Source organism: Arthrobacter methylotrophus, assembly GCF_039539965.1.
Lineage (GTDB): Bacteria > Actinomycetota > Actinomycetes > Actinomycetales > Micrococcaceae > Arthrobacter > Arthrobacter methylotrophus.
On the sequence record NZ_BAABED010000001.1, the window covers coordinates 3438729 to 3666968 of the forward strand.

At 63.4% G+C, this 228240-nt stretch carries 217 protein-coding genes, 1 tRNA gene, 5 pseudogenes and 4 riboswitches (2 of these 227 running past the window's edge); of the genes and pseudogenes, 94 read left to right on the top strand and 129 right to left on the bottom strand.

Annotation, left to right across the window (positions count from 1 at the left end):
* Together ABD884_RS17865 and glyA (ABD884_RS17870) are read right to left on the bottom strand one after the other, a co-directional pair.
* A protein-coding gene (locus tag ABD884_RS17865; protein ID WP_345048741.1) for a sarcosine oxidase subunit beta family protein crosses the window boundary here: on the bottom strand, positions 1 to 1105 show its 5' portion. Its footprint begins 116 nt before the window's first position; 1105 of the gene's 1221 nt are visible here — the first part of the coding sequence; it begins with the start codon at positions 1103 to 1105; the stop codon falls past the left edge of the window.
* Positions 1102 to 2490, bottom strand: coding sequence for a serine hydroxymethyltransferase (gene glyA / locus ABD884_RS17870; RefSeq protein ID WP_345048744.1), 1389 nt, complete (start codon positions 2488 to 2490; stop codon positions 1102 to 1104). Before glyA (ABD884_RS17870) ends, ABD884_RS17865 begins: the two co-directional genes overlap by 4 nt.
* A gap of 154 nt (positions 2491 to 2644) precedes the next feature.
* On the opposite strand from glyA (ABD884_RS17870), the gene ABD884_RS17875 reads away from it, so the two are divergent.
* The gene (locus tag ABD884_RS17875) at positions 2645 to 3316 is read left to right on the top strand and encodes a GntR family transcriptional regulator (RefSeq protein WP_345048747.1); all 672 of its coding nucleotides are present in this window, start codon (positions 2645 to 2647) and stop codon (positions 3314 to 3316) included.
* A 265-nt stretch (positions 3317 to 3581) separates the two neighbouring features.
* Here ABD884_RS17875 and ABD884_RS17880 read toward each other — a convergent pair whose 3' ends face one another.
* Positions 3582 to 4319 (bottom strand): VOC family protein, encoded by a 738-nt coding sequence (locus ABD884_RS17880; RefSeq protein ID WP_345048750.1) that lies wholly within the window; start codon positions 4317 to 4319, stop codon positions 3582 to 3584.
* A 123-nt stretch (positions 4320 to 4442) separates the two neighbouring features.
* Between ABD884_RS17880 and ABD884_RS17885 the strand changes: the two genes are divergently transcribed.
* Positions 4443 to 5267, top strand: coding sequence for an IclR family transcriptional regulator (locus ABD884_RS17885; protein ID WP_345055009.1), 825 nt, complete (start codon positions 4443 to 4445; stop codon positions 5265 to 5267).
* An 11-nt stretch (positions 5268 to 5278) separates the two neighbouring features.
* Here ABD884_RS17885 and ABD884_RS17890 read toward each other — a convergent pair whose 3' ends face one another.
* Together ABD884_RS17890 and ABD884_RS17895 are read right to left on the bottom strand one after the other, a co-directional pair.
* The gene (locus tag ABD884_RS17890) at positions 5279 to 6415 is read right to left on the bottom strand and encodes an aromatic ring-hydroxylating oxygenase subunit alpha (RefSeq protein WP_345048752.1); all 1137 of its coding nucleotides are present in this window, start codon (positions 6413 to 6415) and stop codon (positions 5279 to 5281) included.
* 45 nt (positions 6416 to 6460) lie between these two features.
* Positions 6461 to 7657, bottom strand: coding sequence for an NAD(P)/FAD-dependent oxidoreductase (locus tag ABD884_RS17895; protein ID WP_345048754.1), 1197 nt, complete (start codon positions 7655 to 7657; stop codon positions 6461 to 6463).
* Between the two features lie 232 nt (positions 7658 to 7889).
* Here ABD884_RS17895 and ABD884_RS17900 point away from each other — a divergent pair, with 232 nt between their 5' ends.
* The 10 genes from ABD884_RS17900 (at position 7890) to ABD884_RS17945 (ending at position 22104) form a co-directional block, all read left to right on the top strand.
* Positions 7890 to 8240 (top strand): bifunctional 3-phenylpropionate/cinnamic acid dioxygenase ferredoxin subunit, encoded by a 351-nt coding sequence (locus ABD884_RS17900; RefSeq protein ID WP_345055013.1) that lies wholly within the window; start codon positions 7890 to 7892, stop codon positions 8238 to 8240.
* Positions 8241 to 8290: 50 nt separating this feature from the next.
* On the top strand, positions 8291 to 10798 hold the full coding sequence (locus tag ABD884_RS17905) for a GcvT family protein (protein ID WP_345048757.1): 2508 nt from the start codon (positions 8291 to 8293) through the stop codon (positions 10796 to 10798).
* A gap of 55 nt (positions 10799 to 10853) precedes the next feature.
* Entirely contained in the window at positions 10854 to 12593 is a 1740-nt protein-coding gene (betA, locus tag ABD884_RS17910; protein ID WP_345048759.1) for a choline dehydrogenase, read from the top strand.
* An 8-nt stretch (positions 12594 to 12601) separates the two neighbouring features.
* On the top strand, positions 12602 to 14122 hold the full coding sequence (locus ABD884_RS17915) for an aldehyde dehydrogenase family protein (RefSeq protein WP_345048761.1): 1521 nt from the start codon (positions 12602 to 12604) through the stop codon (positions 14120 to 14122).
* On the top strand, positions 14119 to 15153 hold the full coding sequence (locus tag ABD884_RS17920) for a quaternary amine ABC transporter ATP-binding protein (protein ID WP_345048763.1): 1035 nt from the start codon (positions 14119 to 14121) through the stop codon (positions 15151 to 15153). The genes ABD884_RS17915 and ABD884_RS17920 overlap by 4 nt, the downstream gene beginning before the upstream one ends.
* Positions 15153 to 17186: an ABC transporter permease gene (locus ABD884_RS17925; protein WP_345048765.1), complete on the top strand. Its 2034-nt coding sequence runs from the start codon at positions 15153 to 15155 to the stop codon at positions 17184 to 17186. The genes ABD884_RS17920 and ABD884_RS17925 overlap by 1 nt, the downstream gene beginning before the upstream one ends.
* A 44-nt stretch (positions 17187 to 17230) precedes the next feature.
* Entirely contained in the window at positions 17231 to 18205 is a 975-nt protein-coding gene (locus ABD884_RS17930) for an ABC transporter substrate-binding protein (RefSeq protein WP_345048768.1), read from the top strand.
* Between the two features lie 278 nt (positions 18206 to 18483).
* Positions 18484 to 19890, top strand: a complete 1407-nt coding sequence (locus ABD884_RS17935) for an MFS transporter (RefSeq protein ID WP_345048770.1) — start codon at positions 18484 to 18486, stop codon at positions 19888 to 19890.
* 31 nt (positions 19891 to 19921) lie between these two features.
* A complete protein-coding gene (locus ABD884_RS17940; RefSeq protein ID WP_345048772.1) occupies positions 19922 to 21178 on the top strand; it encodes an aminopeptidase P family protein in 1257 nt (418 codons plus the stop codon).
* Between the two features lie 122 nt (positions 21179 to 21300).
* Complete coding sequence (locus tag ABD884_RS17945) at positions 21301 to 22104, top strand: IclR family transcriptional regulator (RefSeq protein ID WP_345055017.1); 804 nt, start codon at positions 21301 to 21303, stop codon at positions 22102 to 22104.
* A 199-nt stretch (positions 22105 to 22303) separates the two neighbouring features.
* On the opposite strand, the gene ABD884_RS17950 is transcribed toward ABD884_RS17945, so the two are convergent.
* Complete coding sequence (locus ABD884_RS17950; protein ID WP_345048774.1) at positions 22304 to 23437, bottom strand: LOG family protein; 1134 nt, start codon at positions 23435 to 23437, stop codon at positions 22304 to 22306.
* A 62-nt stretch (positions 23438 to 23499) separates the two neighbouring features.
* Between ABD884_RS17950 and ABD884_RS17955 the strand changes: the two genes are divergently transcribed.
* The 5 genes from ABD884_RS17955 to iolB all read left to right on the top strand — a co-directional run bounded on the left by ABD884_RS17955 (position 23500) and on the right by iolB (position 27144).
* The gene (locus ABD884_RS17955) at positions 23500 to 24279 is read left to right on the top strand and encodes a gamma-glutamyl-gamma-aminobutyrate hydrolase family protein (protein ID WP_345048777.1); all 780 of its coding nucleotides are present in this window, start codon (positions 23500 to 23502) and stop codon (positions 24277 to 24279) included.
* A gap of 103 nt (positions 24280 to 24382) precedes the next feature.
* Positions 24383 to 24778: a cupredoxin domain-containing protein gene (locus tag ABD884_RS17960; RefSeq protein ID WP_345048779.1), complete on the top strand. Its 396-nt coding sequence runs from the start codon at positions 24383 to 24385 to the stop codon at positions 24776 to 24778.
* The gene (locus ABD884_RS17965) at positions 24775 to 25224 is read left to right on the top strand and encodes a hypothetical protein (RefSeq protein ID WP_345048781.1); all 450 of its coding nucleotides are present in this window, start codon (positions 24775 to 24777) and stop codon (positions 25222 to 25224) included. Before ABD884_RS17960 ends, ABD884_RS17965 begins: the two co-directional genes overlap by 4 nt.
* A 262-nt stretch (positions 25225 to 25486) precedes the next feature.
* Entirely contained in the window at positions 25487 to 26227 is a 741-nt protein-coding gene (locus tag ABD884_RS17970) for a GntR family transcriptional regulator (protein ID WP_028266213.1), read from the top strand.
* Between the two features lie 17 nt (positions 26228 to 26244).
* Positions 26245 to 27144, top strand: coding sequence for a 5-deoxy-glucuronate isomerase (iolB, locus tag ABD884_RS17975; protein ID WP_345048784.1), 900 nt, complete (start codon positions 26245 to 26247; stop codon positions 27142 to 27144).
* A gap of 90 nt (positions 27145 to 27234) precedes the next feature.
* Here iolB and ABD884_RS17980 read toward each other — a convergent pair whose 3' ends face one another.
* The 9 genes from ABD884_RS17980 to ABD884_RS18020 form a co-directional block, all read right to left on the bottom strand.
* Entirely contained in the window at positions 27235 to 28275 is a 1041-nt protein-coding gene (locus ABD884_RS17980) for a Gfo/Idh/MocA family protein (protein ID WP_345048787.1), read from the bottom strand.
* On the bottom strand, positions 28272 to 29135 hold the full coding sequence (locus ABD884_RS17985) for a TIM barrel protein (protein WP_345048791.1): 864 nt from the start codon (positions 29133 to 29135) through the stop codon (positions 28272 to 28274). Before ABD884_RS17985 ends, ABD884_RS17980 begins: the two co-directional genes overlap by 4 nt.
* Positions 29135 to 30253: a Gfo/Idh/MocA family oxidoreductase gene (locus tag ABD884_RS17990; protein WP_345048798.1), complete on the bottom strand. Its 1119-nt coding sequence runs from the start codon at positions 30251 to 30253 to the stop codon at positions 29135 to 29137. The genes ABD884_RS17985 and ABD884_RS17990 overlap by 1 nt, the downstream gene beginning before the upstream one ends.
* Before the next feature lie 57 nt (positions 30254 to 30310).
* A complete protein-coding gene (locus ABD884_RS17995; protein ID WP_345048802.1) occupies positions 30311 to 31399 on the bottom strand; it encodes a Gfo/Idh/MocA family protein in 1089 nt (362 codons plus the stop codon).
* Positions 31399 to 32394: a Gfo/Idh/MocA family oxidoreductase gene (locus tag ABD884_RS18000; RefSeq protein ID WP_345048806.1), complete on the bottom strand. Its 996-nt coding sequence runs from the start codon at positions 32392 to 32394 to the stop codon at positions 31399 to 31401. The genes ABD884_RS17995 and ABD884_RS18000 overlap by 1 nt, the downstream gene beginning before the upstream one ends.
* Positions 32395 to 32503: 109 nt before the next feature.
* Positions 32504 to 33457, bottom strand: a complete 954-nt coding sequence (locus ABD884_RS18005) for an ATP-binding cassette domain-containing protein (protein ID WP_345055022.1) — start codon at positions 33455 to 33457, stop codon at positions 32504 to 32506.
* A gap of 18 nt (positions 33458 to 33475) precedes the next feature.
* Entirely contained in the window at positions 33476 to 34543 is a 1068-nt protein-coding gene (locus ABD884_RS18010; RefSeq protein WP_345048809.1) for an ABC transporter permease, read from the bottom strand.
* A gap of 65 nt (positions 34544 to 34608) precedes the next feature.
* Positions 34609 to 35604 carry a substrate-binding domain-containing protein gene (locus ABD884_RS18015; RefSeq protein WP_345048812.1) on the bottom strand — a complete coding sequence of 332 codons (996 nt, stop codon included), beginning with the start codon at positions 35602 to 35604 and terminating at the stop codon, positions 34609 to 34611.
* 149 nt (positions 35605 to 35753) lie between these two features.
* Entirely contained in the window at positions 35754 to 36764 is a 1011-nt protein-coding gene (locus ABD884_RS18020) for a LacI family DNA-binding transcriptional regulator (RefSeq protein WP_345048816.1), read from the bottom strand.
* A 156-nt stretch (positions 36765 to 36920) separates the two neighbouring features.
* Here ABD884_RS18020 and ABD884_RS18025 point away from each other — a divergent pair, with 156 nt between their 5' ends.
* Both ABD884_RS18025 and ABD884_RS18030 read left to right on the top strand, forming a co-directional pair.
* Complete coding sequence (locus ABD884_RS18025) at positions 36921 to 38099, top strand: Gfo/Idh/MocA family protein (protein ID WP_345048820.1); 1179 nt, start codon at positions 36921 to 36923, stop codon at positions 38097 to 38099.
* Positions 38096 to 39115, top strand: a complete 1020-nt coding sequence (locus tag ABD884_RS18030) for a sugar phosphate isomerase/epimerase family protein (protein ID WP_345048823.1) — start codon at positions 38096 to 38098, stop codon at positions 39113 to 39115. Before ABD884_RS18025 ends, ABD884_RS18030 begins: the two co-directional genes overlap by 4 nt.
* A gap of 75 nt (positions 39116 to 39190) precedes the next feature.
* Here ABD884_RS18030 and ABD884_RS18035 read toward each other — a convergent pair whose 3' ends face one another.
* The 12 genes from ABD884_RS18035 to ABD884_RS18090 form a co-directional block, all read right to left on the bottom strand.
* Positions 39191 to 40063, bottom strand: coding sequence for a sugar phosphate isomerase/epimerase family protein (locus ABD884_RS18035; protein ID WP_345048826.1), 873 nt, complete (start codon positions 40061 to 40063; stop codon positions 39191 to 39193).
* Positions 40064 to 40071: 8 nt separating this feature from the next.
* On the bottom strand, positions 40072 to 41085 hold the full coding sequence (locus tag ABD884_RS18040) for a Gfo/Idh/MocA family protein (RefSeq protein WP_345048827.1): 1014 nt from the start codon (positions 41083 to 41085) through the stop codon (positions 40072 to 40074).
* Between the two features lie 14 nt (positions 41086 to 41099).
* Positions 41100 to 42011: a sugar phosphate isomerase/epimerase family protein gene (locus tag ABD884_RS18045; protein ID WP_345048831.1), complete on the bottom strand. Its 912-nt coding sequence runs from the start codon at positions 42009 to 42011 to the stop codon at positions 41100 to 41102.
* Between the two features lie 109 nt (positions 42012 to 42120).
* The gene (locus ABD884_RS18050; RefSeq protein ID WP_345048835.1) at positions 42121 to 43632 is read right to left on the bottom strand and encodes a CoA-acylating methylmalonate-semialdehyde dehydrogenase; all 1512 of its coding nucleotides are present in this window, start codon (positions 43630 to 43632) and stop codon (positions 42121 to 42123) included.
* Positions 43633 to 43674: 42 nt separating this feature from the next.
* Entirely contained in the window at positions 43675 to 45612 is a 1938-nt protein-coding gene (iolD, locus tag ABD884_RS18055; RefSeq protein ID WP_345055027.1) for a 3D-(3,5/4)-trihydroxycyclohexane-1,2-dione acylhydrolase (decyclizing), read from the bottom strand.
* Positions 45613 to 45632: 20 nt separating this feature from the next.
* Positions 45633 to 46562: a Cgl0159 family (beta/alpha)8-fold protein gene (locus ABD884_RS18060; protein WP_345048839.1), complete on the bottom strand. Its 930-nt coding sequence runs from the start codon at positions 46560 to 46562 to the stop codon at positions 45633 to 45635.
* The gene (iolC, locus tag ABD884_RS18065) at positions 46559 to 47584 is read right to left on the bottom strand and encodes a 5-dehydro-2-deoxygluconokinase (protein WP_345048841.1); all 1026 of its coding nucleotides are present in this window, start codon (positions 47582 to 47584) and stop codon (positions 46559 to 46561) included. The genes ABD884_RS18060 and iolC overlap by 4 nt, the downstream gene beginning before the upstream one ends.
* Before the next feature lie 209 nt (positions 47585 to 47793).
* Positions 47794 to 48198 carry a tautomerase family protein gene (locus ABD884_RS18070; protein ID WP_345048844.1) on the bottom strand — a complete coding sequence of 135 codons (405 nt, stop codon included), beginning with the start codon at positions 48196 to 48198 and terminating at the stop codon, positions 47794 to 47796.
* A gap of 346 nt (positions 48199 to 48544) precedes the next feature.
* Positions 48545 to 49447 carry a succinate--CoA ligase subunit alpha gene (sucD, locus tag ABD884_RS18075; RefSeq protein ID WP_345048848.1) on the bottom strand — a complete coding sequence of 301 codons (903 nt, stop codon included), beginning with the start codon at positions 49445 to 49447 and terminating at the stop codon, positions 48545 to 48547.
* 12 nt (positions 49448 to 49459) lie between these two features.
* Positions 49460 to 50629, bottom strand: coding sequence for an ADP-forming succinate--CoA ligase subunit beta (gene sucC, locus ABD884_RS18080; RefSeq protein WP_345048852.1), 1170 nt, complete (start codon positions 50627 to 50629; stop codon positions 49460 to 49462).
* A gap of 282 nt (positions 50630 to 50911) precedes the next feature.
* Positions 50912 to 53473, bottom strand: a complete 2562-nt coding sequence (pcrA, locus tag ABD884_RS18085; protein WP_345048856.1) for a DNA helicase PcrA — start codon at positions 53471 to 53473, stop codon at positions 50912 to 50914.
* A gap of 419 nt (positions 53474 to 53892) precedes the next feature.
* Positions 53893 to 54735, bottom strand: a complete 843-nt coding sequence (locus ABD884_RS18090; protein WP_345048861.1) for an inositol monophosphatase family protein — start codon at positions 54733 to 54735, stop codon at positions 53893 to 53895.
* A gap of 33 nt (positions 54736 to 54768) precedes the next feature.
* Here ABD884_RS18090 and ABD884_RS18095 point away from each other — a divergent pair, with 33 nt between their 5' ends.
* Complete coding sequence (locus ABD884_RS18095) at positions 54769 to 55395, top strand: hypothetical protein (protein ID WP_345048865.1); 627 nt, start codon at positions 54769 to 54771, stop codon at positions 55393 to 55395.
* Between the two features lie 24 nt (positions 55396 to 55419).
* Here the strand turns inward: ABD884_RS18095 and ABD884_RS18100 are convergent, their stop codons facing one another.
* On the bottom strand, positions 55420 to 56475 hold the full coding sequence (locus ABD884_RS18100; protein WP_345048867.1) for a hypothetical protein: 1056 nt from the start codon (positions 56473 to 56475) through the stop codon (positions 55420 to 55422).
* A gap of 171 nt (positions 56476 to 56646) precedes the next feature.
* Between ABD884_RS18100 and ABD884_RS18105 the strand changes: the two genes are divergently transcribed.
* Positions 56647 to 56928 carry a hypothetical protein gene (locus ABD884_RS18105; protein ID WP_345048869.1) on the top strand — a complete coding sequence of 94 codons (282 nt, stop codon included), beginning with the start codon at positions 56647 to 56649 and terminating at the stop codon, positions 56926 to 56928.
* A gap of 72 nt (positions 56929 to 57000) precedes the next feature.
* On the opposite strand, the gene ABD884_RS18110 is transcribed toward ABD884_RS18105, so the two are convergent.
* From ABD884_RS18110 to ABD884_RS18125, 4 genes are all read right to left on the bottom strand, one after another.
* Positions 57001 to 58521, bottom strand: coding sequence for a putative bifunctional diguanylate cyclase/phosphodiesterase (locus ABD884_RS18110; RefSeq protein ID WP_345048871.1), 1521 nt, complete (start codon positions 58519 to 58521; stop codon positions 57001 to 57003).
* Positions 58511 to 58957 (bottom strand): DUF7793 family protein, encoded by a 447-nt coding sequence (locus ABD884_RS18115; protein WP_345048873.1) that lies wholly within the window; start codon positions 58955 to 58957, stop codon positions 58511 to 58513. Before ABD884_RS18115 ends, ABD884_RS18110 begins: the two co-directional genes overlap by 11 nt.
* A 277-nt stretch (positions 58958 to 59234) precedes the next feature.
* Positions 59235 to 59909 carry a DUF998 domain-containing protein gene (locus tag ABD884_RS18120; protein WP_345048874.1) on the bottom strand — a complete coding sequence of 225 codons (675 nt, stop codon included), beginning with the start codon at positions 59907 to 59909 and terminating at the stop codon, positions 59235 to 59237.
* Between the two features lie 115 nt (positions 59910 to 60024).
* The gene (locus ABD884_RS18125) at positions 60025 to 60153 is read right to left on the bottom strand and encodes a hypothetical protein (protein ID WP_345048875.1); all 129 of its coding nucleotides are present in this window, start codon (positions 60151 to 60153) and stop codon (positions 60025 to 60027) included.
* Here ABD884_RS18125 and ABD884_RS18130 point away from each other — a divergent pair.
* The 5 genes from ABD884_RS18130 (at position 60127) to ABD884_RS18150 (ending at position 65505) form a co-directional block, all read left to right on the top strand.
* Positions 60127 to 60199 (top strand) — tRNA-Arg (locus ABD884_RS18130). The genes ABD884_RS18125 and ABD884_RS18130 overlap by 27 nt on opposite strands.
* 1 nt (position 60200) lies before the next feature.
* Positions 60201 to 60656: a DUF6314 family protein gene (locus tag ABD884_RS18135; RefSeq protein WP_345048878.1), complete on the top strand. Its 456-nt coding sequence runs from the start codon at positions 60201 to 60203 to the stop codon at positions 60654 to 60656.
* Positions 60653 to 61069, top strand: coding sequence for an NUDIX hydrolase (locus tag ABD884_RS18140; RefSeq protein WP_345048880.1), 417 nt, complete (start codon positions 60653 to 60655; stop codon positions 61067 to 61069). Before ABD884_RS18135 ends, ABD884_RS18140 begins: the two co-directional genes overlap by 4 nt.
* Positions 61070 to 61210: 141 nt before the next feature.
* A complete protein-coding gene (locus ABD884_RS18145; protein WP_345048882.1) occupies positions 61211 to 64576 on the top strand; it encodes a PAS domain-containing hybrid sensor histidine kinase/response regulator in 3366 nt (1121 codons plus the stop codon).
* On the top strand, positions 64573 to 65505 hold the full coding sequence (locus ABD884_RS18150; RefSeq protein WP_345048884.1) for a GGDEF domain-containing response regulator: 933 nt from the start codon (positions 64573 to 64575) through the stop codon (positions 65503 to 65505). Before ABD884_RS18145 ends, ABD884_RS18150 begins: the two co-directional genes overlap by 4 nt.
* A 205-nt stretch (positions 65506 to 65710) precedes the next feature.
* On the opposite strand, the gene ABD884_RS18155 is transcribed toward ABD884_RS18150, so the two are convergent.
* Together ABD884_RS18155 and ABD884_RS18160 are read right to left on the bottom strand one after the other, a co-directional pair.
* Entirely contained in the window at positions 65711 to 67624 is a 1914-nt protein-coding gene (locus ABD884_RS18155) for an ABC transporter ATP-binding protein (RefSeq protein WP_345048887.1), read from the bottom strand.
* On the bottom strand, positions 67621 to 69291 hold the full coding sequence (locus tag ABD884_RS18160; protein ID WP_345048889.1) for an ABC-F family ATP-binding cassette domain-containing protein: 1671 nt from the start codon (positions 69289 to 69291) through the stop codon (positions 67621 to 67623). Before ABD884_RS18160 ends, ABD884_RS18155 begins: the two co-directional genes overlap by 4 nt.
* Before the next feature lie 224 nt (positions 69292 to 69515).
* On the opposite strand from ABD884_RS18160, the gene ABD884_RS18165 reads away from it, so the two are divergent.
* The 5 genes from ABD884_RS18165 to ABD884_RS18185 all read left to right on the top strand — a co-directional run bounded on the left by ABD884_RS18165 (position 69516) and on the right by ABD884_RS18185 (position 73513).
* Positions 69516 to 70241: a hypothetical protein gene (locus ABD884_RS18165; protein WP_345055030.1), complete on the top strand. Its 726-nt coding sequence runs from the start codon at positions 69516 to 69518 to the stop codon at positions 70239 to 70241.
* Positions 70238 to 70957: a hypothetical protein gene (locus tag ABD884_RS18170; protein ID WP_345048891.1), complete on the top strand. Its 720-nt coding sequence runs from the start codon at positions 70238 to 70240 to the stop codon at positions 70955 to 70957. Before ABD884_RS18165 ends, ABD884_RS18170 begins: the two co-directional genes overlap by 4 nt.
* Before the next feature lie 305 nt (positions 70958 to 71262).
* Positions 71263 to 72018 carry an amino acid ABC transporter substrate-binding protein gene (locus ABD884_RS18175; RefSeq protein ID WP_345048893.1) on the top strand — a complete coding sequence of 252 codons (756 nt, stop codon included), beginning with the start codon at positions 71263 to 71265 and terminating at the stop codon, positions 72016 to 72018.
* Positions 72019 to 72033: 15 nt separating this feature from the next.
* Entirely contained in the window at positions 72034 to 72699 is a 666-nt protein-coding gene (locus ABD884_RS18180) for an amino acid ABC transporter permease (RefSeq protein ID WP_028266180.1), read from the top strand.
* Positions 72686 to 73513, top strand: coding sequence for an amino acid ABC transporter ATP-binding protein (locus ABD884_RS18185; protein WP_028266179.1), 828 nt, complete (start codon positions 72686 to 72688; stop codon positions 73511 to 73513). The genes ABD884_RS18180 and ABD884_RS18185 overlap by 14 nt, the downstream gene beginning before the upstream one ends.
* A 70-nt stretch (positions 73514 to 73583) precedes the next feature.
* Here the strand turns inward: ABD884_RS18185 and ABD884_RS18190 are convergent, their stop codons facing one another.
* From ABD884_RS18190 to ABD884_RS18235, 10 genes are all read right to left on the bottom strand, one after another.
* A complete protein-coding gene (locus ABD884_RS18190) occupies positions 73584 to 76610 on the bottom strand; it encodes an alpha-mannosidase (protein WP_345048902.1) in 3027 nt (1008 codons plus the stop codon).
* A gap of 193 nt (positions 76611 to 76803) precedes the next feature.
* On the bottom strand, positions 76804 to 77706 hold the full coding sequence (gene fdhD, locus ABD884_RS18195) for a formate dehydrogenase accessory sulfurtransferase FdhD (protein WP_345048913.1): 903 nt from the start codon (positions 77704 to 77706) through the stop codon (positions 76804 to 76806).
* A gap of 1 nt (position 77707) precedes the next feature.
* On the bottom strand, positions 77708 to 80044 hold the full coding sequence (locus ABD884_RS18200; RefSeq protein WP_345048925.1) for an FdhF/YdeP family oxidoreductase: 2337 nt from the start codon (positions 80042 to 80044) through the stop codon (positions 77708 to 77710).
* Positions 80045 to 80106: 62 nt separating this feature from the next.
* Complete coding sequence (locus ABD884_RS18205) at positions 80107 to 81459, bottom strand: molybdopterin molybdotransferase MoeA (protein WP_345048938.1); 1353 nt, start codon at positions 81457 to 81459, stop codon at positions 80107 to 80109.
* On the bottom strand, positions 81456 to 81743 hold the full coding sequence (locus tag ABD884_RS18210; protein ID WP_345048940.1) for a DUF6457 domain-containing protein: 288 nt from the start codon (positions 81741 to 81743) through the stop codon (positions 81456 to 81458). Before ABD884_RS18210 ends, ABD884_RS18205 begins: the two co-directional genes overlap by 4 nt.
* Before the next feature lie 31 nt (positions 81744 to 81774).
* Complete coding sequence (mobA, locus tag ABD884_RS18215; protein WP_345048945.1) at positions 81775 to 82410, bottom strand: molybdenum cofactor guanylyltransferase; 636 nt, start codon at positions 82408 to 82410, stop codon at positions 81775 to 81777.
* 37 nt (positions 82411 to 82447) lie between these two features.
* Positions 82448 to 82948: an HNH endonuclease gene (locus ABD884_RS18220; protein ID WP_028266173.1), complete on the bottom strand. Its 501-nt coding sequence runs from the start codon at positions 82946 to 82948 to the stop codon at positions 82448 to 82450.
* A 303-nt stretch (positions 82949 to 83251) separates the two neighbouring features.
* Positions 83252 to 84016 carry an NlpC/P60 family protein gene (locus ABD884_RS18225; RefSeq protein WP_345048951.1) on the bottom strand — a complete coding sequence of 255 codons (765 nt, stop codon included), beginning with the start codon at positions 84014 to 84016 and terminating at the stop codon, positions 83252 to 83254.
* A gap of 4 nt (positions 84017 to 84020) precedes the next feature.
* Positions 84021 to 84188, bottom strand: a riboswitch (cyclic di-AMP (ydaO/yuaA leader).
* 145 nt (positions 84189 to 84333) lie between these two features.
* Positions 84334 to 85155, bottom strand: coding sequence for a M23 family metallopeptidase (locus ABD884_RS18230; protein WP_345048954.1), 822 nt, complete (start codon positions 85153 to 85155; stop codon positions 84334 to 84336).
* A gap of 2 nt (positions 85156 to 85157) precedes the next feature.
* A riboswitch (cyclic di-AMP (ydaO/yuaA leader) is annotated at positions 85158 to 85368 on the bottom strand.
* 126 nt (positions 85369 to 85494) lie between these two features.
* On the bottom strand, positions 85495 to 86190 hold the full coding sequence (locus tag ABD884_RS18235; RefSeq protein WP_028266170.1) for an iron-dependent transcriptional repressor DtxR: 696 nt from the start codon (positions 86188 to 86190) through the stop codon (positions 85495 to 85497).
* A 314-nt stretch (positions 86191 to 86504) separates the two neighbouring features.
* Between ABD884_RS18235 and serC the strand changes: the two genes are divergently transcribed.
* A complete protein-coding gene (gene serC, locus ABD884_RS18240) occupies positions 86505 to 87635 on the top strand; it encodes a phosphoserine transaminase (protein ID WP_345048967.1) in 1131 nt (376 codons plus the stop codon).
* Between the two features lie 20 nt (positions 87636 to 87655).
* Here serC and ABD884_RS18245 read toward each other — a convergent pair whose 3' ends face one another.
* The 3 genes from ABD884_RS18245 to ABD884_RS18255 are packed head-to-tail and all read right to left on the bottom strand — an operon-like array spanning position 87656 to position 90036.
* Positions 87656 to 89017, bottom strand: coding sequence for an MFS transporter (locus ABD884_RS18245; protein ID WP_345048975.1), 1362 nt, complete (start codon positions 89015 to 89017; stop codon positions 87656 to 87658).
* Between the two features lie 44 nt (positions 89018 to 89061).
* On the bottom strand, positions 89062 to 89646 hold the full coding sequence (locus ABD884_RS18250) for a DUF3027 domain-containing protein (RefSeq protein ID WP_345048981.1): 585 nt from the start codon (positions 89644 to 89646) through the stop codon (positions 89062 to 89064).
* Between the two features lie 6 nt (positions 89647 to 89652).
* Positions 89653 to 90036, bottom strand: a complete 384-nt coding sequence (locus ABD884_RS18255) for a cold-shock protein (protein ID WP_028266166.1) — start codon at positions 90034 to 90036, stop codon at positions 89653 to 89655.
* A gap of 244 nt (positions 90037 to 90280) precedes the next feature.
* Between ABD884_RS18255 and ABD884_RS18260 the strand changes: the two genes are divergently transcribed.
* The 3 genes from ABD884_RS18260 to ABD884_RS18270 are packed head-to-tail and all read left to right on the top strand — an operon-like array spanning position 90281 to position 94662.
* The gene (locus ABD884_RS18260) at positions 90281 to 90496 is read left to right on the top strand and encodes a hypothetical protein (RefSeq protein ID WP_345048990.1); all 216 of its coding nucleotides are present in this window, start codon (positions 90281 to 90283) and stop codon (positions 90494 to 90496) included.
* A gap of 49 nt (positions 90497 to 90545) precedes the next feature.
* Entirely contained in the window at positions 90546 to 93008 is a 2463-nt protein-coding gene (locus ABD884_RS18265; protein ID WP_345055032.1) for a helicase-associated domain-containing protein, read from the top strand.
* A 10-nt stretch (positions 93009 to 93018) separates the two neighbouring features.
* Positions 93019 to 94662, top strand: coding sequence for a DNA repair helicase XPB (locus ABD884_RS18270; protein WP_345049024.1), 1644 nt, complete (start codon positions 93019 to 93021; stop codon positions 94660 to 94662).
* Positions 94663 to 94687: 25 nt separating this feature from the next.
* On the opposite strand, the gene ABD884_RS18275 is transcribed toward ABD884_RS18270, so the two are convergent.
* Together ABD884_RS18275 and ABD884_RS18280 are read right to left on the bottom strand one after the other, a co-directional pair.
* Positions 94688 to 94942, bottom strand: coding sequence for a hypothetical protein (locus ABD884_RS18275; RefSeq protein ID WP_345049031.1), 255 nt, complete (start codon positions 94940 to 94942; stop codon positions 94688 to 94690).
* 70 nt (positions 94943 to 95012) lie between these two features.
* Positions 95013 to 95921, bottom strand: coding sequence for a LysR family transcriptional regulator ArgP (locus ABD884_RS18280; RefSeq protein ID WP_345049040.1), 909 nt, complete (start codon positions 95919 to 95921; stop codon positions 95013 to 95015).
* A 69-nt stretch (positions 95922 to 95990) separates the two neighbouring features.
* Between ABD884_RS18280 and ABD884_RS18285 the strand changes: the two genes are divergently transcribed.
* From ABD884_RS18285 to ABD884_RS18300, 4 genes are all read left to right on the top strand, one after another.
* Positions 95991 to 96626 carry a LysE/ArgO family amino acid transporter gene (locus tag ABD884_RS18285; RefSeq protein ID WP_345049046.1) on the top strand — a complete coding sequence of 212 codons (636 nt, stop codon included), beginning with the start codon at positions 95991 to 95993 and terminating at the stop codon, positions 96624 to 96626.
* An 82-nt stretch (positions 96627 to 96708) separates the two neighbouring features.
* Positions 96709 to 97419 (top strand): response regulator transcription factor, encoded by a 711-nt coding sequence (locus ABD884_RS18290; protein WP_028266160.1) that lies wholly within the window; start codon positions 96709 to 96711, stop codon positions 97417 to 97419.
* A 1-nt stretch (position 97420) separates the two neighbouring features.
* Positions 97421 to 98914, top strand: coding sequence for a sensor histidine kinase (locus ABD884_RS18295; protein ID WP_345049051.1), 1494 nt, complete (start codon positions 97421 to 97423; stop codon positions 98912 to 98914).
* Between the two features lie 145 nt (positions 98915 to 99059).
* The gene (locus ABD884_RS18300; protein WP_345049056.1) at positions 99060 to 99350 is read left to right on the top strand and encodes a WXG100 family type VII secretion target; all 291 of its coding nucleotides are present in this window, start codon (positions 99060 to 99062) and stop codon (positions 99348 to 99350) included.
* A 98-nt stretch (positions 99351 to 99448) separates the two neighbouring features.
* Here the strand turns inward: ABD884_RS18300 and ABD884_RS18305 are convergent, their stop codons facing one another.
* The 6 genes from ABD884_RS18305 to ABD884_RS18330 form a co-directional block, all read right to left on the bottom strand.
* Positions 99449 to 100510, bottom strand: a complete 1062-nt coding sequence (locus ABD884_RS18305) for an RNase H family protein (RefSeq protein WP_345049059.1) — start codon at positions 100508 to 100510, stop codon at positions 99449 to 99451.
* Between the two features lie 255 nt (positions 100511 to 100765).
* Positions 100766 to 102394 carry a chaperonin GroEL gene (groL, locus tag ABD884_RS18310; RefSeq protein ID WP_028266156.1) on the bottom strand — a complete coding sequence of 543 codons (1629 nt, stop codon included), beginning with the start codon at positions 102392 to 102394 and terminating at the stop codon, positions 100766 to 100768.
* Between the two features lie 298 nt (positions 102395 to 102692).
* On the bottom strand, positions 102693 to 103976 hold the full coding sequence (locus ABD884_RS18315) for an ABC transporter substrate-binding protein (RefSeq protein ID WP_345049065.1): 1284 nt from the start codon (positions 103974 to 103976) through the stop codon (positions 102693 to 102695).
* 62 nt (positions 103977 to 104038) lie between these two features.
* Positions 104039 to 104242: a cold-shock protein gene (locus ABD884_RS18320; RefSeq protein ID WP_028266154.1), complete on the bottom strand. Its 204-nt coding sequence runs from the start codon at positions 104240 to 104242 to the stop codon at positions 104039 to 104041.
* Positions 104243 to 104381: 139 nt separating this feature from the next.
* Positions 104382 to 104987 carry a LytR C-terminal domain-containing protein gene (locus ABD884_RS18325; protein ID WP_345049076.1) on the bottom strand — a complete coding sequence of 202 codons (606 nt, stop codon included), beginning with the start codon at positions 104985 to 104987 and terminating at the stop codon, positions 104382 to 104384.
* A gap of 49 nt (positions 104988 to 105036) precedes the next feature.
* Positions 105037 to 105372: a DUF3263 domain-containing protein gene (locus ABD884_RS18330; protein ID WP_376953346.1), complete on the bottom strand. Its 336-nt coding sequence runs from the start codon at positions 105370 to 105372 to the stop codon at positions 105037 to 105039.
* 153 nt (positions 105373 to 105525) lie between these two features.
* Between ABD884_RS18330 and ABD884_RS18335 the strand changes: the two genes are divergently transcribed.
* Both ABD884_RS18335 and ABD884_RS18340 read left to right on the top strand, forming a co-directional pair.
* Positions 105526 to 106293: a uracil-DNA glycosylase gene (locus ABD884_RS18335; RefSeq protein ID WP_345049089.1), complete on the top strand. Its 768-nt coding sequence runs from the start codon at positions 105526 to 105528 to the stop codon at positions 106291 to 106293.
* Positions 106294 to 106308: 15 nt separating this feature from the next.
* A complete protein-coding gene (locus ABD884_RS18340) occupies positions 106309 to 107148 on the top strand; it encodes a siderophore-interacting protein (RefSeq protein ID WP_345049096.1) in 840 nt (279 codons plus the stop codon).
* Positions 107149 to 107175: 27 nt separating this feature from the next.
* Here the strand turns inward: ABD884_RS18340 and ABD884_RS18345 are convergent, their stop codons facing one another.
* Positions 107176 to 108654: a threonine/serine exporter family protein gene (locus tag ABD884_RS18345; RefSeq protein ID WP_345049101.1), complete on the bottom strand. Its 1479-nt coding sequence runs from the start codon at positions 108652 to 108654 to the stop codon at positions 107176 to 107178.
* A 73-nt stretch (positions 108655 to 108727) separates the two neighbouring features.
* Positions 108728 to 109801, bottom strand: a complete 1074-nt coding sequence (locus ABD884_RS18350) for a lipid II:glycine glycyltransferase FemX (RefSeq protein ID WP_345049106.1) — start codon at positions 109799 to 109801, stop codon at positions 108728 to 108730.
* A gap of 219 nt (positions 109802 to 110020) precedes the next feature.
* On the opposite strand from ABD884_RS18350, the gene ABD884_RS18355 reads away from it, so the two are divergent.
* Positions 110021 to 110200, top strand: coding sequence for a hypothetical protein (locus ABD884_RS18355; protein WP_345049110.1), 180 nt, complete (start codon positions 110021 to 110023; stop codon positions 110198 to 110200).
* Here ABD884_RS18355 and ABD884_RS18360 read toward each other — a convergent pair.
* From ABD884_RS18360 to ABD884_RS18385, 6 genes are all read right to left on the bottom strand, one after another.
* Entirely contained in the window at positions 110197 to 111627 is a 1431-nt protein-coding gene (locus ABD884_RS18360; RefSeq protein WP_345049115.1) for an L-serine ammonia-lyase, read from the bottom strand. The genes ABD884_RS18355 and ABD884_RS18360 overlap by 4 nt on opposite strands.
* A 105-nt stretch (positions 111628 to 111732) precedes the next feature.
* Positions 111733 to 113070 (bottom strand): serine hydroxymethyltransferase, encoded by a 1338-nt coding sequence (gene glyA / locus ABD884_RS18365; protein WP_051423088.1) that lies wholly within the window; start codon positions 113068 to 113070, stop codon positions 111733 to 111735.
* Positions 113067 to 113462, bottom strand: a complete 396-nt coding sequence (gene gcvH, locus ABD884_RS18370; protein ID WP_345049120.1) for a glycine cleavage system protein GcvH — start codon at positions 113460 to 113462, stop codon at positions 113067 to 113069. Before gcvH ends, glyA (ABD884_RS18365) begins: the two co-directional genes overlap by 4 nt.
* Positions 113463 to 113529: 67 nt before the next feature.
* Positions 113530 to 114663, bottom strand: coding sequence for a glycine cleavage system aminomethyltransferase GcvT (gene gcvT, locus ABD884_RS18375; protein WP_345049124.1), 1134 nt, complete (start codon positions 114661 to 114663; stop codon positions 113530 to 113532).
* A gap of 10 nt (positions 114664 to 114673) precedes the next feature.
* Positions 114674 to 117520 (bottom strand): aminomethyl-transferring glycine dehydrogenase, encoded by a 2847-nt coding sequence (gcvP, locus tag ABD884_RS18380; protein WP_345049130.1) that lies wholly within the window; start codon positions 117518 to 117520, stop codon positions 114674 to 114676.
* A 51-nt stretch (positions 117521 to 117571) separates the two neighbouring features.
* Positions 117572 to 117705, bottom strand: a riboswitch (glycine riboswitch).
* A gap of 1 nt (position 117706) precedes the next feature.
* Positions 117707 to 117804, bottom strand: a riboswitch (glycine riboswitch).
* A gap of 202 nt (positions 117805 to 118006) precedes the next feature.
* The gene (locus ABD884_RS18385) at positions 118007 to 118555 is read right to left on the bottom strand and encodes a TetR/AcrR family transcriptional regulator (RefSeq protein WP_345049133.1); all 549 of its coding nucleotides are present in this window, start codon (positions 118553 to 118555) and stop codon (positions 118007 to 118009) included.
* 69 nt (positions 118556 to 118624) lie between these two features.
* On the opposite strand from ABD884_RS18385, the gene ABD884_RS18390 reads away from it, so the two are divergent.
* Positions 118625 to 120166 (top strand): MFS transporter, encoded by a 1542-nt coding sequence (locus tag ABD884_RS18390; RefSeq protein ID WP_345049137.1) that lies wholly within the window; start codon positions 118625 to 118627, stop codon positions 120164 to 120166.
* A gap of 16 nt (positions 120167 to 120182) precedes the next feature.
* On the opposite strand, the gene ABD884_RS18395 is transcribed toward ABD884_RS18390, so the two are convergent.
* The 3 genes from ABD884_RS18395 to ABD884_RS18405 form a co-directional block, all read right to left on the bottom strand.
* Positions 120183 to 120584 (bottom strand): VOC family protein, encoded by a 402-nt coding sequence (locus ABD884_RS18395; protein WP_345049142.1) that lies wholly within the window; start codon positions 120582 to 120584, stop codon positions 120183 to 120185.
* Between the two features lie 10 nt (positions 120585 to 120594).
* Complete coding sequence (locus ABD884_RS18400; RefSeq protein ID WP_345049147.1) at positions 120595 to 121053, bottom strand: helix-turn-helix transcriptional regulator; 459 nt, start codon at positions 121051 to 121053, stop codon at positions 120595 to 120597.
* Positions 121054 to 121155: 102 nt separating this feature from the next.
* Positions 121156 to 121905 (bottom strand): ABC transporter permease, encoded by a 750-nt coding sequence (locus ABD884_RS18405; protein WP_345049152.1) that lies wholly within the window; start codon positions 121903 to 121905, stop codon positions 121156 to 121158.
* A 77-nt stretch (positions 121906 to 121982) separates the two neighbouring features.
* On the opposite strand from ABD884_RS18405, the gene ABD884_RS18410 reads away from it, so the two are divergent.
* The 12 genes and pseudogenes from ABD884_RS18410 (at position 121983) to ABD884_RS18465 (ending at position 132815) form a co-directional block, all read left to right on the top strand.
* Positions 121983 to 122333 carry an ArsR/SmtB family transcription factor gene (locus ABD884_RS18410; protein ID WP_345049159.1) on the top strand — a complete coding sequence of 117 codons (351 nt, stop codon included), beginning with the start codon at positions 121983 to 121985 and terminating at the stop codon, positions 122331 to 122333.
* Entirely contained in the window at positions 122330 to 123043 is a 714-nt protein-coding gene (locus ABD884_RS18415; RefSeq protein ID WP_345049163.1) for an aquaporin, read from the top strand. The genes ABD884_RS18410 and ABD884_RS18415 overlap by 4 nt, the downstream gene beginning before the upstream one ends.
* On the top strand, positions 123040 to 123459 hold the full coding sequence (locus ABD884_RS18420) for an arsenate reductase ArsC (protein ID WP_345049167.1): 420 nt from the start codon (positions 123040 to 123042) through the stop codon (positions 123457 to 123459). Before ABD884_RS18415 ends, ABD884_RS18420 begins: the two co-directional genes overlap by 4 nt.
* Positions 123460 to 123516: 57 nt before the next feature.
* The gene (locus tag ABD884_RS18425) at positions 123517 to 124893 is read left to right on the top strand and encodes an FAD-dependent oxidoreductase (protein ID WP_345055050.1); all 1377 of its coding nucleotides are present in this window, start codon (positions 123517 to 123519) and stop codon (positions 124891 to 124893) included.
* A 55-nt stretch (positions 124894 to 124948) separates the two neighbouring features.
* Complete coding sequence (locus ABD884_RS18430; RefSeq protein ID WP_345049171.1) at positions 124949 to 125371, top strand: arsenate-mycothiol transferase ArsC; 423 nt, start codon at positions 124949 to 124951, stop codon at positions 125369 to 125371.
* Positions 125372 to 125386: 15 nt separating this feature from the next.
* Positions 125387 to 125920 (top strand): DinB family protein, encoded by a 534-nt coding sequence (locus ABD884_RS18435; protein ID WP_345049175.1) that lies wholly within the window; start codon positions 125387 to 125389, stop codon positions 125918 to 125920.
* 158 nt (positions 125921 to 126078) lie between these two features.
* Complete coding sequence (locus ABD884_RS18440) at positions 126079 to 127143, top strand: iron ABC transporter substrate-binding protein (RefSeq protein ID WP_345049179.1); 1065 nt, start codon at positions 126079 to 126081, stop codon at positions 127141 to 127143.
* Positions 127144 to 127147: 4 nt separating this feature from the next.
* The gene (locus tag ABD884_RS18445) at positions 127148 to 128758 is read left to right on the top strand and encodes an ABC transporter permease (protein WP_345049187.1); all 1611 of its coding nucleotides are present in this window, start codon (positions 127148 to 127150) and stop codon (positions 128756 to 128758) included.
* On the top strand, positions 128755 to 129909 hold the full coding sequence (locus tag ABD884_RS18450) for an ABC transporter ATP-binding protein (RefSeq protein ID WP_345049193.1): 1155 nt from the start codon (positions 128755 to 128757) through the stop codon (positions 129907 to 129909). Before ABD884_RS18445 ends, ABD884_RS18450 begins: the two co-directional genes overlap by 4 nt.
* A gap of 253 nt (positions 129910 to 130162) precedes the next feature.
* Positions 130163 to 130496 (top strand): annotated as a pseudogene (locus tag ABD884_RS18455) (patatin-like phospholipase family protein); the annotation flags it as partial.
* 43 nt (positions 130497 to 130539) lie between these two features.
* The gene (locus ABD884_RS18460) at positions 130540 to 131112 is read left to right on the top strand and encodes an MOSC domain-containing protein (RefSeq protein ID WP_345049196.1); all 573 of its coding nucleotides are present in this window, start codon (positions 130540 to 130542) and stop codon (positions 131110 to 131112) included.
* Positions 131113 to 131327: 215 nt separating this feature from the next.
* Positions 131328 to 132815, top strand: coding sequence for an HNH endonuclease (locus ABD884_RS18465; protein WP_345049202.1), 1488 nt, complete (start codon positions 131328 to 131330; stop codon positions 132813 to 132815).
* A gap of 11 nt (positions 132816 to 132826) precedes the next feature.
* On the opposite strand, the gene ABD884_RS18470 is transcribed toward ABD884_RS18465, so the two are convergent.
* Genes ABD884_RS18470 through ABD884_RS18485 form a run of 4 tightly spaced genes read right to left on the bottom strand, consistent with a single transcriptional unit; the run spans position 132827 to position 135992 of the window.
* The gene (locus ABD884_RS18470) at positions 132827 to 133822 is read right to left on the bottom strand and encodes a sensor histidine kinase (RefSeq protein ID WP_345049205.1); all 996 of its coding nucleotides are present in this window, start codon (positions 133820 to 133822) and stop codon (positions 132827 to 132829) included.
* Entirely contained in the window at positions 133815 to 134489 is a 675-nt protein-coding gene (locus ABD884_RS18475) for a response regulator transcription factor (protein WP_345049208.1), read from the bottom strand. Before ABD884_RS18475 ends, ABD884_RS18470 begins: the two co-directional genes overlap by 8 nt.
* Before the next feature lie 5 nt (positions 134490 to 134494).
* On the bottom strand, positions 134495 to 135148 hold the full coding sequence (locus tag ABD884_RS18480; RefSeq protein ID WP_345049210.1) for a DedA family protein: 654 nt from the start codon (positions 135146 to 135148) through the stop codon (positions 134495 to 134497).
* A gap of 10 nt (positions 135149 to 135158) precedes the next feature.
* Positions 135159 to 135992: a phosphatase PAP2 family protein gene (locus ABD884_RS18485; protein ID WP_345049213.1), complete on the bottom strand. Its 834-nt coding sequence runs from the start codon at positions 135990 to 135992 to the stop codon at positions 135159 to 135161.
* 201 nt (positions 135993 to 136193) lie between these two features.
* Here ABD884_RS18485 and ABD884_RS18490 point away from each other — a divergent pair, with 201 nt between their 5' ends.
* From ABD884_RS18490 to ABD884_RS18500, 3 genes are all read left to right on the top strand, one after another.
* Positions 136194 to 136982 carry an alpha/beta fold hydrolase gene (locus ABD884_RS18490; RefSeq protein ID WP_345049221.1) on the top strand — a complete coding sequence of 263 codons (789 nt, stop codon included), beginning with the start codon at positions 136194 to 136196 and terminating at the stop codon, positions 136980 to 136982.
* 16 nt (positions 136983 to 136998) lie between these two features.
* Positions 136999 to 137874 carry a hypothetical protein gene (locus ABD884_RS18495; RefSeq protein WP_345049224.1) on the top strand — a complete coding sequence of 292 codons (876 nt, stop codon included), beginning with the start codon at positions 136999 to 137001 and terminating at the stop codon, positions 137872 to 137874.
* A gap of 215 nt (positions 137875 to 138089) precedes the next feature.
* Positions 138090 to 139541, top strand: coding sequence for a purine-cytosine permease family protein (locus ABD884_RS18500; RefSeq protein ID WP_345049241.1), 1452 nt, complete (start codon positions 138090 to 138092; stop codon positions 139539 to 139541).
* 42 nt (positions 139542 to 139583) lie between these two features.
* On the opposite strand, the gene ABD884_RS18505 is transcribed toward ABD884_RS18500, so the two are convergent.
* The 4 genes from ABD884_RS18505 to ABD884_RS18520 all read right to left on the bottom strand — a co-directional run bounded on the left by ABD884_RS18505 (position 139584) and on the right by ABD884_RS18520 (position 143877).
* Positions 139584 to 141164 (bottom strand): arylsulfotransferase family protein, encoded by a 1581-nt coding sequence (locus tag ABD884_RS18505; RefSeq protein WP_345049247.1) that lies wholly within the window; start codon positions 141162 to 141164, stop codon positions 139584 to 139586.
* Between the two features lie 216 nt (positions 141165 to 141380).
* Positions 141381 to 141785, bottom strand: coding sequence for a (R)-mandelonitrile lyase (locus ABD884_RS18510; protein ID WP_345049256.1), 405 nt, complete (start codon positions 141783 to 141785; stop codon positions 141381 to 141383).
* 102 nt (positions 141786 to 141887) lie between these two features.
* Positions 141888 to 142805, bottom strand: coding sequence for a DUF4389 domain-containing protein (locus tag ABD884_RS18515; protein WP_345049259.1), 918 nt, complete (start codon positions 142803 to 142805; stop codon positions 141888 to 141890).
* A gap of 37 nt (positions 142806 to 142842) precedes the next feature.
* Positions 142843 to 143877, bottom strand: a complete 1035-nt coding sequence (locus ABD884_RS18520; RefSeq protein ID WP_345049263.1) for an NAD(P)-dependent alcohol dehydrogenase — start codon at positions 143875 to 143877, stop codon at positions 142843 to 142845.
* 129 nt (positions 143878 to 144006) lie between these two features.
* On the opposite strand from ABD884_RS18520, the gene ABD884_RS18525 reads away from it, so the two are divergent.
* Positions 144007 to 144732, top strand: coding sequence for a TetR/AcrR family transcriptional regulator (locus ABD884_RS18525; RefSeq protein ID WP_345049266.1), 726 nt, complete (start codon positions 144007 to 144009; stop codon positions 144730 to 144732).
* A gap of 39 nt (positions 144733 to 144771) precedes the next feature.
* Here the strand turns inward: ABD884_RS18525 and ABD884_RS18530 are convergent, their stop codons facing one another.
* The gene (locus ABD884_RS18530; protein ID WP_345049272.1) at positions 144772 to 145236 is read right to left on the bottom strand and encodes a MarR family winged helix-turn-helix transcriptional regulator; all 465 of its coding nucleotides are present in this window, start codon (positions 145234 to 145236) and stop codon (positions 144772 to 144774) included.
* 105 nt (positions 145237 to 145341) lie between these two features.
* Between ABD884_RS18530 and ABD884_RS18535 the strand changes: the two genes are divergently transcribed.
* A complete protein-coding gene (locus ABD884_RS18535) occupies positions 145342 to 145923 on the top strand; it encodes an NADPH-dependent FMN reductase (protein ID WP_345049276.1) in 582 nt (193 codons plus the stop codon).
* A 209-nt stretch (positions 145924 to 146132) separates the two neighbouring features.
* On the opposite strand, the gene ABD884_RS18540 is transcribed toward ABD884_RS18535, so the two are convergent.
* The 6 genes and pseudogenes from ABD884_RS18540 to ABD884_RS18565 form a co-directional block, all read right to left on the bottom strand.
* Entirely contained in the window at positions 146133 to 146687 is a 555-nt protein-coding gene (locus ABD884_RS18540; RefSeq protein ID WP_345055054.1) for an NADPH-dependent FMN reductase, read from the bottom strand.
* A 301-nt stretch (positions 146688 to 146988) separates the two neighbouring features.
* Positions 146989 to 147865: pseudogene (locus ABD884_RS18545) on the bottom strand (NAD(P)/FAD-dependent oxidoreductase); the annotation flags it as partial.
* A 93-nt stretch (positions 147866 to 147958) separates the two neighbouring features.
* On the bottom strand, positions 147959 to 149359 hold the full coding sequence (locus ABD884_RS18550; RefSeq protein ID WP_345049280.1) for a dihydrolipoyl dehydrogenase family protein: 1401 nt from the start codon (positions 149357 to 149359) through the stop codon (positions 147959 to 147961).
* Positions 149360 to 149458: 99 nt separating this feature from the next.
* Complete coding sequence (locus ABD884_RS18555; RefSeq protein ID WP_345049285.1) at positions 149459 to 149662, bottom strand: hypothetical protein; 204 nt, start codon at positions 149660 to 149662, stop codon at positions 149459 to 149461.
* A gap of 136 nt (positions 149663 to 149798) precedes the next feature.
* Positions 149799 to 151658, bottom strand: a complete 1860-nt coding sequence (locus tag ABD884_RS18560) for an FUSC family protein (protein WP_345049287.1) — start codon at positions 151656 to 151658, stop codon at positions 149799 to 149801.
* Between the two features lie 171 nt (positions 151659 to 151829).
* Positions 151830 to 152585 carry an SDR family NAD(P)-dependent oxidoreductase gene (locus ABD884_RS18565; RefSeq protein ID WP_345049292.1) on the bottom strand — a complete coding sequence of 252 codons (756 nt, stop codon included), beginning with the start codon at positions 152583 to 152585 and terminating at the stop codon, positions 151830 to 151832.
* A gap of 258 nt (positions 152586 to 152843) precedes the next feature.
* Between ABD884_RS18565 and ABD884_RS18570 the strand changes: the two genes are divergently transcribed.
* From ABD884_RS18570 to ABD884_RS18580, 3 genes are all read left to right on the top strand, one after another.
* Positions 152844 to 153092, top strand: coding sequence for a helix-turn-helix transcriptional regulator (locus ABD884_RS18570; RefSeq protein WP_345049297.1), 249 nt, complete (start codon positions 152844 to 152846; stop codon positions 153090 to 153092).
* Positions 153089 to 154363, top strand: coding sequence for a type II toxin-antitoxin system HipA family toxin (locus tag ABD884_RS18575; RefSeq protein ID WP_345049309.1), 1275 nt, complete (start codon positions 153089 to 153091; stop codon positions 154361 to 154363). Before ABD884_RS18570 ends, ABD884_RS18575 begins: the two co-directional genes overlap by 4 nt.
* Before the next feature lie 305 nt (positions 154364 to 154668).
* Complete coding sequence (locus ABD884_RS18580) at positions 154669 to 156234, top strand: APC family permease (protein WP_345049372.1); 1566 nt, start codon at positions 154669 to 154671, stop codon at positions 156232 to 156234.
* 206 nt (positions 156235 to 156440) lie between these two features.
* On the opposite strand, the gene ABD884_RS18585 is transcribed toward ABD884_RS18580, so the two are convergent.
* The 4 genes from ABD884_RS18585 to ABD884_RS18600 all read right to left on the bottom strand — a co-directional run bounded on the left by ABD884_RS18585 (position 156441) and on the right by ABD884_RS18600 (position 159947).
* Entirely contained in the window at positions 156441 to 157739 is a 1299-nt protein-coding gene (locus ABD884_RS18585) for an FtsX-like permease family protein (RefSeq protein ID WP_345049375.1), read from the bottom strand.
* Positions 157736 to 158467, bottom strand: coding sequence for an ABC transporter ATP-binding protein (locus tag ABD884_RS18590; protein ID WP_345049380.1), 732 nt, complete (start codon positions 158465 to 158467; stop codon positions 157736 to 157738). Before ABD884_RS18590 ends, ABD884_RS18585 begins: the two co-directional genes overlap by 4 nt.
* Before the next feature lie 162 nt (positions 158468 to 158629).
* Positions 158630 to 158932, bottom strand: a complete 303-nt coding sequence (locus ABD884_RS18595) for a DUF4193 domain-containing protein (RefSeq protein WP_028266109.1) — start codon at positions 158930 to 158932, stop codon at positions 158630 to 158632.
* A 169-nt stretch (positions 158933 to 159101) separates the two neighbouring features.
* On the bottom strand, positions 159102 to 159947 hold the full coding sequence (locus ABD884_RS18600) for a COG4705 family protein (protein ID WP_345049384.1): 846 nt from the start codon (positions 159945 to 159947) through the stop codon (positions 159102 to 159104).
* Here ABD884_RS18600 and ABD884_RS18605 point away from each other — a divergent pair.
* A complete protein-coding gene (locus ABD884_RS18605; protein WP_345049387.1) occupies positions 159928 to 160386 on the top strand; it encodes a hypothetical protein in 459 nt (152 codons plus the stop codon). The genes ABD884_RS18600 and ABD884_RS18605 overlap by 20 nt on opposite strands.
* Before the next feature lie 17 nt (positions 160387 to 160403).
* Here ABD884_RS18605 and ABD884_RS18610 read toward each other — a convergent pair whose 3' ends face one another.
* The 4 genes from ABD884_RS18610 to ABD884_RS18625 form a co-directional block, all read right to left on the bottom strand.
* Positions 160404 to 160703 (bottom strand): hypothetical protein, encoded by a 300-nt coding sequence (locus tag ABD884_RS18610; protein WP_345049391.1) that lies wholly within the window; start codon positions 160701 to 160703, stop codon positions 160404 to 160406.
* On the bottom strand, positions 160700 to 161617 hold the full coding sequence (locus ABD884_RS18615; RefSeq protein WP_345049394.1) for a virginiamycin B lyase family protein: 918 nt from the start codon (positions 161615 to 161617) through the stop codon (positions 160700 to 160702). The genes ABD884_RS18610 and ABD884_RS18615 overlap by 4 nt, the downstream gene beginning before the upstream one ends.
* A 91-nt stretch (positions 161618 to 161708) precedes the next feature.
* Positions 161709 to 162380 (bottom strand): response regulator, encoded by a 672-nt coding sequence (locus tag ABD884_RS18620; RefSeq protein WP_345049398.1) that lies wholly within the window; start codon positions 162378 to 162380, stop codon positions 161709 to 161711.
* Complete coding sequence (locus tag ABD884_RS18625; RefSeq protein ID WP_345049404.1) at positions 162377 to 164008, bottom strand: ATP-binding protein; 1632 nt, start codon at positions 164006 to 164008, stop codon at positions 162377 to 162379. The genes ABD884_RS18620 and ABD884_RS18625 overlap by 4 nt, the downstream gene beginning before the upstream one ends.
* Before the next feature lie 288 nt (positions 164009 to 164296).
* On the opposite strand from ABD884_RS18625, the gene ABD884_RS18630 reads away from it, so the two are divergent.
* The 3 genes from ABD884_RS18630 to ABD884_RS18640 all read left to right on the top strand — a co-directional run bounded on the left by ABD884_RS18630 (position 164297) and on the right by ABD884_RS18640 (position 167206).
* Complete coding sequence (locus tag ABD884_RS18630) at positions 164297 to 165145, top strand: ABC transporter ATP-binding protein (protein WP_051423081.1); 849 nt, start codon at positions 164297 to 164299, stop codon at positions 165143 to 165145.
* Entirely contained in the window at positions 165142 to 166032 is an 891-nt protein-coding gene (locus ABD884_RS18635; protein ID WP_345049407.1) for an ABC transporter permease, read from the top strand. The genes ABD884_RS18630 and ABD884_RS18635 overlap by 4 nt, the downstream gene beginning before the upstream one ends.
* A 67-nt stretch (positions 166033 to 166099) precedes the next feature.
* Positions 166100 to 167206 (top strand): ABC transporter substrate-binding protein, encoded by a 1107-nt coding sequence (locus ABD884_RS18640; RefSeq protein WP_345049411.1) that lies wholly within the window; start codon positions 166100 to 166102, stop codon positions 167204 to 167206.
* Positions 167207 to 167409: 203 nt separating this feature from the next.
* Here ABD884_RS18640 and ABD884_RS18645 read toward each other — a convergent pair whose 3' ends face one another.
* Genes ABD884_RS18645 through ABD884_RS18655 form a run of 3 tightly spaced genes read right to left on the bottom strand, consistent with a single transcriptional unit; the run spans position 167410 to position 170365 of the window.
* Complete coding sequence (locus ABD884_RS18645) at positions 167410 to 168816, bottom strand: amidase (RefSeq protein ID WP_345049414.1); 1407 nt, start codon at positions 168814 to 168816, stop codon at positions 167410 to 167412.
* A complete protein-coding gene (locus ABD884_RS18650) occupies positions 168813 to 168995 on the bottom strand; it encodes a hypothetical protein (RefSeq protein ID WP_345049417.1) in 183 nt (60 codons plus the stop codon). The genes ABD884_RS18645 and ABD884_RS18650 overlap by 4 nt, the downstream gene beginning before the upstream one ends.
* Entirely contained in the window at positions 168992 to 170365 is a 1374-nt protein-coding gene (locus ABD884_RS18655) for an amidohydrolase family protein (protein ID WP_345049422.1), read from the bottom strand. The genes ABD884_RS18650 and ABD884_RS18655 overlap by 4 nt, the downstream gene beginning before the upstream one ends.
* 91 nt (positions 170366 to 170456) lie before the next feature.
* On the opposite strand from ABD884_RS18655, the gene ABD884_RS18660 reads away from it, so the two are divergent.
* Positions 170457 to 171374, top strand: a complete 918-nt coding sequence (locus ABD884_RS18660) for a polysaccharide deacetylase family protein (RefSeq protein ID WP_345049425.1) — start codon at positions 170457 to 170459, stop codon at positions 171372 to 171374.
* 57 nt (positions 171375 to 171431) lie between these two features.
* Here ABD884_RS18660 and ABD884_RS18665 read toward each other — a convergent pair whose 3' ends face one another.
* The 16 genes from ABD884_RS18665 to ABD884_RS18740 form a co-directional block, all read right to left on the bottom strand.
* Positions 171432 to 172151 (bottom strand): maleate cis-trans isomerase family protein, encoded by a 720-nt coding sequence (locus ABD884_RS18665; protein WP_345049428.1) that lies wholly within the window; start codon positions 172149 to 172151, stop codon positions 171432 to 171434.
* Between the two features lie 2 nt (positions 172152 to 172153).
* Positions 172154 to 172771 carry a cupin domain-containing protein gene (locus tag ABD884_RS18670; RefSeq protein WP_345049432.1) on the bottom strand — a complete coding sequence of 206 codons (618 nt, stop codon included), beginning with the start codon at positions 172769 to 172771 and terminating at the stop codon, positions 172154 to 172156.
* A 113-nt stretch (positions 172772 to 172884) separates the two neighbouring features.
* Positions 172885 to 173607: an aldolase/citrate lyase family protein gene (locus tag ABD884_RS18675; protein ID WP_345049435.1), complete on the bottom strand. Its 723-nt coding sequence runs from the start codon at positions 173605 to 173607 to the stop codon at positions 172885 to 172887.
* A 60-nt stretch (positions 173608 to 173667) separates the two neighbouring features.
* Positions 173668 to 174093 carry a cupin domain-containing protein gene (locus tag ABD884_RS18680; protein WP_345049440.1) on the bottom strand — a complete coding sequence of 142 codons (426 nt, stop codon included), beginning with the start codon at positions 174091 to 174093 and terminating at the stop codon, positions 173668 to 173670.
* Positions 174093 to 175025, bottom strand: coding sequence for a polysaccharide deacetylase family protein (locus ABD884_RS18685; protein ID WP_345049443.1), 933 nt, complete (start codon positions 175023 to 175025; stop codon positions 174093 to 174095). The genes ABD884_RS18680 and ABD884_RS18685 overlap by 1 nt, the downstream gene beginning before the upstream one ends.
* Positions 175026 to 175163: 138 nt before the next feature.
* Positions 175164 to 175988, bottom strand: a complete 825-nt coding sequence (locus tag ABD884_RS18690) for an MBL fold metallo-hydrolase (protein ID WP_345049448.1) — start codon at positions 175986 to 175988, stop codon at positions 175164 to 175166.
* Positions 175985 to 176752: an MBL fold metallo-hydrolase gene (locus tag ABD884_RS18695; RefSeq protein WP_345049450.1), complete on the bottom strand. Its 768-nt coding sequence runs from the start codon at positions 176750 to 176752 to the stop codon at positions 175985 to 175987. The genes ABD884_RS18690 and ABD884_RS18695 overlap by 4 nt, the downstream gene beginning before the upstream one ends.
* Positions 176753 to 176787: 35 nt before the next feature.
* On the bottom strand, positions 176788 to 177465 hold the full coding sequence (locus tag ABD884_RS18700; protein ID WP_345049452.1) for a cysteine hydrolase family protein: 678 nt from the start codon (positions 177463 to 177465) through the stop codon (positions 176788 to 176790).
* Positions 177466 to 177538: 73 nt separating this feature from the next.
* Entirely contained in the window at positions 177539 to 179134 is a 1596-nt protein-coding gene (locus ABD884_RS18705) for an ABC transporter substrate-binding protein (protein ID WP_345049454.1), read from the bottom strand.
* A 31-nt stretch (positions 179135 to 179165) separates the two neighbouring features.
* Entirely contained in the window at positions 179166 to 179996 is an 831-nt protein-coding gene (locus tag ABD884_RS18710; RefSeq protein WP_345049458.1) for an MBL fold metallo-hydrolase, read from the bottom strand.
* Positions 179997 to 180005: 9 nt separating this feature from the next.
* Complete coding sequence (locus ABD884_RS18715) at positions 180006 to 180833, bottom strand: hypothetical protein (protein WP_345049461.1); 828 nt, start codon at positions 180831 to 180833, stop codon at positions 180006 to 180008.
* Between the two features lie 55 nt (positions 180834 to 180888).
* The gene (locus ABD884_RS18720) at positions 180889 to 181962 is read right to left on the bottom strand and encodes an ABC transporter permease (RefSeq protein ID WP_345049464.1); all 1074 of its coding nucleotides are present in this window, start codon (positions 181960 to 181962) and stop codon (positions 180889 to 180891) included.
* Positions 181959 to 182762 (bottom strand): ATP-binding cassette domain-containing protein, encoded by an 804-nt coding sequence (locus tag ABD884_RS18725; RefSeq protein ID WP_345049469.1) that lies wholly within the window; start codon positions 182760 to 182762, stop codon positions 181959 to 181961. The genes ABD884_RS18720 and ABD884_RS18725 overlap by 4 nt, the downstream gene beginning before the upstream one ends.
* 2 nt (positions 182763 to 182764) lie before the next feature.
* A complete protein-coding gene (locus ABD884_RS18730; RefSeq protein WP_345049473.1) occupies positions 182765 to 183628 on the bottom strand; it encodes an ABC transporter ATP-binding protein in 864 nt (287 codons plus the stop codon).
* Positions 183625 to 184512: an ABC transporter permease gene (locus ABD884_RS18735; protein ID WP_345049478.1), complete on the bottom strand. Its 888-nt coding sequence runs from the start codon at positions 184510 to 184512 to the stop codon at positions 183625 to 183627. The genes ABD884_RS18730 and ABD884_RS18735 overlap by 4 nt, the downstream gene beginning before the upstream one ends.
* Positions 184509 to 184637, bottom strand: a complete 129-nt coding sequence (locus ABD884_RS18740; protein WP_345049482.1) for a hypothetical protein — start codon at positions 184635 to 184637, stop codon at positions 184509 to 184511. Before ABD884_RS18740 ends, ABD884_RS18735 begins: the two co-directional genes overlap by 4 nt.
* Positions 184638 to 184961: 324 nt before the next feature.
* On the opposite strand from ABD884_RS18740, the gene ABD884_RS18745 reads away from it, so the two are divergent.
* The 6 genes from ABD884_RS18745 (at position 184962) to ABD884_RS18770 (ending at position 189637) form a co-directional block, all read left to right on the top strand.
* Positions 184962 to 185936 (top strand): branched-chain amino acid transaminase, encoded by a 975-nt coding sequence (locus tag ABD884_RS18745; protein WP_345049486.1) that lies wholly within the window; start codon positions 184962 to 184964, stop codon positions 185934 to 185936.
* 13 nt (positions 185937 to 185949) lie between these two features.
* The gene (locus ABD884_RS18750; RefSeq protein ID WP_345049492.1) at positions 185950 to 186912 is read left to right on the top strand and encodes an acetamidase/formamidase family protein; all 963 of its coding nucleotides are present in this window, start codon (positions 185950 to 185952) and stop codon (positions 186910 to 186912) included.
* A complete protein-coding gene (locus ABD884_RS18755; RefSeq protein ID WP_345049495.1) occupies positions 186905 to 188329 on the top strand; it encodes a dihydroorotase in 1425 nt (474 codons plus the stop codon). The genes ABD884_RS18750 and ABD884_RS18755 overlap by 8 nt, the downstream gene beginning before the upstream one ends.
* Before the next feature lie 199 nt (positions 188330 to 188528).
* Positions 188529 to 188765 (top strand): aldo/keto reductase, encoded by a 237-nt coding sequence (locus tag ABD884_RS18760; RefSeq protein ID WP_345049498.1) that lies wholly within the window; start codon positions 188529 to 188531, stop codon positions 188763 to 188765.
* On the top strand, positions 188714 to 189289 hold the full coding sequence (locus ABD884_RS18765) for an aldo/keto reductase (RefSeq protein WP_345049503.1): 576 nt from the start codon (positions 188714 to 188716) through the stop codon (positions 189287 to 189289). Before ABD884_RS18760 ends, ABD884_RS18765 begins: the two co-directional genes overlap by 52 nt.
* Before the next feature lie 132 nt (positions 189290 to 189421).
* Positions 189422 to 189637 (top strand): hypothetical protein, encoded by a 216-nt coding sequence (locus tag ABD884_RS18770; protein WP_345049507.1) that lies wholly within the window; start codon positions 189422 to 189424, stop codon positions 189635 to 189637.
* 32 nt (positions 189638 to 189669) lie between these two features.
* Here the strand turns inward: ABD884_RS18770 and ABD884_RS18775 are convergent, their stop codons facing one another.
* From ABD884_RS18775 to ABD884_RS18785, 3 genes are read right to left on the bottom strand one after another with little or no spacing between them, the layout of a single operon-like run.
* On the bottom strand, positions 189670 to 189957 hold the full coding sequence (locus ABD884_RS18775; RefSeq protein WP_345055059.1) for a YciI family protein: 288 nt from the start codon (positions 189955 to 189957) through the stop codon (positions 189670 to 189672).
* Entirely contained in the window at positions 189957 to 190445 is a 489-nt protein-coding gene (locus ABD884_RS18780) for an SRPBCC family protein (RefSeq protein WP_345049509.1), read from the bottom strand. Before ABD884_RS18780 ends, ABD884_RS18775 begins: the two co-directional genes overlap by 1 nt.
* Positions 190442 to 192172, bottom strand: a complete 1731-nt coding sequence (locus ABD884_RS18785; protein ID WP_345049511.1) for a putative bifunctional diguanylate cyclase/phosphodiesterase — start codon at positions 192170 to 192172, stop codon at positions 190442 to 190444. Before ABD884_RS18785 ends, ABD884_RS18780 begins: the two co-directional genes overlap by 4 nt.
* Before the next feature lie 161 nt (positions 192173 to 192333).
* Between ABD884_RS18785 and ABD884_RS18790 the strand changes: the two genes are divergently transcribed.
* On the top strand, positions 192334 to 192957 hold the full coding sequence (locus ABD884_RS18790) for a PadR family transcriptional regulator (protein WP_345049514.1): 624 nt from the start codon (positions 192334 to 192336) through the stop codon (positions 192955 to 192957).
* 144 nt (positions 192958 to 193101) lie between these two features.
* On the opposite strand, the gene ABD884_RS18795 is transcribed toward ABD884_RS18790, so the two are convergent.
* On the bottom strand, positions 193102 to 193428 hold the full coding sequence (locus ABD884_RS18795) for an SGNH/GDSL hydrolase family protein (protein ID WP_345049517.1): 327 nt from the start codon (positions 193426 to 193428) through the stop codon (positions 193102 to 193104).
* Between the two features lie 35 nt (positions 193429 to 193463).
* On the opposite strand from ABD884_RS18795, the gene ABD884_RS18800 reads away from it, so the two are divergent.
* The gene (locus ABD884_RS18800; protein ID WP_345049522.1) at positions 193464 to 193712 is read left to right on the top strand and encodes a hypothetical protein; all 249 of its coding nucleotides are present in this window, start codon (positions 193464 to 193466) and stop codon (positions 193710 to 193712) included.
* A 52-nt stretch (positions 193713 to 193764) separates the two neighbouring features.
* On the opposite strand, the gene ABD884_RS18805 is transcribed toward ABD884_RS18800, so the two are convergent.
* The gene (locus ABD884_RS18805; RefSeq protein ID WP_345049526.1) at positions 193765 to 194595 is read right to left on the bottom strand and encodes a response regulator transcription factor; all 831 of its coding nucleotides are present in this window, start codon (positions 194593 to 194595) and stop codon (positions 193765 to 193767) included.
* A gap of 435 nt (positions 194596 to 195030) precedes the next feature.
* Between ABD884_RS18805 and ABD884_RS18810 the strand changes: the two genes are divergently transcribed.
* On the top strand, positions 195031 to 196077 hold the full coding sequence (locus ABD884_RS18810; RefSeq protein ID WP_345049531.1) for a LamG domain-containing protein: 1047 nt from the start codon (positions 195031 to 195033) through the stop codon (positions 196075 to 196077).
* A 91-nt stretch (positions 196078 to 196168) separates the two neighbouring features.
* Here the strand turns inward: ABD884_RS18810 and ABD884_RS18815 are convergent, their stop codons facing one another.
* The 3 genes from ABD884_RS18815 to ABD884_RS18825 all read right to left on the bottom strand — a co-directional run bounded on the left by ABD884_RS18815 (position 196169) and on the right by ABD884_RS18825 (position 197805).
* On the bottom strand, positions 196169 to 196342 hold the full coding sequence (locus ABD884_RS18815; RefSeq protein ID WP_345055339.1) for a hypothetical protein: 174 nt from the start codon (positions 196340 to 196342) through the stop codon (positions 196169 to 196171).
* Positions 196339 to 197388, bottom strand: a complete 1050-nt coding sequence (locus ABD884_RS18820; RefSeq protein WP_345049535.1) for a glycosyltransferase family 2 protein — start codon at positions 197386 to 197388, stop codon at positions 196339 to 196341. The genes ABD884_RS18815 and ABD884_RS18820 overlap by 4 nt, the downstream gene beginning before the upstream one ends.
* A gap of 255 nt (positions 197389 to 197643) precedes the next feature.
* Positions 197644 to 197805 carry a hypothetical protein gene (locus ABD884_RS18825; RefSeq protein ID WP_345049540.1) on the bottom strand — a complete coding sequence of 54 codons (162 nt, stop codon included), beginning with the start codon at positions 197803 to 197805 and terminating at the stop codon, positions 197644 to 197646.
* 39 nt (positions 197806 to 197844) lie between these two features.
* On the opposite strand from ABD884_RS18825, the gene ABD884_RS18830 reads away from it, so the two are divergent.
* Together ABD884_RS18830 and ABD884_RS18835 are read left to right on the top strand one after the other, a co-directional pair.
* Entirely contained in the window at positions 197845 to 198021 is a 177-nt protein-coding gene (locus tag ABD884_RS18830) for a hypothetical protein (protein WP_345049543.1), read from the top strand.
* A gap of 28 nt (positions 198022 to 198049) precedes the next feature.
* Positions 198050 to 198322: pseudogene (locus ABD884_RS18835) on the top strand (transposase); the annotation flags it as partial.
* Positions 198323 to 198370: 48 nt separating this feature from the next.
* Here ABD884_RS18835 and ABD884_RS18840 read toward each other — a convergent pair.
* The 3 genes and pseudogenes from ABD884_RS18840 to ABD884_RS18850 all read right to left on the bottom strand — a co-directional run bounded on the left by ABD884_RS18840 (position 198371) and on the right by ABD884_RS18850 (position 201888).
* Positions 198371 to 199474, bottom strand: coding sequence for a calcium:cation antiporter (locus ABD884_RS18840; RefSeq protein WP_425548294.1), 1104 nt, complete (start codon positions 199472 to 199474; stop codon positions 198371 to 198373).
* 203 nt (positions 199475 to 199677) lie between these two features.
* A pseudogene (locus ABD884_RS18845) lies at positions 199678 to 199876 on the bottom strand (DNA-processing protein DprA); the annotation flags it as partial.
* A 110-nt stretch (positions 199877 to 199986) separates the two neighbouring features.
* Positions 199987 to 201888: a propionyl-CoA synthetase gene (locus tag ABD884_RS18850; protein WP_345055065.1), complete on the bottom strand. Its 1902-nt coding sequence runs from the start codon at positions 201886 to 201888 to the stop codon at positions 199987 to 199989.
* 184 nt (positions 201889 to 202072) lie between these two features.
* Between ABD884_RS18850 and ABD884_RS18855 the strand changes: the two genes are divergently transcribed.
* The 9 genes and pseudogenes from ABD884_RS18855 (at position 202073) to ABD884_RS18895 (ending at position 210248) form a co-directional block, all read left to right on the top strand.
* Positions 202073 to 202717 (top strand): GntR family transcriptional regulator, encoded by a 645-nt coding sequence (locus tag ABD884_RS18855; RefSeq protein WP_345049549.1) that lies wholly within the window; start codon positions 202073 to 202075, stop codon positions 202715 to 202717.
* An 11-nt stretch (positions 202718 to 202728) separates the two neighbouring features.
* Entirely contained in the window at positions 202729 to 204246 is a 1518-nt protein-coding gene (locus tag ABD884_RS18860; RefSeq protein WP_345049554.1) for an MmgE/PrpD family protein, read from the top strand.
* The gene (gene prpB / locus ABD884_RS18865; protein ID WP_345049556.1) at positions 204247 to 205152 is read left to right on the top strand and encodes a methylisocitrate lyase; all 906 of its coding nucleotides are present in this window, start codon (positions 204247 to 204249) and stop codon (positions 205150 to 205152) included.
* A gap of 38 nt (positions 205153 to 205190) precedes the next feature.
* On the top strand, positions 205191 to 206345 hold the full coding sequence (locus ABD884_RS18870; RefSeq protein ID WP_345049558.1) for a bifunctional 2-methylcitrate synthase/citrate synthase: 1155 nt from the start codon (positions 205191 to 205193) through the stop codon (positions 206343 to 206345).
* A gap of 169 nt (positions 206346 to 206514) precedes the next feature.
* Complete coding sequence (locus ABD884_RS18875) at positions 206515 to 206934, top strand: MarR family winged helix-turn-helix transcriptional regulator (RefSeq protein WP_345049563.1); 420 nt, start codon at positions 206515 to 206517, stop codon at positions 206932 to 206934.
* A complete protein-coding gene (locus tag ABD884_RS18880; RefSeq protein ID WP_345049565.1) occupies positions 206931 to 208361 on the top strand; it encodes an MFS transporter in 1431 nt (476 codons plus the stop codon). The genes ABD884_RS18875 and ABD884_RS18880 overlap by 4 nt, the downstream gene beginning before the upstream one ends.
* A gap of 162 nt (positions 208362 to 208523) precedes the next feature.
* Positions 208524 to 208856, top strand: a pseudogene (panD, locus tag ABD884_RS18885) (aspartate 1-decarboxylase); the annotation flags it as partial.
* A 78-nt stretch (positions 208857 to 208934) separates the two neighbouring features.
* Positions 208935 to 209843: a 3-methyl-2-oxobutanoate hydroxymethyltransferase gene (gene panB, locus ABD884_RS18890; RefSeq protein ID WP_345055070.1), complete on the top strand. Its 909-nt coding sequence runs from the start codon at positions 208935 to 208937 to the stop codon at positions 209841 to 209843.
* Between the two features lie 108 nt (positions 209844 to 209951).
* A complete protein-coding gene (locus tag ABD884_RS18895) occupies positions 209952 to 210248 on the top strand; it encodes a hypothetical protein (RefSeq protein WP_345049568.1) in 297 nt (98 codons plus the stop codon).
* 146 nt (positions 210249 to 210394) lie between these two features.
* Here ABD884_RS18895 and ABD884_RS18900 read toward each other — a convergent pair whose 3' ends face one another.
* From ABD884_RS18900 to ABD884_RS18930, 7 genes are all read right to left on the bottom strand, one after another.
* Positions 210395 to 211663 carry an MFS transporter gene (locus ABD884_RS18900; protein WP_345049571.1) on the bottom strand — a complete coding sequence of 423 codons (1269 nt, stop codon included), beginning with the start codon at positions 211661 to 211663 and terminating at the stop codon, positions 210395 to 210397.
* 255 nt (positions 211664 to 211918) lie between these two features.
* Positions 211919 to 212752: an SDR family oxidoreductase gene (locus tag ABD884_RS18905; protein WP_345049575.1), complete on the bottom strand. Its 834-nt coding sequence runs from the start codon at positions 212750 to 212752 to the stop codon at positions 211919 to 211921.
* Positions 212753 to 212864: 112 nt separating this feature from the next.
* Positions 212865 to 214310: an aldehyde dehydrogenase family protein gene (locus ABD884_RS18910; protein ID WP_345049579.1), complete on the bottom strand. Its 1446-nt coding sequence runs from the start codon at positions 214308 to 214310 to the stop codon at positions 212865 to 212867.
* A 45-nt stretch (positions 214311 to 214355) separates the two neighbouring features.
* Positions 214356 to 215486, bottom strand: a complete 1131-nt coding sequence (locus ABD884_RS18915; protein WP_345049583.1) for a zinc-binding dehydrogenase — start codon at positions 215484 to 215486, stop codon at positions 214356 to 214358.
* Positions 215487 to 215516: 30 nt separating this feature from the next.
* Complete coding sequence (locus ABD884_RS18920; protein ID WP_345049587.1) at positions 215517 to 216317, bottom strand: N-acyl homoserine lactonase family protein; 801 nt, start codon at positions 216315 to 216317, stop codon at positions 215517 to 215519.
* A 20-nt stretch (positions 216318 to 216337) separates the two neighbouring features.
* The gene (locus ABD884_RS18925; protein WP_345049592.1) at positions 216338 to 217828 is read right to left on the bottom strand and encodes an aldehyde dehydrogenase family protein; all 1491 of its coding nucleotides are present in this window, start codon (positions 217826 to 217828) and stop codon (positions 216338 to 216340) included.
* Between the two features lie 54 nt (positions 217829 to 217882).
* Positions 217883 to 219202, bottom strand: coding sequence for an MFS transporter (locus ABD884_RS18930; RefSeq protein ID WP_345049596.1), 1320 nt, complete (start codon positions 219200 to 219202; stop codon positions 217883 to 217885).
* A 269-nt stretch (positions 219203 to 219471) separates the two neighbouring features.
* On the opposite strand from ABD884_RS18930, the gene ABD884_RS18935 reads away from it, so the two are divergent.
* Both ABD884_RS18935 and ABD884_RS18940 read left to right on the top strand, forming a co-directional pair.
* On the top strand, positions 219472 to 220602 hold the full coding sequence (locus ABD884_RS18935; RefSeq protein ID WP_345049600.1) for a zinc-binding dehydrogenase: 1131 nt from the start codon (positions 219472 to 219474) through the stop codon (positions 220600 to 220602).
* A 46-nt stretch (positions 220603 to 220648) separates the two neighbouring features.
* Positions 220649 to 221452: an N-acyl homoserine lactonase family protein gene (locus ABD884_RS18940; protein WP_345049605.1), complete on the top strand. Its 804-nt coding sequence runs from the start codon at positions 220649 to 220651 to the stop codon at positions 221450 to 221452.
* Between the two features lie 92 nt (positions 221453 to 221544).
* Here ABD884_RS18940 and ABD884_RS18945 read toward each other — a convergent pair whose 3' ends face one another.
* Positions 221545 to 222327: an enoyl-CoA hydratase/isomerase family protein gene (locus ABD884_RS18945; protein ID WP_345049609.1), complete on the bottom strand. Its 783-nt coding sequence runs from the start codon at positions 222325 to 222327 to the stop codon at positions 221545 to 221547.
* Between the two features lie 186 nt (positions 222328 to 222513).
* Between ABD884_RS18945 and ABD884_RS18950 the strand changes: the two genes are divergently transcribed.
* Entirely contained in the window at positions 222514 to 223170 is a 657-nt protein-coding gene (locus ABD884_RS18950; protein WP_345049614.1) for a GntR family transcriptional regulator, read from the top strand.
* Positions 223171 to 223229: 59 nt separating this feature from the next.
* Here the strand turns inward: ABD884_RS18950 and ABD884_RS18955 are convergent, their stop codons facing one another.
* Positions 223230 to 223556, bottom strand: a complete 327-nt coding sequence (locus ABD884_RS18955) for a hypothetical protein (RefSeq protein ID WP_345049619.1) — start codon at positions 223554 to 223556, stop codon at positions 223230 to 223232.
* 184 nt (positions 223557 to 223740) lie between these two features.
* Between ABD884_RS18955 and ABD884_RS18960 the strand changes: the two genes are divergently transcribed.
* The 3 genes from ABD884_RS18960 (at position 223741) to ABD884_RS18970 (ending at position 227531) form a co-directional block, all read left to right on the top strand.
* Positions 223741 to 224964 (top strand): FAS1-like dehydratase domain-containing protein, encoded by a 1224-nt coding sequence (locus tag ABD884_RS18960; protein ID WP_345049624.1) that lies wholly within the window; start codon positions 223741 to 223743, stop codon positions 224962 to 224964.
* Positions 224965 to 225096: 132 nt separating this feature from the next.
* Positions 225097 to 226347, top strand: coding sequence for a CaiB/BaiF CoA transferase family protein (locus ABD884_RS18965; protein ID WP_345049628.1), 1251 nt, complete (start codon positions 225097 to 225099; stop codon positions 226345 to 226347).
* Positions 226344 to 227531: a CaiB/BaiF CoA transferase family protein gene (locus ABD884_RS18970; RefSeq protein WP_345049634.1), complete on the top strand. Its 1188-nt coding sequence runs from the start codon at positions 226344 to 226346 to the stop codon at positions 227529 to 227531. The genes ABD884_RS18965 and ABD884_RS18970 overlap by 4 nt, the downstream gene beginning before the upstream one ends.
* Positions 227532 to 227659: 128 nt before the next feature.
* Here the strand turns inward: ABD884_RS18970 and ABD884_RS18975 are convergent, their stop codons facing one another.
* A protein-coding gene (locus ABD884_RS18975; RefSeq protein WP_345049638.1) for an MBL fold metallo-hydrolase crosses the window boundary here: on the bottom strand, positions 227660 to 228240 show its 3' portion. It continues 376 nt past the right edge of the window; the window shows 581 of its 957 coding nt (coding positions 377-957); its start codon lies off the right edge, out of view — the gene reads right to left on this strand; the stop codon is at positions 227660 to 227662.

A 228240-nucleotide genomic window follows, 5' to 3' on the forward strand; every position in this document is an offset into this window, starting at 1 on the left:
AGGTCAGGCCGGCAGCGGGCGTGCCCTTGAAGCCGCCCGTTCCCCAGCCACAGTTGACGAACATGTTCTCCACCGGGGTGGTGCCGATGATCGGCGAGGCGTCCATGGTGGTGTCCACGATTCCACCCCAGGTCCGGAGCACGTGGGCCCTGGCGAAGATCGGGAACAGTTCGACGGCGGCAGCCATCTGGTGCTCGATCACGTGGAAGGAACCGCGCTGGCCGTAGCCGTTGTAGGAGTCCACGCCGGCACCCATGACCAGTTCGCCCTTGTGCGCCTGCGAAACATAGACATGCACATGGTTGGACATGACCACCGTGGGGTGGACGGGCTCGTGCAGTTCGGATACCAACGCCTGGAGCGGGTGCGACTGGATCGGGAGGCGGAAACCGGCCATTTCGGCGAGGACCGAGCTGTGGCCCGCCGCGGCGAGGCCCACCTTTTCGGTGTGGATGGTGCCTTGGCTGGTCTTGACGCCCACCACACGGTTGCCTTCCTTGAGGAAGCCCGTCACTTCGCAGTTCTGGATGATGTCCACGCCGAGTTCATCGCACTTTCGGGCGAAGGCCCAAGCGACATGGTCGTGCTTGGCGATGCCGGCGCGCGGCTGGTACGTGGCACCCATGACCGGGTAGCGGATGTTGTCGCTGATGTTCAGGATGGGGCAAAGTTCCTTGACCTGCTGCGGGTCCAGCCATTCGGCGTCGACGCCGTTGAGCTTGTTCGCACCGACGCGGCGGACGCTTTCGCGGACGTCGCCCAGCGTGTGGGCGAGGTTCATGACGCCGCGCTGGCTGAAGAGGAAATCGTATTCAAGCTCCTCGGGCAGGATTTCCCAGAGCTTCAGGGCGTGCTCGTAGATCGCGGCGCTCTCGTCCCAAAGGTAGTTGGAACGGATGATGGTGGTGTTGCGGGCCATGTTCCCGCCGGCCAGCCAGCCCTTTTCCAGGACGGCGATGTTGGTCATCCCATGGTTCTTCGCCAGGAAGTACGCGGTGGCCAAGCCGTGGCCGCCACCACCGACGATCACGGCGTCGTAGGAAGACTTGGGCTCCGGGTTCCGCCAAAGGAAATCCGGGTGTTCCGGGAGGTGGTCTGCGCTCATTGGGTTGCTCCAATCATTTCTGTCTCGAGTTCGGTGACCGCGGCGTCGCTGCCGGGCTTACTGCTGTCCTGGGAAAGATGCGGGTAAAGGGGGAACTTCTCCGCCAGCGCGGTGACCCGCGCGCGGAGTTCGACGACGGTGTGCTCACCCAAGGTGTCACCACTGGTGCCGGCATCGTTCGTGCCGCTGGATGCGGCGGCGATGAGCGCCGTCGCGATGATGTCGGCTACCTCGATGAATTCCTCGGCCCCGAAGCCGCGGGCGGCGAGTGCCGGGGTGCCGATCCGGAGACCGGAGGAAACCATCGGCGGCCGGGGGTCGAAGGGGACCGCGTTGCGGTTGACGGTTATCCCGATGCGGTGAAGCGTGTCCTCTGCCTGTTGGCCATCCAGTTCGGAGTGGCGCAGGTCGACCAGGACCAGATGGACATCGGTACCACCGTTGACCACTGAAATTCCTGCTGCAGCGACGTCATCTTTGAGGAATCGCTCCGCGAGGAGCTTCGCGCCTTCCAGGACCCGCACTTGGCGTTCCTGGAACTCAGGCTCTGCCGCCATCTTGAATGCGACCGCCTTGGCCGCGATCACGTGCTCCAGCGGGCCGCCCTGCTGGCCGGGGAAGACTGCACTGTTGATTTTTCGTGCGTACTTCTCCTTGGAGAGGATCACCCCGCCGCGCGGACCGCCGAGGGTTTTGTGGGTGGTGGTGGTTACGACGTCGGCATACGGCACCGGGTTGGGGTGGAGGCCCGCAGCGACGAGGCCGGCGAAGTGGGCCATGTCCACCATGAGGTACGCATCCACGAGGTCGGCGATGCGACGGAATTCGGCGAAATCCAGGTGGCGCGAATACGCGGACCAGCCGGCAACGATCAGCTTCGGGCGGTGCTCAAGGGCCAGGGCTTCGACCTCCGCCATGTCGACGCGGAGGTCCGATTCGCTGACGTGGTAAGGGATGACGTTGTACAGCTTGCCGGAGAAGTTGATGCGCATGCCGTGGGTCAGGTGGCCACCGTGTGCGAGGTCGAGGCCCATGATGGTGTCTCCCGGCTCAAGGAGGGCGAACATGGCTGCGGCGTTGGCCTGGGCGCCGGAGTGCGGCTGGACGTTCGCGGACTCGGCGCCGAACAAGGCCTTGACGCGGTCGATGGCCAATTGTTCGATGACGTCCACGTGCTCGCAGCCGCCGTAGTAGCGCTTGCCCGGGTAGCCTTCCGCGTACTTGTTGGTCAGGACCGATCCCTGCGCCTGCATGACCGCGGCAGGTGCGAAGTTTTCGGAGGCGATCATTTCCAGCGTGGACTGCTGCCGGATGAGTTCCTGGGCGATCGCTTGTTCAACCTCCGGGTCCGCCTCGATGAGTGGACGGATCAGCGGTTCAACCATCGTGTTCTCCTTTGAAATACTTATGTTTACCGACTAATAATCAACTGATATATTAGAACTGTTGCCATAGTATGTTGAAGATCACACAGCCGTCAACAGCCCGGCAGCACGGGAAGAGCCAGACTTGGAATTGCGGCACAACGGGAGAGAGCATATGAGCACGGCATTGGAAGCACTAGACACCGGCATCCAGGGAACGTCCTTGGCTGACAACGCCTACCTGCTCTTGCGCGACCGCCTCATCATGATGGAGATCAAACCCGGAGACCCCATCAATGACGGGCAGATTGCCGCGGAACTCGGCATCGGACGAACACCTGTGCGTGAGGCCATCAAACGGCTCGAAAGCGACCACTTGGTGGTGTCCTATCCCCGCCGCGGAACCTTTGCCACCGGCGTCGACATCACCCAACTGGCGGATGTCTCCGAAATCCGGGAGCTGCTCGAGCCCTTGGCATCAAAACGGGCGGCCCGCTTGGCAAGCCCCAAGCTGCGCCAAGAGCTGCGTGACGTCGCTGCCGCCATCAGCAGCCTGGAAACCCACGACGCCGCACAGCAGGAACTCATGCGCTACGACATCCAGGTGCACCGGCTTATCTACAAGGCCGCCGGCAATCCGCACCTCGAAGACGTCTTGATCCGCTACGACAACCTGGCGACACGGATTTGGTGCTACATGCTGGACAAAATGCCTTCCGTATCAGGCCACGTCACCGAGCATGCCGAACTGCTCACCGCAATCGCCGACGGCGATGAGGACCGCGCGGCTGCGCTCGCCCTGCACCACGTGGTGAGTTTCGAAGAGACGATCCGCAAGGTGCTCTAGCTTTCGAGCCGTCCCTAACCGCTCTTCTTCCAGTGCTTGGGCCACTTCGCGTTCAATAACAGCAAGCCCAACAAGAGCCCATCAACCGCCACGACGCCCGCCGCGAGGTAAGCCCAAGCGATAATCATGGCCGCTTCACCACCAGTCGGCGGCTCGAAGTGCGGGATTGCATCAGAATACGCATACCAATCTCCTGACCCGGATCCCCCCAGTCACTCGATAGTTCACCAAGTGTGGCACGACGACGCCTAAGAAGAAACGGCCTTTAGCCGGGAGTGAGGACGCAGAATTCGTTGCCCTCCGTGTCGGCGAGGCATACCCATGGCACATCGCCTTGGCCGACGTCGGCATCCGTGGCCCCGAGGGCCCGCAGCCGGGCCACCTCTGCCGCTTGGTCATCGCCGCGATACGGCCGCAGGTCGAGATGGACACGGCCGGACACGGCATTCGCGGCGGGTGTGCGGACGAACTCCAGATATGGCCCGACACCCTTGGCCGAACGCAGCCTCGCAAAATCGTCGGTCACCTCGTGCAGGGACCAGTCCATCGCCCCGCTCCAGAACCGGGCCATGGCCCGCGGATCCGCACAGTTGACCACCACCGCGGCGATCGGCCCGGTGTCCCGGTAGATCGGCCGAGGCTCCAGCACGCAGAACAGGTTGCCCTCCGGGTCGGCCAGGACGGTCCACGGCACATCGCCCTGGCCAATGTCGGCGGGCGTCGCGCCGAGCTTCAACAGGCGTCCCATGAGCTCCGCTTGATGGGCCGCAGAGGTGGTGGAGAGGTCCAGGTGGGCGCGGTACCTGACCGTTTCGGGGTCCGGGACCGTGACGACATCGACGCACACGGCGGCAGGGTCCGGCCCGACAAAACCCAAAGGTTCAACATTGGTCACACCGGGTCCTTCGCTGGAAACACCCCAGCCGAGCGCCTCCGCCCAAAACCGGCCGAGAGCCGAGTCATCCCCGGCCTTGAAATTCACCTGAACAAGTCGCAGTGCCATACCGCCTGATTTTATAACCAGGCAATACTTTTATAACCAGGCAATACCGGATAGACGGCAGTACCCCAGGACACGAAGCCCGGAAAGACCGCTCACTTGACCGCGTTTGAGACGATGAACCACATGGACGCTGACGCAAGCCTTGCCAACGACCCCGATACCGATCCCGCCGGAGCGCAACACGCCGGTGTGCAGTCCGTGGACCGGGCCATCACCGTGCTCGAAATCATCGCCCGCAACGGCGATGCCGGCGTGAGTGAGATCGCGGAGGAAATGGGCGTCCACAAGTCAACGGCGTCGCGACTGCTGAGCGCGCTGGACTCTCGTGGCATGGTGCAGCAGAATCACGAGCGCGGAAAATACCAACTCGGTTTCAACATCCTGCGCCTGGCTAGCGCCATTCCCGCCCGCCTCAGTCTGGTGAGGGAGGCCAGGGAAGACCTCGAAGCCTTGGCCGAGAAGTTCGCCGAGACTGCCAACCTGGCAGTGCTACGGTCCAACTTCGCAGTCAACGTGGATCAGGCCATTGGCCCGAACACGCTGGGAACCCAGGACTGGATCGGCGGACTCACGCCGCTCCACGCGACATCCAGCGGCAAGGTCATGCTCGCCGCCCTGCCGCCTGCGACGCGCGACCGTGTTCTCAGGGAAGCCGGTCAAGCCCAATACACGCCACGCACCATCACCGACCGCGACGAGTTGGAACAGCAAATGCCGGTCATTGCCGAGGCCGGTTACGCGGCCACGTACGAAGAGCTCGAACGCGGACTCAACGCCGTCGCCGTTCCTATCCGCAACCACAGCGGCACGGTCATCGGAGCAATCAGCCTTTCCGGCCCCGCCTTCCGTTTCGAGCCGGAAAAAATACCCGGCCTCCTTGATGCGCTCAAGCAGGCCGGGCATTCAATCAGTGTCAAGATGGGCTACACCGCAGCCAGCGGCGCCTAGGGCATAGTGGGCTAGTCCCCAGCCGGAACGTCGGCGATCTTGCCGGTCACCCAGCTATGGAACGCCTCGATGTGGTGCTCACTGGGGACAAGGACGCCGCCCTTGGCATAGATTTTGGACCCCATGGCCGGCTGGCAGCGTTCGCAGGCGTCAAAGTCCTGCTCGTTCACCCGGTGGAACAGCTCCACGGACGCGCTCACGTCCTTGCCGGATTCCACCACGCTGGGCAGGTAGAGCCAGTCGCATTCAACGATCGTGTGGTCTGCAGCCAGCGGGAACATGCGGTGGATGATGACGTGGTCCGGGACCAAGTTGACGAAGACATTCGGCTTGATGGTCACGGCGTAGTAACGGCGGTCTTGGTCGTCGCCGACACCGGGAATGCGGTCCAGGCCCTCGGAGCCGTCGATGGTGAAGCCCTTGATGTCGTCGCCGAACTCGGCGCCATGGCCCACGAAGTACTGGGCTGCCAAGCCGTCGGCGAACTCGGGGAGGACTTCGGTCAGCTCGGGGTGGATTGTGGCGCAGTGGTAGCACTCCATGAAGTTCTCAATGATGAGCTTCCAGTTGGCTTTGACGTCGTACTTGATGCGCCTGCCTAGGCTCAGGTTGGCGATGTCGTAGTTGTCAACGGCCCGCAGGTCTCCGAGCCGCTCCTCGATGGCCCCCATGACGTCTTCTTCGAACGACGGGGGCTCGTCCGCGAGGCAGACCCAGACGTAGCCCATGTATTCGCGGACGTGGACCTTGACCAGCCCGTATTCGTTGCGGTCGATATCGGGCATCTTGGTGAGGTTGGGGGCCGCGATGAGCTTGCCCTCAAGGTCGTAGGTCCAAGCGTGGTAAGGGCACTGGAATGAGCGGTTGGCTTCGCCGGATTCCTCCATGCACAGCTTCACTCCGCGGTGCCGGCAAATGTTGTAAAAAGCGCGGATCTCTCCCTTGCGGGTGCGGTTGATGAGTACGCTCTCCCGGCCGATCTGCACGGTTTTGAATGAGCCGGCTTTTTCCAGGTCCGCGGTCCGCACTGCGCAGAACCACATTTGTTCGAAGACGTGCTCTTGCTCGGCGCGGAAGATGTCTTCACTGACATACGTGTGGCCAGGGAGAGTGGGGATCAGGCTGGGGGAAACAACTTCAGTGGTCATGCTGACTCCTATTCAGTGATGAACGTGGTTGAGGCTTGGGAATGCTTATGGGGCTGCCAGGAGAGGCTGGGTGGTGCTCGCGTTGAGTTGCCTCCGCCAACGGGTGAACAGGCGCGGTTGGTTCACCCCGAGGACGCCCACCGGTTCATCTCCCCGGTAATAAACGGCGAGGAAACTGTGGTCCTCCAAGGCCCCAGCCTCGATCTCGACGCGCTCTGCGTCCCGCGCGTGGCCGGCGAACTGGAGCTTCACTCCGTACTGGTCAGACCAGAAGTACGGCACGTTGAGAGGAAGAGGCGCGGCAGAGTGATCCAAGAGTCCGGTCACGGCCAGGGCGGCACGTTCCTGGGCGTCGCTCCAATGCTCCACGCGATGGTGCCGCCCGCTGCGTGCGTCGAACCAGGCCGCGCAGTCTCCCACGGCAACCACGCCGGGGACGTTGGTCCGTCCCATCGAATCGCACGTCACGCCGTCGTCGAGCTCCACGCCCGAACCGGCCAGCCACCCGACGTTGGGTACCGCACCGATACCGAGGAGTACGACGTCGGCGGAACGGTACTGTCCGTTGCTGAGCCGGACGCCGGTCACATTTCCTTCGTAGCTGTAATACGAATCGATTCCGGTGTCACAAAGCAGCTCGACGCCATTCATCCCATGGAGCGTGGCCAAGACGGCAGCCATCTCCGAACCGAGCGGACCGCTCAGGGGCATGTGGCTCTTGCAGACGATGGTGACGTCCATTCCCAGGCTTTTTGCAGTTGATGCCACCTCCGCGCCGATAAAGCCGGCGCCCACAACCAACAGGCGGCTGCCGGCAACGAGTTCCGGGGCCAGATCCTGGGCATCTTGGAGAGTCCGCAAGGTAAAAACATTGGCTAGGCCCGCAAGTTCGGGCAGCGTGCGTGCTGAGGCTCCTGTGGCAATCACGACGCCGTCCGCCACCACCGCACGCCCGTCGCCCAGGGTGATGGTCCCGGTGGCGGCGTCGAAGCTTCGCGCGGGCGAGCCGAGCAGCCATTCGGCCTGCAAGGGATCTTCCGCTTCCGTCCCTTCGGCTTCCAGCAACAGGTGCTGGACTCCGATTTTTCCTGCCAGGAATTCCTTGGACAGCGGCGGTCGGTCATACGGCCGCTGCTGTTCATCGCCAATGATGAGCAGCCGGCCGCAAAAGCCTTGCGCCCGCGCAGCGCGGGCGGCGGAAAGTCCCGCCAATGATGCCCCCACGATCGCCAATGTCTCCATGGCTTCCTCCTTGCCGGGCCGTTCCACAATTTATTGCGCATTACGCAACAAAATTCATTATGCGAAACAGCGTGACCGACTTCACATCGCGTGTCAAGGAATCTGCGCAGGAAGTTCAACCCCTTGACAAGCCGCTGTGATGTCAATCACTCTGTTGCGTATTGTGATCAGCGTTGATCATGAGACAACCGCCCCACAGGTTTCGACCAGCCCGGTGAAAGAGGTTCTTGAGATGCACAGTGCTTGCCCGCTTAGCTCGTTGGCTCCGGGGGACGCGATTCGACTCGAGACGTCTCCGCCCATTGCCGTATTTCACACCGAAGAGGGCGAACTCTTTGCCCTCGACGACACCTGCACCCACCAAGACGCCTCACTCGCCGACGGCTGGATAGAGGACTGCTGGGTAGAGTGCCCACTCCATGCTTCAAAGTTCAACCTCCGCACGGGAGCCGCCGACGCGCCTCCCGCAAAATTGCCCGTCCGGGTCCACGAAGTCCTGGTGGTGGATGGCCAGATCATGGTCAAGGAATCCCAGGACGCCCCCAACCTGCCGCCGGGCCTGACCATCAACGGCCACGTCTAGGGTCCGGCGAGCCCCAAACTTCCACATCTCTTACTCCAGGAGCAACACGCATGTCCACATCACCCCGCGTCGTCATCATCGGAGCCGGCATCGTCGGTGCCAATCTCGCGGACGAGCTGTCCACCCGAGGCTGGACCAACATCACCGTCGTCGAGCAGGGGCCGCTGAAGCTGGCTGGCGGCTCTACTTCGCACGCTCCCGGCCTCGTATTCCAGACCAACGCGTCCAAGACCATGACCCAATTTGCGTCTTACACCGTGGATAAGCTGCTATCACTCAGTGATTCCGGCGTCTCCTGCTTCAACCAGGTGGGCGGCCTCGAAGTGGCCACCACACCGGAACGCCTGGAGGACCTCAAGCGCAAGCTGGGCTACGCGACGTCGTGGGGTATCGAAGGCCGGCTCATCGATCCCGACGAATGCGCCAAGCACTACCCGCTTCTCAACCAGGAAAAGGTGCTCGGCGGACTCTACGTCCCCTCCGACGGCTTGGCTTCCGCGGCCCGCGCCGTCAGCCTGCTCATCGCCAAGGCGAGCGCCGCGGGGGTCACGTTCCGCGGTTCCACGCCGGTCACCGGCATCGAACAGTCCGGCGGAAAAGTCACCGGCGTCCAAACGCACGACGGCGTGATCCCGGCAGACATTGTTGTCTCCTGCGCCGGGTTCTGGGGTCCCAAGATCGGCGCCATGGTGGGCATGTCCGTGCCACTGCTCCCCCTGGCCCATCAGTACGTCAAGACCAGCTCCGTACCCGCGCTCGTGGGCAGGAACGATGCCTCGCGGCTGCTTGACCCGGGCAACGGCGTCTGGATGCCCATCCTCCGCCACCAGGACAAGGACCTCTACTACCGCGAGCACGGCGACCGGATCGGCATCGGCTCCTACGCCCACAAGCCCATGCCCGTGGACCTCCGGGAGCTGCCCGAAGTGGCGGCGGATGAGATGTCCGAGCACCGGATGCCGTCCCGCCTGACCTTCACGGAAGAAGACTTCCTGCCGTGTTGGGAAGACTCCAAGGAACTCCTTCCGGCTCTCGCCGGCGCCTGGATTGCGGAGGGCTTCAACGGGATCTTCTCGTTCACTCCCGACGGCGGTCCCCTCGTCGGCGAGTCCAAGGACGTTGAAGGGTTCTTCGTGGCCGAGGCCGTATGGGTGACACACTCCGCCGGCGTGGCCCGTGCCCTGGCGGAGCGCCTTATCGAAGGCCAGTCCCGCATTCCGCTCCACGAATGCGAGGTCTCCCGCTTCGAGGAAATCCAGACGGCGGAGAGCTACGTCAGCGAAACCTCCCAGCAGAACTTCGTGGAGATCTACGATGTCCTGCACCCGCTGCAACCCCGCGTCTCCCCTCGCGAACTGCGCGTGAGCCCGTTCAACGCCCGGCAGAAAGAGCTCGGCGCATTCTTCCTCGAAGCCCACGGCTGGGAGCGACCGCACTGGTTCGAAGCCAATCGCGCGCTCCTCGAGCAACTGCCCGCAGAATGGCAGGCGCCCGAGCGCGAACCCTGGGCCGCCATGTTCCATTCCCCCCTTTCCGCCGCCGAAGCGTGGAAGACGCGCACCGCCGTCGCGCTCTATGACATGACGCCGCTCAAGCGGCTGGAGGTTTCCGGCCCCGGCGCCGAAGCGCTCTTGCAGCGCCTCAGCGCCGGAAAGGTCGACAAGAAGCCGGGCGCCGTCACCTACTGCCTGCTCCTCAACGGCGACGGCGGCATCCGCAGCGACATCACGGTGGCCCGCCTGGACGAGACCACCTTCCAGGTGGGCGCCAATGGCAACATCGATTTCGACTACTTCACCACCGAAGCCCGCAGGCAAACCGCCGACGACGTCAGCCAATGGGTCCAGGTCCGCGACATCACCGGTTCCACGTGCTGTGTGGGGCTCTGGGGTCCGTTGGCCCGCGAAGTGATCGCGAAGGTCAGCGATGACGATTTCAGCAACGACGGATTGAAGTACTTCCGCACCAAGAAGGTCCGGATCGGCGGGATTCCGGTCACGGCCATGCGACTGTCCTACGTGGGCGAGTTGGGCTGGGAGCTGTACACGACGGCAGAAAACGGCCAAAGGCTCTGGGACCTCCTGTTCGAGGCCGGACAGGAGCAAGGCATCATCGCGGCCGGTCGTGGCGCCTTCAACAGCCTGCGTCTGGAGAAGGGCTACCGGCTCTGGGGTACCGACATGACCCCGGAACACGAACCATTCCAGTCCGGCCTTGGCTTCTCAGTCAGCAAGGACAAGGAAGGATATATCGGCGCCGAGGCCCTCAAAGCCCGCCGCGAACTGCCCGTCAACCGCCGGCTGCGTTGCCTGACGGTCGACGACGGCACGTCCGTGGTATTGGGCAAGGAACCCGTCTATTTCCGGGGAGAGCCGGCCGGCTACGTCACGAGCGCCGCCTACGGCTACACCGTCCGGAAACCGATTGCCTACGCTTGGCTGCCCGCCGAAGCGCGAGAGGGGGACGCCGTCGAGATCGAATACTTCGGAAGGCGGATCCCGGCCACCATCTCCGCCGATCCCCTCGTGGATCCAACCATGGAAAAGCTGCGGGGCTGAAGCCCTTCTGGCTACCGGACACAGCAATGGGGATCACTTCTAAGGAGTTCAACTAATGGCCAACGAAAAGTTCGACTACGTCATTGTGGGTGGGGGCAGCGCCGGATCGGTGCTGGCGGACAGGCTCAGCGCCGACGGTTCCAAGACCGTCCTGGTCCTGGAGGCGGGCCGCAGCGACTACCCCTGGGACCTCTTCATCCAGATGCCCGCCGCGCTCACTTTCCCCAGCGGGAACAGGTTCTACGACTGGCGCTACCAATCCGATCCCGAGCCGCACATGAACGGACGCCGGATCGCCCACACCCGCGGCAAAGTCCTGGGCGGCTCCAGTTCCATCAACGGCATGATCTTCCAGCGTGGCAACCCCTTGGACTACGAGCGCTGGGGAGCCGACGCCGGGATGGAAACGTGGGATTTCGCGCACTGCCTCCCGTACTTCAACCGCATGGAGACCGCCCTCGCGGCGGATCCCGGCGATGAGCTGCGGGGACACAACGGACCGCTGGTCCTTGAACGCGGCCCGGCGCGCAATCCGCTCTTCCAGGCCTTCTTCCGCGCCGCCCAGCAAGCCGGCTTCGCGCGGACCAACGATGTCAACGGGTACCGGCAGGAGGGCTTCGGTCCCTTCGACCGCAATGTGCACAAGGGCCAGCGACTCTCCGCCTCCCGCGCCTACTTGCGGCCGCACCTCGACAGGCCCAACCTCACCGTGCGGACCCGGGCACTCGTATCGAAGATCAACTTCGACGAGACTGGTACTTCAGGCGTCAGGGCCACGGGCGTCCGCTACCGACGCAATGGCAAGCAGCACAGCGTGGACGCCCAGGAAGTGGTCCTGTGCGGAGGAGCCATCAACACCCCGCAACTCCTGCAGTTGTCCGGCGTCGGGGACTCCACTCACCTCAAGTCGCTCGGGATCAAGCCCGTGGTTAACCTGCCCGGCGTCGGCGAAAACCTGCAGGACCATCTGGAGGTCTACATCCAGCACGCCTGCACCCAGCCGGTGTCCATGCAGCCGAGCCTGAGCCTGTGGCGCTACCCCTGGATCGGCCTGCAGTGGCTGTTCGGGCGCAAGGGACCTGCTGCCACCAACCACTTCGAAGGCGGCGGTTTTGTCCGCTCCAACGAAGACGTGGCCTACCCCAACCTGATGTTCCACTTCCTACCGGTGGCCGTCCGCTACGACGGCCAGAAGGCCGAGGCCAAGCATGGCTACCAAGTGCACATCGGGCCCATGTATTCCGACGCCCGTGGCAGCCTGAAGATCACGTCCACGGACCCAACCGCCCACCCGTCCATGAAGTTCAACTACCTTTCCACGGACCAGGACCGGCGCGAGTGGGTCGAAGCCATCCGGATTTCCCGGAACATCCTGGAGCAGTCTGCCATGGCGCCTTTCAACGGCGGTGAGCTCTCCCCCGGTCCGGCAGTCCAGACAGATGAGGAAATCCTCGACTGGGTTGCCCGCGACGCCGAAACCGCCCTGCACCCTTCCTGCACAGCCAAGATGGGCCCGGCCACCGATCCCCTGGCCGTGGTGGACCCGCTCAGCATGAGGGTGCATGGCACCTCGGGCCTGCGGGTGGCTGACGCTTCGGCAATGCCCTACGTGACCAACGGCAACATCTACGCGCCGGTCATGATGCTGGCCGAGAAAGCCGCGGACTTGATTCAGGGCCGCGAACCCCTCGCGCCGATCGCTGCCGGGTTCTACCGGCACGGCGCGGTTCCGGACAGCCTAGGTGGCCCGGACAGCGCGGAGAGCCGGCCCGAAGCCAACGCGGCACGGAATTAAGGAGCGGCATGAACAGTCCACAACTCACGCAGCCCCGCACTGTCCGTGGCAACTACGTCGACGGCGGGTGGCGGCAATCTGGCGGAGGAATCCGCAGCATCAGCTGCCCTGCGGACGGCGCGCATGTTGCCGACGTCGCCGAGTGCACCCCAGCCGATGCCGAGGCGGCGGTGGCGAGCGCCCGGAAGGCGTTCGACGTCGGCGGCTGGCCCAACACACCGGAGCTGGAACGCGGCGCGATCCTGCTTCGCGCGGCCGGGCTGCTGCAACGGGACAAGGCCGCGTACGCTGCGGCCGAAGCCCTCGACACCGGGAAGCGGCTTGTCGAGGCCGAGTACGACATTGACGACGTCATCGCGTGCTTCCGCTACTACGGCAGCGTGGCCGGAACTGACGCGGGCCGGGTGATCGATACCGGCCGGCCCGGCGCCATCAGCCGGGTGGTCCACGCGCCCGTCGGCGTCTGCGGTCTCATCACACCGTGGAACTACCCGCTCCTGCAGGCTTCGTGGAAGGTTGCACCAGCGCTCCTGGCCGGCAATAGCTTCGTTCTCAAGCCCAGCGAGCTGACGCCTTCGACGTCCATCCTGCTCATGGACACCCTGCGGGAAGCAGGAGTGCCCGACGGCACCGCGAACCTCGTGACCGGAACGGGACCGGAAGTGGGGGCGGTACTTAGCTCGGATCCCCGGGTCGATCTGGTCTCCTTCACGGGCGGGCTCGAAACCGGCAAACGGATCATGGTTGCCGCAGCGCAGACGGTCAAGCGCGTGGCCCTTGAGCTCGGCGGCAAGAACCCGAACGTCGTGTTCGCCGACGCCGGCCGGGAAGCCGCTATCGACAACGCCTTGACGGCCGTCTTCCTTAATTCCGGCCAGGTTTGCTCGGCCGGGGCCCGGCTCATTGTCGAAGAGTCGATTCACGAAGAGTTCGTGGCCGAAGTGGTGCGTCGTGCACGCCAGATCCGGCTGGGCGGACCCTTCAACCAAGAGGCTCAGACAGGTCCGCTGATCTCCGCGGCCCATCGTGACAAGGTCCACGCCTACGTGCAGGCGGGGGTCGCGGAGGGCGCCCGGTTGTTGTGCGGGGGCTTCATTCCGGACAGCCCGGAGCTGGCCGGTGGCAGTTTCTACCCGCCCACCGTGCTGGACGGGTGCAGCACCTCGATGCGCGTGGTCCAAGAGGAATCCTTTGGTCCCGTCATGACGGTGGAAACATTCACCACCGAGGAAGAGGCGGTCCGGCTGGCCAACGACACCGTCTACGGACTGGCCGGCGCTGTGTGGACGGCAGACGCTTCGAAGGCCCAGCGGGTTTCCGAAGCGTTGCGCCACGGGACGGTCTGGATCAACGACTACCACCCTTACGTTCCGCAGGCCGAATGGGGCGGCTTCGGACAGTCCGGCAATGGCCGTGAATTGGGGCTCGCGGGCTTGGCCGAATACCGGGAAACGAAGCACATCTGGCAAAACATCAGCCCCGGGCCTAGCGATTGGTTCGAGCCGCCACAGGCAGGAGTACAGCAATGAGCAGTCCTGACATATCAGTGCGCAACCTCTGGAAGGTCTTCGGACCCGGAGGTGAAAAGATCCCCAAGGATCCCGAACTCTCGGCTTTGAGCTCGGCCGAATTGCTTGAACGTACCGGGTGCAATGCTGCAGTACGCAACATGAACTTCGACGTCGCGAAGGGCGAGGTGTTCGTCGTCATGGGCCTGTCCGGATCAGGAAAGTCCACCCTGATCCGGTGCCTCACCCGGCTGATCGAACCGACGTCGGGGAGCGTCCTGGTGGACGGCAAGGATGTGATGCAGGCAGGAACCGGCGAGCTTCGGGAGCTGCGTCGGCGGAAAATGTCCATGGTCTTCCAGCATTTCGGCCTCCTGCCGCACCGCACCGTGCTGGACAACGTGTCCTACGGCCTGCAGATCCGTGGCGCCACCAAGAACGAGCGCTACGCCAGGTCCCGCGAAATCATCGAGCTCGTAGGCCTCAAAGGTTACGAACAGCATTTCCCCGATCAACTCTCCGGCGGAATGCAACAGCGCGTCGGACTTGGCCGCGCCTTGGCGGGCGATCCGGACACTATCCTCTTCGACGAACCGTTCTCTGCCCTGGACCCGCTCATCCGGCGCGATATGCAGGCGGAAGTCATCCGGCTGCACAAAGAAATGGGCAAGACGATGGTTTTCGTTACCCACGACCTTTCCGAGGCGCTCAAACTCGGGGACCGCATCCTGATCATGCGGAACGGGGAGACGGTCCAATGCGGCACAGGCGATCATCTCGTCGGATCGCCTGCGGACAAGTACATCGCCGACTTCGTCTCCGAGGTGCCTCGCGCGGATGTCCTGACACTCAAGTGGATCACCGATCCTGTAGCACTGGGGACTCCCGGGGATGCTCCGGTCCTGAGCGCAGGCACGATCATCCGCGACGCCATTCCCACCGTCATGAACTCTTCGTGTCCTGTCCTGGTGGAAGACTCCGGCAAGATCACCGGTCAGATCGACCGCGACAGCATCTTGTCGGTCATCCGCAGCACGGAAGTTGCGGCGTGATGTCCACACTCGTTCGCGATCGCGCCCCGGTTCAGACCGGCCTCGTTTCCGTCCGTGCACCGCGCAAGCGGCTTAGCCGCCGCACCCTGCTTCTGGCCGGGGCCGGCGTCGTCTGGCTCGTCGGATTCCTGTTCCTCCACGGCACTGCAACCCTCACGCTGCCGGCGTCGGAGCTCACTGACCTCCACCGCTCCCTCAACCAATTCAATGCCTGGGTGGCCTCAAACCGGGCCGATAATCCCGTCTTCCAGTACGTTTTCACACCCCTCCGGGCCGCCGTCGATGCGGTCGCAAACCTGTTCATCGGTATTTTCGCCGCCAGCTCCACCGGGCTTCGCCTGCCGGAAATCGGCTGGCTGGGAACCGTCGCGCTGCTCAGCTGGATCGCCTTCGCGGTGGGCAACGCCCGCGTGGCGCTGCTGACAGCAGCCGTCTTCGTGTTCTTCGGCCTTCAGGGGCTGTTTACGGAAGCGGCTTACACCTTCGCCCTCGTCCTCACAGCCGTGCTGTTCACCTTGGCTCTCGGCATCCCCCTCGGAGTCCTGGCAGGAGTCTATGGCCGGGTTGCCAAGGTAATCACTCCGGTCCTCGACTTCATGCAGACCCTTCCCACCTTCGTTTACCTGGCACCGCTGGCCCTCATCTTCCTGATCGGCCCCGCCTCCGCCGTGATCGCCACCGTGATCTACGCGGCACCTCCCGTCATCCGACTGACGGCGCATGGCATCCGATGCATCCCGGAAAACACCCGCGAAGCCTCCGACTCTTTGGGAACCACCGGTTGGCAGCGGCTCGTCACCCTCCAGCTCCCGCTCGCTCGGCGCACCATCGTCATGGGAATCAACCAAAGCACCATGGCCGCGCTGTCCATGGTGACCATCGCGGCGCTGATCGCAGCGCCCGGGCTGGGACAGGTGGTTATCCGCGCCCTGCAGTCGCTCGACGTCGGCACGGCGGTCAATGCCGGACTGTCGATCGTCCTGCTGGCCATTGTGCTGGACCGCGTGACCACGGCCGCCAGCCGCCGGGCCGAACCCGGAGCAAACCGCAAACGCCGGATATCGCGGCGAATGCGGTACATTGTGCTGGCCGTCAGCTTGCTTGTGGTGCTCGCCATTGTCCAGTTGTCCCGCACGATGCTCTGGGCCGCTGCCTTCCCGAAGGATCTCAACATTGGCCCGGCAATTGTCAGCGGAGTGAGCTCCGCGAGCGAATGGCTGCAGACCAACCTCTTCATCTTTACGGTGTCCTTCCGCGAGGCAGTCACCAACGGAATCCTCAACCCATTCCAGTCACTCCTGACAGAGACGCCTTTCTATGTCCTGGTCGCCGTGATCGTCGTTGCGGCTTTTGCCCTCGGCGGCTGGAAGCTGGCGGCGGTCACGGCATCGTGCTTGGCCGTGATCATTTATCTGGGCCTGTGGAGCGATGCCATGGTCACTCTGGCAGGCACCCTCGTTGCCACCGCAGTGGTCATGGTCCTGGGCGTCATCTTCGGCGTGGCCATGGGCAGGTCCAATAAAATGGACCAGCTCATGCGGCCCATGCTTGACGCGGGACAGACCATGCCGGCTTTCGTCTACCTCGTTCCATTCCTGGGCCTCTTCGGCGCCACACGGTTCACCGCCATCATCGCCGGCATCATCTACGCGGCGCCCGTGGCCATCAAGATCACGGCCGACGGCATCGCTGCAATTTCCCCCACCGTCATGGAAGCTGCGGTATCCAGCGGCTCAACTCCTTGGCAAGTCATCACCAAGGTCCAGCTGCCCATGGCTCGGCAATCCCTGGCCCTGGCGGCCAACCAAGGCCTGATCTACGTCCTCGCCATGGTGGTAGTCGGAGCGCTGGTCGGAGCAGGTGGCCTCGGGTACGACGTCGTCGCCGGCTTTGTCCAAAGTTCGCTGTTCGGCAAGGGCCTCGCCGCAGGCCTGGCCATCGTTTTCCTCGGCATCCTATTGGATCGCATGACGCAGGCTGCCGCAGCCAACCCCGTCCGAAAAGTCCCTTCGGCAAAATCACCCGCCCACTAACGGCCCTGACACTCATGCACCGCCCCCAACAAGGAGACCCCACTATGAGTAAAGCTGGACTGCTGTTGAAACGAACAATTCCCACGCTCGCCGGAACCGTGGCTGCCGCCCTGTTGCTTGCCGGCTGCGGCGGCGCAACAGTCAATCAGGCGGCCGCAGCCGGTGCGTCGGGCACCCCCTGCGGAACCGTCAACGTGGCTCTCAACGCATGGGTGGGCTACACAGCAAATGCGGCTGTTTACAGCTACATAGCCCAAAACAAGCTCGGTTGCACGGTAGTCCAGAAGGACCTGTCGGAACAGATTTCCTGGCAGGGCTTCGGCTCGGGTGAAGTCGACGTCATTCTTGAGAACTGGGGTCACGAGGACCTCGCAAAGCAGTACATCACCGACCAGAAAGTCGCGGTGGACGCTGGTCCCACGGGCAATGAAGGGCATATCGGCTGGTACGTACCACCATGGATGGTCCAGAAATATCCGGACATCCTGGACAGCAAGAACCTGAACAAATACGCGTCCCTCCTTGCCACGTCCGAATCGGGCGGCAAAGGCCAGGTACTGGATGGCGACCCGGCGTTCGTTACCAACGACGAAGCCCTCGTCAAGAACCTAGGTCTCGACTACAAAGTGGTCTTCTCCGGTTCGGAAGCAGCATTGATCCAGTCGTTCCGTTCGGCCGAGAAGAACAAGACGCCGCTACTGGGGTATTTCTACGAACCGCAATGGTTCCTTTCCGAAGTCCCACTCAAGAAGGTCAGCCTGCCCGCCTACACTCCGGGCTGCGATGCCGACGCCGAGAAGGTGGCCTGTGACTACCCCGATTACAAACTGAACAAAGTGATGGCCAAGAAGTTTGCGGACAGCGGTTCTCCCGCCGCGAAACTGCTCAAGGCCTTCTCATGGACCAACGCGGACCAGAACTCCGTCGCAACGGACATCCAGGGCGGCATGAAGCCCGATGCCGCTGCCAAGAAATGGGTGGATGCTCACCCCGATGTCGTGGCTGCCTGGCTCAAATAGCCCTTTCACGTTGCTTTGAAGCTCCCCGGATCCTTGGATCCGGGGAGCTTCTTTTTGCATTCCGGGGCGGGATTCCACTCACTTACCGCAACCGTGTTGCAGTGAGCGCGCCACCCTCCCCAACTAGCTCGCACTTGTTGTCGCTTAGGACGTCCAATATGACATTTACTGCGAGCTAGTTGGGTGGAAGCCGCAGACCCTTGACGGTGATGCGGAACACATCTATTCTGGTGCAACAGCGTTGCGTTGAATGCAACCCCAAAATTCTTGGTGGATTCATGAAAAACGAAACATCCCCCGTGGCAGCAATCCAGGGAAGAGGTCATGCCGGATCCAAAGGCGGTTCCGGCGACCTTCCTGACGCAACAGCCACCCCGGCCAACCTGTCAAAGCCAGCCACCAACCACACGGTCAGCAAGGACACCCGGCGCCGCGTCATCACGGCAAGCTTCATCGGCAACTTCGTCGAATGGTTCGACTACGCCGTCTACGGCTACCTTGCCGGGATTATCTCGACCGTCTTCTTCCCCTCCTCGGATCGACAGACGGCACTCCTCGCCACCTTCGGAGTCTTTGCCGTCTCGTTCTTCGTCCGTCCACTGGGCGGATTCATCTGGGGCCACATCGGTGACCGGCTGGGACGCAAACAGGCACTCTCCCTGTCGATCGTGCTCATGTCAGTGGCAACGTTCTGCATCGCCCTGATCCCCGGCTACAACACCATCGGCGTCATGGCACCGGTCCTCCTGCTGCTCGTCCGCATTGTTCAGGGCTTCTCGGCAGCAGGCGAATACGCAGGTGCCTCAGCCTTCCTGGTGGAATACGCACCGGCCAATCGGCGCGGACTCTACGCCGCCGTCGTACCTGCAAGTACAGCAGCAGGCCTACTGCTCGGTTCCCTGCTGGCGGCGCTGCTCAGCTCGGTGCTGAGCGCCGAGCAGCTCGGTGAATGGGGGTGGCGCCTGCCCTTTCTCCTGGCCGCACCGATGGGCCTGATTGGCCGCTACATCCGCACCAAGCTTGAGGACACCCCGGCATTCCGCGAAATGGCCGCGAAAGACCCCGCGGTCAAGGCTCCGGCCTTCGCCATGTTCAAGACGTACCGCAAGCAGCTCGTCATCGCGACGGGCGCCGTGCTGCTCAACGCCGTCGGCTTCTACGTGATCCTCAGCTACATGCCGACCTACCTCTCCGAGGAGCTTCACTTCGGTGCAGCCGAATCGTTCCTGGCCACGACCATTGCCCTGCTCAGCTACATCGGATTCATCTTCCTCACGGGGATCGCGTCGGACAGGTTCGGCCGCAAGCGCATGCTCATCACGGCTTCCGTACTGTTCGTGGTGCTGACCGTTCCGGCGTTCATGCTCCTCGACACCGGCAACTTCCTGGTCATTGTCCTGGTCCAGATCCTGCTGGGCGGCATGCTCACGCTCAACGACGGCACCCTGCCCAGCTTCCTTGCCGAGCTCTTCCCCACCAGGGTCCGTTACAGCGGCTTCGCAGTCAGTTTCAATCTCTCCAACGCCCTGTTCGGAGGCACCGCCCCCTTCATGGCAACCCTCCTAATCGGCCTCACCCACAACCAACTGGCCCCCGGTTGGTACCTCGTGGTGGCCTCCGTAATTTCCCTCATCGCGGTCCTCTTCGCTGTAGAGACTTCCAAGAAGCCACTGCAGCAGGACTGAAACAACCCACCCATTGAAAGGAACACCACGCATGACCATCACCGAGAACGAAGCAGTCAACGACGTCTCCAAGCTTGAGCGCCTCAAGGTCCTCAACAACGGCGAGAAGGTCTCACTGACCTTCTCCGACGCGGAATTCGAGCGACGCCTTGCCGGTCTTCGCCGGATCATGGCCGAGAAGGAACTGGACGCCGTTGTCCTGACCAGCTACCACTCCATCAAGTACTACTCCGACTTCCTGTTCACCTACTTCGGCCGTTCCTACGCCATGGTGGTCACAGCCGACGACACCGTCACCGTGACCGCCAACATCGACGCCGGCATGCCTTGGCGCCGCAGCTTCGGAGACAACCTGGTCTACACGGACTGGCGCCGGGACAACTACATCTTCGGCATCCAGGAAGTGCTGCGCACCCGCGGGATCAACGTCCGGCGCCTGGGTGTGGAGGACGATTCCCTTCCGCTGGACAACCGCAACAAGATCCAGGCTGCCTTCGAATCGGCCACCTTGGTTGACGTCGCACAGGCCGCGATGCGCCAGCGCATGATCAAGTCTTCCGAGGAAATCGAAGTCATCAAGCACGGCGCCCGAATCGGCGACCTTGGCGGCGAGGCCATCCGCAACGCCATCACGGCCGGCATCACCGAGTACGAGGTGGCACTGATCGGCACCGAGGCCATGGTGCACGAGATCGCCCGCACGTTCCCGAACTCCGAAATCCGCGACACCTGGGTTTGGTTCCAGTCCGGCATCAACACCGATGGTGCCCACAACTGGGCCACCACCCGCAAGATCCAGGAACACGACATCCTGTCCCTGAACTGCTTCCCGATGACCAGCGGCTACTACACGGCCCTGGAGCGCACCCTGTTCTACGGCGAACCGGATGCCCGCTCCCTGGAACTGTGGAACATCAACGTCGAGGTGCACAAGCGTGGTTTGGAACTCATCAAGCCCGGCGCTGTCTGCAAGGACATTGCCGCGGAACTGAATGAGATCTACGTGGGCCACGGCTTGCTGGCCAACCGCACGTTCGGCTACGGCCACTCCTTCGGCGTGCTCAGCCACTACTACGGCCGCGAAGCGGGGCTGGAACTGCGCGAGGACATCGACACGGTCCTGGAGCCAGGCATGGTGGTTTCCATGGAACCGATGATCACGGTCCTCGATGGCCAGCCGGGTGCCGGCGGATACCGGGAACACGACATCCTGGTTGTCGGTGAAGACGGCGCCGAGAACATCACCAAGTTCCCGTTCGGCCCCGAATACAACATCATCGGCGCCTAGCACCCACCCTCCACTGGACATGCCCAGCCCTAGGCTCGAGCGATGGACATATGCTACATATGCCCATCGCCTTGGGCCAAGGCTGGGCATGTCCCCGTTAAAGGAGCCATATAGTGACCATCATGACCCCAGCAACCACCAGTGACATCCCGGCCAACGGCGATTCCAAAGGCGCCTCGGTCCTTGAGAATGCTATCGCCGTGCTCCGCAGCTTCACTGCCGAAGAACCGCTCTTGGGAGTCACAGAGATCGCCAGCAGGATCGGCCTGCACAAAAGCACCGTGTCCCGCATTCTGGCGACCTTCGAGCAGGAACATTTAGTGGAGCGCGACGCCGATTCCCGCCGATTCCGGTTGGGCTTGGGCATGATCGCTTTGGCTGGTCCGCTTCTTGCCGAACTGGAAGAGCGTCGGGTGGCCTATCCGGTGCTACGCGAGCTCAGCGAACGAACGGGCGAGACCAGTGCCCTCATGGTGTGGAACGGAAGCGAATCGATGTGCGTGGAGCAAATCGCCAGCCGTCACCAGGTCAAGCACCTCGCACCACTGGGAGCCCGTTACAACGAGGCACTCAGCTCCTCGGTCCAGGTCTTCCTAGCCTCCGAAGACCCAGACCGGGTGCGCAAGCTGATGCGCAGCGGCTCGATCACCCTTCCCGGACTCGACGACGAAACCCTCGAGGCCTACCTCCTTCGGCTTAAGGAGTCGGTGAAGCGTGGCTGGGCCTTCAATTTCGGCGAAACATCCATCGAAGAAGTCGGCGTTGCCTCTCCCGTCTTTGACCACCGCGGAGACATCGTGGCCTCGGTCCTGATCCCCGCGCCCAAGTTCCGGGTCTCACAGGACACGCTCGCCAGCCTCGGCGAGGCATGCCAAGATGCAGCCCGGAAGATCACACGCCGCCTGGGTGGCCGCGCGCCTCAATAGCCCGCCCCTCGCCCCCGGACATGCCCAACCCCGAGCACCACGACTGGACATGTCCCTCCTTGCCCCAGAGGACATGCCCAGCCCCAAGCCCAAGCACTGGACATATACGTAATATGTCCAGTGCTCCGAGCCAAGGCTGGGCATGTCCCCTCGGCAGCACCGCGAGGGGGCATGTCCCCTGGGCCGCCTCGGGAGGGGGCTACGCCGCGACGACGGCGAGCGCCTCCTCGACCGTGTCCACCAGGAAGACGCGGTCCTCCATCACTTTCCCTGCTGCCAGGCTCTGCAGCATGGGCCACGCGGGATACTTGTGCTCCCAATGGTCGCGCCCCACGAGGACCATGGGCGTGACCTTTTCCGGGGCACCGTAGAAGTTCTCGCACGCGTCCTGGAAGATTTCCTGTATGGTGCCGGCGGAGCCGGGGAGGAACACGATCCCGCCGTTGCACAGTTCCAGCAGGATCGCTTCACGCATGGAGTTGGCGAAGTATTTGGCGATGTGTGTGGCGAAAAGGTTGGGCGGCTCGTGACCGTAGAACCAGGTAGGGATGCCCAACGACGTCGTTCCGCGCGGATGGCGCCTGATGACGGCCGCCGCCGCCCGCGCCCAGGCGGTCACCGAGGGACGGAACCCCGGAACCCCCGCGAGCGATTGCAGCGCGGCAGCGAAGTCGCCGTCGGGCAGGCCGCTCAAGTAGGCGCCGAGGTTGGCCGCTTCCATGGCACCGGGCCCGCCGCCTGTAGCCACTGTAAAGCCGGACAGTGCCACGAGGCGCCCTAGGCGTGCGGCGTCGTCGAAGTCTTGTGTTCCCCGTTGTGCGGCATGCCCGCCCATGACCCCCACGATCTTGTTCCCTGAGAAATCCCCGTTGTCCATGAGTTCGTCCAGGGCGTCCCCGATGGCGTGGTCGTGCAGCGCGGCGGCGAGAGTCGCGTCCAAACTGGTGCGTTGCCCCGGCATGATGCTCCACTGGTACACCCTTGCGTCCAGTGTTGACTCGTACTCCGTTGAATCAATGTCCTCGTACAGTTCGGCGGCGCTGTAGAGACTTCCCCGGTAAGGGTTGAACGGGACGCCACGCAGCTTGGGAAAGATGAGTGCGCCGCGGCTGCGCAGGGAGTCCTCGACCCCGTCGTCGAAGGTGCAGCCCAGGAAGATGGCGCCTAGGGGATCCAACCGTTCCAAGTCCGCCCGCCGTCCACGCAGGTCCAACGACTGTGCGTGCCATCCGTGCATCGTTGCGGCTCCGGAGCTGAGCAAGCTGTCGAAATGGGCCACGCTCCCAATGTCAAGCGTGCGGGGACTGGGAGTCAGGGAACCGGACGGATTCATGGCATCAGCGTAAGCCCGCGGTTCCGTTGCGCAGGAGTCGCCCGGCCGGTGCATCATGGAGCATGCAGATTTCCGAACAGCAGAGCAGCGTCCGTCCCCGGATCGGCATTCCCGTCCGGCTCAGCAGCTCCGAAGACGCCGACGCCCGGGTGGGCGAGGCGAATGAACTCTTCGAGTTCATCGTCCAGCTAGTGCGCGACGCCGGTGCGGAGCCGGTATTGCTCGACGCCTCCTTCACCGACGAAGCGGGCAGGCTGGCCACCGAGCTCCGTTCCCTCAACGGGGTCCTGCTGCCCGGCGGGGGAGACCTGGATCCGCGGCTTTACGGCGAAGAAGCAACCGAAGCCTGCTACGACGTCAACCCGGAGCAGGACCGCTTGGACTTGGCGGTCGCCCGGGAATCGCTCGACGCCGGTTTGCCCACCCTCGGTATCTGCCGCGGCCACCAGCTCCTGAATGTCGTGTACGGCGGGACGCTCATCCAGGACATGCACCCTTCGTTGGTGGAGCACAACGGCCTGACGTCGGCGGAGAGTGGGCTAAGCATCTGGGCTTGGCACGACGTCGAACTTTCCCCGGCTTCAAAAGTAGCGGGGCTTTATGGTTCGCGGAACTCGGTGCGGATTGCTTCGGGACATCACCAAGCGGTTGCCCGAGTAGGCGATGGCCTGGTGGTGACCGCGGTTGCAGAGGATGGCACCGTGGAAGCCCTTGAAGATCCGCAGCGCTGGGTGGCATCCGTGCAATGGCATCCGGAGGCCTCGCAATTGCCGGAGGAGGAACGGCTGGCCCCGTTCAAGGCTTTCGTGGAGGTCTGCAGGACGCTGCGTCCTGTTTCCTGAGAGGGTAGTTGCCCGTTGCGGTGAACCTGACGGCTCCTGATTACGTCTCATGAATGTGGCAGGCAAATTTCGGCCACCGGACATGAGAAGCGGGGAACCAGTCATGAGGAAGAACGCCAAAGCCCTGATGGTCGTCGTGACGGCGGCCGCTTTGATCTCCGTGGCCGGGTGCGGAGCGTCCGGAACCGGCGGATATGGCGTGTCATCGAGCCCGCCTTCCGCCGCGTCCTCCAGCGCTCCACAATCCGGCACCGCCACCATCACTATCAAGGACTTCGGCTACCAGGGACCCGTGTCGGTCAGCCCCGGCGCCAAGATCACGGTGAAGAACGAAGACGCCCAGGCCCATACGGTCACCTCGGACGATGGCAAGACGTTCGATGCCGCAGCCGACGGCGGAGGCGGAACAGCCCAGTTCACGGCGCCCACTACACCGGGCAGCTATGCATACCATTGCGCCTACCACTCCAATATGCACGGAATGCTGGTCGTGAAATGAGCACAGGGAAGATGAGCACGCTGCCGGCCGCTCGCCGCAGGCCGAGGGACGTCGTGCTGCGGCTGCTTGTCGTTGCAGCCCTGGTTATTGACGCAGTGGTGCACTTTCAGCTTGCCCCCGGCTACCAGTTGGCTGCTCCGGGCGGAATCGGGCAAGGCAACTTGTTCCGTCTGGAAGCCGCGGCCGCGCTCCTGGCAGGCCTGTATGTCCTGGTCCGCGGCAGCCGGCCGGCTTACGCAGCCGCTCTGCTCGTCGCTGGCAGCGCCTTCGTCATGGTCCTCCTCTACCGCTATGTCGATATTCCGGCCATGGGTCCGATCCCGTCCATGTACGAGCCAGTGTGGTTTTTCGAGAAGTCCCTCAGCACCGTCGCCGAGGGAGTGGGGGCGGCGTTGGCCGCCGCCGGTCTCTTCAGGCAACGCCGCGGTTCGCGCCGGCGCCGCTGAGACGCGCCCCCGCCCCTGACAGGCACGCCGCCCGCGCTGAAAGCCCGAGAGCCCAAAAGCCCAGCGCTTATCCGCCCATGGTTCTGATGACTGGACATGTCCCTCATAGCGGCCCTGAAACGGCGCAATAGGCGCGCCTTCGGCACCCTTGACCCATGCGGCCCTCCTGCTATCATCAGTAAAGCAGTATGTCCTATCAAGCGAACATGGGCGGACATGCTTGCAACTTCCGGGACAGTCCCGGAATGCGAGGGAGCATGCAATGGCGAATCAACTTGGCCTCACTATCGACCGCTCGTCCCCCGTGCCTTTGTACCACCAGGTGGTCCAGGGCATCGAGGCTGCCATCCACAACGGAGTGCTGGAGCCCGGTAGCCGCTTGGACAACGAAATAGACCTCGCCGCCCAGCTCAACCTGTCGCGGCCCACCATGCGCAAGGCTATGGACGAACTGGTCCGCTCGGGCCTGTTGGTCCGAAAGCGCGGCGTCGGCACACAGGTAGTGTCGAGCCAGGTCCGCAGGCCCCTGGAGCTCTCCAGCCTCTACGACGATCTGACGAACAACGGCAAGAAGCCCACAACGCAGGTCCTCAGCTTCTCGCACATGGAGGCCGACGCAGCCACGCTGACCGCCCTCCAGCTTCCGGCCGGTTCCAAGGTCTACCACTTCACCCGTCTACGCAAAGTGGGCGGCAAGCCCCTGGCGCTGATGGAGAACTGGGTCCGCGACGACATCACCACCATGGACGAGTCCATGCTCGCCGCGGAAGGCCTCTACGCCATCCTTCGCCGCGGCGGCGTCAACTTCCGCCTCGCCTCGCAGCGGATCGGTGCCATGATCGCCAACGACTACCAGGCACCGCTGCTCGAGACCGAGGCCGGCTCAGCCTTGGTCACCATGGAGCGCACCGCCGTCGACGACACCGGACGCATGGTGGAAACCGGGCACCACGTCTACCGGGCCGATTCCTACAGCTTTGAAATGACACTCGTACAGCGCTAACGCAAGGACACAGCTTCATGGCCAACTGGGTCTATCCATTGGGAACCGCCAACGACGGCGATTGGGACATCTCGCTCGGAACCTCCGATTCCGCGTTGATTGTGGACGGTTGGGCCCACACGGGGCTCAAGGTCGCCACGCTCGCCGCGGGCGCCGCCGTCGAGCTCCCCGCCGCAGCCGAAGAGCGGATCATCGTGCCGCTCAACGGCGCCTTTACGGTGACGGTCGACGACGTGGGGTATCCCCTTGCGGGGCGGGCGTCGGTTTTCCATGGCCCCAGCGATGTGTTGTATTCCGGCACGAACGCTGCCGTCACTATCAGTTCGTCCGACGGCGGCCGCGTCGCCGTCGCCACGGCCCCGGCTAACGCGTCGTACCCCACCAGGCTAGTGACCGCCGCGGAAACCCCGGTGGAGCTGCGTGGGGCAGGCAATTGCTCCCGTCAGGTCCACAACTTCGGCACCCCTGCCGCTCTCGAGGCAGATCGCTTCATTGTCTGCGAAGTGCTCACCCCCGCAGGCAACTGGTCCTCCTATCCCCCGCACAAGCATGACGAGGAAAAGGACGGCGAGACGCAGCTCGAGGAGATCTACTACTTCGAGACCCGAGTGGCTGACGGCTCGGGTGCACCCGACCCTGCCCATGCGGATGCGATCGGCTATCAGCGCGTTTACGCCTCAGATGACCGTCCGATCGACGTTGCCGCAGAGGTTCGCACGGGCGACGTCGTCCTCGTTCCCTACGGTTGGCACGGTCCCGCCATGGCCGCTCCCGGCTACGACCTGTACTACCTGAACGTGATGGCCGGCCCGGGCCCCGTGCGCGAATGGCTCATCAGCGACGACCCCCACCATGGGTGGGTGCGGCAGAGCTGGGACGGTCAGGATATGGACCCCCGTTTGCCGTTCGGCACCTAAGGCGTTCGCACACCCAACTGACTAGCAGTTGTTGTCGTTCTGGGCCGTCAAAACGACAACAACTGCGAGCCAGTTGGGGCCGGTAATCGCCTAACTGGCCTTCGCCGCCACCAGCGCCACCCTCACCGGTACACCGCTTGCCAGCGATTCCTGTGCGGCGTCGGCCACACGGGAAGCAGCCACGGCGTCTTCCGGGGCGCAAGGATTCTCCCGTTGGCCCAGGACCAGCTCAACGAAGGCCGCCATTTCCGAGCGGTAGGCCTGGTCGAAGCGTTCTGCGAAGGTCCTGTGGGGTTCTCCGGAGGGGAAGGCGATCCCGGCCTCGGCTGATTCCATGGCCATCTTGTCGTCCAAGCCAACCATGAGGGAATGCTTGGAGCCCTGGATTTCGAGGCGGACATCGTGCCCTGCGCCGTTGTAGCGGGTGGCGGACACTGTGCCCACCGTGCCGTCGTCGAAGGTGATCAACGCCAACGCCGTGTCCACATCCCCCACCTCGCCGATGGCGGGATCTCCATTGTTGGAACCCTTGGCATAGACCTCCACGATCTCGCGGCCGGTCAACCAGCGCAGGATGTCGAAATCGTGGACCGAGCAATCGCGGAACAGCCCGCCGGACGTTGCCAGGAACTCCACGGGCGGCGGCGCCATGTCGCACGTCACGGCGCGCAGCGAGTGGATCCAGCCGAGCTCTCCCGCTTGGTAGGCGCGCTTGGCCTCAAGGTAGCCGGCATCGAAGCGACGCTGATGCCCGATCTGTACGACGCCGTTGTTGGCGCGCACATGTTCCAGGACCGGCAGCGCATCGGCCACATTCATGGCCACGGGTTTCTCACAGAACACCGGGATACCGGAGTCCACCCCCGCGCGGATCAGTTCCGGATGCGTTCCCGTCCCGGTCGCGATAACCAGTCCATCCACCCCGGAGGCGATCAAAGACTCCACCGTCGGCAGGAATTGAGCGCCGAGACCAGTGGCCACTGAGCGGGCATGTTCTTCAGCCACATCCGTGAGCCGTAACTCCACGTTGATGCCCTGCGCATTCAGTTCCCCGTTGAGCGCGGCGATGTTGCTGGCGTGCATCACGCCGATTCGCCCCACTCCAACCAGTCCGAGAACGACGTCCTTCATAGTGCTACCTCCGTTGAAAAAGCTATTGCGTCCTGAACCAAGCCGTCCTGAACCAAGCCGTCCTGAACCAAGCCGTCGTGAACCGTGTCGGCCTCAGGCGTGAACGCCCGGCGGAACGCCTCAAGCGCCTCCATGTCGTCGCCACTGGCCCAAGCCTCCATGCCGACCGCCCCTTCATAGCCCGCAGTCACGAGCGCCCGGGCCACAGCCGAGTAGTTGATTTCGCCCGTACCGGGCTCGCAGCGGCCGGGGACGTCCGCCACCTGGATCTCGCCGATGTGCGGCAAGGCGGTGCGGACCAGCTCGATGAGGTTCCCCTCCCCCAATTGTGCGTGGTAGAGGTCCAGCATCATTTTCACGTTGGGGTGCCCAACAGCTTCCACCAGCGCCAGCGTGTCCTTGGCGCGGGCCAGCGGAATTCCGGGGTGGTCCAGCACGGTGTTGAGATTTTCCAGGCAGAACGTCAGTCCGTGCTTTTCCCCGAGCGCGCCAAGGCGCTCCAACGTCCGGGCACCCGTGATCCACATGCTGCCGGTGGACCTGTAGACGGGACGGGCTGCTTTCCCGTCGATCAGCTCCGCCGAGTGCACCACCATGCGGCTGACGCCGAGTTTCAAAGCGGTCGGAATCAGCGTTTCGGCCGTCCTCACCACGTCCTCGGCGGTGTCCGCGTCAACCAGGCTCCCGGAGATGTAACCGGTCATGGAGGAAAAGACCGCACCGCTCGCCTTGAGGGCCGCGATGTCCTTGCTCCTCGAGTCCCAGAGTTCGACGTCGAATCCGGCCTCATGAATCCGACGCACCCGCTCGGTGAACGGCAGCTCCGTAAAGACCATCTCGGCACAAATGGCCAGCCGCATCAGACACCCGCCTTGCGGTTGCTTGAGACCTTGCTGTTGCTCGAAACGGGTACCGCCACCGGTCCGCCTAGCTGGACCGACTCGATGCAGGCCAGCGCCATCGCGAGGGCGCGCCGCGCGTCAGCGGCCCCCGGGGTAAGGGTGAAAGCGCCCGACGGCGGTTGCGTGCCATCGCGGCGCGCGCGGACTGCCGCGGCGAAGTCCACGAGTTCATCGGTGTAGGCGTCGCGGAACAGTTCCACGTTGAGCCTCGGAGTCTCGGCGGAAAGGCCTTCGGCGGTGTATCGCAGGGCAGCAGTTTCGGTAGGCCGTCCGGCCTGAACCATGCCCTTGGAGCCGAATACTTCTCCCCTGACGTCGTAGCCGTACAGGGCACTGAAGTTGGCTTCCGCCACTGCCAAGGCTCCATTGCTGTAACGGACGGTGACCACGGCGGTGTCCAGGAATCCCTGGTCACGCAGGCTCGGTTCCACGAGTGCGTCCGCGGCAGCGTAAACCTCAACTGGTTCGGCACCTTCGTTGAACCAATTCAAGGTGTCGAAGTCGTGGATGAGCGTTTCGAGGAAGATCGTCCAGGCCGGAATCCTGGCTGCATGTCCGATGCTCCCGGTGCCCGGATCCCGGGTCAGGGAGCGCAGAAGCTGCGGCTGGCCCACGATTCCCTCGGCCAGGTCCTTCTTGGCGGCCTGGAAGTCGGTAGCGTAGCGGCGGTTGAAGCCGATCTGGAAATGCACCCCTGCTGCTTCGACGGCAAGGAGCGCGGCGTCGAGCTCTTCGAGGCTCTGCGCCGCAGGCTTCTCGCAAAACACGTGTTTGCCGGCGGCTGCGGCCTGGGCGATCAGGGAAGCATGGAAGCGTGCCGGGCTGGCGATGATCACGGCGTCGATGTCCGGATCGGCCATGATGTCTGCGGCGTCGGCGGTGACCTTGGCCGTACCAAGCCGGGCGGCCACGGACGCGGCAGAGTCCACGTTGGGATCGGCGACGGCGGCGAGGACCGCACCGGTAACCCTGCGGGCTATGCTTTCGCCGTGGAACGCTCCCATCCAGCCGGAGCCTATGAGGCCCAGCCGCACGGGGGTGGGAAGACCGGCTGAATGCTGTTCGATGTAGGCCATGGGCCCGTCCTTTCGATTGTCAGTACAACAAGTGCTCAGGCATTGCTCAGGAATTGCTCAGGCAGATGCGTTGCCTTCGCCCGGGAATTCAATGCCCACGTGGCGGCGGATTTCATCGGCGACTTCCATGGTCCGGATGGAGGAGGCCAAGGACCGTTGTTGGGTTTCCGTCTCACCGGCGGCGATGGCGCGGGCCACCGCTGCGGCTTCGTAGTGCAAGCCTTCCAAATGCCCGCCCGCAGCCTCGTTGTGGCGAATTCGCGTACCGTCGGGGAACCGGATCTCGAAACCGCCGGGCATGTTGAAGGGGCCATCGATGGTCAACGTGGCCTCGGAACCAACGATCGTTGCCGCGGTGGGAGTGAAATTATGCAGGTGGGTATTCATCACGGCCTGGCCTCCGCCCGGAAATTGCATGATGGCGGAAAGCTGTGCGTTGACACCGGATTCGGCGGGCTGGCCGAAAGCGCTCAACCGTTCCGGTGCCCCCAGGACCTCGGTAATGAGGGCCAGCGGGTACGTGCCCAGATCCAGCAAAGGCCCACCAGCGAGTGCGGGGTCGAAGATGCGGTGGCTGCGTTCGAAGTGCTCGCCGTATTCCGCCAGAACCGTTGTCACGGTACCCAGTGTCCCGGCGTCGAGCACTTGCCGGATCACGTCGAACTTCGGAAGGAAGAAGCTCCACATGGCCTCGGCGGCGAAAACGCCAGCTGCCTTGGCCCGCGCAGCGATATCCCGTGCCTGGGCGGCGTTGAGCCCGATCGGTTTCTCGATCAGGACGTGTTTGCCGGCATCAAGGGCTAGCACGGCAGCCGCGTGGTGGAAGTTGTGTGGCGTGCACACGTACACGATGTCTATATCCGGGGCCGCAGCCAGTTCTTCGTAGCTCCCGTACGCGGCGGGCACGCCGAAAGCGTCCGCGAAGGCCTTGGACCGGGCCAAGGAGCGGGAGCCGACGGCGGCGATCACCTGCATTGAAGAGGCCTGCACCGACTCCGTGAAGCGTTCGGCAATCCACCCCGGGCCCATGATCCCCCAGCGCAGCGCGGGAGCGTCGTGGGAATCCGGCACGCGGGAATCCGCAAGACCAGACCCCGGAAGTCCAGACGCAGGCAGGCCGGAGGCCGGAAGACCGGAGACAACCATCAGTAGGCCACCTTCGTGTAGGCACCGTCGCTGTGGAGCGAACGGATCATGGCTTGTGCCAGCTGTGATGCCCGGAGGCCGTCCTCGCCCGTGGCGAGCGGCGCAGGCTCTCCCTTTTCGAGGGCTGAAATCCAGGCCTGGAGTTGCAGGCGGTAGGCGTCTGCGAAGCGCGGACGCCAATCGGCGGGGATGTCGGAACTGCGCCGCCCCTCCTGCCGGACGTCGAGGGCGGCAGGTTCCGGGAGTGCCGTGGTACCGAACTCTGACACGACCTCGCATCGGGTGGTGTAGCCGTACTGCGCGTTGAGGAAGAGCTCCAAGGTTGCAAGGGTGCCGTCGGCCGCGCGTAGGAGCATGAAGGCGGGGTCCCTCAGGTCACCGGTGCTGTGCCTGGAACTCCGCCCTGCTTGCCACGACACCTCCGTGACGGGCGAGTCCAAGAGCCACGGGATGATGTCAAGCTCGTGGATGGCCGAGTTGGTGATGGCGGATTCCGAGCTCGCGCCCGGTCCCGCAGCTGCGGTTCGGCTTGTGCAGTGGACCTGCAAAGGCTCACCTTGTGTGCGTGCCCGGTTGGCTTCGCGAAGGGCGACATAGCCTGGATCGAAGCGCCTCATGAAGCCCATCGACAGCAGCCGGGCACCCGTTGCGGCAAGGAGATCAGCTTCCGCCTCCACGACGTCGTGGCTTTCAAGGAGCGTGGGGGCCAGCGGCTTTTCGCACAGTACCGGGGTCATCGCCTCGAAGCATTCCAGCACCAGTCCGGCGTGGGTGGAGTCATGGGAGGCAACCACGACGGCGTCGACGGCGCTCGAGTTGATCAGTTCGGAAGGATCGGTGGTGATGCGTGCGGATCGTGGCGCCGCGGCTGCCGCACGTCCGGCGTCGAGGTCTGCCACGAAGGTGACTTCGGCTCCGCTGACGCTGGTGGAGAGGTTCCTGATGTGGTCGGCGCCCATAACACCGGCGCCGATAACGCCAACCCGGATCGGCATGCTGTCTTCCCGTCTACTATGTCGTGCACATTCCCGCTGGGAATGGCGAGCGGGGGGCCATCCGTTTTCAGGCGGACCCCCGTCTCCATCCGCCCTGTCTCCCTGCCCGTTAGGCGTGCCTCGGGCTGTTTTCCCTTGAAGAGTCGGCAACGTCAGCAACGTCGGCGATTTCAGTTACCCCGGCGACTTCGGCTTGGACTTCTTTGAGGGCTTCGGTGTGTCCGCCGAGTTGTTCGAGTTCGTGGGCGAGTTCTGCCAGTTCCGCGCCGCCGGCCATCTGGGCGGTGAGTTCGTCCAGGGTGATGTCCTTCTTGTCGTAGTAGCCGATCGATTTGCCGCGTTTGAGCAGCAGGAACCGGTCACCGACGGGGAAGGCGTGGTGCGGGTTGTGCGTGATGAAAATGACGCCCAGGCCCCGGTCGCGGGCCTGCAGGATGTAGCGGAGCACGACGCCGGACTGCTTGACACCCAGCGCGGCGGTGGGTTCGTCCAGGATCAACACCTTCGCCCCGAAATACACGGCCCTGGCGATCGCCACACACTGTCGTTCACCCCCGGAGAGCTGGCCGATGGGCTGTTCCACATCGCGCAGGTCGATGCCCATCGCGGCCAGTTCCTTCAGCGTGATGTCCTTCATCTTCTGGACATCCATACTCTTGAACGGCCCAAACCCGGAGGTCAGTTCCGAGCCGAGGAAGAAGTTGCGCCAGATCGGCATCAACGGGACCACGGCCAGGTCCTGGTAGACCGTGGCGATGCCCGCGTCCAGGGCGTCCCGGGGCGAGTTGAACTTCCGCTCATCGCCCATGACGTGCAGGGTGCCTTCGTCGTGCTGGTGCAGGCCGGCGATGATCTTGATCAGCGTGGACTTGCCCGCGCCGTTGTCCCCCAGCACGCAGGTGACGCGTCCGTTGTCCACGGCCATCGTCACATCACGCAGGGCGATGATGTTCCCGTAGTGCTTGCCCACCCTGTCGAGGGAGAGCAGGTGCACGGGGGTGTGGGTCAGCGGGTCCTTTTCATCCTTGAGCAGGGTCTGCTGGTCGATCTGTTTGGCATTCATGTTCATTTCCGGCCCCTTCTACTTGAGCTCTGCGCGGCGTTTGACGATGAGGTTCACGATGGTGGCCAGCAGCAGCATCAGGCCCAGGAAGAACTTGAACCAGTCCGGGTTCCACTGCGCGTACACGATGCCCTTGTTCGCCATGCCGAAGATGAACGCACCGATCGCCCCGCCCACGGCCGAACCGTAGCCGCCCGTGAGCAGGCACCCGCCGATCACCGCGGCGATGATGTAGAGGAATTCATTGCCCACGCCTTCGCCGGACTGAACGGCGTCGAACGCGAAGAGGTTGTGCATGCCCAGGAACCAGCCGCAGAACCCGACCGCCATGAACAAACCGATCTTGGTCTTGGTCACCGGGACACCCACGGCGCGGGCAGCGTTCGCGTCACCGCCGGAGGCGAAGATCCAGTTGCCGACCTTGGTGCGCAACAAGATCCAAGAGGCGATGAGCACAAGGATCACCCAGTACAGGATCGGGATCTTAATGTCGACGCCTCCGACATTCAGATCGGATGCGAAGACGGCCCGGGCCGATGCGAAACCATCCATGTTCGCGATCGACGGCGACGACACACTGCCGCCGATCGCACGTGTGAGGGCGAGGTTGAGGCCCGTCAGCATGAGGAACGTCGCCAGGGTGACGATGAAGCTCGGCAGTTTCGTCTTGACCAGGATGTAGCCGTTAACGAATCCGATCCCGAGTGAGACAACGAGCGCAAGGGCCACCCCAACCCAAACGTTCATTGAGAAATACCAGCTGAACATCGAGGCAGTAAGGGCGGACGAGATCACGGCGACACCTGCGGAGAGGTCGAACTCGCCGCCGATCATCAGCAGCGACACCCCCACCGCCATGATCCCGATCGTCGAGGAACCATACAACACGGTCGCGAACGCATTCGGCTGCAGGAACGTGCTGGAGACGAAGGAGAAGAAGATGAAGAGGACCACTGCTCCAACGAGGGCACCCACCTCGGGGCGGCCCAGGAGCTTCTGGAAGGGGCTGCGGCGCCCCATCCTCTCATCGCCACGTGGCCCGGGGGCTGAAGCCGGCGCCGGCGGCAGGGTAGTTGTGCTTGCCATGGGAATAACTCCTTGTTGGTCAGGCCGCGCGGCGGTCACCCCGCCGCGCGGCCAGGTTCCTGGATCTAGCGGAGGCCCTGCTGGGCAAACTTGAGGACATCCTGTGCGTTGGACTTGTCAACGATGGCCGGCCCGGTGAGCACCGGCTGGCCGCCGCCAATCTTGAAGCCGCCGCGCTTGTTCTGCCAGATTGCGTCGATGGACATGTAGCCCTGGAGCCACGGCTGCTGGTCCACTGTGAAGAGAACCTTGCCGTCCACGATGTCCTGGGCCAGTTCGGCATTGAGGTCGAAGCTGGCAACCTTGGCCGAGCTGCTGGCGTCCGTGACGGACTTGAGCAGGGTGATCGTTATGGGGGCGCCGAGCCCGATGATGACGTCAGCGTCCTTTGTAGCCTGAAGCTTCGCGGTCGCGGTTGACTGGACCGAGGTCATGTCCTGACCGTTGACGTACAAGATCTCAGTGCCGGGCACCTTTTGCTTGACACCGGCACACCGTGCCTCGAGTCCGACGTGGCCCTGCGCTTGGATAACGCAGACCGGGTGCTTGAAGCCCTGGGCAGCGAGCTGGGTACCAACAGCGGCACCAGCGAGCGTCTCATTCGATCCGAAGTGCGTGAATGCTCCGAGCTTCGCGGAAACGTCCTCGCCGGCGTTGAGGCTCACCACCGGGATTCCAGCGTCCTCGGCTTTCTTGAGGACATCCTTGAGGGCGTCCGGGGTGGCGAGCGTGACAGCGATACCGTCAACCTTCTGGTCGATGGCCTGCTGGACGAGCTGGGACTGGCGGCCGGCGTCGGGATCGTTCAGGTACTGGAGGTCGACGTTGTCCTTCGCGGCCGCTTCCTCAGCGCCCTTGCGGACGATGTCCCAGAAAGTGTCACCGGACGGTGCGTGGGTGATGAGCGCCACCTTGATCCGCGGAGTGCTGACGGCTTGACCGCCGCCGGCGGCGTTAGCGCTGTCAGCCGGCTTTCCGCCTTGGCTGGAACAAGCGCTAAGAGCCATCATCGGAACGACGGCTGCCACGAGCGCCGCCTTCCGCCAGGAAAACTTCTTCACGATTTATCTCCTTCGATAGGGGTTGCGGCCCTGCCGCTCTGCAGGAGCTCAAAGCCCTCTACACAGATCATGGTGACTAGCCTCACAGATGTCAATACTTTGTCCTGACATTAGGATGTTTTTACGTGCGGAAGGTTCTTGATGACCGCTTAGCAAGCCGCTCGCGCCGTCGTAGATCGGACGACCAAGACAGGTTCGATGAGCGTGCGCTGAGGCTCAATAGCCGGGTTCTCGAACCTGGCGAGCAAACTGTTTGCCACGTCAATACCAACCAGATCGCTGCGGTTGTCAACGGACGTGATGTCCAGATACTTCGATTTGGCCAAAGGCGAGTTGTCATAGCCAATGACGGAAATGTCGCTGGGAACCTTCAGCCCGCGCGCCTTGAGGGCCGCAAAGGCACCCAGGGCCATCGTGTCGTTGGCCGCGAAGATCGCCGTGGTATCCGGGTGTTTTTCCAGAAGCCAGCAAGCAGAGGCGTAGCCGTCCTCCTCCGAGGTACCTTTGGACTCGGCAATCAAGAGTTCGACGCCCGCCTCCTCGATCCGCCGCCGAAACCCCTCGCGCCGGTGAGCCGACGCGCCGTCGGACCCTGAGAGATGGCCGATGCGGGTATGCCCCAGACCCAGCAAGTGCTCGGCCGCCATGCCGCCCCCGCCGTCGTCGTCGTTAGTGATGAGATCCGCACCGGCAGGCACCCCCTTGCGCCATCCGGCCACCACCGTAGGAACGCCAGATTCGGCCAGCATGGACTCGCTCGGCTCCGCGGCGATGACGAGCGCGTCGACATGCAAGGCCAGGAGGCCGTCCGCGGCATCCTTGACGCGGTTCGCGCCGGGCCGGGAGTCGGCCAGCATCACGTGGTAGCCGAGGTCCGAAAGGACAGCCTCCATGCCCCTCAGGAGGTCCACGAACCACGGGTTCCGGTAGTCGTCGATCAACAAACCGATACTCTTCGTCCGATTGCTCGCCAGCGTGGTCGCGGCGCGGCTGGGACGGTAGCCCAGCTCCGATATTGCCGCTTGGACGGCTTCGCGGCGTTTATCACTGACCCTCGCCGGTGACTGGAGAACCAAGGACACCAACGACGGCGAGACACCGGCAAGCTTGGCAACGTCATAGATGGTCGGGCGGCGGGTTTTGGGACGTGTCGCACTCATGGTTCAGGAACCTTTCTTCTCTGCTGTCAAGGGTGTTCGCGATACATTGACAGGACATACTCACATGATTAGGCTTTGACTCCAGTGCTAAATTGTAGCGCTCCAAAATGCCAACGGGATGTTCCGCACCCAGGCTGAATTTCGAAGGAGAAATCAATGACTGAGAGCCTAGGGATCGCCGTTATCGGCGCAGGAATGGCCGGCAAGGCCCATGCGGCGGCCTACCGCACAGCGTCTACCCTTTACAGCCCCGTGCTTCCGCCGGTGCGCCTCGTATCGATCGGCGACGTGAACGCCGAGTTCGGTTCCCTCGCGGCCCGGCGATTTGGCTACGAACGCAATGACACCTCCTGGCAGGCGATCGCAGAGGCAGACGATATCGACGTCGTGAGCGTCGTCATCGCGAATTCCCTCCACCGCGAGGTCGTCGAGGGTCTCCTCGCTGCAGGTAAGCACGTACTCTGCGAGAAGCCCCTGAGCGATTCCCTCGAGGACGCCCGCGCCATGGCCGAGGCCGCCCGCAACGCTTCAAGCATCGCGCGCATTGGCTTCACGTTCCGCCGCACGCCCGGCATCGCCTATATCCGCGACCTCATCCGCAACGGGGTGCTCGGCAACGTCCTGCACTTCAGCGGCCGCTACTGGACCGACTACGGCTTCAGCCCCTCGGCTCCGATGAGCTGGCGTTACAAGGGCGGCCCCGGTTCCGGCGCGCTGGCCGACGTCGGAAGCCACCTGGCCTACGTTTCCGAGTTTCTCTGCGGCGACATCAAGTCCATCACCGGTGGCCGTCTGAGCACCGTCATCGGCAAGCGCCCGTTGCCGCTCGGTGCCGTCATCGGACACGACCATGCAGCGGTGAGCGACACCTTCGAAGCTGTAGAGAACGACGACTACGCAGCCTTCAACGCGGAGTTCGAAACCGGCGCCGGCAGCTTTGAAGTTTCCCGCGTTGCCGCCGGCCACGCCAACAGCCTCAACTTCGAAGTGTTCTGCGAGAACGGTGCAGCCAAGTTCGACCAGCGCCGCCCCTCAGAAATCCAGCTGTTCCTCAACGATGGTTCCGGCAGCGAGAACGGCTACCGCCAAGTCATCCTTGGCCCGGGCCACCCCTACATCGCCGGCGGCCTGGCCATGGACGCCCCCGAGGTCGGCTTCGGCCAGAACGACGCCTTCGGCTACCAGGCCCGTGCGTTCCTCGAAGAGGTTGCCGGCCTTCCCGAGGCCGAGTCGCTGCCGCGCTGCGCCACCTTCGACGAGGGCGTGCGCAACATGGAGCTGCTCGGCGCCGTCACGGAATCCGCGCTCAACAACGGAAAGACCATCACGCTATGAAACTCGGCGTCTACAACGCAATCCTGCATGACAGGCCGCTTCCCGAAGCCCTCAAGGTCATCGCGGACCTGGGTCTAACGGGTATCGAAATCAACACGGGCGGATTCCTGCCCGCCGTCCACGTCCCCACCATGGACCAGATCCTGGTCTCGGATGCCGCCCGGGATGACTACCTCGGGATCTTCGAGGGCACCGGCGTCGCCATCGCAGGCCTGAACTGCAACGGCAACCCGCTGCACCCGAAGCGCGAGATCGGCGAAAAGCACACCGAAGACATCCGCCGCTCCATCCGGCTCGCGGAACGTCTCGGCCAGAACCGGCTCGTGACCATGTCAGGCCTGCCCGGCGGCGAGCCCGGCTCGACCGTGACGAACTGGATCGTGAACGCTTGGAATTCGGCGGCTTTGGACGTGCTGGATTACCAATGGGACGTCGCGGCGAAGTTCTGGCGCGGGACCGACCGCTTGGCCGCAGATCATGGCGTCAAGGTGGCCCTCGAACTTCACCCGCAGAACATCGTGTTCAACACCGCCGACGTCCACAAGTTCATCGAACTCACGGGCGCCACCCACGTGGGCGTCGAACTCGACGCTTCCCACCTGTTCTGGCAGCAGATGGATCCCGTCGCCGTGGTCCGGGAACTCGGTCCGCTGGTCTTCCAGGCAGCCGCGAAGGACGTCCGCGTCAACTCCGCGAACGCTGCCCTCTACGGTGTGCTTGACAACAGCTTCCGTAGGCTCTCGCCGGAGGAAAACCGCACCAACCTCGGCGGCGACGAATGGGCCAACGAGTGGCCCAAGAACTCCGCTTGGGACTTCGTGGCCCTCGGCCGCGGTCACGACACCGCCTACTGGACCGAATTCCTGCGTGCCCTGCATGAAGTGGATCCGAACATGCTGGTCAACATCGAACACGAAGATACCTCCCTCGGCCGCATCGAAGGTCTCGAGGTAGCTGCCAAGGTCCTGCGGGATGCCGACGCAGCGCTCTCAGAGTCGCTGAATCTGACGGCCTAGCCGGTTCGCGGAACAACAAGGGAGGCGGCGAGAAATCGCCGCCTCCCTTGTTGTTCCGTCTTTACGGCACCTTGTTTACTGCACCTTGGCGATGTACTTGCCCATGGTCTCCAGCTGGTAGCGGGACACCTCGTTGGCGTTGTCGTCCTCTGCGAAGACGCTGGACACCATAACGGTGTTGTCCTTGTCCAGGAAGCCGATTTCCTTGAGCCCGCCAAAGAACTCGTCCCAGTTCACGTCGCCGTCGCCGATCTTGAGGTGCTGGTGCACCCGCACGGCGTTGCCGGGCGGGTTGGTGATGTAACGCAGACCGTGGGAGGCGTGGTGGTCCATCGTGTCGGACACATGGACCAAGCGCAGCTTGTCCCCTGCCGCCCGCATGATGTCAAGTGGCTTGTTGCCCATGTGAAAGGTGTGCGAGGCAACGTAGACCATGCCGATGTTGGGTGAATTCACGCCGCGGATGACGCGCAGGGCCGCGAGCCCATCCTCCACGAAATCGTCCGGATGCGGGTCGATGAGAAGGTCCAGGCCCTCGCGCTCGATGATCGGAAGGAGCTCTTCCATGGAGCGGTAGAAGGCCCTTTCGGACTCCTCTGCCTTCTCCGGGCGCCCGCTGAATTCGGTGTTCATTGTCTGTACGCCAAGATCAACGGTGATCTGGATGGCGCGCTTCCAGTAGCGGACAGCGGCTTCGCGAGCGTCCTCATCCGGTCCGGACCACCGCAGCACGGGGAGCACCGAGGCGATTTCGACGTCGGCGTCCTTGCACGCCTTCTTCAGCTGGCCCACCAGTTCGTCGTCGGCCTTGGGGTGGTTGAAGAACGGGATGAAGTCCGCGTGCGGAGTCAGCTGCAGGTATTTGTAGCCGAGATCGGCGGCAAGCCGGGGAAATTCGAGCAAGCTGTGGCTGTGATGGAACGGGGTGGGATCGAGGGCGATTTTCATGATCACTCCTACTTGTACAGCTCGGGCTTTATGTTGAGCTGTACCGCGACTTTTTCGCCCGACTTCTGGGCCTCAACTCCTGCCTCGCAGCAGGCAGCGGTGGCGTAGCCGTCCCAGGCGGTGGGGCCGCCGATGTCGCCGCGGAGGGCGGCGTCCACCCAAGACTGGATCTCGACGTCGTACGCGGCACCGAAGCGCTCCTCGAAACCGGGGGCGACCTTGCCGCCCCAGCGGCCGGCGCTGCGGACGTAAGGACCGCCGTCGCCACCGATGCTCACAATGCCGTCCTCGAAGGATGCCTGGGTGGCAACTTCGTAGCCGAACTTCGCGTTGACGTAGATCTCGACGTCGGCCAAGACACCGGACTCGGTCTCGATCAGGACGTGCTGCGGATCGTGCTGGCCGTTCGGGGCGTTGCGCGTGGCCTTGCCCAGACGAACCTGGACCGAGGTGATTTCTTCGCCGGTGAAGAAGCGGATGGCGTCGAATTCGTGGACCACGGAGTCGTTGATGAGCATCTCGTTGGTGAAGCCCTCGGGGGTGTTCGGGTTGCGGTGCTGGTGGTGCAGCATGAGCAGCTCGCCGAGTTCACGGTCGCGGATCATGGAACCCAGGGCGGCGTATTCGGCGTCGAAGCGGCGCATGAAGCCCACCTGGATACTCTTACGGCCGGTTGCCGTTTCGGCTTGGACAACCTTCCATGCGCTCTCGGCATCCGGGGTAAGCGGCTTTTCGCAGAGGATGGGGAAGTCCTTCTCCAGTGCCTTGTAAAGGATGTCCTCGTGCAGAAATCCGGGAGTCGCAATGAGCACGGCGTTGACGTCGCCATTGTTGAGGGCCTCTTCGGCGCTCGCGAGGGCCACGGCGCCGTCGATCCCTTCGATGGCGGCCAGCGCGCGGGCGAGGTCGACGTCGACGACGGCGGCCACTTCGGCGCCGTGGATGCGGGTACTGAGCCGCTTGACGTGGTCTGCGCCCATGCGGCCTGCGCCGATGACGGCCACGCGGAGAATGTCACTCAATGTTCTGTCCTTAGTTAGTTGACGGCCGTGCGGGAGCCGCACGAGAGCAGGTAGTTTCGGGTGCGCTTGGCGATGGGCATGGGAACGTCGAAGGCCACGGGGTACATGTCCTGTTCCACAATGCCGAAGATCGGACGGTTGAGTCCTTCAACGGCTTCGATGACTGCACACAGGTCAGGGAGGCCGTTCGGCGGTTCGGTCATGACGCCGGCCAGGTTGGCTGCCGCCCAGGTCATGTTTTCCTCGTTGACCCGGGCCAGCACATCCGGGTTGATCTGCTTCAGGTGCAGGTAGCCGATGCGGTCCGGGTAGTTCTTGATCAGTTCCAGGCTGGACGCTCCGCAGTATTCCGCGTGTCCGGTGTCAAGGCACAGGTTCAGGTACTGAAGATCGGTTTCGGCGAGCAGGTGCTCGATATCCGCCTGGGCGCCCACGTGGGAATCTGCGTGGGGGTGGAATTGCTGCTTCAGGCCGAAGTCCTCCAGCAGCACCTTGCCCATACGGTTGTGGCCCGCGAACAGGTCGTTCCATTGTTCCTGCGACAATTCGCCGCTCTCTACGGCCTCGCCGGTGACGTCGTCGCGCCACATGGCCGGAATGACCACGATGTGTTCGCCGCCCATGGCTGCGGTCAGTTCGGCGACCTTGCGTGCCGGCTCCCATGCTGTTTCCCACTGGTCCAAGCCGCGGTGAAAGGCCGTGAAGACCGTTCCCGCCGTGACCTTGAGGTCGCGCTGCTTGAGTTCCTCGACGAGGCGGGTGGGATCGTTCGGCAAGTAGCCATAGGGGCCAAGTTCGATCCATTTGTAGCCGGACTCGGCCACTTCATCCAGGAATCGGACCCAAGGGGTCTGCTGGGGATCGTCCGGAAACCAAACACCCCAGGAGTCCGGGGCTGTGCCGATGATGAGTTTGTTCTCTGTCATTTCTCAATCCTTGTTCAAACCCCGCTCGGCCGGCCCAACTGGCTCGCATTTGTTGTCGTTTTGAGGGCTCATAACGACAACAAATGCGAGCTAGTTGGGTGGGTGGGGACTAGTTGGAGGGGAAGTTGTAGGAGGCGCCGGAAGCGTGGGTCGGTTCGGGCCAGCGGGAGGTGACCACCTTGCCTCGGGTATAGAAGGAGACGCCCTCCGGACCATAGATGTGCTTGTCACCGAAGAGCGAGGCTTTCCAGCCCCCGAAGGAGTGGTAGGCCACCGGTACCGGCAGGGGCACGTTGATACCGACCATGCCCACCGTGACGGAGCGCTGGAACTTGCGCGCGTTCGCACCCGAGGAAGTGAAGATCGCGGTGCCGTTGCCGTAGGGATTGGCGTTGATGAGCTTGATGCCTTCGTCCAGTTCATCCACCCGCACCACGACCAGTACGGGTCCGAAGATTTCCTCGGTGTAGGCGGTCATTTCGGTCTTGACGTGGTCGATCACGGTGGGACCGACCCAGAAGCCATCCTCATGGCCTGGAACCACCAGGTCACGGCCGTCCACCACCATCGCGGCACCGGCGGCTTCGGCTTCGGTGACGATCCGGACGATGCGTTCTTTGGAGGCCGGGGTGATGACCGGGCCCATCTCGGCGTCGGGCTCGGTGCCGTTCTTGACCTTCACGTCCAGGGCGCGTTCTTCGACCTTCTTGACCAGCAGATCGGCGGCGTCCCCGACGGCGACCGCAACCGAGATGGCCATGCAGCGTTCACCGGCGGAACCGAACGCGGCGGCGGCCAGGTGGTCGGCCGCGTTGTCGAGATCGGCGTCGGGCATGATGATCGCATGGTTCTTCGCGCCGCCCAGGGCCTGGACCCGCTTGCCGTGCTTGGTGGCGGTTTCGTGGACGTACTGGGCGATCGGGGTGGAGCCGACGAAGGAGATGCCGTCCACGTCCGGGTGGGTCAGGAGCCCGTCGACGGTTTCCTTGTCGCCGTGCAGGACCTGGAAGACGCCGTCGGGCAGTCCGGCCTGCTTCCACAGCTTCGCCAGCAGCATGGACGCGGAGGGGTCGCGTTCGGAGGGCTTGAGGATGAACGCGTTGCCGGTGGCGATCGCCATCGGTGCCATCCACAAAGGCACCATGACGGGGAAGTTGAACGGGGTGATGCCGGCCACGACTCCGAGCGGCTCGCGGAAGGAGAACACATCGATCCCGGTGGAGACCTGGTCCGAGTAGTCGCCCTTGAGCAGGGTCGGAATACCGCACGCGAATTCGATGACTTCCAGGCCGCGGCCGATCTCGCCCTTCGCATCGGAGAGGACCTTGCCGTGCTCCGCCGTGATCAGTGCAGCGAGTTCGTCGATGTGCGAGGCGACGAGCTCACGGAACGTGAAGAGGACCGCGGTGCGCTTGGCCAGGGAGAAATCGCCCCATTTTTCGCTGGCGGCCTTCGCTGCGGCGACCGTGGCGTCCAGGTCGGCGCGGTTCGCGAGCCGCAGCTCGGCGGAGACTGCGCCGGTTGCCGGGTTGTAGACGGGCTGGCTGCGGTCGCCTTCGCCTGCGGTTTCAACACCGTTGATGAAATGCTTGATGGTGGTCAGGGTGGTCGTCGTCGACATGTACGGACTTCCTTGTCTGTCGCTTTGAAGGGAGTTGGGGGTCTAGCCGAGCAGCTTGCGCTGGCGGTTTTTGTGGTCTGTGTACGTCCGGTAGGCCTGCTGCGTGGACTCGAGTTCGGAGACCTCGGAGACGGGAACATCCCACCAGGATTCGGAGCTTGGGGCGTCCAGCAGGGGGTCCGATTCGACGTGGATGACGATCGGCCCGCTGTCCTCCGGTGCCGTTTTCGCATCACGGATGGCCTGTTCGAGTTCGGCGATGACCTTCTCTCCCGGTTCGATCCGGATCACCTTGGCGCCGAGGCTTTCGGCGTTGAGGGCAAGATCGATCGGCAGGTTCTGGCCGGCGTCGAAGGAATGCTGTTCCTTGTCCAGCACGCGGTACTGCGTACCGAAACGCTGCGAACCCAGGGACTCGGAGAGCGAGCCGATGGAGGCGTAGCCGTGGTTCTGGATCAGGACCACGATCAGCTTGATGCGTTCGGCGACGGCGGTGACCAGTTCGGTGTGCATCATCAGGTAGGAGCCGTCCCCCACCATGACGACCACGTCCCGTACCATTGCATCCTCGCCGCCCGCTGCCGCCTCGGCCAGGGCCGCGCGCTTCACGCCCAAGCCACCGGGAATCTCGTAGCCCATGCAGGAGTAGGCATATTCCACGTGGTAGCCGAAGGGGTCGCGGACGCGCCACATCTTATGCAGATCACCGGGCAGGGAACCCGCGGCGCAGATGACGACGTCGGAGGCGTCCATGGCCCGGTTGGTAGCGCCGATGATCTCGTTCTGTGCCGGCAGGGGTGTGTGGCGGTTGTCGAAGGCTTCGTCCACGATGGCGTTCCAGCGCTCCTTCTCCGCCGCGATCTTCTGCTCGAGGTCCGCGCCGACACGGTAGCCGCCGAGCGACTGGTTCAGCTTGACGAGGGCCTTGCGGGCGTCGGCGACGATCGGCAGCCTGGTGCCGTGCTTGTACGCGTCGATCGCGGCCACATTGATGTTCACGAACTTCACGTCGGGGTTCTGGAAAGCAGTGCGCGACGCCGTCGTGAAGTCCTCGTAACGGGTACCGATGCCGATGATCAAGTCAGCCTCGGCAGCGATGGCGTTCGCCGCCGTCGTGCCCGTGGAGCCGATGGCTCCGAGGGAGAACTTGTGGTCCCACGGAAGGACGCCGACGCCGGCCTGGGTGTTGCCCACCGGGATGCCGGTCAGTTCGGCGAACGTGGCGAGTTCTTCGTTGGCGAAGGCATAAAGGACACCGCCGCCTGCAATGATCAATGGCCGTTTCGCGGCACGGATGGCCTCGGCGGCGCGGCGGATGTCGTCGTCGTCGGCTTCGGGGCGGCGGATCCGCCATTCACGCTCGGTGAGGAACTCCTCCGGGACGTCCAAGGCCTCGGCCTGGACGTCCTGCGGCAGCGAAATGGTCACCGCGCCGGTCTCGGCCGGGTCCGTCAGGACACGCAGTCCGTGGTGGAACGCGGAGAACAGCTGCTCTGGCCGGGAGACCCGGTCGAAGAACTTCGAGAGGGGACGGAAAGCGTCGTTGACCGTGATGTCGTAGGCGTAGGGCAACTCGAGCTGCTGCAGCACGGGATCCGCCGCACGGGTGGCGAAGGTATCGGACGGCAGCAAGAGGACCGGCAGCCGGTTGGTGGTGGCCAGCGCCGCGCCCGTCAGCAAGTTCGAGGAGCCCGGACCGATCGAGGTGCTGATCGCGAACGTCTGGCGGCGACGCGTGTGCCTGGCATAGCCGACAGCTTGGTGCGACTGGGCCTGCTCGTTGCGGCCCTGGTAGTACGGCATGATGCTCGGGTCAAGCTGCTGGTACTGCTTGAGGGCCTGGCCCACTCCGGCGACATTGCCGTGCCCGAAGATCCCGAACGTGCCAGGGATCAGTCGTTCCCGGTACCCACTCCCGCCCACGGTGTCCACCGTGTACTGCTTGGAGAGGAACTCGACCACCGCCTGGGCGACTGTCATTCTGCGCGTTGACATTATTCTTACTCCGATACTTTCGCAGGTGTCTTCAGCAGTTCTGTCGTCTTCAAGAGCGAAGCGGCGGTGGCAACGGCCCCGGCCACGTCTCCGTCCTGCGGGTACAAAAGGGTCCGTCCCACAGTCAATCCCTGGACTCCCGGCAGGGCAAGCGCGGCCTGCCAACTGGCAAAGACCTCGTCCTGGCCCGCATCCGGATCTCCGCCCAACAGGACCGTGGGCAACGTGGTGGCCGCCATGACGCGATCCATCTCAGCCACGACCGGGAGCTTCATCCAGGTGTAGGCGCTCGTGGAACCGAGGCCCTGCGCTATTGCAATCGACTTGATCACGGCGTCCGGGGAAAGATCGTTGCGTACCGTGCCGTTTGCCTGGCGGATGGACAGGAACGGTTCCACCATGGCGATGAGCTTGCGCGCGGCCAGGGAGTCCACGGCCTTGGCGGTGGCTTCCAAGATCGACGCCGTATCCGGGTCCCCGAGGCAAATCCGGGTGAGCATCTTGCCGCCGTCGGCGCCGAGAGCGTCCAGGGCGGCTGCGGTGTGGCCAGTGAAGCGATCGTCGATTTCGTTGACCAGGCCGGCGAGGCCGCCGCGGTTCATCGAACCGAAGACGAGCTTGCCCTCGAGCGCGCCGAGGAGCAACAGGTCGTCCATGATGTCCGGGCTCGCGAGGACGCCGTCGACGGCGGGGTTCGCCAAGGCGATCTGCAAACGGTCCAAAAGTTCCCGGCGATCCGCCATGGCCACCGGGTCTGCACCGACGCTCAGTGCGCCGCGGGCCGGGTGGTCGGCGGCCACGATGAAGTTCTGGGTCCCGTACTTCAGCCCCGGGTGGCGGCGCCGTGCAGCGGCGGCGCGGGCAACGGCGTCGGGATCTTCGAGCCGGATGGCACTCAAGTGCTCATAACGGCGGGGGTCGTCATTGAAGCTCAACGTGTTGCTCCTTCGGAGACTGCTGCGTGTGAAGTTGCTGTATCGGGGCCGGCAGGCGTCAGGGGCGCGCGTTCGGCGAGCAACGAAGTGACCTCCTCCGGCGTCGGCATCGCGTCGGCGCACGAGAGACGGGAGGCGACGATCGCGCCTGCGGCGTTGGCATAATCCAGAACCTGTGCCAGCGGCCAGCGGGACAACAGTCCGTGGCAGAATGCCCCGCCAAAGGAGTCACCGGCGCCCAGGCCGTTGACGGTCTCCACGGGGACCGGCGCGGAGACAACGCGTTCAGTGCGGGTCTTGGCCATGACACCTTCGGGGCCGAGCTTGACGACGGCGATCTCGACCCCCGCGGCCAGGAGCCGGTCTGCCTGCTCGTCCGGTGTGCCTTCACCAACTGCGACGGCACATTCCTTGTCGTTGCCGATTGCTACCGTGACATGCGGCAGGATTTTGGCGACCTCCGCGCGGGCTTCGTCCTCGGAAGCCCAGAACATCGGCCGGTAGTCCAGGTCCAGGATGGTGTACTGGCCCTCGCTCAGGCCGGTGCGGGGCCGGGCTTCGTGGGCCGCGAGGTGGGCGGAACGGCTGGGTTCCTGGCACAGGCCGGTGACGGTGGACCAGAAGATGCCGGCGTTCCTGATGGCTTCGAGGTCCAATTCCTCGGCTTTGATCTGCAGGTCCGGCGCTGTCGGGAAGCGGCCGTAGAAGTACAGCGGGAAGTCGTGCGGGGGCTGGATCGCGCAGAACGTGGCAGGGGTTTGAAGGCCCGGCACCGGGGTGACGAACGCGTCGTCGACCTTGAATTTGCGAAGCTCTCGGTGCAAGTAGATGCCGAAAGGGTCATCGCCCGTGCGAGTAATGACCCCGGAACGGCGGCCGTGGCGGGCGGCAGCTACGGCCACATTGGAGGGCGAGCCGCCAAGGTACTTGCCGAAAGAGCGCACATCCTCCAGTCCCACACCGATGTCGTTCGGGTAGATATCAACGCTGATGCGCCCGATTGTGAGTAGTTCGTGGGTCACGGTGATCGCGGACCTTTCTGTAGTGAACTCTTCTTGCGGGACGGTGAGAGCTCCGGTGCTTTTGCCGGCCCGCAGCGAGCGGGGCCACAAGCACTACTTTGCACCAGAATTCATGTCCTGTCAAAGGTTTGTACTGACATATTTACAACGAAACGTAATGCCGTGAACTTCGGGTCCCGAAGCCTTGAAATCCGCGCTGAGAGCGGGTATTACCGGGCGGGAACGGCAAGCTCGCCAGTGACATATTGGGCGCGACCAAAGCCGAAGGACCAGTCTTCGGCCGCGTTTTCCACGTACCCCAGGAAGACGTCCTCGCCGGCCACGCCAATGTCGGCGAGCCGGGCGGCGATGGCGGCGAACAAGGACTGCTTGGCTTCGCGACTGCGTCCACCCTGAGTGAATATCTGGATCATCACCACTCCGGACGTCCGCTCGAAACCAAGTCCGGCATCCTGGGCGATGATCTGACCGGCGGGATGCTCGGTGATGAGGTGAAAGTAATCCCGCTCGGGGATGCCATACTCGGCAAGGATAGCGGCATGGATTCGCTGGCTGAGTTCGCCGAGCTGCCCGGGGGTGCGGCCTTCATTGACATCAATGCGTACGAAGGGCATTTGTTCTCCTGAGCTATATTGTCCTGACATACTAACAAACTATTTCGAAGAGTCGCAAGCCCCTTCGTCGCTCGCTCACTTATCCTGCCTTAAACCCGAACGCTCGTTCACGTTTGGCGCCCGAACGCCAAACGCCCGCTCACATATCCGGCCTTAACCCCCGACGCTCGCTCACTAGACATGAGCGAGCGTCGGGCCACAGGCCTTCAAAGGTCAGGGAGCGTCTTTCGTAACAGCGCGCCCGGCTATCCAACAGTTAAACAACGACGGCGCCCGTCACCTTCACGTGGAAGGTGACGGGCGCCGTCGTACTTTCAGTCGCGCGGAGACCCTGCGCGGGGTCTTACTAGAGGGTTGCGAAGACCTCGCGGAGCAGCTTGGCGGTCTCGGACGGCGTCTTGCCGACCTTCACGCCTGCAGCTTCGAGAGCTTCCTTCTTCGCCTGCGCAGTGCCGGCGGAGCCGGAGACAATGGCGCCTGCGTGGCCCATGGTCTTGCCCTCGGGAGCGGTGAAGCCTGCAACGTAGCCGACAACCGGCTTGGTGACGTTGGCCTTGATGAAGTCGGCTGCGCGCTCTTCAGCGTCGCCACCGATTTCGCCGATCATGACGATTGCCTTGGTCTCCGGGTCAGCCTCGAACGCAGCCAGGGCGTCGATGTGGGTGGTGCCGATGACGGGGTCGCCACCGATGCCGATGGCGGTAGAGAAGCCGAGGTCCCGCAGTTCGTACATCATCTGGTAAGTCAAGGTGCCGGACTTGGAGACCAAGCCGATAGGGCCCTTGCCCGTGATGTTTGCCGGGGTGATGCCAACCAGGGCTTCGCCCGGGGTGATGATGCCGGGGCAGTTCGGGCCGATGATGCGGGTGATCTGCTTGCCGTCGGCGTCCACCGTGGCCTGGGCGAGTGCCCAGAACTCAGCGGAATCCTGAACCGGCACGCCTTCGGTGATGACAACAACCAGGCCAATGCCTGCTTCGATGGCTTCAACGACGGCGGCCTTGGTGAACGCCGGCGGAACGAAGACGATCGAAACGTCGGCGCCAGTCTCCGCAATGGCTTCCTTGACGGTGCCGAAGACGGTGATTTCCTTGTCTCCGTGCAGCACCGTGGTGCCGGCCTTGCGGGCGTTGACGCCACCGACGATGTTGGTGCCGGCCTTGAGCATCAGGGAGGTGTGCTTGGTACCTTCGCCACCGGTGATGCCCTGGACGATGACCTTGGAGTCCTTGTTCAGATAAATAGACATTGTGAGGTCCCTTTACTTCGCTGCGTTGGCGAGCTCGGCGGCCTTGTCGGCGCCCTCGTCCATGGTGGCTGCCAGGGTAACCAGCGGGTGGTTGGCCTCGGCCAGGATGCGGCGGCCTTCTTCGACGTTGTTGCCATCGAGACGGACAACCAACGGCTTGTTGGCGTTGGAGCCAAGCTCGGCCAGTGCGCCGACGATGCCCTTTGCCACAGCGTCACACGCGGTGATGCCACCGAAGACGTTCACGAAAACGCTCTTGACCTGCTCGTCGCCAAGGATGACGTCCAAGCCAGCGGCCATGACCTCGGCGGAAGCTCCACCGCCGATGTCCAGGAAGTTGGCCGGCTTGACGTTGCCATGGTTTTCGCCTGCGTAAGCGACCACGTCGAGGGTGGACATCACAAGACCGGCGCCGTTGCCGATGATGCCAACCGAGCCGTCAAGCTTCACGTAGTTGAGGTCCTGCGCCTTGGCCTTCGCCTCAAGCGGGTCCGCTGCGTCCTTGTCCTCGAGCTCGCTGTGGTGAACATGGCGGAAGCCCGCGTTCTCGTCCAGCGTGACCTTGCCGTCAAGGGCAACGATGTCGCCAGCGCCGGTCTTGACCAAGGGGTTGACCTCAACAAGGGTTGCGTCTTCTTTCTTGAAGACATCCCAGAGCTTGAGGATGACGGAGGCGACCTTGCCGCGCAGTTCCTCGGAGAATCCGGCGGCGACGACGATTTCGTCGGCCTTGGCTTGGTCGATTCCGACGGCGGGATCGATAGCGACCTTGGCGAGTGCCTCGGGGCGCTCTACAGCAAGCTGCTCGATTTCCATGCCACCTTCAACCGAGCACATGGCCAGGTAGTTGCGGTTTGCTCGGTCCAACAGGACGGAGAAGTAGTATTCCTCAGCAATGTCGGCGCCCTGGGCGATCATGACCTTGTTGACGGTGTGGCCCTTGATGTCCATGCCGAGGATGTTGGTGGCGTACTCGAGCGCTTCGTCAGCGGACTTTGCGACCTTGACCCCGCCAGCCTTGCCGCGGCCACCGACCTTTACCTGCGCCTTGACGACAGTCACGCCGCCGATCTTCTCGGCAGCAGCCTTTGCTTCTTCAGGAGTATGCGCCACGATGCCGGCGAGCACGGGTACACCGTGCGCTTCGAACATATCGCGCGCCTGATATTCAAACAGGTCCACGGTTTAGTGTCCTTCTACGTCGAAGTAGTTTCTGTACAGCCGGAAACCACGGTGACCGCGAAAACCGGCTGCGGAGAGGTGCGCATCAAACGGCCGTCAGACAGCCGGTCACATTGCGCAAGTTCCTCTCGAACTTTAGCCCCCCGGGGAGGCTAGCCGGTTCTACAGTACCCGTTAAGTGAGTAACCACACACTTCTATCGACCGTAGAAAAGGGCTGAATGACGGGGTTTTCCCCAGCATCCGGCCAGCCACATGCTAGGCGAACGGGACCACATGGTTTTTAGGAGTCCAGTTTAGTCAGCGGCGCGTAACGCAGCAGCAGCCGCTTCTCCCCGACGTCGAACTTCACCTTCGCCACGGTCTTGTCACCCGCGCCTTCGACGCCGATCACGGTGCCGTTGCCGAAGCTCGTGTGGTTCACTTTGTCCCCCACAACAACGGCCACCACTTCCTTTTGCGGCTGGACACGGTTGCGTACGACGGCGGCCGGCACGTCGGCGTCGAACCCTGCCGTAGCGCTGGGAGCGGCCCCGCGCGAGGTGCCAGCCCCCCAGAAGGATCCGCCGTAACGGTTCGAACCAATGGGTGCATTGCCCCAGCCGCTGACCTGGCGGGAGGTGCCTTCGCGCCTCCATTCCACGAGATCGGTGGGGATCTCCTCGAGGAATTGGCTAGCGGGGTTGTATTGGCTCTGGCCCCACATGCTGCGGACTTCCGAACGGGTCACATAGAGGCGCTTCCGGGCGCGCGTGAGGCCCACATAGGCCAGTCGGCGCTCCTCTGCCAGTTCCTTGGGGTCCGTTGCGGAGCGCTGGTGCGGAAAGAGCCCGTGTTCCATGCCTGTCAGGAAGACCACCGGGAATTCCAGGCCCTTGGCAGTGTGGAGGGTCATGAGCGTGACCACGCCCATCCGCTTGGCCTCTGCGACGGCGGCGGCGGCATCCTCGGAAGATCCCTCCGGAGCGTCGGGGATCTGGTCGGCGTCGGCCACGAGGGAGACCTGCTCCAGGAACTCGCCCAGCGAGCCTTCGGGGTTGTCGCGCTCGTATTCCCGGACAACTGCCACCAGCTCGGCGAGGTTTTCCACCCGGGATTCGTCTTGGGGATCATTGCTGGCGCGGAGTCCGGCAAGGTAACCGGTTTGTTCCAGGACGGCTTCCAAAGCGGCGGCGGCTCCGGAACCCGATGCCACCTCGGCCAGGTCATCCAGGAGCTTCACGAAGCCGAGGACCGCGTTCACGGAGCGGGTGGCCATGCCGGGAGCCTGGTCTGCCTTGCGGGCCGCAGCCATGAAGGAACTGCGCTCACGCTCTGCCAGCGCCGCCACGGCGCCCTCGGCACGATCGCCGATTCCGCGCTTGGGTTCGTTGAGGACTCGGCGCAGATTGACGTCGTCGTCCGGATTCACGAGGACACGAAGGTACGCGAGGGCGTCCTTGATTTCCTTGCGTTCGTAGAAGCGAGTGCCACCCACCACTTTGTACGGCAGGCCCACGCGGACCAGGACGTCTTCTATGGAGCGCGACTGCGCGTTGGTGCGGTAGAAGATGGCGACGTCGCCGGGACGCAGGCCGTCCTCATCTTGGAGGCGGTCGATCTCCTTGGCGATGAACTGGGCTTCGTCGTGCTCGTTCTCCCCCACGTAGCCGATGATCTTCTCGCCGTCGCCCTCGGCCGTCCAGAGCTTTTTGTCCGGACGGTTCGGGTTGCGCGAAATGACGGAGTTGGCTGCGCTCAGGATGTTCTGGGTGGAGCGGTAGTTTTGCTCCAACTTGATGGTGCGGGCTTCGGGGTAGTCCTTTTCGAATTCGACGATGTTGCGGATGTCCGCGCCGCGGAAGGCGTAGATGGACTGGTCAGAGTCGCCGACGACGGTCAGCTCGCTGGCGTGCGGCCCTTCGCCCACGATTTCGCGAACCAAGGCGTACTGGGCATGGTTGGTGTCCTGGTATTCGTCCACGAGGACGTGCCGGAAACGGCGGCGGTAAGACTCCGCGAGCGCAGGAAAGGCCCGAAACATGTAGACGGTCTGCGCGATGAGGTCGTCGAAGTCCATGGCATTGGCTTGGCGCAGCCGCTGCGTGTAGCCCTTGAAGACCTCGGCCACGGCCTGCTCGAAGGGTTCGTTGTAATTGGCGCTCGATGCAAACGCGTCGTCGTCGATGAGCTCGTTCTTGAGGGCCGAGATCTTGTGCTGGATGGCCTTGGGCGCGAACTTCTTGGGATCCAGGTCCAGGTTCTTCGCTACGAGGGTGATGAGCCGCAGGGAGTCCGCGGAGTCGTAGATGGAGAAGTTGGAGTTCAGCCCCACGTTGGTGGCTTCGCGCCGCAGGATGCGCACGCAGGACGAGTGGAACGTGGAAATCCACATCGACTTGGCGCGGGCACCCACCAGGGCTTCGATGCGTTCCCGCATTTCCGCGGCCGCCTTGTTGGTGAAGGTGATGGCCAGGATCTCGCCGTGGTGGGCACGGCCCGTGGCGATCAGGTACGCAATGCGGTTGGACAGGACACGGGTCTTGCCTGAACCCGCGCCAGCGACGATGAGCAATGGACTGCCGGCATGTTTGACGGCTTCCTCCTGCTGCGGATTCAAGCCCTGCAGCAAGGCTGCGGCGGACGGCAGCCCCGGGTAGGCCCTGGGCTGCCCGCTGCCGGACGAGCCGCTGCCCGGTGCATTGCCAGGTTCGGGAGCGCCCGGTTCGGCATTGTGCCGAAGGGGGCCGCCGACGTCGGGCAGGCCATTTCCGGCGCGCGAAAGCATCGCCGGAGCGCCCTTGGTGGCAGCTCTGCTGGCAGCTTTGAAAGGGCCATCCGCGTACGGGTCAAACAACATATCCATGGTGATTACCAGTCTAGGCGGTGGCTCCGACACTCAATGTCCGGATGACGCGCAGGATTGGTCCACATGAAGGATGCCGCGTCTCGTTCCACCGACCCCAAGGGACATGTCCACCCCTTGCCCCAAGCAGCGGACACAACAGCAATATGTCCACCCCTAGCACCAAGGAATGCGCATGCTCAGCGGAACCGCGGCAATATGCCCACCCCTAGCCTCGGGAGGAGAGCATGCCCAAGCGAGAGCCCAGCACCGAAAACCCACACCAGCACGAACTCCCCACCGACCCCAAGGGACATGTCCACTCCTTGCCGCAAGCAGCGGACACAACAGCAATATGCCCACCCCTAGCACCAAGGAATGCGCATGCTCAGCGGAACCGCGGCAATATGTCCACCCCTAGCACCAAGGAATGCGCATGCTCAGGCGAATTGCGGTACCGAGGTGAGCGCCGCGCGCAACTCGCGCACCGCCGTCGGGCCCCCGGCAATAAACCAATCCAGGCCATTGACGCGCACGACGGCGGTGTCCCCGCCTGCCGCGCGGACAATCGCCTTGCCGGGGAGCCAGTCCCACTCGGGGCAGCTATGTTGGAACCAGCAGCCCAGTTCACCATCGGCCACCCGGCCAAGATCGCAAGAGCCTGAACCAAACATGCGCAGCGAGGCGGCGGACACCGCGGCCGCGTGCCAGGGCATGGCAGCGCGGGGATCGGCAAGCCACGTGGGGTGGATATAGGTCGCGGCACCCAGCTCGCTGAGGGGCGCTCCCGAGGGTCCCCCTATCCTTTCGCCGTTGAGCGTGGCGGGGTGTCCTTCGCCGCCGGTCCAGAGCTTGTCCAGCTCCGGTTGGTAGATGGCACCGAGGATGACGTCGGGATCCGAGGCGACTCCATGAGCTGCCGGCAAGTCATGCCTCAAGGCGATCGCCGAGCACCAATACGTGGAGCCTTGCAGGAAATTGTACGTACCATCGACGGGATCGATCACCCAGGTACGCCCGCTGCTTCCGGCTACCGAGCTTCCTTCTTCGCCCAGAATGCCGTCCTCCGGGCGGCAGCGGCGCAATTGCTCCAGGACATATGCCTCGGCAGCATGGTCGGCGGCGGTTACAACGTCCGAGACAGATGTCTTGCGTTCTCCTTGGAGCCCGCCCATCCGCATCAGCAGGGCAAGCTGTCCGGCTTCCCGGACCAGCGCCGCAGCGAGTTCATAGTCGTCGAGCGAGGGATCGAGTTCTGTGGCGGAGTGCCTGCCAGTGGTCATAGGTCCAGCTTATGTGGCGGGATAATGGATGGCATGGCCAAGACCCCAGCGCAACGCATCAAGAAGCACGGCGCCAATGCCGCCGTCCCCCAGCACCATTTGCCGTCGGTGATGAATCCCACCACGCAGCGCTCCCCGGAGAAGGCCCAGAACAATGGGCGCCTCATCGTGATTGCCGGGGTCGTGGCGAGCCTTTTCCTGTTCTGGTACGTGCATCTTTTGACGCTAAACCAGATGACCCAGTTGTCCGGTGGCATGGCCATGCCAGATTCCCTCGTTGGCGGATTTTCCACCGACTACGTTCATCAATTGCACGGCGCGATGACTGACGACGCCCGCGGGCAGCTCAGCTATATCCATAAGACCGCCGGAACCCTGTTTCCGCTGATTTTCGGCTTCACCTGGCTTTTGCTGATCGGCACCAATGTGGCCAGCAAGGCGTTGCGGTGGGTTCTATGGGCCGCTCCCCTGCTGTTCGCGGTGGTCCGTTTGTGGACCAACGTGGCGGTCGACGCCGCCTTGGGATCTGCCGCGCCCGACGCCGGCCAGGTGGCTTTGGCGTCAACGCTCACTGTGGCGGGGTGGGTGCTGTTCCTGTTGAGCCTTTTGGCCGGTGGCGCTGCAGTGTTCCTGGGCCGGCGGCGTTCAAAGAGCGCCTGACCGAAGCTAGCCCCTCGCGGGGGCCTAGCCTTGCTGCGAATCGTCTTGCTGCGAATCAGGTCCCGGAGAGAGCATCTCGCGGGCTTGGCGGGCACGTTGGGGGGCGCCGGCTTTGTCGAAGCGATGGGCCGCTTCCACGAGGCTTTCCTTTGCTGCTTCCTGGCTGCCGGTCTCGGCTTGGGCACGTGCCATCAAGAGAAATATTTCGCCTGCGATCTGCGAAGGCAGCTGGTCGGCGTTGCCTTTGATGTCCTCCAGCAGCTCGAGTGCCGCTGCGGCGTCTCCCGCCAAATAATTCCAATGCGCGCGGTTGAGCCGGAGCAGGAGAATTTCCTCCTCGCTGCCTCCGACAACTTCCGTGGCAAGCTCCGCCCGTTCAATGCATCGCAGGGTGGCAGCGTCTGCCACTTCCGCCGCCAGTCTCATCGCGGCTGACGCCTTGTTGAACTTTGCCCAGACATCAAGGTTCCGGGAAGGGGAGAACGTTTCGGCGGCAAGCTCGTGGTAGTGGAGGCCCTCACCGACCTTGTCCCCCAGGAAAGCCACGTTGCCGATCACCCAGTAGGCTTTGCCGGCCAACTGGTCATCCATTTCATCGGAGATTCTTGCCGAGAGGGACAGGCATTCCTTCCATGCCTCGCCAAGTTTGCCGGATTCGCCAAACGCAGCGATCAGGGCTTGCCGGGCGTGTACGTCGATTTCCATGTCCGCATCGTCATCGACCAATCCAACTGCCGACGCCGCAGTCTCGATGGCTTGCTCCAGGAGACCCTCGCTTCGCAGGGAGTTCGCCAGCATTGTGAGGGCCCTGGCCCTGTGTTGCGGTGAAGCCGCAGCCAACGATGCCTCGGAAAGAGATTTCGCCAGAGCGGTGCACTCAGCGAAATCACCGGCGTCGAGAAGATTTTCTGCTTGAAGGAACGTCATATTCCACCACCCTGTGGAATCACCCTCGTCTAGGGCAATATCGGCGGCCGAACGCGCACCATCGGCAGCCTTGGTGAACTCGTGGCTGGCCCGATGGCCCCTCGCCTCCAGCTCCACGGCAGCGTATGACGGCGCAACCTTCTTTTCTCGCATAGCTCCATTATGTCTCCGAGACACTCTGTCACGGCTTCGGGTCGGCAATTAGCACGATTTTTTAGTTTGCAGACAAAGCGTTGATGACACGGCGTGTCGTTACTCTTATAATTAGCGTGCTTCACTTCGTTCACTCCAGTCGCATCAGTCACAAATCATCAGGAGCTTTCTATGAAAAGAACTATTGCCGCCCTCCTCGCGGCCGCAGCAATCTTGCTCGCCGGAATCACCGGCTCGGCGGCCGTTTCCGCCAGCAGCCAGAGCCCCTCGCAGGATTCGTCCATAGCCATTGGCTGGTGGCCGAACTTCGCTACCCAGGCTCAGGCCATTGGCTGGTGGCCCAACGCCGCCACACAGGACTCGGCTCAGGCCATTGGCTGGTGGCCCAACGCCGCCACCCAGGGCTCGCCTCAGGCCATCGGCTGGTGGCCCAACTCCACCCCGTCCAACTAGTTACACCTGAAAGGCACCGGACCAAGAGGTCCGGTGCCTTTCTGCTGCCTCCGATTATCGGAGCAGCTGCCCTCAAGTGCCGCGCAGCAGTTCCGCGAATTGTTCCGGTGGCATGGGGCGGCCGAAGTGATATCCTTGACCGCTGGCGCAGCCCAGGCGGCCAAGCTCGGCTGCCTGCTCTGCCGTCTCAATGCCCTCGGCAACGGCCTGCATTCCACACGCATGGATGAGCTGGAGAACCGCCGCGACGAACTCCCGTTCCTTGTCGTCCGTACCCAGGCCCTGAATCAGGGAGCGGTCAATCTTGACCACGTTGACGGGCAGGCTGCGCAAGTAGCTGATGGACGAATAGCCGGTACCAAAATCATCGATTTCCAGTCGGATGCCCAAGCGCCGAAGGCCGGTTAGAGAGTATCTGTCAATGTCGCTGCCATTTACCGCCATGGACTCCGTCAGCTCGATGACCAACCTGGACGCCTCCACTCCGGTCTCGGCAAGCACCTCCCGCACATGCTCGATCAACTCCAGGCTTTGCAGTTCGGTTGTCGAAATATTGACCCGCATGCTGAAGTTTTCGTCCACGCCCGGGCCATCCTGCCATAAGCGCAATTGCCGCATTGCTTGACGAAGAACCCAATAGCCGAGATCGATGATGATGCCGGTTTCCTCGGCCAGTGGAATGAACGCATCCGGCATCAGCAATCCCCTGTCCGGGTGGTTCCACCGCACCAAGGCCTCCGCACCTTCAACCCGGCCGGATTTCAACTCGACAACAGGCTGGAAGTGAAGGACAAGCTGATCTGTCCGGATGGCTTCACGCAGCTCCGAGATCATGAGTCCCTGGAGTCGGCGCGCATACAGTAATGCCGGCTCGAAGACCTTGACGCTGCTCCGATGCTCCGCCTTTGCCGCGTACATGGCCGTATCGGCTTCCATCACGAGGTCGTCGACGGACTGACCCGGCTCGGCAACGCGGAGTCCGATACTGGTTCCACAGATGATCCGCACTTCTCCGATATCGATGCTCTCGCCTACGGCCCGGAGGATTCGCTTGGCTACCCCCCGAGCATAGGCCGCATTGGATTTGGGCAGCATGACGGCAAACTCATCCCCGCCGAGCCTGGCCACCATGTCGTTGTCGCGGACGGCAGCGAGCAAGCGTCTGGCAGTGACCTTCAAAACGGTGTCTCCCGCGCCGTGCCCTAGGGTGTCGTTGATCCCTTTGAACGAGTTCAAGTCCATTACGAGCAACGCAGGAGGGAGTTCGCCGCGCTCCGCTTCGACGAGTTCATGGCTCAGCGCCCTTTCGAGCGCCGTGCGGTTGGCCAACTGGGTCAGCGGATCAGTGAGCGCCATCCTTTCAAGTTCGATTTGGGCCTCGCGCAGCATGGCTGTTCGGCTTTGGACCCGTTCCTCGAGCTCTTGGTAGATGGCTTGGAGATCGTCCGCCATAAGGTTGATGCCGGTAATGACGGCAGCCACTTCGTCCCGCGGTCCGGTAACCGGGATTCGCGTGCTGAGGTCGCCGTCCGCAATCCGGACCACCCCTTCAACGAGGGCAAGGAGTCGCGGATCCTGGGGCTCATGATTCACGATGGTGCTTCCTCAACCAGTCGCGGGCTTCCGCCTCGGATGTGAAGAATTGCGCCGGAAGGGAACCGGGCTTCGCTCGCAGGAGAAAGTGGGCGATCACCCGGTCCACCGGGCTTTCCCCCAGCAAAGCACAGGCCGAAACAACCACCGAGTTCGTGTAGGTGACGCGCGCGTCGCTGGTGACGGACAGCACTCCGGTCACCGTCAGCAGAACCGGTATCCGCCCTCCACCCGCAAACCCACGAACAGCTGCGGCGGCTGCCCGGGCTTCCGGCAAGCCGACAACGGCATTCGGCGGCAAAGTGACTTCAACAATGCCGTCTTCTGCCAAGTCGACGGTGATCGGACCTGCAGGCGCGGAGTCCTCCCCCCTTGAGACACCAAGCGCATCATCTGGAAACCGGGAGTCGTGGACCGGAAGTGCCTGGGCGCTCATCGATGTGTGACCTGCCGCCGCCGGGCGAAGGGCTCAGAAGAGTCCCGCAAGGCGCAATCCAGGAAACGGCATGTTGCCCTTGGGAGGGATACATTGCCGGCGTGTCCCGGACGACGCAGAACAAGCTGATGAGTCATGGTTCCTATGTTCTGCTGTGTCGATAGATCTGGTCGGCGCCAAAACTGCGTGGAACCCTCAGTATGGTGCCATTCTGGTAAGTGCACTCATGATAAGGCAAACATTACCCGTCTGCTGACACGAGGCTACCTGCGAAAACTCAGGGTCCCGCGAGCCGCGCCGCCGTGCGCCGTACTTCCCGGACCCGCTGCGCCACCACGAGCCCCGCGGCACATAGACCGATGGTGATCGGATAGCCCATCAGGCGTTCCAAGGTTCCGGGTTCGGGCACGGTCATCCGCGTCAGGCCACCCACCACGAGAGCACCGAATGACACCGTTCCGCACCCCAGGACGAACCAACTCATGGCCGTATGGTGCAGCCAGAGCCGCCCGAGGACCAACAGCGCCAGTGCTCCGCCAACGAAGAACATGAGGGCCCCAGCAAGGTGCCAAGGGGAGCCGAGGTCTTCCGGAACGAAACCCACAATGACAGTTCCCAGTCCGGAGATGCCGGTCAGGACCCGGACCGCGACGGCGGAGGTCCACGCCTTGCGGTAAGCGGCGCCGTACTTGATGCGCACGCCGGGACGGGCCGCGATGCACAAGAGCGCCGAGCTAAGGAGCAACGCCCCGAATAGCATTCCGAGGCCCTGCACCACGAAGGAGGCATCCATGAGCAGGTGCAGGGGTGAACAGACGTCGCGGTGCTCGTAGCTCTCGCATTTAAGCGCCCCCAGATCGCTAATGAAGCCGGTCCGGCGATCATAGGGCGCACTCCCGCGCCAGGCTTCGATCACCGCCGATTCGGCAACGAAATACTGCACTACGCTCAACTGGGCCCCAGCCGCCGATGTTCGAGCGGATGGAGCCCAGTTCCGGGAGGTAGTCGCCTGGGGCGGCTGGCACCGTTATCTGCTCTCTCATCCGGGCCAGCCTAGCGCGCGTCGTTCAGCGGCGCGGCCCGCCGGTGTTCGAGGGCTGCCCCGGCAGCTTGTATGCTTGTTTGCGTGCCCGGCCAACGGCTCCCAGGAGCTTCGAGCGTGTGCACAGGCCCTCGTAGCTCAGTGGATAGAGCACGGCTCTCCTAAAGCCGGTGTCGTTGGTTCGATTCCAATCGAGGGCACTTGAAAGACCAGCTGCGCGATTCGTCCCCCATTCAAGACTTGCGGGCCTACCTGCATGGCAGCTGGACCGTGGAACGGTCCCTCTGGGACCGGGCGAGCGGAGCGCGCGGTACGTTCACCGGCGTCGTGCGCTATACAGAAGCCCCCGACGGCGGACTCCTCCTCCGCGAGGACGGCACCATGACCTGGCCTACGCACACTGGCCCGGTCTTTCGTGAATACCTCCTGCGACCTTCGGACTCCCCCTCCGCCATGGACGTGTACTTCCCGGATGGCAAACCATTCCACCGTATGAGCTTCAACGGCCATGCCAGCGAGGACAGCCACTGGTGCGATCCCGATGACTACAAAGTCAATTACCTCTGGGGAGGCCCGGATGCGTTCAGCTACGCGTGGGACGTCCAGGGACCTGCCAAGGATCTGCTGCTGGAATCCCGGCTCAGGAGAGAGCAATGACCCACAACAATCGAGCCAAGGACCTGATTGTCGTCAGCGCGGTCTGCGTCTACGACGGCGCGGGACGTCTGCTGACGGTGCGCAAGCGCGGCACCGACAAGTTCATGCACCCGGGCGGCAAGCCCGAACCGGGTGAGACTGCGGCTGAAGCGGCTTCCCGCGAGCTGGCCGAGGAAGTCGGAATCGACGTCGGCCCCGCCGATCTGGAACCCTTGGGAACCTGGCTGGCTGTCGCCGCCAACGAGGCCGCCACGGACATCGAAGCCACCGTGTTTACCGCACCGGGCACGTGGGAGGCCCAGCCCTGCGCCGAGATCGCAGAGATCCGCTGGTTGGATCTCACGGCCGAGCTTCCGGACGACCTCGCCCCGCTCCTCACCGACCACGTCTTGCCCCTGCTCGGGAAAAAGTAAAGGAACCAAGGAGCAAGGAAAATCCGGTTCCAGCACAATTGTCAATTTTGCCGCGAAGTAGTGGAGCTTTGGCGCCTAGGGTGGCAAAGTTTGCTTTAACCTAATTCAGGTTCGCATTGTCAGATCCAGCTGGGGGATCGCATGCAGTCTCTTGACGAGCGCAGTAACGCCATGCCTGTCCGCATGGGCAGGTTTGGCGTTCCCCGGCCAGCCCTTGTTTGGACAACCCTTGCTCTCGGTACGGCCGTAGTGATCCTGTTGGTGCTCCTCGGAGCAAACCAACGGACGCCGGCGGCCCAGTCGGCGGGGGATTTCGCTATCCTGGCGTCCGCGCTGCTCGCCACAGTGAGTTGCGCCCGTGCCGCAATGCGGAAGGACGAAAGCTCCCGCGCGTGGTGGATCATGGCGATTGCCACCCTCGTCTGGACCATTGGTCAATGTATCTGGACCTTCTTGGGGCTCACCCGAAACCACGACTATCCCTATCCTTCCATCGCGGATGCCGTTTTCATCGTTTACGCGATTCCGGCCGCGATGGCCCTCTACTTGTTCCCGCGTCCCCGCGTTTCGCGGGTTGCTTTCTTGCGCACCCTTTTGGATTCGGCAGTGATTGCCTCTGCGGTGCTGTTCATGAGCTGGGCCACTGTGCTCGGTGCCATGTACAAGGCCGAAGGGCAGGAGCCACTCGTCCATCTCGCCGGCCTCGCCTACCCGGTTGCCGACATCGTGATGGTTTCCATCGTCCTCATGCTCACCATGCGGAGGGCCCCGGGTGAGCGGCTCAGATGGGTGTGCCTGGGTGGCGGGCTCCTCGTCCTGGCCCTCACTGACAGTACCTACGTGAAACTGACCTTCGACGGCGTCACAGGGCTGACCGGGACACCGCTGGCGGCGGGCTGGATCACGGCGTTCCTCCTGATCGCCCTCGCCCCGTTGATCCCCTACGGCCATAAGCGCCGCACGGACCGTCGACTCTATACCCTGGCCGTGGAGCTCCTCCCCTACGTCCCCGTCTTCGGGGCAGTCATGGTGGCGCCCATACGTGTCGGCCGTCCCGGCGACCCTTTTCTCCAGGCTGTAGGCCTCACAGTGCTAGTCCTCACCATCACGCGCCAGACCCTCATGATCCTGGAGAACATCAATCTGACCCGGGATCTCGAATCCAAGGTTGCCGAACGCACTGCGGAGCTCGAAGGCCTCGCCGCGATCGTCAACTCCTCCGCGGATGCCATCGTGGGCAAGACCGTGGACGGCGTCATCACCAGTTGGAATCCAGGGGCCGAACGGATCTACGGATACAGCGCCTCGGAGGCAATCGGCAGGCATGTCTCCTTCATCATTCCGGATGGACTCCGGGACGAAGAAGAAGACCTCCTGGCAGCCATCAGGGCCGGCGGGGAAACGCACAGCTTCGAAACGGACCGGGTGCGCATCGACGGTTCCATCGTTCCCGTCTCGCTGACAATGTCCCCGATCCGCGGCAGCGAAGGCATCCACGGAGTCGCCACGATAGCCCAGGACATTACGGAACGCCGGATCGCGGAGGCAGAGTTGGTCACTGCCCGGGAAGCCGCCGAGGAATCCAGCCGCCTGAAGTCGGAGTTCCTGGCGACGATGAGCCATGAAATCCGTACCCCGATGAACGGCGTCATTGGATTGACCGGTCTGCTATTGGACACCCCCTTGGAGGATACCCAGCGCCAATATGCCGAGGGGGTCAAGGGGGCCGGAGAAGCGCTGCTGACGCTGATCAATGACATTCTGGACTTCTCAAAACTCGAAGCCGGCAAAGTCGATCTGGATCCGGCGCCGTTCAATCCACGCATCCTGGTGGAGGAACTCGCAGTCCTCCTTGCCGAAGCCGCCCAGGCCAAAGGCTTGGAGTTGATCGCGTACTGCCGGCCGGAAGTTCCGGCGATGCTGGTGGGTGACGCTGGCCGTATCAGGCAGATCCTGCTCAACTTGGCCTCGAATGCGGTGAAATTCACCCCGTCCGGGGAAGTCGTCATCAGCGTGAAGGTCGTGGAACAAGGCCCTGCGGATGTGCGGGTGCGCTTCGAAGTCCGTGACACCGGAATCGGAATCGACGCTGCAGACCATTACCGGCTCTTCGAATCCTTTTCACAGGCCGATGCCTCCACCACCCGCCGGTACGGCGGAACCGGCCTTGGGCTGGCCATCTCGCGGAGGCTTACCGAGGTGATGGGCGGCGAGATCGGGGTGGACAGTTCCCTGGGAAACGGCAGCACTTTCTGGGCCACCCTGCCGTTGGCTGCGACAGAACCGGCCGCAGCTCCGGCGTCGATCTCGCCCGAGCAACTGAGGGGACTGCGGGTCCTGGTGGTGGATGACAACGCGAGCAACCGGCTGGTGCTCAAGGCGCAATTGGCGGGCTGGCAGATGATTCCGGAGGCAGTCGGCGATGCCCGACAGGGTTTGGAACGCTGCCGCGAGGCGGCCGCGGCCGGCCGTCCCTTCGACATTGCCGTGCTGGACATGGTCATGCCCCACATGAACGGACTGGAGCTGGCCCACAAACTGAGCACCGACATCGCATTGGAGTCCCTACGGATCATGATGCTGACGTCCACCATGAATGTGGACAAAGCCGAACTGGTGGCCGCCGGGGTCCAGGAATGGTTGACGAAGCCCGTGCGCAGCTCCGAATTCTACGATCGGCTCATGCGCCTTGTCGCCACCCGTCCGTCTGCGCCCGCTCCGGCTCCGGTCGTTTCTCCCATGGCTCCCGTGGCCATCAGCCAGCCTTCGCGCGGCCTGATTTTGGTCGTGGAGGACAACGAGGTCAACCAGCTCGTCGCCTGGAGCATGGTTGCGAAGCTCGGTTACAAGGCCGACGTGGTTGCCAACGGTAGTGAAGCCGTTGCCGCCACGGTGGCCACTGAGTATGCCGCGGTCCTGATGGACTGCCATATGCCCGTCATGGACGGATTCGAGGCCACCAAAGCCATCCGGGCACGGCAGGATGGACGCCGGAGGCTCCCTGTCATTGCCATGACCGCAGGCGCCATGGATGAGGACCGTGAGCGGTGCCTCGCCGCAGGCATGGACGATTACCTGACCAAACCGGTTGACATGGACAAATTGGACGGGGTTCTCTCCCGGTGGGTGCCCGCGGCTTCGAAGGAAAGCGCGGTGCCCGTCCTGGATCCGGCGAGGCTGGAAACGTTGCGCAACTTGGGACCCGTGGACGGATTCGGCTTGCTGCCTGCTGCGGCCAATGCCTTCCGGGAGGACATCCAACCGAGCCTGGAAGCACTCCGCCACGCCCTGGACAACGGGGGCGGCGACGACTTCCGGCAGGTAGCCCATAAATTGAAGGGCGCCGCGGCCAATATTGGAGCCGCCCGCGCGTCCAGGATGTGCGCGGACATGGAACGCAGCTCGTCAAACGGAGTGCCCGTTGATCCCGCACTCCTCGCCAGGCTTGAGGCCGAACTTGCCCTTGTCGAGCAAGCGTTGGACCGTACCCTGTCGGTGGTCCCATGAAGGTGCTGGTAGCGGACGACGACTTCGGTTCGCGATTGGTAGCGCAGGCGGCAGTTGAGCACTACGGACACGAATGCATTGTGGCCGCGGACGGCAGTTCCGCGTGGGAGCTGTACAAGCAACACCGGCCGCAGGTCGTGGTGACCGACCTGATGATGCCTGGCCTCGACGGGCTCGAGCTCTGCCGTGCCATTCGCTCCGCGGAAGGCGACTCGTACACCTATCTCGTCCTAGTCACGTCGAAGGACTCCCATGAAGACGTCGTCGCGGGCATGCACGCCGGCGCGGATGACTACGTGGCCAAACCGCTGGACCCCTTCGTCCTGCATACCCGCCTGCTGGTGGCGCAACGGGTGACGTCATTGCACACGGATCTTGCGCGCTACCGCGCCGCGCTCGCGGAGCAAGCCCGCACCGATCCCCTGACGAAGCTCCATAACCGGCTCAAGCTTTCAGAAGACCTGGAACAGCTGCACCGCAAGTGCGCACGCTACGGTACGGACTACAGCCTGGCCATTTGCGATGTGGACAATTTCAAGAGATACAACGACATCTACGGCCATCAGGCCGGTGACTCTGCGCTACAGGCAGTCGCAGCGTCCCTTACCGGTGAAAGCCGCCAAAGCGATGGAATCTACCGATTCGGCGGGGAGGAATTCCTCTTCCTGCTGCCAGGACAGTCGGCGGCCGGCGCACAAACCAGGCTCGAACGCGCACTGGACGCCGTACAGGGCCTCGGCATTCCCCATTCCGGAAACCCTTCGGGCACCCTGACCCTGAGCGCCGGACTCTCAGCTTATGTTCCCGAGCACCGGGTCAGCAGCGAACGGCTCCTGAAAGAGGCCGACATAGCCTTATATGCAGCCAAGTCCGCCGGCCGAAACCGCATCGAGGTCGCACCGGAAGCCCGGCAGCCCACCCGAAACTGATTGGCGACGACACCATCAGCATCACATAGCGCAGGTTTTTGGCCGTGGCCGATTCCCGGTCCCCCGAATTTCCAGGCTATACGCGACGCGAGGCGCTAAAAGGTTGCTCAGCGTGACACCGCCGAGGCTCGATCCACCGACTTTCCACACCGGAAGCTCGACGTCACGCCTGGCAGAGGCGGAGCCTCGAAACCCGGGACCGCGTCTACAGCTCCGGAACAGCTTCCTGGGCCACGGCCGTGGCCTCCGCGAATTGCGTGTTATACAGCTCAGCGTAGCGGCCGTCCGCGGCGAGAAGCTCCGCGTGTGTTCCGCGCTCAACGATCGAGCCGTCCTCCACCACCAGGATGACATCGGCGGCCCGGATGGTGGAGAGCCGGTGAGCGATCACGACGGCGGTGCGCCCTTCGAGCGCCTCGCCCAGGGCCGCCTGGACGGCGGCTTCGCTCGTGGAATCCAAAGCTGCCGTGGCTTCGTCCAGAATGACGACGCTTGGCTGGGCGATAAGGAGGCGGGCAATGGTAAGGCGCTGGCGTTCCCCTCCGGAAAGACGGTAGCCGCGCTCCCCCACCACGGTCTCCAAGCCATCCGGCAGCGAGCGGACCATCGTTTCGAGGCGGGCGCGCCGGAGGACTTCCCACATTTCCTCGTCCGTCGCTCCAGGCCGGGCCAGCCTCAAATTGGAGGCGATGCTTTCGTGGAACAGGTGTCCGTCCTGCGTGACCATGCCCAGGGTTGCCCGGAGGGAATCGAACGTGGCATCCCGGATGTCCAGTCCGGTACCCGGCCCGTGCCCGCCGAGGCGCACGGCGCCGGAATCGACGTCGTACAGGCGGGACAGCAACTGGGCCACCGTGGACTTGCCCGCGCCGGAGGACCCCACCAGGGCCACGGTCTGGCCGGGTTCCACGCGGAAGGTGATGCCGTGAAGGACTTCTTCTCCTCCGCGGGTGTCCAGCGTGGCCACTTCCTCAAGGGACGCGAGGGATACTTTGTCCGCGGACGGGTAGGCAAAACGGACGTCGTCGAACTCCACCGCAACCGGTCCTGAGGGCACAGCCACAGCGTCCGGCTTCTCCTGGATGAGCGGCTCAAGATCCAGGATCTCGAAGACCCGCTCGAAGCTGACCAGCGCGCTCATGACCTCCACGTGGGCGCTGGAGAGCGCCGTGAGCGGCGCATAGAGGCGGGTGAGCAGCAGCGCCAGCACGACGACGTCGCCCGCTGCCAGCTGCCCGCCGAGGGCCAGCCAACCGCCCAATCCATAAACGAGCGCGAGGGCGAGGGCCGAAACCAGCGTCAGAGCGGTGATGAACGTGAACTGCAACATGGCGGTGCGGACACCGATGTCCCGCACACGGCCCGCACGCAGGGCGAACTCGGCGGACTCTTCGTCCGGACGGCCGAACAGTTTAACGAGCGTGGCGCCGGGTGCGGAGAAACGCTCCGTCATCTGGGTTCCCATAGCTGCGTTGTGGGACGCTGCTTCGCGCCGGAGATCGGCCAATTTCGAGCCCATGCGGCGCGCAGGAATGAGGAAGATCGGCAACAACACCATCGCCAGCACGGTGACCAGCCACGAGGTGTTGAGCATGACCAAGAGGGTCAAGACCAACGACACGATGTTGCTGACCACTCCGGAGAGGGTGCCTGCGAAAGCCGACTGGGCGCCGATGACGTCGTTGTTGAGCCGGCTGACGAGGGCACCGGTACGGGTCCTGGTGAAGAACGCGATGGGCATGCGCTGCACATGGTCGAACACGCGCGTCCGCAGATCCACGATCACGCCTTCGCCGATCACCGAGGACAGCCAGCGGGTCAACAATCCCACCCCGGCATCAGCGACGGCCACGGCGGCGATGAGTCCGGCCAGCCCTATCACGACGTCCGCGCCTGAACGGGCGATGATCGCGTTTACCACCTTGCCGGCCAGCACCGGGGTGGCCACGGCAAGGAAAGCACCGGCAATGGAGGCCATCACGAAGGCGATCAGCTTGTTGCGGTACGGTTTGGCGAACGCGAGCACGCGTTTGATGGTTTCCCGGGAGAACGGCTGGGAGCCGCTCTTGGCGCGGGTGATGTTGTAGAGCGAGCGCCAGGCGACGCCATCCATGCTCATGGCTTGTGATTCCCCATTCCGGAAGTGTGGTGCAATTCGGTCACGGTGCCGTTGTCAAGGTGCCAGCGGGAATCGAGCCGGACGTTTTCAAGCAAACGGCGATCGTGCGTGACCAGCAAGAGCGCGCCGTCGTAACCGTCGAGCGCTTCCTCAAGCTGTTCGATAGCCGGCAAGTCAAGGTGATTGGTGGGTTCGTCCAGTACCAGCAGGTTCACACCGCGGGCCTGCAGCAGCGCGAGAGCCGCGCGGGTGCGTTCGCCGGGAGACAAGGAATCTACGGTACGGGACGTGTGGTCCGCCTTGAGGCCGAACTTTGCCAGAAGGGTGCGGACGTCTGCGGAATTCCACTCGCTCAGGACGGCTTCGACGGCGTCTGCCAGGGTGAGATGCCCTGCCAGCAGTCCCCGGGCTTGGTCGATCTCGCCGATCGCCACCGACACGCCCATGGAGGCGTCTCCGGCGTCGGGCTGTTGGAGTCCCAGCAAGAGCCGCAGGAGGGTGGATTTTCCTGCGCCGTTGGGTCCCGTGATGCCAATGCGTTCGCCGGCGTTGAGCTGGAGATTGACGGGTCCAAGGGTGAAATCACCTTGATGTGCCACGACGTCCCGCAAGGTTGCCACGACCGAGCTGGAGCGCGGAGCCTGGCCGATGCTGAACTGCAGTTGCCATTCCTTGCGGGGCTCTTCCACCTCGTCAAGCCGGGCGATGCGCGATTCCATCTGCCGGACCTTCTGGGCCTGCTTTTCCGAAGACTCGGCGCTGGCCGCCCGGCGGATTTTGTCATTGTCGGGGTTCTTCTTCATGGCGTTGCGGACACCCTGCGAGCTCCACTCGCGCTGGGTCCGGGCCCGGGACACAAGATCTGCCTTGGTGTTCGCGAATTCCTCGTAGCGTTCACGGGCGTGCCGCTTTGCCACCGCCCGCTCGTCGAGGAAGGAATCGTATCCGCCGTCGTAGACCGCCACGCTGTTCTGTGCCAAGTCCAGTTCCAGCACTTTGGTAACGCAACGGGCCAGGAACTCCCGGTCATGCGAGACCAGCACCGCGCCGCCCCGGAGGCCCTGGACGAATGATTCGAGCCGGGCGAGTCCATCAAGGTCAAGATCGTTGGTGGGTTCGTCGAGGAGCACCACATCGAAGCGGCTCAGCAGGAGCGCCGCCAGGGCAACGCGGGCGGCCTGCCCGCCGGACAGGTCCGTCATGAGGGCATCCGGACCCGCATCAAGCCCAAGTTCGGCCAAGACCGCGGGGATCCTGTCCTCAAGGTCCGCGGCTCCCGTTGCCATCCAGCGGTCAAAAGCCAGGGAATAGGCGTCATCGGCGGCGGGAGTTCCGGCGGCGAGGCCCTCGGCGCCGGCCTCCATCTCGGCCGTGGCCTGAGCACAACCAGTGCGGCGGCCAATGTAGGCGGCAACAGTTTCGCCGGGAGTCCGTTCGTGTTCCTGGGGCAGCCACCCCACAAAGGAATCGCTCGGAGCGAGGCTGACGGTGCCCTCTTGGGGGCGGTCGGCTCCGGCAAGGATGCGCAGGAGAGTAGATTTCCCGGCACCGTTCGCGCCGACAACACCCACGACATCTCCGGGCGCCACTGTGAGGGAGAGCTTCGAGAACAGGGTGCGGTGACCGTGGCCGCCGGAGAGCTCTTTGGCGACAAGCGTTGCAGTCATTGCTCTATCCTCTCACTGCTCCGCGCCGGGGCGGAAAGGCCTGCCGCGACAGGCTTGTCGCGCGAAAGGCCGGGGCATGAAAGAACCCGCCGGTCCGTACTTGGGGGGTGTGCGGACCAGCGGGTTCGAGAATCAAGCATAATTCAATGTGCCCGCATCGTAAAATCGAACTCACCGTCCTCTCGGAATCCGCCCGCCAGAAACGGCCCATCAGAAAGTGGTTCATGCCCCTCCCCTCCAAGGCGTTCCAACGCTGGCTGCACGGGATTGCCCCGAACACCAGCACGGCCGATGTCTGCCGCTTTTCGGGAGTGAAACGCACTACGCTGGCCCAGCAATTGGTCCGCGGCAAGGTGGCTGAGAGCTCACTCGTGAGCATCAGCCGGGCCTTCGACATGAATCCCTTCGATGCCTTGGCCCAATTCGAGGCCTACGCCGCGCTTGGCGGATCTCCGGTTCCACCCACTGACGCGGAACTCGTCAGCCAGATCTCCACCATGGATCTGTTGCGGGCCGTCGTGCAGCGCTCCGAGCCCAGGGACGCCGTCCAGCCGCTCGTCCTGGCAGACACACCACATCTGAGTTCAGTCAGAAATTGGGTGGATGCGATCGACGACGGCGAGCTTCGCCACCGGGTCAGTGAAGCCACCGGGATCGCCCCGCAAAACTACTCCGCGCACCTGACTGCCAACCGGCTGCCACCGGAACTGGCCTTGGCAACATCACGCGCCGCCGGCGTCGGACCTGCCGGAGGCCTCGTGGCGAGCGGCCTCGTCACGGAGGCCGAAGCCGGCTGGCCCGAGGGCGCGCGGCAGGAGGCGTTGGAACGGATGACGGAAGGCGAGCTGGCGCTGCTGGCCGGCGAACGACTGCTGGCGCTTGGCAAGTCCTTGCGCCGCCACGAGCATGAGCTCGACCACGCCACCAGAATCTGGGAGAACCTGGGATGACCACCGTCTTGTCGTGGGCCACGCTGTGCGTTTGCCTCACCCTGACCGCTATTCGCATTCCCAGCGCCGTCCGGGGCGAGAACCGGCTGATGTTCCACCTGTTCGCACTCATTTCCGCCGACATCCTACTGAGCATCGAGGGCCCGTACCTGTTCGTCGACCAACTGCTGGGCGGCTTCAATCTATGCAACCTGCTGCTTCGGTTCATGCTCTACGGGACGTTCCTGCTTCTAGGGTTTAAGGTGGCCAAGGCCTTTGGCTCGCCCGGAGGGGAACGCGCCATTTGGGGGCCCCTGGGCTTTGCGGTCCTGGGGACCACCGCGGTCTTGACAGCTTGCTTTTTCTTCTCGATGGACACCGCCGGCTCCACAGTGGGCCTGAATGACCTGGATCCGGGGATACCCCTGGCATTCTATGCAGCCTTGGGACGCTTCTATCCGGGATACGTTGCCGCATGCCTGGTACCGGGCATCTGGCGCTCGGTGCGGCTTCCCGGTCCGGCTGTGCTGCGGGCTGCCTCGGCGACGCTGCTCCTGAGCCTGGCATTGCTGCTCGTTTCGCAGCTCTTTCCACTGGTGCCGGAATCGAATACTTGGCTGCGGCCGCTCATCAATTATTCGGCTGCCTTGGCGAGTGCGTTTGCCTTGGCGGGCATCTGGCTGTCCAAAGCCATTGCGCGCCGGACCAGCCGCGCGGTAACGTCAACGAAACACTAAAACATACCGCGTAACCTCTTTCACATTTCCATTATATCGTGCCATAATTATGAATGTGTGAATGCGACGCAGCCTGACCTTTGAATCAATGAACGGGTTTCCAGGGTTCGTGGCGCGTGCAGGATCACATTTGGGGGGATGAGTGGTGGCGGCCTGTTGGGGACCGCCCCCACTCAGCCTTTTAAGGGGCCTTCCGCCCACGGCGCGGGCGGCCGGAACGGAGCGGTGACTAAGATGGCTTTCATGAAGAGCCTGCCACTCGCCGTACAGCACTGTCCGCAACCCTTGCCGCCGTCGCGCTGGCATTGACCGCTTGTGGCGGTGGGTCATCACCGTCTTCGACGTCCGGCGCAGACACCTCCCTGTCCGACATCAAATCCAAGGGCGAGATCGTCATTGCCACCGAGGGCACGTACCGGCCCTTCAGCTTCCACGAAAACGGAGCGGGTCCGCTCACGGGCTTCGACGTCGAAACCGCACAGGCCGTGGCCGGCAAGCTCGGAGTGAAGGCGACGTTCCAGGAAACCCAGTTCGATGGCATCTTCGCCGGACTTGATGCCAAGCGCTTCGACACCATCGCAAACCAGATCTCCATCAATCCCGAGCGCACGGCCAAGTACGACTTCTCCGCGCCGTACACGGTGTCCAACGGCGTCGTGGTGACCAAGTCGGACAACACTTCCATCAACAGCTTCGCCGACCTCAAAGGCAAGACCACTGCCCAGTCGCTGACCAGCAACTTCTACAAGATGGCAGTCGACGCCGGCGCCAACGTCCAGTCCGTCGAAGGCTGGGCTCAAGCCGCGACCCTGGTCCGTCAAGGCCGCGTCGACGCCACCGTCAACGACAAGCTGACCTACCTCGACTATGCAAAGACCACTCCGGATTCCGGCTTGAAGATCGCGGCGGAGACCACAGACAAGACGCAGAGCGCCATGGTCTTCCGCAAAGGATCCACCGAGCTCAAGGCCGCCGTGGACAAAGCCCTGACGGATCTTCGTGCAGACGGCACCCTGGCCAAGATTTCCGAGAAGTATTTCGGCGCAGACGTCACCAAGTAGTCGGCGGCCAAACAGATGACCTTCAACTGGGATCTCGTCTGGAGTTCCTTCGGGCCCATCGTCGGCGGCGCCGTCACGGGTACCATCCCCCTGACCCTGGCCTCGTTCGCCCTGGGCTTGGCCTTGGCCCTGCTGGTTGCCCTGTTGCGCTTGAGCCCCAACCGGGTGCTTTCCGGCGTCGCACGTTTCTACGTCTCGGTGATCCGCGGGACTCCCCTGCTGGTGCAGTTGTTCGTGATCTTCTACGGCCTCCCAAGCCTCGGCGTGAAGCTGGAGCCGTGGCCCAGCGCCATCATCGCGTTTTCCCTCAACGTAGGCGGTTACGCTGCCGAGGTCATCCGTGCCGCGATCCTCTCCGTGCCCAAGGGCCAATGGGAAGCCGGGCACACCATCGGAATGTCCAGGCCGCAAACCCTCGTGCGGATCATCCTCCCGCAGGCGGCCAGAGTCTCCGTGCCCCCGCTGTCGAATACCTTCATTTCCCTCGTGAAGGACACCTCACTGGCTTCGCTCATCCTGGTCACCGAGCTCTTCCGCAACGCCCAGCAGATCGCTGCTTTCAGCCAGGAGTTCATGATCCTGTACCTCGAATCGGCTTTGGTCTACTGGGTCATTTGCCTTGTCCTCTCCACGGGCCAGTCCGCCCTGGAGCGCAGATTGGACCGATATGTCGCCCACTGAGCCCAGTAAAGCCTCGCCCGCAGGCACCGGGCTGGTTCTGTCCGCCCGGGACCTTGCCAAAGCCTTCGGCAGCAACGTCGTGCTGCGCGGGATCGACCTCGATGTCCGCCGCGGCCAAGTGGTTGCGCTGATTGGTCCTTCCGGTTCGGGGAAGACTACCGTCCTGCGATCGCTCAACGGACTCGAAGTGCCCGACGCCGGTACGGTCACCTTCGGGGACGCCGATGCCGGTACCGTCCGGGGGTCCGGCGCGGGACTGACCCTCGATTTCGCCGGCGCCGTGAGTAAGCGGGAGATCGCTGCCCTCCGTGACCGCAGTGCCATGGTGTTCCAGCATTACAACCTTTTCCCTCACATGACGGTGCTCAAGAACGTCATCGAGGGACCACTCCAAGTCCAGAAGCGACCCCGCGCGGAAGTCGTGGCAGAGGCTGAGCGGCTCCTGGCCAGGGTAGGGCTCGCCGACAAGCGCGATGCCTATCCCTTCGAGCTGTCCGGTGGACAGCAACAGCGGGTGGGAATTGTGCGCGCCCTCGCGCTCAAGCCCCAACTGTTGCTCTTCGATGAACCCACCTCGGCCCTGGATCCGGAACTCGTGGGTGAAGTGCTTGGAGTCATCAAGGAACTTGCCGACGAAGGCTGGACCATGGTGATCGTGACCCATGAACTCGCTTTCGCACGCCAGGTGGCGGATGAAGTCATCTTCATGGACGGCGGAGTGGTGGTGGAACGCGGACCCGCTGCGGAGGTCCTGCGTGAGCCGCGGCAGGAACGCACCAAGCAATTCGTCAAGCGGCTGCAGCACGAGGTCTAAGCCCAACTAACTCGCATTTAATGTCGTTCTGGGGTCCCTAAACGACGTTAACTGCGAGTCAGTTGGGTAGTCAGCGGCTGAATCGCAAGGTCACCAACTGGAATGGGCGCAGAGTCAGTTCTGCGGCACCCGCCCCGGGCACGACGCCGGAAACCTCCGCCGGGCGCTCCAAAAGGTCCACGGATTGCACCTTTCGGGAATCGAAGTCGGCCGTGATGATGCCGGTGGACCGTTCTCCCAATGATTCGTAAAGCCGCACGATGACGTCTCCTGATCCGTCCTCCGCAAGTTTGACGGCTTCGATCACCAACGCCTGGTTGAACACCGTGAAGAGCGGTTCCACAGCCTTCGCGCCCGTCAGCAGCCTCGGCTTGAGGTTGGTGCGGTACCCTTCCTCGACGGCGTCGCCGATGCTGGCACCGGGCCGAATGCTCAACTCCAGGACATGCACACCGAGATCGGCACGGGGGTCCGGAAACTTGGGCGCCCGGAGCAGGGACACCCGGACATTGGTGGTGGTGCCGCCGTCGTCGCGGATGGCCCGGGTGACGTCGTGACCGTAGCTCGAGGCATTCGAAATCGCCACGCCGTAGCCTGGTTCCGCTACGTGGATCCAGCGATGGGCGCAGAATTCGAACTTGGCCGCTTCCCAGGACGTATTGGTGTGGGTTGGCCGGAAAACGTGCCCGAACTGGGTTTCCGAAGCGGAACGGTCCGCGCGGACGTCCAGCGGGAACCCGATCTTCAGCAATTTCTCGCGTTCCTGCCAATCCACGGTAGTGGATATTCCGAGGGACTCGGCTCCCGCTTCGAGGGAAATGCGCTGGGTGATGGTGGAGGAACCAACCGTCCGCTCCACCACGACGACGGCGTCCCAGCCTGCGCTCTCGAGCGTCACCGAGCGTGCCTCGACCACCGAGACGACGTTCCGGCGATAGAACTCGTCGATGTCCCAGGCATCCCACTCGTTGGGCGTATCCCGGTGAAGTTCCAGATGGTTGCCGAACTGCCCCGGCGCCATCGCTTCGCGGCCGGTTGCGTGGTCCGAGAGGGACGTCAGCAATCCGTTGGCATCCAGCACAGCGCGGATGATGCCGTTGTCCAAGACATAGCCGCCAGCCCGTGCTGTGACACTCACCGGGGTATCCGGGTGCACCGCTTCCGCAGCGGCGAGGGCAGGTACGCCGTTCCGCTCATGGGGGGCCGCGTTGAGGAGAAATATGGTGTCCCCCTCGCCGAGCAGGGCTGTGGCCGCACTCGAGATGATGGCTTCCAGTTCCCGGGCGATGGCAGCATAGTTCCGTTCCGCATCCTGGTGGACCCACGCGATGGCGCTGCCTGGCAGGATGTCGTGGAACTGCTGCAACAGCACAAGCCGCCACAAGCGCTTGAGGTCCGCGGCCGGATAGGTGAAGGAACCGGCAGTCCGTATTGCCGCCGTCGAGCACCACAGCTCGGCTTCGCGCAGGAGGTGCTCCGAGCGGCGGTTGCCCTTTTTGGTGTTGGCTTGGCTCGTGTAGGTGCCTCGGTGCAGCTCGAGGTACATCTCCCCCACCCAGACAGGGAGGTTGCGGTATTCGGCCTCGGCCTGCGTGAAGAATTCCTTCGCGGTTCCGATGCGCACCTTCGGCGAGCCTTCCAGGTCCGCCGTTCTGCGGGCTGCGGCAACCATTTCGCGCGTGGGCCCGCCACCGCCGTCGCCATAGCCGAAGGGGACCAGCGAAATGGTGCCCCTGCCGTGCTCCCGATAGTTTCGCTGGGCGTGTGCGAGTTCGCGGCCGTGGAGCTCGGAGTTATAGGTGTCCACGGGCGGGAAGTGGGTGAAAAGCCGCGTACCGTCGATGCCCTCCCAATTGAAAGTGTGGTGCGGCATCTTGTTGACCTGGTTCCAGGAGATCTTCTGAGTCAGGAACCAGCGGCATCCGGCAGACCTGACGATCTGGGGCAGGGCCCCGGAATAGCCAAAGGAATCGGGCAGCCAGGCTTCCTGGCAATCGACGCCGAACTCCTCCAGGAAGAAGCTTTTACCCTCGACGAACTGGCGGGCCATGGCCTCACCGCCGGGCATGTTGGTGTCCGATTCCACCCACATGCCGCCTACCGGCACGAATTGGCCGGCCTTGACCTTTTCCCGGATCCGGATGAACAGTTCCGGATAGAACTCCTTGATCCACGCCAATTGCTGGGCAGAGGAGCAGGAAAACACGAATTCCGGGTTCTCATCCATGAGGGCCACCACATTGGAGAAAGTGCGGGCGCACTTTCGGATGGTTTCACGGACCGGCCAGAGCCAGGCCGAGTCAATGTGGGCGTGGCCCGTGGCCAACAGTTCGTGGGCCGAAGCGTAGGCCGGCCGGCTCAGGACCTCGGCCAAGGCCTCTCTGCCTGCCGCTGCGGTGCCAGCAACGTCGTCGGGGTCCATGACGTCCAGCATGCGCTCAAAGGCGCGGAGGATTTCATGCCGCCGCGGCAGCTCGAAGGGCAGCTCGTGCATGAGCCCGCTGAGGGTCCAGATGTCCTGATGGAGCTCCCAGACCACCTCGTTAAGTTCGGCGATCGCGATGCGACCGAGCCGATAGCGGGGCTCGTCTCCGGACGTGGCCTTGTCCCCCAGGGGGGTTGCCGCGAAGCTCCATCCTTGGCTGAGGTCCGGATTGGCCGCCGCTTCGACGTAGAAGTCCACGGAGAGCCCGCCGCCCAGGAGCTTCAGCGGAACGTGCTGGTTGCGCGGAGAAATGGCCTTGATGATGGTCCCGTCCGCGCGCCAGGCGATGCCTTCGCATTGGAATCCGGGGGCGTCGTTGCTGAAGCCGAGATCGACGACGATCTCCACCGTGGTGCCCTCGGCAGCTCCCCAGCCTTCCGGGACCTCGCCCCTAAGCCGCAACCACTTGGTGCTCCAAGCCTTGCCCCAGGCGGCGCCGTGTTCCTGGGGTTCAAAGACCTGGTGGAGCGCCTCCGCGACCGGAACCGGTTCCCCCGGCACATCCCAACTGCTGAGGGTGAGAGGCAGCGCGCGGCCGTAGATGGCGGGGGCTATGCGCTCCCGGACAAAACGTTCGAGCCGCTTCTCAGTGATCAGGCGGTCGTCGTGCACTTGAAGTCCCCTTTAACGGTGGGCTACGTTGAGTTGCTTCCGTACCGTCAGGCAGCCTAGATCGGCAAAGTCACGGTCCAGAGGAAACAAGGATTCCATTCGATGGATAAAATCTACGTTGTTCCGCAACAATTACCAAGTGATTGATCGCTGTCCCTGCAAACCCCTAATCCCCACCGGCTCCCAGCCTTCGCTAGCTCAGGCCGGGGCCCTCGCCGGCGTGGGCCCGCGCCGGAACCCCCACCCGGTCACTTCCAGCGTAGACGTTCAGGCTGGTCCCCCGGCTGAATCCCACGAGCGTCAGGCCCGCCTCTTGGGCGAGTTCCGCGGCGAGGCTTGAGGGTGCGCTGACGGCGGCCAGAACCGGGATTCCAGCGAGTGCCGCCTTTTGGACGAGCTCGAAAGACGCCCTTCCGGAAACCTGCAGGACGGTACCCTTCAGGGGCAACAGTCCTTCGCGAAGTGCCCAGCCCACCACCTTGTCCACGGCATTGTGCCTGCCCACGTCTTCGCGTAAGCACAAGAGTTCAGCGACACTGCCTTCGCCGTCGTCGTGGATCTTGAAGAGACCCGCTGCATGCACTCCTCCGGTCTTGTCAAAGACCGCCTGTGCGGCGCGGAGCCGGTCAGGCAGGGAGGCGAGAATTTCCACCGGCACCTTCAGCGGGTCGTCCGCCGGGCTGAAGTGGGAGGACTTGCGCACCGCCTCGATGGAGTCGGTGCCGCAGATCCCGCACGAACTGGACGTGTAGACGTTGCGGCCGGTCTCCGGAAGGACGACGTCGGGCCGCAGCTGGGCTTCCACCACATTGAACGTCTGAACGCCGTTCTCGTCCTCGCCGGCGCAGAAACGCAGCGAGATGAGCTGGGCAGGATCCCAGATGACGCCCTCGGATACCAGGAAGCCCGCCACCAAGTCAAAGTCGTCGCCAGGAGTCCGCATGGTCACGGAGAAAGACATGTGGCCCAAGCGCACCTCCAACGGTTCCTCGACCGCCAGGAAGTCCTCGCGGTAGCGGACCGGGTGATCCAGGGCCTGGGCCGAGCCGTCCAGGACGAACTTGTGCACTTTGCGGCGCTGGGTCACCCGTCCCATGTCAGATCCCTACCGTCTGGGCGGCTTCACCGTGTTCAGCGGCTTCCCCGTGCTTAACGAATCGCACGGTCATGGCCTTGTAACCGGGCGTGTTGGATTCACGGGCAACCAGCTCTCGGTGAACCAGGGCGTTGGCCTCCGGGAAATACGCGGCCGCACAACCCTTCGCCGTGGGGTAGGCAACCAGCCGGAACTTGTCCGCCCGGCGTTCCGTGCCCCCGAACGTGGAGATGACGTCCACCAAGTCCCGGTCTTCGAAGCCGAGCCCCCTGATATCGTCCTCGTGGACCAGGATGACCCGGCGGCCATCGGAAATGCCGCGGTAGCGGTCATCGAGCCCGTAGAACGTGGTGTTGTACTGGTCGTGGCTACGAACCGTCTGCAGGATCAGGTGGCCGGCCGGGGCTTCGAGGTACTCCAGCGGGCTTACGGTGAAGCGTGCCTTGCCGATGTCCGTCGCGAACGTCCGGGTGTCGCGCGGCGGATTGGGCAGCACGAAACCATTCTTGGTCCGGACCCTCGCGTTGAAGTCCTGGAAGCCGGGGATCACCCTGGAGATGTGGTCGCGGATGACGTCGTAGTCTTCGGCCATGGCACGCCAATCCACCGGGTGGTTGTCCCCGAGGACCGCCTGAGCCATGCGTGCGACGATGACGGGTTCGCTGAGCAGGTGGTCCGAGACCGGAGTCAGCCGGCCCTGGGTGGAGTGGATCACGGACATGGAGTCTTCCACCGAGAGGATCTGACGGCCGCCTGGGTGCTTGTCGTCGCTGTCCGTTCTGCCCAGGGTAGGCAGGATCAGGGAGGTCTTGCCATGCACTACGTGGGCACGGTTGGGTTTGGTAGAGATGTGTACCGTCAGCCCGGCCCTCTTCAGCCCTTCCTCCAGCGCAACGGTGTCCGAGCCCGCCGCCGCGAAGTTACCGCCCATGGAGACGAACACATCCACGTCGCCCTTCTCCAAGGCGTGCTGGGTTTCCACGGAGTCGTAGCCGTGTGCCCGTGGCATCGTGAATCCGAATTCCTTGTCGAGAGCTGCGAGGAAGCCCTCCGAAGGCTTCTCCCAGATACCCATGGTGCGGTCGCCCTGCACGTTGGAGTGGCCGCGGACGGGGCAAGCTCCGGCGCCCCTCTTGCCGAAGTTGCCTTGGAGGAGCAGGAGGTTGATGATTTCCCGCAAGGTATCTACGGAGTGCGGCTGCTGAGTCAGGCCGAGCGCCCAGCAAATGATGGTGCCCTTCGAAGCGGCCAGCATGCCCGCCACCTTGGTGATTTCGATGCGGCTCAGGCCCGTGGCGCGTTCCGTCTCCTCCCAGTCCAGGGTTGCCCGTGCGTCGGCGTAAGCCTCGAAGCCGTCGGTCTGCGCCTCGATGAAGGCGCTGTCCACCACGGTGCCCGGCTTCCGCTTCTCTTCTTCCAGCAGGAGGTGGCCCAGCGCTTGGAACAAAGCGAGGTCCCCACCTACCTTGATCTGCAGGAATTCGTCCGCGATGTCCGTCCCACCGCCCACCACGCCGTTGAGGGACTGGGGATCCTTGAAGTTCAGGAGCCCGGCTTCGGGCAACGGATTAACGGCGACAACCTTGCCGCCGTTGTTCTTGCAATCGCGCAGGGCGGAGAGCATGCGCGGGTGGTTGGTTCCCGGGTTTTGGCCTACCACGAGCACCAGTTGCGCCTCGTGGATGTCTTCCAAGGAGACGGTACCTTTACCGATGCCGATGGTCGGGTTCAGGGCGCTGCCGGAGGACTCGTGGCACATGTTCGAGCAGTCGGGCAGGTTGTTGGTGCCCAGGCTCCGGGCGAAGAGCTGGTACATGAAGGCGGTCTCGTTGGCGGTCCGCCCCGAGGTGTAGAAGACACAGCGGTCCGGGGTGGTGGCGTTTACGTGCTCACCGATCAGGGCGAAAGCGTCCGCCCAGCTGATCGGCGAATAGTGTGTTTCGCCCGGGCGAATGACGACGGGCTCGGCGATGCGTCCTTGGCTGCCCAGCCAGTACTCGGTCTTGTCCTCAAGCTCGGCCAAAGAATGCCGGGCCCAAAACGCCGCGTCGACCACCCGCGTGGTGCTTTCTTCGGCAATGGCTTTGGCACCGTTTTCGCAGAACTCGGCGGGACTGCGTTTGCCCGTAATAGACTCCGGCCAAGCGCACCCGGGACAATCGAAACCGTCCCGCTGGTTGACGCGGAGCATCGACTTGACGGTCCGGCTCACACCGGCTTGGGCCCAGCCCCGTTCCAATGCGACGGTGACTGCCTTGACACCGGCGGCGGAGCGCTTGGGCGGGTGGACTTGGAGATCATCTTCATTGATATCCTGCTCGGGAGCATGCCTGTTCATGATCCCATCATTGCAAGGCCTGACTCCCGATTCCACCTGTGTCCATTCTTGGCCGGAAGATGTCAGCCGGTCAGGGCACTCCAGTCCACTGGACCTGATGAAACCTTGCGGCTGGGCCTGGCGGGAGTCTTCTTGGCTTGGCCCTCCGGAGGCTTCGCCGCGGGAAGCGGAGGCCCCCAAGGCAAGGGAAAAGCGGGCACGGCCTCGCCCAGCTGCGCGCCGTGGGGTGGCACCACCATGACTCCGTCCGCACTCGCGAGCCCCCGCATCATCCCCGGCCCCGCGTGCTGCGCCGGAGAGGCCAAACCGTACACGAACCTGAAGGGAAGCAAGCGGGTGCGTCCAGGATCGGCGTCGAGCATCGCTCCGCTTGGCACCTCTTCGATGTCGGACAGCGTTCCGTGCCCGAGTCCAGCGAGCAACGGCGCCCCGATCGTGAAGAGCGCCATCATGGCAGCGAGCGGGTTCCCGGGAAGCCCCACCACAAAGCGTCCGTCAGGCAGTTCGGCCAAGACGGCGGGATGTCCCGGCCGCATCGCAATGCCATCAATCAACAAGCGGCCCCCGAGCTCCGCAATGGCCCGCCGGAAGTGGTCCGTCCCCGAGCGGCCCGTACCCCCTGTGGTGATAACGACGTCGGCGGGTGGCCTATCCGGCGACAATTCGCCTTCTTCCAGGCCCGAGAGCCATTCTTCATAGGAGTCGCCCACTTTGAGCTGCTCGCCGCGGATCCCGCCAAGGAGTTCGACGACGGCGCCAAGCTGGGGCCCGAAGGTATCCCGCACCCGGCCGGGGACCGGCACACCCGCGGTCACCACTTCTGAGCCGGTCATGAGCAGCTTCACGTGAGGTTTGCCCAGGACGTCGAGTTCGTCGCGACCTGTCAGGGCGGCCAGGGCGAGGTGGGCGGGGTTCAGGACCACCCCGGATGCGATCAGCAGCTCGCCCGCCCCGGCTTCTTCTCCCGCGTTGCGGATATGTTGCCCATTGTGCGGTTCGCCGGGCTTGGCGTTCCCGCCGAGCGCGAGGACCGGCAAGCCATCTTCGTCAGTGGTCAGGACCCCGCTCTCGCTGCGGAGCACAGCCTTGGCCCCCGGCGGGATCAGACCGCCGGTAACAATAGGGCTCGCCTGGTGCGGAGCCAGCCGATGGCCTGGTTCGGCGAGGATCCACGGGCCGCTACCGTTGACAGCCCAGCCATCCATCGCCGAGGAAGCGTAGTGCGGCACGTCCTGCAGTGCGCGGACATCCGCGGCCAAGATCCTGCCGAGGGCGTCCTTCAGGGCTACGGGTGCGGCCGGAATGGGCGTGGCACAGTCGAAGGCAATTTGCCGGGCCTCCGCCCACAGGTGGTCGGCGTGCGGGACATGCTCGGCGTGCGGGTCCTCGGCGCTCTGGCCAGGGGCTTCCGTCATCCGGCGTCGATTCCGGGGTTCGTATAGTCCTTGGCGAGCGTGCGTGCCAGGCCCAGCGCGGCATCCATCGACGCGGTTTCAGTCGCCTGGCCCGAACCTGCGGCACGTCCGGCGGCGAAACCGGCAATGAAGGTGGTCAAAGGAGCTGCCGGACGGACGACTGAATGCGCGGCTACGCCTGCCAAAGACAGGATCTCGTTGATGTCGATCTCGACGTCTTCGAGCTGGAATGCCTGCATCAGGCTCCTGCACCATTCCTCAAGCGTTTCTTCTTGGCTCTTCACGATCGGCCTCCACAGTCCGGTACAGCTTTTGTCACGGCTGGTCGCCGTCTACGCCGAGCGCCGCGGCATCACCCCAGGTATCCACGTCATCGGTGGAACCAGCGGGGACTGGTACGGCTAGCAGATCAAGCCTAGCAAGCAGCCGGAAGACTGCGGCATTGGCCAGGCCACCCTGTTCTGCTGCCGCCAGCACTTCCCGTTGCAAAGCGGAGAACCGGTAGACCCCGAGCAATGGCTGTCTTCGGCCATCGGCTGATACGGATATGGCCCCCTCCGCGTCCGGGTGCTCGGCAAGCTCGCTGAGCAGGACTGGAACCGCGGTACCAGCGAACGGCATATCGCAGGCCATGACGAGTACCCACCGCGCGTGTGTCCCGCTTGGCAATCGACCGTGCCCGGCCCGGGTTACATCGTCTTGTTCAAGGGCAGCGAGCCCGGCTTCGATCGCGGCCGCCGGTCCGGCGAATGGGGGGTCCTCGCGGGCGGTCAGGGTCCCGTCCGGCAATGTACCGGGATCCGGCCCGACGACGACGACGGTGCCGGCACCATGCGCTGCCTCCAGGGCGCGCTGGAGGAGCGTGGCGCCGCCAAATTTGAGCTCGGCTTTGGGCACGCCACCTAGGCGGGAGGACTTCCCACCCGCCAAGATCACCGCATCAAAGTCCACCCGCCCAGATTACCCGGGAAGCAGGCTCAATTCCGGTTCAGGCCGCCGATTCGGGCAAGAGGAAGGGATCCCATGCGGGCGCAGGTTTCTCAAGCTCCTTGATTTGCCAGATAGTCCCGGTAGGCGCCGCCGGAGTGAACCTCAGTTTCCAGCCCATCTCGGCCGGTGTGTGGTCACTCTTGGCGTTGTTGCAGCGTAGGCACGCCGCCACCAGGTTTTCCCAGGAATCCGCGCCGCCCCTGGATTTGGGGTGGACGTGGTCAATGGTGTGAGCTGCTTTCCCGCAATAGGCGCAACGGTGACCGTCGCGGCGCAAGACGCCGCGGCGTGTGACCGCTGTGATCGTGTTGTACCTTGGCCGGATGTAGCGATTGAGGAGGATCACGGACGGACGTCCGAGAATCTCCTGTGGCCCGACGACAGGCTCGTCGCCTTCAGCCACTACGCTCGCTTTTCCGGTGAGCACAAGGACCAGCGCCCGGCGGAAGGTTACTACCGCCAGCGGTTCATATCCAGCATTCAGAACGAGTGTGCGCATGCACGTACCTCTTCACGGCCGCACCCGTCAGGGGCGCGAGGGCCGGCTGCCCTCTGCATGTACGGGCTGTGGATCGACACCACAAGAGTAAACACGCGGAGGCCAGATCAACGAATCCGCGAGTGGGTTCCGGGACTGTGTCGGGCAAAATTCATGTCCCGGACACGTCGCGGGAACCTCCGAATCGTCCGAAGAGCGGGTCTGGAATTGGGTCCCAAGGTTCCCAAGGCAGTGATTTAGCGCATGCCGGTTAAAACGAAACATCCCCGCAAGCACTCCAGCGGGGATGTTTCAAGAAGCTATTTAGCCACCAACGCGGATGAAAACCGGGCCGGAGCCGACGTTGACGCTGTACAGGGCGGTGGTGCCACCGTTCCAGCCACCGTGGACCGCCATGCCGTTGCCGACGTAAACGGCGATGTGGGCCATGCCCATGCCACCGTTCTGGTAGTAAACAAGGTCACCCGGCTGTGCTTCAGCGGCGCTGACGGTGCGGCCCAGGGAAAGGTAGTCTGCCGGCCAGCCGTGGAAGTTGATTCCCACGGCAGCCAGGGAGTTCGACGCCAGGGCGGTGCAGTCCTGGGCAACGCCGAGCTGAGCGTAGGCTGCAGCGGCAATTGCTGCACCCCTGCCGCTGGCAAGCTTGGTAGCAGGTGAAGCGGGGGTGGAGACAGAGAGCGTTGCGGTGGCCGTAGCGGCACCGGCCGTGGCGGCGGGGGCGGCAACGGCTTCCTGGACGGCAACAGGAGCAGCAACAACTGGAGCGGCTTCGGTCGAAACAGCCGGACGCTCGTACTTGATCGCGACCGAGGAGTCGGCCGCAATGCTGGCTTGGGCGATGGACTGGACTTCCAAAGTGGAGGTCCCAGTGGACTCGCGGGGGACGTTGGTTTCGGCAGCGTTCGCTGCGATACCGCTAGTGAGGACCAGTCCGGACGCAGCGGCGATAACTGCTGCCTGACGGCCTACGCCACCGGCGTTGCTGCCGACTGATTTAGCGATAACGGCAAGCGAGTTGGTCTTGGTGACCGCGGCACGGTGGCGCGCAAGAGTAGAGCGTGAAGACACGTAAGAGGCCTCTCCCTATGCCCGCGAGGTAAGCTGTCGGATTCGGATGGGAGTCATCCGGCCGCGCCACTCCCCTTCGGAAGCTGCGCGACTTAACCCCAAGGCCATCGGTGAAGATGGCCAAAAGTTGGGTCCCCCGCCTCTGCCAGACGATGTTTTGCGAACGGAACCTCGGGCAGTGGCAGAGCTAGGCAATCCACCCGAGTGCATCAACTCTCTAAAAGTTGATGCGTGTTAGACGGTACATGAGTTTTGGCTGAATGTCACATTCAGGTCACGGCGCGTGACAAGCATGCGATAGGCGGCCATCGGATTGGCTACAGCCAGCCCAAGGGGTCGACAACGTTGCCGTTGACCATGACTTCAAAATGGAGGTGGCAGCCGGTAGAGGCGCCCGTAGTGCCGCTCAGGGCGAGCACATCGCCACGGCTGACCATTTGGCCCACCTGGACGTTGAACGAGGACAAGTGGTTGTACGTGGTTTCCAGGCCATTGCCGTGGTCCACCACAATGCGGTTTCCGCCGCCGTAAGGGTGCCAGCCAGCGAAGGTGACTTTGCCGGCGGCGGCCGCGTGGACCGGGGTGCCGCATTGGGCCACGAAGTCCTGGCCCCGGTGGAATTCTCCCAAACCGCCCGTGATCGGGTTCACGCGGTAGCCGAAGGGCGAGGCCGTGGTCAGGGTGTCCAGCGGCGCCCCGAGTGTTCCCTTGGAGGAAGACGTGGTGATGCTACCGACGGACTGAGCGCTCAAGAGTTGTTTGAGCTTGCTGTCCGGATCTGCCGTAGTGGACACTGCGGCGCGGCTGAAGTCGATCGTGGCACTTGCTGCCGCAGGAATCTCGGGCTGGTTTCCCGCGGAAGGGGTGGACTGGCTTGACTCGGACGCAGCCGTCATGGCGCCGGTGCCGGGCATTGCGACGGTCAGGAGGAGGCCTGTGGTGGCCAGGGCGACGCCTGCCTTCTGTCCAGCACCGCTCGCGGCCGCGAAATCGGCCATTTGCCGCAAGGGTCCTTTGCGTCGGCGGAATTCGCGATGCGGATCGCGGGGCCGTGGTTCGTGCGCAGCGACGCCGGCGGTCCGCAGCTCGGCAGTAGAACCGGACGCGCGTCTACGGCCCCTGGTGTTCTGCGTGGTCAAAGTCTTCCTCTCTGGCAAGCCTGCGAAGTTAGCTGTCGGATTCGGATCAGAGAGTGCATGGACCCGGTCCGCGCGAAGCACTCGAAGCACAGTGGAGTCCCTGAAAGGGTCCTGCGCTTTGTGCACTTCCGCTGCGGACTTCACCCCAAGGCCGCCTTTCGGCGACCGCTGATGGTTCCCCCGCTTCTGCCGATGAATGGACTAATCCACCTGACCCGCCGGCAGAACTGGGCTTCGAATCAGGTAACGCTTTGGTATCGGCGCCAGTAGCCAACTATAGGGGATTAACCCCGACGGTAATAATTTCGTTATCTTTGCCGGGCGCGCTGCTGAAGAAGGCTAAGCGACGGTCACAAACACGTGCGAAGCGACCTCCGGGGGAAGCTCCAGCGCACCATCTATATTGGGTACGCGAACGGAGATGTACTCCCCCACACGCTCCAAGGAAACCCTGGCGCCCGGGCGGATTCCACCCTCGTCGAACTGCACCAACAGCTCCGGCTCAACCTGAATCGGTTCGGCCAGGCGACTGACAGTGACTCGGTTCTCCGGCGAGTATTCGTTCATCGCTTCAAGAAGGTTGACCACGCCATCCGTAAAGGCATGGGACGCTACTCCGCCCAATGCTTCGAGTCCTGGGATGGGATTGCCATACGGAGATTCCGTGGGGTGGTCCAGAAGTTCGTAGAGGCGCCGTTCCACCCGTTCGCTCATGACGTGCTCCCAGCGGCACGCTTCGTCGTGAACGTAGGCCCAGTCCAGTCCGATGACATCGGCCAGCAGACGCTCGGCGAGCCGGTGCTTACGCATCACCTCGGTGGCGCGTTTCCGTCCGGTTTCGGTCAACTCGAGGTGCCGGTCGTTTGAAACAATCACCAAGCCGTCGCGCTCCATCCGGCCGATCGTCTGCGAAACGGTCGGACCGGAGTGCCGCAAGCGCTCGGCGATGCGGGCGCGAAGAGCCACGATGTTCTCTTCTTCAAGCTCCAAAATGGTCCGAAGATACATCTCAGTGGTATCAATCAGATCCGTCATCCAGCTCAGCTCCTCGAGCGCAGTATCTTGGGTGTGTCCACCGTATCGGGGCCACCTCAACGGTCGAACAGACGGTCGACCCGCCGGCCGTCCCGGGCCGGGCGCCAGCTCCAAGCTTAGCTTATTTGGAATTACTCCGGATAATCCCGTTCGCGTACTCCTGCGCGCCACGGCAAAACTTTTCCACGTGGCGGACTGTGACACCGTCGGTTCTGCCCCGGGCTGCGGAGTCAGGCAGAATTGGGGAGTCGAAGGGGCAGAGATGCCACCTGCCACGACCCATCTAGGCCGCTACTTCACCATTGGAGCATCCCGTGAGCGACAACAGCATCACTATCCCCGCCGATTTGCTGCCCAAGGACGGCCGCTTCGGTGCCGGCCCCTCCAAGGTCCGCCCGGAGCAGATCGAGGCCTTGTCCGCAGCATCGACGTCGATCCTCGGCACCTCCCACCGCCAGGCACCAGTCAAGAACCTGGTGGGCTCGGTCCGCGAGGGACTCAGCCAGTTCTTCCGCGCGCCCGAGGGTTACGAGGTGATTCTCGGCGTCGGCGGCTCCACCGCGTTCTGGGACGTCGCCAGCTTCGGTCTGGTGGAGAAGAAGGCCCAACACCTTTCTTTTGGTGAGTTCGGCTCGAAGTTCGCCTCGGCCACCAACAAGGCTCCTTTCCTGGAGGCTTCCTCCATCATCACCTCCGAGCCGGGCACACGGCCGGTTTCCCGGGCAGAAGCAGGCGTGGACGTCTACGCCTGGCCGCAGAATGAAACCTCAACCGGCGTCGCCGCTCCCGTCAAGCGCGTTCAGGGCAGCGACGACGGCGCCTTGGTCCTGGTGGACGCCACGTCCGCGGCCGGCGGCCTGGATGTTGATGTTGCCGAGGCCGATGTCTACTACTTCGCGCCGCAAAAGAACTTCGCCTCCGACGGCGGCCTGTGGCTCGGTCTTTTCTCCCCGGCTGCACTGGAACGCGCCGCCCGCATCAAAGCGAGCGGCCGCTGGATCCCCGATTTCCTGGATCTGCAGACGGCCATCGACAACTCGAGGCTCAACCAGACCTACAACACGCCGTCCCTGTCCACCTTGGTGACGCTGGACGCACAGATCCAGTGGCTCAACAGCAACGGCGGTTTGGACTTCGCCAGCAAGCGCACTGCGGACTCCGCCAGCCGGATTTACGACTGGGCCGAGGCTTCCGAGTACGCCACCCCATTCGTGGCCAAGGCCGAAGATCGCTCCAATGTCATCGCCACGATCGATTTCGACGAGTCGCTCGACGCCGCGGCCATCGCCAAGGTGCTGCGTTCCAATGGGATCGTGGACACGGAACCGTACCGCAAGCTCGGCCGCAACCAGCTCCGCGTCGCTACGTTCGTTGCCATTGAACCGGACGACGTCTCGGCGTTGCTTGCGAGCATCGACTTCGTCGTGGGCGAACTGAAGAAATAACGTCTGCCGCATTCCAGCGGTCAGGAGCGGTCGGCGTCGTCCGGGTATGGATCCCGGGCGGCGTCAGCTTCTTTAACGGCGTCAGCCCTTTTAACAGCGCCGTCTCCTTCGGCACCACGGGAGCCTTGGGATTCGATGCGGAAGAACCGCAAGCCACCGGCGCTGCGATCGAAGCGGAGCCGCAGCTGACGTGCGCGGATAATCCAGATGATGCCGACGACGGCGGTGCTTGCGCCGGCAGCCGCTGCCACCCCGACGGCCCAGCGGGGGCCTGCCACATTGGCCACCCAGCCAACGAAGGGAGCCCCAATGGGGGTTCCACCCATGAATATGGCCATGTACAGTGCCATGACCCTCCCGCGCATGACCGGTTCAGTGGTGGACTGCACATAGCCGTTGGCGCTCGTAATCATGGTCAGTGCAAACAGGCCGCAAGGAATCAGGGCCAAGGCAAACAAGGTGTAATTCGGCGCCAGGGCAGCCAGACCGCTCGCAATGCCGAAACCGCCCGAGGCGGCGAAAATGAGCCGCATCCGGGGGCGCCCGCGCCGGGCGGACAGCAACGCTCCGGCGACGGAACCGATCGCCATGACCGAGTTGAGCAGTCCGAATGCGCCCGCGTCCATGCCGAACTCCGTACCGACCATGGCCGCAATGAAGAGCACGAAGTTCAGGCCGAACGTGCCCATGATGAAGATCGCGACGAGGACAACCACAATGTCCGGGCGATTGCGGACATAGCGAAGCCCCTCACGGATACGGCCTTTGCCCGCGGCCGCCCGGGGCTGGACGCGCAATGAGGAGACAGGAATTGCCCGGATCGCGGCAAGCATTGCCACAAAGGTCAGCGTATTGATCATGAACACCCAGCCCGGGCCCACCGCCACCGTCAAGATGCCGGCCACGGCAGGACCGATCATGCGGGCAACGTTGAAGGAAGCACTGTTCAGCGCCACAGCGTTGGAGAGGTAGTCGTCCTTGACCAGCTCCGACACGAACGTCTGACGAACAGGGGCGTCAAGTGCCGAGACAACGCCAAGCAAGAGCGCGAACACGTAGACGTGCCACAACTGGGCTGCGCCGCTCAGCACCAGGAGTCCCAAGCCAGCACTCAGGATAGCCATAGCCGATTGCGTCATGACCAGGAGCCTGCGCCGGCTGTAACGGTCGGCAAGGAGGCCAGCCCACGGGGCGAGAAAAAGCTGCGGGCCCAGCTGCAGGGCCAGGGTCACGCCCATGGCACCGGCATCATGGTTGCTCAGGTGCGCAAAGACCAGCCAGTCCTGGGCAGTGCGTTGCATCCACGTGCCGATATTGGAGATCAGCGCACCGATAAACCAAATGCGGTAGTTAAGGACACCCAGCGATTTGAAGGTGGACATTAGCTTCCCCCTTCAAGGAATTCGATCGCCGGGTCCGCCAAGGGTTAGTCGGCCTCGATGTCGTCGGCTTCGTCGCTCTCTTGTTCGTCACCGGAGGCGGTGACGTCCTCACCGGAGGGGCCGCCGTCGTCCTCCGCGTCAACGGGGACGCCAGCCTCCTCCGCCAATTCCTCGGCTGCAGTAGCCTCGTCCTCCGGACGGACGCGCTTTGCCCACGGCACCCATTCAGGGGCGAGGATGGAGTCCTCGGACGGCAGGAGCCCCAGCTCGCTGACCGTGACCACTTTGGAGCGCGAATTGCGGGTCACGACGGCGTACCACTGCCAGCCGCCATAGCCGGCCAGCCGCGATTCGAACAGGTGCGTGACGACGCGTTCGCCTTCGGAGCGCGCCGCAATATGCGGTCCGATCTCACCGGGCTTGGCGATGGTCCCTACCGCATTTCGGGCAACGTCGACGGCGGCGGCAAGGAAGGCGTCCGGCTTGCCGACGCGCCACACTGGAATGCCGGCGCGGCGCTTCGCCGTGGCCGGCTTCCGCTCAGCCCCGGGACCGGCCGTTCCAGCCGTTACAGCAGCGGCATCAATTCCGGCCATTTCAGGACTGGCTTCAGCGGATTCCGATGTCATCGGGGTTTAGGCTTCCAGCTCGTCGGCAACCTTGCGCAGAGCTGCCGCAATTGCTTTGCCTTTGGCGCCTTCAGGGTACTTACCGGCCGACAACGTCCCCGAAAGGTTGTCCAGAACGGACACAAGGTCCTGGACAACGGGCGCGAGTTCGCGGGCATTCATGCGCTTGGCCTTCGCGATGGACGGCAACTTGTCCAGCACGCGCAGGCCCAGCGCCTGGGCGCCTCGGCGACCGTCGGCGACGCCGAACTCAACCCGGGTGCCTGCCTTGAGATCCGTTACGCCCTCGGGCAGTGCGGATTTGGGCAGAAACACTTCCTGGCCGTCCTCTGCTGCGAGGAATCCGAAGCCTTTGTCCTTGTCATACCACTTGACCTTGCCGGTGGGCACGTAATCAACCTTCTTCGTTCTTGCTTTGAGACACAGCCGGCACGTCACCGCATCCGCAGGATACTGCGGGAACAGGGGTAACTGCCTGGTCCGTGTTGGTCTATTACTTCAAGGTTATCCTGCCCAGCCACGGATTCGCGCTTTGAGACCCCGGCAGGGCAGGTTCCGCCGCCTTTTGTCCGCAAGCAGACTGCACCCGGGCTTGGAACGGTGAATGAGGTCCGGGACTGTTAGCGTTACATCCATGATTCCCCACGGCTACCGCCGCCCGCTCTTGATAGTTGCCGCCGTCGTCGCAGTCCTGTCCCTGGCGGCCGTAGGCACTGTCATGGCAATCGCTTTTGCCAACGGCGTGGCACCGGTCTGGATCACTTTCACCGCCCTCTACGGCCTGCCGCTCGCCTTTATCTTGATGGCAGCATTGGTGGTTGACTCCGTGTGGGCACGACGCCGCCAATGAGCGTCCGGAAAGCCCGACGGTGGGTCCGGCTGGCGGTAACGTTGAACTGATGTCCCTTATTCGTGCGCTCAGCAAGGAACTGGCAGCGCGCAGCGATGATTCGCTGCGGGCCCTGTTTGCTGCGCGGCCGGACCTCATTTCTCCAGTCGTTCCGGACTTCGCGGCACTCGCGGCGCGGGCAAGCGCCAGGGTCAGCGTGCAGCGCGCGCTCGAGCAGCTCAACAAACCGGAAATGCAGGTACTGGAGACCCTCCACCTCTGCACCAACGCAGACACCGGCCACAGTGTCTCTGCGGCCGGACTGAAGAAATGCATCAACGGAGCTACGCTTGCGGCGCTCGAGCCGATCTTGAACAAGCTCCAGGACCTGGCGCTCATCCACCGGGCCGATCCGCCGGCCACGGTGCACAATCCTGGCCGGCAGCGCTTCTACTTGCCGGTGGGCAGCCTCAAGGATGTCATCGGCATCTACCCGGCCGGCTTAGGCCGCAGCTACACCGAGTTGGTACGGCTGCAACCAGCCTTCGCCCAGCGCGTGGTGCAGCTCGTTGCCGAACTCCACCAGAGCGGCGCAACGATCCTTCCTGCCACCACTCCCATGGACGCTGCGCTGGCGCTGCAGCGTTGGACTTCGACGCCGGAGAACCTCCAGCACATCCTGTTCGAGGCCCCCGTCCGGACGCGTACTCTTTTGAACAAGTTCGGCAACTGGGCCATGGGCGCCGTACCGCAGGCGCAGCGCAAGGCTTCCGTGCTCCATGAAGGCCGCGACGTCGGTCCGGTCGATTGGCTGTTGGCCCGCGGATTGCTCGTCCCCCTCGACGCCGGTCACGTCGAGCTGCCGCACAGCGTCGGCTTGTCGCTGCGCGGAGGCGCGATCGTGGACCACTTCACGTTGAAGCCTCCCGTCCCGGAGCTTGGCCAGACCAGCGCCTCGTTGCGCCGAAATGCCGCTTTGGGTGCCATCGCCGAAGCCCTCCGCTTAGTAGGCGAACTCCTCCATGCGGTCCAGGAGCAGCCGGTGGTGACACTGCGCAGCGGCGGGGTCGGCGTGCGGGAGCTCAGGCGTCTCGCGGACAGCCTCCGCTTGGACATGCCGGAGACGGCCCTGCTCCTTGAGTTCGGTGCCCTGTCAGGGTTGCTGCGCCTGGATGTGGACAGTTCCACCTGGGTGCAGCCGCCCTCGGTGGAGTGGCTCACGCTCCCGCGCCAAGAACAGTGGCTCTGGCTGGTCAACGCCTGGCTCGCCAGCGAGCGCGCGCCCTCACTCGTCGGGCAGACATTCCTTGGGCCTGCCACCACCGCTTCGCGATCCGGCTCATCGGCACCTTCCATCAACGCTTTGTCCGCCGAGGCTCAACGCCCTGACGCGCCCCTTGTGCGCAAGCGGATTCTGGAGATCCTCGACGAACTCACTCGCGAGGCCGAAGCGCCGGACGGCAAGGTTCCGGTGCTCAACGCCGAAGCCATCATGGAACGCGCCGAATGGAGCCAGCCCCGCATGTCCCGGCGCTTCAGCTCCCTCGTGCGCGGCATCCTGCACGAGGCGGAATTCCTGGGGCTTATGGGTTCCGGCGCCCTGACCCAGCTGGGCTCCGCGATCGCGGCCGAACACCCCGAGCTAGCCCTCAGCATCCTCGGCGAGCACTTGCCCGCCGCCGTCAATCACGTCCTGCTCCAAGCAGACCTGACCGCCGTCGCGCCCGGGTACCTGGCACCTGAACTGAGCGAAAAACTCCTCATGATCGCGGAGGCCGAGGGCCAAGGTCCGGCCACGATCTTCCGATTCTCGGGCGACTCGATCCGCCGGGCGCTCGACGCCGGCCAAGACGCCGAGACCATCCTCGGGTTCCTGCGTTCCCACTCGGCAACCGATGTTCCACAACCCCTCCAATACCTCATCAAGGACATCGCCTCGCGGCACGGACGGCTCCGCGTCGCCAGCAGTCCCAGTTTGATCCAAAGCGATGACGAGGCCGCCATCGCCGATCTCGCTCGCGAACCCGGGGCCGCAAGCCTGGGGCTCGTCCGGATCGCCCCCACAGTGCTGACCTCCGCGGCGAGCCCCCGGGAAACCGCGAGGGTGCTGCGCGAGCTGGGACTCTCGCCTGCCGTGCAGGAGGCGGAGACCGCCGTCGTACGCTTTAGGAGGACGACGGCGGTGGCCAGCAGTGCACGCCCCGTTTACACGGCGCCCCGTACGGCCCCGGCGGACGACGACATCGACGCCCAACTTGCCGTGCTGAGGCAGCATCGTGCCGTCCACGGCGAGGCGACAAGCGAAACGGCAACGCAACTGGGACTCGAAACCCTGCAACGGGCGATCCGCCTGAAGCAAGCCGTCACCATGAACGTGGTTGACGGCTTGGGGAATTCCAACACCGAGACCGTTGTTCCCGTATCGGTGTCCGGCGGGCGTGTCCGGGTGTTCGACGCCGCCAGGGACACCGAAAGAGTCTTGTCCATTCACCGCATTATCGATGTGGAACCCGCGGGCGATCCGCACAAGTGAGGAAGCAAAAGTGAGCGACGGTCCGCTGATCGTGCAGAGCGACAAAACCATCCTGCTGGAAGTCGACCATGAGCTCGCCACCGAGGCACGGCATGCGATTGCGGCATTCGCCGAGCTGGAGCGCGCTCCGGAACATGTCCATAGCTACCGGCTCACCCCTTTGGGCCTATGGAATGCGCGCGCCGCCGGACTGGACGCCGAAAAAGTCCTCGATACGCTCCTGCGCTATTCCCGGTTTCCGGTGCCGCACTCGTTGCTGATCGACATTGAAGAGACAATGTCGCGCTATGGCCGGCTGCGATTGGAGAAAGACCCGCAACACGGATTGGTCATGCGCACCGACGACTACCCTGTGCTCGAGGAGGTCATCCGGGCCAAGAAGATCGCACCGTTGCTGGGTCCCAGGATCGATGGCGAAACCGTGGTGGTGCATTCCTCCCAGCGGGGCCAGCTCAAGCAATTGCTGCTCAAGATCGGGTGGCCGGCCGAGGACCTCGCCGGCTACGTGGACGGCACTCCGCATTTGATTGCCTTGAACGAGGAGGGCTGGCATCTGCGGCCCTACCAAAAGCTTGCCACGGAGAACTTCTGGGCCGGCGGAAGCGGTGTCGTCGTCCTGCCCTGTGGTGCGGGGAAGACGCTGGTGGGGGCGGCCGCCATGGCTATCAGCTCCACGACTACGCTGATCCTGGTGACCAACACGGTCGCCGCCCGGCAGTGGAAGGACGAACTCCTCAAGCGGACGTCCTTGACGGAGCAGGAGATCGGCGAGTATTCGGGGGCGGTCAAGGAAGTCCGGCCCGTCACGATCGCCACATACCAGGTCCTGACTACCAAGCGCGGAGGCCTCTACCCGCATCTGGAGCTCGTGGACGGGCACGACTGGGGACTCATCATCTACGACGAAGTCCACCTGCTGCCCGCCCCGATCTTCCGGATGACCGCGGACTTGCAGGCGCGCCGGCGCCTTGGGCTCACGGCAACGCTGGTGCGTGAGGACGGACGCGAAGGCGAGGTCTTCAGCCTGATTGGTCCCAAGCGCTACGACGCACCGTGGAAGGACATCGAAGCCCAGGGCTATATTGCGCCGGCGGACTGCGTGGAGGTCCGGGTGGACCTCCCCCGAGACGAGCGCGTGGCCTACGCCATGGCCGAAGATGCGGACAAGTACCGTTTGTGCGCGACGTCGGAGACCAAGACCCACTTGGTGGAGCAGCTCGTGACTCTCCACCAGGGCGAGCAGCTGCTGGTGATCGGCCAGTACATCGACCAGTTGGATGAGATCGGCGAGCGCTTGGACGCTCCCGTGATCAAAGGCGACACCACGGTGAAAGTGCGGCAGAAGCTCTTTGATGCCTTCCGTGCCGGGGACATCAAGACCCTCGTGGTGTCCAAAGTGGCCAACTTCTCGATCGACCTTCCCGAAGCCTCCGTGGCGATCCAGGTATCGGGGTCCTTCGGTTCCCGCCAAGAAGAAGCCCAGAGGTTGGGGCGCTTGCTTCGCCCGAAGCAGGACGGCCGGGCCGCACGCTTCTACTCCTTGGTCGCCAGGGACACCCTCGACCAGGACTTCGCCGCCAAGCGGCAACGTTTCCTCGCCGAACAGGGCTACGCGTACCGGATCATGGATGCCAAGGACGTTCCAACTGCTTAGGCGTTAAGCAAGCCGGCGCTAAGCGCTAGGCAACCAGCTGTTGTGCGTGTTCGTGCTGCTGTTGCGCTGCCGGCAGCACGACGACGTCGACAACCGCCCATGCTTCAGCTTCTTTCAGCTGCGCATTCGCGAAGCGCTCAGCGGCGGAGCGATCGCCGAATTCCTCGTGCTCGATGCGTCCGGAAAGTGTGTTCAGGTAGCTGACATGGAATTCGAGCTGCTGGGCTTCCGGTGTTTGCGAGTTCGGTGTTTGCGAGTTCGGTGTTTGTGAATTCTCCATGGCTCCAGTGTGAAACGAGGCTACGACAATTCATGACCGTGCTCGCAGCGTGTTGGCATTTGGCTGGCTGTCAGGCTCTGCGCAGCACGTCCGCGGCGGTGCTGCGGACCGCCTCGGTCACGGCGTCCAGTATCCGCGATGGAGTCCGCCATCGTTGCCAGTAGAGGGGAATGTCCAGCGGCCGCCCGGGCGCGAGTTCCACCAAGCGCCCATCGGCTATCTCCCGTTCACATTGCGTCTCAGGCAAGAGCCCCCACCCCAGCCCCAAACGGATGGTCTCGGCAAACTCCTGGCTCGACGGAACGTAATGGCGCGGACCTGCCGGTTCCATTCCACGCCGCGCGCCGCCCATGAGCTCCAGGAACCGATGCTGGTACTCATCCTTGCGGTCAAAGTCCACGGCAGGAGCCGCGCGCAGGGAGGCGACGTTCACGCCGTCGGGAAGCCACCGGGTCCTGAAACCCGGGGTGGTGACGGCGCGGTAGCGCATGCTTCCCAGCGGCTCCACGCGGCAGCCCTGTACAGGCTCCGGAGTCGCCGTTACCGCGGCCATCACCATTCCGGCGCGCAGCATGGACGTGGAATGCTGTTCATCGTCACGGTGGAGGTCGAACACGGCATTCAACTCGGCGGGGACCCGGGTGAGTGCATTGAGGAACCACACAGCAAGCGAATCCGCGTTGACCACGATCGGAACCGAGACCATCGGGGACTCGCCTGGCAGGCCCAGCTCACGTTCCGCGTCGGCTTCCAGCTGGGCAAATTGCCTCGCGAGCCTGAGCACCACCTGTCCCGACTCGGTGGCCTGGACGGGGTTGCTGCGCTGGAGCAACACCCTTCCGGATGCCTGTTCCAACGCCTTGAGCCGCTGGGAGACCGCCGACGGCGTGATGTTCAGTGACCGCGCGGCCGCCTCGAGCGTACCTTCCGTGAGCACGGCGGCGAAGGTGTGCAGCTGTTCCGAAGAGAATCTGACCATAAGATGATCTTATGATGCCTAAGAATGTATAGCTGTACTAATGCTGCGTGCTGAACCTAGCCTCGAAGAATGATCTCTCCCGACGCGTTTCATGCCGCTTGCCTTGGCCTCGGCGCAGGCCTGGCCCTCATCGTTGCCATCGGCGCACAGAACGCCTTCGTCCTCCGGCAAGGAATCCGCGGCGAACACATCGGGCCCATCGTCGCGGTGTGCGCCATCTCGGACGCCATCCTCATCGCGGCCGGGGTACTCGGCACCGGTGCCCTGCTCACCGCGGCCCCTGCCGCCGTCGTCGGCCTCCGTTACGTTGGTGCCGCTTTCCTCATCACGTATGGGGTGATGGCGGCGCGGCGGATCCTCACGCCGAAAGCACTGGAGTCCGCCGATCCAGAATCTTCGGGCAGCAGTCGAAGCGGACGGGCGGCTACCCTCGCAACCGTCCTGGCCCTGACCTGGCTCAATCCGCATGTCTACCTGGACACCGTCTTGCTGCTGGGATCTCTGGCGAACACCCAGGGGCCCGGGCTGCAGTGGTGGTTTGGCGCCGGAGCCATGCTGGGCAGCATTGCATGGTTCAGTTCGCTGGGGTTCGGCGCAAGACTGCTGCGCGGATTCTTTGCGCGCCCGGCGTCCTGGCGAATCCTGGACGGCGGGATTGCCGTCACTATGGTGGGACTCGGCGTCGGATTGGCCCTGGGCACCTGACGGCCACGCAACCACGACACCTGGATAATTCTCACAACAAGCATCCAGTCAACTCCCAGAAACTGGGAGCATCATGAATGGTATGAAAAAGAACGGCCCCGAAGCCAAGCTGCTCGTCGTCGACGACGAACCCAACATCCGTGAGCTGCTCTCCACCTCGCTGCGCTTTGCTGGCTTTGAGGTCGTTGCGGCGTCGAACGGCCGCGAAGCACTCGCAGCCGCGGATCTCCACGCCCCGGACCTCGCGGTCCTGGACGTCATGCTCCCGGACATGGACGGGTTCACCGTCACTCGCCGCCTCCGGGCTGCCGGGAAGCACTTCCCCGTCCTGTTCCTGACCGCCAAGGACGACACCGAGGACAAGGTCACCGGCCTGACTGTGGGCGGGGACGACTACGTCACCAAGCCCTTCAGCCTGGATGAAGTGGTGGCGCGGATCCGCGCCGTGTTGCGCCGCACGCAGCCCATGGAAGACGACGACGCCGTCATCCGCGTCGATGACCTGGAACTCGACGACGACGCGCACGAGGTACGCCGAGGCGGCACCATCATCGAGCTCTCACCCACCGAGTTCAAACTGCTGCGCTACCTCATGCTGAACCCCAACCGGGTGCTCTCCAAGGCGCAGATCCTGGACCACGTCTGGGAGTACGACTTCAACGGGGACGCTTCGATCGTAGAATCCTACATCTCCTACCTCCGGCGCAAGGTGGACATTGATCCCGATGCAGCTGCGTTGATCCAGACCAAGCGCGGCGTCGGCTACGTGCTGCGGACGGCCGAGAAGCGCTGACTTGTTTAACCGTTGGAAGTCGGCGTCCCTCAGGTCGCAGCTGGTCGCCATCATCATGGGTCTGCTGCTCCTTGCCTTGGCCGCCACCGGTGCCGGGACGCTGACGCTCGTCAAGAGCTACCTTCAAGGGCAGGTGGACGACAAGCTCAAGGCCGCCGTCCAGCTCGCCCAGCAGCAACAATCCTTCGCCAACCTGTCTGAGCCCAACCCGACCGTGCCCACGGACTACTCCCTGACTTTGTATTCGCCGGGCTTTCCTCAGAGCATTCTCGGCGGCAGCAGGACCGACCGGCCCAGCATCGCAAACATCACGCCCGCCGAGGCCAAGGACAGGAATTACGCGCCTTTCCAGGTGGGCGGGACAACCGGGGACGATTGGCGCGTCGTAGCCGTCAACGTTGTGGACAACCGGACCGGCCAAAACGCTGTGGTGATCGTGGGACTGCCCTTATCCCCCGTGGACAAGGTCATGGAACACGCCACCCTCGTGGTGGTGGGCGTCGGCCTCCTGACGCTGGTGCTGGCGTTCTTCATCGCCACCTGGACCGTGGCACGCTCCTTCCGTCCCCTCACCCGGGTTGAGAAGACGGCGGCCGCCATCGCCGCCGGTGATCTCTCGCGCCGGGTCGACATCGAGAACCCCGTCACCGAGGTCGGCCGGCTGGGTGGCTCGCTCAACGCGATGCTCGCCCACATCGAATCGTCCTTCGCGGCACGGGCAGCTTCGGAAGCGCGCATGCGGCGATTTGCCGCCGATGCCTCCCACGAACTACGTACCCCTTTGGTCACCATCCGCGGTTTCTCCGAGCTCTACCGCCACGGCGCCCTCGCCACGCCCGAAGACGTGGGTACCGCGATGGGCAGGATCGAGAGCGAAGCCAAACGCATGGGATCCATGGTTGAAGACCTGCTCTTGCTTGCGCGCCTCGATGAACAAAGGCCCCTGCAGCTCAAACCCGTGGACTTGCACCTCCTGGCGAACGACGCCGTCGTCGACTCCCTCGCAACCTCAGGCGCGCGCAAGATCTCACTAACAGGGCTCGACGGCGGGACCGCGGCGCCTGCACCGGTTCAGGGCGACGAAGCCAAGCTGCGCCAAGTCCTGGGGAACCTGGTGGGGAACGCTTTGCGCTACACCCCTGAAGGGTCACCAATTGAGCTCGCCGTCGGGGTTAGGAACACTCCCTCCGGCATGTTCTCCGTCCTTGAGGTGCGGGACCACGGCAGCGGTATTCCGGCCGAGGAGCTGCCCCGGATTTTCGAGCGCTTCTACAGGGCGGATACTTCGCGCACCCGGGAGACCGGCGGCAGCGGCCTTGGACTGGCCATTGTGGCAGCGATCGTAGGGTCCCATGGCGGTACCGTCAGGGTCGAAGAGACCGACGGCGGCGGGGCCACGCTGGTGGTCAGCCTCCCCTTCCAGGACGCCATCTCCGCGATGCCTGAAGACGCGAGCGTAGCCGATGGCGTTGCTGAGGCGGACGTCTCCGACTAGCGCCCGGTGGGTGACGGGGTGACGGGAAGTTATCCACATAGCCGGGTTCGCCTCTGGTTGGGGACGTTTGCCGGCTTTTAGGCTCGTCGTGTGGACCACAAGCCAGCCGCACCCGCGGGACACCTTCAGTTGAAAGGCAACGCCCATGAGCGTTATTTCCGTCGATACCGAACTGCTCCAGCTCAAGTCCACCAACGTCAAAGCCACCGTGGATCGGATTAGCGCCGACGTCCAGGCGATGAAAAGTGGTTTGGACGAACTCCAGGCCACGTGGAAGGGATCAGCGGCCAACAATTTCCAGGCCCTCGTCTCGGAATGGGCGTTGACCCAGAACAAGGTGGAAGCCTCGCTTGCATCCATCAACCTGGCCCTGTCTTCCGCAGCGGCAAGCTACCTGCAAACCGAACAGGGCAACACCCAGCGGTTCAGCTACTAGACGTACCCAGCAAGTAGATGAGGGATTCCGGCGGGGGGCGCATCGGCTTCCCGCCGGATCCATCTTGCCCGCCAGCGTCCGTTTCTGCTTCCGCGTCCCTACTTCTCCGGCGTCGACTGGTGGAAGCGTAAGCGCCATCGGCCGTCGTCGAGCAACCAAATCGAACTCCGGACGGCGGATCCTGCCCGCCCGTAACTTCTGTAACTCAGCAGGATGGTGTTGCTGCAGATACGGTCTGCCGAAATGACCTCTGCCTCCGCGGTTTCCCCTGGATTGTCCTCCAACGCCATCATGAGTTCGTCACGGGACCAAACGCGTCCGGTGCTGCCGATCTCGGTAAAGTCTGGGTGAAGCAAGATCCCTGTTCGCCCGAGGTCGCCCCTGACGTCGGGCCGCAGGAGCTCTCTTTCGAGGCGAACCACCGTGTCCTCGTCCGAGCTTCCGCCACTCCGGGCAAGGGCTCCAGCCTCGTCGTCCCCGGCGAACAAAGTAGGCTCGATGAAGGCTTCCGGCTCCGTGAACGGCTCCGGCCCGGTGCCCAACGCCGGACCGTTGGAAAGATCCTGACTGCCGAATAAGGTGAGGTCCTCACCGTCCTCACCGTCCTCAGCGTCGTCGTGGGGATCGTCGAAGAGGGAGGGCACTTCCGCCCTTACGGTGCGGGATGGGGAAGCCCTTGGCGCTTCGACGGCTCCTGGATAACCGGGTCCGCCAGGGACGACTGTTATGCCTTGCTGGTACGCACTCGCAACGGCCCGGGCGCGCTCGTCGGCGGCCTCGTTGAGCTCGTGGCCCGCGTGGCCTTTGACCCACTCGAACGTATACTTGCGGCCAATGATGGACTGGTCGATGTCTTTCAGCAGATCGACATTCAAGACGGGCTTTCCGTCGGCTTTTCGCCAGCCCTTCCGCTTCCATCCTGGCATCCACTTAGTGATGCAGTTGATGACGTACTGGCTGTCGCAGAGAATCTTCAGCTCTTCATCGGGAATATGCGCCGTGGACCGGAAAAGGTCCAACACCGCCATCAGCTCGCCTTGGTTGTTGGTTCCGTGCGGCCATCCGCCGGCCCTCCAGCAAGAGTCGTTCACATACCAAGCCCAACCAGCAGGCCCGGGATTGCCGAGGGCAGAACCGTCGGCGGCAGCAATAATCGTCATGGTTTCCATCCTGCCAGACCACCCTGACACCCCATCACATCCCCCCGAAGGACGCTCGCTCACTTATGCGGCGAAAATTTCAAACCCTCATGCGGATATGGGGCCCAAACCCAAAGCCCTCCTCCACCAAACGTGAGCGAGCGTCAGCGGGAAACCCACCAAACGTGAGCGAGCGTCGTTAAACGGCGACGACGGCCCCCACCTGAGGCGGGAACCGTCGTCGTGCTTGTGACTAGTGAGTCAGCGCGGGGGGGCTTAGAAGCCGCCCATGCCGCCCATGTCGTCGCCGCCACCCATGGCCGGAGCGTTCTTCTCCGGCTTGTCGGCAACAACGGCCTCGGTGGTCAGGAACAGACCAGCGATGGACGCAGCGTTCTGGAGGGCCGAGCGGGTGACCTTTACGGGGTCGTTGACGCCGGCAGCCAGCAGGTCTTCGTACACGCCGGTGGCGGCATTCAGGCCGTGGCCTGCGGGCAGGCCGCGGACCTTGTCCACCACAACGCCCGGCTCCATGCCGGCGTTGAAGGCAATCTGCTTCAGCGGGGCATCGATGGCAACACGGACGATGTTGGCGCCCGTTGCTTCGTCGCCTTCGAGCTGCAGGTTGGCGAATGCCTTGGCGCCAGCCTGGATGAGGGCAACGCCACCACCAGCGACGATGCCTTCTTCAACGGCAGCCTTCGCGTTGCGGACGGCGTCCTCGATGCGGTGCTTGCGTTCCTTCAGCTCGACTTCGGTTGCGGCACCGGCCTTGATGACTGCAACGCCACCGGCCAGCTTGGCCAGGCGCTCCTGCAGCTTCTCGCGGTCGTAGTCGGAGTCGGAGTTTTCGATCTCGGCACGGATCTGCGCCACACGACCGGCAATGGCGTCGGCGTCGCCGGCACCCTCAACGATGGTGGTCTCGTCCTTGGTGACAACAACCTTGCGGGCGCTGCCGAGCAGTTCGAGGGTGGCGTTCTCCAGCTTGAGGCCGACTTCCTCGGCGATGACCTGGCCACCGGTGAGGATTGCGATGTCGGCGAGCTGTGCCTTGCGGCGGTCGCCGAAGCCCGGAGCCTTGACGGCAACGGACTTGAAGGTGCCACGGATCTTGTTGACGATCAGGGTGGCCAGGGCCTCGCCCTCAATGTCTTCGGCGATGATCAGCAGCGGCTTGCTGGACTGCATGACCTTCTCCAGGACCGCAACGAGTTCCTTCACGTTGGAGATCTTGGAGTTGACGATCAGGATGTACGGGTCTTCGAGGACCGTTTCCTGGCGCTCAGCGTCAGTGACGAAGTACGCGGAGATGTAGCCCTTGTCGAATCGCATGCCTTCGGTGAGCTCAAGCTCCAGGCCGAAGGTGTTGGACTCCTCGACCGTGATAACGCCTTCCTTACCGACCTTGTCGAGGGCCTCGGCGATAAGGTTGCCGATTTCGGTGTCGCCAGCAGAGATGGAAGCCGTGGCTGCGATCTCTTCCTTGGTCTCGATCTCCTTGGCGGAGGCGAGCAGCTCGGAGATAACGGCTTCGACAGCCTTCTCGATGCCGCGCTTGAGGGACAGCGGGTCGGCGCCGGCAGCTACGTTGCGCAGGCCTTCCTTGACCAGGGCCTGGGCGAGAACAGTTGCGGTGGTGGTACCGTCGCCAGCGACGTCGTCAGTCTTCTTGGCAACTTCCTTGACCAGCTCGGCGCCGATCTTCTCGTAAGGATCGTCCAGCTCGATCTCCTTGGCGATGGAAACACCATCGTTGGTGATCGTGGGAGCGCCCCACTTCTTTTCGAGGACGACGTTGCGTCCACGCGGGCCGAGGGTGACCTTGACGGCGTCGGCGAGGATGTTCAGACCCCGCTCGAGACCGCGGCGTGCCTCTTCATCAAATGCAATGATCTTGGCCATAACGGCGGTAGTCCTTTCGGGACAGTCGTTAAGAAGGTGCCTTCACTGCGGTGCCCGCGACGGACGATCCTTCACATTCGGCCTCTGTATGCCGCCGGCTCCGGATCTCACCCCAGCAAGGTGTTCTTTGATCCCCAAGCAAGGCCACCAGCACCCATACGGCCGGGGCCATACGGAGAATTAGCAGTCAATGCTTGAGAGTGCTAATCAATAATTAGCACTCACCTGAGGAGAGTGCAAGCAGCGAGTGCTGGAAACGCCTCGCCGCGCCACGATAGTTCGCTATGGGCACAGCCCATCACGGCGTCCGGGATGCCGTCTCCTTGCCACTCACCCGTGCAGTGTTGTCGGCGCCGTAGGTGAAGACCATGTAGTTGGACGAGGTGACGTCCCCATTGACGTCGAATCCGATGGCCCCGGACTCGCCGTCGTAATCCGGGAGCTTTGCCCCCTTCAACACCTCGACGCAATCCTTGTATGACGCACAGGATGTGCGTTCTTTCGAGGCCGCATCGCCCGACGTCGGACGCACCCCGCCGGACACAGTGGTGAGCCACGCCGCGATCGAGCCCCCGGCGTCGTCGTTCGCGGCTGCAGCGGCAAGCGCCGCGAGAGTGACGGCGTCGAACGTTTCGGCAGCGTACGTCGTGTCCTTGAGATTGGGATCGATGCCCGTCAATCCGGACTGGAACTCAACGCTCGGGAAGACGCCGGGAAGAATTCCGCGCGCACCGTCGAGGCCACCGGCACCGAGCGTGGTTCCGTATTGACGGATGGCCCCGTCGCTCAAGATCAGCTGCTTACCGCCCAGGCCCGCGTTCACGAGCTCGGCCAGTGCTCCGGGGGCACCATCACGGGCAACCACGACGACGGCGTCCGGTGACCCGGACTTGATGCTCGCCGCGGCGGGAGCTGCTTTCCCTGCCGTGAATTCCGCGTTGGACACGGCTTCCATGCCGAGGCTGCGGGCCGCGTCCACGACCGCTCCGGAGACCCGCGTACCGTAGTCCCCGGCTTCGTGGAGGACGGAAATCCTCTTGGCGCCGGCGTCGTGGGCAAGCTTCGCCAGGACGCTGCCTTGGGCGGCGTCAGCGGCCGAGGTGCGGAAGTAGAAGCCGCCACTCTTGTAGCTGCTGAGTCCCGAGGCCGTGTTGGCTGGCGAAATGAGCGGAATCCGGGCGGGAGACAGAACGTCGATGGCTGCGGGCGCATGGCTGGAGTCCGTGGGCCCGACGACGACGTCGGCGTGCGCCGATAGCAATGCCTTGGCCTGGCTCGCCGTATCAGCACTAAAAGCGGCCGCGCTGCTGCCTTCACTTACCCCCGACGCCGGAAGCAATTCGACGGGACTGCCCTTGAATCCGCCTGCATCGTTGATTTGTTTGACGGCCAGCTTCGCGGCCGCCAGCTCAGACTCATTGAGGAATGCGGAACTGCCGCTATTGTCCAGAATCACCCCGATGCGCAGGACCCCGTCGCCGCTCGGAGTAACAGAGCTCAACCTGGCATTGCCGACGGACGCGGAACATCCGGACAGCCCGAGGGCCAAGACCGCAAAGCCTGCAAGAAGAGGCGATACCAACGAAATGACTCGGGACCGGCGCCCTCCAAAGGGCCAGGACAGCCTTGTTGCCGCAATACCCACTAGATAAGCCGCACGCTTTCTGCCTGGGGGCCCTTCTGGCCCTCGCCGAGCTCGAAGTCGACCCGTTGTCCTTCTTCGAGCGCACGGAAGCCATCCATCTGGATAGCGGACCAATGCACAAAGACGTCGTCACCGGACTCATCCACGGTGATGAATCCGTAGCCCTTTTCGGCATTGAACCATTTGACGGTTCCCAAAGCCATGATCCCCACACTTTCAACTAGCAGTGGCCGGCTTCCGGGATCTCCGGGCCAGCTCACAACTACTGTAACCACAGTCACGTTGCAGAAGCGCAACCCTGGGTGTGGGTGGTCGCAATGTTATTGAGGCGTAACCGAGTTGCTACTTGTAGCCTGGGCCCAGAATGACGACCACAGGCTGTTGGAATTCGGCGCTGTCCACGAGGTTTGCGATGCCCAGCAGTTTACCGAGGGCTTCGGCGTTGCCTTTCTGAGCCGGCCCTTTGTAGAAAACCGAAGAGGTCTGCTGGGGCATGCCGCCCCAGTTTGCGATCGTAGACAACGGCCAACCCCCGCCTTGCACTACCCCGGCAACCCGGGCGGCCAGGCCCCCAGTGGTGGTTCCGTTGTAGACCGCGACGGCGGCGGTCTTGTCCAACGGCGCCGTCGTGGGCGTCGGAGCACTGGACGGGGTGTCGCTGGGGCTCGGCTGGCTGGATACCGGGGCCGGGCTGCTGACGGGAGCCGACGCCGCGGCGCTTGGTTGAGGGACGTCCGCGGTGACAACTGCTTGCGGCGTGGTCGTCGAAGTGAATCCAAGCTTTGGAAGGATCAGGAAAGCGACGAGGCCTACGGCCAGCGCAATTCCGCCCAGGAGCAGGACCGGCCACAGTGCCGGGCGGGACGCGGAGGCGACGAGCCGGTGGACACCCTGGCGAGATGAGCTCTGCGGGACGCGGTCGAATTCATCCCGGGCAAATTTGGTCATGGTGAAGCCTTGTCCTTGCTGCTTGCTTGCTGGGGGATCAGCGGGTGCCTTACGCGTCAGAACCGAGACGGCGCGCTGTGCGGGCCCTCTGACGTGACATACGTAGTCTACGCAATCTCTTGACCAGCATAGGATCGTGTGCCAGAGCTTCCTCGGTATCGATGAGGGCGTTGAGGAGCTGGTAGTAATGGGTGGCAGAAAGATCGAAGAGCTCCCTGACGGCCTGCTCCTTGGCGCCGGCGTACTTCCACCATTGCCTTTCCAAAGCGAGCATCTGCTGCTCACGCTCGCCTAGCGGCGAGTCGCTTCGGAGCCCGGTGGACAGGTCTTCGAACACCAATCCAGTTGCTTCGGACGCCATGGGTTCCCGCGCGGGTTCTGCCACGACACACTCCTTCGACGCATTGACTGAAAAAAGTCCCCCGCCAATGGTAACGGGCGAATAACACCGATGTCATTTGCCCCGCCGCCTTCCCGGAGGACGATTTTCCGGCCGAGTCGCTTTCCCCTAGGGCTCCAAGACAGCGACAATGGCTGGGTGTCAGGCGAAGAAGCGTTGTTTGAACTTGAAGCAGAGGATCACTCCCCCGATTTCGGGTCACTCCCGGGAAAAGCCCTGGAAGATTTGATGACCCCGGACTGGGCTGAAGCGCTGTCCGGCGTCGAAAACGAATTGCGTTCGGTGCTGAGCTTCGTGGCAGGCGAGGCCGCCCGAGGAACCCACGTGTTGCCTGCGGCGTCGAACATCCTCCGCGCTTTCCGGCAGCCGCTTGCCGACGTCAAGGTGTTGATCCTGGGCCAAGACCCCTACCCGACGCCGGGACACGCCGTCGGGCTCTCGTTCGCGGTATCGGGGCACGTCCGGCCCATCCCGCGAAGCCTCGCGAACATCTACCGGGAAATGGAGTCCGATCTGGGCCTGCCGCCGCGGGTCCACGGCGATCTTTCGGCCTGGACCGGCCAGGGAGTGCTCCTGCTGAACAGGGTCCTGAGCGTTGGTGCCGGCGCGGCCGGATCGCACCGGGGCAAAGGTTGGGAGGCGATTACGACGGCGGCAGTTGCCGCCGTCGCCCGGCGCCGCACAACTGCCGGGCAACAGAGTCCGCTCGTCGCGATCTTGTGGGGCAAGGACGCCGAAGCGGTGCAACCGCTTCTTGACGGCGCCCCCGCGATCACCTCCGCGCACCCCAGCCCATTGTCGGCATCACGGGGCTTCTTCGGCTCACGCCCGTTCAGCCGAGCCAACGCCTTGCTTCGCATGCAAGGCGCAGATCCCGTCATCTGGGAACTTCCACCGTTGCCCTAGCTTAGGCTTGCCTACATGACATCTTTGCCCGCGACGTCGTCTGCTTCCCGCAATACCCGCCCCCAAGTGAACCTGACTGTGCTGCGCACGGAACAGCTCTCGCCCCACATGGTGCGCATCATTGCAGGTGGACCCGGTTTTGCCGGTTACGCGAACAACGCCTTCGTGGACCGTTACGTGAAGATCGTGTTCCCGCAGCCGGGCGTCGACTATGAGCTGCCATTGGATCTTTGGGCCATCCGCGAGACCATGCCGCGCGATCAGTGGCCGTACACGCGCACCTACACCATCCGCTGGGTGGACGAGGCTGCCCAGGAACTGGCCATCGACTTTGTGGTCCACGGCGATGAGGGCCTTGCAGGTCCCTGGGCCATGGCGGCCCGGCCCGGCGACGCGATGGTCTTCACAGGACCGGGCGGCGCCTACAACCCAGCGCCCGACGCCGATTGGTACCTTTTCGCGGGCGACGACGCCGCACTGCCGGCCATCGCGGCGTCGATCGAATCCCTGCCACCCACCGCGACGGGCGTCGCTTTCCTGGAGGTCGACAGCGAGGCTGACATCCTCGACATCGCCGCGCCCGACGGCCTCGAGTTGCGCTGGCTCCTGCGCTCGGGAGTCCCGGCCGGGTCAAGCCACATCCTGCTCGATGCCTTGGGTGAAGCCAAGTGGCTGCCGGGCCGGGTGGATGTTTTTGCACACGGTGAACGCGGCTACATGAAGGGCTTGCGGGATATCTTCTTCAAGCAGCGCGGGCTGGAGCGTTCCCAAGTGTCGCTCTCCGGATACTGGGCCCAAGGGCGGGTCGAGGACGATTTCCAAGCCGAGAAAAAACTGCCGATCGGGCAGATCTAGCGGCCCTTACCGGCGTCGAGCGCGGCCCTAGCGTCGGCGAACGCGGCGGCGCTCGTTGCTGGCCAGCCCCTTGGTCAACGGCCGGGCGAGGTTGTCGCCCAACACAATTCCCGCTGCCACACCCAGCACGATTGCTCCCGCGTTGAGCATGCCACCCGAGCCCAGCAAGACGTCCGCTTCCTGCACCGTCAACACATACATGGAACGGAATATCTTCAGACCAGGCAACAGGATGAGTGCTGCAGGGACTGCCACCACGAGTTGCGGAGCTCCAAGCCTGAGCGCCACCATCCGGGCCAGCAGGCCGATGACCACCGCCGAAATCGCAGGCGAGAGACGATCCCCCAGACCGAGGTTGGCAGCCCCCCACAAGATGAAGTAGCCCACCAAACCGACTGCCGCCGTCGGGAGCAGAAGTTTGAGCAGTGTCTGCTCGGTGATGCCGATGGCAATCACTGCGACGGCGATCAAGATCGCCTGCCCCCACAATGGATACGCCTCGGGGAATGTTTGCGTGACGTCGATCGGGACGCTGCCGGACAGATCACCGACCACCACCGCGACAGCGATCCCCGCAACGATCGCACCGAAGGTGAGAATGGTGGACAGGAATCGCCCGGCCGCTGTGACCGGGAATCCGTTGATGGCGTCTTGCACCGAAGAGACGAGCCGTCCCGTTGGCAACAAGAGGAGAATGCCGCCCGCGACCACGATCGAGGGCGGGATGTCCGCCCCGGCCCAGCGCAGCATGAGCGCAATGAACGTCACCAGGAAGGCACAGGCCGCTGTCACGAAGAAGTCCGGCGTGCGCCATTTGCCCAATTGCCTGGCGACAAGGTTGACGAGCATGTTGGAGACGAAAGCCAAGGCAGACGCTCCAAGGCCCCCACCCAGCACCCCGACGAAAACAGCGGAGAAGACGCCGAACGCCATGGTGACCATCCACCGGGGGAAGGGCTTGCTTCTTCGAATAATGTCATCCAGGCGGCGCACGGCCTCCGCCCTGCCCACTCCTCCGGCCACGATGTCCGTCACGAGCTGGTGGACCTCGGCCAAACCGGCGTAGTTGTTGGTCCAGGAGCGGACCACCCGGAGCAGGGTGATCGGAGTCTGGTCCTTGGGCGCATAGTTGATCTGTACCGACTGGTTGGTGATGTCGACTTCGATGTTCTTCAAACCGAGTGCGGCAGTGACCGCAATGATGCTGGTCTCGACTTCCAAGGCACCGGCCCCGTAACGGAACATGGATTCGGCCATGTGCAACGCGAAGTCAATGGTCTTGCGGGCCGAAGCATCAACCCCGCCCACATGAATGGTGGGGTTGGCGTAGGGACTGCCGGCAAGTCGGTCCACGATGCTCAAGGGGGCCGTGGGCGGGTTCTCGCCCTGCACGAGCCTGCGAAGCATGCGTTTGGCGTTGACGTTCTGGCGCACCTGGGATGGCTTGAGCGGCTGCGTCTTGGGCAAGCCGTCCGTGCTGGGCCTATTGTCGGGGCGGTCAGTCACGCAGGTATTCCTCCAAAGAGCGGGATTCCTCCAAGTATGGTGTTTTTCACCGGCCGTAGATCGCGCGGCGATTCTAGTAGAACTGCTGGCCCGTCCGGCGGGTGTAGATCTGCCGGGCGATGCGTTCTCCAGCGGCGGTCCAGAGCTTGTATTTCAGGGGGCTGATGACCTGGTCGTAGCAGCCCACGAAGTCGGTGACGGTCTTGCTGAAGCTGGTCTTGAACAGACCGAGGCCGTGGAACGGGTGCGTGGTGTCCTTGAGCCGGTCCGCTGGCGGAGTGCCGCAGAAATCGTACTCCGTGCAGCCCAGCTCCTTGACTTGGTTGATGGCCGTCCACTGGACCAAGTGCGAATCGCCGTACTGTGAGCGCTTCTGCAGCGATCCGCCGTCCTTGTACGTGCCCTTTCGGCCGTAGTTGATGACGAAGGCCCCCACCGAAGGAACACCGTTTTCGAAGACAAACAGGAGCCGGCCCTGGCCACGGTCCATGAAATTGGTCCAGAACTGGCGGTAGTACCCGAACTCGCGGACCCGTACTTGGGACTTCGCCTCGACGGTGTTGGTCATGAGGGCATACATGGAGCGGAAGTTCTCTTCCGTGGGTTCCATGGTGTGGACCTCGACGCCTTCGCGGATGGCCCTCCGGACGGCGTTGCGGCCGCGGGAATGGAGGTTACGCAGAAGCTGGTTCTCCTCCGGAGAAATGTCCAACAAGGCGGTGGAGTCGTTCGGCTGCAGGTTGGGAGTCTTGACCACTCCGGTGTACTCGATCGCGTCCCGCGATTCCGGGCTGAGGACGATGTCCGGTTCGATCTTGACGGCGAACACCCCGAGCCTGTCCCGCTTCACGAATTCCGCGTTGGCCCTGATGATCCCCGGGATGTCCTCGACGCCGGCAACGTCCGGGCCCTTGATCAGGTACCAGAGCTTGCCGAGCAGCGGAAAGGACTTCTCCAGGACCAGGTTGTAGCTGCTGTAGTCCGGGGTTTCATAAACGAGGTGCAGGGGCTTCCAGCCGAAGTGCTGCTTGACGTCTGCGAACGCCTCGGATTGGAGGAGGTTGCCTCCGTTGGGATTGGCCGTGACGTATTTGTCCCAGTGTTCGATTTCTTCGGCGGTGGCAAAGCGTGCGGTAAATTCTCGCAAGGGGGCCGTGTCCAATCAGTTGCGTACGTGAGGCAGCAGGCACCGGTGTGCGGCGCAGGCGTTTCAGTCTCAAGTCTATCGGCCTCCCAAGATAGCTACGGCCTGTTCCGCCCGGGGCCCCGGAACCCTCCGGTTCACAGCCAGGGCAAAGGTTCCCCAAAGTGCACAACTATTCCGGCGGCGGAGAGTGGTTATAACCCGCTGAACAAGGAGGACCCGATGATCGTCTACCGCCCCATTCCACCGCTCTCCGCAAGCCGCAGCAACAGCTTGTGGTCGGTATTCGCAGCCATGGCATCGGCAGCATTGTTGGGCCCCGCTTGGCCGTCCGGTGCCCGACGCGCCAAACATAGTGCGCGACGCGCCGAACATCAAGAGGCCGGCGGGCTACTCCCCTAGCATTCGACGACGTTGACGGCAAGGCCGCCCATGGCGGTTTCCTTGTATTTGGAGGACATGTCCTTGCCCGTTTCGCGCATGGTCACGATAACCTCGTCCAGGGACACACGGTGGGTGCCGTCACCCCAGAGCGCCATCTTCGCGGCGTTGATGGCCTTCGCCGCGGCGATCGCGTTTCGTTCGATGCAAGGGATCTGCACGAGCCCGCCGATCGGATCGCAGGTCAGGCCCAGATTGTGTTCCATCGCTATCTCGGCCGCGTTCTCCACTTGTCCCGGGGAACCGCCCATGACTTCGGCCAAGCCCGCGGCGGCCATCGAGGACGCCGAGCCGACCTCGCCTTGGCAGCCGACTTCGGCACCGGAGATCGAGGCTTGCTCCTTGTAGAGCACCCCGACGGCGCCCGCGGCGAGCAGGAACTTCACGATCGTCTCGTCGCGGTCCTGCTGCGTGGCTTTGTCCATGCCGGGGGCGAAGTGCAGGGCGTAGTACAGCACTGCGGGGATGATCCCGGCGGCACCGTTCGTGGGGGCGGTGACCACGCGGCCGCCCGAGGCGTTTTCCTCGTTCACGGCCAGGGCGATCAGGTTCACCCATTCCTGCCAGTACTTCGGGTCCCGATAGTCGGGGTCCTGGTCCTTGGTTTCCTTCAGGAGCCGTTCGTGCCAGTCAGGAGCCCGACGGCGAACCTTGAGTCCGCCGGGCAGCACCCCTTCGCGCTTCAGCGACGTTTCGACGCAGGCCACCATGACGGAGTAGATGTGCAGCAGTCCTTCGCGGATGTCCTCTTCGCTCCGGGAGGCCCGTTCGTTGATGAACATGATGTCCGAAATGCCGAGTCCCTTGGAGGAGCACCGGCCCATGAGTTCGGCGGCGGTGCGGAAGGGCAGCGGGAGTTCCTTCTTGGACTCCTCCAGTTCCTTCTGGGCTGCGTCTTCCTCGCCCTCGCGGACGATGAACCCACCGCCCACGGAGAAGAACGTTGCTTCATGCAGCACTTCGCCGTCGGCGTCGGAAACGGAAAACTTCATTCCGTTCGTATGCCGGGGCAGGACCGTGAGGGGGTGGAGGATCATGTCCGACTCCCCATACGGCAGGGCCACCCCGGATTCTGGATCGACTGCGCCGCCAAGGTTCAGGGTCCCGGTTTCGGCGATCGAGACGAGGCGTTCCTCCACTTCCTCGGGCAGGATCTGCTCCGGATGGAAACCCTCCAGACCCAACAGCACCGCAGTCATCGTGCCGTGGCCGCGGCCCGTGGCGGCCAGGGAACCGTACAGATCAACGCGCAGGGAAGCAACCCGCTCCAAGGCACCGGAATCCTTGAGTTCGCCCGCGAAGACAGCGGCAGCACGCATCGGCCCCACGGTATGCGAACTCGAAGGACCAATCCCGATAGAGAAAAGATCGAAGACGCCAACAGCCATGTTGGTTCCTAACTAGATAATTGGGGGCGGCGGGTGTAGTGACCAAAAGCCCGAAGGCCGTTGGATCCGGCAGGCGCGCCGGATCCAACGGGCCAAAGGAGAACCTCAGCTAAGGTTCGCAACACCCGGGTAGAGCGGGTGCGCGGCGGCGAGGGCCTCCACGCGGTGACGCAAACCGGAAAGGTCGGCATCGGCGTCGGCGATCAGTGCCTCGGCAATGATGTCCGCAACCTCGCGGAACGCTGCTTCACCGAAGCCGCGCGTGGCCAGCGCCGGGGTGCCGATCCGCAGACCGGACGTCACCATCGGCGGACGCGGGTCGAACGGAACCGCGTTGCGGTTGACGGTGATATCGATCGCGGCGAGGCGGTCTTCGGCCTGCTGACCGTCGAGTTCGCAGTTGCGCAGATCCACGAGCACCAGGTGCACGTCCGTGCCGCCGGAAATCACGGAAATCCCCTTCGCAGTGACGTCGGGCTGGACCAGGCGCTCGGCCAGGATCCGGGCACCAGCCAGAACACGCTCCTGGCGTTCCTTGAACTCCGGCGAGGCGGCGATCTTGAAGGCCACTGCCTTGCCGGCAATCACGTGCTCCAACGGACCACCCTGCTGGCCGGGGAAGACCGCGGAGTTGATCTTCTTGGCGATGTCGGCGTCGTTGGAGAGGATGATGCCGCCGCGCGGACCGGCGAGGGTCTTGTGCGTCGTGGACGTCGTGACGTGTGCGTGCGGGACCGGGGACGGGTGCAGACCAGCGGCGACGAGGCCGGCGAAGTGCGCCATGTCCACCATCAGATAAGCGCCCACGAGGTCCGCGATCCGGCGGAACTCGGCGAAATCCAGCTGACGCGCATATGCCGACCAGCCAGCGACGATCAGCGCCGGCTTGTGCTCCAGCGCCAGTCGCTCCACTTCCGCCATGTCGATCCGGTGGTCCTCTTCGCGGACCTGGTACGGGACAACGTTGTACAAGCGGCCGGAGAAGTTGATCCGCATGCCGTGGGTAAGGTGTCCACCGTGTGCCAGGTTCAGGCCCATGATGGTGTCGCCCGGCTTGATGAGCGCGTGCATGACCGAAGCGTTCGCCTGGGCACCGGAGTGCGGCTGCACGTTCGCGTACTCGGCACCAAACAGCGCCTTCACACGGTCGATTGCGAGCTGCTCGATGACGTCCACGTGCTCGCAGCCACCGTAGTAGCGCTTGCCCGGGTAGCCTTCGGCATACTTGTTGGTCAGGACCGAACCCTGCGCCTGCATGACGGCCACGGCGGTGTGGTTCTCCGAGGCGATCATTTCAAGGCCTGAACGTTGACGGTTCAGTTCGTCGTCGATCTTCGCCGCGATCTCCGGATCCAGCTCGGACAACAGCGCGTCAAGGCTCGGCGAAACAACTTGCTCGAACACGGCGTTCTCGGTGCCGGCGGCCCCGGTTACGGCGCTCACAGCTCGCCACCGTTCTTCGCAGCGTATTCCTCCGCCGAAAGCAGCGGACCGTCGGACTCGGCGGCCACCTTGAAGAGCCAACCCGCACCGTAGGGATCGTTATTGATCAGTGCGGGATCGTCGACGACGGCGGAGTTCACTTCGGTGATCTCGCCCGTCACCGGGGAGTACAGGTCCGAAACGGACTTGGTGGACTCAACCTCGCCGCAGGTCTCCCCAGCGGTCACAGCAGCGCCGACCTCGGGCAAGTCAACGTACACGATGTCGCCGAGGGCATCAGTGGCCACGGCGGAGATACCGACAGAGACAATGTTCGATCCGGCGTCGCCGGAGTCGCGGGCAACCCACTCGTGCTCGTCGGAATACTGCAGTTCAGGTGCAACTTTTGCCATGTGTTTTTTCCTTTACGTTATGAAGCTCTGGGTCTAAATCAAGCGTGATCGGCCTAGCGGATTGGAGCTACTTGGCCCGCTTGTAGAACGGCAATGCCACGACTTCGAAGGGTTCTGCCTTGCCGCGGAGGTCAACGTCAACCGGCGTGCCGAGTTCGGCGTGTTCGACGTCGACATATGCCAGTGCCACGGGGTGTCCGAGGGTGGGGCTGGGCTGACCGGAGGTGACTTCGCCGACCACCACGCCGTCCTTGAGGACCGGGTAGTGGCTGCGACCGGCGCGTCGGCCCAGGCCCTTGAGGCCAACCAGCTTACGGCCGCTCGTGGAACCTGCCCCCTGAGCCTTCAAAGCTTCCAGGGCGGCACGGCCCACGAAGTCGCTTTCCTTGGCGAGCGAGACTACTGGACCCAGTCCTGCCGAGAAGGGGTTGCCTTCGCGGGAGAGCTCATTGCCGTAGAGCGGCATGCCGGCTTCGAGGCGCAGCGAGTCACGCGAAGCCAGACCTGCGGGGATCAGCTCGCCGTCCTCGGCAACGGCTGCGATGGCCTGCCACAGAGCCGCGGCGGCGTCGTTGTCCACGAAGATTTCGAAGCCGTCCTCGCCCGTGTAGCCGGTGCGGGCAAGCAGCAGTTCCGTAGTGTTCCCGGCAAAGGTGAACGGCACCTCGACGGCGGCGTAGTACTTGAGCTCGGTGACGACGGAGTGCTGTTCGGCTGGCACCAAGCGGAGGAGGATCTCTTCCGCTTTGGGGCCCTGGACGGCGATCAGCGAGGTTGCCGCGGAGGCGTCCTCGACGACGACGTCGAAGTTGGCGGCCCGTTCGGCGAGGGCTGCGGCAACCACAGGGGCGTTGCCGGCGTTCGGCACCACCAGGAACTTAGTCTCCCCGCGGCGGTAGGTGATGAGGTCGTCGATGATGCCGCCGTCTTCCTGGCAGATCAGCGAGTACTTGGCTTTGCCCACTGACATGGCGGAGATCTTGCCCACCAGGGCGTAGTCCAGGAACGCGGCGGCTTCGGGGCCCGTGACCCAGACTTCGCCCATGTGGGACAGGTCGAACAACCCGGCGGACTGGCGGACGGCGTGGTGCTCTGCCAGCTCGGAGGAGTACTTCAGGGGCATTTGCCAGCCACCGAAATCGGTGAAGGAAGCGCCGAGCTTCTTGTGCTCTTCGTAGAGCGCAGTGTAGTTCTCAGTCATCACGAAATCCTTAGTCTTCAAACTCGGAAAGGGGAGGGCAGGAGCAGACCAGGTGACGGTCGCCTGCGGCGCCGTCAATGCGGCCCACGGGCGGGAAATACTTGTCCTGCTTGAGGTGGTGGACCGGGAACACTGCCTGCTCACGCGAGTATTCACGGTTCCAGTCAGAGCTCACGACGGCGGCCGCGGTGTGCGGCGCGTGGCGCAGCGGGCTGTTTTCCACCGTGAAGTCCCCGTGGGCAACCTGGTCGATTTCCTTGCGGATGGCAATCATGGCCTCGATGAAGCGGTCGATCTCGCCGAGGTCCTCCGACTCGGTGGGCTCCACCATGAGGGTGCCTGCCACCGGGAACGCCAGGGTGGGGGCATGGAAACCGTAATCGATGAGGCGCTTGGCCACGTCTTCCGCGGTGACGCCGGTCTTGGCCGTCAGTTCGCGCAGGTCCAGGATGCACTCGTGGGCCACGAGTCCGCCTTCACCCGTGTAGAGAACGGGGAAGTACTCGTTGAGGCGGGAGGCGATGTAGTTCGCGGCGAGCAGCGCGGACTTTGTGGCCTCAGTGAGGCCTTCGCCGCCCATGAGCTTCACGTACGCCCAAGAGATCGGCAGGACACCGGCCGAACCGAACCGCGAAGCCGAGATCGGGACGCCGTTGCCCTCGGCCCAAGCCGCTGCGTTACCGGGCATGAACGGCGCCAGGTGTGCCTTGGCCGCGACCGGGCCAACGCCCGGTCCGCCGCCGCCGTGGGGGATGCAGAACGTCTTGTGCAGGTTCAGGTGGGACACGTCGCCGCCGAACTTGCCCGGCTGGGCCAGGCCCACCAGGGCGTTCAGGTTGGCGCCGTCGATGTACACCTGGCCGCCGGCCGCGTGCACGGAGTCGCAGACCTCGCGCACGTCGGCGTCGTACACGCCGTGGGTGGACGGGTAGGTGATCATGATGGCCGAGAGGACGTCCTTGTGGGCCTCGATCTTGGCCTGCAGGTCCTCGTGGTCGATGGTGCCGTCAGCAGCGGTTGCCACCACCACCACCTTCATGCCGGCCAGCACTGCGGAAGCCGCGTTGGTGCCGTGGGCCGAGGCCGGGATGAGGCAGACGTTGCGCTGGTCATCGCCGCGCGAGCGGTGGTAGCCGCGAATCGCCAGAAGGCCCGCGAGTTCGCCTTGGGAACCGGCGTTGGGCTGGATGGAGACTTGGTCGTAGCCGGTGATCTCGGTCAGCTGGGACTCGAGGTCGGCGATCAGCTCACGCCAGCCTTCGGTCTGGGAGTCCGGAGCAAACGGGTGGATCGAGGCGAACTCCGGCCAGGAGATGGCTTCCATCTCGGCAGTGGCGTTCAGCTTCATGGTGCACGAACCCAACGGGATCATGGTGCGGTCCAGAGCGAGGTCGCGGTCCGAGAGCTTGCGGATGTAGCGCAGCAGCTGGGTTTCTGAACGGTGGGTGTTGAACACCGGGTGCTGCAGGTAATCGGAAGAACGTTCGACGGCGGCATCCAGGGCGAACCCCTCGCCGTCACTGGACACAGGGGCACCGAAGGCGGCGACAACGTCGGCGAGGATCGCCGTCGTCGTTGTTTCATCAACAGACACGCCGACCGTGTCGGCGTCGATACCGCGCAGGTTGATCCCCTTCGCTTCCGCAGAAGCGACGATCTCGGCAGCCTTGCCCGGGACCCGGACGGTGACGGTGTCGAAGAAGCTGCCGTGCAGAACCTCAAGGCCGGCGGCCTTCAAGGACGTGGCCAAGGTCCGAGCGTGGTTGTGGGCGGTTTCGGCGATCGCCTTCAGGCCGTCCGGGCCGTGGTAAACGGCGTACATCGAGGAGACGATGGCCAGCAGCGCCTGCGCGGTACAGATGTTGGACGTGGCCTTCTCGCGGCGGATGTGCTGCTCGCGGGTCTGCAGCGCCAGGCGATACGCGGGAGTCCCGGCGTCGTCCTTGGAAACTCCCACCAAGCGGCCCGGCATCGAGCGCTCGAGGCCCTTCTGGACGGCCATGTAGGCGGCGTGGGGGCCACCGAAGAACAGCGGAACGCCAAAGCGCTGGGTGGAACCGACGGCGATGTCGGCGCCCTGCTCGCCGGGAGGCGTGATCAGGGTGAGGGCCAGGAGGTCCGCGGCAACGGTGACGAGTGCGCCGCGTTCCTTGGCGGCGGCGATCACGGCGGAGTGGTCGAACACGCGGCCGGAAACGCCCGGCTGCTGGAGGACGATACCGTTGATGTCGCCGTCGGGCAGGCCTTGGGACAGATCGGCGATCTCGACCTCGAAGCCCAGCGCCTCGGCGCGGCCCTTGACGATGGCGATGGTCTGCGGGAGGCAGTCGGCGTCGAGGACGGTCTTGCCTGCGGCCGCGTTCTTGTTCTTGTTGGCCCTGCGCATCATGAGGACTGCCTCGGCGACGGCGGTGGCTTCGTCCAGCAAGGAGGCGTTGGCGATGGGCAGGCCCACGAGGTCCTGGACCATGGTCTGGAAGTTCAGCAGCGCCTCGAGGCGGCCCTGGGAAATCTCCGGCTGGTAGGGCGTGTAAGCCGTGTACCACGCTGGGGATTCGAGGACGTTCCGGCGGATCACCGGCGGAGTGACGGTGTCGTAGTAGCCCTGGCCGATCATCTGCACGGCCGTCTTGTTCTTGGCCGCCAGCTTGCGCAGTTCAGCGAGGACTTCGACCTCGCTGAGGGCGTCCTGGAGCCTTAGGGCGACGTCCTGGCGGATGTCGTTGGGAACCGCGGTGTCAACGAGCGAATCGACACTGTGGTATCCAACAGACTTGAGCATGACGTCAATGTCGGCTTGGCGCCGGGCGCCGATATGCCGGTCAACGAATGTGGTGGAGGTTGAACTAACCGTCACGAAGGAACTCCATTACTAAGGCGGCGTGGGTACGCCACAGCTAATCGGGTTCCTCCCCGCTCTGTATTGGACCTGAGAGTTTCCGCAAATCCGCGCTTTCGCACTGCTTCGCTTGCACCGTCGGTGAGCACAGCGCCGTCGGGTGTCACGGACACCGGTGGACAGCGTGCTGCTTTCCAGAGTTGCCTTGCCGCGGCGGTGCGTGGGCCTGAGAGATTCCTGGGGAGGATTTGCTCCTACGGCGCCTGCATCACATGCCTGCAGGACTCTCCCGCCGCAGATCAAAGGCGTATTCAGTTGTGTGAAATGACTGTGTGAATCGACCGTGGCTGCCGGTGACGACTGCCACAACTACCAATTGTCCTATGGACTGCCCGTGTCCGCAAATAATGTCATCGTCGTCGCCCGGCTTTCCCAACTAGCTCGCAGTTGTTGTCGCTTTGAGGGCTCAAAACGACGTTAACTGCGAGCTAGTTGGGCCGGCGCTTAGTTTCGGAGGCGTTCGACGGCGGCAAGCAGCGCACCGACGTCGGTGTTCCTCGCGCTGGCCTTGACTTCCGCATCGCCAGCGCCGCCTTCAAGCATCGCATTGAAGTAGAGCCCATCACCCATATATCGGACCGCCTTGGCCATCTCGGGGCCCACTTCCTCGGCGAGCACATCCAGCCATTGTTGCTGGATCCCGGCGAAGCGCCTGCGGGTTTCTTGATGCGCCACCTCCGCGAGCCGTGTGGCTGCCACAAACACCCGGTCCAAGGGGGTGTCCGCCCAAAGGGAGGACTTGATGAAGAACGCGGCCGCACCTTCGGGAGCTGCCTTCATTGCCTCGATGTCCTGTGCTGCCAGCCTGTCCATGCGTTCCAGCAAGGAGCTGATCATGGCTTCCTTGTTGGGGAAATGGTAGAGCAAGCCGCCTTTGGAGACTCCTGCGCGTTTGGCGACGGCGTCAAGGGTGGCAGCTCGCTCCCCCACCTCGATCAGCAGTGCTTCAAAGGCATCCAGGACAGCGTCCCGGGCAATAGGTTTTCGCGGCATGGTGTCCATCATCCCTCAGTTGGATACAGTAGATTGAAACTATACCGTCCAGACGGTATAGTAACGTTCATGTTCAGCCCGTCCACAACCCAGTACCCACGCATCCCCTCGACCCAGTCCGCCCCCTGGCGCGATTGGGCTGCCTTGACACTCCTGATGTTCCCCGTGCTGCTGGTGGCTGTGGACAATACCGCGCTCACATTTGCCCTGCCGGCAATCGCACGGACACTGGAGGTCGGCGGCGTGCAGTTGCTGTGGATCGTCGACGTCTATGCGCTGGTGCTGGCTGCGTTACTCGTGTCCATGGGCAACCTGGGAGACCGGATCGGCCGCCGCCGATTGCTGATGATCGGCAGCACTGGCTTCGCGGCCGTTTCCGCAGCCACCGCTTTCGCACCGTCAGCCGAATGGCTCATCGCCGGACGCGCTGGCATGGCGATCTTCGGAGCCATGCTCATGCCGTCCACGCTTTCCCTGATCCGCAACATCTTCCCGGACCCTAACCGCCGCCGTCTTGCCGTCGCGATATGGGCCGCGGGATTCTCCGGCGGCGCAGCGCTCGGGCCGATCTTCGGCGGCTGGCTCGTGGAGCACTTCTGGTGGGGAGCCGTCTTCCTGGTAGCCGTGCCCCTGCTACTGCCCCTGCTCGCCTTCGGCCCGGCTTTCATCCCCGAGTCCAAGGATCGCAATCCGGGCAAGCCGGACATCGCCAGCATTGTGCTATCCGTCCTGACCATGGCGCCCGTGGTCTATGGCGTCAAAGAGTTCGCAACGCACGGATTCGGGCCGGGACCTGCAACCTACATGGCGTTCGGCGTGGCTATGGGAATCGCTTTTGTCCGCAGGCAGCGCTCTTTGGCTTCTCCCATGCTGGACGTGAAGCTTTTCCGGAACAAGGTGTTCAGCACGGCGATCACCGCCAACGTCCTGTCCCTGTTCTCCATGACCGGCTTCATCTACTTCTTCGCACAGCATCTGCAGCTCGTCGAAGGCCAGTCCCCCATGCAGGCTGGAATCGCGATGCTTCCGGCGCTGCTGGCCACCATCGTGGCGGGCCTGGCGGTGGTTCCGCTGGTCAAGCGGATCCGTCCGGGAGTGGTCGTGGCGGCCGGACTCACCCTCAGTGCCGCGGGATACCTCGTGGCTGCCGTGGGCAACCACGGCCAGGGGCCCGGGTACCTCCTGACGGCACTCCTCCTGCTCGCCTTGGGGGTTGGCTCGGCGGAGACCATTTCCAATGACCTCATCCTGGGTGCTGTTCCCGCCGACAAGGCCGGAGCGGCATCGGCGATCTCCGAGACAGGATACGAACTCGGCTCGCTACTGGGCACAGCCGTGCTCGGCTCCATACTGACGGCGTCCTATCAGCACCACCTGCTGCTTCCCGTCGAATTGTCCGGGCATGCCGCGGAACGTTCCCGGGAGACGCTCGCAGGAGCCATGGACACCGCAGCCGCCCTGCCGCAGCCACTGGCAGGGACCCTGACCGCCGCCGCCCGGGCCGCCTTTGAATCGGGCGTCCACATCACAGCGGCGATCGGGCTGGTACTGATGGCGGGAGCGGCACTCCTTGCCGCCGTCGTACTTCGCCGCGTGCCGACCGCGCGCTGAGCGGTGTTCGGGTCGCCTACGCCTGCGAAATCCGCACCATGTTGCCCGAAGGATCACGGAAGGCGCAGTCGCGGGGACCCCACGGCTGGTCGATGGGCTCCTGCATGACCTCAGCGCCGGACGCCCGGACCTTTTCAAAGAGGGTATCGACGTCGTCGGAGCGGAAGACGATCGGCCCCAGGACGCCCTTGGTGACAAGCTCCTGGAGGGAATCGCCGTCGGCCTTGGAGCGGCCCGCGTGCGGTTCGGAAAGAACGATCTCAACCCGCGGCTGATCCGTGCTGCCGAGCGTCACCCACCGGAAGCCACCTTGGGCGACGTCGTTGAGCACCTCGAGGCCGAGAGCGTCCCGATAGAAGGTGAGCGCTTCGTCCGGGTCGTTGACAGTGATGTGTGAGTACTGCAGTGAAATAGTCATGGCAATGACGTTAGTCCGCGGACACGGCGAGCGCTTCTTGAATCCTGCTCGCTTCTTTCCGGGCAGCTTGCTCGTTGCGGCGGGGCCTCGTGCGGATCTTCGCGACGCAAGCGGGCATGGCGGCCACGGCGAGGTGCTCCCGGGAACGGTAGATACTGGGGGTCACTCCCACCAGCTCGGTGAAACGCGAACTGAAGGAGCCAAGGGACGTACAGCCGACCTCCATGCACGCGTCGGTCACGCTCATTCCGCCGCGGAGGAGCGCCATCGCGCGCTCGATCCGGCGGGTCATGAGGTAGTTGTAGGGAGTCTCCCCATAAGCGGCCCGGAACTGCCGCGAGAAATGTGCCGGCGACATAAAGGCATGGCTCGCCATGGTGGGTACGTCGAGGGGTTTTGCGTACTCGCGGTCGATCAGGTCACGGGCCCGCCGCAAGTCGGTGAGCCTGGCAAGGTCCTCCGGGGTCATGCCACGAGCGTACCTCGGCCCGCTGGGCTTTTCCACGGAGCTTACGGGCCACGGAGCTTGTTGCCCGCGTTAGCTTGCGGCAGATCTGCGTCTCTCCGGCCGTTAGTGCAGGGGCGCCGGCCGCACGCGCACGGGAGCCAGAATTCCGATGATCATGATGGCCGTCATGGAACCGGCCGCCATGATCGCCGCGAGCACCACGATCTGGAAGCGTCCCGCTTCGAGCGGAGAGACACCGCCGAAGATTGCGCCGACGAACGCCCCCGGCAAGGTGACAAGTCCCGTCGTCTTGGTTTGATCGGTGGAGGGGATGAGCGCCGAATAGACCGTGCGCCGGGCGAGATCGAGTGTTGCCTGGCGTGGAGTCGCACCGAGCGCGAGCCAGCCTTCCACCTCCTCCCAATGCTCGTCCACCGACTCTTTGAAACGCCTGCCGGCAAGGACAGCGATGGTCATTCCGTTGCCGATCACGATCCCGCCGATCGCGAGCGCGTAGCGGGGGGTGAACGCGATGGCCCCCGTAGCGAAAATGACGGCGAGGGTTATTGCGATGCCGGCGGCCATCGAGCCGCTGACGAGGCCCAAGTGGGGCATGCTCCAGCCGATGCGGCGGGTGGCAACCATCGCGGCCACTGCAAACATGACGAGAAGTGCGACGGCGACCCATAGCGGGCTGGAGATCACTCCCCCGAGAATGAAACTGATGGCGGCGAGCTGGACGGCTCCGCGGAGGATAGCCAGGGCAGGTGCGAAGGGGTGCGGGGTCTTGAACGCCAAGAGTAGCGTCAACGTGGCTGCCATCAGGATGCCGACGCCAAGGAAAGTCGGCAGGAATTCGGCGAAACCGGGCATGGAGCCAGCTTAGCGACTGCCGCAAGACACTTGGCCTTGCGGTTAATATCGACAAGTGTAAATATATACAGGTGTCTATGTCATTGGAGTTAACGCCCGTCCAAGCGATTGCGTGTTGTTCGCCCCTTTCGAGGGTGCCGTTGTCCGAATCGGAAGCGGACGGGATCGTGCCCCTGCTGAAGGCGTTGGGCGATCCGGTGCGGTTGCGGCTGATGTCCTTGGTAGCGTCCCACGCCGGCGGCGAAGCCTGCGTGTGCGACCTCAACGACGCCTTTGAGCTTTCGCAGCCGACCATCAGCCACCACCTGAAGGTCCTGCACGAGGCAGGTCTGCTGGATCGGGAAAAGCGCGGCGTGTGGGTCTACTACCGTGCGCGCACCGATGCGTTGGAGAACCTTGCCGCACTCATCGGGGGAAAGAGCCTGTGAGCGTTCTCCAGCGGCGGGCCCTGGCGGAGTTCGTCGGCACCGCCTTTCTGGTCATGGCCGCGGTCGGCTCCGGCGTGATGGCCTCGCGCCTGTCCCCGAACGACGTCGGACTGCAGCTCCTGCAGAGCAGCATCGCCACGGGCGCCGCACTCGTGGCGCTGATCCTGGCCCTGCAGCCGGTCTCGGCATCCTTCAATCCGATAGTCACTTTGGTCGAGCGTTTCCTGGGGATGGTGGACACACGCACCGCCATGGGACTGATCGTCGCCCAATTCGCCGGGGGCCTGGCTGGAGCAATACTCGCCAACCTCATGTTCGGTCTCGACGCCGTAACCCTGTCCTCGCACGAACGCGCCGGAACAGGGCTGTGGCTTGGCGAGATCATCGCGACCGCGGGACTGCTCCTGATCATCTTCGGCACCCTCCGCTCCGGCCGGACCGAGCGGGTGGCATTCGCCGTCGGCGGCTACATCACGGCGGCCTACTGGTTCACCAGCTCCACTAGTTTCGCCAACCCCGCCGTGACGGTGGCCCGGACCATCACCGACACCGTCGCCGGCATCGCCCCCGCCTCGGCGCCGGCGTTCATCCTCGCCCAGCTGCTGGGCGGCGCCGCCGGGTTCTTCCTGATCCGCGCCCTCTACCCAGCCGTTCCTGCCTTAACTGCGCCCGCTGCCGCGGATGCGGCTGATCGAAAGGTCCTCTCATGAGCACTGAAACCGCCAAGAAACCGTCCGTTCTCTTCGTCTGCGTGCACAACGCAGGCCGGTCCCAGATGGCCGCCGCGTTCCTCACCACCCTGGCCCAAGGGCGGATCGAGGTCCGCTCCGCCGGGTCCCAGCCCGCTGACCAAGTCAACCCTGCCGCCGTCGAAGCCATGGCCGAGCTGGGCATCGACATGTCCACCGAAATTCCCAAGGTCCTCACCACTGAGGCCGTGAAGGAATCCGACGTCGTCATCACCATGGGCTGCGGCGACGAGTGCCCCTATTTCCCAGGCAAACGCTACGAAGATTGGGTTCTCGAGGACCCTGCCGGCCAGGGAATAGAAGCCGTGCGTCCCATCCGGGACGAGATCAAGTCACGCATTGAGGGCCTGATCGAATCCCTCACCCCCGCCACGTAACGCTATCGCCAGGCACCTCGTATGAACCGCAGAGCCACGGATGCAACAGGGGACATCATGGATTCGACAAAGAAACTGCCCGTTGCCGTGATCGGTGCCGGGCCGATAGGCCTGGCCGCCGCCGCGCACCTCTTGGAGCGCGGACTGGAACCGGTGATCTTCGAAGCGGGCCCAACCGCGGGTGCGGCGATCGAGCAGTGGCGCCACATCCGCCTTTTCTCGCCGTGGCGATTCAACCTCGACGCCGCGGCCGTCCGCCTGCTTGAGGCTTCCGGCTGGGAGACCCCGCGCCTGACCGCGCTGCCCTATGGTGGGGAACTCATCGAGAAGTATCTGACCCCCTTGGCCGCCCTCCCCGCTATCACTTCCCGTCTCCAGACGGGAGCCCGCGTTGTCGCGGTCACCCGTGCGGGCATGGACAAAACACATGTCCGCGACCGCGACACGACCCCTTTCACCGTCCGGGTCCACCACGGAGGCGGGGAAGTGCGAGACCACGCCGTGGCAGCCGTGATCGATGCCTCCGGCACGTGGTCCACCCGCAATCCGCTTGGCACCTCGGGACTGCCAGCCATCGGCGAGAACGCGTCCGCTGACCGGATTTCTTCGCCCCTTCCCGACGTCACCGGACGGGACCGCGCAGCGTTTGCCGGCCGCCGGATCCTGGTAGTCGGAGCCGGGCACTCCGCGGCGAACACCCTGATCAACCTCACGGATCTGGCCAAGGATGCACCCGGAACCAGGATCCTGTGGGCCATCCGCGGAGCATCGGCGGAAAAGGTCTATGGCGGCGGCGACGCCGATGGCCTGCCCGCCCGCGGGCAGCTCGGATCCCGGCTCCGCCGCCTGGTCAACGCCGGAGCCATCGAACTGCACACCGGCTACAACATCGCTGCCCTGAATACCCTCGACACCCAGGTGAGCGTTGAGGCCGTCGACGGGCGCAGCCTGGAAGCCGACATCATCATCCCTTGCACCGGATTCCGCCCCGAGCTGGAGATCCTGCGCGAACTCCGCCTCAACCTGGACCCCGCCGTCGAAGCACCGCTCGAATTGGGTCCACTCATCGACCCCGAGTTCCACTCCTGTGGCACCGTCCCGCCTCATGGGGCCAAGCTGCTGGCCCACCCGGAGAAGGATTTCTACATCGTGGGCATGAAGTCCTACGGCCGGGCCCCGACCTTCCTCCTGGCCACGGGCTACGAACAAGTACGTTCCGTCGCCGCCGCGCTGGCCGGTGACCAGGCCGCAGCCGACACCGTCCACCTTGAACTGCCCGAAACCGGGGTCTGTTCCACGGACGGCGGCAGCAGCTGCGACGTTCCCTCCCCGGGCAAGGCAGCATCGGAGGACACCGGCTGCTGCGCAGCACCCGAGCCGGTCCTCATCGGCTTCCCCACCGGGCTTTCGCACGGACGCACCGGTGGACTCTGACCCCCACCCGCCGCCGGGTGCTGGGAACGTCCAAACACGAGGAAGAATCGTAGGCATGACTGACATCAGCAAGGTACCCAGCGTCCTTTTCGTCTGCAGCAAGAACGGCGGCAAGTCCCAGCTCGCCGCCGGGCTCATGCGGGATCTGGCCGGAGAGGCCGTCGCGATCTACTCCGCCGGAACCACGCCCGGAAAAGGTTTGAACCCGGAGTCCGTGGAGTCCCTGAACGAGCTCGGCATCGACATCACAGGCGAGCACCCCAAACCCCTCACAGACGAGGTGCTCGAGGCCGTCGACGTCGTTGTTGTCCTGGGCACCGAAGCCAAACTCGAACACCACGGCACGGCGCGCTTTGAAACCTGGGAGACCGACGAGCCCTCTACACGCGGAATCGAAGGCCTGGAACGCATGCGCCTGGTCCGGGACGACATCCAGGCCCGCGTCCAAAAGCTCTACGCTGAACTCGCGGAAAAGTAGACGCCCGAGGAGACCATGGAACCGTTCCGGGAGCAGACCGTGACCGACTACAGCCGTGCCACGCGGGAGCTGAAGGGTTGGCTGGAGAATGCCACCACCTCGGATCTGCAGCGCAAGAGCAATGGGACCCGCTGGACCAACGAGGAGCTGCTTTTCCACATGGTCTTCGGATACATGATCGTCCGGACCCTACTCCCTTTGGTTCGGGTCGTCAGCAGCCTGCCCCCATCGTGGAGGAGGGCATTCGCTGCCGGACTAGACATGGCCACCGGCCCGTTCGACGTCGTTAATTACTGGGGATCGCGGGCCGCCGCGATGGTCTACAACCGGCACCGGATGAGCCGGAAGCTCGAAAAGACGGTCACGGCCCTTACCCGTCGGCTCCAACATGAAAGCCCGGCTTCCCTGGCCATGTCCATGCCCTTCCCCACGCGATGGGATCCCTTCTTCACCGCCGATATGGCACTCTCGGACATCTATAGCTACGCCACGCTGCATTTCGATTTCCACGCCAAGCAATTGAGCCTCGGCCTATCAGGACCCGAGTAAGCAATTAGGTCATGTAAATCTTACGTAATGTATGTGATTCGTGTCACGATCACGCTTTCTGGATGGAAATTTAGGTATGGCTAACCTAAAGTTTCAAGCTGTGAGCCCGCACTTCCTTCCCCCGGGCTCCCTTGGATTTGCTCGCAGAAAGTAGCCTCATGAAGATTCGCGCACATGCGCTGGCTGGCATCGCACTCGCCGCCACAGCTGCCCTGAGCTTGGCCGCTTGCGGCGACGGCACAGCCTCCCCCGCAACCACCGGCACCGCTTCCGCCGACGCTGCCACCAAGGTGGCTGGCGAAATCACCGTCTACAACGCCCAGCACGACACCCTGACCAAGGAATGGGTGGACGCGTTCACCAAGGAGACCGGCGTCAAGGTCACCATCCGTCAAGGTTCAGACAGCGAGCTCTCCAACCAGATCATCCAGGAAGGCGCGGCATCCCCGGCCGACGTCTTCCTCACGGAGAACTCCCCCGCCATGGCCCAGGTTGAGAACGCCGGCCTCTTCGCCGACATCGACAAGGCCACCGTGGCCCAGGTCCCGGCAGAATACCGTCCCTCCACCAACAAGTGGACCGGCATCGCCGCCCGCTCCACTGTCCTGGTTTATGACAAGACCAAGATCAGCGACGACAAGCTGCCCAAGTCCATGCTGGATCTGGCCAAGCCGGAGTGGAAGGGTCGCTGGGCAGCTTCGCCGTCCGGCGCCGACTTCCAAGCCATTGTTGCCGCCCTCCTCGAACAAAAGGGTGAGGCAGCCACCACCGAATGGCTCAAGGGCATGAAGGACAACTCCAAGGCGTACAAAGGCAACAGCACCGCCATGAAGGCAGTCAACGCAGGCGAAGTCGACGCCGCGCTGATCTACCACTACTACTACTACGGCGACCAGGCCAAGACCGGCGAGAACTCCAGCAAGGTCACCCCGTACTTCTTCAAGAACCAGGACCCTGGCGCCTTTCTGTCCGTATCCGGCGGCGGCGTGCTGAAATCCTCCAAGAACGCTGCAGCCGCGCAGGCCTTCATCAAGTTCATCACCGGCAAGCAGGGCCAGGAAGTCCTCAAGAACGGAACCTCCTTCGAGTACGCGATCGCTTCCAGCGTGGACTCGAACGCTAAACTCGTTCCCATCAAGGATCTGCAAGCTCCCACCGTGGATCCGGCAAAACTGAACTCCTCAAAGGTCACCGACCTGATGACCAAGGCAGGACTGCTGTAATTCTGTGACCACTGATCTAACGGCTCCCATTTCTCCGGATATCCCGGAGGCTTCGGAGAGCACGACGACGGCGGGTAGGGGCAAGCGCCCCCGCCCGCCTTTCGGCGTTTCTGCAATATCCATCCTCGCGGTGCTGATCGCCCTGTTTTCGCTCATCCCGCTGGCCTACGTCGCTTACATGACGGCGGCGACCGGTTGGGACACCGCCGTCGCGCTCATCGTCAGGCCGCGGGTCGGCGAGCTACTCCTGAACACCGTCATGCTCGTGGTCTTCACGGTGCCCATATGCCTGGTGTTGGGAGTTGGCGGCGCGTGGCTCGTCGAACGCACCAGGCTGAGGGGCCACCGCTGGTGGGCCGTGGCCTTGGCTGCCCCCCTTGCCATCCCGGCGTTCGTCAACAGTTACGCGTGGGTGTCCGCAGTCCCCTCCCTTGAGGGCATCTGGTCCGGCGTGCTGATAGCTACGCTGTCCTACTTCCCGCTTGTCTACATTCCTGCTGCGGCAACGCTGGGGCGTCTCGACCCCGCCATTGAACAGTCCGCGGCATCCCTTGGATTGGGTCCGTGGGCCGTCTTCTTCCGCGTTGTCCTGCCGCAACTCCGGATCGCGATGACAGGCGGCGGGCTCTTGGTGTCCCTCCACTTGCTGGCAGAGTACGGGGCGTTCGCGATGATCCGATTCGACACGTTCACCACGGCGATCATGACCCAGTTCCAGTCCACGTTCAACGGCACCGCCGGCAATATGTTGGCAAGCGTCTTGGTGTTCTTCTGCCTCATCCTGCTCCTGGTGGAAGTCAGGAGCCGCGGCACCGCGCGCTACGCCCGGGTCGGTTCAGGCGCCCAGGCCAGGTCGATCAGGCTCCCGCTGCGCCACTTCCAGCTTCCCTCCCAGCTCGCCCTGCTGGCCCTCACCGTCTTGGCTTTCGGCTTGCCGGTCTGGTTCGTCCTGCGCTGGGTGTTGGCGGGAGGTGCCCGGGTCTGGGCGGCCGACGAGTTCCTTCCGGCGCTCCTCCAGACCCTCGCCTATGGCACCGTAGGCGCCGCGGCGACAATCGTCGTCGGATTCCCGATGGCGTATCTGGCCGTGCGGCACCCCAGCTGGTTCAGCAAGATGCTGGAGCTCTCAAACTACATCACCAGTTCCCTGCCTGGAATCGTGGTGGGCCTCGCCTTCGTGACCGTGAGCATCCGGATGGTTCCGGGCGTTTACCAAACGTCCGGGGTCCTGATTGCTGCCTATGTGCTGCTGTTCCTGCCACGGGCCCTGGTCAACATCCGCTCCGGGTTGGCCCAGGCCCCCAAAGAACTCGACGAAGCGGCACAGTCGCTCGGCAAGGCACCGCTCGTCTCCTTCCTCAAGGTAACCCTGCGCCTCACGGCTCCGGCCGCTGCCGGCGGAGCCGCACTGGTCTTCCTCGCCATTGTCAATGAACTGACGGCGACCCTGCTGCTATCCCCCAACGGCACGCACACCTTGGCCACTGAATTCTGGAGCAAGAGCAGCGAGATCGATTACGCGGGAGCGGCACCCTACGCCTTGCTCATGATCCTGTTGTCTGCCCCCATGACGTACCTGCTTTTCCAACAGTCCAAGAAAGTAGCCGGACAGTGACCGAACAATCCCCCTCAAGACTCCCGGCACCCCGCGTCGCGGCTTCGGTGGCGCCTACTACCAACACGCACCTGGACATCTCCGAAGTCACCAAGAATTTCGGCCCCCAGGCAGTGCTGAAGGGTGTCAACCTGTCCGTGGCCAAGGGCGGAACCACCGCCATCGTAGGACCTTCCGGATCCGGCAAGACCACCCTTCTGCGCCTGATCGCAGGTTTTGAACACCCCGACACCGGATCCATCAGCCTCAATGGCAGCAAGGTGGCCGGGGACGGCATTTGGGTACCGGCCCACAGGCGCCACGTTGGCTATGTCGCGCAGGACGGTGCGCTCTTCCCGCACCTCACGGTGGGACAGAACATCGCTTTCGGGCTGAACAGCTCAGCCCTCGACGGCGGCCGCCGCGCCGTGAAGGCCCGGGTCCAGGAGCTGCTGGAGATGGTGTCTCTGGACACCGACATGGCAAAGCGGCGCCCACACCAACTCTCTGGCGGACAGCAGCAGCGGGTCGCGCTTGCCCGTGCCCTGGCCCGCGAACCGGAGCTCATGCTGCTGGACGAACCGTTCTCCGCCCTCGACGCCGGCCTCCGGGTGGCCACCCGACGCGCCGTGGCAAGGGTGCTGAACGAAGCCGGCGTCACCACCATCTTGGTGACGCACGACCAGGCCGAGGCCCTCTCCTTCGCAGACCAGGTAGCGATCATGCGTGGCGGGAAGCTGGCTCAGATCGGCAACCCGTTCGTGGTGTACACGCGTCCGGCCGACCGGGCCACGGCAGAATTTCTCGGCGACGCCGTCATCCTGGACGCGTGGATGGAGGGCTCCCTGGCAACATGCTCGCTGGGCGGAATCCCCGTACGCCGTCCCCCGGCCCAAGGCCTGGTGCAATTGATGCTCCGCCCGGAACAGATCCGGATTGCCCCGGACGGTCCCATCCGCGGCGTGGTGGTTGACACCGACTATTTCGGGCCAGAGACCACCGTGCGGATCAAACTTGCTCCGCGCATTGCTGCCGAAGGCGCCACCCGAACCAATCCGGGAGGCGGCGAGATCATCACCATCCGCCACTGGAACGCTTCCATCACCAAGCCCGGCACGGAACTCTGCCTCCGCGTGGTGGGCGAGGGCGTGGCGTTCCCCATGGAGGACTAGGCAAGCGACATTAGCCAACGATGGCGCGCCACAACGCGGGCGTGCTAGCGTCGTGGCGATCGTGATCTATCGGCAGGAGGTGAGCCCCATGAACGCAGTATCCGCAATGGGTGCTCCCCTGCAGTCCACGGTCGCGCGACTGAAGTAGTCGCCACCGGGAGCGCCCCACAGGCAATTCGCGAAAAGGCGACTCCCATGAACACAACACCTTCTTCACCCTTACAATCCCGCGAGCGAGCGTTGGTCCTCGGTGGCCCGGACCGGTGAACGGGTCGCGTTCGAGCGCGACTGCGGTGTCGGCTTAGCGGACGCCATAGCCGCCAGCTCTTCCAGTGGCTTGCCTACGCTCGGGTCCTGGTGCTCTCACTCTTCGGTGGCAGATCATTGCAACCGGTGGAGTGGGGCACGCATCTGGCAACGCAGGTCGACGAACTCCGGGCACGCGGCAGCTTGGTCGAAACGATCTTCCCGGACAGCACATGTTCGGCGCCAATGCCATGGATCTGTCGCTGCGTCCGCCCGCGGCCCAGGCCGGTTACGAGCAAGGTAAGTCCCTTGCCGCGCAGCTCACCGGGTTCTGGGGCTGAGTGCCGCGGAGCTACTGATCCGGGACAGGCATAGCCTTGTGGCATGACTCCAAGCTACAGGTACGACGTGGAGATCCTGCATCTGCTCGTGTCATCCGGCCACGCCTATTTCGGCCGTGCCCGTGATGGTGCCGCCGAGGTGCGCACCACGGATGCCGATCAGGTCGACGTCGTCAACGGCAAGGGCATCGTCGGTGACCGGTTCTTCGGCAAGGCCGCGCATATGGATGCCGCAGTCACGCTGATGGCCGTCGAGTCCCTCGAAGCCATGGCCGCTGAGCTGGGCGCCGAGCCCTTTGACCCGCTCCTCACGCGCCGCAATGTGGTCCTCAGGGGAGCCCATCTAGCTCCCCTGCTGGGCGAAGAGTTCGTGTTGGAATCCCGTGGCGGCCTAGTGCGGTTACGGGGCGGACGCCCGGCCCACCCCTGCGCTTGGATGGACCAAGTCCTGGCTCCGGGCGCCCACGCCGCCATGCGCGGACGGGGCGGCGTGCGCTGCCAAGCGCTCTCGGATGGCATCCTGCATCGTGGCCCAGCTGTGCTAATTAGCCCGGTGCCGCTCGACCCCGACAAAGCCGGCGACGCCACCCGCCTCCGGGCTTCACGGCTGCCATAGCTCAGTTCATATGACTGCCGCGGTTCGGCTGCATGGCATGGAACACGTAGATCCCGACGCCGGCGCGGAGCGGCGCTGCCGACATCACGTACCGTGAGGGTGGGTTTTTTATGGCGTCGCCCGACACCAGAAAATTTCTGCCAATTTTCCGATTCTTTCGGCGGGCAGGTGTACTTCGAGCTAATAATGTCGTACCCCTTTGCGATGCTTTGGTTATGGCCGGGAACCGGGAAACACAGCTGATCGGATCGGGCGCGCCTTCCCGCGGCGCGGGTCCGGATTTTGCTGTCCCGCGGGTTCGGGTGCAGGATCTGATCGACTCGGTGAACTCGCTCCGGCCAGGCACCCTCGGCACCGAACTAGCCGGCGGCACCGAGCTTGCCGACCTAATAAACCAGTTGCGGGGCCTTGAAGACCTAAAGTCCGCGATCGCGTGCGCCCAGGCCCGGATCACCGTCGCGTTCGATGCCGCCCAGCGCAGCGCGGAGTCAGATCTGGGTGTCCCGGTCGCAGAACAGGGACGCGGCGTCGGAGCACAAATTGCCTTGGCCCGGCGGGAATCCCCGGCCCGCGGATCCCGGCTCCTGGGACTCGCGAAAGCCCTCGTGGCCGAAATGCCGCATACCCTGGCCGCACTGGACACCGGGCAGCTGAACGAGTGGCGCGCCACCCTGCTCGTGAAGGAAACAGCCTGCCTGGCCGCCGAAGACCGCTGCGCCGTGGACGAAGAGCTCGCCGCCGACACGGGAGTCTTTGACGGCGCCGGAGACAAGGCCATCATCACTGCGGCTAGGGCCGCGGCCTACCGGCGGGACCCGCGCTCCGTTACACAGCGCGCCAGCCACGCCGCCACCGAACGGCACGTCAGCCTGCGCCCGGCACCGGACACCATGACCTACCTGACCGCCCTGCTTCCCGTCGCCCAAGGCGTGGCCGTGCACGCGGCCCTGAGCCGGCACGCCGACACCCTCCGCCCGGCAGGGGACACTCGCAGCCGGGGCCAGATCATGACCGACGCCCTCGTCGAACGCACCACCGGCACCCCCGCGGGGATTTGCGGCGTCGAGGTCCAGCTCGTCATGACCGACCGCACCCTGTTCCAGGGCGACAGCGAGCCGGCCCGTCTGCCCGGCTACGGCATCGTCCCCGCCGGTTGGGCAAGGACAATGCTCGCCGGGAACCACCAAGCCGGGCATGACGGGGATCTGAAGCTCTGGCTCCGGCGTCTCTTTACCGCCCCCAGAAGCGGGGAGCTTGTCGGCATCGATTCCCGGGCACGCTTCTTCCCGGCCGGTTTGCGGCGCTTCATCCAAGCCCGCGACGACACCTGCCGGACACCCTACTGCGACGCGCCCATCCGGCACTTCGACCACATCGTCCCCCGGCACGGCGGAGGACCCACCAGCCTGAGCAACGGGGCGGGCTTGTGCGAAGCCTGCAACCACACCAAAGAACTCCCCGGCTGGACAGCACGAACCGGGACGGGAAGGGCACGGCATGTCATCGAATTCCGCACCCCCACCGGGCACCACTACGCATCAACAGCCCCGCCGTTGCCAGGGACTGAGCCTCCAAGAACTGGGCCACCGGGCACAGACCCGCCCATTATCGCGGCACTGCATTCCAGGCGCAGCCGACGTAAGCTCCGACACTACGTCAAAGCCCTTAAGTTTGCCCGCGTCACCGAACTGCAGGCCGCCTAAGTAAGCTGTGCCTAGCGAGGAGCCGCATCCTTCGCGGCGAGCGGCAGGGTGATCTTCATAACCGTTCCCCGCGGACCGCTGCGCTCAACTGCCACTGTGCCGCCCGCCCGGGTGACGATTTCACGCACGAGTGCCAAGCCGATTCCGAAGCTGCGCTGGCCGGGTGCGCCTTCCGGACCGTGGGTCCTCACGAAGCGGTCAAAGATCCGGGTCTGGTCCACTCCTTTGATACCGGCCCCCGAATCCGCGACAGTGACTACCGCCCGGTTCCCGAGCACCGCCGTCGTGATCCCCACGTGGCCCCCGGCCGGGGTGTGCGCCAACGCATTGTCGGCCAGGGCAAGGAGCGCGCGCCGGAAGCCATTGCCGTCAATGAGCGAGAACGGGCGGTCCCTTTCCGTCAAGGTGACGCGGACGTTCTTCTCCCCCGCGAGTTGTTGCAGGCTCTCGACGACGGCGCCCGCGACCTTGGCGAGATCGCTTGGCTCTGCGGCGGCATCCGGCGGCGAGCCGGTGGCTGCCACCAGCAACTCGTTGACGATACCGGTGAGGGTCGCAGTGTCATTGCGGATGCGGGCCAGTGCGAGCCCGGTTTTTGAGTCCGCGGCGGCATCGCGTTGGGCCAGCTGGACGCGTGCATCCAGGATGGCCAAGGGCGTGCGCAATTCGTGGCTGGCGTCCTGCACGAACCGTCGCTGCAATGCGAGCGCTTCTCCCAGCGGCCTGATGGCACTCCGCGCGCTGAGCCAGCCGATGGCACCGGCCAGAAAGATCCCGGCGATGCCGGCAATGATCATGGCCTTCAGGAGGTCCTTGGTATCCAGATACGCGTAGACGGACCCGGTTTCGCCCGGACCTGGCAGTGCTGGCTGCCGCGCCTGGTTGAAAAGGTAGATCGCGGCGGCCGCGAGAAGGCACAACACCAAAACCGTGCATGCCGCACTGATCCGCACTGCGATCTTCAGAGAGGCCTTGCGGAGGGTCGCCTGGTCCGGGTTCTCAGTCATGGGGATCTCCGATCTGGTAACCGAGCCCGTGGACCGTCCGGATCACGGCCTTGGAGATCTTGCGGCGCAAGTGGTGGACGTAGGTGTCGATCACGCCGGGCTGGTCCGTAGGGTGGAACAGGGCGTTGATGAGGTCTTCGCGGGTGAAGACCCGTTCCGGTGCGCTGGCCAGGGTCTCCAAGAGTCCGGCTTCCTTCGCCGTCAGTGTGACCACGGAACCATACACGGAGCGCATGGAGCGGGCACCGGCGTCGAGCTCCCAATCCCCGATTCCCAGGGTGCTGGTCGGCTGGGCATACGTCCGGGTGAGAGCGCGCAAGCGGGCGGCGAGTTCCAAGGCATCAAACGGTTTGGCCATGTAATCGTTGGCACCGGCGTCGAGGCCACGGATCTTCTCCTCGGTGGCCCCGAGTGCCGTGAGGATGAGGATGGGGGTAACGATTCCCTTGGCCCGAAGGGCCGTGATCAAGGCAATGCCGTCCATGACCGGCAGTCCACGGTCAACGACCATCGCATCCCACCTATGGGTCAAGGCGAGGTGGAGGCCGTCGCGCCCATTGGCAGCTAAGCGGACGTCGAAGTCCTGCTCAAGGAGTTCGGTGATGAGCGGGCCCAAGGCAGGGTCGTCTTCGACCAGAAGGATGGAAGGCCGCTCAGCTGTTGTCATGCTGTCTATTCTTCCCCGGCGTGCCCGTTCGTGGCGCCTGCTGTGACCTTGCGGCGCTTCTTGAGGAATTCGATTCCCCAAGGCAGAACGGAGATCAAAACCATGATGACTGCAATGGCGTCAATGTTGTTCGCGACGAACTGAAAGTGTCCCAACCAGGACCCGAGGAGTGTCACGGAGGTTCCCCACATGATGGCGCCGGCGATATTCCACAGTGTGAAGGACTTGTGGTCGTAGCGGGCGATGCCTGCGCTCAGCGGAGCGAAGGTCCGCACGATGGGCACGAAGCGGGCCAAGACAATCGCGGGCCCGCCGCGGCGCTTGAAGAATTCCTCGGCCGTGTCCAGGTGAGCGGTCTTCAAGACCCGGGCATCGTCCTTGAACCAGCGCCGTCCAAACTTGCGCCCGAGCATGTAGCCGATCTGGTCTCCAGCGATGGCAGCTGCCGATACCACCGCGATCAACACCGGCAGTTCAAGCTGCAGCTGCTGGTGAAGGAGCCCGGTAGTGAACAGCAAGGAATCACCAGGCAGGAAAGGGAAGAGGAGCCCGGATTCGATAAACACGATCAAAGCCACGATCCCCAGCGCCGCGGGGCCCAGGCCTTGCAGAATGGTGGTGGGATCAAGGAATGCCGGCATGGCGGAAAGTACGTGCATGGGGTCCTCCTCAGGATCCGTGTGCTTGCGTTGCGGCTGCTTCCGGAGAGACTGCTTCTGGAGAGTCCAATGCGGCAGCGGTCCGGCGCGGCAGCCGCTCCAGGACCCGCGGTGCGTACCGGTTCCAGAGCCCGGCCAAGACAATGACCGCGGCGCTGGTGGCCAGGAAGGACGCCACCACATCGCTGGGGTAATGGACTCCGATATAGATCCGGGACCACGCCACCACCACGGCCAGGACGGCACCAGCCCACGCGGTGATGGGGCCCCATCGCGTGCCCCGGACCAGGAAGTACAGTGCAAAGGCGAGCGCTACGGCGAAGGCCGTATGTCCGCTGGGAAAGCTATTGGAACCCGTTTCCGGGGCGAGCGGATCGAAAAGCAGCGCAGGGTTGGGCCGGTGCCGGGCGACGATGAGCTTGAATCCCTCGCTGGCCACCCATCCCGAACACGCGAAGAGCACAAACATGAACGCCCGCACCAAGGACCTGCGCACCAGGAAAAGGTACAAACCGATCACCAGGACAATGCACACTCCTGCCACGGGGGCGAAGAGAAAGTTCAGTGCCATTGCGAGCGCCGTCAGCACAGCCACGTGATGGCGGCTGAGTTCCTGGTCAACGCCGAACTCGTTGGTGGTCAGGCCCCCTACCAGCTGAACGCTGAAGCCGATGGCAAGGACTGCCGCGGCGAGGGCAATGCCCCACAGAAGCCAGTATCTGGGCTGCGGAAGCAACGGCACGCCGCGGCCTGCCGCAACAGTGGGACGTGCGGCAACACGGTGACGGACGACGGCGGAAGGCCGGCTTTCCGTGGAAGCGTTCTGCTTGGCATATGGCGGCATGGGACTCTCCGACTCGGGGGGTGGCGGCCCTTGCGGGGCTTGCTTCCACTCTCGCGCACGGCATTTAAGAAGCTCTTAAGAACTCCGGAGCCTGCCATTCTCCCCATTGACCCTGTGAGTGACCCCGCGAGGGCCTTGACCCGTGAGATGCCGGAGCACAGAGTTTAGGGACGCACTGTCCGCTCAATCGAAGGATCTGGAATGTCCGAATTTGCGATCTCGAAAGACGGTACCCGCATCAGGTATGACCGGCACGGCGAAGGACCCGCCGTGCTACTGGTGGCTGGTGCGATGCAGTTCAGGGGCTTCGACCCCACCACGGTGGAGATGGCCAAGCTCCTGGCTGCCAAGGGGTTCACGGTGTTGCACTATGACAGGCGCGGCCGTGGAGAAAGCGCCGACGCCCCGTCTTTCACCCTCAAGGACAACATCGACGATCTCGCCACACTCATCGACATCGCAGGAGGCGAAGCGGCGCTCTTCGGAAGCTCTTCCGGCGGCGCGATCTCCCTGGCAGCGGCGGCTGCGGGCTTACCCGTCACGAAGCTAGCGCTTTGGGAGACTCCGCTGAGCGAAGAACTCGGCACCGGCGGGGCGGAGTTCCTTGCCGGTCTCCAGGAACGGATCGCGTCCGGAGACAAGGCGGGCACCATCGAGTACTACATGAAGGACATGCCACCGGAATGGCTGGCGGGCGCCAAGAACAGTCCCGGATGGCCCATCATGCTCGAGTTGGGTCCCAGTCTCTCGGCCGACGCCGAATCCCTGGCGTGGACCCAGTCCGCGCCACGCGTTGAACTCTGGTCCAATGTCACCCAGCCGACCCTCGCGATCGTTGGCGAGCAAACCTTGCCGATCATGACGGACGCCGCCCGCTCCATCGTGGCCAATATCCCCAGTGCCCGCAAAGCGACCATTCCAGGCGCCAACCACAGCTGGGAACCCGGGGTCATGGCTGACATGCTGGCTGAGTTCCTCGCCGCAGAATAAAGCCGGGTTCCAAGCCATGGACCTGGCTGCGACCGCCGTCGAACTCTACACGCTGGTTCCTTCGGCGTTCACGGCGTCCCGCACTGCCCGGGCCAAGGAAGCCAAGTCCGCCGGGGACGCCGAGCTGGCGAAACAGATCGCCCAACTGCCCAAGCCTTCGACGGCGGCGTGGGCGGTCAATATGCTTGTCCGCCACGGCACGAGGGAATTCGCGAGCGTCTTGGAGCTCGGGGCGTCGCTGGGGAGGGCCCAGGAGCAGCAAGACCACGACCGTCTCCGGACGCTCGGCCAGCAGCGCCCGCGCGTGCTGGCCGCCGCCGTCGAGCAGGCCCGTGCGGTGGCAGAAGGCCTGGGCGTCAAGGTCAGTGGCGCCACCGCGTTGGAAGTCGAGGCGACGTTGAGGGCCGCGATGACGGATCCGGGCGCTGCCGCAGCGCTCCGCAGCGGACGATTGGTGCGCTCGCTCTCCACGAATGGATTGGAACCCGTGGACCTCGCCGGCGCGGTGGCGGTGCCGGGCCCACTTCCCGTCGCGGTTACCAGCACAGAAGAGCCCGACGACGGCGGCCCGCAGCGCGAGGGGGCAGCGGCGCAGCGGGAAAGCGAGAAGGTACACGCCGCCCTCGTGGATGCTGAGCGCAAGGCGGACGATGCCGAGATGGAACTTGCCCAGGCCGAGCGCGAAAAGGCGGAGGCCGTGCGCCGGGGTGAGCAACTCGCCATCGAGGTCAAAGCTGCCAAAGACAGGCTGGCCGCGTTGCAGCAGGAGCTTGCCGCCACGGAATGGGCGATCACCGTGGCCGAGCGGAATCGGAAAGTGGCGGCCCGGCTGGCAGGCAGGGAGCGCCGGACTGCGGAAACAACGCGGACCCGGCTGGAGGAGCTGCGCTAGGACGGAGCTCGACGGGGCGCACGTCACGCCCAGCAGGCTTTTGGCAGATCGTGCTCGCCAAGGCCCCGGAAATCCGGGCTTTGGCAGGCTGCAGACCCTCTAAAAGATGTCATGCGTGACGCGGAACCAGTTTCCCATCTCGGGATCCCTTTTGGGCAGGCCCGCTCTGTGCTAAACCAAAGCCAGATGCACCGACGCGTCCAAGGAGAACCACCATGAGCACAACGACGGATAAAGGACCGGGCCGAGGACTGGAGATCCGGTCGATCGACTACGTTCCGCTGGACGAGCGGCACGGCAAAGTCTCACACATCGGACCGTTGTGGTTCATCAGCAACGCCCAGATCGCCACCCTGGCCGTGGGGTTGATCAGTATCACCACCGGCGGCAACCTGATCTGGTCGCTGATCGCGATCGCCGTCGGGGTCCTCGTGGGCACACTGTTCATGGCCGCGCACTCCTCGCAGGGTCCCCAGCTCGGCCTGCCACAGATGATCCAGTCCCGGCCGCAATTCGGCTACATCGGCGCCCTGCTGGTATGGCTCTTCGCCTATCTTCAGTACGCCGGCTTCAACATTTTCAATACCATCCTGGCCGGCCAGGCCATCTCGGAATCGGTGAACTTCGGCTCCCAAAACCTCTGGTTCTGGGTGGTCACCCTTGTGGCCGTGATCATCGCACTCTTCGGTTATGACCTCATCCACGCATTCGAGCGCTACCTGACGTACCTGACCATCGTCATGCTGGCGCTGCTCACAGTGGCGGCCTTCAAACTGGCCACACCTGCCGGGGCATACAACCTTGCCGACTTCCATCTCGTGCCGTTCCTGGGCCAGCTTGGCGTCGCAGCCGGCTATCAGATCTCCTGGGCCATCTACGTCTCCGACTACTCCCGCTACCTGCCGCCTGCCAGCGGACGGGGCACTTTTCGGTGGACGTTCTGGGGCAGCGCCTTGGGTGGTATTTGGGTGATGTTCCTGGGCGCGTACATTGGTTCCGCTGCCGGAGAGAACTTCGAAACGATCGGTTCAATCAAATCCACCGCCGACCAGCTCTTCGGCGGATTCGGCGGGATCGCCCTGTTCGTCGCCGCCCTGGGTCTGCTGTCCGTGACCGCGCTGAACATGTACGGCGGTTCGCTGACCTTGATTTCGTCTATCGACAGCGTGCGTCAGATCCGGCCGACCCTGCGGCTCCGGATCATCACGATCGCCATCACCGCCCTGATTTCCGTGGTCTTGGCAAACCTCGCCTCGGCCGACTTCCTGGCCAATTTCAACGACTTCCTGCTGCTGGTGTTGTACTTCTTCATTCCGTGGACGGCGGTCAACCTCACCGACTACTTCATCGTCCGCAAGGGCCACTACGCCATCGCTGAGATCTTCAAGCCCGACGGGATCTACGGACGCTGGGGTTGGCCCGGCATCATCTCCTACCTCGTTGGATTTGTGCTGATGATTCCGTTCTTCTCCGCCGGAAAGCTGTTCGTCGGTTTCATCGCCCAGGCCATGGATGGCGCCGATATCTCGCTGTTTATCGGACTTCCGGTCTCCGCAGCGCTGTATTGGCTGATGACCCGGGGTGTCGACGTCGACGCTGAGACCCGCTTGGCCAAGGCAGAGGCCGACGCCTTGGATGCGGCCGCGCACCACCACGTCCTGCCGTAGCTCCGCCGCACGGCACCGGAAGCCGGTCGGTAATGCCGGGAGTCACGCAGTGGCGATGACCGCGGAGGTCGCCAAAACGTTGCCGGACTTATCCAAAGCGTCGACGGCGGCCCTCGGCGCCGCAGCCACCGCCGTCGACGTTTCAAAGCCCCGACGCGGAACCGTCACTGCTTCGGACATGGACCCGGGGCCGGTTCCGGTGAGGAACCTCCATCTGGCCACCTCGGTTGCACCGTTCCAGCTGGTGTAGAGCTGCATTGTGGACCCGTTGCCCGGAACCGCCACGAGATCGGGGACTGTGTCCGGCCGACTTGTCCACGGGGAGCGGTACGTGCGATAAGAAGCATCGCCCAGCCCGGTAGCCTCATACACGGCCTTTCCGTCGGGAGTGAATTCAGTAGCGGCAGGGTCCGCTCCCCAGCCCACCAGGAAGTGTCCGTTATCCAGAAACTGCAGGTTTCCTTCCGCGTCGCCTCGGTGGCCGCCCCTGCTGAACTCCTGTTTGACGACGGCGGTGCGCGCCTTTTCGTCGACGGCGAGCAGGAGCCCGCGGGACGTCCCCGTGTTCCCTTGGTTGTAATGGTTGTCGAACATGCTGATGATGCCGTTGGGTCGCCGGCGAACATCATGCTGCCACGCGAAGACAGACTCCGGAGTCATGGCAAAGTCACTCCGTTTTCCGCCCAGGCGCCAACGGATCTTCCCATCCGAACGGCCTATCAAGTACGCGGTATGCGTGTGACGGGACGAAACGAGGAGCGCATCGCCACTCTCGTCCACGGAATTGAGATGGAAGGGATCGAACGCTTTCGTGGCGTCTGAGCCGTCGGCCTTGGGGCTATCGGACGGGCGCACATAGGACTCGCCTATGTCGATGTGGTCCGAGGCTACCCAGTCGAAGAGGACCGCACCGGAGCGGATGCCGATTTCCTGGACATGGCAATCGAACATGTAACCTTGAGCGGGTCCGCCCACCGACGTCAAGTCATGCCGAACGGTCGGGTAGGAAATCATTAAGGCCGTCCCGGCCGAAGTGATAGTGAATTCATGGAGATCGGCCTGCAAGCCGTTGCCAGTATTGACTTCGGCCACGGTCCGGTAGCGAGCGTCCTTGACGATGCCCTTTCCGGCACCGTGTCCACCGGCTCCAATGCCAGTCCAGTAAGTGAGGACAGGATGGCCCTCAAAGACCTGCACGCGAAGGTCGGTCACGCCCGCACCAGTCGGTTCCATCCATACCGGCTCCCCCCGGTTGTCGATGATCAGGCCATTGCTGCCGTGGCCCATCGGCCCGACAAAAAGCAGGCCTGCCCCAGTGGCCCCCGTGGCCCAACTGGCAACGCGCGCAGCTGTCAAAGAAGTGGAGACGAAGCTCCGGATCGTGGGTGCGGAAGCCGTGGTGCTCGGCGACGGCGACGCTGCCGGCGTCGGTGTAGCTGCGGTGACTGAAACCGTTCCGCCGGGCAACACGCCTGCCCTGGCAATGCCCAGCCCGGCGACCACTCCCGCGCCCGCGATCCCTGCCCCCGAAAGGAACCCGCGACGGCTCATTCTGAAGCGAGCCTCGCGGCCTTCCCGGGAGTCAGTTCGCTCGCCATTCCCGGACCCCGTGTTCTGCTCCATTCCCTCAGGATAGAACCGGTTCACGGCACGGGACCCGCGCATAAGCTGCAAGTTTGCCGTAAACCGGCGGGGCGGGAACCCGACGTCTGCTGCTGGCCTTCTCGGCGTCACGCAGAGCAAGTTTTAGGGTGCCTCGCATCGACTGCGGCCCGGGATTCCGGGGGCCGAGGCGAACCCGAGTGCCAAAAAGGTGCGTAGCGTGACGCGGAGCTTGGGTTATCGCCTGGCGTGGGCGGATGCGTAGTCCCGGTCGCTGACGGGTTCACGCCATGTGGCGCTCTCCCCGTTGTCGTGTTCCACCAAGGCCAGGTGGCACATCATGTTGTCCTGCGTTGCGCCATGCCAGTGTTCCTCGCCGGGCGGCGTGTGGACGGTGTCTCCTGCGCGCATGAGGACCACGCTGCCGTCCCGTGTGGCAACAAGACCGATTCCGTCGGTACAGTGCAGGGTCTGGCCGAAGGGATGGGAATGCCAGTTCGTGCGGGCACCTGGCGTGAAGCGGACCAGTGCCGCGACGAGACGCGAGGGCGCCTCCCCGTTGTGGAGTGAGTTGAGGTAGACGTCTCCTGTGAACCTTTCGTTCGGGGCTTTGGCCGTGGGCGTAGGCGGTACGAGTTTCATCGTGCGTTCCTTTGGCTAGTGCAACGGAGGACTGATTCAAGGAAACCAGTCCCTGCCTCCGCGTGGGAGTGCCTGTTATAACAGGTACTGCCAGTGCCTGTCTCAGTCGCTGCCTGGGGTTTCCGGGGCTCGGCGCGGCTCGAGCGGCCCCTGGTCCAAGCGGAACGGCGGATACTTGTCGCTCATCAGTGCAACGTAGGTGATGGTCCTATAGACCCATCGGTTGATTCCCATGATCAAGGTGAAGAGTCCCCAGCGGTAGACACCGGTGAACAGCAGGATCACGGCAGCGATGAACACGAGGAAGCCGAGCAGCGATATCCCGTTTGTCCCACCCTCAGTGGAGGATCTCCAGATGCTGCCGGTGAGCAATCCGACAATAACCACGTGCGGAAGGGCGAGAAGCCAGGACTTGACGAGCACTTGCCAGTGGGAGAGCTTTTCGGGATAGTCCACTTCGAAGGTGGCAGGATAGTCGGTGTGCGCGAGGGTAAATGGCGGGTAGTGGTCGGTGCCCAGCACTCCGGTGGCGTAGAAAGCCACCCGCCAATTCCAGCGCATGACCCCAACGGTGAAGTGGAAAAGCGATGCCGGGTAGCGGCCGGTAAACAGGATCACAAATCCTGCAGCGATAGTCACCACGACTGAGGCAAAGCCGAGGAACGCGAGCACTATGTAGTGCGGAATGGCGAGGAACCATTTGACGAGCCATTTCCATCGCGAGAGATTCGGATCCAGATGTCCTTCCAACCGTGACGGATAAGCCCCTCCTGCTTCTCCGCTGCCTCCCGGAAGGGAGGGGAACATTCTCCCTCCGAGTCCGGCTGCCCCAAGGATAATCAGCGCGGCTCCAACCGCGAGCATCGCGAGCCCTGCGGGGAGCGACCGGGAATTGACGAAAACGCCGGCAGAACCAGCAGCGAGCAAGTCTCCCAAGATCACAAAGAACATGTGCACGGGACTCATTTTCTCCCTTGGCGGGTTGGGATACGCGACGGTTCCGGCTGCGTTGTTATTCATTGTTTGATCCTGGGTTTCTAAGATGGTGCCTGGGTTCCTATATGGTGATCGCGATTTTCCCGCGGGTTCTACCGGCGTCGAAATAGCGCATTGCCTCGGGGACCTGCTCTAGAGGATAGATGCGGTCGACCACCGGCGTAAGTACCCTTGATTCGATGAGTACGGCGAGGTGTTCGAGGTCTTCCGTGCCCTGGGTGCCCAGGACCATGGTCAGCCGCTGACGGATGAACAGGGACAAGGCCACGCCCCGGAACTGTCTGTCGATGCTGCCCGTCCAGGAGCCGCCTTCCTCACCACCGATGATGACGGCGGTGCCGGTGGGAGTTAGTGCGCTCCGGAGACGCGCCAGGGTGGGATTCCCAGCGACGTCCAGGATCAGCTCATAGTGTCCAGTTCCATCGGCGAAGTCCTGTTTGGTGTAGTCGATGACGTGGTCGGCGCCAAAGCCGCGCACCGCGTCCATTTTCGCTGTGCTGCAAACGCCCGTGACCTCGGCCCCGGACGCCTTGGCGAGCTGCACTGCATAGCTGCCCACTCCCCCTGAGGCACCAAGGATCAGCACCTCCTGTCCCGACAATATCTGGGTGGCGGCGCGGAGGGCCTGCAGTGCAGTGCAACCGGAAACCGGGACCACGGCGGCCTGTTCGAAACTGATGTTCCTTGGTTTGCGAGCGAGTTGGTTCTCGCGGGACGTGGCATATTCAGCGAAAGAACCTTTCCCGACGCCGAAAACGTGGTCTCCCGCGGTGAACCGGGTCACTTCAGCTCCGACCGCCACGACGGTACCTGCCAGATCCATCCCTGGCACGGGGTTCCTGGGGGCGCGGAGGCCGTAGGCCAGACGCACCGCGTAAGGCAGGCCGCGGGTTACGTGCCATGTGCCACGGTCCAGGCCCGCAGCGTGGACCCGAATCAGCACTTCGTTCCCGGCGATCTTCGCTCGGGGGATCTGCGCCAGGTGCAGGACGTCGGCGGAACCGTAAGCTTCCTGCACGATGGCCCGCATCCTGGGCTCCGGCGCGGGCGGGCCATCTGAAAATTGGGTCTCCGAAACATGCTGGCCAGAGGTCATTGCCGTTCCTTTCACAACATTTGGTGTGCGCAACTCACAACATTTGGTGTGCGCAACAGGATTTTCGTACGCTGTACTAAGGAGAGAGTATCGTACAGTGTACTAAACCACTAGAGCCAAAGGAGCCCCATGTCAACAACGCAAGCCGTCCCATCGCAGCGCCTCCCGCTCAGCCGGGAACGGGTGCTCGGCTGCGCAGTGGATCTCGCAGATGAGTCGGGAATCGCCGCGCTGACCATTCGCTCGCTTGCTCAAAGCATGGGAACCAAGCCCATGTCTCTTTACTATTACGTGGCCAACAAAGATGAAATCCTGGACGGCATCGTGGACATCGTCTTCGGCGAAATCGAACTGCCTTCTCCCGCAGGCGACTGGCGGGAGGAAATGCAGCGAAGGGCGCACGCCATGCGCGCAGCGCTCAGAAGGCATCCATGGGCGGTCGGCCTGCTGGAAAGCCGTTCTTCCCCTGGCCCAGCGACCCTGCGCCACCACGAAGCGACTTTGGGCACCTTGAGGGCGGCTGGGTTTTCGATTCAGATGACCGCCCATGCCTACGCGTTGCTGGACAGCTATATCTACGGGTTCGCGCTCCAGGAAGCCGCCCTGCCGTTCAATAGCCGGGACACCGCTGCCGAAATCACAGCACCCATCGTTGAGCGCTTTTCCACCGGAAAATACCCCCGCATGATGGAGATTGCGGCCGAACACGTCCTTAAGCCCGGCTATGACTTCGGCGACGAGTTCGACTTCGGGCTAGACCTCATCCTTGACGGCCTCAGCCGGTCGATTCCCGGCGACGGCGGAGACAAGGAACGACACCCGGGTGAATGCGAGCAGATCGATGGACACCAGTAGGCAGCGGCACAGATGGTGCAGCGGAAAAGCATGACAAGACTAGTCGCATTCGGACTGAAGCGTGGCCATGATCTTCCGGCTCACCGAAGCCAGAGCGTCCTGTTCCTCGCGGGTGAGCCGGTCGAAGAAATGGGTGCGGATGAACTCCAGATGACCCGGCGCCGCGTGCTCTATTGCATCCCGCCCGCCCGGAGTAATCTCCACATCCAGGCCGCGGGCATCGGAGGAGCAGTTCTTTCGCTCCAGCAGGCCCCTTGCTTCCATCCGCTTGAGCAGGTGGGACAGGCGGCTGCGGTCCCAGCCCAGGGACTTGCCCAGATCGCGGGCACGAACCACGCCGTCCGCATGCTCCGAGAGTGGAACAAGCACTGCGTATTCGGCCCCGGAAAGCTGCGACTCCCGCACCAGCTGACGGTCCATGGAGGTCGCCAGTAGCTGTGATGCCGCAAGGAATCCGCGCCAGATTTCGTTCTCGCGCTCATCCAGCCATTGCGTGTTTTTCATCACAAGTTCTCCATATAGTTGATAGTTCAAGTTTGACGTCATATTGTTGATATGTCAACATTTTTAGTGACACGTCAACAACCTTCTTTCCTAAGGGGATAAAGCATGACCAAGATCGCGATTGTCACCGGCGCCAGCCGTCCGGGCAGCGTCAACAAGTCCGTCGCCGAGTGGGTCCTGGCCCAGGTCGCCGGCCGCACCGACGCCGAGTTCGAACTGGTAAACATCGCCGACTTCAACCTCCCCCTGCTGGATGAGGGCTACCCGGCCATGTACCAGAACTACCAGAATGACCACACCAAGGCCTGGTCCGCCAAGATCAGCGAGTTCGACGGCTACATTTTCGTCGCTCACGAATACAACCACACCGCAGGCCCGGTTCTGGTCAACGCCTTGTCCTACCTGAACGCCGAGTTCAACAACAAGGCCGCCGGCTTCGTGTCCTACGGCTCCATGGGCGGCGTCCGCGCCGTAGAGCACCTCCGCGGTGCCCTCTCCGAGCTGCAGATTGCACACGTGCAGCGCACCGTCATGTTCTCACTGTTCACCGACTTCGAGAACTTCTCCGTCTTCAAGCCGACTGAGCAGTCCGCCGGCACCCTGGCCCCGATGGTTGACCAGCTCACCGTCTGGGCCCGCGCCATGGAGTCCGTGCGTGACGAGCAGTTGGCTGTCACCAGCGTCTAAGATTTTTCCAACTGGCAAGAAAAGGGCTCCCCGGGCATGAACCGGGGAGCCTTTCTGCGTCCGGGCGGCCGAACAGCCTGCCCCGGCAAGGCGTCCAGCGGCCGGGATGGACCACGGCGAGACAACAAAAAACCCACGGCCGCGAGGTCACACTTCGAAGTGTGACGTCGCGGCCGCGAGTTAATCTTGGCAGCTAGTGCCGGGATTTTTTAGCGGACGGTAGCGAAGCCCTTGGCCCACGAGACCAACTGGTCCACCATCGGGGCCAGGGTGTCGGCGTTTTGCTCGGTCGGCTTGAAGTCGGAGAAGTTCTCGAAGTCGGTAAAGAGGGAGAACATCACTTGGTTGCGCACGTGGGCAAGCTGCAGTTCAGAGAGGGTCTCGCGCAAGTGCTCGACGGCGCGGGCGCCGCCCATGGAGCCGTAGGACACGAAGCCGGCGGCCTTGTTGTTGAACTCGGCGTTCAGGTACGACAAGGCATTGGTGAGCACCGGGCCTGCGGTGTGGTTGTATTCGTGAACCACGAAAATGTAGCCGTCGAACTCACTGATCTTGGCGGACCAGGCCTTGGTTACCGGGTTCTGGTAGTTCTGGTAGGCGGCGGGATAGGCCTCGTCCAGCAGGGGGAGGTTAAAGTCGGCGATGTCCACGAGCTCGACGTCTGCGTCCGTGCGGCCTGCAACCTGGGCCAGGACCCACTCGGCGACGGATTTGTTCACACTGCCCGGCCGGCTGGCGCCCGTGATGATGGCAATCTTGGGCAGGGCGTTGCCCGCCAGAGGATCGGCGGCCGGGACAACCTCGGCGGGAGCCTTTGCGACAGTGGCACTCGCGCGTGGTGCTACCGATGTAGCGGAGTGACCGGCCTTGGACTTGCGGGAAAAAATTTTGAACCAGGACATGGCGTCTCACCGATCAGAATAGTTGATGTTTCAATTATTCTAGGCGGCACTTTGATGATGTGTCAACAAAATTACCCTGAGGCACCGGCCAGTTAAGCGACGGCAAGGATCCTTCGGCTCTGCTACTGGGCGGGTGGGTGTGGATCCCGCCGAGCCGCCGCCGTCACTCCGGCCGGCCGACGACGACCTGTGCGGGGCTGTGGGCGATGTAGCCGTTCAGCCAGGAAAACAGTGCGCGGACCTTCTGTTGGAATCCCGACGGAAGGGCCAGATGCACCAGGAGCCAGGACACGAATGCCAAGGGCCCCTGCAACTGGATACGCTTGCGTCCGATCTCGGCGACCGCAGCGCCTCGGCCGATCATCGCCATGTATCCCTTGTCGAAGTACTCGAACGGCCGCCCACTTCCCAGCCTGCTGCGCGACGGAGCCCAGTTGCGGCAGTTTGGCCTCGGTCGAATCGGTCATGGTGGCCGAGTCGCCAAGGACGTACACTCCCTCAACGTCCGGGGCGGTCAGGTCCGGGCGGACATCGATGCGGCCTCCCCTCCCTTGCCTCAGACCGGAGGCGGCAATGATCCCTCCTGCCTTCAGTCCACCGGCCCACACCACGACCCCGCCGGGTATGCCGGTCCCGTCGGCGAGCGTCACAGTGTCGGCGCGGACTTCGGTCACGCCGACTCCCAAGTGCAGCCGAACGCCGATCTTCGTCAGGCGTCGTCTGGCGTAGTCCTGCGACTTTACGGAAAAAGCACCAAGGACGGTCGGGACCATGTAGACCAAGTGGACACGGCAGCGGGCCGCGAGTTCCGGCGAAAAGTACTTGGGCACCACGAACTTGACGTTTTCGGCCAAGGCGCCGGCTGTCTCGACGCCCGTGGGGCCGCTGCCGATGACCACGACGTCCACGGAGCCGCCGGCCTCCCGGTCGGCTTCATCCAGCAGGTGGGTCAGCCGCGTACCCAGTCGGGTGGCGTCAGTGACCGAATACAGCAGGAAGGCATGCTCCTCCGCGCCAGGTGTGTCGAAAAAGCCTGGTATGTGTCTTCCACCCGAGCAACCTACTCCACCTGAAGCCGGTGCAACAGTGCCGGGATGTCCCGGCGGCGGCAGGACCGCCGTCCCGGGCGCTGCTCAATCTTCGAGGAAGGCTGGAGTGAACAGCAGGGTCAGGCCTTCGGCCATGGTCGGATGGGTGATGATAGCGTCGCGCAGGGCGGTGTATTCCATTCCGGCGAGCATTGCCATCTGCACCACGGCGATGGTTTCGCTGGCTTCGGTGCCCAGCAGGGCCGCGCCGAGGATCTGGTTGGTCTCGCGGTCGATGACGGCTTTCCAGAAGCCCTCCAGATGTCCCACGGTCCGGGCACGGGGAACGGCCGTTACCGGCATTTTGGCGATCCGGACGGCGTAGCCGGCGTCCCGGGCCTGCCGCTCGCTCAGGCCTACCCGGCCGAGCTCGGGGGTGGTGAACACACTGTAGGGAATCAACCGGCCGGCGGTGCTGCGCGGCTGGCCGGCGCCGGTTCTTGCCGCCAGGTTGGCCTTGAGCACGCGGTAGTCGTCATAGGAGGCGTGGGTGAACTGGGGCGTTCCGGCGGCGTCACCTGCTGCCCATACTCCGTCGGTAGTCGTGCGCAGCTGATCGTCGACCCGGATGTATCCGCGGTCGTCAAGTTCCACGCCGGCACCTTCGAGGTTCGCGCCGCCGGTCATTGGCTTACGGCCTACCGCCACCAGGATGTCTTCCGCGCTCAGGGTCTCACCGGAGGCGAGCGTGAGCGCGACGGTACCGTCTGCGGCGCGGGCGATCCTGTGGGCCCTGGCCCCCAGCCGCACGGTGATGCCGGCGTCCGTGAAGTTCTGCTCGATGGCAGAGGCAACGTCCGCGTCCTCCCGGGCGAGCAGTTGTCCGCCGCCCTGGACGAGGGTGACTCTGACGCCGATGGTGTTGAGCAGGTCCGCGAACTCACACCCGACGTATCCGCCGCCCAGCACGATGATGCTCGCCGGCAGCGATTCCAGCTCCAGCAGGGTGTTGCTGGTCTGCACTTTCGACTCCGCCAGGCCTTCGATGGACGGCAGGAGCGGTTCAGTGCCCAGGTTCAGCACGACGTCGGTGCCCCGCAGGGTGCGCACGCCGCCGTCGTGCACGGTCACCTCGACTGTCCGGGGGCCGACGAATTTCGCTTCGCCGAGGATGAAGTCCATACCCGACCCGGTGAAGGAGGACAGCTGGCCCCTGACCATGGTGTCCACGACGTCTTCCTTGCGGTGGCGCAGCAGGCTGAGGTCCATTTGCGGGTCCTCAGCGCCGGATATACCGAATTCAGCGGCCCTGCGGATGGTTGCCAGCACCCGGCCGCTGTTGATGAGGGTCTTGGTGGGGATACAGGCGACATTGATGCAGGTTCCCCCGATCATCGAACGCTCCACCATGGCGACGGTCCTGCCGGCCCTGGCCAGGTCCATCGCCAGGGTTTTCCCAGCCTTGCCTCCCCCGAACACCAGCAGGTCCACATCCTCGATGTCCATGCCTGCCGTCCCTTCCCTTGGTTTTGCCCGTTGTGCAACCGCATCACGGCGCGCTGGCGGCTCCTGCCGTCGGTTTGGGTTCAGATCGGGGCCAATGCGCTACTTGTTCGGCTCCTCGGGGCGGCGTGACTGCTCGCGGATTTCCCGTTCCTCTTCGTATTCGCGCAGGTCGTTGGCCTGGTCGGCGGAATCACCGTGCCACTCTTCGCCGCTGATCTGGCGCTCGAACTCCTGGGTCGGCTGCGCCTCCTCAAGGGCGTCGACTTCTTCTTCAAACTTCTTCTGCTCGGACTCATTGCTCATGACATCGCCTCGACTTCTCTGGGTAAACCTGCTGCCGCACAAATACCGGTCCCTGAGCCACCAGCATAGATCCGGCAGCCGAGACTGCAAACAGCTAGCGGAACAGTGACCCCATTGAGGTAACAAGTAGTTGGGTTCAGTGTGGGGCCACGGGCAGCGAATCTCTTAGGGTCGCTGTTTCCTGGGACAGGAACCGCGGCAGTTCCGGCAATGGTTCCGGCGTCCCGCCGGTCAGGATGGCTGCCTTGAGGATTCCGAAGGCTTCGTGAACCGCCGCCAGTCCACCGGTATCGGGGCCGAAGGCGCCGGTGATTTCTCCGTCCATGTCTACGTCGGATCGCCCCAGCATCCAGCAAAGCGACAGGATGCTGTAGGCCAAGGTCTGGGCCGCGGACACGGCGGGCCAACACTGTTCGGCAGCGCGGCGTTGCTCGCTCGGGCCGCCCACGGCCGTGTCGTAGGCAGCGCCGAGGGTGAATACCGCTGCCTGCAGCTCGCGCCGGGCCAGATGCGCACGCCGGGTGTTGGCTTCGGAGGCGGCCAGGAAGTCAACCACGGTGCCCGCCGCGTCTAGTGTCGCCGTCAAAGCCTCGGGGATTCGCGTTATTTTGGCACGCGGTGTCAGGAGGGCGAACACGGCAAGCGCGATGCCGCAGCCGATGGTCGTATCCACGCCCCGGGCAAGAAGCAGGCCCGCAACGTCGTCGACCTTCTGCCCGCCGGAAGCGATGGTGAGGGCAACCGTAGTGATGAACACCGCTGCGAGGGCGTAGTTGCGCATCACTGTCACTTCGATGACGAACTGCAAGACCATGACCACCGCAACAAGCCATAGCCCTTGGGGATGAACGGCCAACACCGCCCCGGCCAGCAAAAGCCCGATCCACGTGCCTACCAGCCGCTCGGCGCCTCGCTGCAATGTACGCATCCAGTCCATCCCCATATGGAGGATCAGCACGGCGGCGGCCACCGCCCAATAGGCCCGCTGCAGTTCCAGCAGTCCTGCAGCGATCCCGGCGACGAGTGCGGCGACGCCTACACGAAGGACCACCAGCTCCGAGACGGAACCTCGGCGCAGCCCCGTACGCAAGGCTTCCCAAGGACCAGGGGCGCCCAGCGGGATCGACCCATGGGGCGTCGTAGCCGGCGGCGGGTTGACGGCAACGGTTGCCAGATGGGCGGCCTTGTCCGCCACCGCCGGGTCGAGCGTGCCCCCGCGGGCGCCCGAGCGAATGGTTTCGGCAAATAACAGGTGCAGTTGCCGGCTGATGCCCCGGAGCCCGTTCAGCGCAGCCCCCTGCCGACCGTGGGTGGGCTGGTAGGTCACGAGCGCCGCCCACGCGGCATTCAACGCCAAAGCAGCGCGGTGCTGCGCTCCCGTTTGACCAGCCGAGCCGGCCGTCCTCGCGTAGGCGGCCACGGCCCGGGCGGCGGCCGCCACGGCGTGCTTTTCCGGTCCGCGCGGCCGGAAAAGGGCCGGGACCATATGGACCACCCATGAGAATGCCCCGCCAGCGAGCACCAGAAGGCCGGCGAGGCCCGGGGCCATCCCTGTCGCCGGAACCGCTGTCCCCGCCGCGCAGGTCAGCGTGAACATGTAGGCCCCGGGTCCGCCCACGCGCAGGGCGCTGCAGATGTAGGTGGCCGCCATGGCGATCACCACGATGGTTGGCACCGCCAGCGGCGGGATGGTCTTCACCGACATGCCCAGGGCTACGGTAAATGCGAATGCGAGCGCGATCAACGCCAAATACCGGGCGCGGTTTAGGTAGGGCCGGCCACTGCCATAGAGGGCGGTAAAGGCTCCGAGGGTGGCCATCAACCCGGCGGCGGTCTGTCCGGTCAGCCAACCGACCAGCAGCGGCGCCCCTGCACAAATCGCGGCCCGCAGTCCGACCGGCCAGCGGCTCGGTGCATCCTTCAGGCTGAACAGGGCGCGGATCCCATGCGGGGCCGGGGGCGGAGCTGATGACGCCGCCCTGGGATCCCGGTTCATGTAATCCATCCTGCCACGCGGATCCCGGTATGGCCCCGGTGGGCCACCACGTCACGGCCGCTTCCGTCCGCCCGTTGCAGCGCCGACTCGGACTGCGCACCGATCCACCGGTGAATCCCCAATTCCCCGATGGATCAGTGCGCAGTAGCCGCAAGCTGCTAGCGGTGAGGCTTAGACGGCGGTGTAGCCGCCGTCGACGAGTACGTACGATCCGGTCATGAAACTGGCCTTGTCCGACAGGAGGAAGGTGGTGACGTTCGCGACTTCCTCCGGCCGACCCAGGCGGCCAAGCGGATGCTTAGCCTCGAGCCCGTTGACGACTTCTTTCGGCGCAGCGGCCAGCAGCGGCGTATCGATATAGCCGGGCCCGATCGCGTTGACGCGCAGCCCCTGGGCTCCATATTCAGCCGCAGCATTCTTGGTCAGGCCCACGACGCCGTGCTTCGCCGCGGTATAAGCGGCGTTGCCGGGAGCGGCGACGGTGCCGTGGATCGAGGCCATGTTCACGATGGCGCCTTCGGAGGCACCCGCGGCAAGGATGGCCGGGATCTGGTATCGCATTCCATAGAGGACTCCGCTCAAGTTGATGGCGATGACCCGGTCCCAATCCGCAATGTCGACGTCGCCGACTGGAGCGTTGGCGCCGCCGATGCCTGCGTTGTTGACGGCATAGTTGAGTGCGCCATAAGTCGCGACCGCGAAGTCGACGGCCTTCTTGCTGTCCTCGGCGATCGCTGTGTTGGCCTGGAACGGAACGGCAGTGCCGCCTGCGGCCGTGATCTCGTTGGCCACACGCGTGGCACCGTCGAGGTTGATGTCCACGACAACGATGTTGACACCGTTCTTCGCGAGGTCCTTGCTGATCGCTTCCCCGAGTCCTGAACCTCCGCCGGTGACGAGCGCTGTCTTGCCTTTGAAGTTACCCATAGTTCCTCCTCGTACGCGGGATCGGTCCCGCAGATTTCCGTGGTGAGCGCTGGTGGATCCACTCGCCTGTGGCAACCGGTCTCGCCACGGAAACATTCCATGGCGATGCACGAACCGCCCGGATTCCTGCCAAAACCTCCGGCCCAGCGATTACCTTTTCTGTCGGACAGCGGGTGTGCCAGATCTGTCGCAAACCCCCGGTACGGACAAATAGGCCATATCTGGCACAAATGGGAATTGGGCGCGTATGATCAATATATGTCACAAACTCCGTTCTACCGGGTTGTCGACGCAGCCTCCCTGGGGCGGGCCATCAGCGATGCCCGAAAGGAAGCGTCCCTGACCCAACAAGATCTGGCGGACCGGCTCGGCACCGCCCGACGGACTATTGTCAGGCTCGAGCACGGCGAAGCAGTCTCAATCGTTGTCGCCATGGACGCCATCCGGGTGCTAGGCCGCGACGTCGCCCTGGTCCCCCGGTTCGCGAAGCTACAGGTCAAGGCGTGAGCCCGCGGAGCAAGAGCCTCGACGTATTCCTGTATGGGGAACACGTCGGCATCCTGAGCGGGTCTGGCCTGAGGATGTCCTTCCGCTACGACCCTGACGTCGTCGCCGAGTACGGCGCTTCCTCCATTCTGTTGTCCCTGTCGCTCCCAGTGGACCGGAAGAAGATCGACGGGACCGCGGTGTACAACTACTTTGACGGACTCCTGCCGGAGGGTCAGCTCCGTTCGCATCTCGCTTCAGAAAGCGGACTCTCGACCCCTGATGCCCTGGGGCTGCTCGCCATCCTGGGCGCCGACTGCGCCGGCGCCGTCCAGGCGCTCCCGGCAGGCACGTCCCCTGATGGCCCGGCCGGCTTACAGTCGATGACGGTCGATGAGGTCGTCGGCCTCGTCGAGGCGCTGCCCACCTGGGACTTGCCCGATGACTTCGCGGTTACCGCTTCGCTGGGCGGCATTCAGTCGAAGGTGCTGCTCAGCCGACACGGTGACGGCTGGGCCTGGCCGGGCCGCGGGGCAGTGTCCACACACATCATCAAACCGGAGCCGCTCGATTCGCCGGTGCCGCACCTGCTCGCCTCGGAAGACTGGGCCCTGAAGGTGGCCACTGCCGCCGGACTGCCCGCCGCACAAACGCATCTGGAGACGTTCGGGTCCCGCCAGGCGATCGTCGTGACCCGATACGACCGGACTCCGGACGGTGGCCGGCTGCACCAGGAAGACTTCACCCAGGCTCTGGCGCTGGCCAGCACCTCCAAGTATGAAACCTCCACTGCGCCGCCGTCCCGCCTGACCCAGCTCGTGCGAGCCGCTGCACCGCACACCAGGGACGACCGGGAGTTCCGGCGCGCGCTGCTGCGGGCCATCACCTTCAACCTCGTGATCGGAAACGGGGATGCGCACTCGAAAAACTATTCACTACTGATTCGGGACGGAGGCGAAGTTTTGCTCGCCCCGCTCTACGACATCGCCCCCACCCTGCTGCTCTACGCCCGGAGCAACAACGCCGGCCACGTCGTGGGAGGCCAATCAAGGCTGAACTACCTCACCCTGGATCATGTCATCCGGGAAGGTGCGTCGTGGGGCATGGATGCCGGGGAGGCGCGCGCGACGGCGGTAACCGTGCTGGAGTCGGCTGCCACCGCGGCGGCCAAGGTGCCCGCACCGGAGGAGATCGGCTTCCTGAGCGAACTCGTCGCAGCCCGGGCCGGCGAACTCCTTGAGGGCGGGACGGCCCGCCGCGCCCTTGCCGGTCAGACGCCGGCGGCCACCTGACATATCGGACCAGAACTTGAGAACCAGCTGCCCCGGCGTTCGGGCTCAGGTGATCAAACCCGATACCAGGGCCGACGGCAAGGAATACTCCCTCCGGGCCAAACTCAGCGCCTGAGTAGCTCCATAGCCGTTTCCAGAAAGTTGAATTGAATTCCAGAACCACTTGCACCATGGCTTCTCCGCGTCCATACTAAATGAACGTCATTCATTTAGTGACTCCCGTCTCACCGGAGAGCGCCGTGGATGACCGGATGCCGCGGCATCACCCAGCGACACCTCTCGGCCATCTAGAAAGAGCCAATAGCATGACTCAAATGACCCGCCAAAGCGCAAGGAAAGCCGTGGAAGCCCACGATCCTGCCGGCACCGAACACGGCATCACCGGCAAGGGACTCAAGACGGGGCAGCTGGGGCTCCTCGCCGTCGTCGTCCTTGGCATTTCCTCCGTGGCACCCGCCTATAGCCTGACCAGCTCGCTTGGCCCGGCAGTCAACGCCGTGGGCTTGCAGCTGCCCGCCATCTTCATCGTTGCGTTCATCCCGATGATCCTCGTCGCATTCGCTTACCGCGAGCTCAACGCAGACTCTCCGGATAGCGGCACCACCTTCACCTGGAGCACCAAGGCATTCGGCCCGTTCATCGGGTGGATGGGCGGCTGGGGGCTCCTCGCCGCGAACATCATTGTCCTGTCCAACCTGGCTGGCGTCGCGGTGGACTTCTTCTACCTCTTCCTTGCCCAGGTGTTCGGCAATCCTGATCTTGCCGACCTGACGTCCAACAAAGCGTTGAACATCGCCACCTGCCTGGCCTTCGTAGCGCTGGCTGTCTGGGTCAGCTATCGCGGCCTGCACGCCACCAAACTCGTGCAGTACGCCATGGTGGGGTTCCAGGTGGTGGTGTTGGGAATCTTCGTCATTATGGCCCTCACCCACGCCTCATCCGGTGACACCCCCACCGCGCTCGCATTCAGCTGGGATTGGTTTGATCCGACGAAGATCAGCAGCTTCGAGCAATTCGCGGCGGGCATGTCCCTGGCGGTCTTCGTCTACTGGGGCTGGGACGTCTGCCTGACGGTCAATGAAGAGACCAAGGGTGGCAAGGGCACCGCCGGCAAGGCTGGAACCACCACGGCGATTGCCGTCCTGGGACTTTACGTTGCAGTGATCGTCGCCACCATGATGGTCGCTGGCGTGGGTGGCAACGGCATCGGGCTGAACAACCCGGACAACCAGTCCAACATCTTTGCCGCACTGGCCTCACCCGTGATGGGCCCACTGGCCATCTTGATGTCCTTGGCCGTGCTCGCAGGCACAGCATCGTCCCTGCAGTCCACCATGGCCTCCCCTGCCCGAAGCCTGCTTGCCATGGGGCACTACGGCGCCCTTCCGCACAAATTCTCCACCGTCAGCAAGCGCTTCGGTTCCCCGGGCTACGCAACCATCATGGCCGGGGCGATCTCAGGAGGGTTCTACGCCATCATGAAGGTCGTCAGCGAAAACGTCCTCAACGACACCATCTTGGCGCTGGGCCTGATGATCTGCTTCTACTACGGGATGACCGCCTTTGCCTGCGCTTGGTACTTCCGGCACAGCGTGTTCAGCAGCGTCCGCAACTTCTTCATGCGCCTGCTTTTCCCGGTGATCGGCGGCGTGGTGCTCACATTGGTCTTCATCCAGACGGCAGTGGATAGCTGGTCCCCGTCCTTCGGCAGCGGTTCCGAAATCTTTGGAATCGGCTTGGTGTTCATCATCGGCGTGGGGCTTCTGGCCCTCGGCGTGGTGGTCATGGTGGTCATGGCCCGCGTCCGGCCCGGTTTCTTCCGCGGCGAGACCCTTCGCAAGGACACTCCGGCCCTCGTCGTGCCGGAATAGTCGCCGGTACGGATAACGTCAACAAGCCAGAAGCCCTGTTCCGGATTTCCCCGGAGCAGGGCTTCTAGCGTGGTTCAAACCGTCGGTTGGCTGGTGTACTTCCCGTCGGCACCTGCATCCGTAGCTTGGCCCGCTGAGCTACGGATGCAGGGTTTGCGTCGAGGACTGCGCCCTTATGACCGCATTGGCCGGCCGAGTCACTGGATTCAGATGACGGCGAGCCGGAGTTCTGTCGCGAGGGTGTTGCGGCTCGACTGGATCACGGGGCGGGAGGTGGTGATGAACATGAGGACGTATCCCAGGACGAGGACGAACGGGATGGGTGCGAGTGCGCTGAGAGGACCTACGCTAGATTGCGGCCAGATGACGGCGGGTAGTGCCATGACAAGGGAAATGAACCCCGCGGTGAGCGTGATGATGAGAGATTCCAACGCTGCGGCGGTGAGGGCGACGGCTCGGGTTCCTCCGGAAATCGCGAGGAGCGCGGTGTCCCGCCGTCGGTGTCCTGAGGTCATGATGATCGTTGCGACACCGGCAAAGAGCACGAGCCCGATGGGTGCCCCGAAAATAGCAAGTCCGATGGCCATGTACTTGGGTTCGCTCCACAGTCCGATGTAGCCGGTCACGATCGCGAGTCCCATGGCAACGACCATGAGGGTGATTCCGGCGTGGCTGCGGGTGACGTTGTATTTTGCTGATTCGCGAGCGATGAACCAGCTGTCCGAGCGACCGCGGATCAGTCCGACCCAGAAATACATGACACGCTCCGCCACCCACGGTGCGGCGAAGAGGAAAGCGACCAGGATCAGGAGCTGGGCGAAGTCAAACCATCCTGACCCGCTGACCTCTTTGAGCACGATTGAGGCAAGCGTGAGAGCCAAGAAGGTCACCGCGAGAACGACGCGCGTCCTGGACAAGGGTGCGTTGATGATCTCAGGAGTGCGGATCGCGGCGAGGATCGGGGTGCGGCTGGCCTTTCGGGCCGCGCCCAATGCGCTCAGCACGACGACAGCCATGAACAGAACGAAGGCGATCGACAGCTCGAAGACCCCCAGAGTCACATGACGGAGAGGGGCGGCCTCGGAGCGGATCGGCGCCGAGAGTGTGTTGAGGAACAAGTTCAGGGTGGGCGCGGCCAGGAGCAATGCAATGGCGAACGCGGCAAGCCCTAGAAGAGTGGCCTGCAGAAGGATCACGGAACGGATCGTGCGCGGGCCGACTCCGGCCAGCTGCCACAGGGCGTAGCGGGAGCGTTGCAGATCGACGATGTATGTCAGCAGCACGTTCAAGGCGCCGATCACCACTGGCACGTTGAAGCTCATGAAGATGATCGCGTGATTGATCAAACCTCCCGGATCCTCGCTCGCTGGAGTGACGCCGGCGGTCGAGAAGTCGCCGGCGCACACGCAGGCGATGAGCGCCGCGAAGAGGGCGACGACGAACGCACCGGCCCAGAGCCGCCAGGCGACGAGCAGTTCGGTGGTAACCAGTTTCAGGATCATCATGACCTCCGAGCGTGCTCGACCGCGTCGAGGACGTCGGTCACAGTCGGGCTGTGGAGTTCACCGTGGATCTGCCCGTCGCGCATGACCAGCACCCGGTCGCCGAGCGCAGCCGCTTCGAGATCGTGTGTCACCATCACCACGCTCCTCCCCTCGGAGGCATAGTCGCGCAGCAGCCGCAACACCCGGCTGCCGGCTTCCGAATCGAGCGCTCCCGTCGGCTCATCGGCGAACAGCAGGTGCGGAGAAGTCGCCAAGGCCCGCGCGATCGCGACGCGCTGTTGCTGCCCGCCCGACAGCTGCCCCGGCCGCCGATCGGACACCTCGCCCAGGCCGACCGAATTCAATGCTGACGTCACTGCGGTTCGGTCGACGGTGCCACGGGACATGCGCATTGCGAGCGCCACATTGTCGAACGCGGTGAAGGCCGGAATCAGGTTGTAGGACTGGAAGACGAAGGCGATGTTGTCCCGTCGGAACTCGGCCGCCTGATCGGGGTCCAAGGCGCCGATGTCCGTACCAGCGATGGTCACCTCCCCCGCAGTGACCGCGTCCAGGCCCGACATGCACTGCATGAGCGTCGACTTGCCCGAGCCGCTCGGCCCGACAATCGTCACCATTTCGCCGAGTTGAACACTGAGCGAAATACCCTTCAGGACGTCAACCGGGGCCGCGCCGGAACCACTACCGAACGACTTGGAAATATTGCGGGTTGTCAGAACAGTATTCATGCAACTCTCTTTTCAATGAAATGTGCCGTCCACGCCAAACGCAGCACGGCTGTCACACTTGGTAGATGCCAACCCGGCCAGAGTGACGCCATTCAGCTGAAAATATTTCCTACCGTGAGAACCAGAATGCGAGAACGCTCCAGTACCCGAAATATCGAAGAGTTAGCCTTCGCAGTCGCGGCAGTACTTGAGGCCATTCTTTTCCAGCGCGATTTGCGAGCGGTGGCGGACCAGGAAGCATGAGGAACACGTAAATTCATCGGACTGCTCCGGGACAACGATGACGGTCAGTTCCTCACCGGACAGATCGGCACCCGGAAGGTCGATGCCCTCGGCTGTGTCGTTCTCGTCGACGTCGATCACAGCGGTCTGGGCACCGGAGCCGCGTGACGCCTGAAGGGCCTCGAGCGATTCGGCGGGAGACTCTTCTTCGGTCTTGCGTGGGGCGTCGTAGTCGGTAGCCATTGTGTGGTTCACTTTCGTTGCTGCATAGTGCCATTTCAGGCACCTCAGTGAAGCAGTTTAGGGCATAGTACACGCCGTCAGCGAATAGTGTGTTGAACAAGACATTCAGCTACCCGGAGCCCCGTAACTCAAGGGTTTTGGTTACTCTGCGGGAGGATTTTCCGGGCTGTCACGCCTGTATTAAATGATCCTGCCGCTCAGGCTCATGGTTCCGCCGCTTGATCGTCATGAGTGCGACCAGCACGGCTATCCCTGCCGCCAGGGCCAGGCTGACCGGGCCGGTGCCCCAGTCGAGGCCCCCACGGTCAGAAGAAACGGCGGTCCAGTCAGAGAAGGACGCCCCCAACGGCCGGGTCAGGATGTACGCGAACCAGAAGGCGGGGATCGCCGCCAACAGGCGGCGCCAATGGGCCAGGGCAGGGACGGCGATCACGGCCGCGAACATGATGCCCGAGGCGAAGTAGCCCAGCCCTAGCGTGTACGCGGTCAGGTCTCCCGTGGCTGTGCCGAGTGCGAAGGTTGTCAGCACCGCGGCCCAGTAGAAGGACTCCCGACGCCGAGTGGTGATGCTGTGGATGGACAGGGTCTTTTCACTCCGGTGCCAGAGCAGGAAGACGACCGCGAGCGCCACGGTGAAGAACAGGGTTGACGCCAGGTAGGGAACGCCGAGTCCGACGTGAACGGCGTCGGCAGCCATGGTTCCGAACACGCTGACCATGGCGACGGCGGTCCAGTACACCCAGGGGATGTAGCGACGGACCGAGAACTGCAGGAGCAACGAAATCAGCAAGGCCGCGAAGCCGAGGGCCAAGGCGATCTCTGGTTCGAATTGGTGCACCAGGAAATCGGACGTGGTTTCGCCCATCCCTGTAGTGAGTATCTTCACCACCCAGAACAGGACGGTGACCTCGGGTACTTTCGAGGCGGAGGCTCGGGAGACGGCGCTTTGCAGTTGACCGCCAACAGCTACGGTGTCCTTGACACGCGGGCTAGCAGTGAGTTCTTCGGGCATCATGGCCCCCATTGTCCACGGCCTTTCCGAACGTTTCCCGAAGATGACGCGTGGCGCCGGGAACCGACATTGCGGAACTCCGTCAGCTTCGCACGTTCGCGGTATGGATTCGCGGGATAATGGAACCATGGCCACGCAGGATCAGGATCCTTGGGATGAGTTCGACAGGCTCAAGCCCGCGGGACCCGATCGCGTCCCCGGCCAACCCGGAGGCGAACCACAGGGATTCGGCTTCCGGACGGGAGTACGCAGCGCAAGAGTGGCGTTCGGGTTCGCCGTCTACGCGCTGGTCCTGGGATCCGTGCTCGTCCTGGTTGGTGCCATCGACTTTATCGGCAAGGGCGAGTTGCTATGGCTGGGATTAATGGTGTTGATCGAGGCCGCCTTCGTCTATGGCTTCATCCAGCTGGCGCACCAGGCGCGCAACCGGCGCTCCACCTAGGCCGCCATTTCGAACCTTTAGCTTGCAGACCCTGTGTTGCCACTGCCGCCAAGGCCGGATCGCTTGCGGCGTCCCGCCGCCAACATGAAGACGGCGACGGCGATTGCCACTGTCGCGGCGCCACCAGCGATGGCAGTCATGCTATTCCACGGGCCGACCATCCCATTGCCGGATGGTGTTCCGGCGGCCTGGTCCGTTTGCCGGGGCCGGGCGCTCGCCGACGCCGGTGTCGAGGCTGCGGAGGTTGCTGCGCCCCCGGCCGTAGAGGCGAAGCGGGATACCGAGCCGTTGCCCGTACCGTTGCCCGGACTCGTCACGATGATTGTGCCGTCCGGAGCCACCGCAAGGTGGCCGGAGTTCCTACCGGTGGGGACGATCCGACGGCGGTTGCGCCAGGCGGGATGAGGGCCAGCACTCCGCCTTGGACGCTGGCCACGTAGAGGGTCCCGTCCTGCCCGACGACCGCCTCTTGGGGTCCTCCCGCGACTGGAATGCGGTACGCGACCGTGTCAGCACCCGGCTTGATGACAGCGAGCTGATCGGAACTGATGTTGGTGACGTAGATTGTCCCGTCGGGGCCCGCGGCGATCCCGTGGGGGTTCTCTGTGTGCCCGGGTGTTGAGCTGAGCTGAATGGTCCGTGACACCGCGTCCGCCCCGGCAGGAATGACAGAGACCGTCCCCGTAAATTGATTTGACACAAACGCGGTCCCGTCCTTCGTGACCGCGACCTCCACGGGTCCGGCCCCGACCGTTACTGTCCGGTCCACGGTCGATCCGTTCGGCGCGATGACCGACACGGTGTGCTCCAAGGAGTTCGGAACATAGATCGTGCCATCGGGGCCGGAAGCGATCAGATGGTTCCCGGGGGAAATCGGAATTCGCCGTGTTACGCCGCTTGCGCCGGCAGGAACAACGCCGACGTCGTACTGATTCGTGGCGTTGTCCCGCTCAGCGACATAAAGGGTGCCGTCCGCGGCGATCGCCAGGCCTGGCGTGGAACCTCCCGTGCTGATGGTCCGGGAGGGCCGGACCGCTCCGGGCGGTATCACCTGGACGCCGCCAGCAGGGCCGTAATTGCCCACATACGCCGTGCCGTCGGAACCCACCACCACGCCAACAGGCACCCCGCTGACGTCGAGAACCTCCGAAGGGGCCGCCACCGCGGGCACCGTCCCTACAGAGAGGAACGCTCCTGCCGCGACCGCGACGGCCAGACTCCAATTCTTCACTTTCTACCCCCGCAGATGTCCCCACAACGGCGCTGGGCGCCGACTCGACGGAGCCCTACTCCGCGCCAGCAGCATATCCCGCCGCGGGGCCTCACCCTTTGCGGGGCACGTACGTGTTCACCGGCCGCCCGGTCGCGCCATAGGCCAAATGCAGGTCAACGAGTCCTTTGCGTTCGAGTTCGCTGAGGTAGCGCTGGGCCGTGGGGCGGCTGATTCCGACGCTGCCCGCGATCTCCGAGGCACCCAAGGGCTCCGTGGAGTGAACCACCATGTCGAGGACTTTTTGCATGGTGGGTGGCAGGCGCCGGGGTCCTTGGGCCGGGGCAGCCGTCCGGCGCAGGCTGAAGAGCTGGTCCACCGTCGCCTGGTCGGCCACAGTCCGGGATTCCGCCTCCCGCCGCCAGCGCCGATAAGCCTCCAGCTGGGTTTGGAGTTGTTCGAAGCCAAACGGTTTGACGAGGTAGTACACAGCTCCCCCGCGCATGGCAGCCCGGACGGTCTCAAGATCGCGGGCAGCGGTGATCATGACGGCGTCGAGCTTTTCTCCTGCCGCCTGGAGGGACCGCAATAAGCTGATTCCGTCTTCGTCGGGGAGGTACACATCGAGGAGAAGCAGGTCAGGCTTGAGCCGCTGCACGGCTTCCCGGGCTTCGGCCGCAGTGTGTGCTTCGCCCACGCATTCGTATCCCTCGATTTTGGCCACGCGGCTGGCGTGGATGCGCGCTACGCGGAAGTCGTCGTCGACTACCAAGGTGCGGATCATTCGATTGATTTTCCTGTCATGACCGGGGTTTCGGACTCCGAGCGGGGTTCCGGCAACCAGATTTCGAAGCGTCCCCCGGGGCCCGGGAAAACATCCATGGTGCCTCCTGCCCGGTGAACGATCCTGCTTACCAGCGCAAGGCCTATCCCGCGCCGCATTCCTGGCCGCGGTTCCTTGGTGGTGAATCCATCGGCGGTGATCGTGCCCACCAATTCTGCGGGAACACCGGGCCCATTGTCCGTCACGCAGATGAAAATGCCCGAGGAATCGTCCAGCTGGATGGTCACCTCGCGTGGCGTGGGTTGTTCAGCAAGGATTTCGACGGCGTTGTCCAGCAGGTTTCCAACGATCGTCAGCAGAGCTTGAGTCTCCAGGAATGGTTGGCGCAGCTGCGAGTCGTCAGTCACCGATATTTCGACATCCTGCTCCGCAGCCACGGTGATTTTGGCGAGCAATAGCGCCGCGAGCTCCGGCGGCTCGATCCGCGAGCGCAAGCCCTCGCCAAGCGATCGAGAGGTGTCCGAAATCCGTGACACGAAGTTTCTTGCCTGGTCCACGTCGCCGAGTTCCAGGAGTCCGTCCACCACGTGGAGCCGGTTCGCGTATTCATGTTCCTGGGCACGCAAAGCCTCCATCAGGCCTTCGACCGAGCGAAGGTCACGCACCAGGCCCTCGACCTCGGTACGGTCACGCAGCGTCACTACCGAGCCTATGCTCCTTCCAGCCAAGGCAACGGACATCCGGTTCACTACGAGCAAGGCATCCTCAGTGATGACCACCTGGTCCGTTCCGCTGATCTGGCCGGTCAGCAAAGAACGGAGCCTTCCGGGCGGCAGAAGGTCCTCGATCTTCTCTCCCAGCGCGTTTTCCTCGAGGTGCAGCAGGGAGCGCGCCTCAGAGTTGATAACGGTGACCCGGCCGTCGTCGTCGAACCCGATCATCGCTTCGCGGATGCCGTGCAGCAGGGCTTCGCGCTCTTGCAGGAGGGACGCAATCTCCACCGGCTCGAGATCGAAGGTGACCCGCTTGATCCTGCGCGCCAACAATGCCGAACCCATGGCGCTGATGACGAGCACCACGGCTGAATAACCGGCAATGAGCAACGCCTGTTTGGCGAGCTCGCTGCTCTCCGTGGTCACTAGGATCCCCACTGAAACCTGCCCGACGACGGTCCCGTCCGCCGCGCGTACCGGCGCCTTGGCATTGACGGAGGCTCCCAGGCTGCCTTGGTCTATGCCGACATGGGTCTGCCCGTCGAGGACGGCGACAGGTTCTTCCAGGGTTTGTCCGATGAGTGCTGGATTCGGATGGGAGTATCTAACACCTTTCCGGTCGGTGACGACGACGTAGTCCGGTTGTGCTTGGGACTGGACTTTCGTCGCGATGGCCTGGATCGAGTGTGTGGGATCGCCGTTGCCCAGCGATGTCACGATTTCGGGCATCTGCGCCACGGTCGTGGCAATCCCCAGCGCCCGGAGCCTGTACTGATCTTCGAGCGTCTGGTTGCTGATCTGGGTGTAGAGAAGCGCGCCCAAAGTCACTGTCACGAAAAGGATGCAGAGCAACCACACGAGAATCTGGGAGGCAAGGGGCCGAGCCTTCCAGCGCGCGCGCAACCCTATGTGCACTGCCAACCCCTTCCTCATCTCCCACTAGCAGCTTATGTGACAAAGTTCACGGCCACTACGCAGCAAGAGGCTCGCCCCGGATCTCGGCGTAATGCATAAATGCACAAAACCTGCACTTTTACTGTTAAGCCCCACAACTTACTGAAGACTTCTGGCCCGAACTATTCCTTCCTAGGCTCGACGTAGTTTCCGTGATCCGGATCACGCAAGAAAGCGACCACAAGAAGCAGCGCAAGAGGGCCGACGTTCCGGCCCACATGAACCTAAAGACAGAGAGGTCTTAGCGTAATGAATGCTAACCACCCCCATCGGCCGCCCGGGGCCCCCGAAGACGCCGCGGGCATCGACATTGTCGGGTTGACCAAGCGTTATCTCACTCCCAAGCATGAGACATTCACTGCCATCCGCGATGTGACGCTCCGGGTCGAACCCGGCCAGTTCTGTGCGATCGTCGGGCCGACGGGCTGCGGCAAGTCCACCACGCTGGCTCAGGTTTCCGGACTGGAGCGGCCAAGCGCCGGCTCCGTGCGAGTCCACGATCAGATCGTTGACGGCATCACCAACGGTGTCAGCTACATGTTCCAAGCGGATGCGCTCTTCCCCTGGAAGACCGTCCTCGGAAACGTCCTGATCGGCCCGGTCCTGCTCGGGACGCCCAAGCGGGAAGCAACCTTGCTCGCGAGGGACTGGCTGCGCCGCGTGGGTCTGGCCGGTTTCGAGGACCGGTATCCGCACCAGTTGTCCGGCGGCATGCGCAAGCGTGTGGCCATGGCCGCGGCGCTGATCAACAACCCGCGGATCCTGCTGATGGATGAGCCGTTCGGCGCTCTCGACGTGCAGACCAAGGCCATCATGCAGAACGAATTGCTGCAGCTCTGGGAGGAACTGCGCCCCTCCGTCCTGTTCATCACGCACGATCTCGACGAGGCAGTGGCCCTTGCGGACAAGGTAGTCATCATGACCAGCAGCCCCGGCACGATCAAGGACGTCTTCGACATCGACCTTCCCAGGCCGCGTGGAGATGTCCAGAAGATCCGCCACGAGGAGCGATTCCTGGAGCTTCAGGGCCAGATCTGGGAGTCCCTGAAGGACGAAGTCACCCGGGCCTACAAGCAATCGGCAGGTGCAGCAGCATGACTGCCACAATGCATAAAGGTGCTCCCGTGCAAAAACAAGAGAAAGAGCAAGCGCAGGCGAGCGAGCTCAAGGTTTCCGCCCGGCGCGCCATGACGCGCCGCACCACGTGGGTTTGGGCCGGCCGTGCCATCCTCGCGGCCATCGTGATCGGTGGCTGGCAGTGGTTCACGACGGAGGGCTGGGTGGACAAGTTTTTCTTCGGCCAGCCCTCCGAAATCTGGAACAGCCTGGTCAAGCTCTTCACTGAGGGCACGGCATTCGGCACCATCTGGGAGAACCTCTGGGTCACCATGCAGGAAGCAATCTACGGCTTCCTGCTCGGCACGCTCGTCGGCGTCGTGCTCGGGATCCTCCTGGGCTCGAACAAGTACCTGTCGGAAGTTGTGGGCCCGTACATCCGGATAGTGAACTCCATCCCCCGAATCGTGCTCGGTTCCATCTTCATCGTGGCGTTCGGCCTCGGAGTATTCCCGAAGGTGCTGCTCGCGGCGGTTCTGGTCTTCTTCGTCGTCTTCTTCAACGCCTTCCAGGGCGTCCGTGAAGTCGACCAGAACCTGGTCGGAAACGTGCGGGTCCTGGGTGCATCGCCGCTTCAGGTAGCGATCCACGTGACAATTCCCTCGGCCATGACCTGGATCATCGCGAGCTTGCACACTGCATTCGGCTTCGCAATCATCGGCGCACTCGTTGCTGAAGTGCTCGGCGCCCAGCAGGGAATCGGCCTGATCATCAGCCAGGCACAGGGGACCTTCGATCCGAACACAGTCTTCGCCTGCATGGTGATCATCGCAGTGATCACGCTCGGCGCGGAATACCTCATCGCCCTGCTAGAGCACACGCTTCTCAAATGGCGGCCGCCAAACCGTTCCGAAGCGCAGGCGATCTGACGCTCGCCGTCTTCCCTTCCACTGACCCAACGCTCGAATCCTCAGAATAAAAAGGAAACGCACAACCATGATGAAGAACAAGATCTACGCCGTCGGCGCTGCCGGAGTGATCGCCCTGAGCCTTGCTGCTTGCGGCACCAGTTCCGCAAGCAGCAACAGCACGGCAAGCGGCAGCGCTGCCGCGGACACTGCCTCGATGCCTACCGTGAAAATGATGGTGGGCGGCATCGACAAGCAGATCTATCTGCCCTACCAGCTCGCAGAGCAGCTGGGCTATTACCAGAAGTACGGTGTCAAGGTGGAGCTTTCCACCGAGTCCCAGGGTGGCGTTGGCGCCGAGGACGCGATGGCATCCGGGCAGGTGGACATGGCCGGTGCGTGGTATGTCCACACCGTCGATTTCCAGTCCAAGGGCAAGAACGTCATCAACCTCGTGCAGCTCTCGAGTGCCCCGGGAGAACGCATCATGTGCAGCCCCAAGGCAAACGTGAAAACGGGCGCAGACCTCAAGGGCAAGACCGTCGGCGTCACAGACCTCGGCTCGGGAACCGATGAGCTCACCCAGTTCATCGCTTCGAAGGCCGGGCTCGCCAAGACTGACTACCACACCATCGCCGTCGGCGCCGGATCAACCGCAATCGCGGCCATCCAGCGCGGGTCCGCTGACTGCGTGATGACCACCCAGCCGACCGTGGGCGCACTCGAGAACAAGAACCTCGCCGTTCCTGCGATCGACCTCGCCACCACTGAGGGAGCCACTGCAGCGCTGGGCGGCACCCTGCCGTCGGCCGGCCTGCTCGCCCAGTCGGACTGGGTCAAGACCCACGAGGACGCAGCCCAGAAGGTCGTCAACGCCCTTGTGGACACGATGCACTGGATCAGCACCCACTCCGCGCAGGACATCGCCGATAAGCTGCCCCAGTCCTTCGTCCAGAACAGCACCATCTCGAAGGACCAGTACGTAGCCGGACTGAACCAGGACAAGGGTCAGTTCCTCCCGGACGGCATCATGCCTGCCGGTGGCCCCAAGACGATCTTCGACGAGGAAAAGACCATCGGCGTTGACACCTCCAAGGTCAACATCCCCGATACGTTCACCCAGAAGTACGCCCAGGCCGCGCTCAAGCTTGAGGGCTACACCGCGACCACGACGCCTGCCGGCGACAACGAGTGATCCAATCCCTACGCAACAGGCGTAGGCGTTCCGGCGCCACCGGCTAGTGACACTTCGATCGGTCTGCGTGATGCCCGCGCAGACCGATCGAACCGTTTGTGCGCGGCACAGTCTTGATTCAGCACAGTCTTAGCGATCGCGCCGTCGTCGAGCATCTTCTCCATTGTGCCGTGGCCGGACTGGGCAGGCAGTCCCCGGCCGAGCTACTTCAAGACGGTCGGCAACACGCGCACCGGGACGTTCCTATGCCACTGTGTGGCGCGCTCGTAGGCGTGAGCGATCGCGAGCACCCTGGCGTCTGATCGTTCCGGCCCCATGATGTGCAGTCCAACGGGCTGCGCGCTGGCAAGGCCGCAAGGCACACTGATGCCCGGCATTCCGGTGAGGTTCGCAGGGGAAAGCATGCGCAGGGCGGCTGCCAAAGAATCCTCCCCCGGGGGGCCAGTGAGCTCCGAAGACATCGAAGATGCAAACGGCGCGATCGCCGGCAGCGTGGGCGACACTAGACCGTCCACTCCTGTCCGAAGCATGAATTCCGGTATGAGGGACCTGAGGTGGCTCCGGACCTGCCAGGCCAGACGGATGTCATCCCTGGACACCAAGGCACCTGTCTCGATCATGACGCGTGTGCTCGGAAGATATTGGCCGGCTGCACCCTTCAGCCGCTGGCGGTGATGGAGAGCCGCTTCCGACAGCGAAATCGCCACACTCGCGTGCAGGGAAAGGTCCAGATCGGGAAGCGACAGGTCTATGATTTCGATCCCCAGGTCTTCCAGCACCGACAATGCTTCGTCCACGGCAGCCACAACGCCGCTGGATACTCCCCATTCCGACCATATTTGGCGGTCAACTCCAAGCTTTATACCAGCAGGAATGTCCTGGATCCGGGCGGAAACCGGCCCTCCCAGACCAGCGACAGCCTGCAGTTCCACCATCCCGTCAAAGAGCATCGCGCAGTCTTCCACGCTCCGGGCGATTGGTCCTACATGGTCCATGGTGTGGCTAACGTGAAGGACCCCGGAGGAAGACACGACGCCGGTGCTGGGTTTGAGCCCCACCAATCCGTTGACGGCGGCCGGGTTTCGCACGGAGCCGCCGGTATCCGTGCCCAAGGCCCCGGGAATCGATCCCACGGCGACAGCGACGCCGGATCCGACGCTGGAGCCGCCTGCGTACCGGTCCGGATCCCAAGGATTCCGTGATGGAGGCGTCCCTTGCCCGAAGGCGAATTCGTGTGTTTGGAGTTTGCCGAGGATCACAGCACCGCTGGCCCGGAGTTGGCGTACGACGCCTGCGTCGTCCTTCGCGCAGTTTCCGCGGAGGCTCTCCGAGCCGCCTTCGGTCGGCATCCGTCGGACGTCAATGACATCCTTCACCCCCAGGGGAATGCCGTGAAGAGCCCCGCCGAACTGCCCCATGGCAGCCTGATCGTCAGCCATTCGGGCTGCCTCGAGGGCTCCGGGATCATCGAGGAATGCCCAGGCGTGGGCGTAGTCTTCAGTGTCCTGGAGCCGATCCAGGACGGAGTCGAGGAGTTCAACCGCCGACAGCTCCCGCCGTCGGATGAGTCCTGCCGCCTCGGCGATGCCCAGCTCCCATGCTTCGGTCAACCCTTCACCTCCTGCTCTCCTGCACGAGTTTGCTGTTCGAAAGTTGCCTTCAGGGAATCCATCCCTGTCCGGAAATCGCGATACGCGCTTTCCAGCGCGGGCAGGTCCTCCCTGGCGATCGCTTCGCCCACCAGATCGCGGACGATCATGAGCTGTACACGATTCAAGCCTTCGCTCATCGGTGGGCCTCCGGAGCGAGCTGTCCATCCCGAACCACGCAGACACCATCCACCAAGACAAACCTCACGTCGCGAAAATCGTCAGCACGGGCGACAACCACATCGGCAACGCGCCCGGCCTCGAGCCGTCCGCTTCCTGGAGCGACGCCCGGGATCAGGTCCGCCGCTACGGAGCTTGCCATGGCGACGGCGCCCGCCAAGGAGCGGTATCCATGAGCCGCGATGTCCTGGACGGCGGAGATGAGCTCGTCGTGGTCGCCGTCGTGCCCGTAGTCAGTGCCGATGACCGAGATGAGGTCCGGTTCCCGGAGCAGCAGGTCCCAGTGTTCACGCGTGGTGACGGTGCGCTTGCGGTGCAGGAGATCGAACACCGAGGCCTCCGCCGGCCAGCCGATTTTCCGGCCCAGGGCGGCCAGCTGGTAGGCCTCTTCGGGCGTGTGGGAAGGGTGGTTCGCGTGCGCGGCAATCACGGTGGCCCCACTGCCGTCCAGCTGAAGCATAAGTTCCCGCAGGATGCCGGCGGTGGCGGAGGCACTGTGCACGATGGCCGGCATGCCGAACTTTGCCGCCGCCTGGACTCCTTCCCTGATCCCCTCGATCGCCGGGACAAACGAGGGCATCACAGAGTCCGTGACGATCTTGGCAAGCTGACTGGCAGTGAGTGCCTCCGCGAGCCCTGCCTCCTTGGCCGCTTCAGTCAAGGCATTCAGATTGAACGCACCGACGTCGATAAACCTGCCCAGGACTGCTTCCTTGATGCGCCGTGCCTGGTCGATCGTGATGAGGATCCCTGAGGCCTGGTGGACGGCAGCGGGGATGTAGACGAGGTCCTGCCCTCCTCCGCCGAGTGTTTGGCCACCGCCCAACTCTCCGATGGCGACAGCACCGTCCTCGAGCATCCGTTCAACCGTGAGTTCCCTGGACTTCACCGTCAGGCCCCGCCCATCCGCCATCGCGGCCGCTTGGAGGCATTGTGGCAGGTGCGTCGTGGCGCCCCGTACGTGCACCGCGTGCCGACGGTCAGCTTCGCGCACGTCGTCCATGGACGCGAATCCACAGAGGCTGAGTACGGTGGTGGTTCCGGACAGGAGGTGCCTGTCCAGATTCCCCATCCAGCTCTCCGTGGACAGCGCCGGTGCTGCGCTCGGGAACAGCGGGCCAGGCGTCACTCCGTGGGAGTGGATGTTGATGAGGCCCGGCATTACGACGCAACCCGACGCGTCGATGACGTCGCCGTCAAACTCTTTGTCCGCATTCCAGCGGTCAAGGACCCCTGCGATGCGGCCCTCCCGGATGACCACCGCACCGTCCTCAATGACGGTGTCGCTGGAGCCCGTGACAACAGTGCCTCCGCGAATGAGCGTAGACATTCGTTCTCCTCTCGACTAGTTTCATCATATCGAAGTTTGCTTCACTATAGCCGCAATGGTGCGGCGCTGGAACCCCCGAATGGAGAACCTGATGGCAAAGCCGCAGACCCAGCGCGATTTCGTCGGATACGGCGAAACTCCCCCCGATTTCCGCTGGTCAGACGATGCCCGGGTGGCCGTTTCCCTCGTCCTCAACGTGGAGGAGGGCGCCGAGCGGAGTATCCCCCGCGGCGACAGCGCCAACGACCTGGGTGCGCACTGGATCCCGGCCCCGGCATCGGCCACACGAAACCTGACGCTGGAATCGGCCTTCGAATACGGCTCACGCGCAGGCATCTGGCGGTTGCTGCGGATCCTGCGGAAACACGACGTCCGGGCCACCGCCTTCTGCTGCGCCGTGGCACTGCAACTGAACCCATCCATCGCTGCGGCGTTGGTCCGCGACAGGCACGAAATAGCCGATCACGGCCACCAGTGGGACACACACACAAACCTGGACGACGATGCCGAGGAACGCCTCATCCGCGCCTCCCGCGATGCCATCGCGGCCAGCACTGGCCGGGCTCCCACCAGCTGGTATTCGCGCGACGGACTCAAGCCCGGAACGCGCCGGGTGCTCGCCGAGAGCGGATTCGCCTACGAGTCCAACAGCTTCAATGACGACCTGCCGCATTGGGGCTCCGGCCTGGAGAACCCGAAGCTTCCCGTGCTGCCCTACGCCGGAGACACCAACGATTCCGGGCTGTTCAAGCAGTTTCCCACCGCAAAATCGTTCGGCGACCACCTGATCGCAGCCCTGGACCTGCTCTTCGACGACCCCCGCGGCGGGCCCTCGGTGATGAGCGTTGGACTGCACCCCCGGCTCATCGGACGGCCGGCCTACGCCGCTGCGCTCGACCGCTTCCTTGCCCATGCGCGCGGCAAAGCGGCCTGGTTCGCGACGCGCGAACAAATCGTCAACGCCTGGGTACAAACGACGGCGAACGGGTCACCGGCGGGCGGTTTCTAGGGGGTCCTTCGCCGCACCCGACCCGGCACCATCGCTCGCCTGCACCACGGAATCACGCTAGTGCACTGCGAGCAGCGCTCCCCACCCTGGGATCGACCGGGAGGAGTCGGCAAGGCGAAGCACGTGCCACAGGGTGGCGATGGCACTGTCCACGACCGGGATGGCGAACTCCTGCTCGAAACCCTCCACCAGATAGCCCGAGCGCAGGTTCGTGCCGACACAGACCACAGCATCGAGGCCATGCGCGAACGCCGGCCGCATCATGGCGCCAATGGCGGCGGTGTCCAACTGTGCGATCTCGGGGTTGCTCATTGCGGCCTCCGGAACCGAGACGACCTGCACGTCGATGCCGTAGTTGGCGTATTCCCGCTGTATTTGGGAAGCGATGCTTCCGGGGCCCGGAAAGACGAGACCGATCCGCGTTGCCGACAACGCACCGAGCGCTTCGACGACGGCCACGGAAGCCGTAGTGGCTGGCGCACCGCACACCGCCTTGAGCTCGTCACAGAGTGACCGGTCTTGGGTGATTCCGGTCCAGGAACCGGAGGTACCGTGGAAGGCGATGGCCTGCAGCTCGGCGTCGTTCAGCAACGCCGGAGCATCACCGAGAACGCTCAAGTCCACCGTGTCATCAAGGTTTGGCGGGAGACGGAACCGGCTGTAGTGAACCCCCAGGTCCGGTTGCCCGGCAAGGATCGCCGCCGTGAGCGTCTCCGCGTTCGAGTTGCTTGACGGGACCAGAATCCCCAGCCGTACCGCCGGCCCGGGAATGCCCACGCTTAGTGAGCCTTGCCGAGGGACGGTGGCGTGGAGATCGCGAGCATGACTGCGGCCGAGTTCGTGTTATTGCTCCACCAGTGCGGCAAGGTGGCGTCATAGGTCAGGCTGTCGCCGGCTTCCAGTACAAAGTCCTGGCCGCCAATGGTTGCCACCAGCGTGCCGGATTGGAGGATGACGCACTCCTCGCCTTCATGGGAGTGCGGAACATGCGCGCCGTCGAAGTTGGCCGGAATCGTCATATTGATGACCCCCAGCTTACGTTCCGCGTCAGGAACGATCAGCTCCATGATGATGCCTTGTGAGGGGATTTCGATGCGGCGGCGGTCCGCTCGGCGCACGAGCATGTGGTTCTGCCCCTCGTTGGGGTCAGTAAACATGCTGGCCAGCGGCAGTTCGAGGGAGTTTGCCAAGCGCAGGAGGGTGGCAAAGGACGGGTTGCCGATTCCACGCTCGATCTGGCTGATGAGTCCTGCGCTGACACCGGCACGTTCGGCGAGCTCCTCCACCGTGAACCGTCCGAGTCGCTGCTCTTTGATCATTGCGCCAAGGTGGGCTATCCAGAAGTCGCGTTCCATGGACGCGGTTGCTTCGCCGCTGGCTGTGTCCGTGCCGTCCACAACGACTCCTTCATTTGCCCTTGGTTTTGCGTCAGTATATCGAAGATAGTTTCGCCTTGGTGGTTTTTTTGAGAGCCTCGATTCGACGGGCACTCCACTCCTGCCGATAGCGCTCACGCGGTCCTCAGCTCGGTGTAGCCAGTCAACATGGAGGCGAGTTCCTTCTCCCAGTAGACCGCACAACGGTCCGCTCCGCGCTCGAAAACCCGGGCTGCGGCGGCCATTCCGGGTGCCGGAAGTCCCACGCTGTGCCCCGCGCCGGCCACCACGTCCACCACGCGCTGGACGGCTTCCTGCAAAGCCTCCGGCCGCTCATCTCCATGCCGAAGAAGGTCTGCTGCCAGATCGGTGGGCCCCACCCAGCCCCCGCCAAACGCAGCGCTGCCAACAAATTCCTTGACCCGCTCCACAGCTTCGGCTGTCTCGAACAACACCGCGATCACGGGAGCAAAGGAGTAGTCCATGCCGAATGCCGAGGCTGGCGTCACCTGCCGCGGACGTGATCCAACAGGGGCGTATCGCGTGGCTTCGTAGGCGCGTTCCAGCTCCTCCACAGTCCGGACCTGGGGCAGCACGATCTCCGCTACACCAGTGTTGGCGAAGGCCAGCAACGTATTCGTCTCCAGATCGGGCACGCGCACGGCCACCTTCACTCCGGATCCGGACAGGCGCTGCACTACACCACGGCATTCCTGGACGGTCATCCCGGTCTGTTCCGCATCGAGGACCAGAAAATCCACGGCCGTGTGGGCAAGGAGGGCAAGCAAGGTGGGGCTGGGATCTGCGGTGATGATTCCGACCCTGCGTTCAAGGGCGGCGGCTGGTTCCTGGATCATGGGAGGTTCCTCATTGGGATGGAAGGGAAATGAACAGCGGTTTGGTGCCTGAACGGCCGGTCACTCGTCAGGGACGAACTGCCAGTCCGCGGGCTTGCTGACCCCCACAATGAGCTCCACGGTTTCGTCGCCGTCGTTAGTGATTCCGTGCGTAGTGCCGCGCGGGATGTAGATGCCGTCTCCAGGTTTTGCCCGGTAGGTGCTGTTACCGAGGTGGACTATGGGCGTCCCGCTCAGGACGACGTAAAACTCGGACGCGTCAGGATGGTGATGGCACAAGTGGTGCTGCCCGGGCAGTATCCTGCCCCAGCTGACGCACAAGTCATCTGAACCGCTGAGATCCCGGGAGATGAGCGTGCTGACCAGGCCTTGGTCGTGCTGCCCGTTGATGCCCACCTTGTCCAGAGCCGCGAAGCCTTGCTCGTGGACATTGTGGACCAGCCGGTCGATGTTGACGGTGGCGGTGCTTCCTCTGCCGGCGTGCATCAAGACACGCCCTCGAAGGCGGCCCCGGCCGTGACCGAGTGAGCCTGCACGGGCGGGTGTTCCATCCACCAGCGCGCGATTTCCTCCCGGGTGGCGAACCAGACTCCAGACTGCGCAAGGGCGTATTCGAGGAACCGGCGTACTCCGTGGGCAATACTGGGCCGCCCTCCAATCCTCAAATGCAGCCCTACTGACATCATCTTCGGCACGGTTTCGCCCTCGATAAGGAGGCAATCGAGGGTGTCTTTCAGCACGTTGAAGAAGTCCTCTGCTGTGCCGAGGCTGCCGTTTCCCCAGAATCTGGCGTCGTTCGTATCGCCGGAATAGGGGACCACCAAATGACGATGGGGGCCTGCCTGCACATAGTACGGAAGGTCGTCGGCGTAGGAATTCGAGTCGTACAGCACGCCTTCCTCCGCCAGGATGGTCCGGGTATTCTCAGTAATTCCCTCCCGGACGTACCAGCCCGAAGGCCGCACTCCGGAAACAGCCTCGATGGTGGCCAGAGACTTACGGATCTCCTGCCGCTCTTCGTCGGGTTCCATTCCCACGGTTCCGCGCCACTTGTAGCCGTGGGCGCAGATTTCGTGGCCGTCCCGCACCAGAGCCAGGGCGGCGTCGGGATTCCGTTCGAGAGCGGCACCGCAGGCCATCACTGTTGCCCGGACGTTGTACTCCCGCAGCATGCCGAGGTAGCGCCAGATGCCCACACGGCTGCCGTACTCAAAGAAGGACTCTTTCATGAGGCTGCGCCGCGCGGGGTCGGCGGACCAGCCGCCGAAGATCGAGACGTCCTCGTCCCGTTCATCACCGTCTTCGATGGAGCTTTCGGCTCCTTCCTCGTAGTTCAGCACCAGGGAGACGGCAACTTTGGCGCCGTGCGGCCACGTGATAACCGGAGGGTTCTCTCCATATCCAATCAGGTCCCGCATTGACTCTCTCCTTGCTGTTCGTTGGCATCCACTGCAGCATCCGGCCGGGGGCTCCTGTGGTCCGTAGGTCCCGGGAACGGCCAGGGCTTTCCGCGGCACCCCGAGCCTGTTCGTTCATTATATTGATAATACTTCACTTTACAGCTCCTGCCCTTCGTAGACCCTGCGATGGGCCGCCAGCGACGTTTTGAGCATGCTGTCGACATCGTCGATGACGTTTCCGTGGGCAGGCCCGATCAACCGGGTGGGGTAGGTTTCCAATGTCTCTTCGATGCCTTGGAAAGCCGTGCCCACATCGACGAATTTCGTCCAATAGAGCGCACGGCCTGTGCCGTACGCGGCCTGTTCCACCGAGGGAGGCGCCGGCATCTCGCTGGAGAGCAAACGGCACTGCCCTGGCAGGTGCACTGGTTCGTCATCCTCGTCCGGAGCTGGTATGTCGTGAATGTAGGAAAAGCCGTCGGAGACGAACATCATCCCTACCGCGGAATCGTGACCCCAGAGCGTGTTCTCCAAGTCACGGATGTATGCCGGAAGGAAGCGGAACTCCCTGTTGCCGAGATCCAGAGATTCCCCCGCGGCCTTGGCTTGCAGCCGGTCCGCGAACTCCGGGAAATGAAGGGAGTAGTCACGGACATCCCCCACAACCACAGCCGAGGGGTATCGGTCCAATAAAGCGGGAAGATTGCCCGCATGCGGGATTTCCGGATGCGTCGGGAAAACGTAATCAAGCCTCCGGCCCCCCAGCGCATGGTCCAGTTGCCGAAGGACTGCGTCCCGGTGCGCCGGATCTCCGGTATCGACCAGGATCGAGGCTTCCGACCCGACCACCAGGTATGACGAGACGTGATAGTGGACTTCCTGGCCTTCAGCGCTGGCGGACAGGCAGCCGCCCAACCAGTGCACGCCTTCGGCGAGGACACGGCCCGTGGCGGGCAACCCGCCCGGAACTTGCGAGCTCATTGGATGCCTACCGTCCTGATTGCCGTGGCCAGGGCCGTAGCCGCCGCGGCAGATTCCGCCATGCCAACAATTGGTTCGCCGTAGCCGGGACCGATGGCCTTCACCTGTCGCCGGCGGACGGACTCTTCAACATCCCGGGCAATGCCGCGGGTATCGGCCCCGGAAAACCACTGGAACTTCCGCAAGCCGGCCGCGGCATTCGAGCGGCCGTACGAGCCGTGCGTGAAAGAATCCGAGGTCAGGAGCGCCCCCGATCCGGGATCGAAGATCCATAACGTTGGCAGGAGACGCATCAGCGGCGACACGAACTCCAAGGTCAGGCCGTCTATGACCTGAGCCTCAAGTGAGGCCCCCGGGTTGACCATGATGCGCCTGGGCGTTGCCGACATCCTCGGTACCGTGATTCCGCCGGTGTACCAGACCGATTCCACGTCGAATCGGGCCTCGATGGCGGGAAGATTCAGGCAGCATTCCATCTCCGTCCGTGTCAGCACGACGGCGAGCCGCTCCCCCGGCTCCAGAAGTGATTCCAGCTGCCGGATGATCTCTGCCTCATGGAGCCGGACGCCGGTGTCCACCAGCACGGAGCCGTTGCTTCCCTTGATGAGGTAGCAATTGACGGGCTGGATGACGCTGGTGCCGGGTGGACACCAACTGACGTGTTCATCCAGGAGGATGTCCGCCCCCAAGCGATAGACGCGGTTGCCGATGAGGCTGTGGGGACCGTTGAAGGCGATCGCTGTCTGGGTTGTGTGCGGATTCAACGATTTTTCCTCCTCTCGATTCCGAATCGGACGGCCTAGGCGGGGGTGCTTGCCGAGTCCCAGACGGCGATCGCCTCATCCAGCGTGCAGACATCGTGGCGGGCCCGCATCACTGTCAGCGCAGCATCGTGCACCACGGTGTCGTATGCCCCGACGGCATCCTCGAGCAGGACGGCATAGAAATCGTTGTGGACAGCGTCCCGTAGTGTGGCCTCGACGCATCCTCCGGTGGAGACGCCAACCAAGGCCACGGATTCGATGCCCTGGCTCCGGAGCAGGAGCGCCAGCTCCGTTCCTACGAACGCGCTGGGGCGGCGCTTGGTGATGATGACTTCGCCTTCTTCGGGCATGCACTCTGCACAGAACTCCGTCGCCGGATCGCCCGTGACGCTGAGCCTGCCCAAGTCAATGGGCCGGCCGTTGGCGGCGGTGTACAGGGCCCGTAGCCACGCGGCAGGTGAGCTGGCGCCGTCGGGCAGGTTTTCGACCCGGATGTGGAAGATGGGCACGCCGTTCTTCCGGGCCGATTCGATGGCCCGTCCGCAGCGCTTGGCGACGTCGGGCATCATGGAGAGGTCGTGGCCGGAGTCGCCGATTGCGCCGCCGGAGTAGACGGCACCTTCCTGCATGTCGATCACCACGAGGGCGGTGGTGGTCGGGTCCAGCAGTTCCTGCAGGGTGTCGCGGACCTGCTTTCCGCAGATTTCAATCATGAGAGGTTTCCTTCTGTGAGGTGGTGCCGGCCGGATTCTGAGCCGGCCGGCACCACGCGGGACTGCCGGCGGCCTAGCGGCCCAAGGCGTTGAAGTAGATCTGGCCGTTGGTCAGAGGCACGGCGCCGGTCAGCCCGGTCTTCGCGACCAGCATCCCCTTGGTTTCGACCAGCGAGAGGATGGCTGCGCCGTCGTCAACCAATGAGGCCATCTTGTTGAGAATGGTGGAGCGCTTGTCCGTTTCTGAACTAGGCGTGGCAGCAAGTTCGGTGCGCGCCTTGTCGAATTCCGCGTTGGACCAGCCGGTGCTGTTGCTCGGGGCACCGGTTGAGTAGAACGCGTAGCTGTAGAAAGCGGGATCGGCGATCACGATCGGCTCCGAGTAGAGCACCGCTTGATAGCGGCCGTCGATCAATGCCGTGGAGAAGTCGGTTGAGCTAGCCACGTTCTGCAATTGGACGTCAATGCCCACGTCCTTGAGCATGGACTGGATCAGGACTGCCGACTTGGCGGCAACCGGGCCCGGGCGGGTGGTGCTGTAGCTCAGTGTCAGCGGGAACCCATTGGCATATCCGGCGTCAGCCAAGAGCTTCTTGGCCGCATCCTTGTTGAACTTGTAGATTGGGGAGTCCGCAACATTGGGGAAGATGGAGCTGGCGGGTTTGCCGTAGCCGGCATACGCGCCCTTCACCAGAGCGTCCCGGTCGATCGCCATCGAAACCGCCTGGCGTACTTTGGGATCAGCCAACGGACCAGTCTTGGTGTTGATCATCATCGTGTCGCGGGTTTGGCTGGCGCAGTTCAGGACAGTCACGCCCGGGGACTGCTCCAAAGACTTGTACTGGTCATACTCGAAGCCGTTGGCCACCTGGACTTCGCCGGTTTCAACCAGCTGGCTGCGGGTGGCAGTGCTCTGGACAGCCTTGACCGAGACGCGTTTGACGGTTCCGCGTGCGCCCTCCCAGTTCGGATCCGCTGTGACGGTCAGCGACGCGCCCGGCGTAAATTCTTCAAGCTTCCAGCCGCTGTAGTCGGCCAGGTTCTTCGAAAGCCAGTTGTTCGCGGTCGGATCGTCCGGCGTGACGTGTTTCTTGGCCTCGACGCTGTCGTGGATGTAGAACAGGTTGTTTTGCAGGGATTCCTGGGTGTAGGAGGTCAGGGCTGTGGTGTTGAGCTGGAGGGTATGATCATCGATCACCTTGACCAGGTTGTCCACATTGAATCCGCTGCTTTTTAGGGTTCCCTTCATGACTGGCTGCCGCTTCATGCCGATGTCGAGGCTCCACCGGACGTCCTCGGCCGACAGGACATGCCCGAATTGGCTGGTGAGCTTGCGGAGGGTGACAATCACGCTGGTGCCGTCCGGGCTGGGCTTGGCGCTCTCGGCCAGCCGGCCGGATAGCTCCGTGGACGGTGCGGGGCAGGTCTTGCCGTCGCTGGCCCCGGTCTTGTACTCGAGGAGCTGCGAGCCGAGGCCGCTCAGCACCACATGGGAGGCGCTGCCTCCCCAGGGCGAGGGCGTGAGGCTGTCCGGCAGGGCTCCGACGGCAACGACAACGCTGTCGATGGCCTGGTTGACGGCCGCCTGCTGTGCGGGAGCACCGCAGGCGACGAGGGATGTGGCGAGGGCGACAACGGCGCCCCCGGTGAGCAAACGCAGACGATCCATAACAGTGACTCCGTTTATTGGGGGAAGAAAGCTAGGGCTGGGCGGTTTCGTAGCGGTAGGCCCGTTTGTGGCCGGCCCGGATGATGGGCTCCACGTCACGGATGTTGCTGATGAAGTTGCCGTGGGTCGGGGCCACGGACTTGACGCCGAGATCATCAATAAGATGAAGGACGCGGTCATACACCGCGTCGGCATCATTGGCGAAGCGAGCCCAGTAGAGGGCGCTTCCGGTAAAGAATGCAGCATTCTCGACGGCGACGGGTTCCCGGAGTTCGCTGGTGGTCAGACCGCATTCGCCCGGGAGGTGTACCGGGTCTTCGTCGTCGAGCTCGGGGCGGTGCATGTAGCAGAAACCGTCCGCGGTGAAGAGCACGCCGGCTTCAGGAACAAATCCCCATTGGGTGTTGGGCAGGTCCCGGATGAGGGCCTCCACCACCGTGAACTCCTGCCCGCCCAGTTCAATCCTGTCTCCGGGCACCTTTGCGTGGAGGTTCGGAACGATCTGCGGGTAGAAGAGGTGGTAGTCGCGGATGTCCCCTACCACCTTGATGTCCGGGTACTTCTCCACGAGCCGCGGGAGGTTTCCGGTATGGGGAAGCTCGGGGTGCGTGGGAAAGACGTATGTCAGCTGGCGGCCGTCCAGCAGTGCGTCGAGAGTGCGGGAAATGATGGGCCAGCTGGACGGGTTCCCTGTGTCCACCAGGATGGAGGAGTGCTCGCCCTGGACGAGGTAAGTGGAGTTGTGGCCGTGGATCACCCGGTCCGCCAGGTGGAAGGGGAGGCAGGAGCTCATCCAGGTGACGCCCTTCGCGACGCTGCGTGGGAGGTCGCTGCTCATCGTTTCTATGAGTTGTTCTTCCATGATGGTCTCCTAAACCAGCTGCGGGGTGAGCGCGTCGAGCATGAATTCGAGGTGGCGCTGCACCACGTCGCGTCCCTTCAAGACGCATCCGCGGGACGGGGCGATGACCTCGGGCGCCAGGGTGTCGAACTTGTCCCGGAGCCATTCTCTAAGGGGCTCGCACGTGGAGCGGGGGATCCATTCGTATTTTGCGTAGAGGTGGCCGGCCACCTGTTCCACGGTGGTGGTGTCCTCGACCGTGGAGTCGATGATGCGCTGGCCGTCGGGCCGGTCCATCACGCCATGGGTGAAGGTGTCCGAGGTGAACAACGTGCCCGTTTCCTTGTCCCAGCCCCAGAAGGTGGGCAGGAGACGCAACAGGGGCGATTCAACTTCCAGCACGCGGCCGGGAGCTATTTCGATCTCCGCGGCCCGCGCCATGGAGTCGCCTTCCTCGGTCCGCTGGGCGTCGATCTGGTGGCGGCGTCCGCGCAGTGCCAGCCGGCTCAGGTCATCGAAAGCGTCGAAGGGATTGATGACGCCGCCGGTAAAGAGCCGTTCGATGTCGAACCTGCCGGCGATCGGTTCGAGGTTGGACACGCAGTCCATCTCGGGCCTGGTGAAGAAGATGGAAACTCCCCCGCCTTCGCCAATGAGCCCTGCCAGGTCGTCAAGGATCTCTTCCGTGTGGACAGCCAATCCGGAATCGATCAGGAGACTGGAAGAGCCATCGGTCAAGAGGTAAGCGTTTGACGGCTGGAATCCTGTTGCACCTCGCGATACCCAGCTCACGCGGCCGTCGAGCGGAATGCTTCCGCCGAGGACCGCCAATTTGCCTGCATGCAATGTATTGAACATATCTTCAATCTATTGAGCTTTAGAAATTTGTCAAGGGATATTGTGGTGCAGGTTCTCAGCCCGGCTGTCCGGCTGGTTCGGCCGCAGGGCGCAGCTTCGATGGGCCCTTCTTGCCCTGGATGACGCCGCTGCGGGTGCGGGGATCCAACAGCGTGATGAGGGCATCCAGCAGCACGTAGCCCAGGAGACTCGTGGCCCCCATGATGAGGACGAACCCCTGGATGACAGGCACGTCGCCTTTGAGGACGCCGTCCAGGGACCACCCTCCGACACCGGGCCAGGAGAAGACGCTCTCGACGATGGCGGCGCCACTGAGTGCTGCGGCAAACAGCAGCACCATGTACGTCATCAAAGCCGCGCGTACGTCGCTCAGGGCGTAACGGAACACCTGCAGCGGTTTCAGCCCGCAGGCCCTGGCGAATTCGATCTGGGGCGAATTCAGGACCTGAAGGAGGCCGGTCCGCACGGTCTTGCCAAACGGAGCTGCGAAGAACAGGCCCATCGTGATGATGGGCAGGGCTGCCCTGCCCAGGATGGATTGCACTGTTCCCCAGTTCCCGGCGATCACCGCGTCCAAGGCAACGGATCCTGTGACTTTGGGCGGCGGAATGTCTGCGCTGGACAGCATTCCCAGCGGAGCGGGTGCCACATGGAGTTGTTGGTAGAAGATGAACAAAAGAAGGAGGGCAAGGACAAACTCCGGCATGGCCATGAGGACAGAGACGCCGGCGGTAAAGGCCTTGTCAGCCCCGCGCCCATAGCGGTAGGCCGCCAGCGCGCCCATGCCCAGGCCCATGAGTAGTGCCAGGACGAGGCCGGGAACCAGGTAAATCAGGGTATTAGGCAAGCGTGTCCAAATTTCGCCCGCGACAGGGCTACCCGTGAAGAACGAATTTCCCAGATCTCCGTGCAAGGTGCGGCCCATGTACTCCAGATAGCGATCCCAGAACGGCTTGTCCAAGCCCAGTTGGGCATTGATCCGGGCAATATCTGCTGGAGTGGCATACTCGCCGAGCAATGCGACTGCCGGGTTGCCGGGAAGCAGCGAGACCAGGCCAAAGCTCAGTGTGATGAGCCCCAAAAGGAGCAGGAAGGCAATAACCAGACGGGACAGGACGTAGCGGATCATGCCATGGTCGCCTTTTCTTCAGGGGTGTAAGGGATGGGAGGCATTGCCGCCGACATCAGCGCCTGTGTGTACGGCTGTTGCGGATTCGAGAGAACATCATCCGTGATGCCCGTTTCAACGAACCGTCCCCTGTGCATCACGGCCACGCGGGAACAGAAGTGCCGGACAGTCTCAATGTCATGCGAGACAAAGACATAGGTCAGCCCCCTGGAGACCTGCAGCTTCGCCAGCATCCGCAGGATGGATGCCCTGATGGTGAGGTCCAGCGAAGACGTCGGCTCATCCAGCACCACCAGGCTGGGGTCCGTGACGAGGCACCGGGCGATGCCCACCCTTTGCTGTTGTCCGCCGCTGAGGTTGGCTGGGCGGCGGTCCAGGAACTCCTGGGAGAGTCCTACCTCTTCCAAGGTGTCGGCGACCCGGCGCAGTCGCTCGGCCCTGGATCCGTATGCCTTTGCGACAATCAGGGGTTCCTCGACAATCTGGCGGATGGTGAGGCGCGGATTCAGTGATGCGAACGGCTCCTGGAAGACGATCTGCCAGTGCCTCCGCCGTTTCCGCAGCTGTGCTTTCGACAACGCACGGATATCCTCGCCTTCGAGGAGTATGGTGCCGGAATCGGCTTCAATGAGCCTGAGGATGAGGCGGCCGAGGGTTGACTTGCCGGAGCCGCTTTCGCCAATGATCCCCAAGGTCTCGCCGCGTTCGACGGCGAGGGAAATACCGTCCACAGCCTTGACCGGCAGTCCCTGCGGCGTTCGGAACGTCTTCCGGACGTCCTTCAATTCAATGATGGGCATGGTCAGATGCTCCTGGATTCGGAGAGCTCGGTAGGAAGAGTTGTATCGTCGGGGCCCGGAACCGGGCTGTCCGCAGCAGCCTTTGGCTGAACGACGGAATTGAGCAGCGAGACGGTGTAGGGGTCCTGGGGACGGACGAACACCTCAGCCACCGGACCTTGTTCAACGATGCGGCCGCGGTACATCACCAGGACGCGGTCGCAGTAATTGGCCACCACCCCCAGGTCATGGGTGACGATCAGCATCGACCGGTCGCTCCCCTTCGTCAGCCGCGTGAGGGTGTCCAATACCTGCCGCTGCACGGTGAGGTCCAGCGCGGTCGTCGGTTCATCCGCGATGACCAAGCGGGGATTGAGGTACAGGGCCATGGCGATGACCACGCGCTGGGCCATGCCACCGCTGAGCTCGTGCGCGTAGCCGCGCATGACGCGGTCCGGATCGTTGACGCCGGAGGAGGCTAGCAGTTCGAGGGCCCGTCCGCGCGATGCGGCGTCAGCCTTGAGCCCGTGCGCCTTGGCGATGTTCGAGAACTGCTTTTCGATGCGCACCACCGGGTTCAGTGCACTGAAGGGGTTTTGCGCCACGAAGCCGATTTCCTTGCCCCTGATGGGGCGGATCTGCCGTTCCGGCATACGGATCAGATCCTGGCCGTTGAACTCGGCGGTGCCCTCCATGACTCGCCCCGGCGGCATCAGCAGCTTGACCACGGAGCGCACCACGGTGGACTTGCCTGATCCCGATTCGCCCACGACCCCCACGATTTCATTGGCGCCGACATCGAAGGAGATGCCATGGAGGGCACGTTTCACGCCCTCACGGGAGTGGAACTCCGTCACGAGGTCCCGCACGTGAAGTCCTGTTGTCATCGTGCCCGCTCCACTCGCTCGATCTTGGTTTCGATTGCTCCGGCAATCACATTGAGTGAGCCGATGGCCAGGAGCATGGCGGCGGTAGGAAACGCGGCCGCCCACCATTCGCCCCGGATTAGCATGCTGACGCCGTCGTTGATCATGGCCCCCCACGTCGGCGTGGGCGGCTTGACTCCGACGCCAAGGAAGTTCAGTGCGGCAATGGTTCCCAGCGCGTTGGCCGCTGTCAGTGTTGCCTGCACCAGGACCACGCCATATGCGTTGCGGAAGATGTGGTTGAACGCGATGCGGAGCGGTGAACAACCGATGGCCGCCGCGGCCTCCACGTACCTCGCCGAGCGAAGGGCCATGGCTGCTGCCCGGGACAGACGCACGAACCGTGGAGCCGCAACAATGGCGATCGCAAGGATGACATCCGTTGCCCCGCCGCCCATGAGCTTGATGGAGACGACGGCAATCACGATGATCGGCAGTGCGGCGAAGGCATCAACGACCCGCATGATGGCCTCGCCCAGCCTGCCGCTGGTGGCAAACAGTCCTAGGGGGACGCCCACCAGGAGCGACAGTGCCGTGGCGGCCAGGGCGACCGGAAGGTCCAGCTTCGCGGCCTCGATAGTCCGGGAGAAGATATCCATCCCGTTTCCATCGGTGCCGAACCAGTGCGTCCCATTCGGCGCGATGCCGATCGCATCGGTGTCCGGACGCAGTGGATCATGCGGGAGCGGGGCCACCAATGCCATGAGGGGCAGACCCACAATGATGACCACCGCCATGGTGGCCATGATGGGGCTGGACCGGTTAATCAGGAGGGTCTGGCCCCGGCGGGCCCACGCCGCAGCCCGGAGCCCGGGCGAAGTGCGCGGCAGTCCTTGAATACTCATGGAGCCTCCTCGGAGAGTCCGGGGGTAGTGATGGTCATAGCGAAGTGGAGACTGGGCCGGCTCGTATTGAGCCCACTCGCAATGTATTGAAGATTGGCCTGGCTGAGGACCTGCGGCTGTTGCATGTTCAGCTCCCTGTTCGTACCTTGAGAGGTAAATCCCTCATATCAAAGTCTCGTCACTTTATTGAATTCGACTGTAGCGCCAAGTGTGACCAATTGCACTCTTTTCGGAAAATCGCGAGGAAATGGCCGGATGCGCAGCCCGATCAAGCCCTTCGCAGCCCTGCCAATTCAAGGTTCAGGGCTCATCGGGACGCGAGGTCAGCGGCAGTCGGACCATTGACACCACCCTTAAGTGTCTTCAATATAGTGAGCAAGTACCGATTGCGATGAAGCTGGGGTGCCGTCGCCGCCAGCACCACGGAACAGATGAGGAACGGACCTACGATGCCCAACTTTCAAGAAACAGCAGCCGAAGTAGCCACCCGGCAGACCGCCCCGGGACAGCCGGTGAAGTATTTGCTCCACGACGGAGAGCTGGTGGACTACGCCGACGCCCGCCTCCATGTGCTGAGTACCTCGCTGAAGTACGGCGTCGGCGTGTTTGAGGGGTTCCGCGCGTACTGGAGCGAGGACGACCAGCAGCTGTACGCGTTCAGGGTGGCGGACCACCTGAAGCGACTGATCGATTCCATGAGGGTGGTGGAGATTGACGGGCCGCAGGATATCGGACTGCTCGGCGATCAGCTGCTGGGCCTCATTCGGGCCAATGAGCTGCGGGGCAATCTGCACATGCGGGCCCAGGTATTTGTTGATTCAAAGGATGGCAAACCGGAGGATACCGGCCCCTCCACCGTTTTCATGGCCGCCATTCCCATGGGCAACTATTTCGGGAGCACGGGATTGCATGTGCAGATCAGCAGCTGGGCCCGGCTCTCTGACCGGTCCATGCCGCCCCGGGTGAAGTCGATTGCCAATTACCAGAACGGCCGGCTTGCCTTGTTGGAAGCCAAGCGGAACGGTTATGGTGCCGCGCTGCTGCTCACGGAGAGCGGGCACGTCGCCGAGGGCGCCGGTTACAACGTCTTCATGGTCCGTCAGGGAAGGCTCTGCACTCCCCCGGTGACGGACAGCATCCTCGAGGGAATCACTCGGGACAGTGTCCTGCACCTCGCCCGCACTGAGCTGGGTATCGACGTCGACATCCGCCCCATCGACCGCACTGAGCTGTATTCAGCCGACGAAGTCTTTGTGTGCGGCAGCGCCGCGGAGGTCAACCATGTCGCGTCGGTGGACCGCACCACCATCGGGAAGGGAACAGCCGGCGACATCACCCGCAGCCTCCAGAAGCTATACCGGCAGGCCGTCGTCGGACGTGTCGCCGGCGACCAAAACTGGGCCACGCCCGTCTACCCGTCCTGAGAGGAGACGCAGTATGCAAGAGATCCCAACCCTGCACGAGACGCCGCGCGTCGGCTACGAGGACGCCTCACTGTCCTTTGATGCGAGCTCCGAACCGGTCCTTACCGTCAACCAGGGCGAGCATTTCTGGCTGGATGCGAGGAGCCTGCTCACCGGCGGGCTCTTCGAGGAGACCGGCGAGTACGAGAAGCTGTCCATTCCCGTCACCGGCCCCGTTGCCATCCGCGGGGTCAATCCCGGCGACGCACTGCGCGTGGACGTCCACGAGATCCTGATCGCCCGCCGCGGAGCAATGGTCACGCTGCCCGGACGTGGTGGCTTCACCGATGGTCTCGGCAGGGCCGGGCATGTGGTGGAGATCGTGGACGGCCAGGTTGTGTTCGACGACCACACCAGGATCCCTGTCCGGCCCATGGTCGGGAAAGTCGGGGTGGCACCCGTCGGCGTCGGTCCCAATTCCAGCACCGTGGGGATCCATGGCGGCAACATGGACTGCAAGGACGTGACGGCGGGCGCCGCCGTCGTGATTCCTGTCCAGGTGACCGAAGCGATGCTGTACGCCGGTGATCTGCACGCGGCGCAGGGCGACGGTGAATGCTCGCTGACCGCCGTCGAGGTTGAAGGCAGCGTGCGGCTCTCCTGCACTGTCGTTCCAAGCGGTGCGAATCCGAACGTCGGCATCCGGCGGCCAGTGGTCCTCAGCGGCGATTCCGTCATCACCATCGGCGACGGCGACACGCTGGATGAGGCGGCGAGGCTTGCCTTGGACGACATGCTGGAGCTGCTCCAAACCGACAGGAAATGGTCCCGGGAAAAGACAGCGATGCTGCTCAGCGCGGCCGCGGATGTATCCGTCTCGCAGCTGGTCAATGCCAGGGTCTCGGCCAAGGTCACCCTGGCCTCGCGCTATTTCACTGCCGAACCTTTCACTCTTGATTCTTCCGACACCATGAATGCGCAGGTCTCCGATGTTTGATCTCCTCCTGACCAATGGACTGGTCGTCACGCCCTCCGGTGCTGAACGTTTGGACATCGGTATTGCCGGGGGCAAGATCGTGTCACTCCGTGCGTCGGGCGTGGGCTCCCCCGATGAAGCCCGGCGAGTGGTGGATCTGAAGGGCCAACTGGTGGTCCCGGGTGGTGTGGACCCACATGTGCACACCAACTCCGTGCTTCCGACGGCGGCGGAGAGCGGCATCATGTGCTTCGGGCCGGACCGCGTGAGCGAAGGCGCCATCTATGGTGGCACCACCACGCTGGTGGACTTTGCCCACTGGAAGCCCGGCGACGAACTGTCCGAATCGTTCGCGCGGAAGTCGGCCGAGTGGGCTGGCTCCACCTACACGGACTACGCGCTGCACGGCACCTTCAAGGAGCCGGAGATCCCGTTCGAGGTCCTGGAGCAGGTACCTGACGCAGTGGCCAACGGGCACGGCAGCTACAAGGTGTGGATGACGAATACAACGCCGACGCGCCCAAAGCAGAAGACTGACCTGGGCAACATGTGGGGACTAATGGAGCAGACGGCTGCCGCGGGCGCCATGCTCGCCGTCCACGCCGAGGACGACGACATCGTCATGTACTCGTACAAGAAGCTGCAGCACCAAGGCAAGACTGACCTCGAGTACATGCACCACGCCCACAACAACCTGTCCGAAAAGCTCTCCTTCCAGCGGGCCATCACACTCGCCCACCATGTAGGTGCTCCCATCTACCTGATGCACGTCAGCGCACGGGAGGGGGTGGATGCCATCCGTGAGGCCCGCGGTCGAGGCCAGGCCGTTTACGGGGAGATCCTTCCCCACTATGCGTACTTCACCGCCGAGGACTACAAGCAGGAGAACGGCGCGATCTACCACACCTACCCGTCGTTGAAGTCCGAGACGGACCGGGATTCGATGTGGGAATCGCTGTTGGATGGCTCGCTGAGCACCCTGGCCACCGACGGCGTCTGCACCGACCTCGAGGTGAAGACGCGCGGCAAGACCATCCTGGACGCGACCGGCGGTCATGCCGGCGTCGAGATGCGCATGGCCGTGGCATACACCGAGGGCGTCAAGAAGCGGGGATTGGCCCTGACGCGCTTCGTGGACATCACTTCTGCGAATGCTGCGAGAATCCTTGGCCTGTACCCGCAGAAGGGCGTCATCGCCATTGGCGGGGACGCTGACCTGGCGGTCCTGGATACCAATGTGGACCGCCGGATCACGGCCTCGGACCTTCACGAAGCAGACTACACTCCCTGGGAGGGCTACCGCGTAGCGGCCTGGCCGAGCATGACCGTTCTGCGGGGAACTGTCATGGTGAAAGACCGAAACCTGCTGACCGGCCCGGGCGGCTCACTGCTCAAGCAGCGCGTATCCAGCGATGTCCTCAACCGGCCGGCCTGCTGAGGTACGCGCGGGCACGCCTCGCTTCTGAACGCAGCGCCCGACGGCGGCAGCTTCGGTTAGCACGACGACGGCGGCTGACCGCCGTCGTCGTGCGTTCCCTTCCGAGAGAGGTACTGACAGGGACTCCCTGACCGTACTGACGTATCCCTAGTGTTGACGGCAAGGCTGGCCTTCGTTTCACAACACAGGAGGACGAACGATGGAAAAGCGCACACTGGGCACCAACGGCGTGGAAGGCTCCGCCGTCGGACCGGGCTGCATGAGCATGACCGGTGGATACAGCGACAAGCCTGACCGGAACGAAATGATCTCGCTGATCCGTGCCGCTGTGGACCGGGGCGTGACGTTCTTCGACACTGCCGAAATCTCTACTACCAGCACCGCGTGGACCCCGACGTACCCATCGAAGAGGTCGCGGGTGCGGTCAAGGAACTGATCGGGGCCGGAAAGGTGAAGCACTTCGGCATGTCGGAATCTTCAGCGGGAACCATTCGCCGGGCGCATGCCGTCCAGCCCGTGAGCGCTGTCCAAAGCGAGTACTCGCTCTGGTGGCGCCGTCCCAAGGAGGAAGTGCTGGCCGCGTGCGAGGAGCCGGGCATCGGATTCGTCCCCTACAGCCCGCTCGGCAAAGGCTTCCTGACTGGCACCATCACGGCATCTACCAGTTTCGATCCGGGCAACGACATCCGCAGCACCATCCCCCGGTTCGCGCCGGAAGCGCTCCAGCACAATGCCGCCGTGGTCGAACTGCTGGCAAGCATCGCGCAACGCAAGGGCGCCTCTCCCGTACAGATTGCCTTGGCCTGGCTCCTCGCCCGGAAGCCGTGGATCGTCCCGATCCCCGGCACGCGCAAGCTGCACCGTTTGGCGGAAAACATTGGTGCAGCCGCCGTCGAATTGTCCCCCGCGGATGGTAGGACGGCCAGTCCTAGGACGGGCAGGGAGCGGCATAGCTGCTGACATGGCCTCACCGGGCGCTTAGCGTCGTTAATAGAACCTTGCACGACGGCGGGTCCGCCCCTGAGCGTTCGGGTTTCTTCAGGCGCAAACCGGGTTCCCGGTTCAGCGCACGACGTCACGGATGAGAAGAAGATGACCATGGATTTTTCGTTGATGATGGCTTGCGCAGTCATCAACATCGTGAACAACGACAGCCGCAGTGCATTGCCCGATGCGCCGGTTGTACCCGAACGCCGGGTAGGTTGCGGACGGCTGCCTCGCCTGCGGGGTTGGCTGGCGACCGCCCTCCATCGAGCCGCGTGGCTCATTGAACCCATGCCGCAGCCGGCTACGGAGACTTGCGGGTGAGGCCAGCCGGAAGCCGGACACTCACCGAGTGCTCAGGCGGCGTCCGGCGGACCGAACGTTACCGCGTTCCATTCCCGGATCTCGCTCGGAACCGCCAGGCCTTCCAGCACGAACGGATCCCCCGCGATGAACTGCTCCGCCCTTTCCCTGCTGCTAAAGATGCCCATCGACCCGTTCACGGCGGGATCGTCGAAGGTGCCGATACCGATCAGCCCGCCCTCCGCAGCGAAGGCCTGAAAGTATGCGGCGTGGCGAGGGTACGCAGCTTGAAGACCGGGGAAAGCCGACGGTTCCGAGCTGTAGAACACGACGAATTGCATCACTCGCCGCCAGTACTGAGCCCGGCGGTGCCGCGCCCGGCGGTATCGAGTCCGGCGAGGGTCTGGGCGAGCCGCGGGAGAACATGGTGCCGCCATCCCCCGCTCATGATGCGGTGCGATGCCACATGCGTCGGATCGTCGGGGTTGAACCCGTCGTGGACAAGGAACAACCGGGTCCCGGCGTCCTCCGGGGTGATTGTCCATGTCACCGTGCTGCTGAGGCTGTTGCCGGAATTCGCGTCCCGCCAGGAAATACGCAACCGCCTCCCGGCGTCAAGGTCAAGGACTTCGCTAGCCACGAGGCCGCTGAAACCGACTGCAGGGACGGGAATTCCGCGCATCTGGAACTGATGCCCGACCATCGCTTGGAAGTCGTTCTTCATCAGCCAACTGGCCAGCAGCTCGGGTTCGGTCAGGGCCCGCCAAACCTTCCCGGGCGGATGCGGCAGAAACTCTTCGACCTCGATGGTTTCCAGTTGTTCACTCATTGCTTGTCCTCAATGTTGTTCAATGTGATCATCCTAATTTCCGAGGGGGACATCGGCGGGGAGATCAAATACCCCTGGGCTGTATTGCAGCCCAGGTCCCGTAAGATATCCAATTGCTCCTGGCGCTCCACTCCTTCGGCGGTGACCCGGACTCCCATGGCGTTGAGGGTTTGAATCAAACCCCGGACCATCGTCTCAGTGTGCGGCTCGCTGTCGATATCTCGGATGAAGGCCTTGTCGATTTTTAGCGTCGTCAGCGGGAGGGCCCGGAGCATGGCCCAGGACGAATAGGCACTCCCGTAGTCGTCCAACGCCACACCGACGCCCATACTGATCAGTTCCCGCAACTGCGATGCCGCAGACGGCACGTCCGCTATCGCCCTTCCTTCGGTGATCTCAATTTCAAGCATCCGGGCGGGAATTCCATGCCGGTTGACGGCGGCCCGGATGTCGGCCGGAAGAGTTCCGGCCGCGAACTGGACCGGAGAGACATTTATGGCGATTTTCCGGGGTGTCCCGGCGTCTATCCAGGACCGCGACTGGGCACAGGCTTGGTCGAGGACCCATGCACCGATCCTGAGGATCTCCCCTGTGTGTTCGGCGAGGGGGATGAACTCGTCAGGTGCCACCGGACCGATTTCCCGATCATGCCAGCGCAAAAGCGCTTCGACGCCGGCGTCGCCGCCCGTCGCGAGGTCCAAAACAGCTTGGTAGTGGAGCGTCAGTGCCGAGTCGTCGATGGCGGAGGGCAGCCGACGCCGGATGTGCGCCTGCCGTGCGAACGGTGCGGGTTCCTGGCAAGGTCCGATGCGTCCGATGCGTCGCTTGCCTTCCTGCTTTGCCCGGAGCATCGCCCCGTCGGCATGCCTGAGCAGGACTTCAGCTCCGGCTAGCATGTCCTCTTCGATGATGTCGATTCCCAGGGCCACGCCGATCGTCGCGCTGATGTTCAGCTCGCAACCGTCATGGCGGAAGGGCTCCACCAGGCTCTCCAGGATGCCGTCCGCCACCGCGAAGGCGGAGGCTTCATCGACGTCGGTGAGAAGGACTGCGAACTCGTCGCCACCCAAGCGCATCAAGGTGCCCTTGGGTCCGACGCTGCGCGTCAGGCGGCGGGCGAACTCTATGAGGACAGCGTCCCCGGCACGATGGCCGTAAGTGTCGTTGACCCCTTTGAAATCGTCAAGGTCGATAAAGAGGATCCCGACGCCGGGAAGCCCCGCCGCCGCAGTGACGTCTGGGCAAAGCTCTTCAAGCATTCGTCGATTGGGCAATCCCGTCAGCGGGTCATGAAGGGAAGCGTGGCGGAATAGCGCGGAAACGGCAGCGAAGATATCCGACACCGTGACAACGCGGGGGCCGTCAGCGCCCAAGACCAACAGATCCTGATAACGCTGATACTCGGGCCTTTCCAGGACCGCTTGGGCAGCGGACTGAAGGTCCATATCGGCAGCCATGGACGAGCTTGTTGGGGGGAGCAGCTCCGAAGCTATCCGCCTGCTGTTCAGCGCCCTCCCGTAGCCGAGCCGGCCGGTCAGCATGAATTCCAGCTGCTCCCTCGTCAGAAGCCCGAAAGTGCCGTCCTGCTCGATCGCGATGGCCCTGAGGTTGCGGTCATTCCGGAACATCGCATCGATGTCCGCAGCCGAAACGGTACCGGACACGACCATGGCCGCCACCCCAAGGTCACCTAAACGGGACGGACGTGGACGCAGAAGGAAAGGCATCGGACTGCCGCCATCAGAACACACGATGTCCTTCTTACCACCCCGACATGAACCGTCCCCTTAGACTCTTGTTTAACGACACTCGGCGATATATCGTTAACTATCGCAGAACAATATGCGGCCCTCAGGGCGACACCCAAAATAGAAAGGATGATGCCGTTATGAAAGGCATTCATGACAACCAATTCACGGATAGCGGATCAGGGATGGGGCGCTTCGAGCGTGGCAGGTCCCGTCGCGGACCGCACGGGCACGGCGGATTCGGGCCAGGCCGCGGGTTTGGGCCGGGCCGCGGTTTCGGAGCTGGCTTCGGCCCGGGATTTGGACCAGGTTTTGGTCCCGGCGGCCCTCGTCGCGCCAATAGGGGCGATGTTCGCTTCGCGATCCTCTCCCTGCTGGCCGAAACCCCGTCCAACGGATACGGGCTGATCAAGACGATCGCCGAGAAGACGTCCGGATCCTGGCGCCCGAGCCCGGGCTCGGTCTACCCGACCCTGCAGCAGCTCGTTGACGAAGAGCTCATCGCACCCGTCGGCGAAGGCCGACGCACCGAGTTCACACTCACCGATGCCGGGAAGGCCTACGTTGCCGAGCACGCCGAGGAGCTGGAAAATGCGTGGAACATCGATTCCGAAGGATCAGGACCCGCGTTCCACCAGAGCGTGGCAAAGCTCATGGGAGTTATCCACCAATTCCGCTTCGCCGCCACCGAGGAACAGCGCACCACCGCGACCGAAAAAATCGACGAGACACGGCGCGCCCTGTACCACATCCTCGCCGACTAGTGGTTTGTCACCACCGAGGTAAAAGCTCGGTAACAGCAGCCAACCGGGGGCCGAGCCGCCGTCGATGCAGTGGAGTCGGTCGTCCCGCGCATTTTCGGAGCACGGAAACGACGTCGGCAGTCGCCTCTCTGCAGTCTTGGAGAGTTATTCCGACGGCGTTCGGGACCGTTCGCGGGGCAACGACAGTATGGACGTGATGACCGCTATCGGGACGTGTGGGTGGGACTCCCGGATAGCGGCGATGAACCCCAGAACCTGGCTCGCGTAGCTACGCGATGTGAACGTGGCCGCGTTGTACGAGTTAAAGCCGAGGCATAATGAGATGACATCGGCCGGCAGCCTTTTCGTGGTCATTGCAGCGGCAGGATCCAGCTGGGGCAGGGTTTCCGTCCTGTTCAGCTGCGGGTGCCGGACACCCGCGGCGAGATCTGGACGGTCGCGGGCGGCGTCTTCGCCTCCAAGCCGCGACATCAACCCTCCGGGACGCCCCCTTGTTGCGGATCCCGGTGACACCCTTTGACCTGTCAGGGCTGGTCCGCGAAAGCCACCTCATGATCGACAAGATCGCCACAGTGCGCAGGGCCAACATCCAGTCCCGGGTGGGGCGTCTGACCGCAGGGCAGCTGGTGGATGTGGAACGTGCAATGCTGGTCTTCCTCGGGGGCTGCTGCGCGGCCTGCCGACTGATGCCGGCGGCCAGCCCGGCCTCGGCCCAGGAGGGGCCGCCGCAGAAAACGGACTTTATTGTGTCGTAAGGATGGTTGAGGAAGATGCCTGGCTAGCGCGCATCATTGCGTTTCGGAATAGTTACGGGGTCAGCCGGTATCCCACACCCCGGACGGTCTCCACCCAGCGCGGAGAGCGTGAGCTGTCTCCGAGGCGCTTGCGCAGGTTGCCTAGATGGACCTCGACGGCGCGTTCCTCGCTGGTGCTGACATAGGAGCCCGTGTTGAAGGGTTCGTTCCGCAGCCGACGGACCAGGTCGGCTTTGGTCTGGACCACCCGTCCGTTCTCCATCAGGACCAGGAGAAGGTCAAACTGTGTCCTGGTCAGGTCAACGGGCACGCCGTTGATTGCGGCTGCACGGAATCCTTCATGGAGGGTCAATCCCCTGTGCTCGAAACCGCTGGAGGTCCCTTCGGTCTGCGGATTGAGCTGCGACTCGGCCGATGAAACGGAAGGAGAGGTTGGCGGTGCCGCGGTCAGAGGCTCGGGATGCAGCCGGTACCCGGTGCCTGCGGAGATGAGCGACGGCTTTGGGCTAAGTGACCGGGGCCGCCGGAGCATGGCGGTGATCCTGGCGCGCAGCTCGCGAGGACGGAACGGTTTCGTCAGGTAGTCGTCGGCGCCGGCTTCGAATCCCATCAGGGCATCGGCCTCCTCAACCCTTCCCGTGACGATGATGAGGTAGGCGTCGCTGAAGGTGCGGATCCGCCTGCAGGCCTCAATCCCGTCATAATCAGGCAGACCTACATCGATGATGATGATGACGGGGTTGTGCTCCCTGACGGCTTCGACACCTTCGATCCCGGAGGATGACGCATGCACGGTAAAACCTGATTGCCGGAGTACGTCCTCCAGAATTCCCCTCACGTCTTCGTCGTCCTCCACAACGACGGCAATGCCCCGCTCGACCATCTATCCATGCCCCCGAAGCTCGTCCTTGCAGTCACAACCGAGCGGCTTCCGACATGGTCGGGGTCCGCTCGAACCGGTCCGCCTCCAACACACAATCTAAGCTATTTCACCTTCTATTCACTAATACAAAAGCTACTGGTTTACATATTTCAATTAACTCGCATTGTGCGCATCGGCGGCCGAACCCCCTGCACACAAGGTTCCATTTCGAAAATTGTTGCTATTTTGAGTTGATCTTGAGGTTGCGGCAATAGTGCGTCTTTCTTGATATTGTGTATTCCTCAAAAATTCATAATGGGTCTATTGCGCTCCGCTCCTGATGTGGCTGATGATCATCGTGTGCTCATTGGGGCGCAAGTTGGTTGACTGGGAGCAACAGGCAAGGACTGCTACATGCCTTCTTTTCGAATTTCTACTTTTCATCCCGCCCATTTGGTGAGACCGCTGGCCATTCTGGCTGCGGCCGCCCTGATATTGATGGCCTTCGTCTCACCCGTACAGGCCGCTAGTTCGACACCCTTGGACCCCGGTCCTGGCCCGGCAGGGGACTTCGCTTGGAAGGGCTTCAATTGGCAGAAGAGGTTCTGGGGCGGCGCTCCCCAGTACGACAAGGCATTTGACGCCGCCAATGTGGTCGGCCCCGACGCGAGCGGCCGCGTCACCATGAAGCTGACCAACCCCACCGGGCAAGCTCCCGTGGCCGCCGAATTCCAATCCACCAGGCAAGGGTTCGGCTACGGAACCTACAGCACCACGGTTGAAAAGAACCTTAGCCTTTTGCAAAAGGAAGTGGTCTGGGGGTGCCTGTTTACCTACGATCCCGCGGCCGTGCCCGGCTTCAACGAGATCGACCTCTGCGAAGCATCGGCATGGGGCGGCGGAGCATCCTACGGCCAGTCGTGGCCGGTAACCCAGGGCCACGGGTACTGGTTTGACGCCAGCAAGCCCCCCGGACTGGGGAACAACACCACCGTCTTCAACGTGACGACCGACCTTGTCACCACGCAGAGAATGATCTGGGAGCCCGGCAAGCTGACTTTTGAAACCTACGCCGGAGAAGGCTACACGGGAACCCTTCTCAAGCGCACCGTACTCCAGGGTTCCACGGTTCCTGTCCCGGCCAAAGAGCAAATCCACTTTAACCTCTGGGTGACCGACGGCGGAGGCGGAGATCCCGCCCACGTGAAGCCCGAGTCCGTGGTGATCCGGGACTTCTCCTTCACGCCCGCGGCAACCCAAACCCCGCTGGCCCCGGTCTCCGCCATCCAACTGACCACCGCCGCCAAGGCGAAGAGCTCCAATGACACCACATTGACGTGGACCGGAGCGACCGGAACTGCCGTCGTACTGTGGATTGACGGAGTACGAAAGACACTGGCCAACACCGGCAGCTTCGTGAACAAGGTCAAGGGCAGAGGCACCACGAGCTACAAGATCTGCGACTCCGGGGGATGCTCCAACATCATCAGCGTCGCGAGCTAGCAGAATCCCTGAAAAACAGAACGCAGGGCGTTTGGTCTCCGGACGCCCTGCGTTGTTGCTTTCCAGCGAATCCTGCCCAAGGAATTCTTCGCTAGGACTTTTCGCCCCGGACCGGCACTATCCGTTTGATGGCCAAGCCCAGGGCGAGAAGGGCGAACGCTGCCAGGGCGACCCAGAAGAGGTCACCTGCTCCGGTCATGGCGAGCGTTCCCGACCCGAGACCCGCGGCTGCAGGTGCTGCTGGGTTGTTATACATAGTTGTCACCAGGCTTTCTTGTTGTTGAATGCTGCATCTACGTACGCCTTCGCATGGACCACTTGCAGGAACAAATCGATAACTAGTTCGTACATGGTGGCCGCGGCGAGCATGTACTTCCATCCGCGCAACCGGACGGTCACCACCCGTTCGATCACGAAAACACCGGTCACGGCAAGCCAAAACGGCTGTATATGCAGCCCTGCCCCCGTGACCAGTGCAAACGCCACCGTGCTGAAATAGCTCAGTGTGACGAGCACGCCCAGCATGGACAGGCCCTGCCGTGCCCAATATGGCCGGGTAACCCGGGTCCAGCCGTACTGAACGCAGTTCTCCACCGCTCCGCGCTTCCACCGCAGGCGCTGTGCCCAGAGCTCCCGCCAGGTGGGCATGACCTCAGTGACCAATGTGCAATCGGCGGGGGACTTGATCCTGTATCGGAGGGTGAGGAGTGCAAAAGAGAGCTCGTTGTCCTCCGTCAGGACCGAAGTGTCATAGACGCCGCCGCGTCCGTCGCCAGCAGGAAGGGTCCCGTCCAACCTGGCCGCGATGACATCGCGTAGGGTCCGAACCCTGAACAGCGCTGCCGTGCCGGTCACCACCAGGCATTTACCCCTGAGGCGCTTCACGTCGCGGGCGTACCGTGCGTACTCATTCCGCTGCAGGTGTCCGACGAACCCTCCGCCGTCTGCCCCGCGGAAGACACCACCCACCGCTCCGAGCCGCGAATCCGCCCGCAGATGAGCTACCGCCCGCTCGAGGAAATCGTAGGAAAGCTGTGAATCGGCATCCTGGATGAGGATCATGTCCTCAGGTGCGGCCTCCGCGAGGAGCCCGGCCAGAGCGAAATTCAGCGCGCCAGCCTTCTTGTCCTTGTTCCCGAGGGTGCGGATGACTTCTGCTCCCTCAGCCAAGGCGAGCCTTTCGGTGCCGTCGGTGCAGTTATCGGCAACAACAATCACCCTGTCCGGAATAAGCGTCAGTTTCTTCAGGGACTGAAGAGTTCCAACGATGCCAGACGCCTCATTGTGCGCCGGGATAAGGACCGTGATCACCAGAGTTTTTTCCTGCTCCAGATAACACCGTATCTACGAAAATTCCGGACATCCTGAATTCCTAAATGACCTATCAACGAACCGCTCATTAATCTCATCGTCCCCGAAGTGTCCAAAGTTCTATTGACTTCGAGTGTTCCAAGACGAACGCAAACCATCAGCAGAGAAGATGAAGCAAGGCCGCAATGTTTGCTGAAAAACAACGCAGCGGAATTCCACCTCAACTTCTCCGCCCTGAGCGGCACCCATCGGCGCTTAGGGAACGGTGCTCCTTGAACGGTGACCCGGCGTATCGGCTCCACTTTTCTCCGCGAATGCGGCGATCCAGCCTGAAATGCCGAGTTCGGCCTCCGTATGCGCCGAGCCGACGTGCTCCACGGTCTGCTGCCGGCCACGCAGATATTCAGCGATCTGCACTGCCCGAGGCCGTCCGAAGAAGACGCGCAAGACTCACCGGTGGTAGCGCAGGGGGTGGTTGCCGGTGATTCTGTCCGAAGTCCCGGGGCACGGGGCAAGTCCTACGATGCCGCGGACAACGCCTCACCCCTCCGAGGCGGCACCCAGGCATTTGGCCAAGCCAACCAGCTTTGCTGGTCCTCCACCACAATTGTCACGAGGAAATCAGCGAATTAGGAGTGCCGGAGCCGATTCCGGGCGCCGCGAGCTCACCGATGCGCTGACCGGCCGGTTCAGTGCCCATCACCGCTACATGGCGGCCCTGTATCTATACCGGATCGACGCCCACACCGCCGATATCAACGACCTCAGTGCCAGGATCGAGGTGGCGATGGAACCCTTTCGTCTCGCCCGCGACCTTCTGACCAGCATCCCGGGATTCAGCACTACCGTCGCCGAGGTCTTCATCGCCGAAACCGGCGCCGACATGAGCGTCTTCCCGACGCCGCAACAGCTGGCGTCCTGGGCCGGCACGTCCTGAGGGACGGCGTGGTGGCGGGCGAGGGAAAAGCCCTCGCCGCGAGGCTTAAGAAAATACGGCGACGCCGTAGACCGCGAAGACCACGAGATGGGCCGCGCCGTGCATCGCAGTCACCTTCTTGGAAGCAAGTGTGGTCACCGACAGCATCAACGTGACGCCGAGGAGTAGTAGGTTGGCCGGGGACTCCCCGAGTACGACGGTCTGACCGGTGAGGGCGCCAATGATGAGTACGGCTGGGATTGTCAGACCGACCGTGGAAACCAGTGCGCCATGGCATAGGTTGCTGACTCGCTGGATCTCACCCCGCAAGGCTGCGCGCACTGATGTGATCGACTCAGGCAGGAACACAATCATGGCGATCAGGATGCCGGAAAGGGCCACGGGCGCACCGACGCGGCCGAGCCCGTCGTCCAGGAGCGTGGCCATGTCGTGCGAAAGCAGCACGATGGGCAGTACCGTCACGATCAGCAGCACGACCCGCAGCAATACCTCGGCCTTGTGCTCGGCGATGACTTGGGTAACGCTGGCCCGGCTGCGCTTCTCGGCGCTGTCAGGTAAGTCCGGGCCGGCCGTGAAGCCTGAATCAATTTCCCGGAAGTCGTCAGCTTGTCTGCCCATCTGCCGGTAAAGGAAGAAGGCATACAAGGCGAGGGTCAGCGGGATGACGGGGACTTCCTGCCCCAGCGTATATGAGCCGTCACGCCCAATGAGCGCCGGCAGGGCAAAGGCCAGCGAGACGAGCACGACGAGCAGGGCGAGATAGGACGAGGTGCCAGTGCGGTTGTGGCCCAGATTGCCGTGCTTCATCGCCCCGACGAGAAGTGAGAGCCCAATCACGGCGTTGAGAATGATCATCGACACGGCCATCACCGAGTCCCGGGCGATGGTGGTGTGCTCACCCGGCCCCAGCATGACAGCCGAAATGAGCACCACCTCGATCAGCACAATCGAAAGCGTCAGGACTAGGGAGCCGTAGGGATCACCAAGCCGGTGGGCGAGATGTTCGGCCTCGTGGACCACCCCAAAGGCGCAGACCAGAACGACTCCGACGGTGAGCACGAGTGTAGTAATCAGCAGCCAGGTGGGGACTGGGGGCTCAAGCAGGGGCCCGGCAAACACAAGCCCGACGACGGCGCCCCAGCCGACCACGACGGGCACTATGGCTGCAGGTGTAAATATGGACCGAACAGTAGAGGAAACCAAAGGTTGAGCCCCATTCCACGAGGCCGTCCCCGTGTCGATCCAAACGAACAGGCCGTCCCGTCCGCAGCGCTGGTGTCTCACTCTGCCGATCATGATACTTCAGGCCGACCACGGCCTGGACCAACAGCCGCCCGCGTCGGTGACCACAACGAGTTGGCGCTGTGGACACTGCCAGGGACGGCGGCGACGTGCCGGGCGATGGTTTCGGCGTGATGGGCCGTGTTCAGCGCCGGACCGCCAGCGCGCTTCCACCACACAGGTGACCCCGGCCAGGGCTGCAATGATGCGGTTCCTTTGCAGGAACCTGTACCGGGCCGGGTCGGTTCCGGGAGGCAGCTCCGAGAGCGTCGGACCGTTGGCGCGGATCGCGGCCGCAACGAAGGGTCCAAGCGCTCGAATTATTGCCGGCCTTCCGGATCCGTCAGACGTTGTCGCGAGGACGCTCCTGTCTGACCGACTCAGTCCGCCGCGCTGGTGGGACGAAGAACCGCGACGAGCCGCTCCAGAACTTCGGGGTCCTCGATGGTCGAGGGGGTGACATATTCTTCGCCGTCGACAAGTTGGCGCATCGTCTTGCGGAGGATCTTTCCCGACCGCGTTTTGGGCAGCGCGTCCACCACCTTGACGTTCTTGAAATCGGCGACGGGCCCGATGTCTCTGCGGACCATAGCGATCAGCTCCTGCGCGAGCTTGCCTTCGTCCATATGGACACCGGATTTCAAGACGACGTAGCCGCTGGCGCGTTGGCCCTTCAAGGGGTCGGCGACGCCGATGACGGCGCATTCCGCCACGGCCGGGTGTTGCCCGAGAACCTGCTCCATGGATCCGGTTGACAACCTGTGGCCGGCCACGTTGATGACGTCGTCGGTGCGACCCATCACGAAGACGTAACCGTCGGCGTCTTGGTACCCGGAATCGCCAGTGGCATAGCAGCCCTTGAAGGCTTCAAGGTATGAGGAAATGTATCGGGCATCGTCTCCCCACAGCGTGGTGAGGGTTCCAGGCGGCAAAGGAAGGCGCAGGACGATGTTGCCTTCCTCGCCAGGCTCCACCGCGTCTCCGTTGCCGTCCACAATGCTGAGGTTGAACCCTGGCATCGGCACGGAGGGTGAGCCCGGCTTGATGGGAAGGGCGTCCAGGCCCCTCGGGTTGGCGCAGATGGCCCAACCTGTCTCGGTCTGCCACCAGTGGTCCACCACGGGAACGTCCAGCGCTTGGTCGGCCCAGTGGTAGGTGTCCGTGTCCAGCCGCTCACCGGCCACGAAGAGGGTCTTCAAACTGGATATGTCGTAATCGGCCAGCAGCTCCGCCCCGGGGTCGGCCTTGCGGATCGCGCGCAGAGCGGTGGGCGCCGTGAACAGAACGTTGACCTTGTGGTCCTCGATAACGCGCCAGAACGCCCCGGCGTCGGGAGTGCCCACGGGCTTGCCCTCGTACAGGACGGTGGTGGCGCCCGCCAGAAGCGGCCCGTAGGTGATGTAGGAGTGCCCCACCACCCACCCGACGTCGGAGGCGGTCCAGAGAACATCACCGGGGCCAATGTCGTAGATGTTTTCCATCGTCCACGAAAGTGCGACCGCGTGCCCACCGTTATCCCGGACAACCCCCTTGGGAATTCCGGTGGTGCCGGACGTATACAGAATGTAGAGCGGATCCGTGGAGTTGACGTCTACGGGGGCCGCAGGTGAGGCCGCGGCCATCTCGTCGTCCCAGTCCAGCCAACCGTGGAAGTCCGCTGCGGTGGCTTTGAAGCCGTCGCGGTCCTTAACCACTACGCGCAGATCCGGAACCCCTGCCAGTTCCAGGGCCTCCGCTACGGCGGGCAGGTATTCCACCCGGCGGGACGGCTCGATGCCGCCGGACGAAGTGACCACTACTGCGGGCTCGGCGTCCCGGATGCGGGCAGCAAGTTCCTTCGGGGCGAACCCACCGAAAACCACCGAGTGGACGGCGCCGAGCCGCGCGGTTGCCAGCATGGCGATCACCGCTTCGGGGATCATAGGCATATAGATCACCACCCTGTCTCCCTTGCCCACGCCCTGTCCCTTGAGGACGCCGGCGAATTTTGCCACGAGTTCCGTGAGCTCGGCGTACGTATACCGCCGCTGGCTGTGGAGCACTGCGGAGTCGTAGATGAGCGCGTCCTGGTCCCCACGGCCCGCCAGGACATGACGGTCCAGGGCGTTGAAGGAAGTGTTAAGCACGCCGTCCGGGAACCAGCGGTACAACGGGGCGTTGCCGCTGTCCAGCGCCCGCTCCGGCGCCGTGGACCACGTGACCTTTTTCGCGGCGTCGAGCCAGAAATCCGGTGCATGCGTCAGGCTGCGTTCGTAGGCATTCCGGTAGGCGGAGTTGTCCATGAGTGAGTCCTTGTCCACGACGTTGTGATGAGCAACATGGTAGTCGCTCCCCATCTCCACAACAAGACCTTTGTATACAAGGATTCAATTCTTGGCCAGCTATTGCGCTCACTTGCGGCATGATGTCATTGTTGTGTATACACTAATCAAGTTTGAGGGATGTTTACGGATGAAGGAAAGGTCCATGCGTGCCAGTGACAGGGCCTACGCGGCCCTCCGTAAGGACATCATGGAGTGGCGTCTTCTGCCGGGAACGGTGCTGGCGGAAGTTGAGCAGTCCGAGCGTTTGGGGGTGTCGCGCACCCCCGTCCGGGAGGCGCTGGGCCGGCTCAATGCGGAAGGGCTCACGACGGCGGCAGGGGGTCGCGGCGTCGTCGTCACCGACATCTCGCTGGAGGACATCGACGAACTATTCGAGCTGCGCGAAACACTGGAAGTCAAGGCGGCGGCCCTGGCCGCCGAACGCGGGGAAAGGGCCGTGTTCGGCGAGCTTCACGCCAGGCTGTTGGAGGCTCCCAAGCTACTCAATGACAGCGATCCCGCACGGCATGCCTACTACGCCCTGGTTGCCCGCTTGGATGAGGCGATCGATGAGGCCATCTCCAATTCCTATCTCGCCCAAGCCCTGCGCAGTCTGCGCGTGCACCTGGTGCGGGTCCGTCGCCTCGCTGCCGACGACGCCGAACGCCTCAACGCCGCCGCGGCCGAGCACGCCGCGATCGCCGAAGCGATCGCGGCAGGCAATCCGCGGCTCGCCGAGGCGGCCACTATCCTTCATCTGCACCGCAGTCTTTCCCACGTCAAAGCCACCCATACACCTCACTCATAAGGAGCACCACGGTGAAGAACAACCACGTCCGCGTCTACAAGAGCGAAGAAAACCTTGCCCGGCAGGATCAGTTGGCGCACAAGATCGCGACCGTCGCCGCCGATCCCGTCGAGGTGACTCCCCTGGTTGCGGAAATGATCATCAACCGGATCATCGACAATGCCGCCGTCGCCGTTGCCTCGCTGAACCGTGCCCCCATCATCGCGGCCCGGGCGCAGGCCCTGACCCACGCTCCGACCACCAACGGCAAAGGCTCGTCCGTCTTCGGGATCAGCGACAAGGTCTCCCCCGAATGGGCCGCCTGGGCCAACGGCGTCGCCGTGCGTGAACTGGACTACCACGACACCTTCCTCGCCGCAGAATACTCCCACCCGGGCGACAACATCCCGCCGATCCTCGCCGTCGCCCAGCACGTCGGCTCCAGCGGCAAAGACCTGATCCGCGGCATCGCCACCGGATACGAGATTCAGGTGAACCTGGTCAAGGCCATCTGCCTGCACAAGCACAAGATCGACCACGTCGCGCACCTTGGCCCCTCCGCCGCCGCCGGCATCGGCACCCTCCTGGGCCTGGACGTCGAAACCATCTTCCAGTCGATCGGCCAGGCCCTGCACACCACCACCGCCACCCGGCAGTCCCGCAAAGGCGAAATTTCCACCTGGAAGGCCCACGCCCCCGCATTTGCCGGGAAAATGGCCGTCGAGTCCGCGGACCGTGCCATGCGCGGGCAGACTTCTCCCGTGCCGATCTACGAAGGCGAAGACGGCGTGATCGCTTGGATGCTGGATGGCCCGGACGCCTCCTACGAGGTCCCGCTGCCCGAAGCCGGGGAACCCAAGCGCGCCATCCTGGACACCTACACCAAGGAACACTCCGCCGAATACCAGGCCCAGGCCTGGATCGACCTGGCCCGCAAACTCCACAAAGAGCACCCCGAGGCCACGGACCCGGCCAACGTCGCCTCCGTGCTGATCAAGACGAGCCACCACACGCACTACGTGATCGGCTCCGGCGCCAACGATCCCCAGAAATACTCGCCCACCGCTTCGCGTGAGACGCTGGACCACTCCATCCCGTACATCTTCACCGTCGCGTTGCAGGACGGCTCCTGGCACCACGTGGACTCCTACAGCCCCGAACGTGCCGGACGTGCCGACACCGTGGAACTCTGGCACAAGGTCACCACCGTCGAAGACCCCGAATGGACCCGCCGCTACCACTCCCTGGACATCGCGGAAAAGGCCTTCGGCGGCACCGTTGTCATCACGCTCACGGATGGAACGGTCATCACCGAATCGATCGCCGTCGCGGACGCACACCCCCTCGGCGCCCGGCCGTTCGCCCGCCAGCAGTACATCGACAAGTTCCGCACCCTCGCCGCGGGCGTGGTGCAAGAAGCCGAGATCGAACGCTTCCTCGCCGCCGCCGAATCCCTCCCGGACCTCGGCCCGGGAGAACTGGACCAATTGAACATCACCGCCGCCCCCGGAGTCATCGACCTCGCCGCGGCACCGAAGGGACTCTTCTAAATGCTGTACTCAAAGACCACGCCGGAGCAAAAACGCCTGGCCCTGCGCGAGCTGCTCGCCTCCGGGACCATCCAACAGTTCCCGGGCGCATTCAACCCGCTCTCGGCACGCCTGATCGAGGAAAAGGGCTTCCCCGGCGTCTACATTTCCGGAGCCGTCCTCGCCAACGACCTGGGCCTGCCGGACATCGGCCTCACCACGCTGACGGAGGTGGCCACCCGGGCCGGGCAGATCGCCCGGATGACCGAACTCCCGTCCCTGGTGGACGCCGATACCGGCTTCGGCGAACCGATGAACGTCGCCCGCACCATCCAGGAACTGGAAAACGCCGGACTCGCCGGCTGCCACATCGAGGACCAGTTCAACCCGAAACGCTGCGGGCACCTGGACGGTAAGAACGTCGTCGACGTCGACACCGCCGCCAAGCGCATCCGCGCCGCGGCCGACTCCCGCCGGGACCCGAACTTCCTCATCATGGCACGCACCGACATCCGCGCCGTGGACGGCATCGAAGCCGCCCAGGAACGCGCCCGGGCACTCGTCGACGCCGGGGCTGACGCGATCTTCCCCGAAGCCATGCGCGACCTGTCCGAGTTCCAAGCCATCCGGGACGCGGTGGACGTGCCGATCCTGGCCAACATGACCGAATTCGGCAAGAGCGACCTCTTCACCGTGGAACAGCTCCAGGGCGTCGGCGTCAACATGGTGATCTACCCGGTCACCCTGCTCCGCATGGCCATGGGTGCCGCGGAACGCACCCTGGACACCCTGAAGACCGCCGGAACGCAGGAGGCGCAAGTGGAGAACATGCTCACCCGTGCACGCCTCTACGAACTCGTGGACTACGAGGCCTACAACCACTTCGATACCGGCGTTTTCAACTTCCAGATACCCGGAATCCACTAGACCGTGACGCGTCCATCAACCCCACACAAGGAAGTCTCATGAACACCGCAACCGTCGAAATCCGTAAGGGCCTGGCCGGCGTCGTGGTCGACTACACCGCGATCTCCAAGGTCAACCCCGAGACCAACTCACTGCTCTATCGCGGATACCCCGTCCAGGAACTCGCCGCCAAATGCAGCTTCGAAGAAGTCGCCTACCTGCTCTGGCACGGCGAACTACCCACCCAGGATCAACTGGCAGAATTCACAGCCCGCGAGCGTGCCGGCCGCGCCCTTGACGCCGTGGTCAAGCAGGTTATCGACACTCTGCCGACCACCGGACACCCCATGGACGTGTGCCGGACGGCAGCGTCAGTGCTCGGAGCCCGGCACCCCCTGGCAGGAGATTCCTCCCCCGAAGCCAACCTGGCAAAAGCCAAGGACCTCTTCGCCGCCATGCCGGCCGTGGTGGCATACGACCAACGCCGCCGCCGCGCGGCGGGCCACCCCATCGAACCCGTGGAACCCCGGGACGACCTGGGCTACTCCGCAAACTTCCTCTGGATGACCTTCGGCGAAGAACCCGTAGACGAAGTCGTCGAAGCCTTCGACGTCTCCATGATCCTTTACGCCGAGCACTCCTTCAACGCCTCGACCTTCACCGCCCGCGTCATCACCTCCACCCTCTCGGACCTGCACTCCGCCGTCACCGGCGCCATCGGCGCCCTCAAAGGCCCCCTGCACGGCGGCGCCAACGAAGCCGTCATGCACACCTTCGACCAGATCGGCATCCGCACCGAAGAATCCCTCGAAGACGCCGCCGCACGCGCAAAAACTTGGATGGAAGACGCCCTCGCCCAGAAGAAAAAAGTCATGGGCTTCGGACACCGCGTCTACAAACACGGCGACTCAAGGGTACCCACCATGAAAGCCGCCCTGGACAAAATGATCGCCCACTACGGACGCCCCGAACTCCTCGGCCTCTACAACGGCCTGGAACAAGCCATGGACGAAGCCAAAGCCATCAAACCCAACCTTGACTACCCCGCCGGACCCACCTACCACCTCATGGGATTCGACACCCCCACCTTCACCCCGCTGTTCGTCGCCAGCCGCATCACCGGCTGGACCGCCCACATCATGGAACAAGCCGCCTCAAACTCCCTCATCCGCCCGCTGAGCGAATACAACGGCGTCGAACAGCGGACGGTGTAACTGCACGAGCGGCTACCCGCGGCAACCAAGGCTGCGGTGGGGCACCAGATAACCACAGGGGTTATCAATGATCGCAACGTTCGGCGCCCCACCGCTTTGACAGACCCCTTGACGGGCATATGGAAATATAGTCAAGCAACTTGATCAAGTTGCTTGTATAGTTGATTCCATGACCGAACTGATGGCGCACTCCTTCTTCGAGACCCTGCACCCCCTCTTGAGAAGACTCAATACGGAGCGAACGCTCTCCCCCGGCAAGATCGGCGTGCTGCGCCATTTGACCGAACACGGGCGCGCGACCACCACCGAACTCGCCGCTGCCGGTCATGTCAGCCCCCAGGGGATTTCGCTCGCCGTCCGGGAGCTTGACCGATTGGGGCTCGTCGTGAAGATCCCGGACAGCGAGGACCGGCGCCGCATCTGGATCGAACTCACGGAAGCGGGACGGCAGAGGTTGCTCCAAGAATCGTCGTCGGGACGCGAGTGGCTGGCCCGGGCAATCAACGAGAAGCTGACACCCCAGGAGCGGACAACTCTTGAGGCTGCCATCCCGGTCCTGCAGAAACTTGGATCGGAGACCCTCACGTGAGTGGGTCGGCCGCAGGCCCGCGCTTGATCCCGGCCCTGGTCTACGCGGCACTCTCTACGGCGATTGTTAGCTCGCTAGGCATGCTCCTGGTACCTTCCGTCTCCCACGAGATGGGGGTCTCAGTCAGCACGGCCCAATGGATGCTCACCCTCAACCTCCTGGTGGGGGCTATCGCCACCCCGGTCATGGGCCGGCTCAGCGACGGACCACACAAGAAGCGGCTCCTCCTCGTGTCGTTGGCGATCATCCTGCTGGGATCCATCATTGCCGCCGTGGCGCCAAACTTCACCGTATTCCTGATCGGACGGGCCCTCCAGGGCTTGAGCTACGGTATCGTCCCGGTAACGATCGCCCTCGCCCGTCGCTATGTCGCCGCGGAAAGGGTGCAGTTTTCCATTTCGAGCTTGTCGGTGACCGTATCAACAGGGATAGGGATCGGCTACCCGCTGACGGGGATCATTGCCGGCCTCTTCCATTTCCAATTCGCGTTCTGGTTTGCCGCGCTATTCGTCCTGACCGCAATGGTTGTAGTCTTCCGCCTTGTTCCAGCGGGCCCCGACGATCGCGCCCCAAGAACGCCCTTCGATTACGCGGGCGCAAGCCTGCTCGGCCTCGGCCTGGGCGCGCTTCTCCTCGCCGTCAGCGAAGGACCAGCATGGGGCTGGGGCTCCCCATGGACCATCGGTACGTTCATCATCGCGGTATTCATCCTGACCGTCTGGGTCATGGCAGAACTGCGGACGCAGCATCCCCTGATCAACCTACGGGTGCTCCGGCACGGGGAAGTCCTGCTCGCCAACGCCACGGCCGCCGGCTTGGGAGCCGCAATGTACATCGGCCTTTCGATCTCCAGCCTGGTGGCCCAGGCTCCCGTTTCCACCGGATACGGCATCGCACTGCCCGTCTTCTGGGCCGGATTCGTCATGTTCCCGTTGTCTGTGGGAAGTTTCGGGGCCAACCGGCTGGTCCGTCGCCTCGCGCGTCGAATACGCCTCGCGACGCTTCTTCCAATCGGCGCAGGCATGATGACGGCATCCGGGATACTGCTCTGGACGGCCCACACGCGACTCTGGGAAATCTTGATCGGCATGCTGGTTTTCGGTTTCGGTATGGGAACCAGCTACGCTGCCATGCCGGCCCTGATCGCCCGAAGTGTGGCCACCGCCGAGTTGGGCAGTTCGGTCAGCTTTAACCAAGTCCTGCGCACTGTGGGAAGTTCCTTCGGGACTGCTGTTTCGGGTGCCGTCCTCGCTGCGCATATGAGTCCGGACCTTCACCCGGATGGCGCCGGGATCAGCTTGACGCTCGGTATCGGCGCAATCCTCTGCATGGCGGTGTTTGTCGCATTGCTCGTCCGCACGCTGACCAAACCTTCCGGCCACGCCCAGGGCAGCCAGCCAGACCAGCAATCAGCTGGCACCCGGTAGCCTGCCAGATCCGGTCAGCTGCTCTTCCCTCAAGACCGGTCTTTAGGCAGTTAATCGACGTCCGCAAGTCATTAGTGTTACTATATATTTTATATATAGTACGGGCCGTTCGCCTTTCCTGACCGCCCCGCCGGACCCCAGGAGATCCACATGTCTCGCAGAATGTTCAAGTCTAAAATCCATCGGGGCACCGCCACTCATGCCGACTTGCACTACGTCGGCTCGGTCACGGTGGACTTGGACCTGCTGGAGGCTGCCGAGATCCTGCCCGGCGAGCTTGTCGCCATTGTGGATGTCACCAACGGTGCCCGCTTGGAAACCTATACCATTGCCGGCGATCGGGGTTCCGGCGTCATCGGTATCAACGGCGCAGCAGCCCACCTGGTCCATGAGAACGACATTGTCATCCTCATCGCCTATGAGGACATGACCACAGACGAAGCCAGGGCCTACAAACCCAAAGTGGTCCACGTGGACCACCTCAACAGGATCGTCCAGTTAGGCAACGACGCAGCCGAAGGCATCACCCCCGGACTGCTGCGCCCGCCCTTGGCAGTGAACGACACCCCCTCGCTGCGGCATGACACGTTCAACGTCAGCTCAGGCACCACCACCGAAATTCCAGCCCCCTATGGAAATGGCCCCTCCGGAGCTGCTCCTGCGGCATCGGATGCCGCAAGGAAACCGACGGGCAGGATACGCACCCAGCACCTGCAGCAGGCGAAGGACAACGGGGAGCATTTCGCCATGCTGACGGCTTACGAACAAAACGCCGCGGAGATTTTCGACCAGGCGGGCATCGAGGTACTACTCGTTGGCGACTCGGCTTCCAACAATGTGCTTGGAAATGAAACCAGTCTCCCTGTCACCGTGGATGAAATGCTCCCCCTTTGCCGGGCAGTTGCACGTTCGGCAAGGCGCGCCCTTGTGGTGGCCGACCTGCCCTTTGGTAGTTACGAAGTTTCCGCCCAACAGGCGGTGGCCACAGGTGTCCGGTTCCTCAAAGAGGGTTACGCTCACGCGGTCAAAATCGAGGGCGGCAGGTTTTATGCCGAAACCGTCCAGGCAATGGTCCAGGCCGGTATCCCGGTCATGGCCCACATTGGTTTCACCCCGCAAAGCGAACATGCCATTGGCGGCTACCGGGTCCAGGGACGGGGAGACGACGCCCAGCGGCTGATCGACGACGCCAAGGTCCTGGCAGATGCGGGGGCCTTCTGCATTCTCATGGAAATGGTGCCGACCACCACTGCAGCAGCCGTCGACGCCGCCGTCCCGGTTCCCACCATCGGCATTGGCGCGGGAAATGCAACCACCGGGCAGGTTCTGGTGTGGCAGGACATGGCCGGTCTGCGCAGCGGAAAGATGGCGAAATTTGTCAAACAGTATGCGGATCTTCGAACAGTATTGGCAAGCGCCGCCAAGGCCTACGGCGATGAGGTCCGGTCAGGGCAGTTCCCTGGCCCCGAGCACTCCTTTTAACCGTTCCGGTGGCAGGAGGCGAGGAGCCCAACGCACCATCTCTGAGTTTTACGTACGCCTTGGCCACGTTCGAAGTGCGTGCATCGCCCTGAACATGATTGGAAGCAAATGGAATCCGCGCCTGTCGGTAGTGGCAGAATGCACCGTACAGATCAATGGCAGTCGCTCGTCGGCGAGATCGTCGTGGTTTGGCTCAATGGAGAGTTGTATCGGATTGGGCTAGTAGACGACGCCCTGCCCGATGCGTCTGGCCTCTGGCTCGCGTCGGAGGGAGCGTTTCAGCGGAAATTCATTGATGTCGCATCCGGGTTTGAGGTCTGGACGAGCCGCTACCCGCGCTCCAGACCAAGGCCAAGATCGGAAGGGCGCGAAGTTCCCGGCGGGAATGACACCGACTGCCGCTGAACAGATTCGCGGGGCACGTTGGAAGACATTTCCATGACCCTGCCGACATCGTCCAACCCGCATCCTAAGTTACTGCCAGTCCTCATCTAAGCAGTGTTGATCGGAGGCAGCCAACTACACGGTAATTCTGGATGGGGACGTTCACTTCAGGGCTTGACCTTCATACTTCCGGGGCTTGTTTCTCCATCCTGCTGCGCGAGGTCCCGCAGAAATCGTCTGCGTTGACGGCTGACGAGAACCACCGCACACAACGCAGCCAGCAACACGGCGATTCCGCTGACAGCGACTGACCACCGCCCGCCGAACTCTGTGCCAACCCAGCCGACCACTGGTCCCCCAACGGCGGTTCCGCCCTGCATGACGGCCAGGTACAGGGACAAAACCCGGCCTCGGAATTGTGGTTCCACCGAAAGCTGGATACTCGTCATGGAGCTGTTCATGAACGTCATTAACGCCAGGCCGACGAGGACAAGCGACCCCGCATAAAGCCAGTAGTATGGCATCACGCTGGCGACGAGTGAGAAGACCCCGAGCCCGATGGCCCCACCCAGCAGAAAACGCAGGCGGGGCCCCTGTCTGCCAGCGGCTAGCAGGGCACCGGCCAATGTGCCGACTGCCATGATGGAACCCAGGAGACCGTATTTCCCCGGGCCCTGCCCGAACACGGCGGTTGCCATGAGTGCATTGGTGACTTGGAAGTTCATGCCGAAGGTCCCCACCACCCCCGTCAAGATGAATATCAGCATTAGGTCCGGACGTTCGCGTACATATCGGAATCCCTCCGCTATCTGGTGATTGCCATGGGGCGTCGGCTGCATCGGGAACAATTCCGCGGTACGCATTCGGAGTAGCGACAGCAAGACGGCAGCAAAGCTTGCCGCGTTCAGCAGGAAAACCGGTCCCGTGCCGATCCACGCAATGAGCAGGCCCGCAATACCGGGGCCGCCAAGCCGGGCGAGATTGAATGACGCCGAATTAAGGGCGACGGCGTTCGCCAGGTTAGCCGGTCCTACGACGTCTGAGACGAAGGCCTGCCGCGCGGTAACATCAAACGAGCTGGCTACGCCCAGTGCAAGCGCCGCAGCATAAACCTGCCACAGCTGTGCGGATCCTGTTACGACGAGAAGTCCCAGTACCACCGCGAAGAGGCCCATCGCGGTCTGTGTCCACAGCAGCATGGTTCGCTTGCTATGCCGGTCAGCCAGTACGCCGGCGTAGGGACCCAGGAATAAGATGGGCAGGAACTGCAGGGCGGTGGCAATGCCGACTGATGTGCCGGAATGGTCTGTGAGCACGGTCAGAACCAGCCAGTCCTGCGCCACGCGCTGCATCCAGGTGCCGACGTTGGACACGAGGGCACCGACAACCCACAGACGGTAGTTGCGGATACCCAAGGCCCGGAAGGTGGCTCTCACCTGGCGCTCAACTCCCGCATCAGGTGTCCAGGCAAAATGACGTCCCCGCTGGGCTCATTTGGTATCCAGGAGGCCGTGCGCATAATTCCCAGGTCGACCGCGGGGATCGCCGGTTGAACATCCGCTATCTGCTCCCAGCTGCCGCTGCGTCCGCCAGCCCACGATCCTGCGGCCAGATTTCCAGAATAAAGACATCCCACTTTGAGTTGGAAGCTCCCCATAAGTTCTGATTCCTTCTTTGCCATCACGAGAATGTCAATCCACAAAAAGATCTAACTCGAGATCTCCCTCATGGGCGGGGTCAGAATAGATAGAAAAGTCGACAGTTCCTCCGACGCGCAGGACATCTTCGTCGATTAGGGTTGCACCGGTGCGTGTCCATGACTCGGAGCTGAATATGGCGTGAGCCGCGTCCGCCATGATCTTCGGGCTGCGGGCACGCGGCACCGCTTCTGTGCCACCCATCAGGTTCGACACCGCGTCTGTGGCGATTAACGTTCTTGGCCACAGGCAATTGGCGGCCACGCCGCCGCCGGCAAACTCGGCGGCCACTCCCAGCGTTGCGATCGTCATCCCAAATTTCGCCAGGGTGTAGGCGGGATGGGCGCCGAGCCAGCGAGGAGTGAGGTTGAGGGGCGGACTTAGACTCAGCACATGCGGGTTGTCAGCCTTGAGCAGGTGGGGCAGGCACGCCCGGCTTAGCTGAAACGTGCCACGGACGTTGACGTCTTGCATGAGGTCGTACCGCTTGGGGTCGAGTTCAAGCGTCGACGCCAGGTTCAGCACACTGGCGTTGTTTACACAGATATCAATGCCGCCGAAGGTTTCAATTGCCGCTTCGACGGCATCAGCGATATCCGTATCGGAGCGGATATCTCCGGGGAACGCGAGTGCCCTGCCTCCGGCGGCTTCTATGGCGGCGGCCGCGGTATGGATTGTCCCTGTCAGGCCGGGATGGGGTTCCGTTGTCTTGGCGATGAGCACGATATTGGCGCCGTCGGCTGCAGCGCGAAGAGCGATCGCTTGACCGATACCGCGGCTGCCGCCCGACATGACTATCGTTTTCCCAGCCAGTGCGCGGGTTGGCATCGTCGAGTTCCTCGTCCTGCCGTGGCGGTCCACGTGCATTCCTTTCGTTGGGTGGTCTATTGCTTGGTGAGCTTGTGCCGCTTCACGAGCCAGATCGCCCCGTCTCCGGCCGTCAATTGAAAACGAAGAAGCGTTCTTCGGTCATGTCACGCATTGCGAACTTCGGTCCCTCACGACCGGCACCGCTGTCCTTCACGCCGCCGTACGGCATCTGGTCCGAGCGCCACCGGGACGTGCCGTTGACGATGACCCCGCCGGTTCGGAGCGAGCGGATGGCCGCCAGCGAGAGGTCCAGTGAGTTGGTGTAGATGCCGCACTGCAGTCCGAACGGACTCTCGCTGATCTTTCGGAAGATGGGCTCAATTTCCTGGTATTGCTGCAGCGTCACCGTCGGACCGAAGACTTCCTGGGAAGCTACATCCATCGAGGGATGGACGTCGCTAAGGATCGTGGCAGAAACCTGCGCGCCTGTGCGGCTCCCGCCGCGCAGAAGTTGCGCTCCGGCGTCGACCGCCCGTTCGACCATCCCCATGACCCGGACAGCCGCCGCTTCGTCGATAAGGGTTCCCACCTCCGTGGCCACATCGAGGGGGTCTCCGAATCGAATGGAGTCGACCTCGTGCAACAGCATCTCGGTGAACTCCTCCCGTACCCCTGAGTGCATGTAGATGTTCTGCACCGAAGCGCAGCTTTGCCCTGCCAGTTGCATCGCATTACGGGCTGAGGCCTTGGCCGCCGCGACGAGATCGGCATCGTGGTGGACAAACGTGGGACCGACGCCTCCCAACTCGAGCACGACCGGCTTGAGGCCGATGCTGCTGCGGATCTTCTTGCCAACGGGAATCGAACCGGTGAAGCTGACCAGGTCAACGTTCGGGTCGGTCACAAGGGCCGGTGCGATGTCGTCACCGTGAAGCACGTTCACCGCGCCTTCCGGGATGCCCGCGTCCAGGACCGCCTCGATGAACTTCTGCGTGCTCAGTGGCGCTTTTGGTGAGGGTTTAAGAATGATGGCGTTTCCGGCAGCCAAAGCGGGGCCGAGTTTATGCGCCGCAAGGTTGACCGGTGCGTTGAAGGGCGTGATCGCGGCCACGACGCCCACGGGGAAACGCATGACCATGGCAATCTTGCCGGCCCCGACGGCTGATCCGTCTAGGGGCACATGCTCACCCTGGATCCGGACGGCTTCCTCCGCGCACAACCGCAGGGTAGCGGGTGCGCGGGCGGCCTCGGTTCGGCAGTCAGCGATCGCCTTGCCCGTTTCCAATGCCATGATCCGGGCGATTTCCTCGGCGTTCGCCGCCACTGAGTCGGCGATGCGCTGCAGCATCGCCGCTCGTTCGTATCCCGGCATGGCAGCCATGACGGCACTCGCTGCCTTCGCGGCGGCCAGGGCCCCGGACAGCTCGGCGGGGGTGGACACGCACATACGCCCCACCACAGCGCCGCGGTACGGGTCCCGGATGTCGATCTGGGCGCCTTCGCCGCACCACGATCCGCCGACAAGACTTCGCGCGAGCACGGGTGCCACCGATGTGACACGGTCTTCATTTACCATTGTTTCCTCCTTGAGACGCTCAGCGACCGTCGTTCGTGCTGCTGCTTACTTGATGCCGGGGATGATCACTGGCTTGATCTCGCTGAGACCCTGCATCCCGCGAAGCGCGTCAGTGACCCCTTCGAGTCCGTAACGATTCGACAGCATCCGGTCGTAGTCGAACCGGTCCTGAGTGACACTCATGAAATGCAATGCCCGCCAGTACTCGGCCTCGGACGCTGAGAACGACCCGATGACGCTGATGTGTCCGCGGGTGATTGCGGTCGGCTGGAACTCCACCGTCTGCGGGCCGACTTGGCCCGCTACGAGGAACCGTCCGCCGCGGCGCACCATATCCAGCCCCTCAGTGAACGCCGTACGCGCCCCCGAGAATTCCATGACGACCTCACTGCCGGGGCCTCCGGTCAGTTCCCTGATCGCCTCGACCCGGGCCGCGGGGTCCGGGTGGCCGGACACCGCGACTACGTCCGTGGCGCCCCATGCCTTGGCGAGGTCAAGGCGGTCGGCCGGGTCGCCGATCACTATGATGCGCGCGGCACCCAGATGAGATGCCATGGCGGTGGCGAACAAGCCAAGGGGCCCGGCTCCCTGGATGACCACGGACTGCCATGGCTCCAGCGGGCCGAGCCGGTCGAAGGCTGTGATCACCGTGCGCAGCGCACAGCTGGCGGCGGCGGCCCACTCCGGCTTCACGTTGTCCGGGACCTTGATCTTCCGGGAGGTCGGGTACACGTAGCAGTGCTCCGCGAATCCCCCGACCAGGTAGGGGAAGCTCTCACAGTTCGTTCCATAGTTCTTCCGGTTGGCGCAGAGATTGGGTTGGCCCGCCACCGTGCAGTGGTAGCAGTTGCCGCATCGGCCTTGGGTGAAGAGGATCCGGTCACCGAGTTCGAGCGGTACCCCCATGATGTCGGTTATCCCGTTCGAACCGAACGAGACGATCCGCCCGGCCATTTCATGGCCGGGGATGATCGGTAGCTCAAGGGGCCGGATGGCCGACAAGGACCCGTCCCAAAGATGAACGTCGCTCCCACACACTGTGGCCGCCTCAATCTCGACTAGGACCGCCCCGGCCTCCAGCTCGGGGACGGTAATCTCCCGAATTTCAAGGGGCTCGTTAAAGGCGGTCACTACGGCTGCACGGCTGGTTGTTGGCACGTCAAGAGATGCGCTCATGGTTCTGGCTCTTTCTACTACTGTTTGTGCTCAGTCATCGGTGACTTGGTGGGTGAGGTCGAAGCAGTCAGCTTCCACCTGGGCATAGCGCCTGCCGACACGCGGATCGTGGCCGGGAATGACAATCGTCTTGGGCCGATCGTTCAGGTCCCGCAACCGCTCGTATGCTCCGTACATGTCTTCCAGGTTGTGGAACATGTTGAAGGCCCGGTCCGTTTCGAACTCTTCGTAGAGGTGGGCGGCGTCGGAGGCGAGCACAATCTGGCCTGCGGTTGAGGTGACTTCGGTCAAGGTCTGCCCCGGTGTGTGGCCGCCAACGAGGGATACCGCAATCCCGGGAAGCACCTCCGTTCGGTCGTCGACTAAGGTGACCCTTCCCTCGCGGTTGAGGTTCTGCATCATCTCCCGCTCCTCGGGCTCGACGGTCCAGCAGGTGGGAAACCTGTTGGCGTATGGTCCCTGCATCCATTCAAACTCGGAACGGGCCATGGAGAACGTCGCGTTCGGGAAGAGGCCGATGTTGCCGACGTGGTCATAATGCATGTGGGAAACGACGACGTGGTCAACGTCTGCGGCCCGCACTCCAGCCCGGGACAACAATTCCAGCGGGGCCGTACCCTGGTACCGCCCCTTCCGTGCACCCCGTTCCTCGTTGTAGCCACAGTCAACAAGCACAGTCTTACCTCCGCCTTGAAGCAACCAGAAGTACCAATCGATATGTTGCTCGGCATCAGCTTGCTTTGAAAGGTCGTAACGGTAGAAGAATGAAGACCGTTTGCCCACGCTCTGGGCGTAGCGAAGGGCATGCACCGAGTACTCTGGTGCAGACATGGTGGACCTTTCTGCGTTCGTCACGGCACAGGCCATTGAATGTGAACTGCCTCAAGGAATTCGCGGATCCCGGCTTCGCCGAACTCACGGCCGATCCCGCTGTTCTTCCAACCCCCGTTGGGCGCGTCGGGCCGCTTCGCGCCCCCGCCGTTGATGGAAACCTGGCCGACGTCCAGGCGATACGCAACGTCCATTGCTTCCTCGAGGGGCCCCCACACTGTGGCGTGCAAGCCGAACGTGGAGTCGTTGGCGATGGCGACGGCCTCTTCAACGGTGCTGTATGTCATGACTGTGGCAACAGGGCCAAAGATCTCCTCCTGGTTGACACGGGCGTCGTTGCCCAATCCTCCAAGGAGTGTCGGCTGGACCCACCAGCCTGGGCCCGCGGGCTTATGCCCGCGGGCCAGCACCACTCCGCCGTCGGCCACTGCAGAGTCGATGTAGCCCTGCACCGTTTGGCGGTGCCGCTCGCTGATGACCGGGCCGACGAGAGTCTGCGTGTCCCACGGGTCTCCCACAGCGACCGAACTGAAGTAGTCGCGGCTGTGCTGGAGAAACGTCTCGAGGGCAGATTCGTGGACCAGGATCCGGGTCGGCGAAGCGCACCCTTGTCCGGCATTGCGCAAGTAGCGCGAGTGGATCGGTCCGACGACGGATGCTGCATCCGCCGATGGAAGCACGATTGCCGCAGACTTGCCGCCCAACTCCAGGACCACGTCACGCAGCCCACCGGCGGCGGTCGCCATGACAGCCTTGCCTGCCGGCACGGAACCGGTGAATGTCACCTTGGCAACGTCCGGCTGTTTAATCAGGTGCTGGGCGACGTCGACTCCGCCGGCCAGCACGCTCACGGACGACGCCGGCCAGCCGGCTTCCTCCACGAATCGGCCGAAGTTCAAGATCCCAAGGGGCGCATTGGGCGAGGAAAGCAACACGCTCGGACAGCCGGCGGCGAACGCGGCACCCACTTTGATCACGGCGAATAGAAGCGGGTAGTTATACGCCGCGATGCCCGCGACGACGCCGACCGGCCGGTAGATTACCTTCGAATTGCTCGCCGGCGGACCGTCATCCCTGCCTAGGTATTCCGTCCGATCGGTCAACGTCCCCTGGGCCAGCCACCGCAGGGCACGAAGAGGTGTATCGACGTGCAGGTTCCGTGCGGTCGACACGGGAGTTCCGACCTCGTTGACCGAGACGGCGAGAATCTCATCGGCATGGGACTCAATGACGTCGGCCAGACGGGTCAGAGCGGCCGACCGTTCCTCCGCACTCCCCATCTCCTTTCGGTCCAGGCCGGCCCGTGCCGCGGCGACGGCCCGTTCGACCTGCTCTAGATCGGCCGATTGCACCTCCGCGATGGTCTGCTCGGTCGCGGGATTCAGGACCGGGAATGCCGGGCCTCGACCTCGTTCGAAGGTACCGCCGATCCTGAGGCTGAGCTCCTGCTCAACGTGGACTGACTGCGCCGAATGCAGGGAAACCTTGGTATTGATGACGACTCCTAGCAATCGAAGGGATGGTGCCGATGACCCGCCGGCCGGCGGCACCGGGGCTGGTGTGCCTTAGACCAGTGTGTCTGCTGGCTCGGCGAGGGCTGCACGCTCTGCGGTGAAATGAGAGCTCGTCAAACGCCAGAGCACGAACGCGACGCACCCCGAGATTCCGAACAAGAGCGATGCGCAAAGATACATGTTCTCGGCGCTCATGAAAGCAACGGCGTAACCGGCGAGGATCGGGGCGGCAATCGAGCCGATGCGGCTGATGCCATACATCGACCCGAGTCCTTTGCCTCGAAGGAGAATCGGGTAGAGCTGCGGGGCCGAGGAAACGTATGACGTTAGCGAGGCGAATGCTGCCACACCCAGGATGCCAGCCAACGCCAGTGCAAGCCCACCCTCCATAGTGAGGGCAAAGACGATTTGAGCAGCCATGGCGACGACAAGCGAGATCCAGGCCAGCTTGGTGGAGAGTACCTTCATGCCGATGATGCCAAAAGCGATCGCCCCCACGACGCTGCCGAGGCTAAGGACGGTCCCCGCTGTGGTTCCGGTCGCGGTGCTTCCACTGCTGTTCGTGATCAGCTGCGGGGTCCACGTGGCGACAAAGTAGTAGGCGGCATTGACTACCGTGTAGCCGATCCACAAGAGCAACGTCCGGGTTCGGAACTGTTTGTCCAGGAGGGAGCCCTTCTTTCCGTCGCGGGTTCCTTCCCTCTCCGGAGGAAGCACAGCCTCGGGGTTGACGTCCGTCAGTCCCATGGACTTGGAGATCTTTGCAATTTGGGTCCGGGACTTAGTCGTCCGCTGGGCCACAAGGAAGGAGAGTGACTCAGGCATGAAAAAGACTGTGTAGATCAACACGATTGCCGTCAGCACGCCTCCGAAGACGAAGAAGACCTGCCATGCTCCCCCGTAGGCGTTGACGAGGGAAAGGCCTACAATTCCGCCCACCACACTGCCGACCGAGAATCCAATGGTCACGAATCCTGTTGCCAGGTTTCGCTTTCCTGCGGATGCATACTCCTGAGCCAGAACGATACTCAACGAGGATAGGACCCCGACAGCAACTCCGGTAAAGAAGCGGCCCACAAGCATGCCTTCGGCGTTACTCACTAGGGCCGTCGCGCAAATCGCGACAAGATTCAGTGCCACACCGCCAATGATGAAGAGGCGGCGTCCATAGCGATCCGCCAGTGGTGACAAAACGATGGCGCCGACGGCCATGCCGATGAGGCCCATGCTCACGATCCACCCCTTCATGACTGGTGAGGCGAAGCCCACCGGCAAATGGGGCAAGGCGAACCCAATGACGGAGAGGTCATACCCGTCAATCATGTTGCAAAGCAAACCGCCGAATATAACGAGGTACTGGGTCCTACTCATGCGACTCTTCGCAACTGCCGACACGACATCCATATGAATACCCTTCTGACGAGACTCGAGGGAACGCCGGGTCTACATCTGGGTGATCAGATCAACGGCGACCGAATGAATATATTCTCTATGATCTAGATTACAGAGTCAACAACTTTTGTGAGACTTGTCACCAGCCCAAAAATAGGGCAATGTGAATATAATATATTGAAATCGCATACCGGATCAGCGAAGATCACGCTGTTGCTGGACCATGCAGTCTTAGGTGGGATTCAACGATGAAGATGACAGCGGCCGTTATGTATGAGCAGGGCCTTAGAGCCCCTTACGCCGAAAGCCAGCCTTTCCAGATCGATGAGGTGGAACTTCAGGGACCCGGAGAGGGCGAAGTGCTCGTAGAAGTCCGGGCTGCCGGGCTGTGCCATTCCGACCTTTCCGTGGTGGGAGGACTCCGCAAACGAACGCTGCCAGTAGTCGGTGGACACGAGGGGGCAGGAATTGTGCGGGAAGTAGGCGCGGGCATCCGTCACCTGGCCGCCGGTGACCATGTTGTCATGACCGTGGCCGGGGGCTGTGGCGCGTGTGCTTACTGCGTGGGAGGGAGGCCGGGCCTCTGTGACAACATCGGCACCAGCCGGTACCAAGGCATGCTGCCGAACGGCTTCGTGCGGCTGAGCCGCAACAATTCCCCCATTTACCATTACAGCGGCATCTCCTGCTTCGCCGAGTATGCGGTAACTGTGCCCAGTTCCCTCGTCAAGATCGACCAGGATGTCCCGTTCGACGTCGCCGCACTCTTTGGCTGCGCCGTCGTTACCGGTGCCGGCGCAGTCTTCAACGCCGCGGACGTGCGCCCCGGGTCGAGCATCGTCGTCATCGGCCTCGGCGGTGTAGGCCTGAACGCCGTCATGGCTGCGAAGATCGCCGGCGCAAGCACCATCATCGGTATCGACATCCTGGCCTCCAAGTTCCCGCTGGCCCACGAGCTGGGCTGCACGCACAGTTTCCTCGGACAGGCGCCTGACGCCGTGGAAAAAGTCCGGGACCTTACCTCAGGCGGGGTTGACTACGTCTTCGAGTTCTCAGGCAACCGGCAGGCGATGCTGTCGTCAATCGCGATGACCCGCAAGGGCGGGGAGATCATCTGCATCGGGCTCGGCGCGACAGGCGACATGTTCGAATACCCCCATGCCCAGCTGGTGTCCGAGGAAAAAGTCATCCGCGGCTCACTCATGGGCAGCGGGATCGGGGAACGCGACATCCCGCGCTTCCTGCGCTTCTATCAGGAAGGCAAGATGCCGGTGGAAAGGCTCATGACCTCAGCAATCGGCTTCGACGGCCTTAACTCGGCCCTCGATCAATTGCACGGTGGAGGCGTTGTTCGTCAGGTGCTGCATCCGAATGGCTGAGGTGGCCTCGCACCGTGCGGTGCACGATCAGGAAAGAGATTGCGGAATGAACCACACGGAACCCAAATACGAGGCATTCGCCCTTCGATATGCTTCCAGACCAGGAATGAAGTCGGAGCACTTTTTTCACTACGCCCTCTATCAGGAGCCCGACACAGAACTGGGCCTCGATTACTATTTTTGGGTCCTCAGGAATCAGAACCGGACGGTCCTCGTCGACTGCGGCTATAACCGAGACCGCGCCTTGGAACGAAAGAACCGCAGACAGGACGTCGAGCCTGTCGAACTGCTGAAGATGATCGATGTACGTCCGCAGGACGTCGACCATCTGGTCATATCCCACATGCATCACGACCACGCCGGCAACATCAACCTCTTTCCGAACGCCACCGTGAGTATCGCCAAAGAAGAACTGGCATTCTGGACCGGCGAATTCGCGGGGCGCGACATCATGGCGTGGACCGTGGATTCCGAGGATGTGAAAACCGTGCAGCGCCTCGCCAAAGAGGAACGGCTTGTCGTAGTGGACGGAGAATCAGACGTGGCACCGGGGATCAGCGTCACCCGCCTGCCTGGACACACACCGGGCCAGCTCATTACGCATGTCGATGGCCTGTCCGGCCGGCTGGTACTGGCTTCCGACGCACTGCATTACTACGAAGAGATGGACCGCGATCGTCCCTTCTCCTTCTTCCATGACCTCGAACAGACCTACCGCTCCTATGGAGAACTGCGCGCGCTCCGCGACCAGGGAAGCACCATCATCGCCGGTCATGATCCAGCGGTCATGACTCGCTTCCAGCGAGTCAACGACCATTGCGTCGACCTGACAACACAATGGTCAATTTAGGAGTCAGGTTAATCGACTGATTGATACGGGAAAAGAGACTTGTCCTCGCGGTTTACCACGAGGACAAGTCTCTTTACATCGGGAAGTCCGGTTCAGCGGCCCAGGAATTCCGCGGGCCGCTTTTCGCGGAAGGCGCTCATTGCTTCCCTGGAGTCCTGCGTCGACTGGATGATGGCCTGGTGCGAGGATACGAGGTCAAGCGAGGCTGCGAAGGTCATCGACTCGCCGTGCACGACGGCGCGCTTGATCATCCGGGTGGCCAGAGGCGGTGCGGCAGCGATCTTCCGGGCGAACCCGCTCACCTTGGCCTCGAATTCGTCGTCGGAGTACACGTGGTTGACCATGCCCAGCTCGAGGGCGGTCCCGGCGTCGACGAAGTCACCTGTCCACAGCAGTTCCAAGGCATTGGCCCGTCCCACCAGCCGGGGCAGGAGGTGGCAGCCGCCGTCGCCCGGCAGAAGACCCACTCGTATGTATCCTTCGGACAGTCGCACGCTGGAGGCGGCCAGACGGAGGTCGGCCATTAGCGCCATATCGAGACCCGCTCCCACGGCGACACCGGGCAAGGCGGCGATGTAGGGCTTGTCGAAGTCCTCCACGGCCCGAGCGACCAAGTGGACCTTGTCCGTCAGCATACGTTTGTCCAACCATGGCGTGCCACGATCAGCGGCGAACCCATCGAGATCCACGCCGGAACAGAACGCACCACCGGCACCAGTAACGACGACGACCCGGATGCTATCGTCGTGCTGCGCTTCCCCCAGGAACGATGCCCATTGCTTGAGCATGTCAAAACTGAAGGCGTTCTTGCGTTCGGGGCGGTTCAGCAGGATCCGGCCCACTCCCTCGTCGACGGTGAATTCGATATCAGCCATGTGTCACTCCTCTGGAATCCAAGCAAGAACGGGGGCGGACAAGTCCACGCCCGTTCTTGCATATCATCGTTAGTCTATAATATATTTACTTGCTTTGCATAGAGGTGTCCAAAGCGGTGGCAAAAAGTATATTCTTATATTCTGCGCCGATCAGGGGTGGAGTTTGGCGAACAAGCAGGAGGAACCATGGACGCGTCCGGCAAAGACCGACCAGAGGCCCTAGTACCTTTCCTTATTCGAAGGATCCAGGAGGTCGTGGGCCAGGGCGGCTACCCGCCTGGCTCCCGGCTCTCCCCCAGTGCACTGGCCAAGGAATTCGGCGTCTCGCACATTCCCGTCCGCGAGGCCCTCAGTTCACTTGCGGCTAAAGGCCACATCGTCCACCGGCAGTCGCGGGGGTTCTATACCCGCGAGCTCAGCCGCCAGGAAATCGAGGATATCTACCACTGGCGTCGAGTACTCGAGACGGAAGCCTACAAACTCGCCGTCCCGTTGATCACCGATGATGACATCGAGGAAATGCGCGCCATAACGGAGGAGACCGCCTCCCTCAAGGAGCACGCCGAACGGGTGCGGTTTGTGGAACTCAACAGACAGTTCCACTTCGTCGCCTTCCGCCGGGCTGGATCTCCTGTCCTGTTGAAGCTGCTCAACCAACTGTGGGACAACGCCGCGCCCTACGTCGTGCTCGACCTGGTGGACAGCACACGCGCTCAAGACGATCACATCGAACAAATCAAACTCTTCGAGACGCACGATCTTAAGGCGATATTGGCTGCCATGGAAAACCATCGTGGCTTCCGGCTTGACATGGTCAAGAAGTCAGAACGCGTGAGCGCATAAGCATTGCTGGGTGGAATCCACCCTTCGCATACCATCGGGCCTTGCTTTCGAGGTCAGCCTTAGGCAACCTCCCTTCCTTCGCCACCCAGCCCTGCGCGGGTAGCGGGAGTTAGTCCTTCAAGCGCGCGGGATTCTCGGCGGATCGCAGCCACGCGCCCGTCATTTGTCATCCCGCCACTGCCGCCTTGGCGCTCGATGGTAAACATCCGCCCCGTATCCCCTGCCCCGGGCCACTCCCCTGCGCCACCGGGCCTGCGCCATCCAGCCTGCGCGGCCGCACCCTGGTCGCAGACTTTGATCCGGGCAAGCCGGGATATGTGAACGCATTCGCTGAGCACGTCTGGCGCGGCCCTCGTGCGTCCACTCAGCCTCCCGACCAATGGCAATCCAGCCCTCCCTGAAGTTGGAGTTAAATCGGATGCAGGAAACCATCGACATACACTAGATAATATATTAGATTGTCTAGTGAGGCCCTTCCGGATTCTCTTCGCCAACGTCGTTGACCGACTGTCCGGAAGTGGGACCCCCGATCTGCCAGCTACACAATATCCAACCACCAAGGAGAAGCCTGTGAGCATCGAGACGACCGAGGACTCGACCGTGAGCGTCGATTCCAACAGCGAATACGGCAAGATGACCGAGGAAGCGCTGCAGAAGATGCGCAACCGAATGGGTAAGGTCAAGGACATCAATGAGCCCTACATCCGGTACATCAACGGTGACAGCATCACCCACTTCGCCCGTGCCATCGGTGACCAGAACCCGCTGTACTGCGACGAGGAATACGCTGCAGCCGGCCCCCATGGCAAACTCATTGCCCCTCCCGGTATCTACTACGGCGTAGCTTGGGGCAGCTGGGATCTGCGGCACGGCCAGGGCCTCCCGGGTGTCCACGGCCTGCACTCCGGTGATCACTGGCGCTTCTTTAAGCCGCTCTTCGACGGCGACAAGGTCCGTGCGACGAAAGAACTCGTCAAACTTGAGTTCAAGACCGGCCGCATGGCCAGCCGCATGCTCGTCCAGGCTGATGAGATCAAGTTCTACAACCAGCACGAAGAGCTCGTCGCCATCCAGATCATGCCGATCTTCCGGATGGAGCGGGAAGAATCCAAGTCACAGGGCAAGAACAAGACCCTTGAGCTTGGCACTTACACCGCCCCGGAGATCGCCCAGATCGATGCCGAAGTCGACGCCGAGACTCCGCGCGGCAAGGAGACCCGCTACTGGGAAGACGTCCAGATCGGCGACATCATCGACCCGATCACCAAGGGCCCCCTAACGGTCCCGGATATGGTCGCCTGGCTCCAAGGCATCGGCTCCCCGCACGTGCGGGCCGGCAAGTACTGGCTCGACTACCGCCGCCAGTCCCCCAAGGTCGCCGTGATCGATCCCAAGACGGGCATTCCGCAGGCCATCGAGCGCGTGCACTGGGACGACTTCATGGCTGCCGAGATCGGCATGCCTGCCCCTTACGACTACGGTTCGCAGCGTGGCGGATACGCGACGTACTGGGCCAGCCTGTGGCCGGGCGACGAAGGTTGGGTCGCCGACCTGGAGTTCCAGTACCGCGGCATGGTCTTCGTCGGCGACGTCTACAAGATCAAGGGAAAGATCGTCGACAAGTGGATCGGCGCCAAAACCGGCAACCGCTACGTCAAGGGCGAGTTCACCTCGTTCAACCAGCGTGGCGACGACATCATGCCCGGCACCGTGATCTTCGCGCTGCCGAGCAAGGAGTCCGGCGCTGTGACCTTCCCCGTCAACGTTGAGGAAGACGGCCGGGCCGACGCCTAGTCGGTGACGTTGGGTGTTGGTCCGATCCAACCATGATGGACCGGACCGACACCCAACAAGCCTCGGCCCTCCGGAGTCGATCTGAACCACAGCTCCCGGGCACCTTTCCCTTACCAAGCGAACAGGAACACCATGACCATCAGTGATCGGCCTCTGAAGGGGATCCGTGTCCTCGACTTCACTCATGCCGCTGCCGGACCTTACGCCACGATGATGCTGGCTGACCTCGGGGCCGAAGTCATCAAGATCGAGAAGCCCGGACGCGGCGATGGCGCCCGCCACATGGGCAAACCGATGCTCGGACCGGTCGAAAGCGACTACTACGTCGCACTCAATCGGAACAAACGCGGCGTCGCCCTCGACCTGCGCACGGAAGAAGGCCGCGCCGTCGCTCTCGAGCTGGCCGAGAAATCCGACATTGTCATCCAGAACTTCCGTCCCGGCGTCATGGAACGGCTGGGCCTTGGCTACGAGCAAATCCGTGAGCGCCGGCCCGGTATCATCTACAGCTCCATCTCCGCCTTCGGCACCACCGGCCCGCTCAGCAGCCGCCCTGCAAACGACATCATCATGCAGGCGGTCTCCGGCTTGATGGGAATCACGGGCGAAGTAGGTGGAGGACCCGTCCGGGTTGGCGCTCCCCTGAGCGACTACGGCACCGGCCTCTTCAGCCTGATCGGAATCCTAACGGCCCTCTATGCCCGTGACCAGCACCCGGAAGGCCAGCACATCGAGGTGGCCATGCTCGACAGCAGCATCGCCCTCATGGCGAACTACATCCCGGGCGTCGCGGGGCTCGGGGAGACCATCCCCCGCAGCGGCCGGACGCACGCCCAGATCGTGCCCTACCAGGCGTTCGAATGCAGCGACGGAGCCTACGTCATGGTCGGCGCCTTCACCAACGGCTTCTGGAAGCGGCTGTGCATCGCGCTGGACCGTCCGGAGTGGCCCGCGGACGAACGTTTCCTGACCAATGCCGACCGCTTGCGTCATCGGAACATCATCGTGCCGATGATCGAGGAGATCTTCCGCGGCCGGGCCAGGGAAGAATGGCTCGACATCCTTAACGAAGCCGACGTCCCGGCCAGCCCCGTGCTGGAACTCCACGAAGCGATCGTCTCCGAACAAGCCCAGGCGAACCAGGTTATTCAGGACGTCGGCACGCCCGAACAGCCGGTGCCCACCGTCAGGTTCCCTGTGCGGTCCACCTCGTGGCCGTTGGCCGAGTCCAATACTCCTCCCCGTATTGGCCAGGACTCCCAGGAGGTTCTCTCCCGCGTGCTGGGTAAGAACACCGAGGAGATTGCAGCGCTTCTTGCCTCCGGTGCTGTAGCGAGCAGCGATGGGATTCCTGCCATGGCCGCTTCCGGAGCCAAGCCGTGACCGCGCTGGAGGGCATCAGGGTCATTGATCTGGGCCAGTTCTACTTCGGCCCTTATTGTGCGATGTTGATGGCTCGCTTGGGTGCCGACGTCATCAAAGTAGAAGCGCCCGACGGCGATCCGTATCGCCGGCTACCCACCGCGACCGACGACGGTACGGCCCTGCAATTCGAGCTCATTAACTCCGGCAAGAGGCTGATCCGGCTCGACTTGAAGAACCCGGCCGGACGCGATGTCTTGTTACGTCTCGTCCGGACGGCGGACATTCTGATCCAGAACCTCTCCCCTGGCGCCATGGACCGCTTCGGTCTCGGCTACGACACGCTGCAGGCGGAAAACCCTCGCCTGATCATGGCGTCCGGTACGGGCTACGGTTCCTTTGGACCATATGCCGGTCAATCCGCCATGGACATGTCCATCCAGGCACGGACTGCGTTTATGAGCACCACAGGTTTTGACGGCGGCCCGCCGGTACGTACCGGACCCTCCGTGGTCGATTTCCTCGGTGGAACCCACCTTCTCGCCGGGGTCATGGCTGCCCTCTATCAGCGCGAGAAGTCCGGGAAAGGTCAGCACGTCGAAGTGGCCTTGCAGGATGCTGCCATCACGTCTCTGACTTCGAACATCGCGGGCTATGTCAACAGCGGCGGAACGATGCCGGAGCGGACCGGAAACCGCAATGGCGGTCTGGCCGTCACGCCCTACAACGCCTACCAGACCAACGATGGTTGGGTGGCCTTGCTGTGCCCGACCGATGCACACTGGGCACGGTTGCGGGAATTGATGCAGGATCCCGACGCAGACGACCAGCGTTACGACACGATGGCCGGGCGGTGTGCCGAAATGGACGCCGTTGACGCGATCGTCGAACGGTGGACGAAGACGCTCTCGAAGAACGAGATCGGCGAGTGCCTGGGACAAAGCAACATTCCTGCGGCGCCCGTGCTGACTCTGCCCGAGTTGCTCGAAGACCCTCACGTTGCGAAACGCCAAGTACTGCGTCGGATGCATGACGAAAAGGGCCCGTGGCTTACCTGGGGCAGCCCACTGGTCCTCTCCGACTCCCCTTTGGTCGAGCCTACTCGCCCTGGCCCCCTTGGAGCCCACACCCAGGAAGTCCTGACCGGCGACCTAGGTCTCTCCGAAGCTGACGTCAGTGCCTTGCGCGCATCGGGAGCAATCTGAGCATCGACGGTTCATAACGAAGCAAGAAGTAGCGGCCCTTCCGAGGACGGAAGGGCCGCTACTTCTTGCGTGAACGGCTGTTGCCGCAATAGCTGATCACCCAGCCGGCCGATCACCCAACTGGTTTATCAGACAGCTGTGAGATGCATCTCTGTCTGGCGTAGTGCCGAAATTCGATGCCATGGCGACAGCCCATCCCATCCGGCGCTCCACTTCACCGACTGGGCGGTTTCCCAGACAGTGGCGTGAGGCCGCGTCGCTTTGACCCCAAGCACATCTGAGCTCCGGCCCTCGTGGTGACGGAGAATCTCCTCAATTCGTGCCGGGAGGTTCGTGATCGGTTCGCCGTGGCCTGGCAGCGCAACCCAGTCGCCCATGGTGGAAAGGAGCTCCAGGGAACGTCTGTACTCGAGCAGGTGATTGCGGTCATTCCGGTCGGGGCCACCGAGCCCGATGCCGGGAAACTGATCCGGTAGAACATGATCCCCTGTGAGCACTAGTCTTTCGTTAGCCAGTGCGACGCATACCGACCCTGCAGTGTGGCCAGGCGTATGAATGACCTTCGCCGGGCGCCCCGGAATTTCAATGGTGGCGTTGTCTGAGAGGACCCTGTCAACGGTGGTTGGCGGCTGCTCGACCGGGGTAGCATCACGCAGGGCAGTGCGGGCAGCTGGGGGTACGCCCCAGGCGTCAAGCTCATCCTCACCTA

Excerpts from the sequence above, each read along its gene's own strand:
- glyA (WP_345048744.1), bottom strand. The coding sequence starts at position 2,490 with ATGGTTGAACCGCTGATCCGTCCACTCATCGAGGCGGACCCGGAGGTT.
- ABD884_RS17875 (WP_345048747.1), top strand. The coding sequence starts at position 2,645 with ATGAGCACGGCATTGGAAGCACTAGACACCGGCATCCAGGGAACGTCC.
- ABD884_RS17880 (WP_345048750.1), bottom strand. The coding sequence starts at position 4,319 with ATGGCACTGCGACTTGTTCAGGTGAATTTCAAGGCCGGGGATGACTCG.
- ABD884_RS17885 (WP_345055009.1), top strand. The coding sequence starts at position 4,443 with ATGGACGCTGACGCAAGCCTTGCCAACGACCCCGATACCGATCCCGCC.
- ABD884_RS17890 (WP_345048752.1), bottom strand. The coding sequence starts at position 6,415 with ATGACCACTGAAGTTGTTTCCCCCAGCCTGATCCCCACTCTCCCTGGC.
- ABD884_RS17895 (WP_345048754.1), bottom strand. The coding sequence starts at position 7,657 with ATGGAGACATTGGCGATCGTGGGGGCATCATTGGCGGGACTTTCCGCC.
- ABD884_RS17900 (WP_345055013.1), top strand. The coding sequence starts at position 7,890 with ATGCACAGTGCTTGCCCGCTTAGCTCGTTGGCTCCGGGGGACGCGATT.
- ABD884_RS17905 (WP_345048757.1), top strand. The coding sequence starts at position 8,291 with ATGTCCACATCACCCCGCGTCGTCATCATCGGAGCCGGCATCGTCGGT.
- betA (WP_345048759.1), top strand. The coding sequence starts at position 10,854 with ATGGCCAACGAAAAGTTCGACTACGTCATTGTGGGTGGGGGCAGCGCC.
- ABD884_RS17915 (WP_345048761.1), top strand. The coding sequence starts at position 12,602 with ATGAACAGTCCACAACTCACGCAGCCCCGCACTGTCCGTGGCAACTAC.
- ABD884_RS17920 (WP_345048763.1), top strand. The coding sequence starts at position 14,119 with ATGAGCAGTCCTGACATATCAGTGCGCAACCTCTGGAAGGTCTTCGGA.
- ABD884_RS17925 (WP_345048765.1), top strand. The coding sequence starts at position 15,153 with ATGTCCACACTCGTTCGCGATCGCGCCCCGGTTCAGACCGGCCTCGTT.
- ABD884_RS17930 (WP_345048768.1), top strand. The coding sequence starts at position 17,231 with ATGAGTAAAGCTGGACTGCTGTTGAAACGAACAATTCCCACGCTCGCC.
- ABD884_RS17935 (WP_345048770.1), top strand. The coding sequence starts at position 18,484 with ATGAAAAACGAAACATCCCCCGTGGCAGCAATCCAGGGAAGAGGTCAT.
- ABD884_RS17940 (WP_345048772.1), top strand. The coding sequence starts at position 19,922 with ATGACCATCACCGAGAACGAAGCAGTCAACGACGTCTCCAAGCTTGAG.
- ABD884_RS17945 (WP_345055017.1), top strand. The coding sequence starts at position 21,301 with ATGACCCCAGCAACCACCAGTGACATCCCGGCCAACGGCGATTCCAAA.
- ABD884_RS17950 (WP_345048774.1), bottom strand. The coding sequence starts at position 23,437 with ATGAATCCGTCCGGTTCCCTGACTCCCAGTCCCCGCACGCTTGACATT.
- ABD884_RS17955 (WP_345048777.1), top strand. The coding sequence starts at position 23,500 with ATGCAGATTTCCGAACAGCAGAGCAGCGTCCGTCCCCGGATCGGCATT.
- ABD884_RS17960 (WP_345048779.1), top strand. The coding sequence starts at position 24,383 with ATGAGGAAGAACGCCAAAGCCCTGATGGTCGTCGTGACGGCGGCCGCT.
- ABD884_RS17965 (WP_345048781.1), top strand. The coding sequence starts at position 24,775 with ATGAGCACAGGGAAGATGAGCACGCTGCCGGCCGCTCGCCGCAGGCCG.
- ABD884_RS17970 (WP_028266213.1), top strand. The coding sequence starts at position 25,487 with ATGGCGAATCAACTTGGCCTCACTATCGACCGCTCGTCCCCCGTGCCT.
- iolB (WP_345048784.1), top strand. The coding sequence starts at position 26,245 with ATGGCCAACTGGGTCTATCCATTGGGAACCGCCAACGACGGCGATTGG.
- ABD884_RS17980 (WP_345048787.1), bottom strand. The coding sequence starts at position 28,275 with ATGAAGGACGTCGTTCTCGGACTGGTTGGAGTGGGGCGAATCGGCGTG.
- ABD884_RS17985 (WP_345048791.1), bottom strand. The coding sequence starts at position 29,135 with ATGCGGCTGGCCATTTGTGCCGAGATGGTCTTTACGGAGCTGCCGTTC.
- ABD884_RS17990 (WP_345048798.1), bottom strand. The coding sequence starts at position 30,253 with ATGGCCTACATCGAACAGCATTCAGCCGGTCTTCCCACCCCCGTGCGG.
- ABD884_RS17995 (WP_345048802.1), bottom strand. The coding sequence starts at position 31,399 with ATGGTTGTCTCCGGTCTTCCGGCCTCCGGCCTGCCTGCGTCTGGACTT.
- ABD884_RS18000 (WP_345048806.1), bottom strand. The coding sequence starts at position 32,394 with ATGCCGATCCGGGTTGGCGTTATCGGCGCCGGTGTTATGGGCGCCGAC.
- ABD884_RS18005 (WP_345055022.1), bottom strand. The coding sequence starts at position 33,457 with ATGAATGCCAAACAGATCGACCAGCAGACCCTGCTCAAGGATGAAAAG.
- ABD884_RS18010 (WP_345048809.1), bottom strand. The coding sequence starts at position 34,543 with ATGGCAAGCACAACTACCCTGCCGCCGGCGCCGGCTTCAGCCCCCGGG.
- ABD884_RS18020 (WP_345048816.1), bottom strand. The coding sequence starts at position 36,764 with ATGAGTGCGACACGTCCCAAAACCCGCCGCCCGACCATCTATGACGTT.
- ABD884_RS18025 (WP_345048820.1), top strand. The coding sequence starts at position 36,921 with ATGACTGAGAGCCTAGGGATCGCCGTTATCGGCGCAGGAATGGCCGGC.
- ABD884_RS18030 (WP_345048823.1), top strand. The coding sequence starts at position 38,096 with ATGAAACTCGGCGTCTACAACGCAATCCTGCATGACAGGCCGCTTCCC.
- ABD884_RS18035 (WP_345048826.1), bottom strand. The coding sequence starts at position 40,063 with ATGAAAATCGCCCTCGATCCCACCCCGTTCCATCACAGCCACAGCTTG.
- ABD884_RS18045 (WP_345048831.1), bottom strand. The coding sequence starts at position 42,011 with ATGACAGAGAACAAACTCATCATCGGCACAGCCCCGGACTCCTGGGGT.
- ABD884_RS18050 (WP_345048835.1), bottom strand. The coding sequence starts at position 43,632 with ATGTCGACGACGACCACCCTGACCACCATCAAGCATTTCATCAACGGT.
- iolD (WP_345055027.1), bottom strand. The coding sequence starts at position 45,612 with ATGACAGTCGCCCAGGCGGTGGTCGAGTTCCTCTCCAAGCAGTACACG.
- ABD884_RS18070 (WP_345048844.1), bottom strand. The coding sequence starts at position 48,198 with ATGCCCTTCGTACGCATTGATGTCAATGAAGGCCGCACCCCCGGGCAG.
- sucD (WP_345048848.1), bottom strand. The coding sequence starts at position 49,447 with ATGTCTATTTATCTGAACAAGGACTCCAAGGTCATCGTCCAGGGCATC.
- pcrA (WP_345048856.1), bottom strand. The coding sequence starts at position 53,473 with ATGGATATGTTGTTTGACCCGTACGCGGATGGCCCTTTCAAAGCTGCC.
- ABD884_RS18090 (WP_345048861.1), bottom strand. The coding sequence starts at position 54,735 with ATGACCACTGGCAGGCACTCCGCCACAGAACTCGATCCCTCGCTCGAC.
- ABD884_RS18095 (WP_345048865.1), top strand. The coding sequence starts at position 54,769 with ATGGCCAAGACCCCAGCGCAACGCATCAAGAAGCACGGCGCCAATGCC.
- ABD884_RS18100 (WP_345048867.1), bottom strand. The coding sequence starts at position 56,475 with ATGCGAGAAAAGAAGGTTGCGCCGTCATACGCTGCCGTGGAGCTGGAG.
- ABD884_RS18105 (WP_345048869.1), top strand. The coding sequence starts at position 56,647 with ATGAAAAGAACTATTGCCGCCCTCCTCGCGGCCGCAGCAATCTTGCTC.
- ABD884_RS18115 (WP_345048873.1), bottom strand. The coding sequence starts at position 58,957 with ATGAGCGCCCAGGCACTTCCGGTCCACGACTCCCGGTTTCCAGATGAT.
- ABD884_RS18140 (WP_345048880.1), top strand. The coding sequence starts at position 60,653 with ATGACCCACAACAATCGAGCCAAGGACCTGATTGTCGTCAGCGCGGTC.
- ABD884_RS18145 (WP_345048882.1), top strand. The coding sequence starts at position 61,211 with ATGCAGTCTCTTGACGAGCGCAGTAACGCCATGCCTGTCCGCATGGGC.
- ABD884_RS18150 (WP_345048884.1), top strand. The coding sequence starts at position 64,573 with ATGAAGGTGCTGGTAGCGGACGACGACTTCGGTTCGCGATTGGTAGCG.
- ABD884_RS18155 (WP_345048887.1), bottom strand. The coding sequence starts at position 67,624 with ATGAGCATGGATGGCGTCGCCTGGCGCTCGCTCTACAACATCACCCGC.
- ABD884_RS18160 (WP_345048889.1), bottom strand. The coding sequence starts at position 69,291 with ATGACTGCAACGCTTGTCGCCAAAGAGCTCTCCGGCGGCCACGGTCAC.
- ABD884_RS18165 (WP_345055030.1), top strand. The coding sequence starts at position 69,516 with ATGCCCCTCCCCTCCAAGGCGTTCCAACGCTGGCTGCACGGGATTGCC.
- ABD884_RS18170 (WP_345048891.1), top strand. The coding sequence starts at position 70,238 with ATGACCACCGTCTTGTCGTGGGCCACGCTGTGCGTTTGCCTCACCCTG.
- ABD884_RS18180 (WP_028266180.1), top strand. The coding sequence starts at position 72,034 with ATGACCTTCAACTGGGATCTCGTCTGGAGTTCCTTCGGGCCCATCGTC.
- ABD884_RS18185 (WP_028266179.1), top strand. The coding sequence starts at position 72,686 with ATGTCGCCCACTGAGCCCAGTAAAGCCTCGCCCGCAGGCACCGGGCTG.
- fdhD (WP_345048913.1), bottom strand. The coding sequence starts at position 77,706 with ATGGGACGGGTGACCCAGCGCCGCAAAGTGCACAAGTTCGTCCTGGAC.
- ABD884_RS18200 (WP_345048925.1), bottom strand. The coding sequence starts at position 80,044 with ATGAACAGGCATGCTCCCGAGCAGGATATCAATGAAGATGATCTCCAA.
- ABD884_RS18205 (WP_345048938.1), bottom strand. The coding sequence starts at position 81,459 with ATGACGGAAGCCCCTGGCCAGAGCGCCGAGGACCCGCACGCCGAGCAT.
- ABD884_RS18220 (WP_028266173.1), bottom strand. The coding sequence starts at position 82,948 with ATGCGCACACTCGTTCTGAATGCTGGATATGAACCGCTGGCGGTAGTA.
- ABD884_RS18235 (WP_028266170.1), bottom strand. The coding sequence starts at position 86,190 with ATGACGGATCTGATTGATACCACTGAGATGTATCTTCGGACCATTTTG.
- ABD884_RS18245 (WP_345048975.1), bottom strand. The coding sequence starts at position 89,017 with ATGTCCACCTTCAAATCGCTGGGTGTCCTTAACTACCGCATTTGGTTT.
- ABD884_RS18250 (WP_345048981.1), bottom strand. The coding sequence starts at position 89,646 with ATGACATCGGAATCCGCTGAAGCCAGTCCTGAAATGGCCGGAATTGAT.
- ABD884_RS18260 (WP_345048990.1), top strand. The coding sequence starts at position 90,281 with ATGATTCCCCACGGCTACCGCCGCCCGCTCTTGATAGTTGCCGCCGTC.
- ABD884_RS18265 (WP_345055032.1), top strand. The coding sequence starts at position 90,546 with ATGTCCCTTATTCGTGCGCTCAGCAAGGAACTGGCAGCGCGCAGCGAT.
- ABD884_RS18275 (WP_345049031.1), bottom strand. The coding sequence starts at position 94,942 with ATGGAGAATTCACAAACACCGAACTCGCAAACACCGAACTCGCAAACA.
- ABD884_RS18280 (WP_345049040.1), bottom strand. The coding sequence starts at position 95,921 with ATGGTCAGATTCTCTTCGGAACAGCTGCACACCTTCGCCGCCGTGCTC.
- ABD884_RS18285 (WP_345049046.1), top strand. The coding sequence starts at position 95,991 with ATGATCTCTCCCGACGCGTTTCATGCCGCTTGCCTTGGCCTCGGCGCA.
- ABD884_RS18290 (WP_028266160.1), top strand. The coding sequence starts at position 96,709 with ATGAAAAAGAACGGCCCCGAAGCCAAGCTGCTCGTCGTCGACGACGAA.
- ABD884_RS18300 (WP_345049056.1), top strand. The coding sequence starts at position 99,060 with ATGAGCGTTATTTCCGTCGATACCGAACTGCTCCAGCTCAAGTCCACC.
- ABD884_RS18305 (WP_345049059.1), bottom strand. The coding sequence starts at position 100,510 with ATGACGATTATTGCTGCCGCCGACGGTTCTGCCCTCGGCAATCCCGGG.
- groL (WP_028266156.1), bottom strand. The coding sequence starts at position 102,394 with ATGGCCAAGATCATTGCATTTGATGAAGAGGCACGCCGCGGTCTCGAG.
- ABD884_RS18320 (WP_028266154.1), bottom strand. The coding sequence starts at position 104,242 with ATGGCTTTGGGAACCGTCAAATGGTTCAATGCCGAAAAGGGCTACGGA.
- ABD884_RS18325 (WP_345049076.1), bottom strand. The coding sequence starts at position 104,987 with ATGACCAAATTTGCCCGGGATGAATTCGACCGCGTCCCGCAGAGCTCA.
- ABD884_RS18340 (WP_345049096.1), top strand. The coding sequence starts at position 106,309 with ATGACATCTTTGCCCGCGACGTCGTCTGCTTCCCGCAATACCCGCCCC.
- ABD884_RS18355 (WP_345049110.1), top strand. The coding sequence starts at position 110,021 with ATGATCGTCTACCGCCCCATTCCACCGCTCTCCGCAAGCCGCAGCAAC.
- ABD884_RS18360 (WP_345049115.1), bottom strand. The coding sequence starts at position 111,627 with ATGGCTGTTGGCGTCTTCGATCTTTTCTCTATCGGGATTGGTCCTTCG.
- gcvH (WP_345049120.1), bottom strand. The coding sequence starts at position 113,462 with ATGGCAAAAGTTGCACCTGAACTGCAGTATTCCGACGAGCACGAGTGG.
- gcvT (WP_345049124.1), bottom strand. The coding sequence starts at position 114,663 with ATGACTGAGAACTACACTGCGCTCTACGAAGAGCACAAGAAGCTCGGC.
- ABD884_RS18385 (WP_345049133.1), bottom strand. The coding sequence starts at position 118,555 with ATGCCGCGAAAACCTATTGCCCGGGACGCTGTCCTGGATGCCTTTGAA.
- ABD884_RS18390 (WP_345049137.1), top strand. The coding sequence starts at position 118,625 with ATGTTCAGCCCGTCCACAACCCAGTACCCACGCATCCCCTCGACCCAG.
- ABD884_RS18395 (WP_345049142.1), bottom strand. The coding sequence starts at position 120,584 with ATGACTATTTCACTGCAGTACTCACACATCACTGTCAACGACCCGGAC.
- ABD884_RS18400 (WP_345049147.1), bottom strand. The coding sequence starts at position 121,053 with ATGACCCCGGAGGACCTTGCCAGGCTCACCGACTTGCGGCGGGCCCGT.
- ABD884_RS18405 (WP_345049152.1), bottom strand. The coding sequence starts at position 121,905 with ATGCCCGGTTTCGCCGAATTCCTGCCGACTTTCCTTGGCGTCGGCATC.
- ABD884_RS18410 (WP_345049159.1), top strand. The coding sequence starts at position 121,983 with ATGTCATTGGAGTTAACGCCCGTCCAAGCGATTGCGTGTTGTTCGCCC.
- ABD884_RS18420 (WP_345049167.1), top strand. The coding sequence starts at position 123,040 with ATGAGCACTGAAACCGCCAAGAAACCGTCCGTTCTCTTCGTCTGCGTG.
- ABD884_RS18425 (WP_345055050.1), top strand. The coding sequence starts at position 123,517 with ATGGATTCGACAAAGAAACTGCCCGTTGCCGTGATCGGTGCCGGGCCG.
- ABD884_RS18430 (WP_345049171.1), top strand. The coding sequence starts at position 124,949 with ATGACTGACATCAGCAAGGTACCCAGCGTCCTTTTCGTCTGCAGCAAG.
- ABD884_RS18435 (WP_345049175.1), top strand. The coding sequence starts at position 125,387 with ATGGAACCGTTCCGGGAGCAGACCGTGACCGACTACAGCCGTGCCACG.
- ABD884_RS18440 (WP_345049179.1), top strand. The coding sequence starts at position 126,079 with ATGAAGATTCGCGCACATGCGCTGGCTGGCATCGCACTCGCCGCCACA.
- ABD884_RS18460 (WP_345049196.1), top strand. The coding sequence starts at position 130,540 with ATGACTCCAAGCTACAGGTACGACGTGGAGATCCTGCATCTGCTCGTG.
- ABD884_RS18465 (WP_345049202.1), top strand. The coding sequence starts at position 131,328 with ATGGCCGGGAACCGGGAAACACAGCTGATCGGATCGGGCGCGCCTTCC.
- ABD884_RS18470 (WP_345049205.1), bottom strand. The coding sequence starts at position 133,822 with ATGACTGAGAACCCGGACCAGGCGACCCTCCGCAAGGCCTCTCTGAAG.
- ABD884_RS18475 (WP_345049208.1), bottom strand. The coding sequence starts at position 134,489 with ATGACAACAGCTGAGCGGCCTTCCATCCTTCTGGTCGAAGACGACCCT.
- ABD884_RS18480 (WP_345049210.1), bottom strand. The coding sequence starts at position 135,148 with ATGCACGTACTTTCCGCCATGCCGGCATTCCTTGATCCCACCACCATT.
- ABD884_RS18485 (WP_345049213.1), bottom strand. The coding sequence starts at position 135,992 with ATGCCGCCATATGCCAAGCAGAACGCTTCCACGGAAAGCCGGCCTTCC.
- ABD884_RS18490 (WP_345049221.1), top strand. The coding sequence starts at position 136,194 with ATGTCCGAATTTGCGATCTCGAAAGACGGTACCCGCATCAGGTATGAC.
- ABD884_RS18495 (WP_345049224.1), top strand. The coding sequence starts at position 136,999 with ATGGACCTGGCTGCGACCGCCGTCGAACTCTACACGCTGGTTCCTTCG.
- ABD884_RS18500 (WP_345049241.1), top strand. The coding sequence starts at position 138,090 with ATGAGCACAACGACGGATAAAGGACCGGGCCGAGGACTGGAGATCCGG.
- ABD884_RS18505 (WP_345049247.1), bottom strand. The coding sequence starts at position 141,164 with ATGGAGCAGAACACGGGGTCCGGGAATGGCGAGCGAACTGACTCCCGG.
- ABD884_RS18510 (WP_345049256.1), bottom strand. The coding sequence starts at position 141,785 with ATGAAACTCGTACCGCCTACGCCCACGGCCAAAGCCCCGAACGAAAGG.
- ABD884_RS18515 (WP_345049259.1), bottom strand. The coding sequence starts at position 142,805 with ATGAATAACAACGCAGCCGGAACCGTCGCGTATCCCAACCCGCCAAGG.
- ABD884_RS18520 (WP_345049263.1), bottom strand. The coding sequence starts at position 143,877 with ATGACCTCTGGCCAGCATGTTTCGGAGACCCAATTTTCAGATGGCCCG.
- ABD884_RS18525 (WP_345049266.1), top strand. The coding sequence starts at position 144,007 with ATGTCAACAACGCAAGCCGTCCCATCGCAGCGCCTCCCGCTCAGCCGG.
- ABD884_RS18530 (WP_345049272.1), bottom strand. The coding sequence starts at position 145,236 with ATGAAAAACACGCAATGGCTGGATGAGCGCGAGAACGAAATCTGGCGC.
- ABD884_RS18535 (WP_345049276.1), top strand. The coding sequence starts at position 145,342 with ATGACCAAGATCGCGATTGTCACCGGCGCCAGCCGTCCGGGCAGCGTC.
- ABD884_RS18550 (WP_345049280.1), bottom strand. The coding sequence starts at position 149,359 with ATGGACATCGAGGATGTGGACCTGCTGGTGTTCGGGGGAGGCAAGGCT.
- ABD884_RS18555 (WP_345049285.1), bottom strand. The coding sequence starts at position 149,662 with ATGAGCAATGAGTCCGAGCAGAAGAAGTTTGAAGAAGAAGTCGACGCC.
- ABD884_RS18560 (WP_345049287.1), bottom strand. The coding sequence starts at position 151,658 with ATGAACCGGGATCCCAGGGCGGCGTCATCAGCTCCGCCCCCGGCCCCG.
- ABD884_RS18565 (WP_345049292.1), bottom strand. The coding sequence starts at position 152,585 with ATGGGTAACTTCAAAGGCAAGACAGCGCTCGTCACCGGCGGAGGTTCA.
- ABD884_RS18570 (WP_345049297.1), top strand. The coding sequence starts at position 152,844 with ATGTCACAAACTCCGTTCTACCGGGTTGTCGACGCAGCCTCCCTGGGG.
- ABD884_RS18580 (WP_345049372.1), top strand. The coding sequence starts at position 154,669 with ATGACTCAAATGACCCGCCAAAGCGCAAGGAAAGCCGTGGAAGCCCAC.
- ABD884_RS18585 (WP_345049375.1), bottom strand. The coding sequence starts at position 157,739 with ATGATGATCCTGAAACTGGTTACCACCGAACTGCTCGTCGCCTGGCGG.
- ABD884_RS18590 (WP_345049380.1), bottom strand. The coding sequence starts at position 158,467 with ATGAATACTGTTCTGACAACCCGCAATATTTCCAAGTCGTTCGGTAGT.
- ABD884_RS18595 (WP_028266109.1), bottom strand. The coding sequence starts at position 158,932 with ATGGCTACCGACTACGACGCCCCACGCAAGACCGAAGAAGAGTCTCCC.
- ABD884_RS18600 (WP_345049384.1), bottom strand. The coding sequence starts at position 159,947 with ATGATGCCCGAAGAACTCACTGCTAGCCCGCGTGTCAAGGACACCGTA.
- ABD884_RS18620 (WP_345049398.1), bottom strand. The coding sequence starts at position 162,380 with ATGATCCGCACCTTGGTAGTCGACGACGACTTCCGCGTAGCGCGCATC.
- ABD884_RS18630 (WP_051423081.1), top strand. The coding sequence starts at position 164,297 with ATGAATGCTAACCACCCCCATCGGCCGCCCGGGGCCCCCGAAGACGCC.
- ABD884_RS18635 (WP_345049407.1), top strand. The coding sequence starts at position 165,142 with ATGACTGCCACAATGCATAAAGGTGCTCCCGTGCAAAAACAAGAGAAA.
- ABD884_RS18640 (WP_345049411.1), top strand. The coding sequence starts at position 166,100 with ATGATGAAGAACAAGATCTACGCCGTCGGCGCTGCCGGAGTGATCGCC.
- ABD884_RS18650 (WP_345049417.1), bottom strand. The coding sequence starts at position 168,995 with ATGAGCGAAGGCTTGAATCGTGTACAGCTCATGATCGTCCGCGATCTG.
- ABD884_RS18655 (WP_345049422.1), bottom strand. The coding sequence starts at position 170,365 with ATGTCTACGCTCATTCGCGGAGGCACTGTTGTCACGGGCTCCAGCGAC.
- ABD884_RS18660 (WP_345049425.1), top strand. The coding sequence starts at position 170,457 with ATGGCAAAGCCGCAGACCCAGCGCGATTTCGTCGGATACGGCGAAACT.
- ABD884_RS18675 (WP_345049435.1), bottom strand. The coding sequence starts at position 173,607 with ATGATCCAGGAACCAGCCGCCGCCCTTGAACGCAGGGTCGGAATCATC.
- ABD884_RS18680 (WP_345049440.1), bottom strand. The coding sequence starts at position 174,093 with ATGCACGCCGGCAGAGGAAGCACCGCCACCGTCAACATCGACCGGCTG.
- ABD884_RS18685 (WP_345049443.1), bottom strand. The coding sequence starts at position 175,025 with ATGCGGGACCTGATTGGATATGGAGAGAACCCTCCGGTTATCACGTGG.
- ABD884_RS18690 (WP_345049448.1), bottom strand. The coding sequence starts at position 175,988 with ATGAGCTCGCAAGTTCCGGGCGGGTTGCCCGCCACGGGCCGTGTCCTC.
- ABD884_RS18700 (WP_345049452.1), bottom strand. The coding sequence starts at position 177,465 with ATGATTGAAATCTGCGGAAAGCAGGTCCGCGACACCCTGCAGGAACTG.
- ABD884_RS18705 (WP_345049454.1), bottom strand. The coding sequence starts at position 179,134 with ATGGATCGTCTGCGTTTGCTCACCGGGGGCGCCGTTGTCGCCCTCGCC.
- ABD884_RS18710 (WP_345049458.1), bottom strand. The coding sequence starts at position 179,996 with ATGGAAGAACAACTCATAGAAACGATGAGCAGCGACCTCCCACGCAGC.
- ABD884_RS18715 (WP_345049461.1), bottom strand. The coding sequence starts at position 180,833 with ATGTTCAATACATTGCATGCAGGCAAATTGGCGGTCCTCGGCGGAAGC.
- ABD884_RS18720 (WP_345049464.1), bottom strand. The coding sequence starts at position 181,962 with ATGATCCGCTACGTCCTGTCCCGTCTGGTTATTGCCTTCCTGCTCCTT.
- ABD884_RS18725 (WP_345049469.1), bottom strand. The coding sequence starts at position 182,762 with ATGCCCATCATTGAATTGAAGGACGTCCGGAAGACGTTCCGAACGCCG.
- ABD884_RS18730 (WP_345049473.1), bottom strand. The coding sequence starts at position 183,628 with ATGACAACAGGACTTCACGTGCGGGACCTCGTGACGGAGTTCCACTCC.
- ABD884_RS18735 (WP_345049478.1), bottom strand. The coding sequence starts at position 184,512 with ATGAGTATTCAAGGACTGCCGCGCACTTCGCCCGGGCTCCGGGCTGCG.
- ABD884_RS18740 (WP_345049482.1), bottom strand. The coding sequence starts at position 184,637 with ATGCAACAGCCGCAGGTCCTCAGCCAGGCCAATCTTCAATACATTGCG.
- ABD884_RS18745 (WP_345049486.1), top strand. The coding sequence starts at position 184,962 with ATGCCCAACTTTCAAGAAACAGCAGCCGAAGTAGCCACCCGGCAGACC.
- ABD884_RS18750 (WP_345049492.1), top strand. The coding sequence starts at position 185,950 with ATGCAAGAGATCCCAACCCTGCACGAGACGCCGCGCGTCGGCTACGAG.
- ABD884_RS18755 (WP_345049495.1), top strand. The coding sequence starts at position 186,905 with ATGTTTGATCTCCTCCTGACCAATGGACTGGTCGTCACGCCCTCCGGT.
- ABD884_RS18760 (WP_345049498.1), top strand. The coding sequence starts at position 188,529 with ATGGAAAAGCGCACACTGGGCACCAACGGCGTGGAAGGCTCCGCCGTC.
- ABD884_RS18770 (WP_345049507.1), top strand. The coding sequence starts at position 189,422 with ATGACCATGGATTTTTCGTTGATGATGGCTTGCGCAGTCATCAACATC.
- ABD884_RS18775 (WP_345055059.1), bottom strand. The coding sequence starts at position 189,957 with ATGCAATTCGTCGTGTTCTACAGCTCGGAACCGTCGGCTTTCCCCGGT.
- ABD884_RS18780 (WP_345049509.1), bottom strand. The coding sequence starts at position 190,445 with ATGAGTGAACAACTGGAAACCATCGAGGTCGAAGAGTTTCTGCCGCAT.
- ABD884_RS18785 (WP_345049511.1), bottom strand. The coding sequence starts at position 192,172 with ATGCCTTTCCTTCTGCGTCCACGTCCGTCCCGTTTAGGTGACCTTGGG.
- ABD884_RS18790 (WP_345049514.1), top strand. The coding sequence starts at position 192,334 with ATGAAAGGCATTCATGACAACCAATTCACGGATAGCGGATCAGGGATG.
- ABD884_RS18795 (WP_345049517.1), bottom strand. The coding sequence starts at position 193,428 with ATGTCGCGGCTTGGAGGCGAAGACGCCGCCCGCGACCGTCCAGATCTC.
- ABD884_RS18805 (WP_345049526.1), bottom strand. The coding sequence starts at position 194,595 with ATGGTCGAGCGGGGCATTGCCGTCGTTGTGGAGGACGACGAAGACGTG.
- ABD884_RS18850 (WP_345055065.1), bottom strand. The coding sequence starts at position 201,888 with ATGGACAACTCCGCCTACCGGAATGCCTACGAACGCAGCCTGACGCAT.
- ABD884_RS18855 (WP_345049549.1), top strand. The coding sequence starts at position 202,073 with ATGCGTGCCAGTGACAGGGCCTACGCGGCCCTCCGTAAGGACATCATG.
- prpB (WP_345049556.1), top strand. The coding sequence starts at position 204,247 with ATGCTGTACTCAAAGACCACGCCGGAGCAAAAACGCCTGGCCCTGCGC.
- ABD884_RS18870 (WP_345049558.1), top strand. The coding sequence starts at position 205,191 with ATGAACACCGCAACCGTCGAAATCCGTAAGGGCCTGGCCGGCGTCGTG.
- ABD884_RS18875 (WP_345049563.1), top strand. The coding sequence starts at position 206,515 with ATGACCGAACTGATGGCGCACTCCTTCTTCGAGACCCTGCACCCCCTC.
- ABD884_RS18895 (WP_345049568.1), top strand. The coding sequence starts at position 209,952 with ATGGAATCCGCGCCTGTCGGTAGTGGCAGAATGCACCGTACAGATCAA.
- ABD884_RS18905 (WP_345049575.1), bottom strand. The coding sequence starts at position 212,752 with ATGCCAACCCGCGCACTGGCTGGGAAAACGATAGTCATGTCGGGCGGC.
- ABD884_RS18910 (WP_345049579.1), bottom strand. The coding sequence starts at position 214,310 with ATGGTAAATGAAGACCGTGTCACATCGGTGGCACCCGTGCTCGCGCGA.
- ABD884_RS18915 (WP_345049583.1), bottom strand. The coding sequence starts at position 215,486 with ATGAGCGCATCTCTTGACGTGCCAACAACCAGCCGTGCAGCCGTAGTG.
- ABD884_RS18920 (WP_345049587.1), bottom strand. The coding sequence starts at position 216,317 with ATGTCTGCACCAGAGTACTCGGTGCATGCCCTTCGCTACGCCCAGAGC.
- ABD884_RS18930 (WP_345049596.1), bottom strand. The coding sequence starts at position 219,202 with ATGAGTAGGACCCAGTACCTCGTTATATTCGGCGGTTTGCTTTGCAAC.
- ABD884_RS18935 (WP_345049600.1), top strand. The coding sequence starts at position 219,472 with ATGAAGATGACAGCGGCCGTTATGTATGAGCAGGGCCTTAGAGCCCCT.
- ABD884_RS18940 (WP_345049605.1), top strand. The coding sequence starts at position 220,649 with ATGAACCACACGGAACCCAAATACGAGGCATTCGCCCTTCGATATGCT.
- ABD884_RS18945 (WP_345049609.1), bottom strand. The coding sequence starts at position 222,327 with ATGGCTGATATCGAATTCACCGTCGACGAGGGAGTGGGCCGGATCCTG.
- ABD884_RS18950 (WP_345049614.1), top strand. The coding sequence starts at position 222,514 with ATGGACGCGTCCGGCAAAGACCGACCAGAGGCCCTAGTACCTTTCCTT.
- ABD884_RS18965 (WP_345049628.1), top strand. The coding sequence starts at position 225,097 with ATGACCATCAGTGATCGGCCTCTGAAGGGGATCCGTGTCCTCGACTTC.